Consider the following 223,304-nt stretch of genomic DNA (forward strand, 5'->3'; position numbering starts at 1 on the left):
CCGGCTGATCCGGGGGCTGCGGGAAGCCTTCGCGCCGAGCGGGATGCTGCATCATGGGCAGGGCAAATGGTATCCGGGCGAGAGCCTGCCGCGCTGGGCCTATGCGGTCTATTGGCGGCAGGACGGGGTGCCGATCTGGCGCGATGCGGCGCTGATCGCGGATGAGGTCGCGCCGGCGGGTGCGCGGGCGGTGACGGCGGAGGATGCGCAGGCCTTCATCGCGCATATGGCGGGGGCGATGGGCTTTTCCGCCGATCATATCCAGCCGGTTTATGAAGACCCGGCGGTGTGGGCGGTCAAGGAGGCGGACCTGCCGGTCAACACCTCGCCCGACGATCCCAAGATTGCCGATCCGGAGGCGCGGGCGCGGATGGTGCGGGCGTTCGAGCGGGGGCTGGACCAGCCGGTCGGCTATGTGCTGCCGGTGCAGCGGTGGCAGGCTCAGGCCGCGACGCCGCGCTGGCAGAGCGAGATTTGGCAATTGCGGCGCGGGCGGCTGTTCGCGGTGCCGGGGGATTCCGCGCTGGGCTATCGCCTGCCCCTGGGGTCGTTGCCGCATGTGCCGGAGGCGGCCTTTCCCTATATCCATCCCCGCGATCCGAGCGAGCCGCGCGGGCCTTTGCCGGATTTCCGGGCGACGGTGGACGAGGTTCACGCCCAGCCGGTGCAGCGGGTGCCCGACGCGCCGGGCGGGGCCGTGGCGCAGGAGCGGGTCGAGCAGTTCCATATCGAGGGGGCGGTGCGCACCGCCGTGACGGTGGAGCCTAGGGGGCATTTCCTGTCCGTCTTCCTGCCGCCGGTGGAGGCGCTGGAGGATTATCTGGAACTGGTCGCCGAGGTCGAGGGCGCGGCGGAGGCGATGCGGATTCCGGTGCGGATAGAGGGCTATGCGCCGCCGCCCGATCCGCGCCTGCAGGTGCTGAAGGCCACGCCCGATCCCGGCGTGATCGAGGTGAATATCCAGCCTTCTTCAAGCTGGGACGAGACGGTGGAGATCACCGAGCGGCTCTATGCGCTGGCGCGGACCTGCGACCTTACCGCCGACAAGTTCATGGTGGATGGGCGTTCGGTGGGGACCGGGGGCGGCAATCATATCGTGCTGGGGGGGCCGAGTTTGAACGACTCCCCCTTCATCCGGCGGCCCGACTTGCTGAAGAGTTTCGTGCTGTACTGGCAGCGGCATCCTTCGCTGTCCTATCTGTTTTCGGGGCTGTGCATCGGGCCGACCAGCCAGGCGCCGCGCATCGATGAGGCGCGGCATGACGGGCTGTATGAGCTGGAGATCGCGCTGGCGCAGGTGCCGCCGCCCGGAGAAGGCGACGCGCCGCCGCCATGGCTGGTGGACAGGCTGTTCCGCAACCTGCTGGTCGATGTGACGGGCAATACCCATCGCACCGAAATCTGCATCGACAAGATGTTCTCCCCCGACGGGCCGACCGGGCGGCTGGGGCTGCTGGAGTTTCGGGGCTTCGAAATGCCGCCGGAGCCGAGGATGAGCCTTGTCCAGCAATTGCTGTTGCGGGCGCTGACGGCGTGGTTCTGGCGGCAGCCGCAGCAGGGCGGTCTGGTACGCTGGGGGACGGCCTTGCATGACCGCTTCATGCTGCCGCATTTCGTCTGGGCGGATTTTCTGGAGGTGCTGGGCGACCTGCGCGGGGCGGGTTACGCGTTCGATCCCAACTGGTTCGAGGCGCAGCGGCAGTTCCGTTTTCCGGTGCATGGCGCGGTGGATGCGGGCGGCGTGGGGCTGGAGATTGCCCATGCGCTGGAGCCGTGGAATGTGCTGGGCGAAACCGGGGCCATTGGCGGGACCGTGCGCTATGTCGACAGTTCGACCGAGCGGTTGCAGGTGCGGGCGACGGGGCTGGTCGCGGGGCGGCATGTCGTCGCCTGCAACGGGCGGCGGGTGCCGATGACGCCGACCGCCGTGCCGGGCGAGGCGGTGGGCGGCGTGCGGTACAAGGCCTGGGCGCCGGCCGCCTGCCTGCACCCTGCCCTGCCGGTCAACGCGCCGCTGACCTTCGACGTGCTGGATAGCTGGAGCGGGCGGTCGCTGGGCGGCTGCGTCTATCATGTCGCGCATCCGGGCGGGCGCAATTACGACACGCTGCCGATCAACGCCTATGAGGCGGAGGCGCGGCGCAAGGCGCGGTTCCAGGACCATGGCCATACGCCGGGGCCGGTCGACATGCCGCCCGCCGAGGCCCCGGGCGAATTTCCGATGACGCTGGACCTGCGTTTCCGGCATCCATGACCGTGGCGAGCGCCCCTGTCGTGGAAGCGGCCGGTTGGGCCGACGCCTATCTGGCGCGGGCGCCGGAGGGCGACCTGTTCGCCGGAGCGAGCGCGGAGATGGCCGGGCACTGGCGGACGATGCTGGAGCGGCTGTCGGCGCAGGCGCAGGGCGATCCGGCGGTGCTGGCGGGCAATGTCGAGCGGCAGGCGGTCGACCTGGGGCTGGCGTTCCGGCTGACCGGGGACCAGCAGGAAAGGCCCTGGCCGCTCAGCCCCATTCCGCTGCTGATCGGGGCGCGGGAATGGACGCATATCGAGCAGGGGCTGATCCAGCGGGCGCAGTTGCTGGAGCGGGTGATCAGCGACATCTATTCCACCCAATCGCTGGTCCGCGATGGGAAGCTGCCCGCGAGCGTGATCACCGGCAGCCCGCATCACTGGAGGGTGATGACCGGCGCGCCGCCGCCGTATGGGCATTTCGTCCATTTCTACGCCGCCGATCTGGCGCGGGGGCCGCAGGGCGATTGGCGGGTGCTGGCGGACCGGGTGCGGACGCCCGTGGGCGTCGGTTATGCGCTGGAGAACCGGCTGGCCCTGTCGCGGGCGACCGGGGACCTGCTGGGCGCGCTCAATGTGCGGCGGCTGGCCCCGTTCCTGAGCGACCTGCGGCGCGGGCTGGCGGCGGATTGCGAACGGAGCGATCCGCGCATCGGGCTGCTGTCGCCGGGGCGGTTCAACCAGAGCTATGCCGAGCAGGCGCATCTGGCGCGCTATCTGGGCCTGTTGCTGGTCGAGGGTGACGACCTGATCGTGTCGGACGGGCAATTGTTCGTCCGGACCATTCAGGGGTTGAAGCGGGTCGATGGCCTCTGGCGCTGGATGGACAGCCGCTTCCTCGATCCGCTGGCGTTCGACGCGGAATCGCGGATCGGCGTGCCGGACCTGTTCGACGCCTGCGTCAAGGGCGGGCTGATGCTGGCCAACTGGCCGGGCGTGGGCGTGATCGAATCGCGGGCGATGGCGGCCTTCCTGCCGGGGCTGGCGCGGGAGGTGCTGGGGGCGGACCTCATCCTGCCCAATATCGCGACATGGTGGTGCGGGCAGGCGGCCGAGCGGGCGCATGTGGCGGGGGCGATGGATGAGCTGGTGGTGGGGTCCGCCTTCGACCGGGACGTGGCGGGGCTGACGGGCACGCGGTTCCTGCCCGGATCGGGGATGGATGCGGCGCAGCGGGCGGCCCTGCTGGAGGCGATGGCGCGGCGGCCGATGGATTATGTCGGGCAGGAAGTGGTGCGGCTGTCGACCACGCCCGCGATCGTCGGGGGCAGGCTGACCGCCCTGCCCTTCACCCTGCGGGTGTTCCTGGCGCGGGACGAGCTGGGGCAATGGCGGATCATGCCGGGCGCCTTTGCGCGGCTGGCGGCGCATGGCGACATTCGCGCCGCGCTGATGGGCGAAGGCGACCTGTCGGCGGACATGTGCGTGCTGGACGGCAAGCCGGTGCCGCAGGACGGGCTGTCGGCGGCGGCTCCGGCGATCCGGCGGGTGGGCGGCATGCTGCCCGCCAAGGCGGCGGACAATCTCTATTGGCTGGGCCGCTATATCGAGCGGATGGAGATGACGGCGCGGGTGATCCGGGCGATCGTCGGCGGGTCGATCGAGGCCGATCTGGGGCCGGCGGTGGGGTCGCCCGCCATGGACCGGCTGATGGGGCAGCTTGCGTCCTGGGGCGCGATCCCGGCTGTTGCGGGGGCGGTCGGGCCGCTCTGCGCGCAGGCGTTGGGCGATGGCGCTCAGCCGGGCAGCGTGCGGGCCCTGCTGGCAGCGGTGGCGGGCATAGGGGAAGGGCTGCGCGACCGGCTGGCGGTGGATTACTGGCGGCTGGTGCGGCTGCCCCTGCCCGATTTCGACGGCGGGGTGACGGAGACCCTGCTGAAGGCGTCATCCCGGATGATCGAGCGGATTTCGGCGCTGTCGGGGCTGGCGGCGGAGAATATGGGGCGGACCGAGGGGTGGCGTTTCCACGACATGGGGCGGCGGATGGAGCGGGCGATCAATGGCTGCCGTCTGGCGATGCTGTTCGGGGGCGATGGGGCTTCGGCGGACGACCTGACCGTGCTGCTGGACCTCAACGACAGCCAGATCAGCTATCGCAACCGCTATCTGGCCGGGCCCGCCCTGGCGCCGGTGCGCGATCTGGTGGCGCTGGAGCCGCATAATCCGCGCTCCATCGTCTATCAGGCGGAGAGGCTGGCGGAGCATGTCGGGGCGCTGCCGACGCTGCATGGCGACGGCATGCCCGAGGAGCCCCAACGGCTGGCGGCGATGCTGGCGGCGCGGCTGGCGCCGCTGACGGGGGATGTGCTCGGCATGGCCGATCTGGCGGAGGCGGAGGGCCGGTTGCTGGAACTGTCGGACGCCATCGGGCAGCGCTATTTCCTGCAGCGGCGCAAGGAAAAGAGCGAGGGCGCCAGCCTGCTGTCATGATCTACCGCATCCGGCATCAGACCATCGTGCATTATGATGCGCCGGTGCAACTGGCGCGCCTGAACCTGCGGCTGCGGCCCGCGCCCTGGCCGGGGCAGTGGACGTCGGACTATCATCTGGCGGTCGATCCGGCGCCTTCCTCCATCGAATCGCGGCCGGGGGCATGGCCGGTGCATGTCGCCCGGCTGGAGATCGACAGCCCGCTGCGCCGGATCAGCATCGACAGCAGCTTTCGCGCCGGGGTGCAGGGCGGGCCAGCGGCGGAAGCGCGGGACGATGATCCCACCGTCGGCGCGGTGGCGGAGGCGGCGCTGGTGGCGCGGGACATGGGACCGGCGGGGCCGGCGCATTATCTCCACGCCTCGCAGCGCGTGCCGCTGGTGGCGGAGATCGGGGATTGGGCAGCGGATTTGCTTGTCCCCGGGCGGCCGATTGTCGAGGCGGCGGTGGAACTGGCGCGGCGGATCAAGGGCGAATTCGCCTATGTGAGCGGGGCGACGGACGCGGCGACGCCGGTGGCGGAGGCCTTTGCGGCGCGCCATGGGGTGTGCCAGGACTTTGCCCATGTGATGGTGGCGGCCTTGCGCTGGTTCGGGCTGCCCGCCGCCTATGTCAGCGGCTATCTGCGCACCGATCCGCCGCCGGGCATGGCGCGGCTGGTGGGCGCGGACGCCATGCATGCCTGGGCGATGCTGTGGTGCGGGCCGGCGCGGGGGTGGATCGGCCTTGATCCGACCAACGGCGTGATCGCTGGGGACGGACATCTGTTCGTCGCCATGGGGCGGGACTATGCCGATGTCGCGCCGATGGACGGGCTGTTCGTCGGCGGCGCGGGCCAGAGCGTGCAGGTAATGGTGGACGTCATGCCGGAGGATGAGTCGGCGTGAGGCGCGCCTGGAGCACGCTGCGCCAATCGGACGCAGCGCGCTCCGGCTTTCTGCCGCATCCTTTTCAGAGCATCGTGCGCAAAAGTGGGAACCGGTTTTGCGCACGATGCTCCGGCGGCTCTACCACCCTCCAGCCCATGTCATGGTCAGCGACCGGAGCCGTGGACCCGCACCTGCCCGGTGCGATAGCCCTTCTCACGCATTTCCTTCGCATAGTCGCGGCGGGCGTCGGCCAGTTCCGCGCGATATTCGTCCCAGGCGTCGCGCTCATCCTCCGCATCGGTGGCGTGGCGCAGGTCGTGGGCCAGTTCCTTGCGGGCCTCCGCAACATCGGTGCGATAGTTGAACCAATATTTATTCTGCACGCCCGCAATCGGCGCGGGCAGGGTCATGTCGTCCTCCATCGCGGCGAGCCTTTCTTCATAGCTCATCGCGCCATGGGGCATGGCCGTTGCGGAAAGCGGCGCCATGGCGAGCATGGCAAGGGCGCTGGCGACAGTCGAGCGTTTCATGTCTCTTCTCCTCTTCCTCGTCCCGATGGGGGGTCAACGTGCGAGGAAAGGGATTTTGCGCATGAACGGTTGTGCAGAATGGATGAAGCGCATCCCAGCGGCGACCGGCGGAAAAGGGAAACCGGCCGGAAATAACCTTATTTCAATAGGTTATGGCAAAATCCCGCCCATGGCCCTTGCAGCGGCCATGGGCGGGAAGGGGAAGCGGGTCACATGCGGATCGCGTTGCGGAACATGACGAAGGCGATGATCACCAGATAGACGCCGAAGATTTTCTTGAGCGGGGCGGCGGGCATGGCGTGCGCGACGGCGACGCCCAGCGGCGCGGTGAGCACGGACATGGAGGCGATGGCGAGCGTCGCGGGGATGTTGACATAGCCCAGCGATCCCCAGGGCAGGCCGCCTTCCTTGAGGCCGATCAGCGCGAAGCCGATGGCGCTGGGAATGGCGATGAGCGTGCCGATGCCCGACGCGGTGGCGATCGCGCGGTGGATCGAGCGGCCGCACAGCGTCATCACCATGATGGCGATGGTGCCGCCGCCGATGCCGAGCAGGGCGGAGAAGGTGCCCAGACCCCCGGCGATGCCGACGCGGGCGATGCCCGAGGGCATGGTGTCGCTGATCACCTTGCCGCCGACCTTGGGCAGCAGGAAGTTGAGCGACATCAGGAACACGCCGATCGCGAAGATCATGGTCAGGATGCGTCCGTCGACATGGCCGGCCAGCAGCACGCCCGCGCCGTCGCCCAGGATGATCCACGGCGCCCAGGTCTTGAGCACCTCGAACTCCACCGCGCCGCGCTTGGCATGGGCGAGGAGGGAACGGATCGACGTCACGATGATCGTCGCCGCCGACGTGCCGATGGCGACATGGGCGATGGCGTCATGCGTGCCGCCCAGCAGCGGCAGCACCACGAACAGCGCAGGCACCACCACGAAGCCGCCGCCGATCCCGAAAATCCCCGCCGCGAAACCGGCGAACAGTCCCGCCCCCAGCATCGCGACCAGCGGCAGGAGCCAGGTCATCACGTCGCCGTGCATCAGCGCTGCTCCCCTGCCGGTGCCGTGCGGGCGGCATTATGGGGGAAGATGCCCTGGTGGATCAAGGCGGCGGAAGCTGTGCAATCGACCATGATGGAAACCCATGCCTCTCTTCGGCGGAATGTAAGTGGCGGGGACGATCAACTGCCCCACATCTTCCCAAGACGAACGACGTTGGGGAACCCGCAAAGGAGAGGCGCAATATTGTGGGGGAGCGGGAGAGGATGCGGGTGGATTCCAGGGCCCGGACCGGGCCTTTGCGCGCTTCGCAAAAAAGAAAACGGCCCCGATCACGGAGCCGTTTCCCTGTTTCAGAAAACCGAGGGGGGATCAGGCGGCGAGCGCCTTCACCTTGTCGGTCACCACGGTCACGCGGGCGGTCAGCGGAGAGGCCACGTCGCCGGCCAGCTTGATCAGCGCTTCGCTGCTCTTGGCCGCTTCCTTGGTGAATTCGTCGAAGCTGCTGGAGAGCAGCTGGCTCTGGAGCTGGAAGAATTCGGTCGGCGTCTTCACGGTCGAGAAGCTCTTGAACGAGGCAGTCGCCTTTTCGAAGCTCTTGCGGCTGTAGTCCACGGCTTCCTGGCCCAGGGTCTCAAAGCCCTTGGCCGCGATCTTGCCGGATTCGACCAGCGCTTCGACATTGCCCTTGGCGATGTCGCTGAACTCCTCGATCGCCTTGGTCGACTTCTCGACGCTCACCTTCGCCTTCTCGTTCAGGTCGGCATAGACCGTTTCGAGCTTGGCCTTGGTTTCTTCAGCGAATTTCTTTCCGGTCTCGATCACGTCGTTCATCATCTTCGTTCCTTCTGTGGCGGGCAGCAACATGGGCTCTAGCGGCCCGGCCTTGGACGACAGGCTCTTCCATAGCTCCGGTTCGGTCGGCTTCGGTTCCGCAACCGGCTCAAACTTCGGCGTCTTCACCGCCGGCGCCGCGGCGACGGGGGTGGGTTCGGGCGTCGCATCCTTCACCAGCTCGGGCTCAGGCGCGGCGTCGACCGCCGTGGTCGCCGCGATCACCGCCACCGGATCGGCCTTCGCCACGGGCGCCGGCCTGGGGGCTGGAGCGACGGGCTTGGGCGGCGCCGGTTTCCTGACGGCGGGCTTCGCCTTCGTCTGGGCCGGGGCCTTGATCGCAGCTTCGGCGGCCTTGAGCGCCTCACTGGCGGACAGGGTCGACGACGACGCCTTCTTGGCGGCAGGCTTCTTACGCACTGGCTTTGGGGTAACGGCCATGGACCAACCTCCATTTGTTGCAGTGCACAATATAGGGATCGAAATGCGGTTGCAAGTGTTTTTGTGCAGTGCAACAAAATTGCCTCATACGGCCCGTCGCTGCAACGAGGCGGGCTGCCGCAAACCCTGTCCCATCTGTCCCATGTGAAGGAACTAGCGGGTTTTCACATAGCGGCCGGGCGCATCCTCAATGGCCTTGAGTCGGCCTCTGCCCGGGCGGCGGGCGCCCTTCACCGGGACCGTGGCGGGGGTCTGCCCGCGAATCCACTCGATCCAGTCGGGCCACCAGCTCCCCTTCGTCTCCTTCGCCTGTGCAAGGAAGGCCTCTAGGGTGGGCTGCGATTCGGTGCAGGTCCAATATTGATATTTGCCGGCGGCGGGCGGGTTCACCACGCCCGCTATATGCCCCGACCCCGCCAGCAGGAAACGGATCGGGCCGGAGAAATGTTCGGTCAGTTTCCACACGCTTTCCAGCGGGGCGATATGATCTTCCCGTCCCGCCTGAACATAGGCGGGTGTCCTGACCCGGCGCAGGTCGATAGGCGTGCCCGCGACGCTGATCGCGCCCGGCCGGACCAGCAGGTTGTCGCGATAGAGCTGGGTCAGATAATCCCTGTGCCAGCGCGCCGGCAGGTTGGTGGTGTCGCCATTCCAGTAGAGCAGGTCGAAGGGCGGATAATCCTGCCCCAGCAGGTAATTGTTGACCACATAGTTCCAGATGAGGTCGCGCCCGCGCAGCAGGTTGAAGGTCGCGGCCATGTAGCGCCCGTCGAGGAAGCCGCCGGAGGAAAGCTGCTCCACCATCTTCATCTGCTCGTCATCGACGAACAGGCTGAGGTCCCCCGCCTTGCTGAAATCGACCTGGGCGGTGAAGAAGGTGGCGCTGGCGACCTTTTCCCCCTCCCCACGCGCCGCCAGCAGCGCCAGCGTGGCGGCAAGGGTGGTGCCCGCGACGCAATAGCCGATGGCGTGGACGCCGGGCACGCCCAGCAGGTCGCGCACCGTGTCGATCGCGTCGATCTGGCCGTTCAGTATATAATCGTCCCAGACCAGGTCCTTCATCGAGGCGTCGGCCGATTTCCACGACACCAGGAAGACGCTGATCCCCTGGTCCACGGCCCATTTGACGAAGCTTTTTTCCGGCGACAGGTCGAGAATGTAGAAGCGGTTGATCCATGGCGGGAAGATGATCAGCGGCGTTTCCAGCACCTTGTCCGTCGTCGGGGCATAGTGGATCAACTGGTAGAGCGGCGTTTCCCTGATCACCTTGCCCGGCGTGGAGGCGATGTTGCGGCCAAGCTCGAACGCCGTGCCGTCCGTGTGGGTGAGCTGGCCCTTTTCCAGGTCGGCCAGCATGTGCTGGAGGCCCTTGACCAGATTCTCGCCGCCGCTCTGGATCGTCTTCTGCACGACCAGCGGGTTGGTCAGCGGGAAATTGCTGGGGGCGATGGCGTCGAGCAGGCCGGTGGTGGCGAAGCGCAGCTTTGCCTTCTGCTTCGGATCGACGCCGTCCACCGCGTCGGCCAGCTTCATCAGATAATCCGAAAGCAGCAGGTAACTTTGCCGGATCAGGTCGTAGAAGGGATGCTCGGTCCAGGCCGGGTCGGCGAAGCGGCGGTCGCGCGCGGCGGCGGGGCTGCCCGAGGGCGGCGGCTCCGGCTGGTCGCGCAGCAGGCCGCCGGAATCCAGGAAACGCTGCCACAGGGCGAGGCCTTCGTCGGCGAAGCCGGTCTGGATGCGCGCCACGGCTTCGGGATCGAAGGGCAGCGTGCGCCCGGTCGCGCCCGCCGCCTGTTCCAGCAGCAACTGCTGCGCGCGGCCCAGCACCTGCGTCCATTGCTGCATGTCCTCCAGCGTGGGGAGATGGGGTTCCATGACGTCCTGTGCTTTCATGGCCACCTTCCTTCGCCTGGCATGGTCCGGTCCGCCGCTTTCTCTGGCGTGTCGCGGGCTGGCGGGTTATAGCCGGATCGTGACAAGCCGAATGCGCGTCACGCACTATTCCTTACAGCGAGCTTTCAGGAAAGCCCCAATGTCCGAAGAATTCTACCGCATGAAGCGTCTGCCGCCCTATGTCATCGCCGAAGTGAACGCGATGCGGGCCGCCGCACGCGCCGCGGGGGAGGACATTATCGACTTAGGCATGGGCAATCCCGACCTGCCCCCGCCCGACCATGTCATCGCCAAGCTGTGCGAGGTCGCGCAGAAGCCGAGCGCGCACGGCTATTCCCAGTCGATGGGGATTCCGGGGCTGCGCCGGGCGCAGGCCAATTATTATGGCCGCCGCTTCGGCGTCGATCTGGACCCGGAGACCGAGGTGGTCGTGACCATGGGGTCGAAGGAGGGGCTCGCCAGCCTGGCCACCGCGATTACCGCGCCGGGCGACGTCGTGCTGGCGCCCAATCCCAGCTATCCGATCCACATGTTCGGCTTCATCATCGCGGGCGCGACCATCCGATCCGTGCCGACCACGCCGGACGAACATTATTGGCAGTCGCTGGAACGGGCCATGGCCTTCACCGTGCCGCGCCCGTCGATCCTCGTGGTGGGCTATCCCAGCAATCCGACGGCGGAGACGGTCGACCTCGCCTTCTACGAGCGGCTGGTCGCCTGGGCGAAGGAGAACAAGGTCTGGGTGCTGAGCGACCTTGCCTATTCCGAGCTTTATTATGACGGCAATCCGACGCCCTCCATCCTGCAGGTGCCGGGCGCCAAGGATGTGGCGGTCGAGTTCACCTCGCTCAGCAAGACCTATTCCATGGCGGGCTGGCGCATCGGCTTCGCCGTGGGCAACCGGCAACTGATCGCGGCGTTGAAGCGGGTGAAGTCCTATCTGGACTATGGCGCGTTCACGCCGATCCAGGCGGCGGCCTGCGCGGCATTGAACGGGCCGCAGGACATCGTGCAGAAGAACCGCGAACTCTACCACAAGCGCCGCGACGTGATGGTGGAGGCCTTTGGCCGGGCGGGCTGGGACATTCCCGCGCCCAAGGCGTCGATGTTCGCCTGGGCGCCGCTGCCCCCTGCCCTCAAGGACATGGGGAGCCTGGAATTTTCCAAGCAGCTCCTTACCCATGCCAAGGTCGCGGTCGCGCCGGGGGTCGGCTATGGCGAGGATGGCGAGGGCTATGTCCGCATCGCCATGGTGGAGAATGAGCAGCGGCTGCGGCAGGCCGCGCGCAATATCCGGCACTATCTGAAGTCCATGGGCGTCAACACGCCGGCCAAGGGCGCTGCCTGAGGAATATAGGCCTGAGGAATATGGATTGCGCTCCTGCGGAGGCGCTGAAGCGGGACAAGCGGCTCGCATGCAGCCCGGTTCGGAGGGTTGAGTGATGCCCGGACGGCGGAACTGGGCTCCTGCCTTCGCAGGCGCGCGTTTCCTCCAAGTCATGATGGCGTGAGTCCCATGCCATCATTTCAACCCTTGCCATTTCCTTCGCGCTGCGCTGCTGTGAAACGATGATCGCACTCCCCCAGGTTTCCCAGGTCGCACAGACTATTCAGCTCGCTTTGGCTCCCGTCTTCCTGCTTGCGGGTATCGGGGCGTTCCTGAACGTCTGCGTCGGGCGGCTGGCGCGCATCATCGACCGGGCGCGGAAGGTGGAGGAGAAGATCCTCGCGTCGCGGGGCAAGGAACATGACCGGATGGTCAGCGAAATCCGCGTGCTGGACCGGCGGATGAGCGTGGTCAATGGCGCGATCTTCCTGTCGGTGGCGTCGGCCTGCGCCGTCTGTCTGGTGGTCATCCTGCTGTTCGCGGCCAATCTGTTCGGGGTGCATCTGGGCACGCCGATCGCGATCCTCTTCATCCTGGCCATGGTGTTGCAGGCGGCGGCCTTCGGCACCTTCATCCAGGAAATCCGGCTCGCCTCGCGCACCATCCACATCCGCAACGAGGTGCTCTACCACAAGGTCGAGGAAGAGGGCGCGGGATGACGAAGTTCACGGTCAACGACCGGCCCGTCCAATATCGCATGGACCCGGCGACGCCGCTGCTGTGGGCGCTGCGCGACGCATCGAACCTGACCGGGACGAAATATGGCTGCGGCACGGGCGATTGCGGCGCCTGCACGGTCGACATAGACGGGGAAGCCGTGCGCTCCTGCCAGGTGACGATCGCCGCCACGGAGGGCAAGTTCGTCACCACCATAGAGGGGTTGTCGCCCGACCGCGGCCATCCGCTGCAACAGGTGTTCGCGGCGGACAATGTCTCGCAATGCGGTTACTGCATCCCCGGCGTCATCATGGCGGCGTCGGTGCTGCTGCGGCGGACCAGCGATCCGGGCGACGAGGAGATCGACGCGGCGATCACCAATATCTGCCGGTGCGGCATCTATCCCCGGTTGCGGGGTGCGATCCAGCGGGCGGGACGGGTGATGCGGGGCGAGGAGGTGGTGGACGCCGTGCCGCCCTCCGGCATCACGCCGGACGAAGCGGCGAAGGCGGTTCCGGCGCTGCGGAAGCCTTGAGGCCATCCGCGTTCCTGCCGTTCAGCCGAAGCGGTAGCCCGACACGGCCCAGCCCAGCACATTGCTGGCGTGGTCGCGCACGGCCGCATCCTCCCCGCCCGCGCCCAGGGCGACCATCAGCGGCAGGAGATGTTCCTCGCGCGGATGGGCGAAGCGGGCATGGGGCAGGTCGGCCCAGGCGGCGACGCGCTGCGCCCGGCTGGCCGGATCGGGGTCGGTGACGGCGGCGGTCAGGGCTTCGTCCCAGAGCATCGAAGGCTGGGTCGCCTGCGCGCCGCGCACGCGCAGATTGTGGAAGCTCATTCCCGATCCGATGATGAGGACGCCCTCGTCGCGCAGCGGCGCGAGCGCCCGGCCGGCGGCGAGATGCGCGTCGGGATCGAGATCGCCGCGAAGCGAGAGCTGGGCGACGGGGATGTCGGCCTGCGGCAGGGCGACCTTCATCGGGATGAAGACGCCATGGTCCCAGCCGCGCGCATCCTCCCTGCCGGTGGGGAAGCCCGCCTGTTCCAGCAGGCCGGCGGCGCGGCGGGCGAGCGCGGGCGCGCCGGGCGCGTCCCAGCGGAGCGCATATGTGTGCGGTGGAAAGCCGTAATAGTCGAACAGCAGGCCAGGCCTTTCGCCGTCATGGACGGTGAACCGGCTTTCCTCCCAATGGCCGGAGACCAGCAGGATCGCACGGGGGCGTTCGGGCAGGGTCGCGACGATGCCCGCCAGATAGTCCTGCATCGGCTGCCACATCGGGTCGCAATGCGGGCGATCGGGGTCGCTGGGGTCCATGAAGAAGCAGGGGCCGCCGCCATGGGGGATGAAGAGAGTCGGTTGTCTCATGCCCAGGAGATCGGATGGATTTGGGCGCGGCGCAAGCGGGGCGCTGGAAACGGACTGTTTCGGGTGGGGCGTGAAAGGCGGCGGCGGGCGGCCCTCAAGCTTCGTTTTCTTCCAGCACGGGGGCGATGGCCTGGGCCAGGGTGGCGCCGGAATAGGGCTTTTTGAGCAGGGTCACGTCGCCGAAGCGTTCGGGCAGGTCCAGCCCGTCGCCATAGCCGGTGGCGAAGAGGAAGGAGACGCCCTTTTCCGCCAGCAGTTCCGCCACGGGAAGGCTGGTTTCATTGCCGAGGTTGAAGTCCAGGACCGCCAGATCGACGTCATGGTTCGCGATCGCATCCCGCGCGCGGCTGACGCTGGCGGCGGTGATCACTTCGGCGCCGAGGTCGCGCAGCGCGTCCTCGCCATCCATGGCGATGATCATATTGTCTTCGACCAGCAGGACGTTGCGCCCCTTGAGCAGCGTCGGCGTGGGCGCCGGGGCGGGGCTGGCGCGTTCGATGCCGACGACGTCGGGCAGGACGGAGGCGACATGGGCGGAGGGGATGCAGAATCGCGCCTCCAGACCGGAAAGGCGGTAATGCACCTCCGCCCGACCATCGAGATCATAGGGGATGGACCGTTCGATCACGGTCGATCCGAAACCCCGGCGGGTGGGCGCGACCACGGCGGGCCCGCCGCTTTCCCGCCAGTCGATCAGCAGGCTGCCGTCGGCATCGACCCTCCAGCCGATGGCCACGCTGCCATTGTCGGACAGAGCGCCATATTTGGCGGCGTTGGTCAGCATCTCATGGATCACCAGCGCCAGCACCGTGAAGGCGGCCGGGGTGAGCAGCACATTGGGACCGGTCAGCTTCACCCGGTCGCGCCGTTCGGCCAGATAGGCGGCCGATTCCACCTCTATCAGGTCGTAGAGCCGGGCGGGCGCCCAGCGGTCGGCGGTGATCTGGTCATGGGCGCGGGCCAGGGCGTGGACGCGGCTTTCCAGCGTGTCGATGAACTGGTCGACCGATTCGGCGCTGTCGCGGGTCTGGGACAGCAGCCCCCGGATCAGCGAGAGGATGTTGCGGACGCGATGATTGAGTTCCGCGATCAGCAATTCCTGCTTCTCATGCGCCTTCTGCCGTTCATCATGGGCGGAATCGGACAGGCGCAATATGACTTCCAGCAGGGCGGTGCGCAGCGCCTCCGCCACGCGCAGTTCGGCGGCGGTGAAGGGCACGGCGGTGCCGCGCACCAGTTCCGACCATTGTTCGAAGCTCTTGCGCGGGGTCAGGCGGGGGCCGTTGGGGCCATATTCGATATGCTTTTCCGGGCTTCCCGCCCAGCGCACCGAGCGGAGCTGTTCCGCCCGGAACAGCACCACATAGTCGCGCGGGCGGCGCGAGAGCGGGATGGCGAGCAGCCCCGCCGCCCGGTCGGCATGGGCGGACGATTCGGGCAGCAGGCGCGCCAGATGATCGGTGGTGAAGACCTGGCCGGCGGCGGCCCGGTTCAGCATGGCGACGATGGCGGCGAAGCTTCGCTCGTCCGGGGCGAGGCCGGAAAAGGTCATCTGGCCGTCGATATAGACGCCGACGCCGTCGGCCGGGATGGTGTCGAAGATCACCTCGCCCAGCCAGCGGGCGTTGGACAGCAGGTCATGGTCCTGCGCCACCGCCGACATCAGCCGGTCGGCCACCTGCCGCGCCTTGCCCTCATAGGCGGAGGTTTCGCTGCGCTCCCGGTTTTCGAGCATCATCGAGAAGATCTGGCCGAACAGTTCGGCGGCGCTGCGCTGCGCGAAGCTGGGCAGGCGGGGGCCATAATGGTGGCAGGCGAACAGGCCCCAGAGCCGCCCTTCGACGACGATCGAGATGGAGAGCGAGGCCCCCACCCCCATATTGCCGAGATATTCGATATGGATGGGCGACACCGCCCGCGTCAGGCAGAGCGACATGTCGAGCGCGGCGCCAGAGGGGTCGAGCTGCGGCACGATGGGAACCGGCTGCGCCTGCACGTCCGCGATCACGCGGAAGATGTTGCGCAGGTAGAGCGCCCGCGCCTGCGCCGGAATGTCGGACGCGGGATAATGCAGGCCGAAGAAGCTGTCGATGCCGGGACGCAGCGCTTCGGCCACGACTTCGCCGTCGCCGCCCTCCGCAAAGCGATAGACCATCACCCGGTCGAAGCCCGTCAGCGCCCGCACCTGCCGCGCGCCATCCCGCAGGAAGGCGGCCATGCCCTGCGTCTGGCCGAGCCGCGACACCATGGAGCGGACCATGCTGCTGGCCTCCATCTCGTCATGGGACGCCGCTTCGGCCTCGATCACGACCAGCGATCCGGAGAAGTGGACGGCGACGTCGAACGGCGCGATCCCGTCGATCAGGGTGAGGGAGAAGATGCGCTCCACCGCGTCGGGGCCGCGCAGCAGGGTGATGCGGTTGCGCAGGGAATGGACCGCCTCCCCGCTGAAGATGCCGCTGATCGGCCGGCCCAGCATCTGTTCGGGCGAAAGGCCGATATGATCGGCGCTGTTGGCCGACACGCGCGACACCAGCCAGTCGGCGGTCAGCGCGATCAGGAAACCGAAGGGCTGGACCGTGCCCAGCACATGGATCGGCTCCCGGTCGCAATTGCTGAGGTCGACGGCGAAATCCTGGGCCGGGATATTGCCGTCAGCCATGGACGGGCGCCACTTCGCCCCTGGCGGCGGCGGCGAACAGATCGAATGCGGCCTCCGCGCCGCGAATCGCGTCGCCGATCCATGGCTGGCCCCCATCGGCCGCGGCTTCATCCAGTCGTCGCTGGAAATCCGCCCAGCCGCCCTTTTCATGCACGGCGGACAGATAGGCGCGCGGCAGGCCGGGGCCGACGCGGCGGGCGAGCATGGCGCCGCCCAGGCGCGATCCTTCCAGCGTGTAGCGCAGACCCCAGCGATAGGCATCGGACGGGGGCGCCGGCGCGGCGAGCGGCGCGGGCTGCGGTTCGCCCAGGGCCGCAAGGTCCCGGGTCAGCAGCGGCAGCCGCGGCGCATCGGGGCGGGTCATCCGCTCCAGCGGGGCGAGCGCCCGGGCATGGGCCTTCAGGAAGGCGGCATAGCCGGGGCGATCGTTCAGCGAAAAATGCGAGAACAGGTCGTCGACACGCTGATGGCTTTCCATCGTCGCTTGGCGCAGGGCCTGTCGGGCGCTGCCGGCAGTGGGCGTTATCGTCACCCCGCATTCCTAAGGGGCTTTGCAGGGGCGCGCACTGATCTGGATCAGCTTTTGCCTTCCTTCGGTCACATTTCCGGGGATTTCGGCGCAAAGCAGCCTTTGAGGCGCCGCCGGGGATTCTTTCAAATCGCTGACAGACAAGTTCAGCATCGTGACATCGCACAAGTCCTAAAAGCGACATATGAGGGGCGAATGGCCCCGTGAAACAAAGGCGAACGGCATGTTGAGGAAAATGATGCTGGCGGGCTTGATGACCGCGACGGTACTGGGCGGGATCGCCCCGGCCTATGCCCAGCGGGGCGACGATGGCGGCTGGCGCGGCCGTGGCGGCGAACGGGCCGGCCGGCCCGAAGGCGGCCGTGGCGGCCAGGGCAACGGACAGCCGCAGCGCCAGTGGCAGGGCGGCGAAATGCGGCAGCAGCGGCCGGAACGGCCGGCGCAGGTCGCCCAGCCGCAATGGCGCGGCAATGAGGCGCGGCCCGACCAGCGCGGCCCCGCGACGGTCACCCGCTGGAACCGCGACCAGCAGCGCTTCGAGACCACACCCCGTGGTGGCGAAAGAGGTGGCGGTAATTGGGGTGGCGGCGACAGGGGCGGCGGCAACTGGGGCGGAAACGACCGCGATCGGCAGAACTGGCAGGACAATCGGCGCGACAATGACGGCCGGGACTGGAACCGGAACGACCGGAACCGGAACGACCGGGATCGGGGCGGCTGGGATCGGCGCGACGACCGCAACGACCGCCGCTGGAACGATGACGACCGGCGTTGGAATGGCGGCAATCCGGGCTGGAACAACGGACGGCGCTTCGACGACCGCACCCGGTGGCAAGGACAGAGGCGCTGGGACAATGGCTGGCGCAACGACCGGCGCTATGACTGGTACAGCTATCGTTCCCGCTATGGCGACCGCTACCGGATCGGCCGCTATTATGCGCCGCGCGGCTGGAACTACGGCTATTCGCGCTTTTCCATCGGGATCTTCCTGAACAGCCTGCTCTATTCGAACAGCTACTGGATCGACGATCCCTATTCCTACCGCCTGCCGCCGGCCTACGGCTCGCTGCGCTGGATTCGCTATTATGACGACGCGCTGCTGGTCGACATACGCGACGGCTATGTGGTCGACGTGATCCACGATTTCTTCTGGTGATGCCGGAAGACATGCGCTCCTGAACTGGCCTTCAGGACATACTGGACCTGGGACGGCGACGTTCCAGGTCCTTTTCATTTGCGCAGGGGCGCGGCCCGGTGGCAGGAGAGCGGCATGAGCGAGATTGTTGACGATGGCGGGGTCGCCTCCGCGGCGCGGGCGCGGATCGGGGAGTCGGTGCGGGCGCGGCTGGAGCGCAATCCGATGGTCAGCCGGATCGATACGCCGCAGCTTGAAATCTATGGCCGGCAGGAATTTCTGAGCGCGGAGGAATGTGCGGGCCTGCGGGAGCTGATCGATGCGGGGGCGCAGCCCTCCACCCTGTTTTCCGGCAGCGCCAATGCCGATTACCGCACCAGCGCGAGCTGCAACCTCAGCCCCTGGAGCCCGCTGGTCGGGGGGATCAGCGACCGCATCTGCGCGCTGATGGGCCTGGCGGCGGAGCATGGCGAGACGCTGCAGGGGCAGCGATACCAGCCGGGCCAGGAATATAAGGCGCATTGCGACTATTTTCCGGTGACGGCCAGTTACTGGCCGGCCATGCTGAAGACCGGGGGACAGCGGAGCTGGACGGCGATGATCTACCTCTCCCCGGTGGAAGCGGGCGGGGAGACGCATTTCCCGCATTGCGGGTTCATGGTCCCGCCCGTCGAGGGCATGCTGCTGATGTGGAACAATATGGAGCGGGACGGATCGCCCAACCGATCCAGCCTGCACGCCGCGCGCCCGGTGGAGCGGGGCACCAAATATGTCGTCACCAAATGGTTTCGCGAGCGGCCCTGGACGCCCTGATCCCCGCACCGCCGGGCCCGGCGGCCCCTGATACAAAGTGCGACATAAATGACTGATTCCTGACCGTTTCATTCCCGGCATGTTCAGGTGGCGGGGCGCATATCCGTCTTCGTGGTCGGCGGAACCGGTCGGGCCGGGGAAAGTTCTCCCCTCCCCCACCGCACTTCAGCCGCCAGGCAATGGGAGAAGACCTATGCGTAAATTGATCATCTTGGGCCTGATGGCCGCTACCGTCATGCCGGGGGCCGCCATGGCCCAGTCCCGCGCGGAGGTGCGCGACAGCGCCCGTGAGCTGCGCCATGAACAGCGCGACCTGCGCGATGCGCAGCGCTACGGCAACCGGCGCGACGTCCGCGAGGAGCGTCGGGACGTGCGCGAAGCCCGGCAGGAATTGCGCGAGGACTGGCGCGATTACCGCAGGTCGCACCGCGACGTCTATCGCGGCGGCAACTGGCGGGCCCCCTTCCGCTACAATCGCTGGGAAGTCGGCGCGCGGCTTCAGCCCAACTATTATAATTCGCGCTACTATATTTCCGACCCCTATCGCTATCGCCTGCCCCGCGCCGGCGCGAACCTGCGGTGGGTGAGGCATTATAACGACGTGCTGCTGGTCAATGTGCGGACCGGCCGGGTGATGGAAGTGCATCGCGGCTTCTTCTGGTAAGAGCCGCCAGGCGTGAAAAACGAAACGGCCCCCGGAAGATCCGAGGGGCCGTTTCCTTTTGCGCTATGGCGCTTCCGGTCCGTTTACCCCCCTTGGCCGCGCCGCTCGTTCCGGGCGGGCGCGGCCGATGGCGCGCGCTGGGCGCACCATCAGTCCGAAAGGGGGTGGACCATATGCCGAAACGCCCCGCGCCCCGTTATGTTCCGCCGCGCGCCGCTCAGGCGGCCAGGGCCTCCGCGATCAGGCGGCGGCTGTTTTCGATGCCGTAGAGCGCGATGAAGCTGCCCATCCGGGGCCCCTGATCGGCCCCCAGCAGGGTCTGGTAGAGCGCCTTGAACCAGTCGCGCAGTTCGGCAAAGCCATAGGCTTCGTCCTTGCCGATGGCATAGACGATATTCTGGATGTCCTCCGCCGAGGCGCCTGCGGGCAGGGCGGCGAGTTCGGCGTCCAGCCTGCGCAGGGCGGCGGCTTCGCCTTCGGTCGGCGCGCGGCGCTGGAGCGTAGGGGCGACGAAATCGCGGTGATAGGCGAGCGCATGGCCGATCAGCGCGTCCAGTTCCGGATAGCTTTCCGCATTGGCATCGGCGACATAGTTCTGGAGATAGCCCCAGACCTGTTCGCGGCTGGCGTCGCCCATCACGCCGACCAGATTGAGCAGCAGGCCGAATGTCACCGGCAGGCGGCCCTGCGGCAGCTTGCCGTCATGGATGTGGTGCACCGGATTGCCGAGTTGCTGTTCGACCGGCTGGTTCGGATAATTGCCGCGGAACTGCCAATATTCGTCCACGGCGCGGGGGATCACGCCCATGTGGAGCTGCTTCGCCTTCTTCGGTTCGCGATAGGCGTAGAAGGCGAGGCTCTCCTGCGGGCCATAGGTCAGCCATTGTTCCAGGCTGAGGCCGTTGCCCTTGGACTTGGAGATCTTCTCGCCCTTCTCGTCGAGGAACATTTCGTAATTGAAGCCCTCGGGCGGGCGGGCGCCGAGCGCGCGGCAGATCTTCGAGGATTGGGTGACGGAATCGATCAGGTCCTTGCCCGCCATCTCATAATCGACGCCCAGCGCGACCCAGCGCATCGCCCAGTCGACCTTCCATTGCAGCTTCGCGCCGCCGGACAGGATCGACCGTTCGATCAGCTCGCCCTCATCCTCGAAGCGGACGAGGCCGGCATCGGCGTCGATCACCTCGACCGGGACCTGAAGCACGATGCCGCTTTTGGGCGAGATCGGCAGCACCGGCGAATAGGTCGCCTGCCGTTCCTTGCGCAGCGTCGGCAGCATGATGTCCATGATGTCCCGATAGTGGCGCAGGACATTCTTCAGCGCGTCGTCAAAGGCGCCGGACCTGTAGCGCTCCGTAGCGGAGACGAATTCATAGTCGAAGCCGAAGCGGTCGAGAAATTCCCGCAGCATGGCGTTGTTGTGATGCGCGAAGCTCTCGAACTTCCCGAAGGGATCGGGCACCTGCGTCAGCGGCTTGCCCAGATGCTCGGCCAGCATCGCCTGGTTGGGCACATTGTCCGGCACCTTGCGCAGCCCGTCCATGTCGTCGCTGAACGCGATCAGGCGCGTGGGGATGTCCGACAGCGCATGATAGGCGTTGCGGACCATGGTGGTGCGCAGCACTTCGTTGAACGTGCCGATATGCGGCAGGCCGGAGGGGCCATAGCCCGTCTCGAACAGCACATAGCCCTTTTCGGGCGCGCCGTTCTGATAGCGCTTCAGGAGCTTGCGCGCTTCCTCATAGGGCCAGGCCTTGGACGCCTGCGCGGCGGTGCGGATGAGTTCGGACACGGTCATGATGCATGCCCCCTAAGCATTTTCGCGGCCGTTGAAAACATCTGACGACTCGGAAAACATCATGCGGCGGAAGGAAAGGCAAAGGCTTCATTAATATAGATCAAGCTTCATTTTGGACCCGACGCGGCGATTCCAGGTGCCGAAATGGAGACGAATGGCGGCTTTTCCCGCCAGCTCTTTAACTTTGATTAACCCTGTTCAGGCATATTTATCGGGAGCTTAGGGGGCTCAGGAGGGACTATGCAGCCGCGCAGCCGTCACAGAATAACGGTCGATATACCCGTCGTCGTGACGACGGTGCTCGACAGCGTGGAAGGAATGATCGTCGACCTGAGCGAGGGCGGCGCGCAGATTGCGGGCTGCGGCCTGCCAGTGCGCAGCCAGTGCCAGATCGACTATGAGGGCCATGTCGTGTTCGGCACGGTGCAATGGTCCGAAGAGGACCGCATGGGCATCCGCTTCCCCTATGAACTGACCGACGGCCCGCTGTTCGACCGGCTGGAGATCGCACGGGCCGCGCGGCTGACGCCCACGGCCTTTCAGCCGCGCATGCCCGGCGGTCGTCCGGCGGGCGGTTTCGGGCGTCGGTTCGGCTGAATCGGGCGCTTTTCAGGTTTCCCTTTTGTTCCCGTTCGCCTAAGCGGGAGAGGTGATCGACCCCGCTGCCCTGCCCGCCCTTCACGCCAGCCATGGCGGTATATGGCTTAGGGAAGGGGATCGGACCGCAGCGGTCGCCAAGGGCACCGCCATCGCGCGGACGGCGGAAACACCGACGCTGCTGCTGAACGCGCCGCTGACCGGGCAGCGGCTGGGCTATCCCGATTTGAATGGCCTGGACCTGCTGGAATTGTGGGCCTTCATCCATCCCGCGCGCTTTCTGGTGCCGACGCCCAAGGGGCTGGCCGAAGCGCTGGACCTGCCTCGTCCGGCGAGCGAGGCCGACATTCCCCAATTGTTGCAGGCGGCGACCGGCGCCCTGCTGGCGACGCTGGAATCCCCCGCATGGACCGAGCGCGAGGGCGGCTGGACGGCGGCGCAGTCGCTGCACCGGTTGCGCTGGCCCTGGGCCCCGCTGGTGGCCGGGCGCATCGCCCAGCCGAAGGAGGCGGAGCGTTGGCTCTTCTCCAAATTGCCGGAATGGGAGGAGAGCCCACCCCGCCCTGCTCCCCGCTCGGTATCGCTGCAACCCGATGCGGTGGTGGCGCGGCTGGAGCAGTTGACCGGCGCAGGAGCCGAAGCGCGACCGGGACAGCGCGCCTATGCGGCGGCGGCGGCGGAGGTGTTCCGGCCCAAGGCGCATCGCGACCAGCCCAATATGCTGCTGGCGGAGGCCGGGACCGGGATCGGCAAGACTTTGGGCTATCTCGCCCCCGCCTCGCTCTGGGCCGGGGAGGCGCAGGGGACGGTGTGGATTTCCACCTTTACCAAGGCGTTGCAGCGGCAGTTGGACCGGGAGAGTTTGCGCCTGTTCCCCGATCCCGCCGTGGCGGCGAAGCGCGTGGTGGTGCGCAAGGGGCGGGAAAATTATCTCTGCCTGCTCAATCTGGAGGACGCGCTGCAAGGCGGCTTTGCGGGGCGCGCGGCGATCCTGGCGCAACTGGTGGCGCGCTGGGCGGCGTTCACCAAGGATGGCGACATGATCGGCGGCGACCTGCCGGGATGGCTGCCGACGCTGTTCCGGCGCAACGGCTCCACCGCGCTGACCGACCGGCGGGGCGAGTGCATCTATGCGGGCTGTCCGCATTACCGGAAGTGCTTCATCGAACGATCGGCGCGGGCTTCGGCCGATGCGGACATCGTGATCGCCAATCATGCGCTGGTGATGATCAACGCGGCGCGTGGGCGGGAAACGGGGCAGGCGCCGCAGCGCATCGTGTTCGACGAGGGCCATCATCTGTTCGATGCGGCGGATTCGACCTTTTCCGTCGCCCTGTCGGGGCAGGAAGCCATCGAGCTGCGCCGCTGGGTGATGGGGCCGGAGGGCAATTCAAGAGGGCGTCGTCGGGGTCTGGCGGCGCGGCTGTCGGACCTTGCCAGCTATGACGAGCAGGGCGGCGAGGCGATCCGGGCGGCGGCGGAGGCCGCGAGGGCGCTGCCGGCCGACGAATGGCTGAAGCGGATCGTCGCGGGCGAGCCGTTCGGGCCGGTCGAGGAGCTGCTCGCGGCGGTGCGGGGCACGGTCTATGCGCGGGCCGCCGATGGCGGCGAGGCGGATGCAGGCTATGGGCTGGAGACCGAGCTGGCGGAACCTGACGGCGCGCTGGTCGAGGCGGCGCAGGAGGCGGCGCGGGCGCTGGACGCGCTGCTGCGGCCGCTGACCCATCTTGGCAAGCGGATGGAAGCCGTGATCGAGGAAGCGCCCGACTGGCTGGACGGCGCGGCGCGGGCGCGGGTCGAGGGGGCGATTGCCTCGCTTGGCTGGCGGCGCGATCTGGTGACGGCCTGGCTGGCCCTGCTGGCGCGGATCGGCGGGCCGGCGGATGCGGATTTCGTGGACTGGCTGGCGGTCGAGCGGATCGAGGGGCGGGAGTTCGACATCGGCATCCACCGCCACTGGCTGGACCCGACGCGGCCGCTGGCGCAGGCGGTGCTGAAACCGGCGCAGGGCGTGCTGATCACATCCGCCACGCTGAAGGGCGGCGGCGACTGGGACAATGCGGCGAGCCGGAGCGGGGCGACCCATCTGCCGCGCGGAGCGGAGCAGTTCGAGGCGAGCAGCCCGTTCGACTATCCGGAACGGTCGGAAGTGCTGATCGTCACCGACATCAAGCGCGGCGACATTGCGGCGCTGTCGGGCGCCTATGCCCGGCTGATCGAGGCGGCGGGCGGCGGGACGCTGGGGCTGTTCACCGCGATCCGGCGGCTGCGCGCGGTGCATGCGCGGATCGCCGACCGGCTGGCGCGGGCGGGGCTGCCGCTCTACGCGCAGCATGTCGATCCGATGGACACAGGCACGCTGATCGATATTTTCCGCGACGATCCCCGCGCCTCGCTGCTGGGCACCGATGCCTTGCGCGACGGGGTGGACGTGCCCGGCCATTCGCTGCGGCTGGTGGTGATGGAGGGGGTGCCCTGGTCCAAGCCCACCGTGCTGCACGCGGCGCGCAAGCTGGCGGGCGGCGGAAGCGCCTATGACGACCGGCTGATCCGGGCGCGGATGGCGCAGGCCTTTGGCCGGCTGATCCGGCGGGCGGAGGACCGGGGCAGCTTCATCATCCTGTCCGCCGCCATGCCCAGCCGGTTGTTGAGCGCTTTCCCCGCCGGCACGCCGATCCGCCGCCTGACGCTGGACGAGGCCATCATCTCGGTCAGCGGGCAATCCCGCGCTGGCCTTAACGGTAATGCAACGCTAGGGCTTCAGGGACTCGAATCCGGCACCTGGTGACTGTGTTTTCGTGATTTCCGAGTCAGCAGGCGTTCCACCTGCTTCGAAATCACTCTGGGACCTGGAGAAAAAATGAAGCGGTTGATCCTGTTCCGTCACGCCAAGTCCGATTGGGACGATCCGGTTGCGCGGGACTTCGACCGGCCGCTCAACCGCCGGGGGGAAAAGGCGGCGCTGGTGATGGGGGAATTCGCCAAGGCGCGCGACCTGCATTTCGACATGGTGATCGCCTCCCCGGCCGTGCGGGTGGTGGAGACGCTGAACGTCTTCTTCACCGGCTATGGCGAGGTGATCGACCCGCATTGGGACCGGCGCATCTATCTCGCCTCCACGCCCACCCTGTTCGACGTGATCCGCGATCTGCCCGACAGCGCCGGCAGCGTGCTGATGTCCGGGCATAATCCGGGTCTGGAGGAACTGGTCCTCGACCTCGTGCCCGACGATGGCGCGAGCCCGCTGCGCGAGGATGTGGAGGTGAAGTTCCCGACCGCCTCGATCGCGGTGATGGACCTGCCCATCGAACATTGGAGCGAGGCGAAGCCCAATATCGCGACCCTGGCCAGCTTCACGCGCCCGCGCGACCTGGACCCGGCGCTGGGGCCGGGATCGCGCTGAACCTGACGGTTACGCCGATCCCCTGACGGTGGGCGGCGGCGATGGGATGACGGCTGTCCGGACGTGACCGGAAAGGCGCATGATGGCGTGCAGCATATGTCCAGATCGGAACGCGCGGGCCCTATTCCCCGATCGCCCTGGCCAATAGGGTGCGGATGGCTTCCAGGCGCGGCAGCAGATCGGCGTGGGGGGCCGTTTCGCCATTTTTGGGTGCAGGCGCGACCGGCGGCTCGCCACCTCCATCGGCCAGCGCCTTTTGCGCGCCACGGACGGTGAAGCCCTCGACATTCAGCAGATGGTTGATGCGCCGCACCAGCGCCACGTCGGCGGGGCGGTAATAGCGCCGGTTGCCCGATCGCTGGAGCGGACGGAGCTGGGTGAAGCGGGTTTCCCAATAGCGCAATATATGCTGCGGCAAATCGAGTTCGCTCGCCAGCTCACTGATCGTCAGAAATGCGCCCTCTGCCTTTTCCATGGTCCTGATGTTGCACCTTTAGCGGCGCAAAGGTCAACCTTCGGGAAAATGGCTGTTTTGGCGACGGCCCCCTCAGGCCGAGGCGACGCGGTCCCGCATCGTCTGGCTGGCGCGGAAGGTCAGCACCCGGCGCGGCTCGATCGGCACTTCCACGCCCGTCTTGGGGTTGCGGCCCATGCGCTGCGTCTTGTCGCGCAACACGAAGGTGCCGAAGCTGGAGATCTTCACATTCTCCCCGCGTTCGAGCGCGGCGGACATATGCTCCAAAATGGATTCGATTAAGGTTGCCGCTTCTGCCCGTGAAAGGCCAATATGACGGTTCACGCTCTCCGCGAGATCCGCGCGCGTCAGAGTTCCGTTACCGCTCATCGCATTTCCCCACCTTGACACCCGTCGAGCCTAAATGCGGGTGATCATTTGACAATGTGCGCGATTCTGCATGATTCGGCAAGATGACCACCCGGCGAAATCCTTAAAAAACCGTGAAAAATGGGCGGTGTAGCGGTCCCGCAATGGGACTGGGAAGAATATGGCGCAGGGATGCCATCCATTTTGGGTGACATCGGCCTGGCACGAGGATGCTGCCGGGGCGCTGTTTGGTTGAGTCGGAAGTGAAGAGGTCTGGAAAGCAGACAGGCCGCTTTTTCTCACCCGTTCGCCCTGAGCCTGTCGAAAGGCTTCGCTTCCTTGGAACTGTGGCCTCGGGAAAAGGCCAGGCGTCGGACGGGCCCGGCGCGAACGGTTCCTTTTTGGCCTGCTCCGGAACGGATTCCGAACGACTGCATCGGATCGGCGGCTCCAGAGCGCGCTGCGTTAAATCCGGCGCAGGTCGCGCGCTCCAGCTTTCTGCTGTCGCATTCTTTCAGGCAGAAAGCCGGTTCCCATTCGTCGACAGGCTCAGGACCGGCTTTTCCGCACGATGTTCAGGACCAATCCTGGCCCTACACCCGCAGGACGCAGGCGCCCCAGGTGAAGCCGCCGCCCATGGCCTCCAGCACCAGCAGGTCGCCGGACTGGATGCGCCCGTCGCGCATGGCGAGGTCCAGGGCCAGGGGAACCGATGCGGCGGAGGTGTTCGCATGGCGATCCACCGTCATCACCACCTTTTCCGGCGCGAGCTTCAGCTTGCGCGCGGTCGCATCGAGGATGCGGGCATTGGCCTGGTGCGGGACCAGCCAGTCGATGTCCGCCGCGGTCATGTCGGCAGCAGCCATCACTTCGGTCAGCACCGAGGCCAGGTTGGTGACGGCGTGGCGGAAGACTTCCTGTCCCTTCATCCGCAGCTTGCCGACCGTCTGCGTGGTGGAGGGGCCGCCGTCGACATAGAGAAGCTGGTTGTGGCGGCCGTCGGCATGGAGCTTCGAGGCGAGGATGCCGCGCTTGCCGTCAGCGCTTTCCTCGGCGCCCAGCACGACCGCGCCCGCGCCGTCGCCGAAGAGGACGCAGGTGGTGCGGTCTTCCCAGTCGAGGATGCGGCTGAAGGTTTCCGAACCGATCACGATGGCGTTCCGCGCCGCGCCCGAGCAGATCATGCTGTCGGCCACGGTGATGGCGTAGAGGAAGCCGGAACAGACCGCCGCCACGTCGAAGGCGACGCAATCGTTGATGCCAAGCGCGGCCTGGACGATGGTGGCGGTGGCTGGGAAGGTCTGGTCGGGGGTGGCGGTGGCCAGCACGATCAGGTCGATGTCCTGCGCGGACAGGCTGGCGGCTTCCAGCGCCGCCCTGGCCGCATCGGTGGCGAGCGTCGCTGTGGTTTCACCCTCTCCCGCGATGTAGCGGGTGCGGATGCCGGTGCGCTCGACGATCCATTCGTCGCTCGTGTCCACGGTCTGCGCCAATTCGGCATTGGTGACGGAGCGGACCGGCAGGGCAGAGCCCGTGCCCAGGAGAACGGATCGGCGGATCACTTTGCGGGCAGCTCCATCCTGGATGCGGGGGCGGTCAACCCCTCGATCCCGTGCATGTCGGCGGCGATGCGCCGGGTGATGTCTTCCTCCAGCAGCCGGGCGGCGACATGGACGGCATTGGCGACGCCCTTGTCGTTTGCGCTGCCATGGCTTTTCACGACCACGCCATTGAGGCCGAGGAAAACGGCGCCATTATGATTGTTGGGGTCGAGATGATGGCGCAGCAGGTGCATCGCGGGCTTGGAGATCAGGAAGCCGAGCTTGGAACGGATCGAGCTGGTGAAGGCGGTGCGCAGCAGGTCGGTGACGAAGCGGGCCGTGCCCTCCGCCGTCTTCAATGCGACATTGCCGGAAAAGCCGTCCGACACGATGACGTCGACATCGCCGCGGCCGATCTTGTCGCCCTCCGTAAAGCCTTCGAAGGACAGCGGCAGGCTGGTCGCGGCGCGCAGGATCGCGGCGGCGTCGCGGATTTCCTCCGTCCCCTTCATTTCTTCCGTGCCGATGTTCATCAGGCGGACGCGGGGCCGCTCCAGATCGAGCGCGATGCGGGCATAGGCGGCGCCCATCACCGCGAACTGGACAAGGTTGCGGGCGTCGCATTCGGTGTTGGCGCCCAGGTCCAGCATGACCACGTCATTGTCGCCCAGGGTCGGCAGCATGGCGGCCAGCGCGGGCCGGTCGACGCCCTTCATGGTGCGCAGGGCGAGCTTCGCCATCGCCATCAGCGCGCCGGTATTGCCGGAGGAGACCGCAGCGCCGCAATCGCCCGCCTTCACCGCCGCGATGGCCATGCTCATCGAGCTGGTCTTCTTGCGGATGGCAACGCTGGGCTTGTCGCCTGAAGCCACCACATCGGGTGCGTGGACGATTTCCGACGCGGCGCGCAGATTGGGGTGGTTGTCGAGCGCGGACTTGATCCGCGCCTCGTCCCCGAAAAGGGTGAAGCGCAACCCTTCGTGACGGCGACGGGCGAGCGCAACGCCCGCCATCATCACGCGTACGCCTTCATCCCCGCCCATCGCGTCGATTGCGATTCGCGGTTGGCTGGACAAGTTAACGCACCCTTTTCAGGAGAAATGCTTGAGCGTCAGGCCCCGACGGCGACGACTTCACGGCCGTTATAGTGGCCGCAGGCGTCGCAGAGATTGTGCGGGCGCTTCAGTTCGCCGCAATTCGAGCATTCCTGATAGGCCTCGACACGCAGCGAGTCATGGCTGCGGCGCATGCCGCGGCGGGACGGGGACGTTTTCCTCTTGGGGACAGCCATGTCGGCACCTTATTCCATAAATTGATCTGTTAGTGCGACTGGCCGTATCCGATGGATGACGACGCCAACGGCGCCGCAGACCCATGCGGCCCGGATGATCGCGAAGCCCTGCGCCTATAGCGTTTTTTGGCCCGTGCGCAAGTCCTTCTTGCCCCGCCATGCCGCTGCCCTATTCTGGGGGCGTCGCCATGAAAGGAGGGGAAATCCGATGTTGCTGCCGATCACGCTGACGCTGGCCGCCGCCTGCGCGCTGCTCAACATGTGGCTGGGGATTCGATGCGCGCGAATCCGGATTTCGGATCATGTGCTGCACGGCGACGGTGGTAGCGCGCTGTTGGCCAAGCGGATGCGCGCGCATGCCAATTTCATCGAATATGTGCCGGTGACGCTGATTCTCTTCGGGCTGGTGGAACTGGCGGTCGGGGCGTCGATCTGGCTCTGGGGCGCGGCGCTGGCGCTGGTGCTGGCGCGAATCGCCCATGGCTTCGGGATGGATGCGGAGAAGCCGACCGTCTGGCGCGGTGCAGGAGCGCTGCTGACCTGGGCGGTGATGGTCGGCATGGCGGTGGCGGCGCTCACTGTCGCCTATGGCGCGACGCGGGAGGTGCCGGCGCCGCCCGCCATGGCGATGGTTCGATAGGATCAGGCGAGGACGGCATCCCCCACGAAGGGATTGGTGCGGCGTTCATGGGCGAAGTTGCTCATCGGGCCGTGGCCGGGGACGAAGGCCGTGTCGCCGCCCAACGGCCAGAGCTTGCCGGTGATCGCATCGACCAACTGCTGATGATTGCCCATGGGGAAGTCGGTGCGGCCGATCGACCCCTGGAACAGCACGTCCCCGACGATGGCGAGCTTGCTGGGCGCATGGTGGAAGACGACATGGCCGGGCGTGTGGCCGGGGCAGTGATAGACGTCGAGCGTGAGGTCGCCGACCGTGACCTGATCGCCGTCCTCCAGCCAGCGGTCGGGTTCGAAGCTTTCGCCGTCGATGCCGTATCGGGCGCCGTCCTCGCCCAGCCGGTCGATCCAGAAGCGGTCGGCTTCATGCGGTCCCTCGATCGGAACGCCCAGATCGCGGGCGAGGATGCCCGCCTGGCCGCAATGGTCGATATGACCGTGGGTGACGAGGATCTTCTCTATGGTGACGCCATGCTGCTCGGCCGCCCTTTTCAGAATGGGCAGGTCCGCGCCCGGATCGACGAAGGCGCCGCGATGGGTCGCCGTGCACCAGAAGAGCGTGCAATTCTGCTGGAGCGGCGTGACGGGGATCAGGGCGGCTTTGAGGGGCGGAGTCGTCATGGCGCTGATGTGGCGAAGCTGCGCGCCGGGTGCAAGGCCTTGGGGAGCAGCGAGGGGCATTCGAGGGGGCTGGGGCGGCTTGCTGCTTTTCCGCTTTCCCTGATGCACAAGCTGCTCCCGCGAAGGCAGGAGCACGGCGCGCCTGATGGCTCAACCGGCCAAGGTTCCTAGCCCATTTCCTCCGTCGCGAAGGGTTCCGCCAGGCTGATGCTGTCGAGCACCTTGGCGGTTTCGTCGCGCACGCGGAGCATCACCCGGTGCAGGCGGCATTCCGATTCGGGCAGGCAGTTGGTGCAGGTCTCATGCGCGAAGCGGCTGGCGCAGGGGGTGAGCGCGAGCGAGCCGCGCGTCAGCCGGACGATGTCGCCATAGCTGATGTCGACCGGGGCCAGCGCCAGCCAATAGCCGCCATCCCGCCCACGCTGCGTCGCGACCAACCCTTCGCGCGCCAGTTCCGACAGGATCACCGTCAGGAATTTGGACGGGATATTCTGGCGCGTGGCGATCTCGTTCAGGGGCACCGGGCCTTGCCGGTAGCGGTCTGCGAGATGCTGGAGGGCGCGGATGGCGTAACGGGTCTTCTGCGAAAGCATAGGGCTGTTATTCGCTCCCGCCGGAGATTTGACAAGACATCAGGGCGCGGGATTCAGCGCCTGCCGCGCCTGTTTCGGAAAATCGCTGAACATCGCGTCGACGCCCGTGCCGGCGACCGCCCGGACATAGCCGGCAAAGTCCCCCCTGCCCTGCGGATCGTCCGGGCGCTGGAAGGCGGCGGGCAGGAAACCGTTTTCCATGCGCAGCGTCCAGACATGGACCTGCAATCCGGCCTGATGGGCGCGGTCGACAAGACCCGTCGCCCCGTCGGGGGCGAGCACCATGGCGGTCGCAGGGCCGATGCCGTCCGCATAGTCAGCGATCTGTTGCAGCCCCTGGGTCGTCATCATGTCGGCATAGGTCGTGCCGGGTTCATCGGCCGGTCCGCCCTCGCCGTCCACCAGCTGGATCAGGCGCAGGCGGGTCGCCGCGCGCAGGGCCTTGAGGTTGCCGACCTCGAAGGACTGGATGAAGACCGGATCGGCCTCCGTCTGATAGCCATATCGGCTGAGCAGCGCGAGCAAGGGCGGCTGATGCGGCAGGCCGATGCCCGCGAAATAGCCGGGATGCTTGGTTTCGGGATAGAGGCCGATGCGGCGGCCAAGCTCCGCCTCCTTGGCGCGGACCAGCTTCAATATCTCCTCGAAGGTCGGAATGAGGTACAGGTCGTTGAAGCGGCTGTTGGCGGGGCGAAGCTGCGGCAGCCGTTCGCGGGCGCGCAGCGTGCGCAGTTCCGCGAGCGTGAAATCCTCCGTGAACCAGCCGGAGACGGGCTGGCCGTCGATGGTCTTGCTGGTTCTGCGGGTAGCGAATTCGGGATGATCCGCGACATCGGTGGTGCCGCCAATCTCATTTTCGTGCCGGGCGACGAGGACGCCGTCGCGGGTCAGCACCAGGTCCGGCTCGATATAGTCGGCGCCCTGGTCGATCGCGCGCTCATAGGCGGCGAGCGTATGTTCGGGCCGCTCCCCGCTGGCGCCGCGATGGGCGATGATGAAGGGTTCGGCCATCGCGGGCGCCGCCATCAACAGGGTGAGGAGGAGGATGGCGGCCCGATACATGCCCGGCCGGAGCATCCTCCCCACGGTCATGCCTTCACGCCCTCCAGAGCGTCCTCATAGGTGGTCGCCTTGAAGCCGACGATGGTGCGGTCGCCCAGGTCCAGGATCGGGCGCTTGATCATCGAAGGGTTGCTCATCATCAGCAGAATAGCCTTTTCCGAGTCGATATGCGCCTTGTCGCCCGCGTCCAGCGCCTTGAAGGTGGTGCCGGAACGGTTGAGGATGGTTTCCCACCCATGTTCCATCACCCATTCCTCCAGCTTCGCCTTGTCGACGCCCGACACCTTATAGTCGTGGAAGCTGTAGGCCTTGCCGCTATTGTCGAGGAAATTGCGCGCCTTCTTGATCGTGTCGCAATTCTTGATGCCGTACATGGTCAGCATGGCTGTTATCCCTTGAACGCGGTGACTTCGATCTCGATCTTCATCTCCGGCTTGATGAGGCCGGTGACGATGCAGCTCGCGGCGGGGCGGATGTCGCCGAAGACCGGTGCGGTCGCCTCCCCCAGCACATCCCAATAGGCCGGGTCCGTGATGTAATAGGTGACGCGCACCACGTCCGCGAAGGAGAAGCCCGCCTCCTCCAGCGCCCGGCCGATGACCTTCAGCGCGTTCCTGCCCTGATCGACGACGGATTCGGGCATGGCCCTGGTTTCGGGATCGGTGCCGGTGGTGCCGGCGACGAAGCACCAGTCGCCCTGGACGACGGCGCGCGAATAGCCGACCTGCGCCTCGAAGGGCGAGCCGGAGGAAATAAGCTGGCGGGGCATGGAAGTTCCTTGTGCAGAACGAAGCGAAAAGGATCGCCGCGGCTCTTGCCCCGTTCGCGGGATGCTGTCCAGCGCCTTTTGCCCGGCGGGAACGGCGCGGGCCGCCGGCCGTTGGAGCGGAAAGGAGACAGAGCATGAACCGACCCGACAACAGTCCCTTTCCCGACACGGGCGAGGAGAATGACGAACAGGCCGAAGCGGGTTCGCAGGCGCAGGACGTGGCCGACGAGGCGCGGGTGCGGTCGACGGACCTGGCCGAAGACAGCGAGCGCGGCGGGCGGCCCAACCCGGCGCAGATCCTACCCGACGACACGCCCGATCTGGTGGAGAAGATGGAGGAGATGAACCGATCCGGCCGGATCGACAATGACGCCTTCGCCGGCGAACCGCAGATGGACGATGAGGAGGATATATTGGGGCCGACCGAGGACGAGGAATAAGGTCCGGCCCGCCGGCCTGCTATCCGGCTAAGCCGCGTTCTGATCCAGCGACAGGTTGATCATCCCCCGCGCCATATGGCCGAGCGCATCGGCCATGGCGGCGGCGAGTTGCGGGTCGATGCCCGGTTGCGCCTTTATGGCGCGGGTCATGGCGGCGGACCATCGATCCGCCAGCGCCGAGGTGATCGGGAAGGCGCGGTGCAGCGACATGATGCACTGGCCGCGTTCGAACCAGTCGCGCGGGCCGCCGGACCATCCCGCCAGAAAGCGGGTGAGACCATGGCGCACGGCGCTGAGGTCGGCCGCATGGATGGCGCGCAGATCGGCATAGGCGGGGTCCCGGTCGATCAGGTCGTAGAAACGGTTGGCGATGGCGGCGACGGTCGCTTCGCCGCCGATGCGGGCATAGGGGGTGGTCATGGAGCCTCCTGCGGATGGGCACAGCGTGGCGGCTTGCGGGCGGCGATCATTGATCAGGGTCAAATCGGACGCTTTTGGCGCGAGACGGCAGGAGCGGCTTTCGTTATGGCCCCGTCATGAGCCGAGGGTCGAGGAAGAAGCGCAGCGAAACGGTCTGGTTGGCGGAGGCGCGTCGGGCTGGGCGCGGGCGCCTGCAACCCAGGAAGTCCCGTGGGCCCTCCATCGCCGTCCTGGTGATCGGCGGGGTGCTGATCGGCGCGGCGCTGGGCTGGTTCGGGCCGGACCTGGCGCAGCGCTTCCAGAGGAGTGGGCGGGAGGCCGCCTTTCCCGTCGCAGGGGACAGCCTGTCGGCGCAATTCGGCTTCTGCCATGTCGGCGGGGGCGTCAATTGCGTGGTCGACGGAGACACCTTCTGGTTCCATGGCGAGAAGGTGCGGGTGATGGACATCGACGCGCCGGAAACGCACGGGCCGCGCTGTGCCGAGGAAGCCGCTCTGGGAGCGCGGGCGACGCAGCGATTGCAGCAGTTGATGAATGCCGGCCCTTTCTCGCTGGAGAGCGGGGATCGGGAGACGGACCGCTATGGGCGGGCGCTGCGGGTGGTGACGCGCGGCGGGCAGTCGATCGGCGAGATGCTGGTGAGCGAAGGGCTGGCGCGGGAATGGGACGGGGCGCGGCACCCATGGTGTTGATGGCCCGCTATTGATGGCCCGGTGTTAAGCGGGTCGGGAGGGGAGGGCCTTCGCCCTCCCCCTACCGCTTAGCGGCAGCTCAGATTGCCGCGGTCGATCTCCCGGCCCAGCAGCGCGCCCGCGCCTGCGCCGATGAGGATGCCCGCCGTGTTCGAATAGCCGCGGTCGAGCTGGCCGCCGAGCAGGCCGCCCAGCGCCGCGCCGACGATCAGACCGGTGGTGCCGTCCGAACGGCGGCAATAATAGCGGTCGTCATAGCCGCGATAGATGCGGGTGGAGCGGGTGACGCGGATCGGCTCGTAACCGCCGCGATAATAGCGGTCAGGCCGATAGTAGCGGCCATAGCGCGGGTCCGGCCGGTTCCAGTCATAGCTGTAGATCACGCCGCCGGGACGGCGCCAGCCTTCGTGACGGCCATTGTCGTGGCGGCCGCCATGCTTCCAGTCGTCGCGGCCATGGCCCTTGCCATGTCCGGCCCAGGGCGGCGGATCGGCGGCGGCAGGGGCGGCGCTCAGCGTCACGGCGCCAAGCGACAGGGCGGCGAAAGCGGTTTTCAGGGTGGATTTCATCTCTGGCTCCCTTGGTCGACTTTTCGATGGGAGCACAACAAACCAAAGCAGATAAACGTTGCATGAACGGAACAAAACAGGGCGTTCATGCGGGGGTCAGCTTGCCGGCCGGCGGGGACGGCCGGCAAGCATTGCCTTGGACCGAAAGGCGGCACCGTGGGAGCGGTGCCGCCTTTTCGCCTGTCATGATTATTCCGCCGCGATCCCGGCGGCCTTGAACATATCTGGATCGCCCGCTTCATCCGCATTGGCGGCGGTGCCGCCCTTGAGCTTGGAGCGGCGGTCGAACGCATCCCACACGTCGTTCCACTGGCCGCGGGTGGCCGCCTTTGAATATTCCGTGGCGCGGGTTTCGAAGAAATTGGCGTGCTCCACGCCGTTCAGCAGCGGGGTCAGCCAGGGGAGCGGGTGCTCGTCGATCATGTAGATGGGCTTCAGGCCCAATTGCCCCAGGCGCCAGTCGGCGATGTAGCGGACATATTTCTTGATGTCCTTGGGCGTCATGCCGGGCACCGGGCCCATTTCGAAGACGAGGTCGACGAAGGCGTCCTCGATGCGGACGGTCTTCTGGCACATGTCCATGATGTCGTCCTTGACCGCCGGGGTCAGGCAGTCGCGTTCCTTCACGAAGGCGTGGAACAGGCGGACGATGCCCTCGCAGTGTAGCGTCTCGTCGCGGACCGACCAGCTCACGATCTGGCCCATGCCCTTCATCTTGTTGAAGCGCGGGAAGTTCATCAGCATCGCGAAGCTGGCGAAAAGCTGCAACCCCTCGGTGAAGCCGCCGAACATGGCCAGCGTCTTGGCGATGTCCTCGTCCGTGTCGACGCCGAACTGCTGGAGATAGTCGTGTTTGTCCTTCATCTCCTTATACTGCATGAAGGCGCTATATTCGCTTTCCGGCATGCCGATGGTGTCGAGCAGGTGCGAATAGGCGGCGATGTGGACCGTTTCCATGTTGCTGAAGGCGGTCAGCATCATCTTGATTTCGGTCGGCTTGAACACGCGGCCGTATTTTTCGTGGTAGCAGTCCTGCACCTCCACGTCCGCCTGGGTGAAGAAGCGGAAGATCTGCGTCAGCAGGTTGCGTTCATGGTCGCTGAGCTTCTGCGCCCAATCGCGGCAATCCTCGCCCAGGGGCACTTCCTCCGGCAGCCAGTGGAGCTGCTGCTGGCGCTTCCAGAACTCATAGGCCCAGGGATATTCGAAGGGCTTGTAGACCTTGCTGGCTTGAAGAAGGGGCATGGGTTTTTACTCCGCGAAACTTATACCAGACCCTCTCCCCTTGTGGGAGAGGGAGGGGCCCATCGCGTCAGCGATGGGAGGGTGAGGGGTGAAGGCGGCGATGGTTGCCAGCACGCCTTCCAGATTCTGCATCACGTCATGGTTCCAGAAGCGGATCACGCGATAGCCTTCCCGTTCGAGGAAGGCCGTGCGGGGCGCATCTGCCGATTCTTCATGTTGGCCGCCATCCAGTTCGACGACCAGGCGGGCGGCATGAGAGGCGAAGTCCGCGAAATAGGGGCCGATGGGAACCTGGCGGCGGAACTTCGCTGCGGACAGCTTTTGGCGGAGCTGCTTCCAGAGCAGCTTCTCAGCATCCGTGGCGTTGCGGCGCAGTTCTCTCGCACGGGCGATCGTCGGGTTTGGGGCCTTACCCCTCACCTTCCCACGCGGCTTTGCCGCGCGGGCCCCTTCCTCTCCCACAAGGGGAGAGGAAATTATCGGGTCACTGGCAGGCGAGGCACTCGTCATAGTCGGTGGTCTCGCCGATTTCGAATTTGGGGGCGTCGATGGTGTTGTCCGCTTCCACCCCGCCCGCGAAGCCGGCGCGCTGGACCGATTTCGAGCGGAGATAATAGAGCGACTTGATGCCCAGCTCCCACGCCCGGTAGTGGAGCATCAGCAGGTCCCATTTCTCCACATCGGCCGGGATGAACAGGTTCAGCGACTGCGCCTGGTCGATATAGGGCGTGCGGTCGGCGGCCAGTTCGAGCAGCCAGCGCTGGTCGATCTCGAAGCTGGTCTTGAACACATCCTTTTCCTCCTGGGTCAGGAAGTCGAGATGCTGGACGCTGCCGCCCTTTTCCAGGATCGAATTCCAGACAGCCGTCGAGTCCTTCGCCTTTTCGACCAGCAGCTTTTCGAGATAGGGGTTCTTGACCGCGAAGCTGCCCGACAGCGTCTTGTGGGTGTAGATGTTCGCCGGGATCGGTTCGATGCAGGCCGACGCGCCGCCGCAGATGATGCTGATCGACGCGGTGGGCGCGATCGCCATCTTGCAGGAGAAGCGCTCCATCACGCCCATGTCGGCGGCGTCCGGGCACGGGCCGCGCTCGACCGCGAGCTGCATCGAGGCTTCGTTCACCTTCTCGTTGATGTGCTTGAAGATGCGCAGGTTCCAGCTTTTCGCCATCGCGCCTTCGAAGGGAAGTCCCCGGGCCTGGAGGAAGGAGTGGAACCCCATCACCCCCAGGCCCACCGACCGTTCACGGCTCGCACTATATTTCGCCCGCGCCATTTCCGGCGGCGCGCGGTCGATATAGTCCTGCAGCACATTGTCGAGGAAGCGCATGACATCCTCGACAAACTGCCTGTCGTCCTTCCACTCATCCCAGGTTTCGAGATTGAGGGAGGAAAGACAGCAGACGGCCGTGCGGTCATTGCCGATATGGTCGCGACCCGTCGGCAAAGTGATTTCGGAGCAGAGGTTGGAGGTCGACACCTTGAGGCCGAGATCGCGGTGATGCTTGGGCATCGTGCGGTTCACGGTGTCGTTGAAGACGATATAGGGTTCGCCGGTGGCGAGGCGGACCTCCACCAGTTTCTGGAACAGGGCGCGGGCGTTGACGCTGCCGCGCACCGACTGGTCCTTCGGGCTGCGCAGGGCGAAGTCCTTGCCGTCGCGCACCGCCTCCATGAACTCGTCGGTCAGCAGGACGCCATGGTGCAGGTTCAGCGCCTTGCGGTTGAAGTCGCCCGACGTCTTGCGGATTTCCAGGAATTCCTCGATCTCCGGATGGGAGATGTCGAGATAGCAGGCAGCCGAGCCGCGGCGCAGGCTGCCCTGGCTGATCGCGAGGGTCAGCGAGTCCATCACGCGGACGAAGGGGATGATGCCGCTGGTCTTGCCGTTGAGGCCCACCGGCTCCCCGATGCCGCGCACATTGCCCCAATAGGTGCCGATGCCGCCGCCCCGGCTGGCGAGCCAGACATTCTCGTTCCAGGTGTTGACGATGCCTTCCAGGCTGTCGTCGACGCTGTTCAGATAGCAGCTGATGGGCAGGCCGCGTCCGGTGCCGCCGTTCGACAGGACGGGCGTCGCGGGCATGAACCAGAGGCGCGAGATATAGTCGTAGACGCGCTGGGCATGGTCGGCGTCGTCGGCATAGGCGGCGGCGACGCGGGCGAACAGGTCCTGATAGCTCTCGCCGGGCAGCAGATAGCGGTCCTGCAGCGTGTCCTTGCCGAAATCGGTCAGCAGCGCGTCGCGGCTGGCGTCGGTCACGACATGGAAACGGCGTTCCAGCACGGTTGACGAGCCCGGCGTGGGATCGGCCTTGGGGGCCGGCGCCTGGTCCGAAGGAGCGGGAGCCTTCTTCTTGTCCGCCACGGTTTCGACCACTTCGTCAATCACGGTTGCCACGTCGCTTGCACTCACCTGTTCGCTGTCTCGAAAATCCATGACCAGCTCCCCGAATGTTCCTGTTTCGTTCGATTCGGTCAAGCCGCTGCCGGCCGGGCCGAACGAATGTAGCATTATCGACCCGGTCAGGCACGGAGATGGGGCCAGCAGACGCGATCGCAAGGGCAAAAACAGCCTTCCTCCGGGAACCGGCCCGGTTGGTGCGATCACAATCTGTTGGGTAACCCCCGTTAACCCGATACAAGGGATAGTGCCACAGCTTCATTTCCTTTCAAGGGGGTAAATGACAGTTCGGGAACTCGGTTCATCGACGCGGAGACTCATTTCATCGACGGTCCGGCACGGCGCAGCGCAGCGACGCACGGACTTTCCTTGGCTTTGCAAAAGGCAAGAGGGACAATTTGGCGCGGAAAATAAATTTGGCTTGCCACGCAATTCCCCGGGCCGGGCGATTCCGCGCTTGGCGCTTCGTGACGGATGGATGACAAGACAGGGGAACGGAATGGCGCGAACCCATGGCCGACGAGAGGAGCCGACATGATTCTCTATTACCACCCCCTCTCCTCCTGCAGCTGGAAGGTGCTGATCGCCCTTTACGAGAACGGCACGGCTTTCGAAGCGCGCATGCTGGACGATCCGGCCGTGGCGGAGGCGTGGCTGACGCTGTGGCCGCTGGGGAAGTTCCCCGTGCTGCGGGACGAGGCGCGGGACAGGACGGTCGCGGAAACCAGCATCATCGTCGAATATCTGGGACGGCATCATCCCGGACCCTTCCGGCCGATACCCGAGGATGCCGACGCGGCGCTGGAGGTGCGGCTGATGGACCGGCTGTTCGACCTCTATGTGATGACGCCGATGCAGGCGATCGTCGCGGACAAGATCCGGCCCGAGGGCGTGGCCCGCGATTCCCATGGCGTGGGGGAGGCGCGGCGAATGCTGGGCAAGGCCTATGCGTTGCTGGAGGCGCGGATGGCGGGGCGGCGCTGGGCGGCGGGCGACGATTTCACCTTGGCCGATTGCGCGGCGGCCCCGGCGCTGTTCTATGCCGACAAGATCGAGCCGATGCGCGGGGGTTTTCCGGGGCTGCGCGCCTATCTGGAACGGTTGGAGGCGCGGGAAAGCTTTGCCCGGGTGCTGCGGGAGAAGCAGCCCTGGTGGTCCATGTTTCCCTTTGCGGATTAGGCCTTAGGGGATCGGGCAGCGCTTCCGAATCGCCTCAGGCCCGGCTCGGGGCCGTCTCGCGCGGCACGGCACGGTCCCGGCGACGGCGCCACCAGCCCAATATCGCCTCGCCAGCGGGCCGTTCGACCAGCCGGTTGATCAGCGTGCCCAGCGCCAGCGCCACGGCGAACGCCGCCGCAAATCCCGCCCAGGGGCTATATCCCGCCTCCGCCATCTTGAGCATCACGACGAAACCGACATGCTGGTGGATGAGGTAGAAGGAATAGCTGATACCGCCCATCCAGACGAGCGGACGAAGGCTGAGGAAGTGCAGCCGCCCGGCGGTCAGCGCTGCGAAGGCGGCGAGCAGCAGGAGGCCGGCCAGCATGATGTCCGGGCTGTCGATCGTCGCGATCGACAGCAGCGCAAGCGCGGCATAGGGCGCCTGTTGCAGCCAGCTCCGCTGCCCTGCCCAGACGCGATAGGACAATATGCCGATGATGAAGAAGGGCACGTAGCGCAGCACCAGCAGCATCACGATCCGCTCCGGCATGCCCGGCCACAGCGCATAGAGCCAGCGCAGGGCCAGCCAGGCGAGCAGTACGGGTTCCAGCCGCCTGAGGCCCGTCCACTTCCAGATCGACAGCATGCAGACATAGAAGGCGATCTCTACCGTCAGCGTCCAATAGGCGCCGTCGACCTCCGGCAGGAAGGCGAAGCCCTGCAGCATGGTGACATTGGCCAGGATCGCCCCCGGCCCGATCAGCAGTTGCGAGACATGGGCCAGATATTCGATGCCCAGCGTCAGCAGCATGGCGACCAGATAGGCGGGATAGAGCCGGGCGAAGCGGTTGATCAGGAAATCGGCGGTGGTGCGGATGCGATCGAGCGTGAAGAAGATCGCGAAGCCGGAGATGGCGAAGAACAGCAGCACCCGGTAATTGCCGCCCAGAAAGCGGAAGGGCACATGGGCCGCCTGGGGGAACAGCTCATGGAAGCGCGTCGAATAGTGGAAGACGAGCACGCACAGCGCGCCCAGCCCCCGCAAGGCGTCCAATTCCGTCAGGCGGCGGGTGGAAGGGCGCGGCCCCGTCATGAGTCCGCCATAGCAACAGAACAGCAATCATACCGTTAATATCGTGGTTAACGCGCAGCCCGGCGGCATTTCCGGAAAAAAAAGCGGCGGTGGCGCGACGAGGCCCGTTGCGCGCCCCGTCGGCCTATCGGCTGGCATGGCATTGCGCGTCAGCGGCGCAACCTGCGTGGAAAGCTATTGCCCGCCTACTTCCGCGGCGCGTTTCAGCCCCTGCAACTGTTCGGCCAGCACCCTGTCGACGATCGGAGCGATGCCCGCGGCACCGGCGCGGAGATAGCCGCCGACGACATAGCTCATCCCGACACGCGCGCCCTCGCCGTCGGGCGCAATGTCGAAGGTGAGCGTGCCGGTCACCGCCTCCGCCTGCAAAGGCCCCAGCGCTCCGGACAGGCGCAACTGCCTGTCGGGCTGCGCCTGGATCACGCGGCCATGTTCGACGCTGCCCGGCCTGCCGTCCTTCCCCGGCACCTTCTCGCAAAAGCAGCCGCCGGCTACGGGATCAAGGCTGAGATTGGCGGCGTCGCCGCTATATGTATGCTGCCCGTTCCACCAGCGCCCCGGCTGGCCCAACAGCCGATAGACGGTGGCCGCGTCGGCGGAGATGTGGACGCTGTTCTCCACGGCGAAGCCATGATCGCTGCTGCCGGTGACGGCAGAATGGGCCGGCGCAGCCATCGCCACGCCAGCCCATATCCATATCCGCTGCTTTCCCATCGCGCCTTCCCTTCCCTGATCAGAAGGGTAGCCTAATGCCGATTGCCGCATTTGCCGAGCGGCCGAATGCGGCAATCCGGCGCGAACGGAGAGGTGTCAGGCGCCTTTGCCGTCCAATATGGCGGCAATCGCGACCGTCACATCGTCCATATCGGCCATGCCGTCGACCCGCGAGACGATGCCGCGCGCTTCGTAGATCGGCAGGATCGGCGCGGTCTTGGCGCGATATTCGGCCATGCGGGTGCGGACGGTTTCCTCATTGTCGTCGGGACGGCGCTTGAATTCGTGCCCATGGCACTTGTCGCACTCGCCCTCGACCTTGGGCTGCTTGAAGCTGTCGTGATAGCCCTCGCCGCAGGTCGCGCAGGTGAAGCGGCCGGTGATGCGCTCTACCAGGGCATCCTCGTTCACTTCCAGTTCGATCACATGGTCTAGGGTGCGGTTGCGGTCGGCCAAGATGCCGTCCAGCGAATGGGCCTGCGCCTCCGTCCGCGGATAGCCGTCGAAGATCACGCCGGTTTCGGGCGCCAGGGCATCCAGCGCCTCCCCGATGATGCCGGAGACGATCTCGTCCGACACCAGTTCGCCGGCCTCCATCACCGCCTTGGCCTTGAGGCCGATGGGCGTCCCGGCCTTCACCGCCGCGCGCAGCATGTCGCCGGTCGAGAGTTGCACCATGGCCCGGCTGTCCACCAGGCGCGTCGCCTGCGTTCCCTTGCCGGCGCCCGGAGGGCCGAGCAGAATGATATTCATGTCGCGCATTCTCCCCTGTTCTTCGCGCTTTTTACCGTTCCGCGCCGCTTAGCGCAGACGCCCTTTCAGCTTCGCCTTCTTGATCAGATCCCCATATTGATGGGCGAGCAGGTGGCTCTGGATCTGCGTCACGGTGTCGACCGTAACATTGACGACGATCAACAGGCTAGTCCCACCAAGGTAGAAGGGAATGCCCGCCCGGGCGATCACGAATTCCGGCACCAGGCAGATGAAGGCCAGATAGGCCGCACCGATCACCGTGATCCGGGTGAGCACATAGTCGAGATAATTTTCGGTGTTCTTGCCCGGACGGATGCCGGGAATGAAGCCGCCATTGCGCTTCAGATTGTCGGCCGTCTCTTCCGGATTGAACACCACGGCGGTGTAGAAGAAGCAGAAGAAGACGATGCCGAGACCGTAGAGCGCCATATAGACCGGGCTGCCGTGCGACAGATACTGGTTCAGCGTCAGCACGAAATCGCCCAGCCTGCTCTCGCCCGCCACGGTCTGGCCGGCGAATTGCGAGACGGTGAGCGGCATCAGCAGCAGCGAGCTGGCGAAGATCGGCGGGATCACGCCCGCCGTGTTGACCTTCAGCGGCAGATGGCTGCGGTCGGCCTGCATCAGGCCCTGGCGCGTCTGGCGCTTGGGATATTGGATCAGCACCCGGCGCTGCGCCCGCTCCATGAAGCAGATGAAGGCGATGAGGCCGAAACCGAGCACGATCACCAGGAAGATGACCAGGCCGGAAATCGCGCCCGTGCTGCTCGACTTGAACAGGTTGCTGAGCGTCACCGGCAATTGCGCGACGATGCCCGCCATGATGATGAGCGAGACGCCGTTGCCGATGCCGCGCGAGGTGATCTGCTCACCCAGCCACATCAGGAACATGGTGCCGCCGATCAGCGAGATCACCGCCGCGACGCGGAACAGATAGCCCGGATCGACCACCGCCTGCACGCCGGACTGGGCGCCGAAGCTTTCCAGCCCCACGGCGATGAAATAGCCCTGGACGGCGGTCAGGCCCACCGTGCCGTAGCGGGTATATTGGTTCAGCTTCTTGCGGCCGCTTTCGCCTTCCTTCTTGATCGCCGCGAGTTGCGGCGAGAGGGAGGCGGCGAGCTGCACCACGATCGAGGCGGTGATGTAGGGCATCACGCCGAGCGCGATCAGGCTCATGCGCGACAGCGACCCGCCCGAGAAGGTGTTGAAGATGTCGAGGATGCCGCCATTGGTCTGCTTGTAAAGCTGCGACAGCGCGGTCGGATCGACGCCCGGCAGCGGCACGAAGCTCAGGAAGCGGAAAACGATCAGCGCGCCCAGGGTGAACCACAGGCGCTTCTTGAGGTCGGTGGCCTGGCTGAACTTCGCCAGGCTGAGATTGGATGCGAGCTGGTCGGCTCTCGATGCCATCTTGGCTGCCCTTCAAAACATCTTGCCGGGATTTGGAAAGCCCGGAGCGGAATCGCTAACCCCTTAGCGGGGCGATGGGGCGCTGTCGAACCGGGAATTGCACCCCGTCCATTCCGAATGGCCTTGCGCCTGTCGACAGGCTCAGCCTCCACTCGATACGGACGGCGAGGGTTCCGGAGTCCCCAAAACACGTGGCCCCGCTCACCCATATCGGGCAGCGGGGCCATGCTTGCAAGCCTTACGGCTTAATTCACGCCTTCTTCGCGGCCTTGGCGCTGCCCTTCTTGGCGGCGGCCTTTTCAGCGGCGGGAACGACGGCGATCACTTCGACCTTGCCGCCAGCCTTTTCGACGGCTTCGACAGCGCCCTTCGACGCGCCGGCGACGAGCAGGTTGACCTTGGCCGTCAGTTCGCCCTTGCCGAGCAGACGCACGCCGTCCTTGCCGCCACGGGCCAGGGCGGCCGCCTTCAGCGCCGCGTGGTCGATGGTCGCATTGGCGTCCAGCTTGCCGGCGTCGATCGCCTTCTGCACCGCGCCGAGGTTCACGATCGCGTAATCCTTGGCGAAGATGTTGTTGAAGCCGCGCTTCGGCAGACGCATGTGGAGCGGCATCTGGCCGCCTTCGAAGCCGTTGATGCTGACGCCAGAACGCGCCTTCGCGCCCTTCTGACCGCGACCGGCGGTCTTGCCCTTGCCCGAGCCGATACCACGGCCGACGCGCATCCGGCCCTTGCGGGCGCCGGCATTGTCATTGAGTTCGTTAAGCTTGGTCATAATCTGCACTCGCTTTCGCTATGTTCGCGCGAAGGCCCGATCCACCAGGACCGGGCCGGAGCCCCGGCGAATGCCGGGGCCTCGTGAGGCTGGGCGCATCCCGTTGAAGAAGCGCCCAGCGGTTTGCGATCCCGGCTTGCGCCGGGATGACGGTTTAGTCGACCACCGCCACCATATGGGGCAGCTTCGCGATGGCGCCGCGGACTTCCGCAGTGTCTTCCAGCTCCACCACGCGGTGCATCTTGCCAAGGCCGAGGCCGATCAGAATCTTCTTCTGAGCTTCGGGACGGCGGATCGGTGAGCCGATCTGCTTGATCTTGATCTTCGCCATGATGTCTTACTCCGCAATCGCTTCGGCATCCGCCTGGGCGACTTCGGCCGAGGCGCCGCCGCGACGGAGCAGGTCGGCAACCTTCTTGCCGCGACGCTGCGCCACCGCCTTGGGGCTGACCTGTTCACCCAGCGCCTCGAAGGTCGCCCGGATCATGTTGTAGGGGTTCGACGTGCCGTTCGACTTGGTCACGACGTCAGCGACGCCGAGGCTTTCGAACACGGCGCGCATCGGACCGCCCGCGATGATGCCCGTACCGGCAGGCGCCGAACGCACGGTCACCTTGCCGGCGCCGAAATGGCCCTTGCCGTCATGGTGCAGGGTGCGGCCTTCCTTCAGCGGAACGCGGACCATCGCCTTCTTCGCCGAAGCGGTCGCCTTGCTGATGGCTTCGGGCACTTCGCGCGCCTTGCCATGGCCGAAGCCCGCACGGCCCTTGCCGTCACCAACGACGACCAGAGCGGCGAAACCGAAGCGCTTGCCGCCCTTCACCGTCTTCGAGACGCGGTTGATGTGAACCAGCTTCTCGATCAGCTCCTCACCCTGTTCCTCGTCACGATTGCCGCGACGGTCGTCGCGACGGCCACGGCCGCCACGCTCGCCACGGTTGCGGTCACCGCCACGGCCACGGCCCCGACCGGGACCCCGGCCTTCGGTCTGCTCGCCGCCTTCAACGGCCGCGGGTGCGCCCGGCTGGGCCTGGATATCGTTTTCGTCAGCCATGATCAGAACTCCAGCCCGGCTTCACGGGCCGCATCGGCCAGCGCTTTGACGCGGCCATGGAACAGGAAGCCACCACGGTCGAAGACGACCCGGGTGACGCCGGCGGCGGTCGCCGCAGCGGCAACGCGCTTGCCGACATCCGCAGCGGCATCGGCGGTGGCGCCGGTATTGCCGCGGACATCCTTGTCCAGGGTCGACGCGGCGGCCAGGGTCTTGCCCTGCGCATCGTCGATGATCTGGGCATAGATGTGACGGCCCGAACGGTGGACGCTGAGGCGCGGGCGGGTACCCGAAACAGCCTTGAGCGCGGTGCGGACGCGGCGGCGACGCCGCGCGAAGAGGGAAAGCTTTGCCATCTTACTTCTTCTTCCCTTCCTTGCGGAAGATGAACTCGCCGGCGTACTTGATGCCCTTGCCCTTATAGGGTTCGGGCTTGCGCCAGCGGCGGATCTCGGCGGCAACCTGACCCACCTGCTGCTTGTCGATGCCGCTGATCTCGACCGTGGTGTTGTCCGGGGTCTTGATCTCGATGCCTTCGGGCACCGCGAAGTCGACGTCATGCGAATAGCCGAGCTGCAGCTTCAGGGTCTTGCCCTGGGCATTGGCGCGGTAGCCGACACCGGTGATCAGCAGCTTCTTCGAGAAGCCCTCCGTCACGCCGGTGATCAGGTTCTGGATCAGCGTGCGCTGCATGCCCCAGAAAGCGCGGGCGCGCTTGCTGTCATTGGCAGGCTTCACCGCGATCGAGCCTTCCTCGATGCTGTAGGTGACTTCGTCGGCCAGCGGCAGCGACAGGGTGCCCTTGGGACCCTTCACCGAAAGCTGGCCGTCGGCGATGGCCGCGGTGACGCCCGCGGGGACGGCAACCGGCTTCTTACCAGTACGGCTCATCAGAACACCTCCGCCAGCACTTCGCCGCCGACATTCTGCTCGCGCGCTTCGGCGTCGGACAGAACGCCCTTGGGCGTCGAGACAATGGTGATGCCAAGGCCGTTGCGCACGACGGGAAGTTCCTTGGAACCCGAATAGACGCGGCGGCCGGGCTTGGACACGCGGGCGACATGCTTGATCGCCGGCTGGCCCTCGAAATATTTCAGCTCGATGCGCAGGCCGGCATGCTTGCCGAGCAGTTCCTCGGAATAGCCGCGGATATAGCCTTCGCGCTGCAGCACGTCGAGCACGCGGGCGCGGAGCTTCGAAGCGGGGGACACAACGCTGTCCTTCTTCGCCTGCTGCCCGTTGCGGATGCGGGTGAGCATATCACCCAGGGGATCGGTCAATGCCATCTCAAATGATCCTTACCAGCTCGACTTGGTGACGCCGGGGATCAGGCCCTTGTTGGCCAGATCACGCAACTGCACGCGGCAGAGACGGAATTTGCGGTAATAGGCCCGGGGACGGCCCGTCAGCTCGCAGCGATTGCGCACGCGGGTCGGGTTGCCGTTGCGGGGGATTTCCGCCATCTTCAGACGCGCGATCAGACGCTCCGTGTCGTCGAGCGCGGTATCGGCTGCGATCGCCTTGAGCTTCGCATAGCGGCCGGCATATTTCTTCACCAGCTTCTTGCGGCGCTCATTCTTGTTGATCGAACTCAGTTTCGCCATGACTTAAGTTCTCTTTCTTAGCCTAACGGTTGGAAAGAGAAGCGGGACCTTTTCAGGCCGCCTGCTTCTCTTCGAGCGGGAAGGGGAAGCCGAAGAGACGCAGCAGTTCGCGCGCTTCCTCGTCCGTCTTCGCCGTGGTGGTCACGATGATGTCCATGCCGCGCACCTTGTCGATGCGGTCATAGTTGATCTCGGGGAAGATGATCTGCTCCTTGATGCCGAAGGCATAGTTGCCGCGGCCGTCGAAGCTCTTCGGGTTGAGACCGCGGAAGTCGCGCACGCGGGGCAGAGCGATGTTGATCAGGCGATCAAGGAACTCATACATGCGCTCGCGGCGCAGCGTGACCTTGGCGCCGATCGGCATGCCTTCACGCAGCTTGAACTGCGCGATCGACTTGCGGGCCTTGGTGATGACCGGCTTCTGGCCGGCGATCAGTTCCATTTCCTCGGCGGCCGAAGTGACCTTCTTCTTGTCCTGCGTGGCTTCGCCAACGCCCATGTTGAGCGTGATCTTCTCGATCTTCGGCACTTCCATGACGTTCTTGTAACCGAACTTCTCGGTCATCGCCTTGGCGATTTCGGCGTCATAGAGCGCCTTCGAGCGCGGGATGTACTTGTCGCTCATTACAGCACCTCACCGGACTTGACGGCGACACGGACCTTCTTGCCGTCGCGATCCTCGAAGCGGACGCGGGTCGGCTTGCCATCCTTGTCAGCGACAGCGACGTTCGAAATGTGGAGCGGCGCGGGCTTGCGCTCGATGCCGCCCTGCGGGTTCGCCTGGTCGGGCTTGCGGTGACGCGCATGCACGTTGATGCCTTCGACGAGGACCTTGTCCTCCTTCGGCAGCACCTGCAGGACGGCGCCGGTGCGGCCCTTGTCCTTGCCGGCCAGGATGACGACCTTGTCGCCCTTCTTGATCTTGGCAGCGCTCATTACAGCACCTCGGGGGCGAGCGAGATGATCTTCATGTGCTTCTTGGCGCGCAGTTCGCGAACGACCGGGCCAAAGATACGGGTGCCGATCGGCTCCTCGTTCTTGTTGATCAGCACGGCGGCATTGCCGTCGAAGCGAATCACGCTGCCGTCAGCGCGGCGCACGTCCTTGGCGGTGCGCACGATGACGGCGCGGTGCACGTCACCCTTCTTCACCTTGCCACGAGGCGCAGCTTCCTTGATCGAGACGACGATGATGTCGCCCACGCTCGCGAAACGACGCTTCGAGCCGCCCAGCACCTTGATGCACTGGACGCGCTTGGCGCCGCTGTTGTCAGCGACGTCAAGATTGGATTGCATCTGGATCATGGATCCGGTTCCTTCTTATTTGGCCTACCGGGACAATTCCCGGCGGTTCCGAATTTCACTGCACTAGAGCCCTTGGCGAACCATCTGACTCTACCTTTGAGGAGCCATCTGACTCTACCTTTGAGGAGCCATCTGACTCTACGCGAAGCGCGGGCCTGTACCCTTTCCAGGCGGAAAAGGCCAGCCCCGCGCGACACTTTTCTTCAAAGGCTCAGCGAGCCTCCCTCAGGCCGCCGTTTCCGGCGACTTGTGGGTGTCCACACGCTCGATGACCTTCCAGGTCTTGAGCTTGGAAATCGGAGCGGTCTCCTCAATGCGGACCGTTTCGCCTTCCTTGTAGACATTGCCCTCGTCATGGGCATGGTACTTCTTCGAACGGCGGATGATCTTGCCGTAGAGCGCATGCTTAACCTTGCGCTCCACGCGAACCACCACCGTCTTGTCGGTCTTGTCGGAAACCACCGTTCCCGTCAGCACGCGCTTGGGCATCGTGTGATTTCCTTCTTACTTCGCAGCCGAGCGCGAACGCTCGGACTGAAGGGTCTTGATCTGCGCGATCGACCGGCGGACTTCACGCACGCGGCTGGGCTTTTCCAGCTGGTTGGTGGCCGCCTGGAAGCGCAGGTTGAACTGCTCGCGCTTCAGGTTGTTGAGTTCGGTCGACAGTTCGTCGTCCGTCTTGGTCTTGAGGTCGGCAACGTTCGCCACGGCTTAGCCCTCCAGGTGCGAGGTGTCGCCGAGGCGGGCAACGACCTTGGTCTTGATGGGCAGCTTCATCGCGGCGCGCGAGAAGGCCTCTGCTGCGAGCGGGCCGGGAACGCCGTCCAGTTCGAACAGGATGCGGCCGGGCTTGACGCGGGCCGCCCAATATTCGACCGAACCCTTGCCCTTGCCCTGACGGACTTCGGCGGGCTTCTTCGACACCGGCACGTCGGGGAACACGCGGATCCACAGACGGCCCTGACGGCGAAGGTGGCGCTGGATCGCGCGGCGGGCCGCCTCGATCTGGCGGGCGGTGACGCGCTCGGGTTCCAGAGCCTTCAGACCGTAAGCGCCGAAGTTCAGGGCCGAACCGCCCTTGGCGTCGCCCTTGATCCGGCCCTTGAAGGTCTTGCGGAACTTCATTTTCTTCGGTTGCAGCATGACGCTATACCTATCTTATTCTCAGCGCGCCGGGCGCACGCCGGAGGTCTGAGCCTCCAGCATCAGCCGGTCGGTAGCCATCGGATCGTGACCAAGGATTTCGCCCTTGAAGATCCAGACCTTGATGCCGCAAACGCCATAAGCGGTGTGCGCTTCGGCTTCGGCATAATCGACATTCGCGCGCAGCGTGTGCAGCGGAACGCGGCCTTCGCGATACCATTCCACGCGGGCGATCTCCGCGCCGCCCAGACGGCCGCCGCAGGTGATCTTGATGCCTTCGGCACCCAGACGCAGGGCGCTCTGCACCGCGCGCTTCATTGCACGGCGGAACGCCACGCGGCGCTCCAGCTGGTCGGCAATGCCCTGCGCGACGAGCTTGGAGTCGATTTCCGGCTTGCGGATCTCTACGATGTTCAGGCTGACGTCCGAAGAGGTCAGGCTGCCCAGCTTCTTGCGCAGCTTCTCAATGTCCGCGCCCTTCTTGCCGATGATGACACCGGGGCGGGCAGCGTAGATCGACACGCGGCACAGCTTGGCGGGACGCTCTATCACCACCTTGGAGATCGCGGCCTGCGGCAGGTTCTTCATGATATACTGGCGGATCTTCAGATCCTCCAGCAGCAGGCGGCCATAGTCGGCGCCTTCCGCGAACCAGCGGCTGTCCCAGGTACGGTTGATCTGCAGACGCAGACCGATCGGATTGCTCTTGTGACCCATGTCTCTTACGCCTCCGCTTCTTCAGCTGCTTCGCGAACGACGATGCGCACGCGGCTGAAGGGCTTCAGGATCCGGGTCGACTTGCCGCGGCCGCGAGCGTGGAAGCGCTTCATGGTGAAGCTCTTGCCCACCGATGCTTCCGCGACGACCAGCGAGTCGACGTCCAGATTATGATTGTTTTCCGCATTGGCGATGGCCGAAGCCAGCACCTTGCGCACGTCGACCGCCATCGCCTTCTTCGAGAAGGCGAGGATGTTCAGCGCGTCCTCGACCTTGCGGCCGCGGATCAGCGTGGCGACCAGGTTCAGCTTCTGGGCCGAACCGCGGATCTGCGTGCCGACGGCCAGCGCCTCATTGTCGGCGACGCGACGGGGAGCCTTTTCCTTGCTCATTAGCGCTTGCCCTTCTTGTCGGCGGCGTGGCCGGGGAAGTAGCGGGTCGGGGCGAATTCGCCCAGCTTGTGACCCACCATGTCCTCGTTCACCGAGACCGGCACATGCTTGCGGCCGTTATAGACGTTGAACGTCAGGCCGACGAACTGCGGCAGGATGGTGGAACGGCGCGACCAGGTCTTGATCGGACCCGAACGGCCACCGGCGTCCTGCGCCACTTCCGCCTTCTTCAGAAGGCTGAGGTCCACGAACGGACCTTTCCAGACGGAACGAGCCATCTCGCTTACCTCTTCTTCTTCGCGTGGCGGCTACGGATGATGAACTTGTCCGTCGCCTTGTTGTGGCGGGTGCGCGCACCCTTGGTCGGCTTGCCCCAGGGTGTGACCGGATGACGGCCGCCCGAGGTCCGGCCTTCACCACCGCCATGCGGGTGGTCGACCGGGTTCTTCGCCACACCGCGCGTCAGCGGACGCTTGCCGAGCCAGCGGTTGCGGCCGGCCTTGGCGAGATTGGTGTTGGCGTTGTCCGGGTTCGACACGGCACCGACGGTGCCCATGCAGTCCGAACGGATGTAGCGCTGCTCGCCCGAGGACAGGCGGACCATCACCATGCCACGATCGCGGCCGACCAGCTGGGCGTAGGTGCCCGCCGAACGGCAGAGCTGACCGCCCTTGCCAGGCTTCATCTCGATATTGTGGATGATGGTGCCGACCGGCATCTGGCCGAGTTCCATCGCATTGCCCGGCTTCACGTCGGTCTTCTTGCCCGCGACGACCTTGTCACCGGGGGCCAGACGCTGCGGCGCCAGGATATAGGCCTGGGTGCCGTCGGGATAGTTGACCAGCGCGATGAAGGCGGTGCGGTTGGGGTCATATTCCAGACGCTCGACCGTGCCCTCGACGTCCCACAGGCGACGCTTGAAGTCGATGATGCGGTAGCGCTGCTTGTGACCGCCGGCGATGCCGCGCGAGGTCACATGACCCTTGTTGTTGCGGCCGCCGGTCTTGCGCTTGCCTTCGGTCAGCGCCTTGACGGGCTTGCCCTTGTGCAGCGCGCTGCGGTCGACGAGGATCAGGCCGCGCTGGGCGGGGCTGGTCGGGTTGTAGCTCTTAAGCGCCATGGTCAGCGCACTCCTTCGGTGATGTCGATCGACTGGCCATCGGCCAGGCGAACGATCGCCTTCTTGACGTCCGAGCGCGTATAGGGCTTGCCCTTCCACTTCTTGGTCTTGCCCTTGGCGACCAGCGTGTTCACGCTCTTGACCGTCACGCCCCAAATGGCTTCGACGGCGGCCTTGATCTCCGGCTTCGACGCATCGTTGGCGACCTTGAAGACCACGGCGTTGTTCTCGGAGAGAAGGGTCGACTTCTCGGTGATGACCGGCGCGACAACGACGTCATAATGACGGTTGTCGACGGTCGCGGCTTCTTTCTTAGCCATTGAAACGCGCCTCCAGCTTTTCGACCGCGGCGCGCGTCAGCACCAGCGAATCCGCCTTAAGGATGTCGTAGACATTGGCGCCGACGGCCGGCAGCAGGTCCACGCCGACAATGTTCGCCGAAGCCTTCGCGAAGCTGACGTTCACCGCGTCGCCGTCGATGAACAGAGCCTTGTTGAGGTTCAGCTTGGCGAGGTGCGCGACCAGAGCCTTGGTCTTGCCTTCCGCCACGTCGAGATTGTCGAGAACGATCAGCGATCCGTCCTTGGCCTTCGACGACAGGGCCATTTTCAGGCCGAGCGCACGAACCTTCTTGTTGAGGTCGTGGCCGAAGGTGCGGGCGCGGGCGCCGTGCGCCTTACCACCGCCGATGAACACGGGCGCCTTGCGGTCGCCGTGACGGGCGGTGCCGCCGCCCTTCTGGCGGCCAAACTTCTTGCCGGTGCGGGCAACGTCCGAACGCTCGCGGGTGGCGCGGGCCGGGGCGCGACGCTTTTCGAGTTGCCAGGTGACGACGCGGTGCAGAATGTCGGTGCGGGGTTCGACGCCGAACACGGCATCGTTCAGTTCCACTTCACCGGCGGCTGCGGCATCGAGGGTCTGTACCTTGACCTTCATGATTAGCCCTCCTGGCCTTCGGTCGCTTCGGGAGCGGCCGCTTCTTCAGCGGGCGTTTCGGCCGGAGCGTTGTTGCTGTTGGCAGCCTGCTTCAGGCTCGCCGGATAGGGCGCGTCGGCTGGACGCTTGACCTTGACGGCGTCGCAGACGGTCAGCCAGGTGCCCTTGGCGCCGGGGACGCTGCCCTTGACGAACAGCAGGCCGCGCTCGACGTCCGTGCGGACGATTTCGAGATTCTGCTGGGTGCGCTCGCGGTCACCCATGTGACCGGCCATCTTCTTGTTCTTGAAGACGCGGCCCGGGTCCTGACGGTTACCGGTCGAACCATGGGCACGGTGGCTGATCGAGACGCCGTGGGTGGCGCGCATACCGCCGAAGCCCCAGCGCTTCATGGCGCCGGCGAAACCCTTACCCTGGGTGTGGCCGGCAACGTCGACCAGCTGGCCGGCGATGAAATGATCGGCCGCGATTTCGGCGCCGACATCGAGGAGCGCATCCTCGGCGACGCGGAATTCGACCAAACGCGCTTTCGGCTCCACTTCCGCCTTGGCGAAGTGGCCGCGCTGCGGCTTGGCGACATTCTTGACCTTCGCGACGCCCGCACCGAGCTGAACCGCGACATAGCCGTCGCGATCGGTTTCCTTGCGGGCCACGACCTGATTGCCCTCAAGGGCCAGAACCGTAACCGGAATATGACGTCCGTCCTCCTGGAACAGACGGGTCATCCCGACTTTCTTAGCGATCACGCCTGTGCGCATCACCGATTACTCCCATAGAGGCCCGCCTTAGCAGCGGGCGTATCCAACGAAAAAACCGCTCAGGATTTCTCCCTCGCGGCCCAACCCCAATATAGATCACCCCGTCCGGGTTGGATGCCGACCCCTATTCGGGACCAGCGACGGGGGACCAGGACCACGAGCCCTTTCCGGTTCACCGGAGAGGCCGTGCGGTATCCCTGTGTCTTTTGAGCTTCCGGCCAGCGGAATGCCCGATACCCTGCCCACCTTGCGGGTTGGCAGGGACTTGCCGGCTTCAGGCCAGCTTGATTTCGACGTTCACGCCGGCAGCCAGATCCAGCTTCATCAGCGCGTCGACCGTCTGCGGCGTCGGCTGCACAATGTCAAGCATGCGCTTGTAGGTGCGGACCTCGAACTGCTCGCGCGACTTCTTGTCGATGTGCGGACCACGGTTGACCGTGAACTTTTCGATGCGCGTCGGAAGGGGAATCGGACCGCGGATAAGGGCGCCGGTGCGGCGGGCGGTGTCGGCGATGTCGCCGGTCGCCTGATCGAGCACGCGATGATCGAACGCCTTGAGGCGAATGCGGATGTTGCTGTCCATTGTTCCTGTACCGATGCGAAAGAGCCAAAACCCGGAGCATTTTCAGAAATCAGCCGGAGCAGCCGATGATTTATGAAAATGCGCCAACCAAAAAAATATCCGCCCCGTTCCTTGCCCTTCTAGCTCGACTGGAGCCGGAGAAAGGCGATCCGGGGCGGTAAAAAACTCAGCGGCGCGAATCAGGCGATTCGCGCCGCTGCGGTCCTATATTACTTCGAGATCGTGCCGACAACCCCTGCACCGACGGTGCGGCCGCCTTCGCGGATGGCGAAGCGGAGACCCGCGTCCATCGCGATCGGGGCGATCAGCTTCACGCCGAGCTTCACGTTATCGCCGGGCATGACCATCTCGGTGCCCTCGGGCAGGATCACTTCGCCGGTCACGTCGGTGGTGCGGAAGTAGAACTGCGGACGATAGTTGGCGAAGAACGGAGTGTGACGGCCGCCTTCTTCCTTCGACAGGACGTAGACTTCCGCGTCGAACTCGGTGTGCGGGGTGATGGTGCCGGGCTTGGCCAGAACCTGACCGCGCTCAACTTCTTCACGGCCCACGCCACGGATCAGCGCGCCGATGTTGTCGCCGGCCTCACCCTGATCGAGCAGCTTGCGGAACATTTCGACGCCGGTCACGGTGGTCTTGCGGGTATCCTTCAGACCGACGATCTCGACTTCCTCGCCAACCTTGACGATGCCGGTCTCGACGCGGCCGGTCACGACGGTGCCGCGACCCGAGATCGAGAACACGTCTTCGATCGGCATCAGGAACGGACGATCGACCGGACGCTCCGGCTGCGGGATGAACGAGTCGACAGCGGCCATCAGCTTCAGAACGGCGTTCTTACCGATTTCGTCGTTCGAACCGTCCAGAGCCTTGACGGCCGAACCGGGGATGACGGGGATGTTGTCGCCGTCGAAGTCGTAGGACGACAGCAGCTCGCGGATTTCCAGCTCGACCAGTTCCAGGATTTCCGGATCGTCGACGAGGTCGACCTTGTTCATGAACACGACGAGCTGCGGCACGCCGACCTGGCGGGCGAGCAGGATGTGCTCGCGGGTCTGCGGCATCGGGCCGTCGGTGGCCGAAACGACGAGGATCGCGCCGTCCATCTGGGCCGCGCCGGTGATCATGTTCTTGACGTAGTCGGCGTGACCCGGGCAGTCGACGTGCGCGTAGTGACGGGCTTCGGTCTCATATTCGACGTGGGCGGTCGAGATGGTGATGCCGCGCTCGCGCTCTTCGGGCGCCTTGTCGATATTGGCATAGTCGACGAAGGTCGCGCCGCCGGTTTCGGCGAGCACCTTGGTGATCGCCGCGGTCAGCGAGGTCTTGCCATGGTCGACGTGACCGATGGTGCCGATGTTGCAGTGCGGCTTGTTCCGCTCAAACTTAGCCTTAGCCATTTTATCCTACCTTCTAATCAAATCAGCTTTGGTCTGACCGCTCGGCCGCGCCTCGCGAAGGCGCGTCCATAGCAGCAAATTTAGAGAATGCCAGCCCAAAACCGAGCCGCTTGCGCGGCCCGGCCCGGGAAATTCATCAGGCCATCTTCGCCTTGACCTCGTCCGCCACATTCTGCGGCACTTCGTCATAGTGCGAGAAGATCATCGAGTAGTTCGCGCGCCCCTGGGTGAACGAGCGAAGCTGGTTCACATAGCCGAACATGTTGGCCAGCGGGACCATCGCCTCGACCACCTGCGCGTTGCCGCGGCTGTCGGTGCCCTGGATCTGGCCGCGGCGGCTGTTCATGTCGCCGATGACGTCGCCCAGATATTCCTCCGGGGTCACGACCTCGACCTTCATGATCGGTTCAAGCAGCTTGATGCCCGACTTGGCGGCCGCCTCGCGCATGGCGCCGCGGGCGCAGATTTCGAAGGCCAGGGCCGACGAGTCGACGTCGTGATAGGCGCCGTCCGTCAGGTGGACTTCGAAGTCGATGATCGGGAAGCCGATGAGATGACCGGTCTCGGCCGTCTCGCGGAAGCCCTTTTCCACCGACGGGATATATTCGCGCGGGATGTTGCCGCCCTTGATCTCGTCGAAGAACTGGTAGCCCGAACCGCGCTCGCCGGGGATGACGGTGACCTTGACGCGGCCGAACTGGCCCGAGCCGCCCGACTGCTTCTTGTGGGTGTAGTCGATGTCGACCTTCTTCGCGAGATATTCGCGATAGGCGACCTGCGGCGCGCCGACATTGGCCTCGACCTTGAACTCGCGCTTCATGCGGTCGACGAGGATTTCGAGGTGCAGTTCGCCCATGCCCTTGATGATGGTCTGGCCCGATTCGTGGTCGGTCGAGACGCGGAAGGACGGGTCCTCGGCGGCCAGGCGGTTGAGCGCGATGCCCATCTTTTCCTGGTCGGCCTTGGTCTTGGGTTCGACCGACAGCTCGATCACCGGCTCGGGGAATTCCATCCGCTCCAGGATGATCGGCTGGCGCTCGGCGCACAGCGTATCGCCGGTGGTGGTTTCCTTGAGGCCCGCCAGAGCGACGATGTCGCCCGCATAGGCGGTGTCGATGTCCTCACGCGAGTTGGCGTGCATGAGGAGCATGCGGCCGATCTTTTCCTTCTTGTCCTTGACCGAGTTCAGATAGCTGCCCTTGGTCAGCGTGCCCGAATAGACGCGCAGGAAGGTGAGCGAACCCACGAACGGGTCGTTCATGATCTTGAACGCCAGGCCCGAGAAGGGCGCGTCGTCGGCCGTCTTGCGGCTGTCGGGCTCGTCGGTGTCGGGGTTGATGCCCTGAACGTCGGGAATGTCGAGCGGCGAGGGCAGATAGTCGACCACCGCGTCGAGCAGCGGCTGCACGCCCTTGTTCTTGAACGCCGAACCGCACAGCACCGGCACGAAGGCATGGCCCAGCGTGCCCTTGCGGATCAGCTTCTTGAGCGTGGCGACGTCGGGCAGATTGCCTTCCAGATAGGCTTCCATCGCATCGTCGTCCTGTTCGACGGCGAGCTCGATCAGCTTCTCGCGATATTCGGCGGCCTTGTCGGCGAGGTCGGCCGGAATCTCCTCATAGGTGAACTCGGCGCCCAGATTCTCATCCTTCCAGATGATGGCGCGGTTCTCGACCAGGTCGACCAAGCCCTTGAAGTCCGATTCCGCGCCGATGGGCAGATAGAGGACAGCCGGGGTGGCGCCCAGACGGTCGATGATCGTCTGCACGCAATAATAGAAGTTGGCGCCGGTGCGGTCGAGCTTGTTGATGAAGCACATCCGCGGAACCTTGTACTTGTCCGCCTGGCGCCACACGGTTTCCGACTGCGGCTCAACGCCCGCGACGCCGTCGAACGCGGCGACCGCGCCATCGAGCACGCGCAGCGAACGCTCGACTTCGATGGTGAAGTCGACGTGGCCGGGGGTGTCGATGATGTTCAGGCGATGATCGTTCCAGAAGCAGGTCGTCGCAGCCGACGTGATGGTGATCCCACGCTCCTGCTCCTGCTCCATCCAGTCCATGGTGGCGGCGCCGTCATGGACTTCGCCGATCTTGTAGGACTTGCCGGTATAGTAAAGGATACGCTCGGTCGTGGTGGTCTTGCCGGCGTCGATATGCGCCATGATACCGAAATTGCGATAGCGTTCGAGCGGATGGCTGCGGGCCATGATGCTTCTCCGTTGCCGGCGCGCCGGCGGTTGGGGATTCGTTAAATCTGCGCGTGGCCCCTAAACCAATCCGTCCGCCATGGGTAGCCACCCGTGGCGAACGGACCGATTTTTCGAAACCATGAGAGGAAGCGGACGATATGGGCGCCCGCTTCGCCTTTTTCCAGCGCCGAATTACCAGCGATAGTGCGAGAAGGCGCGGTTCGCTTCCGCCATGCGGTGCGTGTCTTCGCGCTTCTTGACGGCATTGCCGCGGTTGTTGGCGGCGTCCAGCAGTTCACCCGACAGACGGGCGGCCATGGTGGTTTCGCTGCGGTTGCGCGACGCGGTGATCAGCCAGCGGATCGCCAGCGCCTGGGCGCGCTCCGGGCGCACTTCGACGGGGACCTGGTAGGTCGCACCGCCGACGCGGCGGCTGCGGACCTCGATGCCGGGCTTCACATTGTTCAGCGCGTCATGGAACATGGCGATCGGGTCCTTCTTGGACTTCGCCTCGACAGTGTCGAGAGCGCCGTACACGATGGACTCGGCGACGGCCTTCTTGCCGTCCTGCATGATGCTGTTCATGAACTTCGACAGCACGACATCACCGAATTTGGGATCGGGCAGGATGACGCGCTTTTCGGGGCGACGACGACGTGACATATTACTGGTCTCCCCTTACTTCGGACGCTTGGCGCCGTACTTCGAACGGCTCTGCTTGCGGTCCTTGACGCCCTGGGTATCCAGAACGCCGCGCAGCACGTGATAGCGCACACCGGGAAGGTCGCGCACGCGGCCGCCGCGGATCAGCACGACGCTGTGCTCCTGAAGGTTGTGGCCTTCACCCGGAATGTAGGTGATGACTTCGCGCTGGTTGACCAGGCGCACCTTCGCCACCTTGCGGAGAGCCGAGTTCGGCTTCTTCGGGGTCGTCGTGTAGACACGGGTGCAAACGCCGCGCTTCTGCGGGTTCGCTTCCATTGCAGGGACCTTCGACTTGGTCTTCTGCAGTTCGCGGCCCTTGCGGACCAGCTGGTTGATCGTTGGCATGAAGCCCTTCACCTTTTTCAGTTACTTTACCGCATGCATTCCCGCGTTCCTTGCGGCCTGGAAAACGAATCGCCTCCAAACAGCAAAGGCTCCGGCGGAAACCCGCCCGGAGCCGCAAGAGCACCGGCAATGTTCAGCTCTGATGCCCTGAGGACCGGGGTTCGGCGCGAACGAATCCGTCCATTCCGGCCTTTGGGCAGGCGCGCCTATAGCCATGTGGCGGCCGCCGGTCAAGAACAGGCCCGACGATCGCGCCGTCCCGATCCGACGTGGCGGGGACGGCAGGCGATGGCGCCTTTCTATCCGGAGTCGGAGAGTCCGCGAGGCCGGTTTGCGAAGGATGGAGAGCGCCGGCAAAAATTTCGCGGGGGATCGGAACCCTTTGCCCGGTTCCACGTTTCACCCCGTTCATCTTTCGACTCGTCACGACTCCGCTCCCCCGGATTCGCGCGACTCGATTCCTTTTGTTAGCGCCCCGTTCACTAAAAACGCATGCGGGGTCGCAATTGTCGCAATGGAGCAAGATGGGGGCAGCCGCCCTCTGGGCCGGCATGACCGCCCGGTGTTCGAAGCTGTGCCCGGAACGGGAGATTTTCCTGCGCTCCGGCGGCCAGGTGAAGTTCATCCGTATTTCGCGCGGGGCGCAGCTCGCCACGGTCGGCCTGCTCTCTTCCGCCTTGATCGGTGGGCTTGGGCTATCCCTGTCCATGGCCGCCAACAACGCGGAGATCGAGCAGGAGCGCGCCGCCCTCGCCGCCCGTGACAAGGCCGTTGCCAACAGCGCCAGCCAGGTCGAGCGCTACCGCAAGTCGGTCGACCAGCTCGCGCAGGAGTTGCAGGAACGCCAGGATTTCATGGACGACCTCTACCGCACGCATTTCGGTCAGGAGGGCGCGGCTCCGGCCGGCGATGTGGTCGGCAAGGCCGACAGCGGAACCAGGAACGGCACGTCCAAGCTCGACACCAAGATCAGCGTCGCGCCCGAAGCGGCGCCGTTGTTCCGGATCGACGCGCGGCAGCGCCGTTTTGCCGCCCTGCTGACCGACGCCGTCCGGCATCGTGCCGACAAGGCAGCCGCCGCGATCCGCAGCTTCGGCCTCAATCCCGACAGCCTCGCCCGCACGGCGGCCCGCGCGCAGGGCGGCCCCTTCGTGCCATGGGAAGGGCAGGACGTCCTGCCGGACGAGTTCGAAAAGCTCGCCCAGGCGCTGTCCCGCATGGAATTTCTGGAAGGGAGCCTGCTCGCCATCCCCTCCGGCAAGCCCACGGCGACGCCGATGCTGAGCAGCAGCTATGGCTACCGGAGCGATCCGTTCAACGGCCATGCGGCCTTTCACGCGGGTCTGGATTTTCCCGGCAGCATGGGCCAGCCGATCCTGGCGGCCGCATCGGGCAAGGTCAGCTTCGTGGGCCAGCGCAGCGGCTATGGCAATGTGGTCGAGGTTACCCATGGCAATGGCATCCTGACCCGATATGCCCATCTTTCGGGCTTCAGCGCGCGGGTCGGCCAGCAGGTGGCGCGCGGCGACGCCATTGCGCGGATGGGATCGACAGGCCGCTCCACGGGGCCGCATCTTCATTTCGAGGTGCGGGTGAACGGCAATGCCATCAATCCCCGCCGCTTCCTGGAGGCGCGCAAGGATGTCCTCCAGATCCAGCAGGTCGCCACGGCGCGTCTGGCGGATGTCGGCGGCCGCGGTTAGCGCTTTTGCTTCCGGCTGATCCGGATTTCCAGCTCCGCCTGATCCGCGCGCCTGCCTGCCGGGGGTTCATCTGCCCGAAAAGGAAAAGGGGCCGGAAACCCGACCCCTTCCCTTGCATTCGTAACGGTCGAACCGATCAGCGCTTCGAGAACTGGAAGCTGCGGCGGGCCTTGGCCTTGCCGTACTTCTTGCGCTCGACGGCGCGGCTGTCGCGGGTCAGGAAGCCTTCGGCCTTGACCGCGCTGCGCAGCGCCGGCTCGTACTTGGCGAGCGCCTGGGCGATGCCGTGCTTGACTGCGCCGGCCTGGCCGGACAGGCCGCCGCCCTTGACGGTGGCGATCACGTCATACTGGCCTTCGCGCTCGGTGACGCCGAAGGGCTGGTTGATCACCAGACGCAGGGTCGGGCGGGCGAAGTAGATTTCCTGATCGCGGCCGTTGACCGTGATCTTGCCGGTGCCGGGCTTCACCCAGACGCGGGCGACGGCATCCTTGCGGCGGCCGGTCGCATAGGCGCGGCCGAGGCTGTCGATTTCCTGGGCGCGCAGCGGAGCCGAGGGCTGGACCGGAGCGATCGGCGCGTCGGCGGCGACGGTTTCGGCAGCGGCCGGAGCGTTGGCGGTCAGCGACGCGAGGTCGGACAGGGACTGGCGGTTATCGGACATTATGCACCCACCTTGTTCTTGCGGTTGCGCGACGCGAAGTCGAGCACTTCGGGGTTCTGCGCGGCGTGCGGATGTTCGGCGCCGGCGAAGATGCGCAGGTTGCGCATCTGCTGACGGCCCAGCGGACCGCGGGGGATCATGCGCTCGACGGCCTTTTCCAGGACGCGTTCGGGGAAACGGCCTTCCAGAACCTTCTGGGGGGTGGTTTCCTTGATGCCGCCGGCATAGCCGGTGTGCTTGTAATAGACCTTGTCGGTCAGCTTGCGGCCGGTGAACTTCACCTTTTCCGCGTTGATGATGATGACATTGTCACCGCAATCGACATGGGGGGTGAAGCTCGGCTTGTGCTTGCCGCGCAGGATGTTCGCGACGGTCGAGGCGAGGCGGCCGACGACGAGGCCTTCCGCGTCGATCAGGACCCACTTCTTTTCGACCGTGGCCGGGGTCGCCGGCTTGGTGGTCTTCATCAGCGCCTTCATGGTGCCAATACTCCAAGAATGAAACAGTGAATTGAAGGCTGTTTCCAGCTTTCGGAAGATGCGCGCTAATGACGGGTGGAAGGGCGCAAGTCAAGAGATTCGGCGGCTTTGCTGACGGGTAAAATAATACCTGTCGATCAGCCCGTCCGATCGTCCACCCACCGGGCGAAGGCGGCATGGGCCGCGTCGACGGGCAGAGCGAGGATCGCCGGAACCTGATAATCGTGCAGTTCCGCGATGCGCGCCATCAGCGCGTCGCGGCGGGCGGGCGCGGTCTTGAAGAGGACGGGCACCTCCGCCGCGGTATCGACCGCGCCGTTCCATTCGTAGATGGAGGTCGCCTCCCCCAGCAGGTTCGCGCAGGCGGCCAGCCTTTCCTCCACCAGCTGGCGGGCGATGCGGGTCGCGGCCTCGCGCGAGCCGAACAGCGTGTAGACGAGCGCGACGGCGCTCATCCCCGGCGTTCCCCCAGCGCATGGGCGCCCCAGGTCGCGGACGCCACCACCAGCGCGCCGACCGCCTGGTGCAGCACCGCCAGCGGCAGGGCGATGCCGCTGACGACCGTGGCGATGCCGAGCGCGACCTGCGTGCCCACCGCCGCGTTGATCGCGATGGAGGGGCCGCGCTGCCCCGCCTGCTTCGCCATGCGCGCCAGCATGACCAGCAGGATCGCGGCGACCCAGGCCCACCAGCGATGGATGAAATGGACGAGATAGGGATCGCTGGAAAGGGTGGCCCAGAGCGAACCCAGCCATTCGATCCCCTCCGGCACCAGATGGTCGTTCATCAGCGGCCAGGTGCTGGAGACATAGCCCGCGTCCAAACCAGCGGTGAAGGCGCCGAACATGAGTTGCACCAGCAGCGCCAGCAGCGCGACCACCGCGAAGGGATGGAGCATGGCGGGCCTGGCGAAGGGGGTCTTCGCACGGGTCAGCAGGTCGAGCGCGGTCCAGATCAGCCCGCCCATGATGAACAGCGCCGTCAGCAGATGCACCGCCAGCCGGTAATGGCTGACGTCGGTGCGCACCGACAGGCCCGATTCCACCATCCACCAGCCGATCGCGCCCTGCAGCCCGCCAAGCGCCAGCAGCGCGACGAGACGGAAGCCATAGCCCTGCGGGATCGCCCGCTTCCACGCAAACCACAGCAGCGGCAGCGCGAAGGCGACGCCGATCAGCCGCCCGAGCAGCCGGTGCACCCATTCCCAGAAGAAGATGAACTGGAAATCGCCCAGCGTCATGCCCTGCCGCAACTGCCGATATTCGGGAATCTGCTGATAGGCGCGGAACGCATCCATCCACTGGTCGTGGGTCAGCGGCGGGATGGCGCCGCTGATCGGTTTCCATTGCGTGATCGACAGGCCGGATTCGGTCAGGCGGGTGATGCCGCCGACCACGACCATGCAGAAGACGAGGGCGGCGACCGTCAGCAGCCAGCGCGCGATCGGCGCGGGGCGTGGGACGGCGGTGGCGGGGCGGCTCAGGGTCGTCGCGGTCATGGCGCCGATCCATGCGCGCTTGTTTCGCCTGTTGCAAGGATAACCCTGACCGGTGGACAAAAGGTCGTAACGCCTTCTGCCTGAACGGATACAAAGCGCCGGACAGGCGTATCTCGCCCTATGAACAGGCTGACCGAGGATAATCGATGAGCGGCGCGCCGGGCATAGCGGAGATGATCGCCGCGCAGGGGCCGCTGGGCGCCCTGACCGCGCGCATCGACGCCGGATCGCCGCTGGGGCCGGTGCACGGCTGGTCCCCGGCGCTGGTGTCGACCGTCCGGCTGATGCTGTCGTCGCAGGCGGAGATCGTGCTGTTCTGGGGCCCCGATCTCTGCGCGCTCTACAACGAAGCCTATGCGCCCACCATCGGGGACAAGCATCCCCGCGTGCTGGGCCGCCCGGCGCGGGAGGGGTGGACGGAACTGTGGGACGATCTGGAGCCGCTGCTGCGTTCCGTCGTCGACCAGGGGCAGTCCGTGCATGCCAAGGACCGCCCCTTCTATATCGAGCGGGACGGCGGACAGGGCGAACAGGTGTTCTTCGACATCAACTATTCCCCGGTGTTCGAGACGGACGGCTCCGTCGGCGGCGCGCTGTGCATCGTCAGCGAGACCACCAAGAGGGTGGTCGCGGAAAAGGAGATGCGCGCCGATCGCGCCCGCCTCTGGGCATTGGCGCGCGACCCGTTCCTGGTCGCCGACCGGGACGGCACCTGGCTGGCCGCCAGCCCCGCCTGGACCGAAATATTGGGATGGAGCGAGGCGGACCTGATCGGGCGCACGTCCGAATGGATGGAGCATCCCGACGATCTGGAGAAGACGAAGGGGGAGATCGCCGGGCTGGCGCGGGGCATGCCGACGGTGCGATTCGAAAACCGGTTCCGGGCGAAGGACGGCAGCTATCGCAATTTCAGCTGGACGGCGGTGCCGGAAAACGACCTTATCTATTGCGTCGCCCGCGACGTGACCGAGCAGCGCGCCCATGCCCGGGCGCTGGCGGAGGCGGAAGAGGCGCTGCGGCAGGCGCAGAAGATGGAGACGCTGGGCCAGTTGACCGGCGGCGTCGCGCATGACTTCAACAATCTGCTGCAGATCGTCACCGGCAATCTGGAACTGCTGCAACGCGGCCTTCACGAGGATCAGGCGCGGCTGCGGCGCGCCGCCGACAATGCCATGGCGGGCGCGGAGCGCGCCGCGTTGCTGACGCAGCGGCTGCTCGCCTTTTCCCGCCGCCAGCCGCTGGCGCCCGAGCGGATCGACCCCAACCGGCTGGTCAGCGGCATGTCCGACCTGCTCAACCGCACATTGGGCGAGACGATAGAGGTGGAGACGATCCAGAGCGCGCGCATCTGGCCGATCGAGATCGACGTCAACCAGATGGAGAATGCGCTGCTGAACCTGGCGGTGAATGCGCGCGACGCCATGCCGGACGGCGGCAAGCTGACCATAGAGGTGGCCAATACCCATATCGACGAGGATTATGCCGCGCAGGAGGCGGAGGTAAAGCCCGGCCAATATGTGCTGATCAGCGTGTCCGATACGGGCGAGGGCATGGACGAGGAGGTGCTGAGCCACGCCATCGAACCCTTCTTCACCACCAAGGAGGTCGGGCGGGGCACCGGCCTTGGCCTGTCGATGGTCTATGGCTTCATCAAGCAGTCCGGCGGCCATATCCGCGTCTATTCCGAAAGCGGCCATGGCACGACGGTCAAGATCTACCTTCCCCGCTTCTACGGTCCGCTGCCGGACAACGACACCGGGTCGGTGGACCGCGCCGCGCCGATATGCGGCGGCGACGAGACGGTGCTGGTGTGCGAGGATGACGAGAAGGTGCGCGCCTATACCGTCGATGTGCTGAAGGAACTGGGCTATCGGGTGATCGAGGCGAATGACGGCGCGGCGGCCTTGCAGGCGCTGGACAGCGCTTCGCAGTCCATCGACCTGCTGTTCACCGACGTCATCCTGCCCGGCGGCATGACCGGGGCCGACATCGCGCAACAGGCGCGCGCGGAGCGGCCGGGGCTGAGGGTGCTGTTCGCCACCGGCTATGCGCGCAACGCCATCATCCATCACGGGCGGCTCGATCCGGGCGTGGAACTGCTGACCAAGCCGTTCACCTATGCCGAACTGGCCGCCAAGGTGCGCGACATGCTGGACCGGAACGGAGCGCGGCAGGTGGGCTGAAGCCCGAGTGGAAGGGAAGTTCGAGAATGCGGATGCCCGCCCCTATCAGGGCGGCGCCGACCGCAAGCGCTTCCTCCGGCCCGATGCCGCGCAGGATCGCGCAAATGGGCGGCGCGCCTTTGGCCAGCAGGTCGTCCAGGGTCATGAGGGGTCTCCGTGAGATGGGGCGTTGGCGGATGGGGCGGCGGGAACAGCCTCTCTCCTCCCCGGTCCTCATCAGGACAGCCCCCCATCGGGACAGCCCCCATCAGGACAGGCCCCCATCAGGACAGACCAGCGAGCGAGCAGGCGTCGCCGTCCAGCGTCTCGCTCGGCACGCCGCGCCTGCCCAGCGCCTGGGCGTAGCGCACCGAGAGCCGGGCGTCCCCGATCAGCCATATGTCGTCCGCCTGTCCGGACGTGGCGAGTCCGGACGTGGCGAGGATTTCCGCGACCTCCGACCCGATCAGCAGGCCGGACAGATAGCCTGCCGACCAGTCCGCCGAACGTCCGGCGCGCAGCCGCATGCTGCGCGCGGCGAACAGGGAGGAGAGCAGACGCCCCCCCTCCTCCGCCCGGCGCAGACCGTCGGCGAAGCCCTGCGCCTCCTGCGCCGGATCGGGCCGGTCGGCCGGCGCGCCCAAGGTGGAACGATCCCGCAGCAGGGCGAAAAGCTCCCCCGTCGGCATGGTGCGGAAGGAGGTGACGCGGCCATCCTGCACCACCGCCCATTTATTGTGGGTGCCGGGCAGGACGATGAGCCGGCGGCCCTGCCCCAGCGCCGGATCGCGCGCGATGGCGCCGAATATCTGCGTTTCCTCTCCGCGCATGAGGTCGGGCGCGCCGGCCGTCCCGGTGCAGGCGAGGCCCGCCATGATCGCGACGGGCACGCCGCGCCAGTCGAACCGCGCCGCCGCCGCACGCCAGGTCGCGGCGTCGGCGGGGCAATCCGCATAGGGCGCCTCCACCCAGCCGTCGCGGGCGCCGGCCATGCCGCAAAGGCGTATTTCCGTCGGCGCGGCTTCCTCCAGCCAGGGGGCGATGGTGGCGGCGAAGGCCGCTTCCGCCTGCCCGGCCGCCGCAGCGATGCCGGGGCCGTCATGGCGGGCGGTGACGCGGCCCTGCTCGATACGGAACAGCCGAAGGCGGCTGGTGCCCCAGTCCCCGACGACCTCGTAGCGGCTCAGCAAATTCGTCACCTGGCCCGAACCATCCTTGAATTTCTATTTGTATGAGTATATCGGAGAGGCAAGCGCGTCAACGTGCCCGAGAATCCATTGACCATTTTCTTCGACAGGGTGCCTTCTCAATGAGCGATTCGTCCAAGCCCGCCAACAAGCTGCGCAGCCGCGCCTGGTTCGACAACCCAGACAATATAGACATGACCGCGCTCTATCTGGAGCGTTATCTGAATTTCGGCCTGAGCCTGGACGAACTGCGCAGCGGCAAGCCGATCATCGGCATCGCCCAGACCGGCAGCGACCTGTCGCCCTGCAACCGCCATCATATGGTGCTGGCCGAGCGCGTGCGCGAGGGCATTCGGGAGATGGGCGGCATCGCGCTGGAGTTTCCGGTCCACCCGATCCAGGAAACCGGCAAGCGGCCGACGGCGGGGCTGGACCGCAACCTGGCCTATCTGGGGCTGGTCGAGGCGATCTACGGCTATCCGCTGGACGGGGTGGTGCTGACCACGGGCTGCGACAAGACGACGCCCGCGCTGCTGATGGCGGCGGCGACGGTCAACATCCCCGCCATCGCCCTGTCGGTCGGGCCGATGCTGAACGGCTGGTTCAAGGGCGAGCGGACGGGTTCGGGCACCATCGTCTGGCATGCGCGGCAATTGCTGGCCGCGGGCAAGATCGACGATGAGGGCTTCATCAAGCTGGTGGCGTCCTCCGCGCCGTCGACCGGCTATTGCAACACCATGGGCACGGCGACGACGATGAACTCGCTGGCCGAGGCGCTGGGCATGATGCTGCCGGGATCGGCGGCGATCCCCGCGCCCTATCGCGACCGGCAGGAGGTCGCCTACCTCACCGGCAAGCGCATCGTCGAGATGGTGGCGGAGGACCTGAAGCCGTCCGACATCCTGACGCTGGACGCGTTCCACAACGCCATCGTCGTCAATTCGGCCATTGGCGGGTCGACCAACGCGCCGATCCACCTGGCGGCGATCGCGCGCCATGTCGGGGTGGAGCTGCCGCTCAAGGACTGGGAGACGGTGGGGCACAAGGTACCGCTGCTGGTGAACCTCCAGCCCGCGGGCGAATATCTGGGCGAGGATTATTATCGCGCCGGCGGCGTGCCGGCGGTGGTGGGCCAGCTGATCGCGCAGGGCCTGATCCGCGAGGGCGCGATGACCGTCAACGGCAAGACAATGGGCGAGAATTGCCGGGGCGCGGAGATCGAGGACGAGAAGGTCATCCGTCCCTTCGCCCGGCCGCTGAAGGAGGAGGCCGGGTTCCTGGTGCTGTCGGGCAATCTGTTCGACGCGGCGGTGATGAAGACCAGCGTGATTTCGGACGAGTTCCGCCAGCGCTATCTGTCCAACCCTGAAGATCCCAACGCCTTTGAAGGCCCGGCGGTCGTGTTCGACGGGCCGGAGGATTATCATGCGCGGATCGACGATCCGGCCGTCGGCATCACGCCCGATACGCTGCTGTTCATGCGCGGCGCCGGCCCGGTCGGCTATCCGGGCGCGGCGGAGGTGGTGAACATGCGGCCGCCCGCCTACCTCATCACCGAGGGCGTGTCCGCCCTGCCCTGCATCGGGGACGGGCGGCAGTCGGGGACTTCGGGCAGTCCCTCCATCCTCAATGCCTCGCCCGAAGCGGCGGCCATGGGCGGCCTGGCGCTGCTGCGGACCGGCGACCGGGTGCGGATGGACCTGAACAGGGGCACGGTGAACGTCCTCATTCCCGACGAGGAACTGGCCGGCCGCCGGGCGGCGCTGGAGGCGGAGGGCGGCTATCCCTATCCCGCCTCGCAGACGCCGTGGCAGGAAATCCAGCGCTCCGTCGTCGGCCAGCTGAACAGCGGCGCGATCCTGGAGGGCGCGGAGAAATATCAGCGCATTGCCCAGACCATGGGCCTGCCGCGCGACAATCATTAATCCCCCATTTCGGAGTTTATCCCCATGTTCAACGGAGCCATTCTTGTCGGCGCGAGCGAGCGCCAGGGCGGCGAGCCCTTCTTCGCCATCGACCCGTCGACCGGCGCGAAGGGCGGGATCGCCTTTCACAACGCCTCGGCCGCCGATGTCGCGGACGCCTGCGCGCTGGCCGATGCCGCGTTCGAGAGCTTCTCCACGCTGACGCCCGACGCCCGCGCCGCCTTTCTGGAGGCGGTGGCCGACGGGATCATGGCCATTGGCGACCTGCTGATCACCACCGCCATGAGCGAGACCGGCCTGCCGCGCGGGCGGCTGGAAGGCGAGCGGGGCCGCACCGTCGGCCAGCTTCGCCTGTTCGCAGGCTATGTCCGCCAGGGCGACTGGCTGGACGCCACCATCGACAAGGCCTTGCCGGAGCGGCAGCCGCTGCCGCGCAGCGACCTGCGCCGCGTCAACCAGCCGGTCGGACCGGTCGCCGTGTTCGGCGCGTCCAACTTCCCGCTCGCCTTCTCGGTCGCGGGCGGCGACACCGCATCGGCCTTCGCGGCGGGTTGCCCGGTGGTGGTGAAGGGCCATCCGGCCCATCCCGGCACCGGCGAACTGGTCGCCCGCGCCATCGCCGCGGCGGTCGAGGCCAGCGGCCTGCATGAAGGCGTGTTTTCCTACCTGCCCGGCACGACCAACGACCTGGGCGGCGCTCTGGTGGCCGATCCGCGCATCAAGGCGGTGGGCTTCACCGGGTCGCGGGGCGGCGGCCTTGCCCTCATGAAGATCGCGGCCGGGCGCGACGAGCCGATCCCGGTCTATGCCGAAATGTCGAGCATCAACCCGGTCGTGCTGCTGCCCGGCGCGCTGGCCGCCCGGGCCGAAGCGCTGGGCGCCGCCTTCGTCGGGTCGCTGACGCTGTTTTCGGGCCAGTTCTGCACCAATCCCGGGCTGGTGATCGCGCTCGACAGCCCCGATCTGGACCGTTTCGTCGCTGCGGCGGCCCAGGCGCTGTCGGCCAATGCGGCGCAGGTCATGCTGACGCCCGGCATCCATGCCGCCTATGAAAAGGGCGTCGCGGCGCTGGCCGGGGCGGAGGGCGTCACCACCATCGCGCGCGGCGCGGCGGCGGACGGCGTCAATCGCGGCCAGCACGCGCTGTTCGCCGCCAGCGGCGAGCAGTTCCGCGCCAATCCGGCGCTGGCGCATGAAGTGTTCGGTTCCTCCTCCATCCTCGTCAAATGCGCGACGATCGAGGAGGTCATCGACACCATCGCCCGGATGGAGGGCCAGTTGACCGCGACGCTCCAGATGGACGACAGCGACCAGGCCGATGCCGCGAAGCTGCTGCCCACCCTGTCCCGCAAGGTCGGACGCGTGCTGGCGAATGGCTGGCCGACCGGGGTGGAAGTCACCCATGCCATGGTGCATGGCGGCCCCTTCCCCTCGACCTCCGACGGCCGCTCGACGTCCGTGGGCACGCTGGCGATGATGCGCTTCCTGCGCCCGGTCTGCTATCAGGACGTGGCCGACGCGGTGCTGCCGCCCGCCTTGCAGGCCGCCAATCCGTGGCAGCTCAACCGCCGTATCGAGGGCAGGCTGGAGATCGCCCGGTGATGCCGTCCGTGGATGAATCCATGATCCGGTCGCTGGTCCAGTTCGAGGAAGGCGGCCGCCGCGGCGTCGCCGCCCTCGACCGGACCGGCGCGGCCCGGCGCGTGGAGGCCGCAAGCTCCACCCGCGCGCTGGCGCTGGAGGCGATCGCGGCTGGGCAGGGCCTGGCCGCCATGGCGGAAGCGCGGCTGGGCGGGGCGGTGGACCTTTCCGCCGTCCGGCTGCTCTGCCCCATCGACCATGAGGATGCCGCGCACCTGCTGGTCGCGGGCACCGGCCTCACCCATCTCGGCTCGGCGGAAGGCCGCGACAAGATGCACAAGGCGGCCGCGTCGGGCGATCTGACCGACAGCATGCGCATGTTCCTGATGGGCGTGGAGGGCGGCAAGCCCGCCGACGGCGGCATCGGCGCGCAGCCCGAATGGTTCTACAAGGGCGACGGCCAGATACTGGTCCATCCCGGCGAGGATTTCACCATGCCGGCCTTCGCGGAGGATGGCGGGGAGGAGCCGGAGGTCGCCGGCATCTACCTGATCGACGGGGACGGCGCGCCGGTTCGCCTCGGCTTTGCCATCGGCAATGAATTTTCCGATCATGTGACCGAACGCGGCAATTATCTGTGGCTTGCGCACAGCAAGCTGCGTCAGGCCGCGCTGGGGCCCGAACTGCTGCTGGGCGACCTGCCGGAGGACCTGCGCGGCACCAGCCGCATCGTCCGCAATGGCGTGACGGTGTGGGAAAAGCCCTTCCTTTCCGGCGAGACCAACATGTCCCACCGGATCGACAATCTGGAACATCATCATTTCAAATATGGCCTGTTCCGCCGTCCGGGCGACATCCATGTCCATTTCTTCGGCACCGCCACCCTTTCCTTTTCGGAAGGCTTCGCCGCACAGGAAGGCGATGTGTTCGAGGTGGAGGCCGCGCCCTTCGCCCTGCCCGTGCGCAACGGCCTGCGCCGCGCGGCGGACGAGGGCAAGACGAAGGTGAAAGTCCTATGACCATCAGGGCAGGCCTTGTGGGCCTGGGCAAGATCGCCCGCGACCAGCACCTTCCCGCCATCGCGAAGACCGGCGGCATAGACCTTGTCGCCGTCGCCAGCCGCAATGCGCGGGGCGAGGGCGTGAACAACTATCCCGATCTGGACGCGATGCTGGCGGGGGAGCCGGACATGGACGCCGTGATCCTCTGCCAGCCGCCGCAGGTCCGATACCAGGCGGCGCGGCAGGCGATCCTGGCGGGCAAGCACGTCTTCCTGGAAAAGCCGCCGGGCGCCACCGTGTCGGAAGTGGAGGCGCTGATCGCCCTCGCCCGCGCGCAGGGCGTCACCCTTTATGCAAGCTGGCACAGCCGCTATGCCGCCGCGGTCGCGCAGGCGAAGGCGTGGGTGGCCGAGCGCACGATCCGGCACATCGACATCCAGTGGCGCGAGGATGTCCGCCACTGGCATCCGGGCCAGCCGTGGATCTGGGAAGCGGGCGGGTTCGGCGTGTTCGATCCGGGCATCAACGCCCTGTCGATCCTGACGGAGATTGTGCCGGAGCCGGTGACGATGCTGTCGGCCAGCCTGGAAGTGCCGGAGAACAGGGACGCGCCCATCGGCGCCGCGCTGAGCATGGCGACGGCGTCGGGCGCGACGGTCGAGGCCGTGTTCGACTGGCGCCAGACCGGCCCGCAGACATGGGACATCGCGGTCGAGACGGCGAATGGCAGCCTGCTGCTGTCGGAGGGCGGCAATATGCTGCGCCTGGACGGGGAAATCCAGCTCAAGGCGCCGGACGAGGAATATCCGGCCATGTATCGCCGCTTCGTGGGGCTGGTCGAGGACCGGGCGATCGACGCCGACATCGCGCCGCTGCGTTTGGTGGCGGACGCCTTCCTTTGTGGGCGGCATTGCCCTACGACGGCCTTCGAGGACTGAACCGGGGGGGCCTGAACATTGGGAAGCGAGCGCAAGGACGTAACGGAACGCAAATTCGCGACGGACGAAGGCTCGCTTCGCATCCATCAGGCCATCGCCCGGCAATTGGGCACGGCGATCCTGATGGGCGTCCACAAGCCCGGCGACCTGTTCGAGGGGGAGATCGAGGCGTCGGAGCGGCTTCACGTATCCCGCACCGCCTATCGCGAGGCGGTGCGCATCCTGATCGCCAAGGGGATGCTGGAAAGCCGGCCCAAGGCCGGTACCCGCGTGCTGCCGCGCAGCCGATGGAATGTGCTGGACCCGGAAATGCTCGCCTGGATGTTCGCGGGGGAGCCGGACCGCGACTTCATCCGCGACCTGTTCGAACTGCGCGGCGTGATCGAACCGGCGGCGGCCGAATTCGCGGCGCGGCGGCGGACCGACGAGCAACTGGCCATCATGGCGCAGGCGCTGGACGAGATGGAAAAGCACGGCCTTTCGACGCCGGAAGGGCGGGCGGCGGACCAGCGTTTCCATCATGCGGTGCTGGCGGCGACGCATAATGACGCGCTCGCCGCGCTGGCCAGTTCGGTGGGGGCGGCGGTGAGTTGGACCACCACCTTCAAGCATCGCAAGAAGCTGCTGCCGCGCGATCCCCTGCCCGATCACAAGGCGGTCTATCGCGCCATCGCCACCCGCGACACGGCCGCCGCGCGCAACGGCATGGTGGAGTTGCTGCGGCTGGCCATGGCGGACATGGACGTGGTCATGACGGAACCCGGCAAGCTTTAACAGGGCGTAGAAAAGCGGGCGCCGGCTTTCCGGGCGATGCCGTGGAGGCCGGCCCGGCCGGGTCGGGCGCCGTCAGTTCACCGGGGCCCGCCGCCTGTAGCTGAGCGCTTCCGCCACATGGACGCGCCCGACGCGATCCGCCCCCGCCAGATCGGCGATGGTCCGCGCCACGCGCAGCACGCGGGTATAGCCCCGCGCCGACAGCTTCATCGCCGCAGCCGCCTGCGCCAGCAGTTCGCGCCCGGCCTGATCCGGCCCGGCGACATCCTCCAGCCGCTCTCCATCGACCTCCGCATTGGTGCGCAGCGACGTCCCTTCATAGCGGCGCGTCTGCACGGCCCGCGCGGCGGCGACCCGGACCGCGACCTCCGCCGATCCTTCGGCGGGCGGGGGCAGGACCAGGTCCGCCGCCGTCACCGCCTGCACCTCCACATGCAGGTCGATGCGGTCGAGCAGCGGTCCCGACACCTTGGCCTGATAGTCCGCCGCGCAGCGGGGGGCGCGGGAACAGGCCAGCGCCGGATCGCCCAGATGGCCGCAGCGGCAGGGGTTCATCGCCGCCACCAGCTGCACCCGCGCCGGGAAGGTGACATGCGCATTGGCCCGCGCCACGGTGACTTCCCCCGTCTCCAGGGGCTGCCGCAGCGAATCGAGCACCGTCCGCTGGAATTCGGGCAGTTCGTCGAGGAACAGCACGCCCAGATGCGCCATGCTGACCTCGCCCGGCCGCGCCTTGTGCCCGCCGCCGACCAGCGCCGCCATGGAGGCGCTGTGATGCGGATTGCGGAAGGGACGGGCGCGGCTGATCCGGCCGCCCTCCAGCGTGCCGGCGACGCTGGCCACCATGGAGGTTTCCAGCGCCTCGCCCGGCGTCAGTTCGGGCAGGATGCCGGGCAGGCAGCTCGCCATCAGCGACTTGCCCGCGCCGGGCGGGCCGACCATCAGCAGATTATGGCCGCCCGCCGCCGCGATCTCCAGCGCGCGCTTGGCGCTTTCCTGACCCTTGACCTGCCTGAGGTCCGCGGCACGGATCGGCGGCTCCACCTGCCCGGGCTGCGGCGGCGAGAGGGCGGCGGCGCCCTTGAAATGGTTGAGGATGGCCAACAGGTCGGGCGCGGCGATCACCTCCACCTGACCGGCCCAGGCGGCTTCGGCGCCCTGCGCCACCGGGCAGACGAGGCCCAGTTCCCGCTCCCCCGCATGGAGCGCGGCGAGCAGCACGCCGGGCGTGGGGGCGATGCGGCCGTCCAGACCCAGCTCGCCCACGACGACATAGCCCGCCAGCGTCTCGGCATCGATCACGCCCATGGCGCCGAGCAGGGCCAGCGCGATGGGGAGGTCGAAATGCGACCCCTCCTTGGGAAGGTCGGCGGGCGAGAGGTTCACGGTGATCCGCTTGGGCGGCAGCGAAAGGCCGATGGCGGCGATGGCGTTGCGCACCCGCTCCCGGCTTTCCGCGACCGCCTTGTCCGGCAGGCCGACGACGATGAAATTGGGAAGGCCGGGAACGAGCTGGCACTGAACCTCCACGCCGCGCGCTTCCAGCCCCAGATAGGCGACCGTCGATACCGTCGAAACCAATGATGTTCCCCCATGCCCCGGACGGCCTCCATGGCGCTCCCGCGAGGGCAGGAGTGCCGCGTCAGGGGCCGAACCGGGTTCCTGCCTTCGCAGGAACAGGGAGGCATTTCAATCTCCTGGTGATGGTGGACGGATCAGCCCTCTTCCGGGCGGCCCTTGAAGCCCTGCGCCACGACATACCATTCGACGCTGCCCTTGCGGCTGGCGGGCGGCTTGGCATGCTTGATCGTGGTGAAATGCCTTTTGAGGATGGCGAGCAGGTCGGCGTCGGTGCCGCCCGCGAACACCTTGGCCACGAAAGTGCCGCCCTTGCGCAGATTCTCCACCGCGAACATGGCCGCCGCCTCGACCAGCCCCATGGTGCGCAGATGGTCGGTCGCGGCATGGCCGACGGTGTTCGCCGCCATGTCGGAAATGACCAGATCGGGCGCGTCGCCCAGCGCCTCCGCCAGCAGGGCGGGCGCGCTGTCGTCCATGAAGTCCATCTGGAACAGGGTGACGCCCGGAATGGGATCGGTCGGCAGCAGGTCGATGCCCACCACCTTCGCCTTGGGGCAGAGTTTCTGCACCACCTGCGCCCAGCCGCCAGGCGCCACGCCCAGGTCGACCACCGCGCGGGACCCCTTCACGAAGTGGAACTTCTCGTCCAGTTCGATCAGCTTGAAGGCGGCGCGGCTGCGCCACCCCTCCGCCTTGGCGCGGCGGACATAGGGGTCGTTCAACTGGCGTTCGAGCCAGCGGGTGGACTGTGCCGTCCGTCCCTTCGCCGTCTTGACCCGCACCTTGCCGGCACCGGTACCTCTCACAGGGGGCCTCTCACATCTTCACTCCGTCGCGGTCCATCAGGCCGCGCAATATGCCCTCGCGAATGCCGCGATCGGCCACGCCCAGGCGCTGGGCGGGCCAGATGTCGAGGATGGATTCCAGGATGGCGCAGCCCGCCACGACCAGATCGGCCCGCTCCGTCCCGATGCAGGGCAGCTTCTGCCGCTCCGCCAGGGGCATGGAGGACAGCCGCGCCGAAATCGCCCGCATCGACGTCGACGGCACGATCAGCCCGTCGATCGCCTGCCGGTCGTAGCGCGGCAGGTCGAGATGCAGGCTGGCCAGCGTCGTCACCGTGCCCGACGTGCCGAGCAGGCGGATATCCGCCTGCGGAGCGGGCAGGCGGCGAGCCAGCGGCGCGAAGGCATCCGCCACGCGGGCGCGCATCCGGGCATAGGCGGACAGCCGGTCCATGGGATCGGCATGGTCGAAAGGCTCGCTCTCCGTCAGGGAGACCACGCCCCAGGGGGCGCTCACCCAATCGACGATATGCGGCGCGCCGGCGCGATTGGCGTCCACCAGCACCAGCTCGGTCGAGCCGCCGCCAATGTCGAAGATGAGCGCCGGGCCGTCGCCCGGCTCCAGCAGCGCGTGGCAGCCGAGCACCGCCAGCCGCGCCTCTTCCTGCGCGCTGATGATGTCGAGGGCGATGCCGGTTTCCCGATAGACGCGCTGGATGAATTCGGCCCCGTTGGAGGCGCGGCGGCACGCCTCCGTCGCGACCGAGCGGGCCAGGGTGACGTGCCGGCGGCGCAGCTTGTCGGCGCAGACCGACAGGGCGGAAATCGCGCGCTCTATGGCGGCGTCGCTGATCCGGCCGGAAGCGGCAAGCCCCTCCCCCAGCCGCACGATTCGCGAAAAGGCGTCGACGACGATGAAGCCGTCCGCCGATGGCTTGGCGATCAGCAGGCGGCAATTATTGGTGCCAAGGTCGATGGCCGCGTAGGACCGGCGTCCGCGCAGCGGATGAGGCAAAAGGCCCCGCGATTTCGACGGGGGAGTGAGGGCCGCAGCCTTGCTCCCATTGCCCTGACCGGAACGGACCCCCTTGCCCGAAATTCCGCCGGCCGGGCCGGAACTCTGCGGCGATGGGCGGCTGTGCTGCACCATGGCCGTATCTCTTTTCTTCTTCGCCAGCGCCGAAAAGCGCCGGAACTTGGCGACAAGAGTAGGCAAAGGAACAGGAAAGCGCAAGGCGGGGCGGACAGCCCCCTCAGACAAGCGGCATGAGGGCCGCGACGATCCACCGTTCCTCGGCGCGCAGCACGCCCCAGGCGCGGGCGGCGGCGCGGCTGTCCATCACCTCCACGCCGATGCCGCGCCCCTCCAGTTCGCGCACGAAGGCGCGCGGCGGCTGGCGCAGGGCGGCGCCCGTGCCGACCAGCAGGAATTCCGGCTGGACGTCGAGGTCGAACAGGTCGCCCAGATGCGCCACCGTCAGCGCGTCGACGGGCGGCGCATCCTGCCAGGCGAGCGCCCGCACCGGGGAGAGCAGCAGGCCTTCGGGAAAAACATCGTCGCGAACCCGGAAACCCCGCCCCTGAAAGCCGGTGACGATCGGCCCCTGCCCCGATTCATCGCGGCGCAGCTCTATGCCGGAGCGGTTCCCGTTCAGGGTCGCGCCCCGTCGTCGCGCGGGCCCATCCGCTCGGCCTGGGCGGCGATATTGACCTTGCTCGCCTTCTTCTCCGCCGTGGCGGGGGACAGGCCCAGGCTGATGAGCAGCGAGGAGGAGACATAGACCGACGAATAGGTGCCGACGATGATGCCCAGCATCATGGCCGCGGTGAAGCCGCGCAGCACATGGCCGCCCAGCAGCAGCAGCGCGCCCAGCGCCAGCAGCACCGTGACCGAGGTCATGACCGTGCGCGGCAGCGTTTCGTTGACCGAAAGGTCGATCAGCGACTTCATGTCCATCTTGCGATATTTGCGCATATTTTCGCGGATGCGGTCGTCGATCACCATCTTGTCGTTGATCGAATAGCCCACGATGGTCAGCACGGCGGCGACGATGTTGAGGTCGAATTCGAGCTGGGTGATGGCGAAGAAGCCCAGCGTCATCAGCACGTCGTGCATGATCGCGACGAAGGTCGAGACGCCGAACTGCCATTCATAGCGGAACCAGGAGAAGATCGCGATGCCGATCACCGCCAGCATCACCGCCAGCACGCCGTTCTGGATCAGTTCGCCCGACACCTTGCCCGACACCGTGTCGTAGCGGGAGAAGGTGACGCCGGGGAATTCCGCCGTCATCGCCTTGCGCGCCTTTTCGACGATGGCGTTGGCCGCGCCCGCGCCGCCCTGTTCCGGCAGAGGGAGGCGGATCTGCACCGTTTTCGGATCGCCGAACTGCTGGAGCGAACCGTCGCCCACCCCCAGTCGGTCGATTACCGTGCGCACCTTGTCGGTCTGCGGCGGCGTTTCGAACTTCGCCTCGATCATCAGGCCGCCGACGAAGTCGACGCCCAGGTTCAGCCCCTTGTAGAAGGTCGCGCCGACCGCCAGCACAGTCAGCAGCGCCGTCAGGGCGAAGGCCCAGTGGCGCAGCTTGACGAAGCCGATATTGGTGTTGTCCGGGACGAGCTTAAGCAGTTTCATGTTTCTCTCCGCCCGTCAGATGTGGATTTCGGTCGGGCGCTTGGCGCGGACCCAACGCGACACCAGCAGGCGCGTGAAGGTGACGGCGGTGAACACGCTGGTCGCGATGCCGATCAGCAGCACGATCGCGAAGCCCTTGACCGGTCCCGACCCCAGAGCGAGCATGATGCCGCCGGCGATGGCGTGGGTCACGTTCGCTTCGAAGATCGTGCGGCTGGCTTCCTTATAGCCATGTTCGATGGCCTGCACGACCCCGCGTCCCCTCCGCCTTTCCTCACGGATGCGCTCGTAGATCAGCACGTTGGCGTCGACCGCGGTGCCGATGGTCAGCACGAAACCGGCGATGCCCGGCAGCGTCAGCGTCGCGCCCAATATGCCCATGACGCCCAGGATCACCAGCACGTTGATGGCGACGGCGAGGTTGGCGTACATGCCGAAGCGGCCATAGCTCATGAACATGAAGGCCGCCACCGCCGCCACCGCGATCACCGAGGCGAGCAGGCCCGCGCGGATCGAATCGGCGCCGAGTTGCGGGCCGACCGTGCGTTCCTCCACCACGGTCAGCGCGACGGGCAGCTTGCCCGAACGCAGCGCGATCGCAAGCTGGTTGGCGCTTTCGACGGTGAAGCTGCCGCTGATCTGCGCGCTGCCGCCCAGGATCGGCTCGTTGATGTTCGGCGCGGACAGCACCTTGCCGTCGAGGATGATGGCGAAGGGACGGTTGACGTTCTGCGACGTCACCTGGCCGAATTTGCGCCCGCCCGCACCGTTGAAGCGGATGTTGACGATCGGCTCGTTGCCCTGCTGGTTATAGCCCTGCTGCGCGTCGGTCAGGTCCTCGCCCGACACCATGACCTGCCGGTAGACGGCGATCACCGGCGGGCCGGCGGGATTTGTGGGATAGGGCAGCACTTCGCTGCCCACAGGCGCGCGGCCCTGCGCCACCTCGGCAGGGTTGGCGTTGACGTCGACCAGCTTGAATTCCAGCTTGGCGGTCTGGCCCAGCAGGTCCTTCAGCGCCCTGGGGTCCTGAAGGCCGGGCACCTGCACGACGATGCGGTTGTCGCCCTGCTGCTGGATGGTCGGTTCGCGCGTGCCCATTTCGTCGATGCGCTTGCGGATCACCTCGGTCGCGACTTCCATCGCGCCCTTCACCGCATTGTCGATGCCCGCCTTGGTCGGGGTGATGACGATGGTGGAGCTGTTCACCACCTCCACATTGAAATCGCGCTGGCCGGTGAGGCCCGCCCCCTGGGTCAGCGGCCGGATGCGCTCCACGGCGGCATCGACCTGCGACGGGTTGCGCACCATGAAGCTCAATTTCCCGTCGCGGCTGGAAATATCCCCGATCGCGATCTTCGTGTCGCCCCGGCGCAGTTCCGTGCGGACCTGCTCCTCCATATTGGCGATGCGCTGCTTCGCCACGTCCTGGGTCGAGGCTTCGAGCAGCAGGTGGCTGCCGCCCGACAGGTCGAGGCCCAGGTTCACGCGGGTCTGCATGAATTTGGGCAGTTGCCCGACCACCGTGTCCGGCAGGAAGCTCGGCACGGCGCAGGCTATGCCGATCAGCAGCGGCAGCAGGATCGCGACGACCGCCCAGCGAGGGAAATTCAGCATGGGTGGGGCTCAGTCGTTCGCGGGCTTGGCGGTGGCGGGATCGATCACGTCGGTCAGGGTGGACTTCACCGCCTTCACCTTCATGCCCGGCGCCAGTTCGACTTCGGCGTAGAATTCGTCGACGCGCACCACCTTGCCGATCAGACCGCCGCCGGTCACGACCTGATCGCCCTTCTTCACGGCGTCGATCTTGGCCTTGTGCTCCTTCATCTTCTTTTGCTGCGGACGGATCAGCAGGAAATAGAAGACGACGAAGATGAGGACCAGCGGGGCCATCTGAACCAGCATGGAGGCGCCGGACGATTCCCCGCCCGCAGTCTGGGCAAAGGCTGGAGATATGAACATGCTTGGGACTTTCGCCTTATTCTCTTGTCCAGTCGCGGGCGCCGATAAACGCCCACAGATCAAGGGCGCGCGGCTAACACAGATCGCACGGCGGAGGCAACATGATTAGGGTTTCCGACGAATGCGCAAAAAGCCTGCATCGAATGGCTTGCATATTCCCCAAACTGCTTCTAATTGCGCCGCTCCGGTCGGGACGTAGCGCAGCCTGGTAGCGCATCACACTGGGGGTGTGGGGGTCGGAGGTTCGAATCCTCTCGTCCCGACCAAATTTCCGGCAGGGCCTTTTCCGGCCTGCCTGCCTTTTTCCCATTTTTCTCCATTTCGCCTGCGCCAGCGCTTTTCCGCTGTCCTACAGCTAACCAAATGGGATAAATGACCCGCCTTTCCGGAACAGGAGGGCGTTTTCATGGATATTGCGGCTCTGATCGATGAAGTCATCGCGCGGGAGGGTGGCTACGGCAACCATCCGGCGGATCGCGGCGGACCGACCAATTTCGGCATCACCCAGGCCGTAGCGCGGGCCAACGGTTATGGCGGCGATATGCGGGCGATGCCCCGGACGGTGGCCGAGGCGATCTATCGCAGGCTCTATTGGGAGAAGCCGGGCTTCGCCTTCGTCGCGGAACTGGCGCCGGCGGTGGCGGAGGAACTGTTCGACACGGCGGTCAACATGGGGCCGGGCACGGCCGGCGGTTTCCTGCAGCGGGCGTTGAACGCGCTCAATCGCAACGGGCGGGACTATGCCGACCTGAAGGTGGATCAGGCGGTGGGAGCGAAGACGCTTTCCGCGCTGGGCGCCTTTCTGGCCGTTCGCGGGCGGGCGGGCGAGAAGGTGCTGCTGAAAGCCCTCGAAGCGCTTCAGGGCGAGCGCTACCTGGCGCTGGCCGAGAGCAGGCCGGCCAATGAGGCCTTTCTCTATGGCTGGCTCGCCAACCGGATCGGATAGGAGGCAGGGATGACGTCTTCACGCAGGCGAGTCGCGGGGGACCGGTGGACGCTGCGGGCGCGGCCGGCCTTTCTCTACATGATGTACGGGTTGCTGCTGTGGTCGGTGCCGCTGGGGCTGGTCGGCGGGGTGCGGCCCGATGTGGCGGCGGGGATCATCCGGGCGATGCGAGCCTATTTCAACGCCCTGCCGGAGCCGCTCTATGCGCTCTTCGGGACGGGCTATCTGGGCTATACGGCGGCGCGGGCCTGGGGGAAGGCGAAGGGGGTAGAGCGGTAAGAGGCGCCCCTTGCCCCTTATCCTGTTCCTGCGAAGGCGCTCGAATGAGCGCGGCAGGTCTTCAGGGCCAGAGCATCCTGCGCAAAAGTGGGAACCGGTTTTGCGTTCAAAAGGATGCGACAACAAAAGCTTGGAGCGCGCGGCCTGCCTATGATTTGACGCAGCGCTCTAGGGCCGTTCACCGGGGAAATTCTCCTTGAGGAAGTCCAGCACCACCCGCGCTCTTGGCGGCAGGCGTTTGTGGGACGGGTGGACGGCCCAGATGTCGAGCGGGGCGATGTGGCTTTCCGGCAGGACCGGGACCAGCCGTCCCGCCGCGATGTCGCCCTGCACCCGGATGGCGGGGAGCAGGGCGATGCCTAGGCCGCTGAGGGCGGCGCGGTGGACGGCTTCGCTGCTGTCGCTGCGGAAGGTGCCGCCCACCACCCTCTCCCGCCCATCGATGGTCCAGCGGGCGGGCACGTCGCCATAGGCGTAGGCGATGCACTGATGCCCCGGAAGGTCTTCGGCGGACGAGGGCATGCCGCGGCCGGCAAGATAGGCGGGATGCGCGACCAGCAGGCGGGGCAGCGCGCCCAGCGGATGAACCACCAGGCTGTCGTCGCCCACCGGGCCGACGCGCAGGGCAAGGTCGAGGCGGTCCTCCACCACGTCGCGTTGCCAGTCCGTCATGGCGCAATCGAGCTGGAGCGCGGGGTAGCGCGCGGTCAGATCGCCCAGGCGCTCGACATAATAGAGGCCGAGCGCGGTGGTGAAGCCGATGCGCACCAGGCCGCCCGGTTGATCGCGGACCGGGCCGAATTCCTGTTCCGCCCCATCCAGCGCGTCCAGCATCGCGCGGGCGTGGACCAGCAGGCGGTCAGCCTCCGGCGTGGCGATCAGCCGGCGGGTGGTGCGATGGAAGAGGATGGCGCCGAAATGCGATTCCACCTGATCCAGCCGGCGGGCTATCGTCGTATGGCTGGCGTGCATCTCTCCAGCCACGCGGGAGAAGTTGGGTTTTTCGCATAGCCGGACGAATGTCCGGAGGGCGATCAACAGATCGGACATTTGCACGATACTCGCACAGATATTGTGCGGCTTATCCTTATTGTCTGATCGGCCGAAAAGCCAGATGCCAGCGCGCAAGGAATGATGGAAGAGGATAGCCATGACCGATCGCATCGCCCATGCCGGGCTGGCCGCCAAATGCCGGACGGCGGAGGAGGCCGCGGCGCTGATCCGCAACGGGATGGCCGTGGGGATGAGCGGCTTTACCGGGTCGGGCTATCCCAAGGCGGTGCCGCTGGCGCTGGCGAAGCGGATCACCGAGGCGCATGCGGCGGGCGAGCCCTTCCGGGTCAGGGTGTGGACCGGCGCGTCGACCGGGCCGGAGCTGGACGGGGCGCTGGCGCAGGCCGACGGCGTGGAGTTCCGCCTGCCCTATAATAGCGATCCCATTGCCCGGGAGCGGATCAACAAGGGCCAGATGCAATATTTCGACATGCATCTGAGCCAGGTCGCGCCGATGGCGTGGCAGGGTTTCCTGGGCGATCTGGACATTGCCGTGGTCGAGGTGACGGGGATCACCGCCGGGGGCGAGTTGATCCCCTCCGCCTCCGTGGGCAACAACAAGACCTGGATCGACCGGGCCAAGGGCGTGATACTGGAGGTCAATCGCTGGCAGAACCCCGCGCTGGAGGGGATGCACGACATTTATTACGGCACGGCGCTGCCGCCGCATCGCCAGCCGATCCCGCTGATGCGGGCGGACCAGCGCATCGGCCAGCCGACCTTCTGCTGCGATCCGGACAAGGTGATCGCGGTGGTCGAGACGGATGCGCCGGACCGCAACGCGCCCTTCAAGGCGCCGGACGACAAGGCGCGGGCGATTGCCGGGCATTTGCTGGAATTCCTGCGCCATGAGGTGAAGAAGGGGCGGTTGCCCGCTTCGCTGCTGCCGTTGCAGTCGGGGGTCGGCAATATCGCCAATGCGGTGCTGACCGGCCTGATCGACGCGCCGTTCGAGGACATGGTCGCCTTTACGGAGGTGATCCAGGACGGGATGCTGGACCTGCTCGACGCGGGCAAGCTGCGGATGGCGAGCGCCACGGCCTTTTCCCTGAGCCCGGAGGCGGCGGCGCGGATGAATGCCGATATGGGGCGCTATCGGGACCGGATGATCCTGCGGCCGCAGGAGATCAGCAACCATCCCGAGCTGGTGCGGCGGCTGGGCTGCATCGCGATGAACGGGCTGATCGAGGCGGACATCTACGGCAACGTCAATTCGACCCATCTGATGGGATCGCGCATCCAGAACGGCATTGGCGGGTCGGGGGACTTTGCGCGCAACGCGTTTCTGTCGATCTTCATGACGCCGTCGACGGCCAAGGGTGGGGCGATCTCCGCCATCGTGCCGCATTGCAGCCATGTCGACCATATCAACCAGGATGTGCAGGTGATCGTGACCGAGCAGGGGCTGGCGGACCTGCGCGGGCTGGCGCCCCGGCAGCGGGCGGAGGTCATCATGGAGAATTGCGCGCATCCGGACTTCCGGCCGATGCTGAAGGACTATTTCCGGCGGGCTTTGGCGGGGTCATACGGGTTGCAGTCGCCGATGCTGCCGGGGGAGGCGCTGGCGTGGCACCAGCGCTTCATCGATACGGGGACGATGCGGGGGTAGGGATTGGGGCTTCGCTTTCCTCTCCGGCGGAGAGGAGGAAAAGGACAGGAGGCCTTGGCGGCGAAGGAGCCCTGGGCTGATTTGGATGAGAGGGAGCGGGTCTGAGGCCCGCGCGAACCCCCTCACCCAGCTACGACTAAGGCAGCAAGCTGCCAAGTCTGCGCAGCCCTCTCCCTCAAGGGAGAGGGGTAAAGTGGGTGTCCGCTTACACCCAAATCGGACATCACGAAAATGAGAGGGGCCGCCGGGTAGATTAAACCCCGACGGCCCATCATTGACATGGTCAGCGGCCGGAAGCGCCGCCCAAGGGAAACGTTGATCGCGCTATTTTCCAGATACGGCGCCTCGATCGCGAAACCGCGGTCGACAGTCACCCTATTCTGGAAAACCGACGCATAAGGCGTCGCTCAGCGGCGCGTTCCCCGAATGGACTTGACCGACCCCATTGCTGAACCATGAGACATCGGATCACCTCCTTTCGCTAGTTGAAGCCCCTATAGCCGTTCCCGGTACTGGTCCTTCGCCGTCTATGAAATGATATGTGAATCAGACCGGCCGCCACTTCAAGGCTTGTAAAATTCTTTTTTCGAATCATACTTTTGCGTCCGCCTTTTGCAGGCGATTTGCGTTGAAACCAGCGCCTTTCGCCTGAAATCAAGGGCTTAGGCGCGGCAATCCTCCACGACGCGGCCGACCTCCGCCCAGCTTGGCAGGACCAGCATCTCCAGACCCTGCACCTCGACCGCGAAACGGCCCCGGCTGTAGGCGATCTGATCGAGCGTGGCGTCGCTGGCGGCGCGGGTCGCCTGGGTCGCGGCGATGGCGCCGGTGGCGGGGCCGGCCGGCCAGCTGACCGCGCCATAGCTGGTCCGCACCGTCATCGCCGCCTGCGCCGGGCCGGGCCGCAAAAGGCTGACGCGGCGCGTCGTCCGGTCGCAGCGGATGACGAACAGGCTGCCTTGCGCATCCGGGCCGAACAGGGCGGCCGATCCGGCGCCGTCGACCTGATAGCGCCAGTCGCCCGCGGTGGTCGCGCGGTCCTGCCAGTCGGCCGGCGGCGGCGGAGGGGGGGCGGGCCGGGCCGCGGGAGCCGGCCGGGGCGCAGGTGCGGGAACAGGCGCGCGCTGCTGGGGCGCGCCCACGCAGGAAGCCAGCAGGACGAAGGCGGCCGCCGGCATGGCGGAGGGCAGAGTGAAGCGCATCCCGCCTCCATGCCTTAGGCACGGGGATGGCATCAACCCGAAAAGGGCGGGACGACATGCCGGACCGGTCGAAAGAAAGGGCGGCGGAAGCGCCGGATTTCGCCGCTTTCGCGCCTGCCCGTCATTGACAGCCGGAGGCCGAATCGCTAAGGGCACCCCTTCCCGACACGCTGACGAGCGGCAGTGCAGTGGCACTGGCCGTCTTTTTTGCGTCTTGGGGCCTATCGAATCGGCTGTCGTCTCCTTAAGGACTTCAGCCCTGACGCTTTGAGATGGGGCGGCGCCAACCGCCCCGTGGAGCAGGAGTACAGAATACCATGGCACGTATTGCGGGTGTCAACATCCCGACCAACAAGCGCGTGATCATCGCGCTCACCTACATCCACGGCATCGGCCGCAAGACCGCCGTCGACATCGCCGACAAGCTGGGCATCGACCACAGCCGCCGCGTGCAGGACCTGTCCGACGCCGAAGTGCTGCAGATCCGCGAAGCCATCGACGCCGACCACACGGTCGAGGGCGACCTGCGCCGCGAAACCGCGATGAACATCAAGCGCCTGATGGACCTGGCCTGCTATCGCGGCCTGCGTCACCGCAAGGGCCTGCCGGTCCGCGGCCAGCGCACGCACACCAATGCGCGCACCCGCAAGGGCAAGGCGAAGCCGATTGCCGGCAAGAAGAAGTAAGAAATAGTCCGGGGGACTATTTCATCTTCTTCTCCGCCGGAGGCAGCCCTTCCTGGGCGCAGCCTCCCGGAACACAAGATTTCAGTAGGATAGAGCAAAAATGGCACGCGAACCCCAGCGCATCAAGCGCCGCGAACGCAAGAACATCTCGGCCGGCGTCGCGCACGTCAACGCCAGCTTCAACAACACCATGGTGACCATCACCGACGCCCAGGGCAATGCGATCAGCTGGTCCTCGGCGGGCATGATGGGCTTCAAGGGCAGCCGCAAGTCGACGCCCTATGCCGCGCAGGTCTGCGCCGAAGACGCCGGCCGCAAGGCGGCCGAACATGGCGTGCGCACCCTGGAAGTCGAAGTGAAGGGTCCGGGTTCGGGCCGTGAATCGGCCCTGCGCGCGCTGCAGGCCGTCGGCTTCCACATCACCTCCATCCGCGACGTGACGCCGATCCCGCACAATGGCGTGCGTCCTTCCAAGCGCCGCCGCGTCTAACAACGACGCGCGGCTTGTCGGCGGGCGGCGGACGCGTCGCCCGCTCACCCATCTGCATCGGTCGGAACGTCCTGTCGGGTCAGGATTTTTGAACGTTTCGGCCTCATCCCCAGGGGAAATACATGACTGTCAACATGAAGAACTGGCAGGAATTGAAGAAGCCCAACAGCCTTGAGATCAAGGTCGCGGGCGACGGCAAGCGCAAGGCGACCTTCGTCGCCGAACCTCTGGAGCGCGGCTTCGGCCTGACGCTTGGCAACGCGCTGCGCCGGGTTCTTCTGTCCTCGCTCCAGGGCGCGGCGGTCACCTCGATCAAGATCGAGAACGTCCTCCACGAATTCTCCTCGCTCGCGGGCGTGCGTGAGGACGTCACGGACATCGTCCTCAACATCAAGCAGGTTGCGCTGAAAATGGAAGGCGACGGTCCGCGCCGTCTCCAGCTTTCCGCCACCGGCCCCGCCGAAGTGCGCGCGGGCGACATCACCACCGTGGGCGACATCGAAGTGATGAACCCCGACCTGGTGATCTGCCACCTGGACCAGGGCGCGACGCTGAACATGGAACTGACCGCCGACGTCGGCAAGGGCTATGTCCCCGCCGTCGCCAACCGTCCGGCCGACGCCCCGATCGGCCTGATCCCGGTCGACGCGCTCTATTCGCCGGTGCGTCAGGTCGCCTACAAGGTCGACAATACCCGCGTCGGCCAGGAACTGGACTATGACAAGCTGTCGCTGACCGTCGAGACCGACGGCACCGTCACGCCGGAAGACGCGGTGGCCTATGCCGCCCGCATCCTGCAGGACCAGCTCCAGCTGTTCGTCCACTTCGAGGACGCGCTGCCCGTCGCCGCTCCGGCCGCCGGCGCCGCTGCCGGCGGTTCGGCCAGCGAGGGCGAGAGCGACGCGAACCAGATCAACCGCTACCTGCTCAAGAAGGTGGACGAGCTGGAACTGTCGGTCCGCAGCGCCAACTGCCTCAAGAACGACAACATCATCTATATCGGCGATCTGGTCCAGAAGACCGAGGCCGAGATGCTGCGCACCCCCAATTTCGGCCGCAAGTCGCTGAACGAGATCAAGGAAGTGCTGTCGTCCATGGGCCTGCGCCTGGGCATGGACATCCCCGGCTGGCCGCCGGAGAATATCGAGGAAATGGCCAAGAAGCTCGAACAGGAGCTGCTGGGCTGATCCGCCTTCCCTCCGGTTCGCCCGGAGGGATGCTGGACACCGGAAAGCACGGATTCGCGTCCGCTTTGAACGGTGTGAACTTCGCCCCTTTTTTTAAGGGGCAGGGCAAAGGGGCGGCGGCCCTGAAACGCCGCCTGGTCTGGGGTACCTGAAACGGCCCCTTAACGAACGGAAGGAAAGACATATGCGTCACAAGGTTGGTCATCGCAAGCTGCAGCGCAGCGCCGGGCATCGCAACTCGCTGCTCCGCAACCTCGCCGCCTCGCTCATCAAGCATGAGCAGATCCTGACGACCACGCCCAAGGCGAAGGAACTGCGTCCCTATGTCGAGAAGCTGATCACCCTCGCCAAGAAGGGTGGCCTGTCGAACCGTCGTCTGGCCCATGCCCGCCTGCAGGACGACGCGCAGCTCACCAAGCTGTTCGACGTTCTGGCCGAGCGCTACAAGGACCGCAATGGCGGCTACACCCGCGTGATCAAGGCCGGCATCCGCGCTTCGGACGCAGCGCCGATCGCGATCATCGAACTGGTGGACCGCGACGTCGACGCCAAGGGTCAGGATTCCGGTCCGGTCCAGGGTGCGGACGCCGACGAGCTGGAAGCGGCGTGATCCGCTGACGGCTCGCGCAAGCGGGCAGATGAAGAGGGCCGCGGCTTCCGGAAGGGGGCGCGGCCCTTTTTCTTTTTTGGGGCGTGGATATGCGGGGCGTCGAGCCATTCGGTCAGCCCCCACCCCCGGCCCCTGCTCCGAAGGGGAGGGGAGATAAGAAATATTCTTTGTTTTCTTGCCTTTCCGCGCCATGAGACGCCAGAGAATGGGAATGGGATTTCGGGGGGATCGGATGCGCGCCTTTGGCTGCTTTGCTTTGGCGGCGCTGTTGTTCGCGGCGCTCCCCGCGCAGGCGGAGCCGGATGCGGCGGTCGCTGGCGCTTCAGGACTGCGCTATCCCGCCGCCAAAAGGCTGGACCTGGTGGAGGATCATTTCGGGGTCAAGGTGACCGATCCCTATCGCTGGCTGGAAAACGACCTGCGCGCTGATCCCGCCGTCCGCGACTGGGTGGGACAGGAAAACCGCCTCACGCGCCGCCATATCGACGGGCTGCCGGGTCGCGAGGCGCTCAAGAAACGCATGCAGGCGCTGTTCGCCCATGGCCGCTACACCATCCCGCGCAAGGCGGGCGGGCGCTATTTCTACGGCTATAACAAGGGGCTCCAGAACCAGACGCCGCTCTATGTGCGCGACGGCCTGAACGGTGCGCAGCGGCTGCTGATCGACCCGAATGACTGGGCGGAGGACGGGTCGGACGCGCTGGCGGAATGGGCGCCCTCCCCCGACGGCCGGTTCCTGCTCTATGCCGTGCAGGAGGCCGGGAGCGACTGGCGCACGCTGAAGGTTCTGGACGTCGCCACCGCCCGGCCGCTCGACGATGTCGTGCAATGGGTGAAATTCTCCCAGCTTGCCTGGGACGGGCAAGGACAGGGTTTCTTCTATTCGCGCTTCGCCGCGCCGCAGGAAGGCGGCGGCCTGCAATCCTCCACGGTGGGGCAGGAACTTCATTATCACCGCCTCGGCACGCCGCAGGCGCAGGATCAGCTTATCTACGCGACTCCGGACCAGCCGCGCCTCAGCCACACGGCGCAGGTGACGCAGGACGGGCGCTGGCTGGTCATCAGCAGCTTCCAGGGCACCGACCCCCGCCGCGAACTGCATCTGGCCGAACTGACCGGCGGCAAGGTGAAGGTCCGCCCGCTGGTGAAGGGCATGACCAACGACTGGCGGCTGATCGGCAGCCGCGGGCCGACGGTCTATTTCATCACCGACCAATATGCCCCGCATCTGCGCGTCGTCAGCATCGACGCCCGCTTCCCCCGGCGCGGCGCCAGGCAGGTGGTGGCGGAACGCATGGACACGCTGGCGGGCGGGTCGCTGGTCGGGGACCGGCTGATCCTGGCCTATCTGTCCGATGCGGAAAGCGTGGCGGAGCTGATCGACCTCAACGGGCGAAAGGTCAGCGACGTGCCGCTGCCCGGCCTGGGCACGGCGGCCGGTTTCGGCGGGCGCGACGGCGATCCTGAAACCTTCTTCAGCTTTTCGGGCTTCACCACGCCGTCGAGCATCTACCGCTTCGACACGGCAACGCTGCGTTACGAGCTGTTCGCGCGGCCGGAGCTGCCCTTCAATCCCGACGATTACGGCATAGAGCAGGTCAGCTATCCGTCGAAGGACGGCACGATGATCCCGATGACGGTGATCCGCAAGAAGGCGCTGGCCCTTTCCAAAGCGCCCGCGCCCACCATCCTGTACGGCTATGGCGGCTTCAACATCGCGCTGACGCCCGGCTATTCGGCGACGCGCATGGCGTGGCTGGAGCAGGGCGGCGTCTATGCCATCGCCAATCTGCGCGGCGGCGGCGAGTTCGGCAAGGCATGGCACGATGCGGGGCGGCTCGCCAACAAGCAGAATGTGTTCGACGATTTCATCGCGGCGGCCGAATATCTGAAGGCCAATGGCTATACGACGAAGGACGGCCTTGCCATCGAGGGGCGGTCCAATGGCGGGTTGCTGGTCGGCGCGGTGGTGAACCAGCGGCCCGATCTGTTCGCCGCCGCCCTGCCCGCCGTGGGCGTGATGGACATGCTGCGCTTCGACCGTTTCACCGCCGGCCGCTACTGGATCGACGACTATGGATCGCCCGACCGGGAGGAGGATTTCCGCCTGCTCTACGCCTATTCGCCCTATCACAACATCGCGGGCGGGAAGGACTATCCGGCGATCCTCGTCACCACGGGCGACACCGACGACCGGGTGGTGCCGGCGCACAGCTTCAAATATGCCGCGGCCTTGCAGGCGGCGGAGCTGGGGCCGAAGCCCCGCCTGATCCGGATCGACACCAAGGCCGGGCATGGGGCGGGCAAGCCCGTGGACAAGCTGATCGACGAATATGCCGACAGCTATGCCTTTGCGGCCTATTATACCGGGCTGAAACTGGACGCGCAGCCGCGATAGCCGGGCAGCAGGGCGGGCGCTTACCGGTTCGGGAGGGATGCGTCCATGGCCGCCGGTGGCGGCGCACTCGCGTTCAGGCCTCCGACAGCCATGATCGCCTAGCCATCGGCAAATTTCGGCTGAGGGACGAGGGTCATGAACAAGATGAGGTGGATGACGGGATCGCTGATCGCGACGGCCCTGCTGGCGGGCGGCGTCGCGTCGGCGCAGGCCTATCAACCGCGGCAAGGCGCGCCGCAGGAACAGGATGACCTGTCGGACGAAGCGCAGCCGCCCGCCGATGCCGCCGCCCCGGACGACCGAGCGAGCCCTACGCGCGCCGACGATGATTTTTCCGATGTCGTGGCGGCGGATCAGGACCATGCCGGCGCCCGATCCCCTGACAGCGAGGGCGGGCGGGGCGATCTGGCGGAGGCGCCCGCCGACCGGGATGGCGAGGATGCGATCACCTATTGCGCCCTCGCCGCCCGCGACGAGGCGGAGCGGGAGGGCGGCTATGCCGAGGTGCGGCAGGTGCAGGAGCCCCGCGAGACCCGCAACGGCTATGATGTGGAGGGCGATGTCGAGGTCCGGTCCGGCTGGCGGGCGCAGGATGGACGGTCGCGCCACTTCACCTGTTCGGTGCAGAATGGCCGGATCGCGGACCTTTATTTCCGGCGGGATCGCGCCGCCCGATAGGCGCGCCCGGTCCGCCGCATCGCGGCCACGCTTTGCCCTATCCTGTTTTACGTCAATCCATTAGCATCGGCGCGAATCAGGGGAGTCAGGGGTGGCCGCGTTCCTTTTCGCGACCGAGAATGTCGTTTTCGTCTCAGCGATCGTCCTGATGCTGCTCATCGGGGCGGTGCAGGCCATCGGCATCGCGGGCGACTTCGATCTCGACATTGACGGCGATGCGGACCTGCTGGGCTGGCTGGGCGTCGGTCGCCTGCCGCTGTTGATGCTGCTGGCGATATTCCTGGCGCTGTTCGGCATGATCGGGCTGATCGGGCAGCATCTGCTGCTCGATCTGACCGGTGCGATGCTGCCGCCGCTGATCGCCGCACCCGCCGCCCTGATCGCCAGCCTGCCTTCGACCGGCCTTGCCGCGCGACGGCTTGCCCCCCTGCTTCCCCGCGACCAGAGCAGCGCCGTTCCGCTGGACGCGCTGATGGTGCGAGGGCCCGTCCATGCGCGGATATGATGCTTCCCGCCACATGCTGGCCATCGGACTGGCGGCGCAGGCGGGGTTCATCGATGCGCTGGGATTCCTGAAGCTGGGCGGGCTGTTCGTTTCCTTCATGAGCGGCAATTCCACCCGGCTGGGCGTGGGGCTGGCCAAGGGCGCGGCGGTCGCCGGGATGGCGGCGGGACTGGTCGGGGCCTTTGTCGGCGGCGTGCTGGCCGGTGCGCTGGTCGCGCGCCGGGCGGGCCGCTGGCGCAAGCAGGTGGTGCTGGGCCTTGCGACCGCGCTGCTGTTCTGCGCCGCGTTGCTGGCCCTGCCGGACCGGCCGGGCTCCGGGCTGACGCTGCTGATGGCGGCGGCGATGGGCGCGGTGAACAACGTCTTCCAGCGCGACGGCGAAGTCAGCATCGGCGTCACCTATATGACTGGCGCGCTGGTGAAGCTGGGCCAGCAACTGGCGGTGGCGCTGACCGGCGGGCCGCGATGGAACTGGCTGCCCTATCTGCTGCTGTGGCTGGGGCTGGTGGCGGGCGCGGTGGCGGGGGGTGGCCTCTTCGCGCTGATGGGCCTGCATGCGCTGTGGGTCGCCCTGGCCTTTTCCGGGCTGTTGCTGCTGTGGAGCGGCCGCCTGGGACCGTTGGACTTGGCATGACCGGGCGCAGCGCCTAGAGCCCTTTGCAAGCAGAAGGAATCATCTGCCGGCTCGAAAAACGCGGTAAAGCATCAGGCTGTGGCATTCGATCCGATGCAGTCGGCTCGGAACAAGCTCTGTCCGGATCGACACCCAGGAGTCCATCATGTCACCGCGCCCATCCCATCGCGGCAAGGCCGCGATCGCCTTCATATTGGTGACGGCGCTGCTCGACGTGATGTCGATGGGGATCGTCATCCCGGTGCTGCCGCAACTGGTCGAGACGCTGTCGGGTTCCGGCAGGGCGGCGGGGATGTGGAACGGGCTGTTCGTCGCGCTGTGGGCCGGGATGCAGTTCCTCTGTTCGCCGGTCATCGGATCGCTGTCCGACCGGTTCGGGCGGCGCCCGGTGATCCTGGTCTCGGTCGCGGGACTCGCGCTCGATTTCCTGCTGATGGCGATCGCGCCCAATCTGTGGTGGCTGGCGGTGGGGCGGATGCTGGGGGGCGTGACGTCGTCCAGCTTCACCTCCACCTTCGCCTATATGGCCGACATCACCCCGCCCGAAGAGCGGGCGCGGGGTTATGGGCTGATCGGGGCGGCGTTCAGCGGCGGCTTCGTCGCCGGGCCGCTGCTGGGCGGGGTGCTGGGGGAGATTTCGCTGCGGGCGCCCTTCTGGGCGGCGGCGGGGCTGTCGGGGCTGGCCTTTTTCTACGGGCTGTCCGTGCTGCCGGAATCGCTGGCCGCCGACAAGCGGATGGATTTTTCGTGGAAGCGGGCCAATCCGTTCGGGGCGCTGCGGCTGCTGCGGTCGCATCCCGAGCTGTCGAGCCTGGCGGTGGTCAATTTCCTGCTTTATTTCGCGCATCACCTCTTCTCCGCCGTGTTCGTGCTTTATGCGGGGGACCGCTATGGCTGGGGGGCGTGGGAGGTGGGGACGCTGCTGGCGCTGGTCGGCCTGATGGACATGGGCGTGCAGGGAATATTGGTCGGGCCGGTGGTGAAGCGGCTGGGCGACCGCACGACCATGGTGATCGGGCTTGGCTTCGGCGCGGTCGGGATTTTCGCGATGGGGCTGGCGCCGACCGGCTGGCTGTTCGTCGCGGCGATGTTCCCCAACGCGCTCTGGGGCCTTGCCATGCCGACCATCCAGTCGCTGATGACGCAGCGCGTGTCGGAATCCGAACAGGGCCAGTTGCAGGGCGCGAACAACAGCGTCGGATCGATCGCGGGCATCGTGTCGCCGCTGTTCTTCGGCACGGTCTATTCCCTGTCGGTGGGCGCGAAGCCGCTGCTGCCCTTCATCGGCAGCGCCTTCCTGATCGCCGCGGCGGTGCTGGCGGGCGGGGCCGTGCTGGGATGGGCGGCGGGGCGGCGCGGGGACGCGGCTTCGCTGGACAAGGGAGCGCAAGCGCACTAACCGGGCGCGAATCCCTTCCTCTGGACATATAAAGGCGATTCGATGACGCTGCCCCTTCAGGATTCCATCCTTATCGTGGATTTCGGCAGCCAGGTGACGCAGCTCATCGCCCGGCGGGTGCGCGAGGCGGGCGTCTATTCCGAGATCGCGCCGTTCAACAGCGCCGCCGAAGCCTTCGAACGGCTGAAGCCCAAGGGCATCATCCTTTCCGGTGGCCCCTCCTCCGTCATGTGGGAGGACAGCCCCCGCGCGCCCCAGCATTTCTTCGAGGCGGGCATTCCGATCCTGGGCATATGCTACGGCCAGCAGACGATGATGCAGCAGCTTGGCGGCCATGTCGAAGGCGGCGAGAGCGGCGAGTTCGGCCGCGCCTTCATCGAGGTGAAGAAAGGCTGCGCGCTGTTCGACGGCCTCTGGACGGAGGGCGAGCGCCATCAGGTCTGGATGAGCCATGGCGACAAGGTGACGCGGCTCGCCCCCGGTTTCGAGGTGGTGGCGGTCAGCGAGGGCGCGCCCTATGCGATCACGGCGAATGAGGAAAAGCGTTTCTACGCGACGCAATTCCACCCTGAGGTCGTGCATACGCCGGATGGCGCGAAGCTGCTCGCCAATTTCGTGCGCCATGTCTGCGGCCTCAAGGGCGACTGGACCATGGCGGAATTCCGCGCGACCAAGATCGCGGACATCCGGGCGCAGGTGGGCGAAGGCCGGGTGATCTGCGGTCTGTCCGGCGGCGTCGACAGCGCCGTCGCGGCGGTGCTGATCCATGAGGCGATCGGCGATCAGTTGACCTGCGTGTTCGTCGACCATGGCCTGATGCGACTGGGCGAGGCGGAGCAGGTGGTGAGCCTGTTCCGCGAGCATTATGGCATCAAGCTGGTCCATGTGAATGCCGAGGAACGCTTCCTGGGCGGGCTGGCGGGCCTGACCGACCCCGAGAAGAAGCGGAAATTCATCGGCGGCGAGTTCATCGCCGTGTTCGAGGAGGAAGCGAAGAAGATCGGCGGGGCGGACTTCCTGGCGCAGGGGACGCTTTATCCGGACGTGATCGAGTCCGTGTCCTTCACCGGCGGGCCTTCGGTGACGATCAAGTCGCACCATAATGTCGGCGGCCTGCCCGAGCGCATGAACATGAAGCTGGTCGAGCCGCTGCGCGAACTGTTCAAGGACGAGGTGCGCGTGCTGGGCCGCGAACTGGGGCTGCCGGAGATTTTCGTCGGGCGGCATCCTTTCCCCGGTCCCGGCCTCGCCATCCGCATTCCGGGCGAAGTGTCGAAGGAGCGCTGCGACATCCTGCGCAAGGCCGACGCCATCTATCTGGAGGAAATCCGGAGCGCCGGGCTGTACGATGCGATCTGGCAGGCCTTCGCCGTGCTGCTGCCCGTCCGCACGGTAGGCGTGATGGGCGATCACCGCACCTATGACAGCGTGTGCGCCCTGCGGGCGGTGACGTCGACCGACGGCATGACGGCGGACATCTATCCCTTCGACGCCGCCTTCCTGAGCCGGGTGGCGACGCGGATCATCAATGAGGTGAAGGGCATCAACCGGGTGGTTTACGACTACACCTCGAAGCCGCCGGGGACGATCGAGTGGGAGTAAAGCCGGAAAAGCGAATGTCCGGGGGACATTCGCCGGCTTTACTTGGCGCCGTGCGGCGCCGGAGCGGTTGCAGAGCGCCGGGGAAATAGATGCAACTGCGCCTGCGAAGGTCTGATCCAGTCCAAGCGTCGCCGTTTTAGCGCACCGTCAGGACTGGGCTCCCGCCTTGGCAGGAGCGCGTCGCCCTATAAGCGAAGCCGCACCCTGCCGGCCGCCTTCTTCCTTCAAATCTCATATTCCGGGTGCCATTTCGGGTTGAGATAAGCGGGTTCGGGAAGGTCCGGCTGGCGTTGGCGCATTTCATCGTACAGCCGCTTCACCGTTGCGCTGCCGGTGCGGGTGAAGAAAGCCGGGACCAGCCCGTGGATCATGCAGGCAAGCCCCGCCCGCACCATCAGGAAGCCGAAGCGCGTCGCCACCTCCAAATGCTCGCCATAGCTTTCATTGACCTCTCTGGGATGCTTCAGGAACAGGCGGTCGATCATGTCTGCTCGCTCATGGCCATGGGAAAGCGGCATCCTAATGCATAAGCGGGCCGAAGCAGAGGGCCGATTGCACGGAACTTGACCCCCCACCCCGAAAACCGGCATGTCCACCGGCATGAGCGAACGCGATCCTCTCGGCCATCCCGTCTATCGGGACATGCCCACCACCATCTTCGAGAAAATGTCCGGCCGCGCGCGGGAGACCGGTGCGATCAACCTGGGGCAGGGCTTTCCCGACGCCCAGGGACCGGAGGAGATACTCCGCGCCGCCGCCGACGCGCTGCTGACCCGGTCCAACCAATATCCGCCCATGGCGGGACTTGCCGAACTGCGCGAGGCAGTGGCGGCGCATTATGCGCGGCATCAGGGCCTGGACCTGTCGCCGCAGGAGGTGATCGTCACCTCCGGCGCGACGGAGGCGATCGCGGCCAGCCTGCTGGCGCTGGTCCGGCCCGGCGACGAGGTGCTGGTGCTGGCGCCGCTCTACGACGCCTATCTGCCGCTGATCGAGCGGGCGGGCGGGGTGGCGCGGGTGCTGCGGCTCACCCCGCCCGAATGGCGGATCGGGCGGCAGGCGCTGGCGGCGGCGGTCACGCCAAAAACCCGGTTCCTGCTGATGAACAATCCGGTGAACCCGACGGGCATCGCCCTGCGCGAAGAGGAACTGGCGCTGCTGGCGGAATTTTGCGTGGAAAACGACCTGATCGCCATTTGCGACGAGGTGTGGGAGCATATCGCCTATGACGGCATCGCGCACAAGCCGCTGATCGGCTTTCCCGGCATGCGGGATCGGACGGTGAAGATCGGGTCGGCGGGCAAGATCTTCTCCGTCACCGGATGGAAGGTCGGATGGATGTGCGCCGCCCCGCCGCTGGCGACGCTGCTTGCCCGCGCGCATCAGTTCATCACCTTCACCACCCCGCCCCATCTGCAATGGGCGGTGGCCGAGGGGCTGGCCAAGCCGGAAAGCTGGTTCGACGCGATGCGCGCCGCCTATCAGGCTTCGCGCGATCGCCTCGTCGCCGGGCTGCGCGGGGCAGGCTATGTCGTCAATTCCAGCGCGGCGACATGGTTCGTGACCGTCGACCTGCCCGCTTCCGGCATCGACATGGACGACGTCGCCTTTTGCGAGCGGATCATCGACGAAGCGGGCGTGGCGGCGATCCCGATTTCCGCCTTCTATCCCGCAGAGCCGGTGACGCATCTCGTCCGCCTGTGCTTTTCCAAGGCGGACGAAATATTGGACGAGGCGGTGGCGCGGCTGGCGGCTTTCCGAACGTCCCTGACCTGAAACGCCTGGCCGGCGGATGCCGCATGCCGCTTGCGGCGGTGACGTCATGCGGCTAGGTTCACCTTTCGTTCTGCAAAGGGGCATATATGGACAGCCTGGCCGCCATTCTCATCATTGTCGCTCTGGTCGCGGGGCTGGCGATCGGCTGGCTGGCGCGGGGCCGGTCCGTGGCGCCGCTGCTGACGGAAAAGGCCGATCTGGCAGGCAAGCTCGACATGGCGGCGGCCCAGCGCAACGCCGCGATCCAGGAACTGGTGGTGGCGCAGGAGCGCGCGGCGCAGGCGGCGGATCTGGCGCAGAAGCTGGAGGCGGAGCGCGCGGTGCGCGAAGCGGCGGCGCGGGAACTGGCGGCCTTGCGATCCGACACGCAGGCGCGGGCGGAAGCCTTCGAAGCGCAGATCGCCGCGCTCAAGGATGCGAAGGAGCAGCTTTCGGCCCAGTTCAGCGAAATTGGCGGCAAGCTGCTGCACCAGGCGCAGAGCCATTTCCTGGAACGCGCCGACCAGCGCATGATGCAGGCCCATGAGAAGAGTGAGGCGCAGCTGAGGCAATTGCTGCATCCGGTCAACGAGACGATCCAGCGTTACGACCAGAAGATCACCCAGATCGAGCAGCAGCGGACGGAGGCCTATGGCATACTGCGCGGCGAGATCGAATCGATGAAGTCGGGGCAGGAGGCGGTGCGGGCCGAGGCACAGCGGCTGGTCGATTCGCTGCGCCATGCGCCCAAGGCGCGGGGCCGCTGGGGCGAGCAGCAATTGCGCAATGTCCTGGAGACATGCGGCCTTTCCGAGCATGTGGATTTCCGGACCGAGGTGAGCGTGGAGGGCGAGGACGGCCGGCTGCGCCCCGACGCGATCCTGCGCGTGCCGGGCGGGCGGGCGCTGGTGATTGACGCCAAGGTGTCGTTGAATGCCTATCAGGACGCCTATGGCGCGGAGGGCGAGGAGGAGAGGAAGCGGCTCCTGTCCGCCCATGCGGCTGCGATGCGCGCGCATGTCGAGACGCTGGGGCGGAAAAGCTATGCCGACCAGTTCGACGAGGCGCCCGATTATGTGATCATGTTCGTGCCCGGCGAACATTTCCTCTCCGCCGCGCTGGAGCATGATCCGCAGCTTTGGGACCATGCCTTCGGGAAGCGGGTGCTGCTGGCCACGCCGACCAACCTCATCGCCATTGCCCGGACCGTCGCGGCGGTGTGGCGGCAGGAGAAGATGGCGGATGAGGCCAAGCGGATCGGTATGCTGGGCAAGGAACTTTACGAGCGGCTGGCCGGTGCGGCGGCGTCCCTCAAGAAGCTGGGCAACCGGCTGAACGGGGCCGTGGCGGATTATAACAGCTTCGTCGGCAGCTTCGAGGGTCGCGTGCTGGTGACGGGCCGCAAGCTGCGCGACCTGAATATCGAGACGGGGGGCAAGGAACTGGAAGAACTGGAGCCCGTGGAGGCGCTGGTTCGCGAACCGTCCTCGGCTGAGGCCCTGCGGGCTTTGCCGGAGGCGCTGCCGGATGCGGCGGAGTAGATTTCCTGTGCATGGGTTAGGAGGCTAATTATTTTGGGGTGAAGCGGGATTCGGGAACTGGGCTGCTGCCGTCTCAGGAGCGTGGACCGGAGGAGGCCTGTTTATCGCTCGATCTATCTATTAGCTGGCTAAGCATCATGCCCACTCGGCAGGAAATTTGCTCCCGGCCCCGCCAAATGGCATGGGCGAATCATGAAACGCATCGGCCTTCTCGGCGGCTCCTTCAATCCGGCGCATGACGGGCATCGGGATATTTCCCGGTTCGCGATCCACGCCTTGCGGCTGGATGAAGTCTGGTGGTTGGTTTCGCCGGGCAATCCGCTGAAGCCCCGGGCCGGCATGGCGCCCCTCCCCGCCCGTCTCGCCCACGCCCGAAAAGTCGCGCGGCGCAACCTCATCCGGCCCACGGCCATAGAAACGCAGCTGCGCACCCGCTACACCATCGACACGGTGAAGGCCTTGCGAAGGCGCTATCCGCGCCACCGGTTCCTTTGGCTGATGGGGGCGGACAATCTCGCGCAATTCGGCCAGTGGAGGGACTGGCGCGGCATAGCCCGGATTATGCCCATTGCCGTGATCGCCCGGCCCGGCTATGATGAGGCCGCCCGTGGCTCACCGGCCATGGGCTGGCTGCGGCGCTTCGTCCGGCCCGCACGCCAGAGTGCAGCATGGACGGATTGGAGACCGCCGGCGCTTGTGCTTCTGCGCTTTCGCCCTGATCCAAGATCGGCGACCCTGCTGCGGCAGGCAGACCCCCTCTGGCATCGCGAATATGAACACAAACGCGTGCGCGACCCGCTCACGCGCCGGTTGATTGTCTAGAATGGAGCATCTTTGACCAGACCGCATCCTGCCAACGACACGGCTCATAATGCCGACAGCGTTGCCGCCCTGCATGACCTTGTCTTGAAGTCGCTTGACGACGACCAGGCGCAGGAAACCATCTCCATCCCCCTTGAAGGCAAGAGCAGCATCGCCGATCACATGGTGATCGCCAGCGGGCGTTCGTCCCGTCAGGTGGCGTCGATGGCGCAGAAGCTGGCTGAGCGGATCAAGCAGGCGACCGGGCGCTCCGCCCGCATAGAGGGCCTGCCCGTGGCCGATTGGGTGTTGATCGATGCCGGCGACGTGATCGTCCATCTGTTCCGGCCGGAGGTGCGCAGCTTCTACAATCTGGAGCGGATGTGGGGCTTCGTCGACGCGCCGGTGGCGGGAACCGCCTGACCCGCCGCTTCGACAAGCGCGTCCCGCCTTGTTAGAGTATCCGTGATGATCAAGCTGGAGATTGCGTCCAGCATCGATCGGCTTTGAGCATGGCGTTCGCGGTGACGACGAGCTTTCGCATGACGGCGGTGATGGCGATCTTGGCGGGCTTGCCGGCAGTAACGAGCTGCTGATATTTTGCCTTGAGATCGGGATTGTACCGGGCGGCGACGAGGGCCGGCATATAGAGAGCCTGCCGCACGTTGGCGCGTCCGCCGCGGATGAAGCTCTTGCCTTTCCATTGTCCGGACTGTCGAGCGACGGGGGCGAGACCGGCGAGGGATGCGGCCTGCTTGTTCTCGAGGCTGCCGAGTTCGGGCATGGTGGCGATGAGCTGGTTGGCGGTCAGCGTTCCGACGCCGGCGATGCTGGTGAGGATCTCATGCCGGCGGGCGAGCGCGGCATCGGCGGCGATCAGGTTGGCGATCTCGGTATCGAGCGCCTCGATATGCCGTTCGATCTGCTCGAGCCGCTGCCGGCACTGGCGCTTGAGGAAGGCGATGGTGAGGTTCTTCTCGCGATTCTTGAGCGCGGTGCGATCGCGCACGAGGCCGTCTCGGGCATTGATGAGCTCCGCTATCTGCGCCTGCTGTGCGCTTCGAGCGGGTCTGACCGGCGGCTGCAAGGTGGCCGCCATACGGGCCAGCAACATGGCATCGATGCGATCGGTCTTGGCCAGAATGCCAGTCGCCTGGGCGAAGCGCCGGGCGCGCTCCGGGTTGAGCTTCACGCAGGGCCAGTCGGCCAGAGCCGCCTCCAGCGCCCGATGATAGGTGCCCGTTGCCTCATAGGCGATCCGCTCGACCGGCCATTGTCGCAGCCAGGCGATCAGTGCCTTGTGGCCCTTGGCCGTGTTGGTGAACTGGCGCTCGACGCCGATGGGGTGAGCATAGCAATCGAGGCTCGCTTTGGAGATGTCGATGCCGATCGTCTGTGGTAGATTGTCGCTCATCTTTTCCGCTGTCCCATGCTTGTCATCCGGGTCCAAAACCCCGGTATCCGTTCGGGCCGACACGAAAAGAAAGGGGCGATCCTACTCTAACCCGGTCCCACAACGACCGGCGCTTTCACGATCCGTCCCCTTCCGCCCGGGCCGGGGTGGCCACCCCGGCCCGGGCAATCCAGCATGACCCAAACGGACCGCAATGTCATAAGACAAGCGCGCTGCGTTCAATCGGACGCAGGTCGCGCGCCCTAAATTTTCGTCGTCGCATCATTAAGCGGAAACCGGTTCCCACTTTTCTGCACGATTTTTCTGCACGATGCTCTAAGGGGGCAGACCATGCTCCTCCACATCATCGCGCGCGGAAAGATCGGGCGCTCGCCCGAGGCGGAACTGGTCGACCGTTATGCGAAGCGGCTGACCATGCCGTTCAGGATCACCGAACTGCCCGATCGGGGCGGCAAGCTGCCGCCGGCCCCGCCGGGCACCGTCACCGTCATGCTGGACGAAAAGGGCCGGCAGCTCAGTTCCATCGATTTCGCCCGCCGCATCGAGGGGTGGCGAGATTCCGGCAAGCGCGAATGCCGCTTCCTGATCGGCGCGGCGGACGGCTTCGACGATGCGGATCGGGACAATGCGGACCTGCTGATCGCCTTTGGCGCGATGACATGGCCCCATATGATGGCCCGCGCCATGCTGGCCGAGCAATTGTGGCGGGCCTGCTCGATCCTGGCCGGGCATCCCTATCATCGCGAAGGGTAGGGTCTGAAGTTTCTCCTGCTCTGAACAGGGAGTGCAAGAGCCGGGTTCCTGCCTGCGTAGGAACCTGCGGGAATGGAGGTTCTTTCATTCCGCCGGAACACAGCCTAGTCAGGGACGGTCGGCGCCGAACCGCGGAACCGGCAGGGGGTTTTGGTTGAAACGGACGGCGATCATCGCGGCCTTTCTTGCCGGCGCGGCAGCGCTCGCCGGATCGCGCCTGCCCGCCGCCGAGGGGCAGGCCATCATCCTGACCGGCACTGGCGGCACCAGCCTCAGCGAGGAACAGGCCGCCCTGAAGGCCGCGCGCCGCCAGTCGGAGGAAGCGCGGTCGCGCTCCGAACGGCTGGAACAGCAGGCCGCCGCCGCCCGCAACGAAGCCGACCAGGCCCGCCGCCGCGCCGCCGCCATGGCCGCCCGCATCCAGCAGGCGGAGGCGGACATACAGGCCGCGCAGGCCCGCATCGCCATCGTCGCCCGGCTCCAGCGGGCACAGGCCGTTCGCCTGGCCGCGAGGCAGGAGCCGGTCGTCCGCCTGACCGCAGCCTTGCAGATGATGGCGCAGCGGCCGCTGGCGCTGGCGCTGGTCCAGCCGGGATCGATCGACGACGCCATCCATATGCGCGCCGTGCTGGGGCAGGTGCTGCCCGTCATCCGGGAGCGGACCGCCGGCCTGCGCGCGGAACTGGAGCGCAGCCGCGCCCTGCGCGCGACGGCCGAGCAGGCGGCGGATTCGCTTGCGCAAAGCCAGCGGGACCTGAAGCAGCGGCAGGCGGCCCTGCAAAGGCTGGAAACGCAAAAGCGGCTGGCAGCGCAGGATTACAGGGCCAATGCCGATCTGGAAAGCGACCGCGCGCTTGCCCTTGGCGAGCGGGCGCGCGACATCGTCGACCTGATGGACAGGCTGGAGGAGGCGGGCGACCTGCGCGACCGGCTGGCTGCCCTGCCCGGTCCCCTGTTGCGCCCCGCCCGACCCGATCAGGCGCGCGCGTCCGCACCGGCCCGTCCGCGCAGCCCTGGCGCGCCGCCGCCCTATCGCCTGCCGGTCGTCGGCCAGCTGGTGACGGGCATGGGCGAAGTGTCGGAAGGCGGCGTCCGCTCACGCGGCCTGACCATCGCCACGCGCCCCGACGCTCTGGCCGTAGCGCCGACGGCCGGCCGCGTCGTCTTTGCGGGCCCCTTTCGCGGCTATGGGCAGATCGTCATCATCGACCATGGCGGCGGCTGGACGACACTGATCACCGGCCTGCTGCGCCTCAACGCCGCCGTAGGGGATGTGGTGCGACAAGGCGATCCGCTCGGCAATGCCGGGCCCGGGCGGCCCAGCATCACCGTCGAACTGCGACGGAACGGCCGCCCTGTCGACATCGTGCCGCTGGTGGGCGCTGGCTGATCCGTCGCGCAAGTCCGGAGGCGATCCCTCGTCCCGGAACGGCGGCGCCAGAGCGCGCTGCGTTAAATCGGACGCAGGCCGCGCGCTCCCACGGGACAAGCGGCTCGTGGGAACGGGGTGCAAGGATGCCAGCGGCGATGCTTAATCCCGGCGCAGCGGATCGAGCGCGCTCGACTTGCGGGCTCGGGTCGCTGCCGGGGACTGGACTGACGGGGATAGGGCGGATGCGCGCGGCGGCAGGGATGGGCCGCCCGCCATCTCCTCCAGCGCGGCGATGCGCTTTTCCGTTGCCGGGTGGGTAGAGAAAAGCTCGCTGACATGCACCGGCACGATATAGAGCTGGGCCGCGGCGGGATTGCGTTCCGCCACCGGATTGGGAATCGCCTCCGCACGGCCGGAAATCTTGGCGAGGGCGGAGGCGAGCGCGCGGGGATTGCCGCTGATCTCCGCGCCGGCGCGGTCGGCGCCATATTCGCGCGTGCGGCTGATCGCCATCTGCACGATCATCGCCGCGAAAGGCGCGACGATCACCGCCAGCAGCGTCGCGGCGACATTGCCATGGCCGTTGTCATGATTGCCGCCGCGGAAGAACAGGCCGAAATTGGCGAGCATGGAGATCGCGCCCGCAATGGTCGCCACCATCGTCATGATCAGCGTGTCGCGGTTGCGCACATGGCCCAGTTCATGCGCCATGACGCCCGCCACTTCGTCCCGGCTGAGCATCGACAGCAGGCCGGTGGTGGCGGCGACGGCCGCATGCTTCGGGTCGCGGCCCGTCGCGAAGGCATTGGGGTGCGGCTCATCGATCAGATAGACGCGCGGCATGGGGAGATCGGCGCGCCGGGCGAGGTCCGCGACGAGGCTGTAGAATTCGGGCGCGCTCCGCGCATCCACCTCCCGCGCATGATGCATCGACAGCACGATCCTGTCGGCGTTCCAGAAGGTGAACAGGTTCATGCCCGCCGCCACCAGCAGCGCGATCGCCGCGCCGCCGCTGCCGCCCAGCGTGTAGCCCAATGCCATGAACAGCGCCGTCAGCGCCGACAGCAGCATCACCGTCTTCATCCCACTCACTTGCGAAAGTCTCCTTTACGGCCCAGATAGCGGCCTTACTCTGAATATGGGGCGCCCCTGAATATGGGGTGGCGATGACGCCCCCGCAATCGAAAGGATGGACCGATGGGAACCTTCAACGGCAAGCGCCCCGCGCATGTGAAGCCGCCCGCGCACCTTTCCAAGAGCCCGCCGGTGCCGCAGCCCGACCCGATCGACAGTCCCTCCCGCCATGACGAGTTATTGAGCCCCGTTCGCTACGGCGACTGGGAACGCAAGGGAATCGCTATCGATTTCTGATCCGGCCGCGAAAGACGGTTAACGGTTCATCGCTGTTTGGGCACAGTTGGCGATGGCCTGTGCCGCGGATGCGGGCGGCACCGAACACCCCCCTAGCCTTTTGCGCTGCAAAACGGGCAGGCTTTTATCCGAGCGGAAAGCATAACATACCGGGGCGCGGATGAAGTGAACGTGGTTGCCGAAGTCAATGTGAGGTCAGTGTCGGATTACGCGCCAGAGGATGCGGCGCTTCTGTGTGCAGTGGGTCGTCTGGTCTGTGCCTGGACGATGCTGGAACAGAGCCTGGAGGCGAAGATCGCGATGATGCGGGAAGCCATGGGGGATGTGCGGACCGTGGGTGCCCGGACCCGTCCGGGCATGACGAAGCTGATGACCGAACTGCGGACCATGGTGTCGATGCGGGACAGGCGCAATGCCGGCGCATTGACGGAAATAGCGGATATCGAGCGCGACATGCAGAGGATCGACCGGTTCCGGTCGCTCATCATCGGCGGCTTTCAGCAGCCCGCGCCCGGCGGCTTCACATGCCGCGATGCGCGGAACAATCAGACGCATGTCTCGCTTGAGCAACTCGAAGCGGAAATTGCTTCCCTCGAAAGGGTGGCGCAGCGCCTGCTGGCTGTCTGAACGGGTTAAGTAATCTTCCACGCTTGATCTTTATGCGGCGGAGGGCGAAGCCTTCATTCCGCGCGCGAGCCAAGAAACAGGAGCCTCATGTCCTACAAACCGATTCGCAAAGCCGTTTTCCCTGTCGCAGGTCTTGGCACGCGCTTTCTTCCGGCGACCAAGTCGGTGCCCAAGGAATTGCTGCCGGTGGTCGACCGTCCGCTGATCCAATATGCGGTGGACGAAGCGCGGGAGGCGGGGATCGAGCAGATGATCTTCGTGACCGGCCGCGGCAAGGGCGCGATCGAGGATTATTTCGACATGGCCTTCGAGGCCGAGGCGACGCAGCGCGAGCGGGGCAAGGACCTGTCCGCGCTGGACGGCACGCGGCTGTCGCCGGGCAATGCGGTGTTCCTGCGCCAGCAGGAGCCGCTGGGCCTGGGCCACGCCATCTGGTGTGCGCGGGACATTGTCGGCGATGAGCCTTTCGCGATCCTGCTGCCCGACGAATTCATGAAGGGCGCGCCGGGCCGGGGATGCCTGAAGCAGATGGTCGATGCCTATGACAGGGTCGGGGGCAATCTGGTCTGCGCGCTGGAAGTGCCGATGGCCGACACGCCGAGCTATGGCGTGATCGATCCGGGCCAGCGCGACGGCGCGCTGACCGAGGTGAAGGGACTGGTGGAAAAGCCCGCGCCGGGCACGGCGCCGTCCAACCTGATCCTGCCGGGCCGCTATATCCTCCAGCCCGAAGTGATGAAGATCCTGGAGACGCAGGAGAAGGGCGCCGGCGGCGAGATTCAGCTTACCGATGCGATGGCGTCGATGATCGGCACCCAGCCCTTCCATGGCGTGACCTTCGATGGACGCCGCTTCGACTGCGGATCGAAGGCAGGATATATCGAGGCGAACCTCGCCCTCGCGCTGGACCGCGAGGATATGGGCGAGCATATCCGCAAGTTCGCATTGGCCGAACTGGGCGTCAGCGGGATCGCCGCCGCGGCCTGACAGGGCGATGGAGAGGAAAGGCGTGGCCGGCCGCCACGCCTTTCCCGTTTCTGCGGCGCGCGGCAACAGCGCCGGGCGGTCTTGCCTCTGCCGCCGATTCATCCTATGGGCCCCTGCGTCATCTGGGGAGTAGCCAGCCGTTCCCGAGGGAGCGGGCCGTTCGTCAACATATTTGGCCGAGAGGCCATGGCGGGCGGGATGCGGGAGACCTTCAACGTCCTTCCGCATCGGGCGAGACCAATGGCATCATCTTCTCCGTCCAGCCGGGCGGGAGGGGATGGTGGCATTGCGTCTTCACCTTCGCCCGGCCCGGACAGACCCTGATGGAAGCATTTCTCACCTCCACCGCCCTCGTCGCGCTCGCGGAAATGGGGGACAAGACGCAATTGCTGGCGATGCTGCTCGCCACCCGCTTTCGCAAGCCGGCGCCCATCATTGCGGGCATATTCGCCGCCACCCTGGCCAATCATTTCCTCGCCGCGCTGGTGGGCCATTCGGTCGCCGGCGTGCTGACGGAGCCATGGTTCCGCTATGCCGTCGCCGCCAGCTTCGTCGCGATGGCCGCGTGGACGCTGATCCCCGACAGGATCGACGAGGATGAGCCGTTGCGCGCGCCGTCGAAGGCGGGGGTATTCCTGACGACGCTGGTCGCCTTCTTCCTGGTGGAGATGGGCGACAAGACGCAGGTGGCGACGGTGATGCTGGGCGCGCGGTTCGACAATGTGCTTGCGGTCACCGCGGGCACGACGCTGGGCATGATGATCGCCAACGTGCCCGCCGTGCTGTTCGGCGAGGTGCTGGCGAAGAAGGTGCCGATGCGCGCGCTCCAGATCGGGGCGGCCCTGCTGTTCCTGGGCCTGGGCCTGTGGATGATTGCTGATTTGCGGGGCTGGATCGGGTAAAGCAGTTGTCAGCGGGCCGCGGCTGTTGCAAGGGGATGGCGGAAAGCCATTCCTTATCGGATGACAGGGGATGCGCAGAGTCATTCCCTTTGAACAGACAGGCATGGGACGCGTGATGAAGGACAGTCTGGTTACGGTGTTCGGCGGCGGCGGCTTTGTGGGGCGGCAGGTCGCCCAGGCGCTGATGGCGCGCGGCGCCCGGGTGCGCGTGGCGCAGCGCGATCTGTCGACCGCCGTGCGCGTCAAGCCGCTGGGCGCCCTTGGCCAGACGCAGTTCGTCGCGGCGGACATCCGCAAGCCCGAAAGCGTCGCCCGCGCCATTGCCGGCAGCGACATCGTCGTCAATCTGGTGGGGGTGCTCTCGGGCGATTTCCAGGGTTCGCACCATGACGGCGCGGCGAACGTCGCCAGGGCGGCGGCGGAGGCGGGCGTCCAGGCGCTCGTCCACATCTCCGCCATCGGCGCGGATGCGCAGAGCCCCTCCGCCTATGGCCGGTCGAAGGCCGAGGGCGAGGCGGCGGTCAAGGCCGCCTTCCCCAATGCGACCATCCTGCGCCCCTCGATCATTTTCGGACCGGAGGACCGGTTCCTCAATCGCTTTGCGGAGATCGTCCGCATCGCCCCGGTGGTGCCGGTGATCGCCGCCGACACCCGGTTCCAGCCGGTCTATGTCGCGGACGTGGCGCAGGCCGTCGCCAACGCCGCCGAAAATCCCGGCGAGCATGGCGGCAAGACCTATGAACTGGGCGGGCCGCAGACCTATACGATGCGGGAACTCAACGCCTGGATCGCCAGGACCATCGGCCGCGATCGCAGCCTGTGCGCCGTTCCCGCTTCGGTCGCCTCGCTGATCGCCATGCTGCCGGGCGGACCGATCACGCGGGACCAGTTGTCCATGCTGGCCAAGGACAATGTCGTCGCGCCCGGCGCGGACGGGCTGGCCGAACTGGGCGTCGCGCCCACGCCGATGCCGGCTGTCGCGGAGAAATGGCTGGTCCGCTACCGCAAGCATGGCCGTTTCGCGGGCCGGGTTCAGGCCTGATCCGCCGGAATCCGATCAGCCGGACCGACATCGGGCCGCGACGGGCCGTCTTGCGCGGGCCATTCGCTTCTGCACAATGGGCGCAACGCACCCAACGCCCTCTCCCGCCCCGGGGGAGGGTTTCCCTTTGTTCGCCCCATAAGGACTGCATCCCTCCATGGACCTGCATTATCTGACAGTCATCCTGCTTGGCATCGTCGAGGGGTTGACCGAGTTCCTGCCCGTATCCTCGACCGGCCACCTGATCCTGGCGAGCGAATTGCTGGGCTATGACGCGTCCACCTGGGCGATGTTCAACGTCATCATCCAGTTGGGCGCGATCCTGGCGGTGGTGGTGCTGTACTGGCGCACATTCTGGGCGGTGGGCATGGGCCTGCTGCGCAAGGAGCCGACGAGCTGGCGTTTCCTGCGCAATCTGCTGGTCGCCTTCATTCCGGCGGCGGTGATCGGCCTTGCCCTGCATAATCATATCGAGGAACTGCTGGGCGCGCCGCGGGTCGTCGCCTGGGCGCTGATCGTCGGCGGCGTGGCGATCCTGGCGATCGAGCGGATGGTGAAGGAAAACCGGTTCCACGGCATAGCCGACATTCCCTTCGTGCGGGTGGTGGGCATCGGCTTCATCCAGTGCCTGGCCATGATCCCGGGCGTCAGCCGGTCGGGCGCGACGATCATGGGCGCGCTGACGCTGGGGGTGGAGCGGCGCACGGCGGCGGAGTTCAGCTTCTTCCTCGCCATCCCGACCATGCTGGGCGCGTCCGCGCTGGAACTGCTGAAGAATGGCGACAAGATCACCTCCGGCGCGGTGGGATGGGACAGCATCGCGCTGGGGTTCGTGGTGTCCTTCATCGTCGCCGTGCTGGTCATCAAATGGTTTGTGGGGCTGGTGTCGCGCCATGGGTTCGCGCCATTCGCCTGGTACCGAATCGTCGCGGGAATAGCCGCCCTGCTGTGGCTTTCCCTGCGATAAGCCCGAAACGGACCTATTTAGCGCAAGATTATTTCAGGAGCGGAGAAGTTCCGGAGGCATTTCCCGGAAAATAGGTCAATCATGCTGACATAAATCACAGAATCCGCGTGACTCTGCGGGTTTTTCTGCTATGCGCTCCCTGCAAATTCATTTCAGGGACTCATCATGGCAGACAATCCAATGCTGAAATTCGTGGGAACGGGCCAAGCCTATCCCGAGAAGCGTTCGGCCGACGATCGCGCCGACGATTTCCTGGAGATCAGCCGCAGCTTCATATTGGATCGGGCGGAGGAACAGGCGTCGCGCTGCTCGCAATGCGGCGTGCCCTATTGCTCGACCCATTGCCCGCTGCACAACCATATCCCCGACTGGCTGCGCCTGACCGCCGAAGGGCGGCTGCGCGAAGCCTATGAACTCAGCAACCTGACCAGCACCATGCCGGAAATCTGCGGCCGCATCTGCCCGCAGGACCGTCTGTGCGAAGGCAATTGCGTCATCGAATTTTCGGGTCACGGTTCCGTCACCATCGGTTCGGTCGAAAAGTTCATCACCGACACCGCCTGGAAGGAGGGCTGGGTCGAACCGCTGGTCCCCGGCGCCCCCACCGGCCAGTCGGTCGGCGTGATCGGCGCGGGTCCGGCGGGTCTGACGACCGCCGAATATCTGCGGGTCGCAGGCTATGAGGTGCATGTCTATGACCGGCACGACCGGGCGGGCGGGCTGCTGACCTATGGCATTCCCGGCTTCAAGCTGGAGAAGGATGTGGTCATGCGCCGCATCCAGCGGCTGAAGGACGGCGGCATCGTCTTCCACGAAAGCTTCGAGGTCGGCCGCGACGCGACCATGGAGGAGCTGCGCGGCCGCCATGACGCCATCCTGATCGCGACCGGCGTGTACAAGCCGCGCGACATCAAGGCGCCGGGCGTCGGCGCGCCGGGCGTGGTCAAGGCGCTCGACTTCCTGATCGCCTCCAACAAGGCCGGTTTCGGCGACGCCGTGCCGGAACATGAGGACGGTTCGCTGCACGCCAATGGCAAGAAGGTCGTCGTCATCGGCGGCGGCGATACGGCCATGGACTGCGTCCGCACCGCCGTGCGTCAGGGCGCGACTTCGGTGAAGTGCCTCTATCGCCGCGACCGCGACAATATGCCCGGATCGCAGCGCGAGGTCGCCAATGCCGAGGAAGAGGGTGTTGAATTCGTCTGGCTTTCCGCGCCCATCGCCTTTGAAGGCACGGAGCATGTAACCGGTGTCAAGGTCACGAAGATGCGCCTTGGCCAGCCCGACGCATCGGGCCGCCGCGCGCCGGAACCCGATCCCGGCACGGAGCACACGCTGGAAGCGGACCTCGTCATCAAGGCGCTGGGCTACGATCCGGAGGAACTGCCCAGGCTGTTCGGCGCGGAGGACCTGTCCGTCACACGCTGGGGCACGCTGCGCGTCGATCACAAGACGATGATGACCAGCATGGACGGCGTGTTCGCGGCAGGCGACATCGTGCGCGGCGCTTCGCTGGTGGTCTGGGCGATCCGCGACGGCCGCGACGTGACCGAACATATGCACCGCTATCTCAAGGCCAAGGCGAAAGCGGCGGCCGGGGAAAGGCAGGCCGCCTGATGCGCGCCGCCCTCCTCCTCCTGCTGGCAACGCCGATCGCGGCTGAGGCGCAGACCCCGGTTCAGGCGGCAGCCGTCCAATCTGTCGATCCGGCACTGCTGACCAAGGCTCAGCCGATTGCCGCCGTCATCCTGCCCAACGGCACCATGGAAAAGATGATGGGGCCGATGATGCAGAAGATGATGGGACCGATGATGGACGGCATGACCAGGATGCCGATCCGCGAGTTCCTGAAGGTCGGCGGCCTCGACCCGGAACGGGCGGAACATCTGGGTGAAGGCACGATCGAGGAAATGATGGCGATCATCGATCCCAATTTCCGCAAGCGGATGGACGTGATCGTCAACAGCATGATGCCGGCCATGGGTCGTTTCATGGGACGTTATGAACCGGACATGCGGGAAGGCATGGCGGAAGCGTTCGCCCATCGCTACAGCGCGGCCGAGCTTGATCAGATCGGTGCGTTCCTGAAAACGCCCGTCGGCGCCAAGTTCGGCGCGGGCTTCATGGAGCTGGCCGCCGACCCGCATTATATCGGGCGGATGCAGAAGATCATGCCTGAAATGATGCAGGCCATGCCGGAGATCATGAAATCCTCCACGGCGGAACTCGCCAAGCTGCCCAAGCCGCGAACCTATAATGATCTGACGAAGGCTGAACGCGAGCGTCTCACCGCATTGCTCGGCGCGGACGCCAAGAAGGCCCACTGACAAAAGCGCCGGCGATGCCGGCAACCAACGGAATGACAGCGGCCTTACCCAAAGACAGGGACGGCCACAGGCAAGGGTAAGTCATCATGACCGACACCAATTTCATGGCCAGCCCCGAAGAACGCGCACGGATCGCGGCCGAGGGCATGTATCACCCGGAAATGGAAGGCGATGCCTGCGGCGTCGGACTGGTCGCCGCGACGGACGGCCGCCCGAGCCGTCGCGTGGTCGCCAGCGCCATCGACGCGCTGAAGGCCGTCTGGCATCGCGGCGCGGTCGACGCCGACGGCAAGACCGGCGACGGCGCGGGCATCCATGTCGACCTGCCGGTGCGTTTCTTCGATGACGCCATTGCCGACTCCGGCCACAAGCCGCTGCCCAACCGCCTTGCCGTCGGCATGATCTTCCTGCCGCGCACGGATTTGAGCGCGCAGGAAACCTGCCGCACCATCGTCGAGGCGGAGATCATCGACGCGGGCTACACCATCTATGGCTGGCGCCAGGTGCCCGTCGACGTCTCCGTCATCGGGGAGAAGGCGCAGCGCACCCGTCCGGAAATCGAGCAGATCATGATCGCCGGTCCCATGCCGGAAGAACGCGATCAGGCCGAGTTCGAAAAGGACCTCTACCTCATCCGCCGCCGGATCGAGAAGAAGGTGATCGCCGCGCAGATTCAGGATTTCTACATCTGCTCGCTGTCGTGCCGCTCGATCATCTACAAGGGCCTGTTCCTCGCGGAATCGCTGTCGGTCTTCTATCCCGACCTGCAGGACGAGCGGTTCGAGAGCCGGGTCGCGATCTTCCACCAGCGCTATTCGACCAACACCTTCCCGCAATGGTGGCTGGCCCAGCCGTTCCGCACGCTCGCGCATAATGGTGAGATCAACACCATCCGCGGCAACAAGAACTGGATGAAGAGCCACGAGATCAAGATGGCTTCGCTCGCCTTCGGTGAGCAGTCGGAGGACATCAAGCCGGTGATCCCGGCGGGCGCGTCCGATACGGCCGCGCTCGACGCCGTGTTCGAAGCCATCTGCCGTTCGGGCCGCGACGCGCCGACCGCGAAGCTGATGCTCGTGCCCGAAGCCTATCAGTCGGCCAGCGCCGAACTGCCCCAGGCGCATGCGGACATGTATGAATATCTCGCCTCCGTGATGGAGCCGTGGGACGGCCCCGCCGCGCTGGCGATGACCGACGGCCGCTGGGTCGTGGCGGGCGTCGACCGCAATGCGCTGCGCCCGCTGCGCTACACGCTGACCGGCGACAATCTGCTGATCGTGGGTTCGGAAACCGGCATGGTCGTCGTGCCCGAAACCACCATCGTGCGGAAGGGCCGTATGGGTCCGGGCCAGATGATCGCCGTCGACCTGCAGGAAGGCACGATCTACGACGATCATGAGATCAAGGACCAGATTGCGGGCGAGCGCCCCTATTCGGAACTGATCAAGGACTTCATGACGGTCAATGATCTGGGCGATGTGCCCAGTGCCCTGCCTTCATGGGACAAGGCCGAACTGACGCGCCGTCAGGTCGCCGCCAACCTGACGCTTGAAGACATGGAGCTGATCCTCGCGCCGATGGTCGAGGATGCGAAGGAAGCCGTCGGATCGATGGGCGACGACACGCCGCTGGCCGTCATTTCCGACAAGCCGCGCACGGTCAGCCATTTCTTCCGCCAGAATTTCAGCCAGGTCACCAACCCGCCGATCGATCCGCTGCGGGAACGCTATGTCATGAGCCTGAAGACGCGCTTTTCCAACCTCCACAACATATTGGAGCAGGACGCGCAGAACAGCCATGTGCTGGTGCTGGATTCGCCGGTGCTGACCTCTTCCGAATGGGCGAAGCTGAAGGGGCATTTCGGCCCTGCGGTGGCCGAGATCGACTGCACCTTCCCGGCCGAGGGCGGGCAGGAGCAGTTGCGCGCCGCCATCGCCCGCATCCGGGAGGAAGCGGAACAGGCCGTGCGCGAAGGCCGCACCGAAATCTTCCTGACCGACGAGCATGTCAACGCCGACCGCGTCGCCATCGCCGGCGTGCTGGCGGCGGCGGCGGTGCATACGCATCTCGTCCGCAAGGGCCTGCGCAGCTATGCGTCGATCAACGTGCGCTGCGCCGAAGCGCTCGACACCCATTATTTCGCGGTGCTGATCGGCGTCGGCGCGACCACGGTGAACGCCTATCTGGCCGAAGCCAGCATCGCCGACCGCCATGCGCGGGGGCTGTTCGGCGATCTGACGCTGGACGCCTGCTTCGAACGCTATCGCATCGCCATCAACGAAGGCCTGCTGAAGATCATGTCCAAAATGGGCATCGCGGTCATCAGCAGCTATCGCGGCGGCTATAATTTCGAAGCGGTGGGCCTCAGCCGCGCGCTGGTCAACGACCTGTTCCCCGGAATGCCCGCGAAGATTTCGGGCGAGGGCTATCAGTCGCTCCACTACAGCGCGAAGCTGCGCCACGACACCGCCTATGACAGCGCCATCGTGCGCCTGCCGGTAGGCGGCTTCTACCGCCAGCGCAATGGCGGCGAGACGCACGCCTATTCGGCGCAGCTCATGCACCTGTTGCAGACCTCGGTCGCGACCGACAGCTATTCGACCTATCTGCAATTCTCGCGCGGCGTGCGCGATTTGCCGCCGGTCTATCTGCGCGACCTCTTGGAATTCAACTTCGCCCGCGAGGCGGTGCCGATCGACGAGGTCGAGGCGACCACCGAGATCCGCAAGCGCTTCGTGACGCCGGGCATGTCGCTGGGCGCGCTCAGCCCCGAAGCGCATGAGACGCTGGCCATCGCCATGAACCGCATCGGCGCCAAGGCCGTGTCGGGCGAAGGCGGCGAGGATGCGAACCGCTTCAAACCCTATGAGAATGGCGACAACGCCAATTCAGTGATCAAGCAGATCGCGTCGGGCCGCTTCGGCGTCCATGCGGAGTATCTGGGGTCGGCCGAGGAAATCGAGATCAAGGTCGCGCAGGGTGCCAAGCCCGGCGAGGGCGGCCAGCTCCCCGGTTTCAAGGTGACCGAGTTCATCGCCAAGCTGCGTCACGCGACGCCGGGCGTGACGCTGATCTCGCCGCCGCCGCACCATGACATCTACTCGATCGAGGATCTCGCGCAGCTCATCTACGACTGCAAGATGATCAATCCCCGCGCCCGCGTCTGCGTCAAGCTGGTCAGCCAGGCGGGCATCGGCACCGTGGCGGCGGGCGTGGCGAAGGCCCACGCAGACGTCATCCTGGTCGCGGGCCATGTCGGCGGCACCGGCGCTTCGCCGCAGACGTCGGTCAAATATGCGGGCACGCCCTGGGAAATGGGCCTCAGCGAAGCCAATCAGGTGCTGACGCTCAACGGCCTGCGCCATCGGGTGAAGCTGCGTACCGACGGCGGGCTCAAGACCGGCCGCGACATCGTGATCGCGGCGATATTGGGCGCGGAAGAGTTCGGCATCGGCACACTGTCGCTGGTCGCCATGGGCTGCATCATGGTGCGCCAGTGCCACAGCAACACCTGCCCCGTCGGCGTCTGCGTGCAGGACGAGCGCCTGCGCGAAAAATTCACCGGCACGCCGGAGAAGGTCATCAACCTCATGACCTTCATCGCGGAGGAAGTGCGCGAGATTCTGGCGCGTCTGGGCTATCGCAGCCTGGACGAGGTGATCGGGCGGACCGAACTGCTGAAGCAGGTCAATCGCGGCGCCGAGCATCTGGACGATCTGGACCTCAACCCGATCCTCGCCAAGGTGGATGCGCCCGACGACCAGCGCCGTTTCAGCCTGACGGAATGGCGCAACCCGGTGCCCGACAGCCTTGACGCGCAGATGATGAAGGACGCCCGCGCGGTGTTCGAACGCGGCGAGAAGATGCAGCTCACCTATACGGTGCGCAACACGCATCGCGCCGTGGGCACCCGCCTGTCGGCCGCCGTCACGGAGAAGTTCGGCATGTCGACGCTGGCGGACGGCCATCTGACCGTGCGGCTGCGCGGTTCGGCCGGCCAGTCCCTGGGCGCCTTCCTGTGCAAGGGCATCAAGCTGGAGGTCTTCGGCGACGCCAACGACTATGTCGGCAAGGGGCTGTCGGGCGGCATCATCACGGTGCGCACCACGGTGTCCTCGCCGCTGTCGAGCAAGGACAACACCATCATCGGCAACACCGTGCTCTACGGCGCGACCAGCGGGAAGCTGTTCGCGGCGGGACAGGCCGGGGAACGCTTCGCCGTCCGCAATTCGGGCGCTCAGGTGGTGGTCGAGGGCTGCGGCGCGAACGGCTGCGAATATATGACCGGCGGCACCGCGGTCATCCTGGGCAGAACCGGCGCCAATTTCGGCGCGGGCATGACGGGCGGCATGGCCTTCATCCTGGACGAGGACGGCAGCTTCCCGACACGCGCCAATCCGGAAAGCATCGTCTGGCAGCGGCTGGAAAGCGCCCATTGGGAGGCGGAGCTGAAGGCGCTGATCGCCCAGCATGCGGTGGCGACCGACAGCAAATGGTCGAACACGATCCTGGACGATTGGGACCGCTGGCGCCGCTACTTCTGGCAGGTCTGCCCGAAGGAAATGGTGAACCGCCTCGCCCATCCGCTGAGCGATGCGCCGACGCAGGTCGTTGCCGCCGAATAAGCGGCCGGTTCAGTAAGACAGGGCAGCGTCCGCCGGGGCTTCCTCGGCGGACGTTCTGCTTTCGGGCGCCTGCGCGATCCGGACGGGCTGGAAACTGCCTGCGCTCTCGCCATCGGCGAATCTTTCGATGGAGGCCGGCCACGTTCGGACGGTCTGGGGCGGTTCGGCATGATCAGGCGCCATCTCGTCCCCCTGCGCCGCATAATCGCGCACAACAGGATCGTTCATTCCGTCCCAGCCAGCCATGTCGGCCGCCATCTGCCTGTCCGCAAGCGTCGGACCGCAGCCGTCGCAGCGAACGATGGCGGGGCCGGTCAGATCGGCCGACCCCATGTCGTAACCGGTCCCGTCGGGACTGACCGCCTGCGGCAAGGAGGTTTCGGTTCCAGGCCTGGGCTGTGTCGTGGCGTACAGGCCCAGACCGAAGCCGCCGGTCAGCGCCACCCCGGCACATGCACATGAAAACAACCAGAAACGCGCGGACATGGGGCAACCCTTCCTCTATCCTTCACCCGCCCCCTGACTTTCTCCGACCAAAACAACGCAAATGAAGATCGGTTGTTGCATGAGGAAAAAGCCTTTGCTAAGGGCCGCCTCCTACCAAGGCACCGGCCCCGCCGGTTCCCGGAAAATGTGCGGTCGTGGCGGAATTGGTAGACGCGCAACGTTGAGGTCGTTGTGGCCGAAAGGCCGTGGAAGTTCGAGTCTTCTCGACCGCACCATTTTCCTTGAGATCCAATAGTCTCATCATCGCCAAGTTCGGAAACGCAGCGATGCGTATGCGGGCAGCATATGGTTGGCTGGTTGGAAAATATTGCCGGGCGCGCTCGCCAACCGAGGATGCTTCCCGCCATCGTCATTGAAAGCGCCACCGCCAGTCCCAATCTTGCGGCCTTTCACAGCCCTAAAAGGCGCATGGAACCATTTTCCCCTTGCCCCGGCGGCGATCCCATGCACAAAGCTTGCCAATTGCCGCGCGGGTCATGGAATCAACCCGCAAGAAGCATGCGGCAGCAAGGATGACGTGATGGACGACGTGATGATGCAGGACCGCTCAGCCCCGGCATCGCCCCTTCCCCCGCAGGAAGTGGGAGAAGGCCTGTCCGTCATCTCCATCGCCAAAAGCTATGACAAGCGCGTCGTGCTGGCCGATGTGTCGCTGACCGTCGGCAAGGGCGAGGTGGTCGGCCTGCTCGGCCCCAATGGCGCGGGCAAGACGACCTGCTTCTATTCGGTGATGGGGCTGGTGCGGCCGGACCATGGCCGCATCGTGCTGGACGGGCAGGACATCACCGGCCTGCCCATGTACCGCCGGTCGATATTGGGGCTGGGCTATCTGCCGCAGGAAACATCGATCTTCCGCGGCCTGACCGTGGCGCAGAATATCGGCGCGGTGCTGGAACTGGCGGAACCGGACAGGGCGGCGCGGCAGGCGCGGCTGGAACAGTTGCTGGAGGAATTCGGCCTGACCCGGCTGCGCGATTCCTCCGCCATGGCGCTGTCGGGCGGCGAGCGGCGGCGGTGCGAGATCGCCCGCGCTCTGGCGGCCAATCCGTCGATCGTGCTGCTGGACGAGCCGTTCGCGGGCATCGATCCGCTGTCCATCGCGGATATTCGCGACCTGGTGAAGCAGTTGAAGACGCGCGGCATCGGCGTCCTCATCACCGACCATAATGTCCGCGAGACGCTGGAGATCGTGGACCGCGCCTGCATCATTTATGACGGCAAGGTGCTGTTCGCGGGCAGCCCGACGGAGCTGGTCGCCAATGCCGATGTGCGTCGGCTCTATCTGGGCGAGAATTTCTCGCTCTGACATGGGCGGCGGGCGGGTCCTTCCTGACGGCGGCGAGGGGGAAGGCTGATGGCGCTCGCGCCCCGTCTCGACCTGCGGCAGAGCCAGTCGCTGGTGATGACGCCGCAGCTTCAGCAGGCGATCAAGCTGCTGGCGCTGTCCAATCTGGAGATCGAGGCGTTCGTCGCGGGCGAACTGGAAAAGAACCCGTTATTGGAATCCGGCGGAGCGGATGATTTCGCGCCGCCCGCCGACGGCGTGGACCGGGCGGCGGAACAGCATGACCTGCGCGCCGAGACCGGGGACGCTGACCAGTTGATCGGCCAGGGCCTGGGCGGCGCGGATTCGCCGCTGGACGTCGACTATAGCGCGGAGACCTTCATCGACGATGGGCCGGGCGACCGGATGGCGACGGCGGCCATCGGTTCCGGCGGCATGGACCTGCTGTCCGGCGGCAGCGGCGAGGCGCCGGATTTCGACAGCTTCGCCAATCCGGAGCAGGGCCTTCAGGAACATCTGATGGATCAGGCCCGCAGCGCGCTGTCGGGCATGGACCTGATGATCGCCGCGCAACTGATCGGGCAGATCGACGAGGCCGGCTATCTGGAGGCCAATCTGCTGGAGACCGCCCATGGCATGGGCGTGCCGCTTTATCAGGTCGAGCAGGTGCTGGCGGTGATCCAGGGTTTCGATCCGACGGGGGTCGGGGCGCGGTCGCTGTCGGAATGCCTGGCATTGCAGGCCAAGGAGGTCGATCGCTACGATCCCTGCATGGCGAAGCTGCTCGCCAATCTGGACCTGCTCGCCAAAGGTGCCCTCCCCCAGTTGCGCCGGATCTGCGGCGTGGATGAGGAGGATATGGCGGACATGATCCGCGAGCTGCGCGGCTATGATCCCAAGCCCGGCCTGCGCTTTTCCACCGAGAGCGCGGCGCCGGTGACGCCCGACCTGTTCGTGCGGCCGACGCGGGAGGGCTGGGCGATCGAGGTCAACAGCGCCACCCTGCCCCGCGTGCTGATCAACCGGACCTATTATGTCGAGCTGGCGTCCGGTCCGCAGGACAAGACGTCCAAGGCCTGGCTGGCCGACTGCCTCGCCAGCGCCAACTGGCTGGTGAAGGCGCTCGACCAGCGGCAGAAGACCATCATCAAGGTCGCGAGCGAGATCGTCCGCCAGCAGGAGGATTTCTTCCGCAAGGGCGTGGAGCATCTGAAGCCGCTGACGCTGAAGGCCGTGGCCGATGCGATCCAGATGCATGAATCGACCGTCAGCCGGGTGACGTCGAACAAATATCTGTCCTGCCCGCGCGGGCTTTACGAACTCAAATATTTCTTCACCAGCGGCGTTTCTGCGGCCGGGGGCGACGGCGCGGTGTCGGCTGAGGCAGTCAAGAGCCACATCAAGGCGCTGATCGCGGCGGAGACGCCCGACGCCATCTTGTCCGACGACACGCTGGTCGACCTGCTGCGCGCCAAGGGCATGGACATCGCCCGCCGCACCGTCGCCAAATATCGCGAGGCGATGGGGATCGGGTCATCGGTGCAGCGGCGGCGGCAGAAGGCGTTGCGCGGGCAGGCGGCTTAGCGCGGGTTTAGGGGAGAGGGTACAAATCCGCTCATAAGCTTGACCCGGCCAACACAAGCGGCAACATCAGCCATCTATTCCCTCAAGGATTTCATCGTCATCCCATGTCCATCGCCTATCTGAACGGCCGCTTCCTGCCGCTGGAGCAAGCCCAGGTCTCCGTGCTGGATCGCGGTTTCCTGTTCGCGGACGGCATTTATGAGGTCGCGGCGGTGATCGACGGCAAGCTGGTCGACAGCGCGTCCCATCTCGCCCGGCTGGAGCGGTCCACCCAAGCGATCGGCATCGCCCTGCCCCTCTCCCTGACGGAGATCGAGGCGGCACAGAAGGAACTGGTGGCGCGCAATGCGCTGGCCGAAGGGCTGGTCTATCTCCAGATCACGCGCGGCGCCGATGCGACCCGCGATTTCCTGCCCTCGCCCGGCATCCAGCCCACGCTGGTCATGTTCGTCCAGGCCAAGCCTTTCCTCGACGTGCCCGCCGTGCGCAACGGGATCGCGGTCGCGACCATGCCCGACCTGCGCTGGGCGCGGCGCGACATCAAGAGCGTCGGCCTGCTCGCCCAGGCCATGGCCAAGCGCGCCGCCGCCGAAGCAGGCGCGCAGGAGGCCTGGATGGTCGAGGACGGCTTTGTCACGGAGGGGGCTTCGTCCACCGCCTTCATCGTGACGGAGGAGGGCATCGTCACCCGGCCCTATAGTCAGGCGGTGCTGGCGGGCTGCACCGGCGCGGCGCTGACCGCGCTGGCGGAGGAAAGCGGCATCGCCATCGTCCGCCGTCCCTTCACCGTTGCGGAAGCGTTGGCGGCGAAGGAAGCCTTCATCACCAGCGCGTCGACGCTCTGCCAGTCGGTGGTGCGGATCGACGGCCGGGCCATCGGGGACGGCAAGCCCGGCCCGCTCGCGATGCGGCTGCGCACGCTCTATATCGACTTTGCGCGGCGCACCGCTGTCTGAGCAAAAGGCGGTTTGAGCAAAAGAACGCGCAAAACTTGATCCGTTTCGGATGAACTAAGGGAATGCCGCCATTCCCGCCATTTCGGCGGGGATCGAGGCTCCATTTTGGCGGTCCGTTACGGTGAGGCCGGAAAAGAGCCGTTTACAGAGCGCTCCGTGAACGCGATGGGCGGCATTATCTCCATAATGGAGAATGGTTTGGCTGCGTAACGACGGCGTTGCGATAAGCTGGAACAAACAGGATGGAGATTTTCGGCGTGGGTTTGGATCATGATGAGATCGGTTTCGGCGCATCCCTGGACCAACCCTTCGGCGCGCGGGACGAGCGGCCGGGCCTGCTGATCCTGGCCGACGACATCTATCTGGACGACGCCGCGATGCTGAGCCAGGCGGCGGGCCTTCGGCTGCTGGGCGCGGTGCCGCTGGACCAGGCGTCGACCCGGCTGGACGTGCAGATCGGCTGCGACATCATCCTGTGCTTCTGCCCGACGCCCGATCCGATGATCGAGCGGCTGCTGGTGCAGATCGAGACCTTGGCCCTGCAGAACGACATGCCGGTCATATTGGTGGCCGATCTGGGAACCGTCGATCTTGCCTATGCCTGCCTGCGCAGCGAGCGGACGCAATTGCTTTGCCGGCCGGGGCATACGGATCTGGCCGCCGCCCTTCTGGCGGCCGCCCGCCAGAGGCCGTCCGGATCGCTGCACGAGGCGAACCGGGATAATGAAGGCCTGCGGTTGCAACAGTTGAGCGACGAGGTGAGCCGCCTCGCCCGCACGCTGGAGGCGCTGACGCTGCGCCCGCGCCATGCGACGCCGTCCTTCGAACTGGGGCCCCGCATATCGGACGAGCCGAGCGACTATATCGGCATGCCGGCGCTGGAACCGATCGGCAGCGCCGACAAGTCCGCCGATGCCGCGGCCCTGGAAGCGGCGCAGGTGCGCGACCTGTTGCGGGCGCGTCGATTGCGCGACGATTTCCTGCCCGCCGATCTGTTCGCTGACCCGGCCTGGGACATGCTGCTGGACCTGCTGGCGGCGCGGCTGGAGCATGAGCGCGTGTCCGTGTCCAGCCTGTGCATCGCATCGGCCGTGCCGCCCACCACCGCGCTGCGCTGGATCAGGACGCTGACCGAGATGGGCTTTGTCGACAGGCAGGCCGATCCGCATGACGGGCGCCGCGTCTTCATCGCGCTGGCCGACCACACGGCGGAGGCGCTGACCCGCTGGTTCACCGCCAGCCGCCGTTTCCTGTGCGCGTGACGTACCGGTGCGCATCGCCGCTTGACCGACGCCCGGATTGCCGTAGATAGGCGCGCACCGGACGCTTGGCATCAGGACAGGCATCGGGCGATTAGCTCAGTTGGTAGAGCGTCTCGTTTACACCGAGAATGTCGGCGGTTCGAGCCCGTCATCGCCCACCATGCCCCCTTCTTCGAGAAAGCTGTTCCCGCGGCCGGGGGAATGGCGTAAGGTTCCGGCAACGGAACGCTTTTGTGAGGCACTTGCATCATGTCTCTCACGCTTCTTCTCGCTGGAACGGTGGCCCCCTTCCTGCTGATGTTTTCGCCGGTTTCGCTGGCGGCCGCCCGCGATTGCCTGGATTGGGAAGCGCCGGCCAAGGCGGTGGACCTGGGCGTGGAGAAGCCCTGCCCGAAAAAGAAGCCGCCATTGCTGCTGATGTAAGCCCCGTCTCCACGGATATTGCGGCGCAGCGCCAGCGCTGCTAATCGGTGCGGCCATGATCCAGCCGCCTGAAATCATCCGAGTCACCAAGTCCCGCGTCTCCTGCGACGGTTCGGGCGACATTCCCGCCGCGCTCGGCCATCCGCGCGTCTTCCTTGAGATCGATGAGCATGGCTATATCGACTGCGGTTATTGCGACCGCCGCTTCGTGCTGGCCGGCAGCGTTGCGGATACCCCGGAAATCGCCGGGCTGCCGGATATTCCTTCGGGCGCCAGCCTTTAAGTAGGGCAATCCCATTCAAATCGTCATTCCCGCCTTAGCGGGGATGACGGAAATGCTTTTTTAATTGGGCTCAGCCTCTGCCGCCCCTATATCGGACGGCATGACCGATGCTGCTCCCCAGTTCACCGACGCCCGCGGCCTGCTCTACCGGCCCGGCCTGCTCGATCCTGACGGCGCGCGCCGCCTGACCGCCGAGGCGCTGAAAGGCTGCGACGATGGCGAACTCTACCTGCAATATCGGGCGAGCGAGAGCTTCGGATTCGATGACGGGCGGCTGAAGACCGCCGATTATTCGACCGATGCGGGCTTCGGCCTGCGCGGCGTGTCGGGCGAGATGACCGGTTTCGCCCATGCCAACGACATCAGCGAAACCGCGATCCGCCGGGCGGCCGAGACGCTGACGCTGCTCGATCCGGCCAAGGGGCAGCCCGCGCCGCCGCCGCAGCACACCAACCGCCATCTCTATACCGACGTCAATCCGCTGGAGATCGTCCCCTTTGCCGAGAAGGTGACGCTCTGCGCCGCCATCGACGCCGCCGCCCGCGCCCGCGATCCGCGCGTCGCGCAGGTGTCGGTGAGCCTGGCGGGAAGCTGGTCGGTGGTCGAGATCGTGCGCGCCGACGGCTTTACCGCGACCGACATCCGCCCGCTGGTGCGGCTCAACGTCTCCGTCATCCTGGAGGAGAATGGCCGCCGGGAGACGGGCGTGTTCGGCATTGGCGGGCGCTATCTCTACGATGAGGTGATGGAACCCGCCATCTGGAACCGCGCCATTGACGAGGCGCTGGCGCAGGCGCGGGTCAACCTGCGTTCCGTGGCCGCGCCCGCGGGCGAGATGACCGTGCTGCTGGGACCGGGCTGGCCGGGCGTGCTGGTGCATGAAGCCATTGGGCACGGCCTGGAAGGCGACTTCAACCGCAAGGGCACCAGCGCCTTTTCCGGCCGCGTGGGCCAGCAGGTCGCCGCGCCGGGCGTCACGGTGGTCGACGACGGATCGATCATGAGCCGGCGCGGCTCGCTCTCCATCGATGACGAGGGCACGCCGACGAAGGAAAATGTGCTGATCGAGGACGGCATCCTCAAGGGCTATATGCAGGACCGGCTGAACGCCCGGCTGATGGGTGTGGAGCCGACCGGCAACGGCCGCCGCGAAAGCTATGCGCACGCCCCGATGCCGCGCATGACCAACACCTTCATCAAGGGCGGACAGGACGATCCGGAAGAACTGCTGAGCCGGATGAAGTCGGGCATATTCGCGAAAAGCTTCGGCGGCGGGCAGGTTGACATCGTGTCGGGCAAGTTCGTCTTCTCCTGCACCGAGGCGTACAAGGTCGAGAATGGCAGGCTGGGCGAGCCGATCAAGGGCGCGACGCTGATCGGTGACGGGCCGACGGCGCTGACCAAGGTGATCGGCATCGGCCATGACTGGGCGCTGGACGAAGGCATCGGCATGTGCGGCAAGGCCGGGCAGAGCGTGCCGGCGGGCGTGGGCCAGCCCACCCTGCTGATGGAGGGCCTTACCGTGGGCGGCACGGCGACCTGAGGCACCAACGCCACGGGCGGAGGAACCAGCGTAAGAGTGCGTCTTTATCTCTTTCATGAACATGCTGACCGACAGCCATGATGCGGTGACCGCCGATTGGGCGGCTGCCCTGCTGGATTTCTGGTTCAACCGGATCGGGGAACAGGGGTGGTGGAGCCATGATCCGGCGCTGGACCGGGCCTGTCAGGCGCGCTTCCGCGCATTATGGGAGGAAAAGCGCCATTTGCCCGCCGAAGAGTTTCTGGAGCGGGCAGATGACGCGCTGGCGGCGGTGTTGCTGTTCGACCAGTTGCCGCGCAACATGTTCAGGGGATCGGCGGCGGCGTTTTCGACCGATCCTCTTGCCAGGGAAGTGGCGCGCGGTGCGGTTGCCCATGGCTATGACATCCAGATCGGCGGGGCGGGGCGTCTGTTCTTCTACATGCCCTTCCAGCACAGCGAAGCGCTGGACGACCAGAAACTTTCGCTAAGCCTGTTCGAGGGAGCGGGCGACGAGAAGTCGCTGGCCTTTGCGCGGGAGCATTATGAGATGATTGAACGCTTCGGCCGCTTTCCGCATCGTAATGCGACGCTGGGTCGTGCGAACAGACCGGGCGAGGAAGAAGCGGCGAAGGAAGGTGGAAGTTGGTGAAGGCTTGGTAAGGCTTTACCCCACTCCTCCGTCATGCTGGGCTGTTTCAGCATGACGTGGGGATGACTTCGTTACGATTGGCGGATGGCTTCATCCCAATTGGGGGGCCTGATCATAGGCAACGGCCGTGCCTAATTTTTAAGCATCGTCCTGACGCTGCCCATTTTTTCAGCGCCCTGTTTTGACGCACCGCATCAAAAGCCCGCATTAACCCGCCTTTTACGAATTGGCACGCCTCTTGCTGAGTAGTTTGTCGCACACCAGTAACAGGGGGCGACATGAAACTTGTCATGGCTATCATCAAGCCGTTCAAGCTTGACGATGTCCGCGAGGCACTTTCCTCGCTCGGCATCGCCGGCATGACGGTGAGCGAAGTGAAGGGCTTCGGCCGCCAGAAGGGGCAGACCGAAATCTATCGCGGCGCCGAATATTCGACCAACATGGTTCCGAAGATCAAGATCGAGGTGGTCTGCGACGACGACCTCGCGCCGCGCGTCGTGGAAGCCACCCAGGCCGCCGCCAATTCCGGCGCCATCGGCGATGGCAAGATCTTCGTTCTCGATGTCGAGCAGGCAGTGCGCATCCGCACCGGCGAAACCGGCGAAACCGCTCTGTAAGGGGGGAATTAATGACCTTTTCCAAGAAGCTTAGCGGCGTCGCGGGGGCCATGGGCCTGTCGCTGTTCGCCGCGATGCCCGCCTGGGCACAGGCCGCCGCGCCCGCGGCCACCGTCGACAAGGGCGATACGGCCTGGATGATGACCTCCACGGTCCTGGTGCTGGCGATGATCCTGCCTGGCCTGGCGCTGTTCTATGGCGGCCTGGTCCGCACCAAGAACATGCTGTCGGTCATGACGCAGATCGGCGCCGTGGCCTGCCTCGCCATGCTGATCTGGGTGATCTACGGCTATTCCATGGCGTTCGGCCCGGATTACACCAGCGGCCTCAGCAACTTCATCTCGACCTTCGACAAGGCCTTCCTGAAGGGCATCACGCCCGCATCGCAGGCGGCGACCTTCACCGCAGGCGTCGAAATCCCCGAATATGTGTTCGTCAGCTTCCAGATGACCTTTGCCGCGATCACCGTGGCGCTGGTGCTGGGTTCGGTGGTCGAGCGCATCAAATTCTCGGCCGTGATGGTGTTCGCCATCGTGTGGCTGACCATCGTCTACTTCCCGATCGCGCACATGGTCTGGGCAGCGAGCGGCCTGTTCTTCAAGGCTGGCGCGCTGGACTTCGCGGGCGGCACCGTGGTCCACATCAACGCCGGCGTCTCGGCGCTGGTCGCCTGCCTCATTCTGGGCAAGCGCGTGGGCTTCCCCAAGGAACCGATGCCGCCGCACAGCCTGACGCTGACCGGTGTCGGCACCGGCCTGCTGTGGGTCGGCTGGTTCGGCTTCAACGCCGGTTCGGCGCTGGAAGCCAATGGCTCGGCCGCTCTCGCGATGATCAACACCTTCGTCGCCACCGCCTCCGCCGGTCTGTTCTGGATGCTTGCCGAGCGCGTCAACGGCCACAAGGGTTCGGCCCTGGGCTTCTGTTCGGGCATCATCGCCGGTCTGGTCGCCGTCACCCCGGCCGCCGGCAATTCCGGCCCCTTCGGTGCGATCGTCCTGGGCGCCGTCGCTTCGATCGTCTGCTTCTATGCCGTCACCGTCCTCAAGCCGAAGCTCGGCTATGACGACTCGCTGGACGCCTTCGGCATCCACGGCATCGGCGGCATGATCGGCGCCATCGGCACCGCCATCGTCTACTCGCCCTCGCTGGGCGGTCCGGGCGCTGCGGACTATGACATGGGCGCCAAGCTGGTCGTCCAGATCGAAGCGGTCCTGACCACCATCGTCTGGGCGTCGATCGGCACCGCCATCGCCATCTTCATCGCCAAGGCGGTCACCGGCCTGCGCGTCAGCAAGGAGGTCGAACTGGAAGGCCTCGACCTCGGCGAACATGGCGAGCGCGCCTACAATCCGTAAGTTTGGCAGGGCGGGCCGGTAAGGACGGCCCGCCCGCCCCACCTTGTTCCTCCTGCGAACATGCCTTGGGACCGATGCGCAAGTATCGGTCCCTTTTTTTGTCAGGTCCGGGGGCGGGTCCAGAGCGTGTCCGGCCGCGATGTTCCGGCGGGCCAGCGGCGGGCGCGGCCCGGCACCTGAAGGCCCGCGCGAAGGACCCAGCGGAGCTTGTCGCCTTTCGGCGTGGTGACGCGATGGTCCCAGGCATGGTCGCCCCGGCGCGCCACTTCTCGGGCGATGTCGCCATAGATGCCGGCGGCGGCGAGGACCGCCCAGGCGGATCGCGGCGGCAGGGCGCCGGTGCCGTGGCGGGCGCTTTCCTCATAGGCGGCGGCCATGCCGGCCATGCGACGGGCAAGGATGGCGAGGCGCGGGCGGACCCACGGCTTCATATGCTCGCCCGGCGGGATGTCCATTTCGACCAGCCATTCCTCCGGCAGGTAGCAGCGGTCGGCGGCCTCATCCTCGCTGATGTCGCGGGCGATATTGGCAAGCTGGAAGGCAAGGCCCAGGTCGCAGGCGCGGTCGAGCGTGGCTTCGTCGCCGGGATCGACGCCCATCAGGATAGCCATCATGCAGCCGACCGTGCCTGCCACATGGTAGCAGTAGCGCAGCATGTCCGTCTCGCTGCGGGGGCGCCATTCGCGTGCGTCGAGGGCGAAGCCTTCGATCAGGTCATGAGCGTAGCGCTCCGGAATCGCGCATTCGCGCATGACGAGGCCGAAGCCGTCGAAGGCCGGGTCTCCGGTGGGTTCGCCCTGAAGCGCCGAACCGGTCAGCACGCGGATGGTGGAAAGGCGCGCCTGACCGTCCGCGACGCCGCGCATCGTGCCGCCATGGTCCTGCCCGTCCGCGATGTCGTCGCATTTGCGGCACCAGGCGTAGAGCAGCCATGCCCGTTCGCGGGTGGAACGGTCGAAGAGTCTGGAAGCGAGCGCGAAGGATTTGGAACCCCTGGCGATGCTGTCGCGAGCCTGGGCGATGAGGGAGGGGCGGTCAGGAAATTCGGAGGACATGGTCAGGACATGCCCTGCGCAGGCGCCAAAGTCACCCGACCTCCGTTCATTTCGAGCGAAGTTGAGAAACGGCTATCCGGCGTGGACAAATTCAAGACTCGCCGGATTGGGTGATTTGGGTGGATTGCGGACATTCCCCCTCCCGCCTGCGGGAGGGGGCTAGGGGGTGGGCTGGCGCGACATCAGCGTGAATTTTCAACGGCTAAGCTGGAAGCTCGCTACGCTCGCGCCCACCCCTAACCCCTCCCGTTTACGGGAGGGGAATGTCTTGGATTGGCCATTTCCCGGCATTCCGAACTTGTCCGCAGCGTGGCTCAGCGCTTCCCGTTTCTCGGAACGGGTCCTGCTATGGGATCACAGCCGATCCGCCTTCATCGCGAAGATGGTTTCATGTGGCTGATAGGCCGCCATCCTGTCGAGCAATGCCTCGATCGCGTTGGCATGGATCAGGATATTGGCGTGCTGCGCGCGGATGAAGCCCGCCTCCACCATATGCTGGTTGAAGGCGATGAGTTGGTCATAGAAGCCCGCGACATTGAGCAGGCCGACCGGCTTGCGGTGATAGCCGAGCTGCGCCCAACTGATCGCTTCCCACAATTCATCCATCGTGCCGACGCCGCCCGGCAAGGTCACGAAGCCGTCGGACAGGTCGGTGAAAAGCTGCTTGCGCTGGTGCATGGTCTGGACGACGTGCAGTTCCGTGCAGCCGCGATGGGCGACTTCGGCCCCGACCAGCGCTTCGGGGATGACGCCGATCACCTCCCCACCCGCTTCCAGCGCCGCATCGGCCACCGCGCCCATCAGTCCCAGCCGGCCACCGCCATAGACGACGCCGATGCCCCGTTCGGCGAGGATGCGTCCGACATGGCGGGCGGATTCGACATAGGCGGGATCGGCCGGGGTGGCCGAGCCGCAATAGACAGCCAGTCTCTTCATAAATCCTTCATGTGTCAGGCCAGGTCTTCCAGCATCAATGCGGCCGTCGCCTTGGCGCTGCCGACCACGCCGGGAATGCCCGCCCCCGGATGCGTGCCCGCCCCTACCAGATAGAGGTTGGGAATGACGTCGTCGCGATTATGCGCGCGGAACCAGGCGCTCTGGGTCAACAGCGGCTCCAGGCTGAATGCGCTGCCCAGATGCGCCGACAGGTCGCGACGGAAGTCTGGCGGCGCATAATGGAACCGCGTCACGATGCGCGAGCGGATGTCCGGAATCAGGCGATGCTGGATCTCGTCGAGGATACGTTCCGCATAGGCCGGCGCGAAACGGTCCCAATCGATAGGCAGCTTGCCCAGATGCGGCACCGGGGCAAGCGCGTAGAAGGTCGAATGGCCCTCCGGCGCCATGCTGGGGTCGGTGACGGTCGGATGGTGCAGGTAGAGCGAAAAATCCTGCGGCAGCACGCCATAATCATAGATGTCGGTCAGCAGCCCTTCATAGCGCGGGCCGAACAGGATCATATGGTGCGGGATGCCCGGCCAGCTTCCCCGGATGCCGAAATGCAGCACGAACAGGCTGGGCGACCAGCGCTTGCGGGCAAGCTTCGCCGCCTGTTTCTCGCCCCTGGGATGATGGCCGATCAGGTCGCGATAGCTGTGCATCAGGTCGGCGTTGGAGGCGACGGCATCCGCCTCCCCCCGCCAGCCCGAAGCGGTGCGCACGGCAACGGCGCGGTCGCCATAGGTTTCGATCTGCACCACCGGATCGGCGAGGCGCAGCGTGCCGCCCAGCCGCTCGAAATGCGTGGCCATCGCCTGGACGAGGCGGTTGGTGCCGCCCTTGGCGAACCAGACGCCGCCATCCTTCTCCAGCTTGTGGATCAGGGCGTAGATCGAGCTGGTCTGCATCGGATTGCCGCCGACCAGCAACGTGTGGAAGGAGAGCGCCTGCCGCAGCTTCTCATCCTTCACATGGGAGGAAACCACGGAATAGACGGAGCGCCACGCCTGATGCTTCATCAGCGCGGGCGCGGCGCGGACCATGGAGGCGAAGTCGAGGAAGGCGACCGAGCCGAGCTTTCTATACCCCTCCTGATAAACGCCGTCGGCATAGTCGAGGAAGCTTTCATAGCCCGCGACATCCTCCGGATTGAGCCGGGCGATCTGGGCGCGGAGGGCGGTTTCGTCGTTGGAATAGTCGAAATTCGTGCCGTCGCGCCAGTTGAGCCGGTAGAAGGGGGAGACGGGGACGAGGCTGACATCCTCCGCCATGTCGTGGCCCGAAAGGCGCCACAACTCGCCCAGGCAGTCGGGATCGGTGATGACGGTCGGCCCGGCGTCGAAGACGAAGCCGTCCTTTTCCCACATATAGGCGCGCCCCCCCGGCCGGTCGCGTGCCTCGACCAGAGTGGTGTCGATTCCGGCGGATTGCAGGCGGATGGCCAGCGCAAGGCCGCCGAAGCCCGCGCCGATGACGATCGCTTTCCGGTTCATCGGGTCCGGTTCATCAGGCGGGAGGGCTCAACAGGGCGCGCATGGCGTCCCTTATGGGCACGGGGGGCCGCCCGCACAAGATGCGGATGCGATCCCCGAGCGTCGAGCGGCCCGCATAGAAGCGGCCGATAAGGGAGGGATCAAGCCGATAGAAACGTTCGAAGATGCGCCAGCGCTGGTCCGGCCTGGCAGCGTCGAACAGCATGCGGCCGAGCAGCCGGTAATAAGCGCCCCGCCGCCAATGGTCCCGCGCCCAACCGCGTGTGGCCTGGGCGAGCAGTTGCCCCTCCACCGGCCATTCATTCGCCAGACGCAGCGCGAAGCGCACCGCATCGGGCAGGGAATAGCCGGTCATGGGCTGGAATAGCGCCGCCCTTGCGCCCAGCCGCGCGACCGGATCGTCCTGCGGCCAGAAGCGGTCGAAATCGCCGCCGTGGACGACCGGAAGGACGCCGCTCTCGCTATGAACGACCCCCTCGACCCGCCAGCCCTGCGCCTGTGCGTAGGCGGCGATCCTGGCGTTGAGCGTAGGCGCGTCCAGGTCCGGCGTGTCGCTATAATAAGTATCCTCGACGAAGACGGTCCGCTCGTCCCAGGGCAGCAGATAGACGAAGCGATAGCCGTCCATCTGCTCGACCGTGGCGTCCATGATGACTGGGCGGGAAAGGCCGTGCGGAGCATGCAGGCGCAGGGTCTGGCCGACGAATTTCTGCCAGCCGCAGCGCAGGGCGGAAAGATCGTCGCCCCCTCTGGCGTCGAGCACGGCCTTGGCGCGGACGACGCGGCCGTCGGACAGGGTGACGCTGGTGGGCGTCAGCCCGGTGGCCTGCGCGCCGGTCAGCACGGCATCGCCAAGCCGCTCCCGGACATGGGCGTCGAGGCGCGCCGAGGTGATGCTGTTATAAGGCACGGCAAGTTGGCGGCAGTGGCCGGGGAAGCGGACCTCATAACCCTCCGGCCAGCGATGGGCGATCAGGGGCTCGACCAGCCAGCGGTCCCCGGCGTCAACGTCGCTGTCGAAGAAGGACCAGATATGATTGCCGCCCAGCCTGTCGCCGCTTTCCAGCAGGCGCAGGGAGACATGCGGGTGGCGCGCCGCGAGGGCGAGCGCGGTCAGGCTGCCGGCAAGGCCGCCGCCCACTATCGCCACGTCGCAATCGGTCATGGTCGCCATCGCACCCTTGTTAGGGGCTGTGCGGGGAAATGCACGGATTGATTTTCAGACCGGCATAGTATAGGGGGGTACCCTATGCATATCGTGGCGGATCGGGACAAGCTGCTGGCGCGGGTGCGGCGCATCGCGGGGCAGATCGGCGCCGTCGAGCGGCAATTGTCGGGCGACGCGGGTTGTTCGGAAACGTTGCAACTCGTCGCCTCCGTGCGGGGTGCGGTCGGCAGCCTGATGGAAGAATTGATCGAGCAGCATATGCGCGAACATGTCGCCCGGCCGGGCATCAGCGACGCAGCGCGAGAGGCTGCGGCGGAGGAAATGCTGGCGTTGATCCGGCGCTACGGGAAATGAGCATGCACGACGACCATGGCCATGGCGGCCACCATCATCCTGAGGACCATGATCATGTGCATGGCATTCCGGTGGCCAATGCGGATGATGGCGAGGAAAGCCATTATTTCGACCATATCTACCTGACGCGCGGACATGACGAGAATGCTCGCAAGACGATCTGGGTGGTGTGGCTGACCGCGGCGACCATGGTGGTCGAGATCGTCTTCGGCTGGCTGACCGGGTCGATGGCGCTGCTGGCCGACGGCTTCCACATGGCGACCCATGCCGGCGCGCTGGCGGTGGCGGCGGCCGCCTATGGCTATGCCCGGCGGCATGCGCGCAACCCGCGCTATACGTTCGGGACAGGCAAGGTGGGCGACCTGTCCGGCTTCGCCTCCGCGCTGATCCTGGCCTTCACCGCCCTGTTCATCGCCGTCGAGTCCGTGATGCGCTTCTTCGAACCGGTGAAGGTGGCCTTTGGCGAAGCGACGCTGGTCGCGGTGATCGGCCTGGTCATCAACCTGATCAGCGCCCTGCTGTTGGGACATGACCATAGCCATGATCACGGGCATGATCATGATCACAGGCATGGCCATGCCGACAATAATCTGCGCGCCGCCTATGTGCATGTGCTGACCGACGCGCTGACGTCGGTGCTGGCGATCATGGCGTTGCTGGCGGGGCGCTATATGGGCTGGTGGTGGCTGGACCCCGCCGTCGGCCTGCTGGGCGCGGTGGTGATCGCGCGCTGGGCCTGGGGGCTGATGAAGGATACCGCCGCGATCCTGCTCGACACGGCCGAACCGGCTCTGATGGCGCGGATCAAGGCGCTGGCCGAGACGGAAGGGGCGACCATCCGCGACCTGCATGTCTGGCGCATCGGGCCGCATGCCCATGCCGCGATCGTCAGCCTGGCCCCCGGCGCCGATGTCGCCGCCGTGCGCCGCCAGGTCCGCGCCCTGCCGCGCATGGAGCATGTGACGGTGGAGTGCGGATAACCCTCGCAGACTCCCTTGCCGAAGAGATAATCCTTAAGAGTTAGAGCAGCAAAACCGCCGGGTTAAGGCGGAAATTCACCACGATGGCAGATCGGCACGGCTTGACTCGACTCGGGCGGCCATTCAATTTCCCTTACGGAAATCTATAAAATACTGTCGGAGAGGAGGCCTTATGCCGGTTGCAAAGCCGTTTGCGGGAAAGGTTTTTCACGCCCTCTTGATGGAATGTTTCGCTGAACAGCGAAGGCCCACCGCCGATGAAGTGGACTCGGTCGCCTCCAAAATCTGGCAGGACAGTCATGGATCGATGACCGGGCAGGATTGGCGGGATGTGGCAAGGGGAAGCGACGCCCACCGGCAGATGATCAATGCGGCTCTGATGGCGTTCGGGTCGGCTCCGGCGGAAATGCATAGGGAGATATCCTGACGCTCAGTCGATGTTGAAGCCAAGGCGGGGATGACCGGCGCTGGCTCCATCCTCATGATGGGGTTTGAATGGCGACTGTTCCCTATCAGCCATCGCCAGGCGCGAAGTAGACGCACCAGCCCCAAGAAAATTCTCCGTAGCATCTTGAAACTGAAATAGCTCTTCCTATTTCCCTCTTGTCCCGGCCTTCTCCCCCCTCCCGCCGGGACATCCCTCTTTGTGGCCCCGGCGTTCCCTTGCGCCGGGGCTGCTTTTTTAAGAGCATCGTGCGCAAAAGTGGGAACCGGTTTTGCGCTTAAACGATGCGACAACAAAAGCTTAGAGCGCGCGGCCTGCGCCTGATTTAACGCAGCGCGCTCTAGAGATATTGGGCCGCTACCCAGCCGCTCGCCCAGGCCCATTGGAAATTATAGCCGCCCAGCCAGCCGGTGACGTCGACCGCTTCGCCAATGGCATAGAGACCGGGGAGGTGGCGCGCCTCCATCGTTTGCGAGGACAATCCCGCGGTCGAAATGCCGCCGCTGGTGACCTCCGCCTTGGCGAAGCCTTCGGTGCCATTGGGCGTGAAGGGCCAGGCCGACAGGCGGCGTTCGGCGTCCTGCAGCTTGCGATCCGGGACGTTGCCCAGGTCGCCGGGAAGCGCCAGCCGCTCCGCCAGGGCGTCGGCCAGACGGTCGGGCAGGTGGCCGCGCAGGCATTGCATCAGCGTGGCGCGCGGCCTGCCGCGCTTCGCCTCCGTCAGCCAGCCTTGCGGCTGGTCGGGCAGGAGGTCGAGAGCGATGGAGTCGCCATGCCGCCAATAGGATGAAATCTGCAGGATCGCCGGGCCGGACAGGCCCCGGTGGGTGAGCAGCGCGGCTTCGCGGAAGGCGGTCTTGCCATGGCGTGCGATGACCTCGGTCGAGACGCCGGAGAGCGAGCGGAAGAGCAGCTCTTCGCCGCCGAGGGTCAGGGGCACCAGCGCCGGTCGGGGTTCCACCACCTTGAGCCCGAACTGGCGGGCGAGGTCATAGGCAAGGGCGGTTGCGCCGATCTTGGGGATGGAGGGGCCGCCGGTGGCGATGACCAGCGCCGGGGCCGTGGCGGTCCTGTCGCCATGGGTGACGCAGTACCGGCCATCGGCATGGGTGACGGCGGCGATGGCGTGGTCGAGCCGGATGGTGACGCCGCCCGCCTCGCATTCGGCCAGCAGCATGGCGACGATCTGGCGCGCGCTCTGGTCGCAGAAGAGCTGGCCCAGAGTCTTTTCGTGCCAGGCGATGCCGTGGCGTTCGACAAGCCCGAGGAAATCCTGCGGCGTGTAGCGGCCCAGCGCCGATTTGGCGAAATGAGGGTTGGCGGACAGGTAGCGGTCGGGCGCGGTGTGGATATTGGTGAAGTTGCAGCGGCCGCCGCCGGAAATCAGGATTTTCTTCCCTGCCTGATCAGCATGGTCGATGACGAGGACGCGCCTGCCCCGCTGGCCCGCCACGGCCGCGCACATCAGGCCAGCGCCGCCAGCGCCCAGGACGACGGCGTCATAGGTTTCCGCTGGGGAAGCCATCAACCGGCGGCGAGCGCGTCCATGATCTGGCGGACGGGCGTGACGTCATAGCCGGCGGAGGCGGCCTGCTCGGTCAGCGCCGCCGGATGGTCGCCCGCGCGGGCGCGGGTCAGCGCCCAGAGCAAGGTGCTGCGCGTGCCGGAGCGGCAATAGGCGAGTATCTTGCCCTCGCCCGCCTGCTCCAGCGCGGCGGCCATGCCGTCGAGCTGCCAGGGCGCGAAGCCGCCATGGGCCACGGGGACGGCGGCATAGGCGATGCCGGCGGCCCTGGCTGCGGCCTCGATCTCCGCGCCGTTGGTCTGGCCCGGCTCTTCGTCGTCGGGGCGGTTGTTGATGATCACCGTCACGCCCAGCGCCTTGGCTTCCGCCACCTGATCGACGCTGATCTGCGGAGAGACGTAGAGGCTTTTGGTGAGCTGGCGGAACATGGGCGGGACTCCTTTTCGGGTCTCCTTGCGCTTGTGGGCGGCGGGATTCAAGAGGGTAGGCCACAGAGCAACATGCTCCTCCGCAGGAGCAGGTCAATTCTTCCGTTCTAAAGATAAGGGCGGATCGCCGCGAGGAAGGCGTCGCCATAGGCGTCGAGCTTGCGCTGTCCCACGCCGCTGATGTGGCCGAGTTCCGTGAGGCTCGTCGGGCGCTGCTCCGCCATTTCGCGCAGGGTCGAATCGTGGAAGATCACATAGGGCGGCACGCCCGCCTCCTGCGCCAGTGCGCGGCGGCAGGCGCGCAGGGCGTCGAACAGCGGATCGCCCACCGGATTTTCCGCGCTGCCGTTGCGGGCGCTCTTGCGGCGGCGTTCCTTGCGGGGCGGGAGGACCAGGCTGACCTCCTCCTCCCCGCGTAGGATCGGGCGGGCATTGGGGCCGAATTCCAGCCCGCCATGCTCGTTGGTCTGGAGCGCGTCGCGCACCAGCAGGGCGCGGGAGACGGGGCGCAGCAGCGCCGTCTCCTCTCCGTCGACGATGCCGTAGACCGAAATCCTGTCATGGCCGCGCTCGCGGATCTTGTCGGTGACGGCGCCGGTCAGCACCTGCTCGATATGGCCGACGCCGAAGCTCTGGCCGGTGCGATAGACGGCGGACAGGAATTTGCGCGCCGTCTGGGTCGCGTCGATGCTGGGCGGCGGATTGAGGCAATTGTCGCAATTGCCGCAGCCCGGCGGGGGATTTTCCCCGAAATGGCGGAGCAATATGGCGCGGCGGCAGGTGCCGGTTTCGACCAGCCCGCCCAGCGCCGTGATGCGGGCGCGCTCGCCCTGCTGGCGCAGGGGATCGAGCTCGCCGATGCGCTGCCGGGCGCGGGCGAAATCGTCGGCGCCCCAGAAAAGATGCGCTTCGGCGGGTTCTCCGTCGCGGCCTGCGCGGCCGGATTCCTGATAATAGCCCTCGATCGACTTGGGCAGCGCCGCATGGGCGACGAAGCGGACGTCGGGCTTGTCGATGCCCATGCCGAAGGCGATGGTCGCGACCATCACCATGTCCTCGCTGGCGATGAAGGCGGCCTGGTTGGCGGCGCGGACCTGCGGGTCGAGCCCGGCATGATAGGCGCGGGTCGGGCGGCCGGTCTTGCTGAGGGTTTCGGCCAGCTTCTCGGTCGCGGCGCGGGTGGGGGCGTAGACGATGCCGGGGCCGGTCTGGCCGGCGATCAGATCGGAAAGCTGGCGGGGCAGGCCATCGCGGGGATGGACGGCGTAGCGGATGTTCGGACGGTCGAAGCCCGCGATGATCAGGCCTTCGCGGGGAATGCCAAGCTGGACGAGGATGTCGTCGCGGGTGTGGTGGTCGGCGGTCGCGGTCAGCGCGAGACGGGGAACGTCCGGAAATTCATCGAGCAGCGGGCGCAGCAGGCGATAGTCCGGGCGGAAATCATGGCCCCATTCGGAGACGCAATGGGCTTCGTCTATCGCGAAGAGGGCGATCTTCGCGGCGCGCAGGAGGTTGCGGAACCCCTCCCCGCTGGCGCGTTCGGGCGCGACATAGAGCAGGTCGAGATCGCCATTGCGCAGCCGGTCCTGCGTCTCGCGCCAGTCGGCATCGACGCTGGTGAGGCTGGCGGCGCGGATGCCGACCGCCTGCGCGGCGCGAAGCTGGTCGTGCATCAACGCGATCAGCGGCGATATGACGACGCAGCAGCCTTCGAGCGCGACGGCGGGAAGCTGGTAGCAGAGAGACTTGCCCGCGCCGGTCGGCATGATCGCCAGCGTCGCCTGCCCCGCCATGATGCGGCTGACCACCTGTTCCTGCACGCCCCTGAAACCGGGAAAGCCGAAAACATCGTGGAGGAGGGTCGGGATGTCGGGACGCATGGGAAGGGGCTGTAGCGCTTTGAGGGGATTGGGGCCAGCTTCCCACATGGTCATCCCAGCGAAAGCCGGGATAGCTCAAGGCTCCAGCAGGCAGCCCCAGCCCTTGCGATAGCGCGCCGTGCGCGAAGCGAGCAGCGGAACCGCAGCGTTGACCGATTGCGATTCGGGCATGTCCTTCAGCGACACGGCCCACATGCCGGGTTCCTTGTCGCCATGACAGCTTTCCATCGACCGGCCTTCCACATAGCGGCAGGAGCAGGTGACGCGCGCGCCGAAGCCCGCGCCGACCTGGGCATGGGCGCGAAGGGCGCTCCAGTTCCACGCCAGCAGCGCCAGCGGCAGCAGGGCCACCGCCAAAACCCCATAAATCCATTTCCGGCGACCGGACATGCTCCCCTTTCCCGCGCTCCATGCTAAGGCCGCGGCTTATGAGGCTTGAGCGGAACAGCGTAAAGCGCCTTGGCATGCCGGGCGGGATTTTGGCGATTCTGGCCGTGGCCGGGTTGTGGACGGTGCGCGCCGCCGGGCCGGAGCCGGTCTACCATGTCGCAGGCGATTCGGACGCGGACGCCGCCGCCCTGCGCGCGGCCATCGATCCTTTGTTCGAGGATGCGGTGGGCGAGACCCGGGCGCTGGTCGTCATGCACGATGGCGAGATCGTGGCGGAGCGCTACGCGCCGGGCTATGGGCCGCGGACGAAGCTGCCGTCCTGGTCCACGGCCAAGAGCGTGACGGCGGTGCTGATCGGGCTGATGGTGTCGGACGGGCGGCTGGCGCTCGATTCGCCGGTGCCGGTCGCGGCCTGGGGACAGCCGGGCGATCCGCGAGGGCGCATCACCCTGCGGCAGTTGCTGGCCATGACGTCGGGCCTCGATCATGTCGAGGACAGGGAACCGCTGGCGGAGGCCGACACGATAAGGATGCTGTTCACCGACGGAGCGCAGGACATGGGCGCCTTTGCGGAGGCCAAGCCGCTTGCCCATGCGCCTGGGACCGCCTTTTCCTATTCGACCGGCAACAGCGTCATCCTGGCCGACCTGATGGCGCGGATGCTGACCAACAGCACCGATCCCGACGTGCGGCGGCGGGCGATGCAGATGTTCATCGACGGGCGGCTGAAGATTCCGGCGCGCCTCGACAGCCTCGCGGTGGAATATGATGCGGCCGGGACGATGATCGGCGGCAGCTTCATGCATATGACGGCGCGGGATTATGCCCGCTTCGGGGAATTGCTGCGCAATCACGGGCGCGGCGTGGCGGGGCATCAGATCGTGCCGGAAAAGTGGATCGACTATATGCGCGCGCCCTCGCCCCGCAATGCCGCCTATGGCGCGCATCTGTGGCTGAACCGGGACAGCGAGGACAGCGCGCTGATGCCGGGGCAGGCGCCGCGCAGCCTGTTCGGCTGCGTCGGGCATGGAGGGCAATATATACTGGTTTCGCCTTCGCAGCGCCTGACGGTCGTGCGGCTGGGCATGTCGCCCACTAAGGCGGAGCGCGATGCGCTGAAGACGGGGCTGGCGAAGCTCGTCGGGCTTTATTCGCGGTGAACTGACCTTTATTTTCTTTGCGCAGGGTCGCCGGTTGGCTGGAATTGGCCGGACGGCCTCAGCCATCGCCACCTCTCAAAGCAGGAAATTGCCTTCGATCACCGTGCGGCAGGCGCCCGTCAGGATCACCCGGTCGCCAGAAAGCCGGCACGTTAAGCGCCCGCCGCGCTGCGATGCCTGAAATGCCGTCAGCCTGATCTTGTCCAGCCGCTTCGCCCAATAGGGCGTGAGCAGGCAATGGGCGGAGCCAGTCACCGGGTCTTCGTCTATGCCCGCGCCGGGAACGAAGACGCGGCTCACCATGTCGCTGTCCTCGCCGGGTGCGGTGGCGATGAGCAGCAGCGGCCCTGCCTTCTTCAGCGTCGCGAAGTCCGGTTCCAGCGCATGGATCGCGGCGGCATCGCGATAGACGAAGATCGCGAAGCCGCCCTCGCGCCACTGGGTTTCGAGGACGTCCCCGCCCATCGCCGCCGCCAGCTCCGGCAGCGGGCTGGGCGCGGTCGGCCAGGCCGGGAGCGAGAGGCCATAGCCGTCGCGGTCCCGCGACACGGTCAGGATGCCCGCTTCCCGCGTGCGGAAGCGGACGGCGGTACGCCCGCCCATCAGCACATGGCCGCTCGCCAGCGTGGCGTGGCCGCAGAGCTTGACCTCCACGGCGGGCGTGAACCAGCGCAGCGCATAGTCCGCCTCCGGATCGTCGGGGGTGGGCACGGTGAAGGCGGTTTCGGACAGATTATTTTCCGCCGCTATCGCCTGAAGCGTCGAATCGTCCAGCCATCGGCCAAGCGGCATGACCGCGGCCGGATTGCCGGTGAAGGGAGCGTCGGCGAAGGCGTCGACCTGAATGATGGGCAGGCTGGTCACGGGCAATCCTTTGGTTTCGGGCCATCATGACGATGCGTTCGGTGCGGGGACAGGGCCGGTCCGCCGAAAATGGCTTGGCGTGGCCCGGCTCCTCAGGCCCGGCCCGCTCCTCAAGCCAGGAGGGTGAGCGTGGTGCAGACCGCCAGCCCGACGATCAGGTTGAGCGGAATCCCGATGCGCACGAAATCGGAAAAGCGATAGTCGCCGGCCGCATGGACAAGGGCGTTGGTCTGATAACCGATCGGCGTGGCGAAGCAGGCCGACGCGCCGATCATCAGCGCGATCACCAGCGGACGCGGATCGGCGCCGAGTTGATGCGCGAGCGCGATGGTGAGCGGCGTGAGCAGCGCCGCGACCGCATTGTTGCTGAGCAGTTCCGACAGCAGAAGCGCGAAGAAATAGATGAGGAACACCAGCGTCCATGCCGGAGCGGCGGCGAGCAGCGGCTCGATCCAGCCGACCATCAGCGCGACGCTGCCCGCCTGTTCGAGCGCCAGCCCGACCGCGAGCATGGCGAAGATCAGGATCAGCACGTCGCCGTCGATGGCGGCCCAGGCTTCCTCCGGGTCGATGCAGCGGGTGACGAGGATCACGCCCACGGCGATGAAGGCGGCAAGGCCGATGCCGATGAGATCGACGGTCGAGAGCAGCACCACCGCCGTCAGGGCAAGAATGGCGATCCATGCCTTTCGCGGGCGGAAGGCGCGGGCGCGGCTGATGTCGACGCCGATCAGATGGGCATTGTCCTTGAGCGAACGGATGCTGTCGTCGCTGCCCGCGATCAGCAGGCGGTCGGCGCCGCGCACGCGGGTTTCGCTGAGGTCCGGACCCGGCAGGTGACGCGCCCGGTGGACGCCGATGATCCGCACCCGCAGCGCGTGCAGGAAGGGAATGTCGATCAGCCGTTCCCCGATGGACGGATGGCTGGGCGCGATCATCGCTTCGATGACGGTGCCGCTGCCCGGAGTCTCCGACGCCGCGGCCAGCCCGATTTCGAAATCGCCGGATTCGCGCAGGGTCATGATCGTCGCGCCGTCGGCATGGACCAGCAGGCGGTCGCCGGCGTGCAGTTCCTCTTCCTCTATCCCCCGGCGCCGTATCTCCCCCGCCCTCTTGAGGCCGAGCAGGCTGGCGGAGCGGCCGATGATCGACAGGGAGCCGACCGTGCGGCCGATGAGGTCGCTGTCGCGCGACAGGGTGAGTTCGGTCAGATAATCCTGCACATTGCCGCCATCCTCCCCCGCGATGGAGGGCGGATCGCCGGGAAGCAGGAAGGACAGGCCGGCCAGCGCGGCGACGCCGGCCAAGACCCCCGCCAACCCATAGGGCGTGATGTCGAATATGCCGAAGGGCGCCATGCCCTGATCGGCGGCGATGCCCGCGACGATCAGGTTGGTCGATGTGCCGATCAGCGTCACGCAACCGCCCATCACGGCAACGGCGTTCATCGGGATCAGCAGCTTCTTCACCGGATAGCCGGTCGCCTGCGCCAGCTTGAACATGATCGGGATCAGCAGCACCACCACGGGCGTGTTGTTGAGGAAAGCCGAGAGGATGACCGTGCCGAGCGTGACTTCGGCCAGCGCCAGGCGCGGATGGCGCTGGGCGCGGGCCATGACCAGATCGGCAACGCGATTGATCGTCCCCGTGCGGATCAGCGCGCCGGAAAGCACGAACATCGCGCCCACCGTCAGCGGCGCACTGTTGGAGAAGACGGAGAACAGGTCCTTTTCGTCGAGCAGGCCCAGCACCGCGAAGGCGCACGCGCCGACCACGGAGACGACCGTGGGCGAATAGCGTTCGCGCACGAAGGCGACGAACATCAGGGCGAGGATGAGAAGTCCGATTTCCGCGCGATAGATGCCGATCAGCGCGGTGATGAAATGCATGCGTCTTGTGCCCCGGATCGCGTTTTCGCGTCCTGCCTGAACGAAATGGGCCAGCCATGGTTGCATGGCTGGCCCGTGTTCGCGGCTGAAGGGGACGTTTTGACCGTCAATCCATGGAAACCATGGTGACGCTCCCCAGGCTTACGCACTGCCGCTCGCCCTCCCGCGGGCGATCTGTGACGATGATGTTACCGCAGATTGGCTGAGTCGTCTCGCGCAAATCCTGCCTTTATCGAAAGAATGGCTCGATTCGGCGCGTTATATTGCGGCGGTGAACGCGGTTCTCCTGCGGGCTCCTGCCCTTGCAGGAGCAGGGCGACGCCTGACTCAGCCTTCACCGCATTGCGCGCGTTGGAGCAGCTTCTGGTCCGCCAGCACCAGCGCCATCATCGCTTCCACCACCGGCACGCCGCGAATGCCGACGCAGGGGTCGTGGCGGCCCTTGGTGATGATCTCCGACGCCACGCCTTCGCGGGTGATGGTTTCGACCGGGATCAGGATCGAGCTGGTCGGCTTGAAGGCGATGCGGACCTTGACCGGCTGCCCGGTGGAGATGCCGCCCGCAATGCCGCCCGCATGGTTGGCGAGGAAGACGGGGTTGCCGTCATTGCCCCCGTCCATATTGGGCCGCATCGGATCGGCATTCTGTTCGCCGCGCAGGCGGGCGGCGGCGAAGCCGTCACCGATCTCCACGCCCTTGACCGCGTTGATGCTCATCATCGCGGCGGCCAGTTCGCTGTCCAGCTTGGCATAGAGCGGCGCGCCCCAGCCCGCCGGAACCCCGCTGGCGACGCATTCGACCACCGCGCCGAGCGACGAGCCGTCCTTGCGGGCGTCATCGACCAGTTTCTCCCAACGCTTCGCCGCTTCCGGGTCGGGGCAGAAAAAGGGGTTGCTGTCGATCTCGCTCGCGTCGAAACGGGCCGGATCGATGGCGTCGCCGCCGATTTCGCTGACATAGGCGAAGATGTCGACATCGGGGATGACGAGCCGCGCCACCGCGCCGGCCGCCACGCGGCTGGCGGTTTCCCGTGCCGAGGATCGCCCGCCGCCGCGATAGTCGCGGAAGCCATATTTGGCGTCATAGGCATAGTCGGCATGGCCGGGGCGATAGGCCTTGGCGACCTCGCCATAATCCTTGGAACGCTGGTCGGTATTCTCGATCATCAGGCTGATCGGGGTGCCGGTGGTCCGCCCTTCGAACACGCCGGAGAGGATGCGCACCTCATCCGGCTCGCGGCGTTGGGTGGTGAATTTTGAGGTGCCGGGCCTGCGCTTGTCGAGGAAGGGCTGGATGTCGGCTTCGCTGAGCGACAGGCCCGGAGGGCAGCCGTCGACCATCGCGCCGATGGCGAGACCATGGGACTCGCCCCAGGTCGAGAAGCGGAAGACGCGGCCAAATGTGTTGAAGCTCATGATCCCTGCCCTTTGGGTGAGGTGGTTCGCCCTCACCCTCCCAGCGCTTCGCGCCGGGGCCCTCCCTCTCCCGGCGGGAGAGGGTTTTGTTACTTGTCCAGCGCGATGTCGGGGGCGTCCTCGGCCTTCATGCCGATGACATTGTAGCCCGCGTCGACATGATGGACTTCGCCGGTCACGCCCGCCGCTAGGTCGGAGAGGAGATAGAGGCCGGCGCCGCCCACATCCTCTATCGTCACATTGCGGCGGAGCGGGCTGTTCAGCTCGTTCCACTTCATGATGTAGCGGAAATCGCCGATGCCGCTCGCCGCCAGCGTCTTGATCGGTCCGGCGGAGATGGCGTTGACCCGGATATTTTCCGGGCCCAGGTCCATCGCCAGATATTTGACGCTGGTTTCCAGCGCCGCCTTGGCCACGCCCATGACGTTATAATGCGGGATGACCTTTTCCGCGCCATAATAGCTGAGCGTCAGCAGGCTGCCGCCCTCCGCCATCAGCGCCCGCGCGCGCTTGGCGACGGCGACGAAGCTGTACGCGGAGATGTTCATCGTCAGCAGGAAATTCTCCAGGCTGGTGTCGACATATTTGCCGCGCAGCTCATTCTTGTCGGAAAAACTGATGGCATGGACCACGAAATCCAGCTTGCCCCACTTCGCCCTGACTTCTTCGAAGGCGGCGTCGAGCTTTTCCATGTCCGACACGTCGCAGTCGATCAGGAAGTCGGAACCCAGTTCCTCCGCCAGCGGCCTGACCCGCTTGGCCAGCGCGTCGCCCTGATAGGAGAAGGCCAGTTCCGCCCCCTGGGCGTGCAGCGCCTTCGATATGCCCCAGGCCAACGACTTGTCGTTTGCCAGTCCCATGATCAGACCGCGTTTTCCCGCCATCAAGCCTGTCATTTCGTCGTCCCATTCCCTTTGTCGACCTGCGCGGCGGTGGCGGCTTCCTCTTCCGGGAACTCCGCCAGCGCCGCATTCAATTCCGCGCCAATTACCACGCCAAGCCCGACAAGGAAGAAGAAAATGAGCGTGATCATCACGCCGGCCAGGCTGCCATAGGTCATGTCATAGCCGCCGAGCATGGAAAGCGTGACCGGCAGCAGCAGGGTGACGCCGTACCACCAGAGCGCCGTGGCGATGGCGCCGGGCCATTTCGGGAAGCGCGGATCCTTGTACAGGCTGGGGGTCAGGGAAACATAGAGATAATAGAGCGCGACGCACAGGATCGCCATGGGCGCCAGCTTGGTCAGGCCGACGATCTGTATCGCCTGGTCGGCAAAGGGCAGGATCTGGTGCAGGAACTGGTCGATGCCGGTGATGATCACCTGCATGGAGAAGGCGAACATCACCGCGAACACGCTGACCAGGGTGATGCCGATGGCGGTCAGGCGATAATGCCAGAAGGGGCGCGTGCTCCTGGTGCCATAGGCGCGGCGCAATATGTCGCGGATCGTCTCTATGAGGCTGCCGACGGTCCACAGCCCGACCAGTCCGCCCAGCCAGAGCAGCGGCCCCGTGCGGGCGTTGAGCACATCGACGATCGGCTGGCGCACCACCTCCGCGACGCCGGGCGGCACCGTTTCCAGAAAGGCGCCGACCGCCGCCAGCCCGTCCTGCGACCGGCCGAAGATGCTCGCCACCGCCGCCGCCACGATGAAGAAAGGGAACAAAGTCATCAGCGAGAGATAGGCAAGGTTCCCCGCATGGATGAAACCGTCGCTATAGGTGCCGACCGCCACCCGCTTCGCGATTTCGAAGGCATGGCTGCCGGGGCGCACCCGTGCGATCTGGCGATGGAACTTGGTGCGGGCTTCTTCGGTGAGCCGCTGGCGACGGGACTCCGGTGAATAGGGGGACGGCTGCGGCATTCCCCCCTAACCCCTCAAACGCCCAGATGGGTCCGCACGGCGCGGCTGTCCCGCCAGCCTTCCACCAGCGCCTTGATCGCCGGATCGTCGGCGGGCACGTCGATCAGCAGGGTGACGAGCTGGTCGCCGCGCTGGCCGGTCTTGCCGGTGAAGCCCCTGCCGCGCAGCCGCAGCGTCTTGCCGGAGGAGGCGCCCGCCGGCACGCCCAGCATCACCGGGCCGTCGACCGTCGGCACCTTGACTTTCGCGCCCTGCACCGCCTCGTCCAGGGTGATGGGCAGGTCGAGCAGCACATTGTCGCCGTCGCGATTGAAGAAGGGGTGGGGCTTCACCTCTATGGTGACGATCGCGTCGCCCGCGCCGCCGGGACCCTGCTGCCCCTTGCCGGAAAGCCGCATCTGCGTGCCCGTCTCGACCCCCGCGGGGAGCTTGAGGTCGATGGTCTTGCCGTCCTGAAGCGTGATCCGCTGGGGCGCGAGGGTCGCGGCGTCGACGAACGGGACGGCGAGGCGATAGGTGACGTTCGCCCCCTTCTGCGGCGGCGCGCCACGGCCGAAACCGCCAAAGCCCCCGCCCGCCGCACCACGGCGGCCTGCGCCGCCGCCGAACAGGCCTTCGAATATGTCCCCGAAATCGGCGCCGCCTTCCTGGAACTCGAACCCGCCGCCCTGACCCGGCCGGCCCCGAAAGCCGCCCGCCCCGGCGCCGCCGAAGCCGAAGGGCGCGGTCGGATTGCCCTCGCCGTCGATCTCGCCCCGGTCGAAGCGCGCGCGCTTGTCCTTGTCCGACAGCAGGTCGTAGGCGCTGGTGACGGCGGAGAATTTCTCCGCCGCCTTCGGATTGTCCTTGTTCCTGTCGGGATGCAGTTCCTTGGCGAGCTTCCGATAGGCCGATTTGATCTCTGCCTCGCTCGCGCTGCGCGCGACGCCCAGGGTGGAGTAGGGATCAGCCATTGCCGCCAACATATCCTTTTGCATGAAAAACCGTTTGCGCCTTATGTGGCGAAAGGCGCGGCGTCGTTCAAGCGTGGGAAAGCCTTATCGACATGGCTTTATGAGGGGCGTACATCACCGCGCATGACCGATCCCTTCGTCCTGTTCGATGCCTGGTATGTCGAGGCGCGCGAAACCGAGATCAACGACAGCAACGCCATGGCGCTGGCCACCGCCGATGCGCGCGGGCGGCCTTCGGTGCGGATGGTGCTGCTGAAGGGGCATGGGCCGGACGGCTTCGTCTTCTACACCAATTTCGAGGGGCGCAAGGCGGAGGAGCTGCACGCCAATCCCCATGCGGCGCTGCTGTTCCACTGGAAGTCGCTGCGGCGGCAGGTCCGGATCGAGGGGGCGGTGGGCCCGGTGGACGACGCCGCGGCCGACGCCTATTTCGCGACGCGCAGCCGTGACAGCCAGTTGGGCGCCTGGGCGTCCGACCAGTCGCGCCCGCTGGAATCGCGCGACGTGTTCATGGCGCGATATGAGGAAGTCAGCCTGCGCTTCGAGGGCGGGCCGGTGCCGCGTCCCCCGCATTGGTCGGGCTTCCGCCTCATCCCCGAACGAATCGAATTCTGGCAGGATCGCGAACATCGCCTGCATGAGCGCCGCCTGTTCGAACGGACCGGCGACGGCTGGCGCGAGGGGCTGCTCTACCCCTGAGGCCCTGCTTTTCCGGCGCCGGACGGGGCGCGGAATATGATTCCTCATTCGTCTAACCCGATGACGGCAGGCGCGCGCCTTCGATTGCGGGCGCTGCGGGTGGCTGTTAGGTGTAGCCACCATTTGGGACAGACCATGAATGCGGTGCGCCCACGCGCCGGTTAAAGGAACGAGATGCGAAATCGACTGACGGCGTTCATCCTGACGGGCATGGTTCTGGGGGTGATCGTGGGCTTTGCCACCAATATCTGGGTGGGTGGCGACAAGGCGCTGGCGAAGGATGTGGCGGGCTATTACCACCTGCTGGCGGACATCTTCCTGCATCTGATCAAGATGATCATCGCGCCCCTGGTCTTCTCCACGCTGGTGGCGGGCATCGCGCATATGGGCGACAGCGCCGCGCTGGGGCGGATCGGCGGGCGCGCGCTCGCCTGGTTCATCATCGCCAGCCTGATCTCGCTGACGCTGGGCCTCATCTTCGTCAATTTCTTCGCGCCGGGCGAGGGATTGAACCTCGTCCGGTCGGGCGCGGATTCGGGCGTGAATACGGAGGCGCTCAACTTCCGCGACTTCATCCTGCATGTCTTTCCGACCTCCATGGTCGGGGCGATGGCGGAAAATTCGATCCTGCAGATCGTCGTCTTCTCCCTGTTCGTGGGCATCGCGCTGACCGCCATCGGTGAGAAGGGCAAGCCGGTCGTCACCGTGATCGAGGCGATGGTGGAACTGATGCTGCAGGTGACCGGCTATGTCATGCGCGTCGCCCCCTTCGCCGTGTTCGGCGCGCTGGCGTCGGTGGTGACGACCGAGGGGCTGGGCGTGCTCAAGACCTTCGGCGAACTGGTGGGCGAATTCTACCTGTCGCTGATCGCGCTCTGGCTGCTGCTGTTCGCGGCGGGATCGATCTTCCTGGGGAAGCGGATGGTGAAGCTGATCCGCTATGTGCGCGAGCCGATATTGATCGCCTTCTCCACCGCCTCGTCGGAGGCCGCCTATCCCAAGATGCTGGAGCAGCTCGACCGCTTCGGCGTGCCGCGCCGCATCTACAGCTTCGTGCTGCCGCTGGGCTACAGCTTCAATCTGGACGGGTCGATGATGTATTCGACCTTCGCGACGATCTTCATCGCCCAGGCCTATGGCATCGACCTGCCGATCGCCACGCAGATCACCATATTGCTGGTGCTGATGGTGACCAGCAAGGGCATCGCCGCCGTGCCCCGCGCGTCGCTGGTGGTGGTCGCGGCGACGCTGGGGCAGTTCGACCTGCCGGTGGAGGGCGTGGCCTTCATCCTGGCCGTCGACCATTTCATGGACATGGGCCGCACCGCGACCAACGTGCTGGGCAATGCCATCGCCACATCCGTCATCACCAAATGGGAAGGCATGCTGGAGGTCGAGGAACCCGAATATGTGCCCCACCCCAAGGCGCCGGCGCATACCGCCGCGCACGGCCGAGCCGGGCTGGAACTGGCGCCCGACATGGTGGAGGAAGAGGAAAAGGGCTAGGGCGCGCTGCGTTGAATCGGGCCCGTTGCTGCCATAAGGCGTGCCGTGCGCCCGCGCTTGCGGGAACACGGCATCGTCCTTGGCTGAATTAACGCAACTTCGCGATGTTCAGCCCATCCTGCTTGGCGCGGGCCTTCACGGATTCCTCGCTTCGGGTCAGAGCCTTGGCGATGGCTTTCAGCGCCATGCCCTTCTTCGCCAGCGTGTGGAGCTTTTGCAGCTCGTCCGCCGTCCAGGGTTGCTTGTGACGCTCGAAGCGGTCGCCGGCCATCGGATTTCCTTCTAGAGCAGATTCCGATCCGATTGCATCGGCTCGACTGCTCTAAGTTTTTGTTTTGTCGCGTTTTCCGAGTCAGCAGATGATTCCATCTGCTTGGAAAACGCTCTAGGTGACCGCTCCGGCCCGCTCCCCCACCCGGCCACCCATGTGATACTGCCCTTGGGTGGCCGGGTGGGGGAGCGGGCCGGAGCCGAACGGTTTCAGCCTCGCTGAAACCGCAAAAGACGTCAATCCGCGAAGGGATCGCGGACGAGGATGGTGTCCTCGCGCTCGGGGCTGGTGGAGACGAGCGTGACCGGGCAGCCGATCAGTTCCTCGATCCGGCGGATATATTTGATCGCCTGGGCAGGCAGTTCGGCCCAGCTCCGGGCGCCTGCCGTCGTGTCCTGCCAGCCTTCGATCGTCTCATAGACCGGTTCCGCCTTGGCCTGGTCCTGCGCATGGGCGGGCAGATAGTCGAAGCTCTGGTCCCCGATCCTGTAGCCGACGCAGATCTTCAGTTCCTCGAAACCGTCCAGCACGTCCAGCTTGGTAAGGGCGATGCCGGTGACGCCCGATACGGCGACCGACTGGCGCACCAGCACGGCGTCGAACCAGCCGCAGCGGCGCTTGCGGCCGGTGACGGTGCCGAATTCATGGCCGCGTTCGCCCAGACGCTGGCCGACGTCATTTTCCTGCTCGGTCGGGAAAGGACCGGAGCCGACGCGGGTGGTATAGGCCTTGACGATGCCCAGCACGAAGCCCGCGCCCGATGGACCAAGGCCGGTGCCGCTCGCCGCCGTGCCAGCCACGGTGTTGGACGAGGTGACGAAGGGATAGGTGCCATGGTCGATGTCGAGCAGCGTGCCCTGCGCCCCTTCGAACAGGATGCGCCTGCCTTCCGCCTTCGCCTTGTTCAGCGTCAGCCAGACGGGCTTGACGAAGGGCAGGATGAAGCCGGCGATGTCGCGCAGCTCCGCCATCAGGGCGTCGCGGTCGATCGGCGCTTCGTTGAACCCGGCGCGCAGCGCGTCGTGATGCGCGGTCAGGCGGTCGAGTTGCGGGCCCAGATCGTCCAGATGAGCGAGGTCGCAGACGCGGATGGCGCGGCGGCCGACCTTGTCCTCATAGGCCGGGCCGATGCCGCGGCGGGTGGTGCCGATCTTGCCCGCGCCCGAAGCATCCTCCCGCAGGCGGTCCAGGTCGCGGTGGAAAGGCAGGATCAGCGGGCAGGTTTCCGCGATCTGGAGATTGTCGGGCGTGATCTCCACGCCCTGCCCCTTCAGCTTCGCGACCTCGTCGCGGAAGTGCCAAGGGTCCAGCACCACCCCATTGCCGATCACCGACAGCGTGCCGCGCACGATGCCGGAGGGGAGCAGGGAGAGCTTGTACACCTTCTCGCCCACGACCAGCGTGTGGCCGGCATTGTGGCCGCCCTGGAACCGGGCGACGACGTCGGCGCGTTCCGACAGCCAGTCGACGATCTTGCCCTTGCCTTCGTCGCCCCATTGGGCGCCGATCACGGTCACATTTGCCACAGTTACAGTCCTCCGCCCGCCGCGCGGACCGGCCATGCCCTTCGACGGGACTCGGCATGCCGGTGGGATAGGGTGGACGCCCCGGTTGACGATGGCCGTCCTGTGCGGGGCGCGCGTTAGCGGGGCATGGCGGGCGCGTCAAGGCGAAGGGGTTACACTTTGATACAGCGGGATGGCTTTACGCGGCCGGCCGGTCTGGCAAGCTTCCGCTCGGGAACGCGAAAGGGCGGTTGAATGCGGCGATTGACGACGGGAGCGATGCTGGCCCTGATGCTGGTCGCATCGGGCAGCGAGGCGCAGGGCCTGCGCGAACGCTGGCGGGCGCGGATGGCGGAGGGGCAGCAGAATGCGCCGGGCGGACAGACCATGGCCTATGGCAAGGATGGCTTGCAGGTTCTGGACTATTGGCCCGCCCAATCGCAAAAGGCGCCACTGGTCGTCTTCGTGCACGGCGGCGGGTGGAAACGCGGGAGCAAGGACAATGCCACCGGAGCCGCCAAGGCCGAACATTATCATGGGCTTGGCTATGCCTTCGCCTCCGTCGACTACAGGCTGGTGCCGGACGCGACGGTGGAACAACAGGCGCAGGACGTGGCCGACGCGCTGGCCTTCTTGCGAGCGAAGGCAATGGACCTGGGCTTCGATGCGGACCGGATCGTGCTGATGGGGCATAGCGCGGGTGCGCATCTGGCCGCATTGGTGGGGACGGACATGCGCTATTTCGCCAAGGCGGGGCTGAGGCCGGATGCCGTGCGTGGGGTGATCCTGCTGGACGGCGCGGCCTATGATGTCGGCAGGCAAATGGCGGAGGGCGGGCGTTTCATGGCGGGCACCTATGAACAGGCCTTCGGCACCGATCCGGCGCGGCAGAAGGCGCTGTCGCCGACGTTGCACGCCGGGCAACCCAATGCGCCCGGCTTCCTGATCCTGCATGTCGACCGCGCGGACGGCACGGCGCAGTCGGAGGCGCTGGCGGCGGCGCTGCGCAAGGCGGGAACGCCGGTGGAGATGACTGCGCTGGCGGGCCGGGGCCTGCGCGGGCATATGCAGATCAACCGGGCGATGGGCGATCCCGGTTATCCCGGAACCGCCATCGTCGACCAATATCTAAGCCGCCGCTTCGGTCAGTAAGGCCGGGGTTCTGCGCCGTCGAGCCAGTGGGAGCAGCGCAGCGTTTCGCCATTCTCCTCACCCGTCAGCGCGGCGATGGTCTGCCAGCCTTCGGCGCGCAACTGCGCCGCGCGCGCCGCGTCATGGTGCAGCGGCAGGAACAGGCGCTTGGGGGATTGGCCGCCGAAGCCCGCATCGATCAACGGATCGGGATAGAGGGAGAAGCCCATGGCCGGTTCCTCCGACCCGTCGGCGCGGATGATCGCATAGCTGCCGCCCCGGCCGATCTCTCCGGTGAAGCCGTCCGCGAAGATCGAGAAGCCGAACCAGTTCTGATATTCGAAGCCATGCCGCTCGGTGGGATCGAGCGTCAGGGTGATGTCCCAGCCGATGGGCCTGGCAATGGCGCGCAGGCCGGCGATCCGGCTGTCGATGGCGCCGCCCAGTTCCGCGTTGAGCGCTTCCAGACGCTCCATCGCCGCGTGGAAGGGGCCGGTGCCCTCTATCAGCGGCAGATAGGCAGCGGCGGCCGGGCTGATCGCCGCGAGCGCGCCCGCATCCTTGGCGTCCAGCTCGGCGCGGACGGCTTCTATCTCTTCCGGGGCGAGAGGCAGCGGACCGGCGGCCAGCGTGTCGATCAGGTCCGGCAAGGTGAAGTCGATGGTGATGCCGGTGACGCCCGCCGCCTGCAGCGCTTCGATGGCGACGTTCACGATCTCCACGGCCGCGGCGACGCTGTCGCTGCCGATAAGTTCGGCGCCGACCTGGAAGCGCTCCCGTTCCGGACGAAGCTGATTCGCGCGCAGGCGGATCACCGGCCCGGCATAGGACAGGCGCAGCGGACGCGGTGCGGTAGCCAGCCGGGTGGCGGCGATGCGGCCCACCTGCGCGGTCATGTCCGGACGCAGCGCCAGGCTGCGCTGGGATACGGGATCGATGGCGCGGACAAGATCCTGCGCCTTCATCGATTTCAGGCGGCCGACCAGCGAATCCTCGAACTCCGCGATCGGCGGCATCACCCGCTCATAGCCATGGGCGGCGACGGTATCGAGCACGCGGCGCGCAAGACGCGCGGAAGCCTCTGCCTGCGGCGGCAGGCGGTCGGAAAGTCCTTCGGGAAGAAGGCCGGGCGGGATCGTGGTCATGGGCTGGCCTTTAGCGGATTATGCGCGCAAGGCCAGCCCGAACCATATCAGGCCCGAACCGTGTCAGGCCCGAACCGTGTCAGGCCCGAACCGTGTCAGGCGAAGCGGAGGAGCTTCACCGTCTTGACGCCTGCCAGCTTGCAGATGTCGTTGAGGACGGTTTCATTGACCACGCCGTCGACCGACAGCAGCAGCACGGCTTCACCGCCCTGGTTGCGGCGGCCAAGGTGGAAGGTGCCGATGTTGACGTTCGCCTCGCCCAGAGTGGAGCCCAGGCGGCCGATGAAGCCCGGCGCGTCCTGGTTGACGATGTAGAGCATGTGCCCCGCAAGATCCGCCTCGACCTTGATCCCGAACAGTTCGACCAGGCGCGCCTGCGCATTGCCGAACAGGGTGCCGGCGACGGATTTGTCGCCGCCTTCGGTCTTCACGGTCACGCGCACCAGCGTCTGATAGTCGCCCTCACGGTCATGGCGCACTTCGCGCACGTCGAGGCCGCGTTCCTTCGCCAGGAAGGGCGCGTTGACCATGTTCACCGTGTCCGAATAGACGCGCATCAGCCCGGCCAGCACCGCGGCGGTGATCGGCTTCTGGTTGAGTTCGGCGGCATGGCCCTCGACCTCGACCGAAACGCTCTGGATGCGGTCGCCCTCAAGCTGGCCCACAAGGCTGCCCAGTTCTTCAGCCAGCGCCATATAGGGCTTGAGCTTCGGCGCTTCCTCCGCCGACAGGCTGGGCACGTTCAGCGCATTGGTGATGCCGCCGTCGAGCAGATAGTCGCTGAGCTGTTCCGCCACCTGGAGCGCGACATTGACCTGCGCTTCGTCGGTCGACGCGCCCAGATGCGGGGTGCAGATGAAGTTCGGCGTGCCGAACAGCGGCGATTCCTTCGCCGGCTCGGTCACGAACACGTCGAGCGCGGCGCCAGCGACATGGCCCGAATCCAGCGCTTCCTTGAGCGCGGCTTCGTCGATCAGGCCGCCGCGCGCGCAGTTGATGATGCGCACGCCCTTCTTCGTCTTGGCCAGATTTTCCTTGCTCAGGATGTTGCGGGTCTGGTCGGTCAGCGGCGTGTGCAGGGTAATGAAGTCCGCCTTCGCCAGCAGCGTGTCCAGATCGGCCTTTTCCACGCCCATTTCGACGGCGCGTTCCGGGGTCAGGAAGGGGTCGAAGGCGACGACCTTCATCTTGAGGCCCAGGGCGCGGCTGGCGACGATGGAGCCGATATTGCCCGCGCCGATCAGGCCCAGCGTCTTGCCGGTGACTTCCACGCCCATGAAGCCGTTCTTCGGCCACAGGCCCTGCTGGGTCTGGGCATTGGCTTCGGGCAACTGGCGGGCCAGTGCGAACATCAGCGCGATGGCGTGTTCGGCGGTGGTGATGGAATTGCCGAACGGCGTGTTCATGACGATCACGCCCTTGGACGAGGCGGCCGGGATGTCGACATTGTCGACGCCGATGCCGGCGCGGCCGATGACCTTCAGATTGGTGGCGTGGTCGAGAATGTCCTTCGTCACCTTGGTCGAGCTGCGGATGGCGAGGCCGTCATACTGGCCGATGATCGCCTTCAGCTCGTCCGGGGTCTTACCGGTGATTTCGTCGACTTCCACGCCGCGCTCCCGGAAGATCGCGGCGGCGCGGGGGTCCATCTTGTCGCTGATAAGTACCTTGGGCATCTGTGTTTCCTTTGGAAATATGCCCGTCATCCCCGCGGAAGCGGGGACCCATATCCCATAAGAAGCGTCAAGCGGGACGTTCAGGAGATGGGTTCCCGCCTGCGCGGGAATGACGGCTTCAAATAGAGATCAAGCAGCCTTGACGGTGGCGTAGGCCCAGTCGAGCCAAGGCCCCAGCGCTTCGATGTCGGCGGTCTCGACCGTCGCGCCGCACCAGATGCGCAGGCCCGCCGGGGCGTCGCGATAGCCCGCGACGTCATAGGCGGCGCCTTCCTTCTCCAGCAGGGCCGCGAAGCTCTTGATGAAGGCTTCATCCGCGCCCTCGACGGTCAGGCAGACGCTGGTGGTCGAGCGGGAGGCGGGATCGGCGGCGAGATGGCCAAGCCAGTCGCGTTCCTCGACGATCCTGTTCAGCGCCGCCGCATTGGCGTTGCTGCGCGCGATCAGCCCGGAAAGGCCGCCGATCGACTTGCCCCATTCCAGCGCGAAGATCGCATCCTCGACCGCCAGCATGGAGGGGGTGTTGATCGTCTCGCCCTTGAAGACGCCCTCGGCCAGCTTGCCCTTCGCCATCAGGCGGAAGACCTTGGGCAGCGGCCAGGCGGGGGTGTGGGTTTCCAGGCGTTCCACGGCGCGGGGACCGAGGATCAGCACGCCATGACCGCCCTCGCCGCCCAGCACCTTCTGCCAGGAGAAGGTGGCGACGTCGATCTTGGTCCAGTCGATCTCATAGGCGAAGACCGCGCTGGTGGCGTCGGCGAAGGTCAGACCTTCGCGGTCGGCCGGAATCCAGTCGGCATTCGGCACGCGCACGCCGGAGGTGGTGCCGTTCCAGGTGAACAGCACGTCATGCGCGAAGTTCACACCGTTCAGGTCGGGCAATTGGCCATAGTCGGCGCGGATGATCGTCGGATCGAGCTTCAACTGCTTGGCGGCGTCCGTCACCCAGCCTTCGCCGAAGCTTTCCCAGGCGAGCGTCGTCACCGGGCGGGCGCCCAGCATCGTCCACATCGCCATTTCGAAGGCGCCGGTGTCGGAACCGGGGACGATGCCGATGCGGTGGGTTTCAGGCAGGTTCAGCAGCTCGCGCATCAGGTCGATGCAATAAGCGAGGCGGGTCTTGCCGATCTTGGCGCGGTGCGAGCGGCCGAGGGAGTCGGCGCTCAGCTTGTCGGCGCTCCAGCCCGGAGGCTTGGCGCAGGGACCGGAAGAGAAATAGGGGCGCTCGGGTTTCTTGGCCGGACGGTTGGCGGGCTTTTCAGCAGGCGCAAGGGTGGCGTCAACGGCAGTCAGGTCAGTCATGTAATGCGTCTCCTTACAGAGAGCACGCGCGGCGTTGGGACCGCGTGGCCCGCTGGCCGCCCTAAAGTCTCCGGCCAAAGAGTCAAGTTGAATGTCTGGACGCGATGAACCGAGCATGCCGTTAACCCTTGGGCCAGCCGGACGTGGTAAATGGTCCCGTCATGATCGAGCGGGTTAGGGGGAAAGCGATTTTTCGCGGCCTGGCGCTGGCGGCCGCAGCGGCTGCCGCGCTGACGCTGGTAGGCTGCGGCGGCGACCTCGTCCCGCGCGGCCGGGTGGAGCGCCCGGCAAGGCCCGCTAAGACCGCCCGGCCAGCCGCCCCGCCGCCCATGGAAGTGCGGCAGTGCATGGCGAAGCTGCAATCGCAATCCGTCCTCTTCACGCCCCTTCCGGACCAGAATTTCGGCGGCGGGTGCAGCGCCTATGGCAGCGTCAAGCTGCTCGACATCGGCGTGCCCGCGACCAATCTGGGGGCGATGACCTGCAATCTGGCGGCCAATTTCGCGGCCTGGGCCCGCTTCGGCGTGCAGCCTGCCGCCCGGTTGATCCTGGGGGCGGAGGTCGAGAAGATCGAGACGTTCGGCACCTATAATTGCCGGCCGATCGCGGGCAGCGGCAAGCTGAGCGAACATGCCCACAGCAATGCGGTCGACGTGTCGGGATTCGTGCTGAGCGACGGGCGGCGCATCACCATCCAGAACGACTGGAACGGCGACCGGCGCGTCCGCCAGTTTCTGGAGATCATCCACGCCAGCGCCTGCAAGCGGTTCCGCACGGTGCTGAGCCCCGATTACAACGCCGCCCATCACGACCATTTTCACTTCGACATGGGCGGCCGCGGCGGCTTTTGCCGCTAAGCGGAAGCGGGAACGGGGCGGCTTTTGCCGCTGAGCGGAAACAGGCATGCGGCGGCTTTTGCCGCTGAGCGCAACAGAAACGCGGCGGCTTTGGCCGCTGGGCGGGCAGAAGAAGCGGGCCGAACTTAACGGCATTTAATCTTAACCGCCTTGGCTTTGCCGCCTTGGCCGCCTACCTTGGTGAAAATGACCAGAAAAGAAATCGAAGAACGCAAATTCCGCCCCGCCCGTCAGGAAGCCGCCGACGCCCGCAAGGGGGTGGAAACACCGCAGACCAGCAGCGCCGCCTACCGCCTGGCCTTTCAGGACACCGAATTCCTGCTGCGGGAGGATTTGCGGCCGGTGCGGTTCCAGCTGGAATTGCTGAAACCCCAATTGCTGATGGACGAGGCGAAGATCGAATCGACCTTCGTCTTCTACGGATCGGCGCGCATTCCCGAACCGGAGCAGGCGCAGGCGCGCATCGACGCCGCGACCACGCCCGAACAGCGGCGGATCGCGGAAAATCTGGGCAAAAAGGCGCGCTATTATGACGAGGCGCGCAAGCTGGCCCGGATCGCGGCGCAATATCCGGTGAACGAGGCGGGATGCCGCCATTTCGTCGTCTGCTCGGGCGGCGGCCCCTCGATCATGGAGGCGGCCAATCGCGGCGCCGACGATGTGGGCGCCGCCACCATCGGCATGAACATCGTGCTGCCCCATGAACAGGCGCCCAACCGCTTCGTCACGCCGGAGCTGAGCTTCCAGTTCCACTATTTCGCGCTGCGCAAGATGCATTTCCTGCTGCGGGCGCGGGCGCTGGCGGTGTTCCCCGGCGGCTTCGGCACGTTCGACGAGATGTTCGAACTGCTGACGCTGATCCAGACCGGCAAGATGAAGCCGATCCCGATCCTGCTGTTCGGGCGCGAATTCTGGACGCGCGTGGTGGATTTCGAGGCGCTGGCGGACGAAGGCGTGATCTCTCCGTCGGACCTCAACCTGCTGACCTGGGTGGAAACGGCCGAGGAAGCGTGGAAAGCGGTGCAGAGCTTTTACCAGGATTCGGAAGCGCCGGGCTGCGGGTGATGCGCGTCGCGCTCCTGCGCGCGCAGGAGCGCGGTCGGGATTGGCTGTCGGGAAGTAGGCCATGGCCCTTGCCCTGCCCGCCGCACGGGACTAGGGCCCGGCCATGCGCGCCGATCTCGCCCATGTCGACACCTGGATCTTCGATCTGGACAACACGCTCTACCCGGCGAAGGCGGACCTTTTCGCGCTGATCGACGTGAAGATGGGCGAGTTCATCCAGGGCCTGCTCGGCTGCGATCCGGTCGTCGCGAAGGAAACGCAGAAGCGCTATTTCCTGGAGCATGGCACCACCCTGTCCGGCCTGATGCACCATCATGGGATCGAGCCGCACGCCTTTCTGGACTATGTCCACGACATTTCCATGGACCGGCTGGAGGTGGACGAGGCGCTGAACGCCCATATCGCGGCGCTGCCGGGGCGGCGGCTGATCTTCACCAATGGCGACGGCGCCTATGCGACGCGGGTGCTCGACAAGCTGGGCCTGACCGGCGCATTTGAGCTGATCCACGACATCCATGCCTGCCAATATGTGCCCAAGCCCGATCCGTCGGGCTATGCCGAACTGTGCCGGATGCACCATGTGGAGCCGGGCCGCGCCGCCTTTTTCGAGGATATGGCGCGCAACCTGCGCCCGGCCAAGGCGATCGGCATGACCACCATCTGGGTCAATAACGGGTCCGAGGCGGGCAATCACGAGCATCATCCCGACTTCATCGACTTCGAAACCGACCATCTGACGCCGTTTCTGGCGGATATTTTTGGGGAGCAGCCATGAGCAACGAACTGATCGCGACCATCGACGCCGCCTGGGAGGACCGGGCCAATGTCAATCTCCAGACGCAGGGCGAGGTCCGTCAGGCGGTGGACAGGGCGCTTGCCCTGCTGGACAAGGGCGAACTGCGCGTGGCGGAGCCGGCCGCTGAAGGCTGGCAGGTCAATCAATGGGCGAAGAAGGCGGTGCTGCTGTCCTTCCGCCTCAACGACAATGTCATGATCGACAACGGGCCGGGCGCGGGCCACTGGTGGGACAAGGTGCCGAGCAAGTTCGCGGGTTGGGACGAGGCGGCCTTTCGCGCCGCCGGTTTCCGCGCGGTGCCGGGGTCGTTCGCCCGCGCGGGCGCGCATATCGCCAAGAATGTGATCCTGATGCCGAGCTTCGTCAATATCGGCGCCTTCGTCGATGAGGGCACGATGGTCGACACCTGGGTGACGGTGGGAAGCTGCGCCCAGATCGGCAAGAATGTCCATCTGTCGGGCGGCGTCGGCATCGGCGGCGTGCTGGAGCCGTTGCAGGCCGATCCGGTCATCATCGAGGATGACTGCTTCATCGGCGCCCGGTCCGAAGTCGTGGAGGGCGTGCGCATCGGCAAGGGTTCGGTGCTGTCGATGGGCGTGTTCATCGGCATGTCCACCAAGATCATCGACCGCGCCACGGGCGAAGTGTTCATCGGCGAAGTGCCGCCCTATTCGGTGGTCGTGCCCGGCTCGCTGCCCGGCAAGCCCCTGCCCGACGGGACGCCGGGGCCGAGCCTTTATTGCGCGGTGATCGTGAAGCGGGTCGACGCGCAAACGCGGTCGAAGACCGGGATCAACGAGCTGCTGCGGGATTGAAGGCTGCCTCACTCCCCTCCCCTTCAGGGGAGGGGTTGGGGGTGGGGGCGCGCCTCCACCGTCAGCGCTTGGGGAGATCCCCCACCCAACCCCTCCCCTGAAGGGGAGGGGCTTATTGTGAGGTGAAGGCTTCCCCATTACATAACCCCCATGCCGCCATCCACACCCGACAATTCGCCTCTGCCGCCCGTCTGGGCGACGATGCGGCGCTTCTTTCCCTATCTCTGGCCCGCCGACGCTCCGGCCCTGCGGCGGCGCGTCGCCATCGCCATGGCGCTGGTGCTGGTGGCGAAGGTCGTCAGCCTTGCCATGCCCTTCGCCTATAAGGGCGCGATCGACCTCATGGCGCCGGGAATGGAATCCGGCGCGGGCCTCGCCATCGCCTTGGTCGTCGCCTATGCGGGCGCGCGCTTCGGCAGCGTGCTGTTCGACAATCTGCGCAACGCCATTTTCGAGCGGGTCGGGCAGGAAGCCGGACGGCGGCTGGCCGACGATGTGTTCGTCCACCTGCACCGGCTGTCGCTGCGCTTCCATCTCGACCGGCGTACCGGCGCCGTCACCAAGATCGTCGAGCGCGGCACCAAGAGCATCGATACGATGCTCTATTTCCTCCTCTTCAACATCGCGCCGACGGTGCTGGAACTGGCGGCGGTGTGCGTGATCTTCTTCGTGAAGTTCGGAGCCGGGCTGGTCGCGGCGACGCTGGTCATGGTGGCGCTCTATATCTGGTTCACCCGGACCATCACCGAATGGCGCAACCAGCTTCGCCGCGACATGGTGGACATGGACACCAATGCGGTCGCCCATGCCGTCGATAGCCTGCTGAATTTCGAGACGGTCAAATATTTCGGCGCGGAGGAGCGCGAAGCCACCCGTTACGGCAAGGCGATGCGGCGGTATGCCGACGCGGCGGTGAAGTCGGAAACCAGCCTTGCCTGGCTGAACATCGGCCAGTCGCTGATCACCAACCTGATGATGGCGGGGGCGATGGGCTATACCGTCTGGGGGTGGAGCCGGGGTCAGTTCTCCACCGGCGACGTGGTGCTGGTGAACACGCTGCTGAGCCAGCTTTTCCGGCCGCTCGACCTGTTGGGCATGGTCTATCGCACCATCCGCCAGGGGCTGATCGACATGGAGGCGATGTACAGGCTGATCGACACGCAGGCGGAGATCGGCGACGCGCCGGACGCCCCGATGCTGCATGTGGAGGCGGGCGAGGTGCGCTTCGACCATGTGCATTTCGGCTATGATCCGGAGCGGGAGATATTGCACGGGGTGAGCTTCACCGTGCCTGCCGGCAGGACATTGGCGATTGTGGGGCCTTCGGGCGCGGGCAAGTCCACCATCGCGCGGCTGCTGTTCCGTTTCTACGACATACAGGGTGGGCGGATCAGCATCGACGGGCAGGACATATCGGCGGTGACGCAGCAGTCGCTGCGCGCCTCGATCGGCATCGTGCCGCAGGACATGGTGCTGTTCAACGATACGGTCGGCTATAATATCGGCTATGGGCGCGAGGGCGCGACGCAGGAAGAGATCGAGGCGGCGGCAAAGGCTGCATCGATCCATGATTTCATCATGGGCCTGCCGCAAGGCTATGAGACGCGGGTGGGCGAGCGGGGATTGAAGCTGTCCGGCGGCGAAAAGCAGCGGGTGGCGATTGCGCGGACGTTGCTGAAGGACCCGCCGGTGCTGGTGCTGGACGAAGCGACCAGCGCGCTCGACAGCCGGACCGAGACGGAGATTCAGGACGTGCTGCGCAGCATCGCCCGCAAGCGCACGACGCTGATCGTGGCGCACCGGCTTTCCACCGTGGTCGATGCCGATGAGATCATCGTCATGGAGAAGGGCCGCGTGGTCGAGCGCGGGCGGCATGGCGATCTGGTGCGGGCGGACGGGCTTTATGCGGCAATGTGGGCGCGGCAGGCGACCGAGCGGGACGATATGCCGGTCGAGCCGGGGATCGAGCCGAAGATAGAGGATGTGTTCGAGGTGGTGGAAGGGCCTGGCGGGAGAGGGTGACGGCTGAGTCGGGTGGATTGCGGACATTCCCCCTCCCGCAGGCGGGAGGGGGCTAGGGGGTGGACTGGCGCGACATCAGCGTGAATTTTCAACGGCTAAGCTGGAAGCTCGCTACGCTCGCGCCCACCCCTAACCCCTCCCGTTTACGGGAGGGGAATGTCTTGGATTGGCCAAAACCTACCCCCTCCACCTCAGGCCGGTTGATTTTTGCCGCCTCACCCTTTATCCTCCCCCCTCGCGGACCGGGCCCCTCTGGCGCGCTTTTCCCAGCGCGTGATGTCGGACCGCATCGGACTCTCCGATGCGCATGGCGGTCTGGCTCACCCCCTCCCCCATTCATGGCAGCGGATTTCTCCGATCGACCTTTGTCGTTGAACGAGAGGAGCATATCCCATGGAATTTCTCGTCACGGACTGGCTGGGGACGCCCGCCTGGTTCTGGCTCGCCTTTTTCGCCATCGTCGTGGCGCTGACCGCCTTCGACCTTGGTTTCCTGCACAAGGAGAACAAGGAAATCGGCATCAGGGAGAGCCTGAAACTTTCCGTCTTCTACATCAGCATCGCCTGCGCATTCGGCCTCTGGGTCTGGTTCGTCCGCGGGCCTGAGCCGGGCATGCAATATTTCACCGGCTTCTTCATCGAGAAGGCGCTGTCCATCGACAATGTCTTCGTCATCAGCCTGATCTTCTCCACTTTCGCCATTCCGGCGAAATATCAGTATCGCGCGCTGCTTTGGGGCATCATCGGCGTGATCGTGCTGCGCGGCCTGATGATCGCGGGCGGAGCCATGCTGCTGCACCAGGCCTATTGGGTGCTGTACCTGTTCGCCGCCTTCCTGATCTTCACCGGCATCAGGATGATGTTCACCGGGGACAAGCCGATGGACGTCGGCAACAATCCGGCGATCCGCTTCATTTCCCGCCATATGCGGGTGACGCCGGAGCTGCATGGCGAGCATTTCCTGGCGCGCATGACCGATCCGAAGACCGGCCGGGCGGTGACGGCGGCGACGCCCCTGCTGCTGGCGCTGGTGGTGATCAATTTCGCGGACCTGGTGTTCGCGGTGGACAGCGTGCCCGCGATCTTCGCGATCACGACGGACACGTTCATCGTCTATACGTCGAACGTGATGGCGATATTGGGCCTGCGGGCGCTGTATTTCGCGCTGGCGGCGATGGTGCACCGCTTCCACTATCTGAAATATGCGCTGGCCGCGATCCTGGTGTTCATCGGAGCGAAGATCTTCGTGGCGGACTTCCTGCTAGGCGGCGACAAGTTTCCGCCGGTCCTCAGCCTCGGCGTCACCTTCGCGCTGATCGGCGCGGGGGTGGGCTGGTCGCTGTGGAAGACGCGGGAAGAGGGAAAGCGGGTGGCGTAAGCGACACCTCGGCCTTGCGTCCGCACCTTATGCCGGGAGATGGATCCCCGCCTGCGCGGGGATGACGGACATGGGTTGGAGGCCGTCAGGAGGTCAGGAAGCGGGCCGCGACTTCGGGAGGAACCCGGAGGATGCGGCCCGTTTCACGGTCGATGATCGCCCAGGTGGACTTGGCCGCGACCTTCACCTTGCCGTCCGGGCCGGTAAATTCCATGTGCCGGTCGAAACGGGCGCCGCGCGGGCCTTCGGGAATCCACGTGCGGGCGGTGACGGTTTCGCCTTCCCGGACATTGCCGCGATAGTCGATCTCATGCCGGGTCACGACCCAGACATAGGCGTCCAGATGCTCCGGCGCGGCGTCGCGGGTCCAATGCTCGGTGGCGACCTGCTCCATCCACTGCACCCAGACAGCGTTGTTCACATGGCCCAGAATGTCGATATGCCCGGGACCGGCGGTGAATTGGGTGGTGTAGGTGGAGGGCATTATCCTCTCGCTCCGTTCGGGCTGAGCCTGCCGAAGCCCCTTCCTTTTTCGAGAAAAGAGAGCCCCTTCGACAAGCTCAGAGCGAACGGAGGAGAGGCGGGCGCCTTCATGCCTCGTCTATGCCCAATTGCCAGAGGATGAAGGCGAATTCCTCCGCCGTTTCGTGGAGGCTTTCGAAGCGGCCCGACTTGCCGCCATGCCCCGCGCCCATGTTGGTTTTCAGGAGCAGGATATTGCCGTCCGTCTTGGTGGCGCGCAGCTTCGCCACCCATTTGGCCGGTTCCCAATAGGTCACGCGCGGGTCGTTGAGGCCCGCCGTCACCATCAGCGGCGGATAGGCCTGGGCGCTGACATTGCTGTAGGGATCGTAGGACAGGATCGTCTCGAACGCCGCCTTGTCCTCGATCGGATTGCCCCATTCGGGCCATTCGCCCGGCGTCAGCGGCAGCGTTTCGTCCAGCATGGTGTTGAGCACGTCCACGAAGGGCACATGCGCCACCACCGCGCCCCACAGGTCGGGGTCCGAATTGATGACTGCCCCCATCAGTTCGCCGCCCGCCGATCCGCCGGAAATGCTGATCCGCCCCTTCGAGGTGTAGCCACGCTCGATCAGCCCCTTGGCCACGTCCACGAAATCGGTGAAGGTGTTGGTGCGCTTGTCGAGCTTGCCGTCCAGATACCATTGCTGGCCGAGGTCGTCGCCGCCCCGGATATGGGCCAGCGCAAAGGCGAAGCCCCGGTCCAGCAGCGACAGGCGGCTGGTGGAAAAGCCCGGCTCCATCGCAATGCCATAGGCGCCATAGCCATAGAGGTGCAGCGGCGCGCTGCCGTCGCGGGGCAGATCCCTGGGATAGACGATCGACACCGGGATCGGCGTGCCGTCGCGGGCCGGGATCATGAGACGCTCGGTCGCGTAGCGGATCGCATCATAGCCGGAGGGAATCTCCTGCACCTTCAGCACTTCCAGCTCACCGGTGGCGAGGTGATAGTCGTAGATGGTGTCGGGCGTGACCATCGATTCATAGCCGATGCGCAGCTTCGTCACATCATATTCGGGATTATCGTCCAGCGACGCCGAATAGCTCGCCTCCGGGAAGGGAATGCGCCTGGCGCTGTGGGTCGCATAGTCGCGCAGTTCGATCTGGTCGAGGCCGTCCTGCCGCCCCTCCGTGACGTAGAAGCCCTTGAACAGCGTGAAGTCGGTCAGGTAGAAATGCGCGTCCGGGGCGATCACTTCGGCCCAGTCGCCGGGATTTTCCAGCGACGCCTTCACCAACCGGAAATTGGGATGCGTGTCGTTGGTGCGGATGTAGAGCGTGCCCTCATGCTCATCCACCTCATATTCGCGGCCCGGCTTGCGCGGGGCGACGAGCAGCGGCTGGGCGGCGGGATTGTCGGCGGGGAGCAGCCAGACCTCGCTGGTCACATGGTCGCCGGTCGCGATCACGATCCATTTTTCGGATGAGGTGAGGCCGACCGAGACGCGGAAGCCCTCATCATCCTCATGGAAGAGTTCGACGTCGCTTTCCACCGGCTGGCCCAGCCAGTGGAGGCGGGCATTGTCGGTGCGCCATTGTTCATTGGCGATGCCGTAGAGCAGTCCCCTGCTGTCGCTCGTCCAGACCAGCGAGGATAGGGTATCGGGGATCACCTCCGGCAGGATTTCGCCGGTGAAGAGGTCCTTGATCCGCGCCTCGAACCGTTCGGAGCCATTATTGTCGATGGCATAGGCGAGGTAGCGGCCGTCCGGGCTGACCGACAGGGCGCCGAGGCGGAAATAGTCATGCCCCTCCGCCAGCGCGGGTTCGTCCAGGATGAGCTGATCCTCGGCGCCGTCGTCCCGGGCGGCCACGGGCCTGCGATACCATTTGCGATATTGGGCGCCGACCTCGAACGCGCGCCAGTAGATATAGTCGCCGTCCTTCTGCGGGACCGAGCTGTCATCTTCCTTGATGCGGCCCTTCATCTCCTCGAACAGGCGGTCGGTCAGCGCATTGTGCGGCTGCATCGCGGCCTCGAAGAAGCCATTCTCCTCCTCCAGATAGGAGAGCACGTCCCTGTCCTTCACCTCCGGATAGCCGGGATCGCGCAGCCAGGCATAGGGGTCCTGCACGGTGATGCCGTGACGGGTGAAGCTGTACGGGCGGCGGGCGGCGGCAGGGACTTGGGCGGGAACGGTCATTCAATGTCCTGATCTGGCGAAACTGTGCTGGTCTGCTTATGTTGGCGGCCATAGGCCCTGCGCAAGAGGGCCGGCAAGTCCAAGGGAAATTTGATGTCTAGCTATGAAGACCGGCTGAAAGCCCTGCGCGCCCAACTGGTGCGCGATGAATTGCATGGCTTTGTCGTGCCGCTGACCGATGAGCATATGAGCGAATATGTCGGCGCCTATGCGCAGCGGCTGGCCTGGCTGACCGGTTTCCAGGGATCGGCGGGCAGCGCGGCGGTGCTGCCGGAGGAGGCCGCGATTTTCGTGGACGGCCGCTATACCTTGCAGGTGCGCGAGCAGGTGGATGGCGCGCACTGGCAATATGAGAGCGTGCCGCAGACCTCCGTCGCAGCGTGGCTGGGCGAGCATGCGCCGGTCGGCGGACGGATCGGCTATGATCCCTGGCTGCATACGCGCGCCTGGGTGAAGGCCGCGAGCGAGGCCTTGGCCGAACGCGGCGCGGAACTGGTGGCGGTGGACACCAATCCGGTCGACGCCATATGGCCCGACCGCCCCGCGCCCAGCGACGCCAAGCTGGTGGTGCATGAGGACCGCTATGCCGGGCAGTCGGCGGCGGAGAAGCGGCAGGCCATGGCCGACTGGCTGGTGGCGAAGCATGCCGATGCGGCGGTACTGTCCGCACTCGATTCGCTGGCCTGGACCTTCAACATCCGGGGCAAGGATGTGGAGCGGACGCCGGTCGCGCTCGCCTATGCCATCGTCCATGCCGATGCGACCGCGGACCTCTATGTCGCGCCGGAGAAGATCGACGAAGCGGTGGTGAAGCATCTGGGCAATGCGGTGCGGGTGCATGACCGCGCGGCGTTCGCGGATGCGCTGGCGGGCTTTGCGGGCAAGACGGTCGCCGCCGATCCCGAACGGGCGGTGGCGGCGATCTTCACGGGCCTGGAGGCCGGCGGCGCGCATGTGCTGGCGTTGCGCGATCCGGCGGTGCTGCCCAAGGCGGTGAAGAACCCTGTCGAGATCGCCGGGCACAAGGCGGCGCAGGCGCGGGACGGCGCGGCGCTCAGCCGTTTCCTGCACTGGATCGCGACCGAGGCGCCCAAGGGCGGCGTCGACGAACTGGGCGCGGCGGCGAAGCTGGAGGCGTTCCGCAAGGAGACCGGGCTGCTGGAGGACCTGTCCTTCGACACCATTTCGGGCGCGGGCCCCAATGGCGCGGTGGTGCATTACAGGGTGGAGGAGAAGACGAACCGGCCGATCGAGACGGGCAGCTTCTATCTGGTCGATTCGGGCGGGCAATATCGCGACGGCACGACCGACGTGACCCGCACCGTCGCCATCGGCACACCGACGCAGGAGATGAAGCGCCGCTTCACGCTGGTGCTGAAGGGACATATCGCCCTTGCCCGCGCGCAGTTTCCCAAGGGGACGCGGGGCGGGCAGCTCGACGTGCTGGCGCGTCAGTTCCTTTGGGCGGAAGGGCTGGATTATGCCCATGGCACCGGCCATGGCGTCGGCAGCTTCCTGTCGGTGCACGAAGGGCCGCAGCGGATCGCGACCTTCGGCGGCGGGGACGAAGCGCTTCAGGCGGGGATGATCCTTTCCAACGAGCCGGGCTATTACAAGACCGGCGAATATGGCATCCGCATCGAGAATCTGGTGCTGGTCGAACCCCGCGACGTGCCGGGAGCGGAGCGGGAGATGCTGGGCTTCGAAACGCTGACCTACGCGCCTATCGACCGGAATGCGATCGCGACGGAGTTGCTGACGGACGAGGAGCGCGCGTGGCTGGATGCCTATCACGCCCGGGTGCTGGAAATCGTCGGCCCGCAATTGGAGGGCGGTGCGCTCGAATGGCTGAAGGGGGCCTGCGCCCCGCTGTAACGGATCGGAATTACCCCTTGGCGCCGTCGGGGCGCCGGGGGGTTTCCGCGTCGCGCGATTCGCGGGACTGTGCCTTGCGGCGACGCAGATTGTCCCGCAACGCCTGCGCCAAGCGCTCTTTCCGTTCGTCCTGACCGTTTGTCATGGCCCGCCCATAATCAAATTGCATCTTCTGCCGCAAGCCGCCTTGACATGGCGCGAGGAGGCAGCCATAGGCCCGGCTCCGCCGGCGCGATAAGCCGGATGGAACTGAAAATAGTGCTGCCGTAGCTCAGTGGTAGAGCGCATCCTTGGTAAGGCTGAGGTCGCGAGTTCAATCCTCGCCGGCAGCACCATTTTTCCTGATCTGTCTGTGATGCAGATTTTCCCAAAGCCTAAATAAGCGCGTGGCTTGAACGGGTGCGCCAGTATCTTCGCGGAGCTATCACCCGGATGGCAGTGGACGATATACCGCAAGCCGGCCAAATATATACCGTCATTCCCGACGGTCATAGGCCTATGGAATATAGGGGAAATGGTGCCCGGGGACGGAGTCCAAACCGGAAAATATGGCTTTGAATTCAAAATTCTGACCGAGTGTTATTAGAGGAATGATACCGCAAAATATACCGATAGGCGCGAATGATGAGCGCTGCATTCATCTAAGCATATGATTTTAAGTGAGAATATTCCAGATGATATCCATGTTTGGCTACTCGCGTCCAAACATAGAGAAATCCTCAGATTTTTCTCTTGGTTCGGTTCCCGATTGAACGGGCTTTACGGTCGAGTAGATGGCGATCAGCACGGTTGTTGGCCGTTTACATCCAATTTTCACTCCAAAGGTGGAAGCTCTCGGCTGTCCCGCAGACCATGATCCCTATGAGACCGCTTACCCCTAAAGCGGATCCACTTCCGTTCCTGCTTGCGTTGAACGAAGAACTGGTGGCAAGTGAAGAAGCTCAACAGTTCGTACGTGGCCCAGGACTTCCTGACTTCGTCAACGATCACTCAGCTTTCGTGTCAAATGACGCGATCGAGTAAGGCGAACGAATTACTTCCGTTTACGCCAACAGCTGCCGTTCACAGCGGTCGTCTTGCACACGGCTTTGTCCCATTCTAGCCCCAATCGGTCATGATGTGACGCTCATTCAGGTCCCGAATGCGAGCGGCGGAGGGCCGTCCTGTTGCGGGTGATACGCTGCATGTCGGTTTCCTTTGATCTGAACAGGGGAAGTTGGTCAGGCCGGGGTGGACGGACGGAATGGCCCATTGGGTCGGCTCTGCTGCTGGATGGACGCTCCAGTCTCCTGACGCGGACCGAACAGTCGAAGTTGCGGCCCGATCGGCGACGAATCAGCATCGCCAGAACCTGTCCCGGGCTTGGTCGGCACTTCGCTGGTCGGCTGGGGCGCCACCGCTTCTTCGCGCGCCTCCGGATCGGTGATCAGGAGGGCGGGAGCATCGAGCCTGATCGCTGGCTCAATGCGATCGACATAGCCCGGCCCGATGATCTTGCCCGGATGATAGCGATCGGTGAACCGGATCACCGGAAGGTCGCGGCCGAACCGCAGGTAGCCGGTGAAATTGGGAAGATTGACGATCTCGGTCGGCATAACCAACGGTCGCGTCACTTGCGTGCGCGATAGGTTCACCCCGTTCCATCGCGGCGGTGTGACGAAGGACATGCGGCGATACCCGCTTGTGTCGCAACGACGGGCAATGCGCGCGCGCCGTCCGGACGTGCTTGGCGAGCAGATACTGGATCGCGTCGGGGCTGAGACGGCCGCCGTGGATGGTTGGGAACAGCGCCGATGCCCCGCCGCGTGGTGGTTCCTTCAGCCAGTTCTGCATCGCAGCGCGGACCTCGCTTGCAAGCGGGGTGCACCGTTCCTTGCGGCCTTTGCCGACGCATCGAACATGCGCGCCGGTGCCGAGCATGATGTCGCTGCGATCAAGGCTGGCGATCTCCGAAAGGCGCAGGCCCGTCTGGATCGCGAAGAGCAGCAGCATATGATCGCGGCGGCCCAGCCAGCCTGTTCGATCGGGCGCGGCGAGGATCGCGTCGATCTCCGGGCGCGACAGAAAATGGACCTCGCGCTTCTCGGTAAGCTTGCCGGGGATCGCGAGAATGCGCTGTATCTGTCCGCTGCTTGCCGGCTCCTCGAAAGCGAGAAAGCGGAAGAAGGCCCGTATCGCCGTCAGTCGGAGGTTGCGGGTCTTGGCCCCGATCGCGCGGCCCGCTTCGAGATCGTCGAGGAAGGCGATTATGAAGGGGGCATCGAGATCGGCGAGATCGAGGTGTGAAGGCGGCTTCCCGAGCCTGCGCTGGGCAAAGCGCAACAGTAGCCGGAACGTGTCACGGTAGGAGGCGACGGTGTGCGGGCTGACACCGCGCTGGTGCATGAGGCGCTGCGTGAAATACCGCTCGATCAGCGGCGCAATGGAGGGGGAGCGGCTCATGATATCTGCTCCCACCGGGCATCGAGCCGCCGCGCGGCATGCTCCATCAGCTCGGGACAGGCCGACAGATACCAATAGGTGCAGCTGGTGTGGCTGTGTCCCAGATAGGTCGACAGGATGGGCAATCGCTGCTCGACATCGTCGCCGGCACGATACCAACGCAGTAACGTGGCGACCGCATAGCTGTGGCGCAGGTCGTGAATGCGCGGGCCGTGATAGGCATCGCCGGGGTGACGCAGGCCGATCTGGCGAGCGACGGTCAGAAATATAAGATGGACCGCGTGATGATTTAGCGCGCGCCCCTGTTCGCCGACGAAGAATGTCGGGCTGATCGGCGTCGAGAAGAGTGCGTCGCGGCGCCTGGCGTAATCGGTGAGCACGGCGGCGGTCGTCGAATGAATCGGAACGAGCCGGGACTTACCGAACTTGGTATCGCGGATAGTCAGAAGACCGGCGTCAAGATCGACATCCTCACGCTTTATCCCGAGGGCTTCTCCGATCCGCAACCCTGTGACCGCAAGCAGGCCGAATATGCAGTAATAGGTCCAGCGATGTAGGCCCTTCGCCGAGCGAACTGTCAGCATCACATCGAGCAGGCCGCCAATCTCCTGGTCGGTGTAGATGTGGGGCGTTCGGCGCTGTCTTGCCGCGAGGATGTCCGTCGCCGGAATCTGCGTACGCGGCTCGGTGCTCGACAAATGCCGGGCGAAGGTGCGGACGACCGACAGGCGTCCCGGCCAGGTTGGCGGGCTTGCCTCGCTGGTAGCCCAGTCGAGGGCAAGCCTGGTGGTGATGATCGTTGCGCCCTGTTGCTCCATGTAGGCGACGAAACGCGCAAGCAGATAGGCCTCGCATCGCAGCTTGTAACCGAACCCGCGGCGCATGGCGATGTAGCGATCGAGCGCGTCACGTAGCGGGCTCATTGCAGGCCCCCCGGCCATGGCAAGCTCAGGGTGCGAAGACTTGCCAGATCGACCTTCGCGTAGATGCGCGTGGTATCGGCATCTTTGTGGCGGAGCACCTGACTGATCTGCGTCAGGGCGGCGCCGGAACGCAGAAGCTCGGTCGCAAGGCTGTGGCGGAAAATGTGCGAACCGCGATGGGCGATATCACTGATCCCGGCCCGCCGGAGCGCTCTTGCTGCGATGTCCCGGATGCCGGTCGCCGGCGGGAATCCCGAATGCGGCGGGTAGGCCTTCAAGAAGACCTGGCGCCTGTCGGATACCGGGCGCCCCCTCTCAAGATATGCGGCGATGGCGGCGCCAACATCGGGAGGCAGCGGCATGATCGCTTGCTGCCGTCCCTTGCCCCGAATGCGGAACTGGCCCGCCCGCCAGTCGATATCATCGATCTTGAGGGTTGCGACTTCGTGTGCCCGCAGGCCCAGCCGGGAGAGCAGTAGCAGCACGGCATAATCGCGGCGCCCAGACGCGGTGCTTCGGTCGCAGTGCTGGAGCACCTGCTCAAGCTGAGCGGCCGAGAGATAGGTCGGCAGCGCTGTAAAGCGCCACTTTTTTACCGGGGGAACGCAAGCTGCAAGGTCGTCCGCGATCAGGCCTTCGACTTGAAGATATCGCAGGAATGATCGGAGTCGCGAGCACATGGCTACCGCCGTCGCCGCACTGGCATCACGGGCGCGCCGCTCGACATATCCGAGGACATCGGCCGTTGTCAGCCCGGCGAAATCGTCGGGCCCGGCAATCGACATATCGCGCAGAAAGGGACGCGTGAACTTGATATAGGCTGCGCACGACCTAGCGCTGAGACCATGTCGATGATCGAGATAGGCGCGGAAGCGCTCGAGGATCTGATCGGCGGGGCTGGGCGGACGCGGTACTGCTGAAGCTACAATCCCCGCCTCGCGGAGGACCTCCACAAATCTGTCGATCGACGCAGGATCGCCACCGCGCAAACCGCACCCCCGGTCCTCATCCCTGAAAAAGCGATCTACGAGCTGGTCGCTGATATCGCCGCGATCGAAACGGTGCTTGAACAGCCACTGGATGAAGCAGTTGACGATCCTGACCGAATATCTTGCCGTGACCGTGCTGTAGCCGTCTTTACGCAGCCGGGCCGTGTACAGGTCGATGCAGTCCCTGAAAGGTCCCGCCCGCAAATCGCGGACCGTCCAGCTGCCGTTCAAGAAATCATCCAGCGTCATAGCTTCCTCCTCTGCGATGGTTGAGGGCTTCCTCAATTTCTACCTCGACTGGCTTTCGCCGCAGTTCTTCGGATTGCGCATGCAGGCTCTCGCGACATACCGCCGTGCCGAACTCAGCGACAAGAACTGCGTCTTGGACTGGAAACCACTGTCGAACTTCCCTCGCCTGTTCGAGAATGCGGCGGAGAAGGCGAGGCTATCGCCCCTCGGTCCACTTTATCACGACCACGCGCTCCTCGCGCGCCCGATCCGCCACCGCCTCCAGCAGATTGCCGATCGCCTTATGGCTATTCGAGGATACGGCGACGCGCTTGTTCTTCCTCACCAGGTCCACGATCGACAATGCGCTGACATAGGTCTTGCCAGTGCCGGGCGGTCCCTGGATCGCCAATGTCGTATCCGCCATTGCCGCAATGGCTTTACTGGTCTCAGTGGGCAGGTCTCCATCGACGGGAATTACGCCTGCCGGGCGCGGTCCTTCAAGAAAGCGCGGCAATGACCGCGAGAGCAGAGCCTCGACAGCGGAAATGCGGCCGCTGTTCGCGATTATCTGGTCCGTCACCGCCGCGACTGCGTCTTTCAGCACGCTGTTTCGCAATGGTCGCGGAGGCAAAAGGTCAAGGCGATCAGGCAGTTCGCCCTTCGCCTTGGAACGGCGCAGGACCAGCGTACCCGCATCATGGTCTATCGAACGCAGGCTCACATCCTCGGGCATGGCGGCCGGCTTCACGCAGGGACTCTTGCCGGCGCGAAGCTTCGTCTCCTGCTCGGGAAACCGGTAGGTGCGTTCGAATGACTGTCGCGTGACGGCGACAGGATCATCGATCGCCTCGAGACCCTGAATGCATTCCAGATCGTCGAGCAGTTCCTCGCTCTCCTGCGCGAGGCGATCGAAAATTGCCCAATAGGTCGGTTTGTCCTCGCGCTTGTGAAACTGACTGAGGTCGAGCAGTAGCTCGGCCACACGATCTCCCAGCCGCTCCTGTACCGGTCTTAGACGAACGCGCAGTTCGGCAATCTCCGCGTCCTCCGCTTCGACATTCGACAGCGATCCCCCCTCCGGCACATCCCCGAGAACTGGCCACGGCATGTCGGCAGGCCGCGCATCGCGCACCAGCCAGTCGCGCAGCAGTTGCGTCGAAACGCAATCGGTCCGGTTATAGTCGTAAATCTCGTCGAGAAGCCGTTGCTCTTGCGTATGGCGCCACTCCTCATAGAACACGACGCTGGCGCCGGCGGTCGCCACGCCGGCCGTGCGCTTCTCCATATAGAAGGCTTCCAGATCCTTGATCGAATAGCCCTTCTCGGACGCGATCAGAGCGCCCGAGACGATCTTGAAGAGATCGACGAAACGGCGTTCGCGCTGGAGCTGATCCGGCTGGAGGCAAGCGGGCCCGCTTCATGAAAATGCGTCACAGGGACAAGGCGACGCTGCACGCGATAGCCAGGATGCATGCTCAGGAAATCAGCCGCCTGAGAATGGCGATCGGGCATGCTGGTGTTCATCGCGCGACGATTCCGGCCATCAGTCCTCAATCACCCTGAAAACCGCGCCGCTTCCAGCGTCCCGAACCAGATCGACCCGCTTTCCATCCCAATGATAATCGAGATGCCTGCCCTGAATGGGATTGGACGCGCAGTCAGGATAGAAAAGCGCGACACATTGGCCCCCAGCCTGTCGCACACTTGGATAGGCCATGCCATCCGACCCTGAAAAGCGCAGGCTGGCAGCGAGTTGCTGAGCTGCCCGGTAGCTGTCCGGATCAAGACAGGGACCAAAATCCTCGTCACCGCCGCGAAGATCATGCAGCTCAGCATCGACCTTCAGGACAATCTCCCGAAACTGCGACGTCCACCCCGCCGGCTCAGCCGTCCTGACCATGAAGCGGGCATGATGATGGATCGTCTCGAACAAAGCGGTCTCATAGCTTCGCGCGACATAGAGTACGCCATAGCTGCCGTCCGAGAATCGGCTCGGTCGATCAAGGCTGACATGGGTGAACGACGCCATCAGATAGGACGCCCCCACACCACCGATCCGTCTCTCAGGAGGGACAAGCTCGATGTTCCCGATCGACGTCATAATGCGCGGGTTCGTCTTCTGCTCGGCAGATATGAGGAGAGGCCAATCGGCAGGGTCTGCAATATCCTCGAACAGATCGATGGGCGGATAGATGCTGCGGATGATCCTGACCGCCCCCTCCCATTCTACCTTGTTGACCAGCGGCACCGCAATTCCGGTCACCAGCCGCCCCGCTCCGCGTCGAGATAGCGCCGCACCCGCATGATGTCGGTCAATTCGCCGCCCAGCATGACCGTCAGCGCATTCGCGCCCTCGAAGGCCGCATTGGGCGCCTTGATCCAGTCATAGCCCCGCTGCGGCTCCTGAAAGATGATCCGGAGCGCCTTGTGGATGCCCATGAGGTTGGAAAGCCGGGCGAGCCCATCGCGCGAGATGCGGCCCGGTCCCTCTGCTTTCCAGCGCCGAAAGCTGCGCACCGGCATATCGGTCAGGACGGCAGCCTGCTCATCCGTAACACCCCATTTGGCGAAAAGATTGAGTGCCGCGCGAAACATCGCACCGCCTTCTTCCTGAGTGACGGGTTCCGGCCGGAACGGAGCGGGCTCCGTCTCAATGGGTTGCAGCATGGCCATAAGGTGCCTCCTTGTGGCATCATATATAGATCATACTGCCAAATGGCAAATTTTTACCTGCCGTCTATGCGGAATTTCGCATAAACGTAGTTTATGCGTTTAATCGCATAGCGGCGCGGCTCTGCCCCTTAACGCCGCCCAAACCTGGCTTTGATCACCTTCTCGGCTGCTCGAAGCTGATCGAGATAGTCGCTCCAATACTGCATCATCTTGACCCGCTCATTCCAATGCTCGCCGCGCAGATAGGCGCGCCGGACATCGTTGCTTTCGACATGCGCCAGCTGGCGCTCGATCGCGTCGGGATGCCATTTGCGGCTCTCGTTGAGCAGGGTGCTGGCCGTCGCGCGAAAGCCGTGTCCGGTCATCTGCGTCTTGTCATATCCCAGCCGCCGAAGCGCAGCGTTGACCGTATTCTCCGACATCGGCCGCCTCGGGTCGCGAATGCTGGGGAACAGATATTTCGAGTGGCCGGTGATTGGGTAGAGCACCTCCAGAAGGTCCATGACCTGCGTGGACAGCGGCACGCGATGCTCGCGTCCCATCTTCATCTTCTCGGCCGGGATCGTCCAGATGGCCAGATCCGGATCGAACTCCGACCATTCCGCGTGACGCAGCTCGCCGGGCCGGACGAAGGTGTGAACGCCGACCTTCAAGGCGATCTCGACGGCTGGCTGGCCCTCATAGCCCCACATGGCGCGCAGCAACTCGCCGACCCCGCCGGGATCGGTGATCGCGGCGCGATGCGTCACCTTGGGCGTGATGAGCGCGCCTTGCAGATCGGCGGTGACGTCGCGTTGCGCGCGGCCAGTCGCAATGGCGTAACGCAGGATGCTGCCACATGTCGTCCGCAGCCGCCTCGCCGATTCGTAGCGGCCCTTCACCTCGACCGTGCGCAGGACCGCAAGAAACTCCGGGGCGGTCAGTTCGCCGATCGGCCGCTCGCTGATGATCGGCTCGGCGTAGCGCAGCAGCCAGCGCATCTTCTCCATCGTGGCGGCCGAACGCCCCTCAGCCTCCAGCTTGGCAAGCCACTCCTGCGCGACCGCGCCGAAGCTGTCACCGCCGTTGAGCGCCAGAGCGCGCTGGAGCCTTTTGTGGGTGGAGGGGTTCGTGCCCCGCTCGAGCAGCTTGCTGGCCTCCGTGCGCTTCTCGCGTGCCTCCTTGAGCGAGACTTCGGGATAGACGCCCAACGATAGCGTCTGCTTCTTGCCGCCATGCGAGAAATTCCAGCGCCAGTAGCGGGCGCCGTTCGGGTTCACGAGCAGATAGAGCCCGTGCATATCGCCGACCTTGAAAGGCTTCTCGCGGAGCCCGATTTTACGGATGGCGGCATCGGTAAGCATGACGTTGATTTTCCCGGTTCGATACCGAGAAAACTACCGTTCGCGCATCCGGGTAGCAAGGTACACGCCCGGACAGCCGTGGACGAGATACCACAAACCGGCCAAAATATACCATCGATTCCGGACGGCTATGGACAGGAAAATCAAGGGAAATGGTGCCCGGGGACGGAGTCGAACCGCCGACACTGCGATTTTCAGTCGCATGCTCTACCAACTGAGCTACCCGGGCACGGGCGACGGTGAGGACCACCTGTCGTTTGGTGAGGCGTGCCTATAGGCATCAGGCCGGGGTGCTGTCTACCCCATCTTCGTCACTTTTTTTCATCTCGTCCGAAGCAGGTGCGCCGGGGACGCGGTAGCCCTCGCCCAGCCATTGCAGAAGGTCGCGATCGCGGCAGGCCTTTCCGCAGAAAGGGCGGGTTTCGGGGTGCGAGGGCTGGCCGCAGATCGGGCAGGAGGAGGCTTTAGGAGACATGGCCAGCCGATATGGTCAGCGCCGCGTCCGCCTTCAAGCCGATCACGCCGCCGCGGCGTTTGGCGAGCTGTTCGATCCAGTCGGTCGCCTTGTGCAGGCGGTCGATGATCGCAGGCGCTGCCGTGATCGTCGCGGGGCCGCCATTGCCGTGGCGCTCGGCGCGGCGCAGCAGCGCCAGGGCCGCCGTCTCGACCGGGTCGGCGCGGAGCAGTTCCATGAGGTTCATGCGTTCCCGGCGGCGGATGATCTGGACGAAGCCGAAGCCGTTGACCGCCGTGCGCTCGAAGGGGAGCGGCAGATATTTGTCGATCTGGGCGGAGGCGACGGCGCGCTCGTCCTTGTTGTTCATCGTCGGCAGGTCGATGCCGATCGAGCCGGTCAGGCCCATGCGGCGGATCGCCTGCGCCGCCAGCTTCGCGCCCTTGGGGCCGAGCTTGGCCGGGGGCAGGGAGCCGTCGACGTCGATCAGGATCATCGCGGGCGTGGGGAAGATGCGCAGCGCCGCTTCCTCCGTGCCGATCTCGCCGGAAATCGCCTCTTCCATCAGTTCGCTCCAGCCATGGGCTTCGAAGCGGTCTTCCTCATGCGCGGGGCAGGGGATGATGGGCAGGCCGGTGGCGCGCAGGCGCTGGAGCAGGCTGGGGGCGGGATGCGCCTTGGAGCCGGGCTGGGCGATGCGCGCCTTGGCGAGCTTGGCGCGCCCTTCCTCCGGGATGGCTTCGCGCAGGATTTCGAGGAGGATTGTCGCGCCCTCCGCGATCTTCGGGGGGATGGGTTCCACCAGAACCTCTTCGCCGGAGATCAGGCGGGCGATGCCGCGCTTCTTCGGGATGACGGTGCGGATCAGCTTGCCCTGCATGACCGCACCGGCGCGGGCGGCGTCACTTTCCCGCTCGATCTGCGCTTCGACCAGCCGGCCCTTTTCGATCAGCGCGGCGCGGGCCTCGCCAATGCCTTCTTCATAGAGCCATTCGGCCATGTGTGGTTAGTCCAGTGGATAGCCCGCTGCCTTGAGCAGCGCGCGGGTTTCGTAGAGGGGCAGACCCATGATCGCGCTGTGGCTGCCCTGGATGGCGCGGATGAGTCCGGCGGCGCGGCCCTGTATCGCATAGCCGCCCGCCTTGCCGCGCCATTCTTCAGAAGCGATATAGGCTTCGATTTCGGGGCGATCGAGCCGTTTGAACGTGACGATATTGGTCGAGAGGCGGTGGCGGGCCTTGCCCTCCGCATCGATCAGGGTGATTGCGCTGAAGACGCGATGGCGGCGGCCGGACAGGAGTTGGAGGCACTCGCGCGCTTCGGCTTCCGTTTCCGTCTTGGGCAGGATGCGGCGACCGGCGGCGACCACCGTGTCGCCAGACAGGACCAAGGCGCCGGGGTGACGCCCTGCCACCAGCGCGCCCTTTTCGGCGGCGACGCGGGCGGCGTAGGCGGCGGGAAGTTCGCCCTTCCGGGGTGTTTCGTCGAGGTCGGCCGGGTCCACCGCGTCCGGAGACGCGCCGATCTGACCCAGAAGTTCACACCGTCTGGGAGAAGCCGAAGCAAGGATGAGCCGCATGCGTGAGGCGGCTTATTTGAAGCGGTAGGTGATCCGACCCTTGGTCAGGTCGTAGGGGGTCAGTTCGACCAGCACTTCGTCCCCCACCAGCACGCGGATGCGATTCTTGCGCATCTTGCCGGCAGTGTGGCCGAGGATCTCGTGATCATTTTCAAGCCGCACGCGGAACATGGCGTTGGGGAGAAGCTCCACAACCTGTCCGCGCATTTCAAGCAGTTCTTCTTTTGCCATAATATCCTGGAAAGCCGAAAAATCGCGCCGCCATAGCGCCAAAATGCGGAAAAAGAAAGTCAGGCGGGACGTCCGAACTTTTCACCGGCTTTTTGAAGCACCGCGAAGACGTGATCGAGCTGATCTGCGTCAAGGCAATAGGGCGGCATCAGATAGATGGTGTTTCCCAGCGGCCGCAGCAAGAGGCCGTTTTCATGGGCAAAGGCGCGCAGGCGCGGCGCGACGTCGGACAGATAGCCGGCGTCCGGCGTGATCAGGTCGATGGCGGCGATGGCGCCCAGCTGGCGAGCTTTGGCAAAGGCGGGATGCGCGCCGAGTTCTTCGAGTCGATCCGCCATGGCCTGGCCGAGAGTCGCGATGCGGCCAAGCACATCCTCCTCCCGCCAGATGGCGAGATTGGCGGCGGCGGCCGCGCAGGCGATGGCGTTGGCCGTATAGCTGCTGGAATGGTAGAAAAGGCGGGCGCGGTCGGTGGACCTGTGCGCGTCGAAGATGCGCGGCGTGGCGAGCGTCGCGGCGAGCGGGATCGCGCCGCCGGTGATGCCCTTCGCCACGGCCATGATGTCCGGCACCACGCCGGCCTGATCGCAGGCGAAAAGGGTGCCGGTGCGGCCCCAGCCGGTCATCACCTCGTCCGCGATGAAAAGGACGTCGTGGCGCGCGCAGATCGCCGCCATGTCCCGCAGGACGGAAGGCGGGTAGATCAGCATCCCCCCTGCCCCCAGGATCAGCGGTTCGACGATGAAGGCGGCCGGCCTTTGCGCGCAGGCGACCTCCAGCGCGTCGAGCGTCGCCTGTTCCTTGCCCTCATGGGGAAAGGGGATCGTGTCCACATCGAACAGCAGCGGCGACCAGGCGGCGTTATAGACCCCGCGTTCCCCCACCGACATGGCGCCGATGGTGTCGCCATGATAGCTGTGCTGGAGGACGAGGATGCGGTGGCGCGGGTCGGAAAGGCCGTCCAGCGCCCGGTTGTGCCAGTAGCCAAGCGCCATTTTCAGCGCCACTTCGACCGCCGTGGAGCCGCTGTCCGAGAAGAAGACATGAGCGAGGGGGTCGCGATCCGCGGCCCTGGGGGCCAGTTCGATCAGCCCGCGCGCCACCTCCTCCGCTGGTTCATGGGTGTAGCCGGCGAAGATCAGCTGGTCGAGCCGCCCGGCCTGCCCGGCGATCGCCGCGGCGATCCGGGGATGGCAATGGCCGTGGGTCGTGACCCACCAGCTTGAAATGCAGTCGATCAGCGTGCCGCCGTCGGCCAGATGCAGAAAAGCCCCCTCGGCCCGGCGGACGAGGGGGATCGGCTCGTTCAAGCCATGCTGGAAAAAAGGGTGCCAGACGGGAGAGGTCATGGCCGCTGCTTAGGCCGATGACCTCTCCCAATGCAATGATGCTTCCAACGCCGCGCTTACTGGGCGGGCGGCGCGGCCGGCGAAGCCGGAGCCGCACCGGCCGCAGGCGCCGCCGGAGCGGCGGGCGCGGACGGAGCCGCCGCCTGGATCTTCTGCTGGAGCGCGGGGTCAGCCGCAGCCGCCTGGCCGATCTGGTTGAACTTTTCCGGCGGGATGCCGGACGCCTGAAGCGCGGCCAGCATCTTGGGCTGCTTGTCGGCTTCCGCGATGGACGTATCCTGCTGGATCTTCGTCACCTCGACCGCAGCGGCGGCGAACTGCTTGATCTCCGCATCGCTGAACGTGCTCGCGCCCGCCGCCGCTGGAGCAGCCGGGGCGGCGGGAGCGGCAGCGCCCTGCGCCAGCGCCGGGCCTGCGACCGCCAGCGCGATCGAAGCCATGCCGCTTTTCAGAATGATTGATTTCAGACCCGTCAAAATGCTTCTCCTCAAACTTGCACAGACTTTGAACGCCAAGCTGAGGAAGAGGTTGAACCGATTAAAGGGCGATCCGACAAAATGTTGCATTTAAGAGACGGTCAACAAAGAAAACGCAGTTAATCGCCTGTAACTCACGATTCATCGTTCGATGAAATCATTACGTAACAAGAACGAAAATGGGGCCGGAATCACTTCTGGCCCCCGCTCCATATCCTTACCAGATCTTCACGCGATCTTGCGGTGCAAGATAGATCTTGCCGCCCGCATCAGGCTTGAAAGCCGCATACCACTGATCGAAGTTGCGTACGGTGTCGGTACGATATTGCGATGGCGAATGCGGATCGGTGACGAGCCGCTGGCGCAGATTGGGTTCGCGATAATTGCGCCGCCACACCTGCGCCCAGCCCAGGAAGAAGCGCTCGTCGCCGGTGGTGCCGTCGATGACCGGCGCGGGCTTGCCGCCCAGCGACGCATGATAGGCGTCCAGCGCCACCGCGACTCCGGCCAGGTCGCCGATATTCTCCCCCAGCGTGAAGGCGCCCTTCACATGCGCGCCCGGGAAGGGTTCATAGGCGTCATATTGCTTGACCAGCCTGTCGGTCAGCGCCTTGAAATTGGCGACGTCCTGATCGCTCCACCACTGGTTGAGCTTGCCGGTCTCATCATATTTCGCGCCCTGATCGTCGAAATGATGGCTGAGCTCATGGCCGATCACCGCGCCGATGCCGCCATAATTGACCGCCGGATCGGCATGGGGATCGAAGAAGGGCGGTTGCAGGATGGCGGCGGGGAAGACGATCTCCACCATGCCGAAATTGGCGTAGGCGTTGATCTCCATCGGGGTCATGCCCCATTCCCAGCGGTAGATGGGCTTGCCGAGCTTGCCCATCTGATAGTCGAACTCATACTGGTTCGACCGCAGCGCATTGCCGAACAGGTCGCCGCGCTGCATCGTCAGGCCGCTATAGTCGCGCCATTTGTCCGGATAGCCGATCTTGGGCGTGAAGGCGGCCAGCTTCTTGTGGGCGCGGGCCTTGGCGGCGTCGCTCATCCAGGTGAGACCGTCGATGCGGCGGCCCATGGCGGCGATCACATTCCTGACGAGCTGGTCCATCGCCGCCTTGGTTTCGGGCGGAAAATATTTGGCGACATAGACCTTGCCCACTTCCTCTCCCATGGAGGATTTGAGGAAGTCCACCGCCCGCTTCCAGCGCGCCTCGCGCTCCGGCGTGCCTGAGAGGGTGGTGCCGTAGAAGGCGAAATTCTCATTGGCGACCGCGTCCGGCAACTGGTCGGCAAAGCCGTGCAGCGTGCGCAGCAGCAGCGCGTCCTTGAGCACGCCGACCGGCGCCCTGGCGATCAGCGCGGCTTCCCCGGCCACGGCGCTGGGCTGCGACACCAGCAGATCCTTGGGCGCGAGCTTGTTGGCGGCGAAAAAGGCGGCGAAGTCGAAGCCCGGCGCGGCCTTTTGCAGATCGGCCAGCGTCATCTTGTTATAGGTCTTGTCGGCGTCGCGGCTGTCGACCTGGGTCCAGTGGACCTTGGCCACTTCCGTTTCGAACGCCATCAGCGCGGCGGCGCGGGCCTTGGCATCACTCTCTCCCGCGAGGGTCAGCATCTTTTCCAGATGCGCGACATAGGCGGTGCGGATCGCCGCCATCTTGGCGTCGGGTTCCAGGTAGAAGTCGCGGTCGGGCAGGCCCAGGCCCGACTGGTGCAGGACGAGGATGTAGGTTTCCGGGTCCTTGTCGTCCTGATTGACGTAGAAGCCGAAGGGGCCGTCGATGCCGGCGCGGGCGGCTTCGGCGGCGAGGCGGGCATAGGACGCCTTGTCCTTCACCGCCCCGATCTTCGCGAGCCACGGCTTGACGGGGGTCAGGCCCTTCTTCTCCACCGTCGCGGCGTCGAGATAGCTGGCATAGGCATTGCCGATCTTGCTGTTCGGATCGCCCTGCGCGGCGTCGAGAATGGCCTTGGTCCGTTCGCGGGACAGGTCGTCCAGCGTGTTGAAAGCGCCGTAATTGGACTTGTCGGCGGGGATGGGCGTGTTCTTCGCCCAGCTACCGTTGGCGTAGTCGTAGAAATCGTCGCCGGGCTTCACCGACCTGTCCATGCCGGCGCTGTCGAAGCCGTAGCTGCCATAGGTGGGCTTTGCGGCGGGGTCGGTCGTCTGACCGGTCTGGGCCACGGACGCGCCTGCGGCCAGCGCAACTGCCGCCGCGCCGAGGAGGAGATATTTCATCAAAGCTTTCCCTTGCTTTATGCGATGCAGGGAATTGAGCGCTTCGAAGCGAGGATGTCCATGTCGTTTGTCGAAAAACTTGGACGCTTTCCGCTTTGCCTCACCGGTCTTTAGCCGGGCAGACGGATCGATGCTGCGAAAGCCGTCCGCAACTGCCCCGCATCCAGCGGATCGAGACAGGGCAGGCGGCCAAGGCTGGGAACCTTGCCCAGCAGCGGAACGATCCGTTCATTTTCCTCATGCGGTTCGCCGATGAAGACGATGCCGGCGATGGGGATGGCCCGCGCCCGCAGGGCCTCCAGGCTGAGCAGGCTGTGGTTGATGGTGCCAAGCCCCGTCCGCGCGCAAAGGATCGCGGGCAGGCCCCAATGCGCGAACAGGTCGATCATCAGCATCCTGTCGCTGACCGGCACCATCAGGCCGCCGGCGCCCTCGACCACCAGCGGGCCGTCCACCTTCGGCAGGGCAAGCCGGTCAAGCGCGATCTCCACCCTGTCGATTCGCGCCGCCAGATGGGGGGAGGCGGGCGTGGTGAGGCGATAGGCTTCGGGCAGGATATGCGCCGGAGGCAGGCCCGACAGCGCGGCGACCCGCTCCCTGTCGCCCTCCGGATCGACGCCCGCCTGCACCGGCTTCCAATAATGGGCGCCAAGGGCACCCGCCAGGCCGGCGGCAAAGACCGTCTTGCCGATGTCCGTATCGGTGCCCGTGACGATGAAGCCGCTCACGTCGCCACCCGCCGCAAAATGTCCCCCAGGGCGGCGATGTCGGCGCGCCCCACGTTCAGCGTCAGCGAGATGCGCAGCCGGCTGGTGCCCGGCGGCACCGTCGGCGGACGGATGCCGCGCACGTCGAAGCCGGCCTCCTGCAAGGCGGCGGCGGTGGCCATGGCGCGGCGGTCCTCGCCCAATATCACCGGCACGATCTGGCTGCGCGGGCTTGGCAGGCCGAGCGGCGCGCAGATATTCTCGCCCGCATCGACCATCAGCGTCTTCAGCCGCTCGCGCAGGTCGCCCGCCTGCTCGATCCGGTCCAGCGCGGCGGAGACCGCCACCGCCATCAGCGGCGACGGCGCGGTCGAGAAGATGAAGGCGCGCGCCCGGTTGATGAGGTAATCGATCAGAATGCGCGGCCCGCAGATCAGCGCGCCCTCCACGCCCATCGCCTTGCCGCAGGTGTGCAGCGTCACGACATTGTGCAGCCCGTCCAGCCCTGCCGACAGGCCCCGTCCGGAAGGGCCGAAGACGCCGGTGCCATGGGCCTCGTCCAGGATCAGCATGGCGTCATGCCTGGCCGCCAGCGTCGCGAGGTCGCCGAGCGGCGCCATGTCGCCGTCCATCGAATAGAGCGTTTCGACCGCGATCCACACCCGCCCCTTGCCGCCCTCCTGCCGCCAGGCGGCGATCAGGTCGGCAAAGCTTTGCACATCATTGTGGCGGGCGAAGACGGCCGCGGCCTTCGACATGCGGATGCCGTCATGGACGCTGGCGTGGATCAGCTCGTCCGCGACGATCAGGTCGCCGCGCTGCGGCAGGGTGGAGAACAGCGCCAGATTGGCGGCAAAGCCGTTGGCCATGAACAGCGCCCCCTGGGTGCGGAAGAAAGCGGCGGCCTTCGCCTCCAGCCCTTCATGTTCGGGCGCGTTGCCGCGCAGCAGGCGCGATCCGCCGGACCCCACCGGCACCCCGCGCGCCACCGCATCGGCCACGGCCTGACCGATGATCGGATCGCCCGCCAAGCCGAGATAGTCGTTGGAAGCGAAGTCGCGCCCCGCGCGAGGCGTCAGGCTGCGCAGGCGGCCGCGCTTTTCCAGCGCGGCGAGCTGCGAACGGAAGGGTTCGCTGGTCATGGCGCGGCCTATAAGCCCGCGGAGCGGGAGCGGGCAAGCCCGACCGCCGATCCGCCGTCCGGCTTTGGCACGGTGGGGCGGATGGCGGGCGTTCGCGTTCGGTTCAGGTGAACCGTGCCCCTGCCTTCGCGGGAGTACGGCATATTGTGAGAAAAGCTGAAAGGCAGAAACCACCCTATTCCGCCGGTTGCGCCGTCGCAGCGCGGTTGTCGCCGGGCTTGTAGGTCAACAGGCGGCGGCCCAGGCGCGGGCCGACCCATTCCTCGATCCCCAGCGCCAGGCTGAATGTCGCGGGCACGATCACCAGCGTCAGCACGGTCGAGAGGATGAGCCCACCGATCACGGTGATGCCCATGGGCGCGCGCCATGCGCCGTCGCCGCCCAGCGACAGGGCCGTGGGCACCATCCCCGCCACCATCGCCACGGTGGTCATGACGATGGGCTGGGCGCGCTTGTGCCCGGCGTCGATGATCGCCTCCAGCTTCGGCACGCCCTTGCCCATTTCCTCCAGCGCGAAGTCGATGACGAGGATCGAGTTCTTGGCGACGATGCCCAGCAGCATCAGCAGGCCGATCAGCACGGGCATGGACACCGGATTGCCGGTCAGGTGCAGCGCCACCGCCCCGCCCAGCGGCGCCAGCAGCAGCGACCCCAGGTTGACGAACGGAGGCATCAGCCGCTTGTAGAGCAGCGTCAGCACCGCCAGCACCAGCATGATGCCGGAAATGACGGCGATGACGAAATTCTGGATCATCTCCGCCTGCCACTTGCTGTCGCCGGTATTCAGCTTCTGCACGCCCAGTATCTTGCCGGCGGCGATGGCCTTCATGGTCGGCAGGGCGTCGATCTTGGCCATGGCCTGGCTGGTCACGATGCCCGGCGCCAGGTCCGCGCCGACGACGATGCGGCGGATCTGGTTGTAGCGGCGGATCTGCGTCGGGCCCGCGCCGAATTCTATGTCGGCCACGACCTTCAGCGGTACGGAACCGCCGCTGACCGTGGGCACCGGCATGTTCTGGATCGTCGCGAGGTCGCGCCGGCTGTTTTCCGCGACCGCCACGCGGATCGGAATCTGCCGGTCGGACAACGAGAATTTGGCGCTGTTCTGGTCGATGTCGCCGATCGTCGCGACGCGGATCGTCTGGCTGAGCGCGGCGGTGGTGACGCCCAGGCTGGCGGCCAGGTCGAAGCGCGGCTTGATGACGATTTCCGGCCGGTTCATGTCGCCCGCCACCCGCGGCGCACGGATTTCATGGATGCCCGCCATTTCCGCCACCAGCCTGTTGGCGGTTTCCTCCAGCTTCACCGGATCGTCGCTGCCGAACATGATGATGATGTCGCGGCCGAAGCCGCCGCCCGACTGCGACTGGAAATTGACGCGGGCGTCGGCCACCTGCTGGAATTTGGGCGCGACCTTGCGTTCCCATTCGACGGAGGAGATGGGCCGGTCCTTCCTCAATGTCAGGAAGATGTCGGCGCCCGTCGTCTGGATGTCGGCAAAGGCGGCCTCTACCATATCCTTGTCGGCGGCGAGCATGTCCGCGACCTTGCGCGTGATCGCCGTCGTCTGTTGCAGGGTGCTGCCGGGCACGGTTTCGATCTTCACCTGGCTGAAATCGGTGTCGATCGTCGGCTGGAACGACATGGGCAGCGTGCCGAAGGCGAAGATCGTGGCGACAAAGGCCAGGAAACCCATGCCCAGCGTCCAGATGCGGTGGTCGCGAATCCAGGCGGTGAAGCGGGCCATGCCGCCCCGGGCGCGATGGGCGACGGCCTTGCGCTCGTCCAGCGACCAGCGCAGCACGGCCATATAGGCGTCCATCAGCCAGCCCTCGCCATGGCTTTCCTGGCCATGCGCCTTCAGGAAATAGGCCGCGATCATCGGCGTGATCAGGCGCGCGACCGCCAGGCTGAGCAGCACCGCGACCACCACGGTCATGCCGAACTGAATGAAGAACTGTCCCGAAATGCCCGGCATCAGCGCGACGGGCAGGAACACCGCGACGATCGCCATGGTGGTCGCCAGCACCGCGAGGCCGATTTCGTCGGCGGCGTCGATGGAGGCCTGATAGGCGCTTTTTCCCATGCGCATGTGGCGCACGATATTCTCGATCTCGACAATGGCGTCGTCGACCAGCACGCCTGCCACCAGACTGAGCGCCAGCAGCGAGATGCCGTTCAGCGTGAAGCCCATCATGTCCATGAACCAGAAGGCCGGGATCGCGGACAGCGGAATGGCGAGCGCGGAGATCATGGTCGCGCGCCAGTCGCGCAGGAACAGGAAGACGATGACGACGGCCAGCACCGCGCCCTCGATCATCGCCTGCATGGCGCTGTGATACTGGCCCTTGGTATATTCGACGCTGGTGTAGAGCTGCTTGTACTGGACCTTCGGATTTTCCTTCCGGAGCTGGTCCAGCACCTTCATCGCCTCGTCGAAGACGGTGACGTCGGACGATCCCTTGGCCTTTTCCATGCTGAAGCTGGTCACCTGCCGCCCGTTCATCAGGGACAGCGAACGCTGTTCGGCATACATGTCGCGCACGTCGGCCAGATCGGCCAGCTTGACGGTGCGGCCGCCGGAAATGGCGATCTGGGTCTGGCCCAGGGCATAGGCGTCGCGGGCGTTGCCGAGCACGCGGATCGCCTGTTCGGCGCCCGCGATTTCGGTGCGGCCGCCCGCCGCGTTGAGGTTCACCTGCTGAAGCTGCTGGTTGACCTGGGACGCCGTGATGCCATGCGACTGCAGCTTGGCCGGGTCCAATATGACGCGGATTTCGCGGGACACGCCGCCGCCGCGCTTGACCGCCGCCATGCCCGGCACGGCCAGCAGCCGCTTCGCCACCGTATTGTCGACATACCAGGACAGCTCCTCCAGCGTCATGTCGGTCGCTTCGGCGCTGAAATAGGCGATAGGCCCGCCGTCGATGTCCACCCGGCTGACCTGCGGCTCCAATATCCCTTCGGGCAGGTCGCTGCGGATCTGGTCGACGGCGTTCTTCACATCGTTGACGGCGCGGTCGACGGGCGTGCCGATCTGGAACTGCACATTGGTGTTGGATTCGCCCTCCGACACCCAGGATGTGATCTCGTCCACGCCGCTGATGCCGCGCACGGCGGCCTCGACGCGCTGCGTCACCTGCGTCTCCAGCTCCGTCGGCGCGGCGCCGGGCTGGCGCACGACGACGCTGGCCATGGGGAAGCTGACGTCGGGATTCTGGTTGACGTCCATCCGGCTGAAGCTGACCAGACCGGCCAGCAGCAGCGCGACGAACAGGACGATCGGCGACACCGGGTTGCGGATGGCCCAGGCGGAGATATTACGAAAACTCATGACGGCTTCCTCGCCTGCCGGTGGATGCGCCGGTCAGACGCATCCCGCCGCTTCATTTCGACTTGCCGGCTTCCGGCTTCACCTTCTGCCCCGGCGTCAGGAAGGCCCCGGCCGAAGCGACGATGCGTTCGTCGCCGTTGAGGCCGTTCAGGATCGACACGCCCGCATCGGTCACCTGACCAATCTTGACGTCGCGCCGCTGCACCTCGTCCCGGCCGTTGACGACATAGACGAAATTGCCCTTCTCGTCGCTCTGCACCGCCGATTCCGGCAGCATTGGCGCGGAGCCGGTGCCGCTGACGATCGCGGCGGATGCGAAGCCGCCCGGACGGATCGCCGGATTATAGGGGATGGCGATGCGGGCGATGCCCTGCCGGGTCTGATTGTCGACCACCGGCGACACCTGCCAGACGCGCCCGGCAAATTGCGCCGTGCCGCCGACCGGGGTCACGGTGGCGCTGTTGCCCGGACGGATCGCGGCCAGATCGCCCTCGCTGACCTGGGCCAGCATCTCCATCTCCCCGCCCTTCGCCATGCGGAACAGCACGGCGCTGCCCGAACTCACGATCTGGCCAGGTTCCACCGCGCGGGTCAGCACCAGGCCCGCGGCGGGCGCGCGGATGTCGAGGCGGCCGGTGCGGGCGCGCTGTTCGGCCAGCTGCGCGACGGCGACGCTGACGCGGGCATTGGCGGCGTCGCGGGTGGCGGTGCGCTGGTCGATGTCGGCCTGGCTGATGAAGCCGCGCGACACCAGCGCCCGGGCGCGGTCGAGCTGCGCCTGCGCCAGCTTGGCGTCGGCGCGGTTGACCTCCACCTGCGCGGCGAGGGAGCGGATCTGCTCGGTCTGGACGGAGCGTTCGACCGTCGCCAGCACCTGGCCGGCGCGCACCCAGTCGCCCGGCTGGACCAGCACGCGCGTCACCGCGCCGCCTTCCCCGACCACGCCCACCGGCATCTCCACCCGCGCCGCGAGCGATCCGGTGGCGCTGACGGTGTTCGATACGGTCGACCGGCCCGGGCTGATCACCGTCACGACCGGCGCCTGCACGGCGCCGGCGGGCGCCTCCGCCCCTTTGCCGTGCATGCTGACCCAGGTGGCGGCGGCGATCAGGATGATCGCGATCACGGCGCCGATCGTCAATCGACGGCGCCAGACGGAGCGTTCCTCCTGCTCGCCAAGGACATTTGCCGGAGCGTCGCCGACCAATGAAGTTTCGTAATTCATCCTGAACCCATCTTTCGGCCATAGGCGCCGTTCGGGTTGCTGTATTATATGAATACATCACCCGGCTCAAGCCCCCATTATCACGGCGGTGCGGAGGACGGCAAAGCCCTTCCGCCGCGCCTGCGGGCCCTTGCCAAAGCGGCGCGACTATGGCGCTATGCCCTGTATGGCGGCTGGAGGGCGGCGATGGAATTGCTCGGATGGATCATGGTCGGCCTGTTCGCGGGCGCCATCGCGCGGCTGGTCATGCCCGGGCGCGATCCGGGCGGCTGCGTCGTCACCATATTGCTGGGCATCGCCGGCGCGCTGCTGGCGGGCTATGTCGGGCGGCTGCTGGGCGTCTATGCGCCCGGCGAGCAGGCGAGCTTCATCGCGGCGGTGCTGGGGGCGATCGGCGTGCTGGCGCTCTATCGCTTCTTCTCCGGGCGGGGCTGAACGCAAAAAAGGGCCGCGCCCTTTCGGGGCACGGCCCTTTTGATCGTCTCCGGCGCTGTTTAGCGGACCGAACCGCGACGGACCAGATTGACGATCGCGAGCAGGATGATGGCGCCGACCAGCGACACGAGGAAGCTGTAAAGCGTCAGGCCGTCATTGATCGAACCGCCGCTGAAGATCAGGCCGCCGATGAACGCGCCGACGATGCCGACGACGATGTTCAGCAGGATGCCCTGTTGTGCGTCGGTCCGCATGACCATGCTGGCAAGCCAGCCGATGATGCCGCCGACAACGAGCCACAAGATGATGCCCATTTCTCACTCTCCTTGGACCATAGCCCCTTTCGGGTGGGCTGATCTGTTCAACGGAGAAGTCGGCGTTACGTTCCCTTTCGCACTTGACAAAGAAGAAGGCCGCCGGATGACATATCCGGCGGCCTTCCTGTGCGACCCTTCATTGCTGAAACGGATGATCAGTATTTCTGCTGCCGTTCGTAGAGGGACTTGTAATATTGGATGCGCGTCACGCGCAGGCCGTGCATGCCCGAACGGTCGACGGCGCGCTGCCAGCTCGCAAATTCCTCCAGCGTCAGCGAATAGCGCGCGCAGGCTTCGTCCACGGTCAGCAGGCCGCCGTTCACGGCCGCCACGACTTCAGCCTTGCGGCGCACGACCCAGCGAGTCGTATCGACGGGCGGCAGGCTTTCCAGAGTCAGGGGTTCTCCCAGCGGCCCGACGACCTGTGCAGGTCTGATTTTCTGGTTTTCGATCATTATCACCCTCAATAAGCGGCACTGGCGTTGCCGATTTCAGCAGTGCTTGCCTGTTTGCGCTTCAAGCCCTGAACAGGCCCTAAAGCGCCACGGTAAACGCCCCCTTCATCATCCTTTCCCCACCTTTAAACGGTTCGCGATCAACGGGTTAAAGCTGCCCGCGAGCCCCACGGCCTCGATCTTGCCGCCGGAACGTGGCGCGAGAATATCGGCCAGTTCCTGGACCCAGTCTCCCTCGATCTCCTGCCCCCGCAGGACGCCTGCGACCGCCTGCGCGGTGGGGCTGGCCGCCTGCGCCGCCGCCGAAGCGGCCCGCAAGGACGGCCAGACCGGCACGCGCCGCCGGCCCGAAGGCTTGACGAAGCCGGCCTTGAGCCCGCCCGTCCTGAGGAATCCCAGATCCATGGGAGAGCGGTTTACGGAGCAAAGGATAAGGTCCGGTAAATTTGCCCCCAAAATGGGGTATGGAATGCGACGAAACGTTGAATTCGTCTGGCACCCCGAAGGGCGGGCGACTATATGCGCGCGCATGCAGCCCCAGTTCCAGCTAAACGAGCCGTTCGATGCGCGGCGCATCGTCGTCGCCATGTCCGGCGGCGTGGACAGCAGCGTCGTCGCAGCGCTCGCCGCGCGCACGGGGGCGGAGACCATCGGCGTCACGCTCCAGCTCTACGATCATGGCGCGGCGGTGGGGCGGACGGGAAGCTGCTGCGCCGGGCAGGACATACGCGACGCGCGGGCGGTCGCGGATCGCATCGGCATCGCCCATTATGTCTTTGATTATGAAAGCCGGTTCCGGGATTCGGTGATCGCTGATTTTGCCGACGAATATATGGCCGGGCGCACGCCCATCCCCTGCGTGAAATGCAATATGGGGGTGAAGTTCACCGATCTGTTTGCAATAGCCCGCGATCTGGGCGCCGACTGTCTCGCCACCGGCCATTATGTGCGTCGGGTGGAGGGAGCACAGGGCGCCGAACTGCATCGCGCCGCCGATCCGGCGCGGGACCAGAGCTATTTCCTGTTCGCCACGACTCAGGCGCAGCTCGACTATCTGCGCTTCCCGCTGGGTGGCCTGCCCAAGCCGCAGGTGCGGGAAATCGCGGCCGAACTGGGCCTGTCGGTGGCGATGAAGCCCGACAGTCAGGACATCTGCTTCGTACCCGACGGCGACTATGCGAAGATCGTGCGCAAGCTGCGGCCGGATGCCGATGAGGGCGGCGACATCGTCCATATCGACGGCCGCGTGATGGGCACGCACAAGGGGATGATCCACTATACCGTCGGCCAGCGCAAAGGGCTGGAGATCGGCGGCCAGGCCGAACCGCTCTATGTCGTGCGGCTGGATGCGCAGGCGCGGCGGGTGATCGTCGGGCCGAAGGCGGCGCTCGCGGTTTCGGCGGCGAGGCTGAGCGACATCAACTGGCTGGGCGGGGATTTTTCCGGGCCCTTGACGGCCAAGGTGCGCTCCATGGCCAAACCCGTCCCAGCCCGGCTGGAGGGCGAGCGGCTGGTCTTCGACGCGCCCGAATATGGCGTCGCGCCCGGGCAGGCGGCGGTGCTCTATGCCGGGGACCGGGTGCTGGGCGGCGGCTGGATCGCAGCGACGGAAGCGGCGCTGGCCGAGGCGGCGTAGATAGCCCGGCGCGTTCCTGCGCACGCAAGTGCCGCACTTGCCGGAACCAGCGCCACCTTGCCCTTTCCCGCCTCGCCCAGTAAGGCCCGCGCGTCATGACTCGTCCGCTCACCTTCGCCATTCCCAAGGGCCGCATCCTCGATGAGGCGCTGCCCCTGCTTGCCAAAGCCGGTATCGAGCCGGAGGCGGAATTCCATGACAAGAAGAGCCGCGCACTGCGCTTCGCCACCAATCGGCCGGACGTGTCGATCATCCGCGTGCGCGCCTTCGACGTGGCGACCTTCGTCGCGCATGGCGCGGCGCAGATCGGCATCGTCGGATCGGATGTGCTGGAAGAGTTCGACTATTCGGAAATCTATGCGCCCGTCGACCTCGACATGGGGCATTGCCGCCTGTCGGTGGCGGAACCCGAAGGTCTTGCCGACGAGGACGAAGCGGCGATGAGCCATGTGCGCGTGGCGACCAAATATCCCCACCTGACGCGCAAATATTATGAGGCGCGTGGCATTCAGGCGGAATGCGTGAAGCTGAACGGCGCGATGGAGCTGGCCCCTTCGCTGGGCCTGTCGCGGCGGATCGTGGACCTTGTGTCCTCGGGCGCGACGCTGAAGGCCAATGGGCTGGTGGAAACCAACGTCATCATGCAGGTGTCGGCGCGGCTGATCGTCAATCGCGCCGCGTTCAAGATGCGATCGGCGGAACTGACGCCGCTGGTGGATGCCTTCCGCAAGGCCGTGGGGGTCAAGGATGCGGCGTGATCCCTTCACCGTCGTTCGCGCGCAGGTGGGAACCCACCTCCCCAGCGTTGTGCCTGGCGCTTCTTATGGGAGATGGACCCCCGCCTCCACGAGGATGACGGAAGGAGGATGGGGCCTATGACCTTCCGCCTTTCCACCGCCGACAGCGATTTCGCAGCCGCCTTCGCCGCCCTGGTCGATGCCCGGCGCGAGGCCGATGAGGATGTGTCGCGCGACGTCACCGCGATCCTGAAGCGCGTGCGCGCCGAGGGCGATGCGGCGCTGGCCGACTATACCAGCCGTTTCGACCGGCATGACCTGAACGTCAGCGGCTGGGCGGTCGAACCCGCCGAATGCCGCAAGGCGCTGGACGGCCTTTCGATCGAATTGCGCAACGCGCTGGAACTCGCAGCGGCGCGGATCGCGGCCTATCATGAAAAGCAGAAGCCGCAGGACAGCGACAGCGTGGACGCGGCGGGCGTCCGTCTCGGCGCGCGCTGGAATGCGGTGGATGCGGCTGGACTGTACGTGCCGGGCGGGCGGGCAGCCTATCCCAGTTCGCTGCTGATGAACGTCATCCCCGCCAGGGTCGCGGGCGTCGAGCGCATCGCCATGGTCACGCCCACCCCCCATGGCGAGATCAACCCGCTGGTGCTGGCCGCGGCCGCCATCGCCGGGATCGAGGAGATCTGGCGCGTCGGTGGGGCGCAGGCGGTGGCGGCGCTGGCCTATGGCACGGACCGGATCAGGCCGGTCGACGTCATCACCGGCCCCGGCAACGCCTGGGTGGCGGAGGCGAAGCGCCAGCTTTACGGCGTGGTCGGCATCGACATGGTCGCGGGGCCTTCCGAGATCGTCGTGGTGGCCGATGGGAAGAACGATGCCGACTGGATCGCCGCCGACCTGCTCAGCCAGTCGGAGCATGACCCGACCAGCCAGTCGATCCTGTTCACCGACGATGCGGCCTTTGCCGATGCGGTGGCGGCGGCGGTGGAGCGGCGCCTGCCCCTGCTCGCCACGCAGGCGGTCGCGACCGCGAGCTGGAACGCCAATGGCGCGATCATCGTCGTGCGCGACTTCGAGGAAGCCATGCCGCTGGTCGACCGCCTCGCCGCCGAGCATCTGGAACTGGCCGTGGACGATCCCGACGCCCTGTTCGCGCGGGTGCGCCATGCCGGTTCCGTCTTCCTGGGCCGGATGACGCCGGAAGCGGTGGGCGATTATGTCGCCGGGCCGAACCATGTGCTGCCGACCGGCCGCCGGGCGCGATTCTCCTCCGGCCTTTCGGTGCTGGATTTCATGAAGCGCACCAGCTTCCTCAGCCTCGATCAGAACGCCATCGACGCCATCGGCCCCGCCGCCGTCGCGCTGGCGGAGGCGGAGGGGCTTCCGGCCCATGCTGCATCGGTGGCGCTGCGTTTGAAATAATTTCCCCCCTCGCTGCGTTCGGCAAAGGGCTTCGACAGGCTCGGCCCGAACGGTTATGGAAAGACTATGAACGACCGCTCCAAATCCCGCTCCGCCGCGCGCCTCGCCGCGGTGCAGGCGCTCTACCAGCTTGAGATGGAGGGCACGCCGCTCCACCTGCTGCTGCATGAATTCCACCAGCACCGCCTGGGCGCGACCATAGAGGATGTCACCTATGCGCAGGCGGAGGAAAGCTTCTTCGACGATGTCGTGCAGGGCGTGGACCGGCGGCGCGAGGAGATTGACGGGCTGATCGTGGCGCGACTCTCCAAGGGCTGGAGCCTGGAGCGGCTCGACAAGCCGATGCGGCAGATCCTGCGCGCCGGCACCTATGAACTGCTCGCCCGCAAGGATGTGGCGACCGGCACGGTTATCAGCGAATATGTCGATGTCGCCCATGCCTTCTACGACAAGCGCGAGGCGGGTTTCGTGAACGGGCTGCTGGACGCCGTGGCCAAGGATGTGCGGAAATAGGAACAGAAAATATCCGTTCGGGTTGAGCTTGTCGAAGCCCTTCACGTCCTTAAAAAGAAGAAAAAGCCGTTGGCTTCGCCGGCCTTCGGCTCGACAAGCTCAGGGTGAACGGATTTCATTTCAATGTCCGCTGAATCCCGTTTCCTGACCCTTCTCCGCCTGCTGGCGAACGATCCTGCCGCCCAGGGCTTGCGGGACGATGTGGCGGTCCTCGAAATCGGCAGCGCCCGCCTGATCCTCACCAGCGACACGATGGTGGAGGGGGTGCATTATCTGCCGGTCGATCCGCCCGCGGACATCGGCTGGAAACTGGCCGCCGTGAACCTGTCCGACCTCGCTGCCAAGGGCGCGAAGCCGGTCGGCTGCCTGCTCAACTATGCGCTGTCCGGCGACGACGCCTGGGACGCGGCTTTCCTTGAAGGATTGGGCGAGGCGCTTGGCCGCCATGCCATGCCCTTGCTGGGCGGCGACACGGTGCAGATGCCCAGGGGCGCCCCGCGCAGCTACAGCCTGACCGCGCTGGGCGAAGCGACAGGCCCGATCCCGGCGCGAAGCGGCGCGAAGGTCGGCGACCGGCTCTATCTGACCGGTCCTGTGGGGGATGCGGGCGTGGGCCTCGACCTGCTCAGGAACATGCCCGGCGCTTCGGGGCCGCTGGTGGAGGCCTATCGCCGCCCGCGTCCGCGTCTGGCGGAGGGGGCGCTGCTCGCCCGCCATGTCCATGCGATGATGGACGTGTCCGACGGCCTGCTGATCGACGCCGCCCGCATGGCGGAGGCGAGCGGCCTTGCCGTCACCATCGACCATATCCCGCTCTCCCCCGCGCTGGAGGCGACGCGCGGGGCCAGCAACGCCGTCCAGATCGCCGCGGCGCGGGCGGGGGACGATTATGAACTGCTCTTCGCCCTTCCCGCCGCGGTGAAGCCGCCCGTGCGCGCCATACCCGTCGGCCGCTTCGCCAAGGGCGGGGGACTGACGCTGACGATAGACGGCGTGGCGATCCCGCTGCCGGACCGGCTCGGCTGGGAACATGGCTGATTTGCCTTAATATCGTAACGGGTTGACGCACGCCGTCCGCCCTGTAGCTTCACCCCCGACCTTTCTCAGCCCGGTAGGACCGCATGATGTGCGTGAGCTACGATGCTGATTGACGCGGTGCCCGACGCCGGAAGCGCATGTTCCGGCCGCCCGCCCTTACGCCCTTCGCCCGCCCGTCATTCCCTGCGGAGCGGCCGATGACAGGCATAACAGGGGGAGAGGAACATCCATGCAGATTGTCACGATTGCCATAGGGTGCGGCCTGCTGGCCGTGCTCTACGGCCTCATCACCAGTCGACAGGTGCTGGCGGCGTCCGCCGGCAATGAAACCATGCAACAGATTGCGGGCGCGATCCAGGAGGGGGCGAAGGCCTATCTCGGCCGCCAATATACGACCATCGCCATGGTCGGCGTCGTCGTCGCGGCACTGGTCTTCTTCTTCCTTGGCGTGACATCGGCGGTCGGCTTCCTGATCGGCGCGATCCTGTCGGGGGCGGCGGGCTTCATCGGCATGAACATCTCGGTCCGCGCCAATGTCCGCACGGCCGAGGCCGCGCGCGGCACGCTGCAAAGCGGGTTGACCGTCGCCTTCCGGGCGGGCGCGATCACCGGCATGCTGGTGGCGGGTCTGGCCCTGCTCGCGATCAGCGTCTTCTTCTGGTATCTGACCGGACCCGCGGGCCATGCGCCCGACGATCGGATCGTGATCGACTCCCTCGTCGCGCTGGCCTTCGGCGCCAGCCTCATCTCCATCTTCGCGCGGCTTGGCGGCGGCATCTTCACCAAGGCGGCCGATGTCGGCGCGGACCTTGTCGGCAAGGTGGAAGCGGGCATTCCGGAGGACGATCCCCGCAACCCCGCCGTCATAGCGGACAATGTAGGCGACAATGTAGGCGACTGCGCGGGCATGGCGGCCGACCTGTTCGAAACCTATGTGGTGACGGTCGGCGCGACCATGGTGCTGACCGCGCTGCTGGTGACGGGCGTCGACAACGCCTTCCTGATGCGCCTGATGTCATTGCCGCTGATCGTCGGCGGGGTATGCATCATCACCTCGATCATCGGCACCTATATGGTGCGGCTGGGCGCGAGCCAGTCGATCATGGGCGCGCTCTACAAGGGGTTCTGGACCACCGCGATCCTGTCCATCCCGGCGCTCTATGCCGTGACGCAGTTCGCGCTGGGCGACCTCAACGCCCGTTTCGGCGCCGATCTGGACGGCGCAGGGGGGTACACCGGTATGGCGCTGTTCTGGGCGATGATGGTCGGCCTCGCGGTCACGGGCCTGATCGTCTGGATCACCGAATATTATACCGGCACCAACTACCGCCCGGTGCGCAGCATCGCCCGCGCGTCGGAAACCGGCCATGGCACCAACGTCATCCAGGGGCTGGCCGTCAGTCTGGAGGCGACGGCCCTGCCGACGCTGGTGATCGTCGTCGGCATCATCGTCGCCTATCAGCTTGCGGGCCTGATCGGCATCGCCTTCGCCGCGACCGCGATGCTGGCGCTTGCCGGGATGGTGGTGGCGCTGGACGCCTATGGTCCCGTCACCGACAATGCGGGCGGCATCGCGGAAATGTCGCATCTCGACGACAGCGTGCGGGTCAAGACCGATGCGCTCGACGCCGTGGGCAACACCACGAAGGCGGTGACGAAGGGCTATGCCATCGGATCGGCGGGCCTGGCCGCGCTGGTGCTGTTCGGCGCCTATACGGAGGATCTGAAATTCTACAACTCGGCTCTCGGCCTGACCGAGCCGGTCGATTTCAGCCTCTCCAACCCCTATGTCATCGTCGGCCTGCTGCTGGGCGCGCTGCTGCCCTATCTGTTCGGCGCGATGGGCATGACGGCGGTGGGCCGCGCGGCGGGCGACGTGGTCAAGGACGTGCGCGACCAGTTCGCCACCAACAAGGGGATCATGGAGGGCACCTCGCGTCCCGATTATGCCCGTACGGTGGACCTCGTCACCCGCGCCGCGATCAAGGAGATGATCGTCCCCAGCCTGCTGCCGGTGCTGGCGCCGATTTTCGTCTATTTCGCGATCTCCGCGGTGGCTGGCACGCCCAACGGCTTTGCGGCCCTGGGCGCGTTGCTGCTGGGCGTCATCGTCTCCGGCCTGTTCGTCGCGCTGTCCATGACCTCCGGCGGCGGGGCCTGGGACAATGCCAAGAAATATATCGAGGACGGCCATCATGGCGGCAAGGGCAGCGAAGCCCATAAGGCGGCCGTGACCGGCGATACGGTGGGCGATCCCTACAAGGACACGGCTGGCCCCGCTGTCAATCCGATGATCAAGATCACCAACATCGTCGCCCTGCTGCTGCTGGCCGCCCTGGCGCACGGCGCGTAATGCCCCGTTAAAAAAGGGAAAGACAGGAAAATGGCTCCGCCCTATAGAAAGGCGGGGCCATTATATTATGGGGGTAAGATTGAGGGGGCTTTCTGTCGTCGCGGGCATGGCGCTCGCGCAGCTTTGCGTGTCGGCCAGTGCGCAAAGGGCGCCTGTACCGCGCAAGGAATGGCCGATCGAGGCCTTTGCCGAACTGCCGATGATGGTGGAACCGCAACTCTCGCCCGATGGGATGCGCCTCGCCGCCAGGGTGTCGCGCAATGGCGAACTGCTGCTGATGATCGCCTCCATCATCGAAGAGCCCAACCGTATCCGCACCCTGCAACTGGGGGAAAACGATCTCAACTGGTGGCGTTGGGTCAATGACGACTGGCTGATCGCGGGCATAGGCAGCGAAACCAACGTCCAGGGCATGCCTTGGTCGATCAGCCGCGTCGTCAGCATCAAGCGCGACGGGTCGAAGATCAACCTGCTGGCCAAGAATGTGGCGGCGCAGAATGGCGATGACGTCATCTGGGTCGCCCGCGATGGCACGCCGCGCATCCTGCTCGCCTATCAATCGTCCATCTTCGGCAGTGAACTCGGCTTCTGGCCGCAGGTGGACGAGGTGGATGTCGCCACCGGCAAGATGCGCCCGGTGGTGCAGTCGCGCCAGAATGTCATGTCCTGGTATGCCGATGCGACCGGCACGGTGCGCATGGGTGTGGGCTATGACGATGCCACGCGCATGTCGAAGCTGCTCTATCGCGTCGACGGCCGGTCCGGTTTCCGCACGATCGACCGGGCGAATCGCCGCCGCGACGAATCCATGGTCGTGCCGCTGCTGTTCACGGCCGATCCGGGCAAGGCGATTGCCAGCGATGATCATGAGGGTACTGACGCGCTGTACGAATATGACCTGACAAGGCTGGAACTGGGCAAGAAGATTTTCGCCGCGCCCGGCTTCGACATAGACGGGATCGAACGCGACACCGCCGGCACCGGCCTCGCCGGGGTGCGCTATACCGCCGAAGGACCGGGGGTGCACTGGTTCGACGAGGGGTTGGCGAAGATCCAGGCCGACATCGACAAGGCGGTGGGCGCCCATCGCCGCGCCCGGATCGTGTCCACCAGCCGGGATCATCAGCGCATGATCGTTCATGTCGGCAGCGCGGACCAGCCGGGCACCTATTATTATTACGACACCGCCGCCGGCGCGATGAGCATCCTGTCGAAGATCAGCGAAAATTTCGGGCCCGGCGTCCATCTCTCCCCGGTCAGGACGATCCGTTACAAGGCGCGCGACGGGCTGGAGATCGCGGCGGTGCTGACCGTGCCGGCGGGCAAGGACCCCAAGGGTCTGCCGTTGATCCTGATGCCGCATGGCGGCCCCTTCGCACGGGACAGCGAGGAATGGGACTGGTGGGTGCAGTTCCTGGCCTATCGCGGCTATGCGGTGCTGCAGCCCAATTATCGCGGCTCCTCCGGCTATGGCACCGCCTTTGCGGACAAGGGCGAGGGGCAGTGGGGCCTTGCCATGCAGGACGACCTCAACGACGCGGTCGACTGGGCGGTGAAGGAAGGGATTGCCGATGCGAAGCGCGTCTGCATCGTCGGCGCCTCCTATGGCGGCTATGCGGCGATGCGCGGCGCACAGCGCGACGGCGCGCGCTATCGCTGCGCGGTCTCCTATGCCGGCGTGTCGGACCTCTCGGCCATGATGCGCTATGACCGCCGCTTCCTCAATCATGGTTCGCGCAAGGACTGGATGAAGGAGCAGGCGCCCGATTTCGCCGCCGTTTCTCCGATCAATTTCGCCGCGCAATTCTCAACGCCGATCCTGCTGATGCATGGCAGGAAGGACCGGCGGGTGCAGGTGAACCAGTCGCGCGAAATGGCGGAGAAGCTGAAGGCGGCGGGCAAGGTCGCCGGACGCGACTATATCTATGTCGAACAGCCTTTGGCCGACCATTTCTTTTCCCGCCAGGCCGATCGGCTGGAATTCCTCCAACGGCTCGACGCCTTTTTGAAGGACCATAATCCAGCCTGAAACCGGGCCCGCGACGTCGAACCGCGCGCTATAGCGGGCCGAACGGTTCGGCGTCGGGCGAGATTGTCATAAATTAGAAATGAGATAGTCACATGAATGTAACGCATCGGTCATAGTTCGCCCGCGTCCGCCACGATGGCGAGGGGAGATTGACTTCATGCGACTGACCCACAAGCTGCTGCCCGCGCTTGCCCTGCTGGCCGTCCCGACCGTGGCGCATGCCAGCGAGGACGAACAGCTCTGGACCACGGCGAACGCGACGGTGAAGCTGAGCGATCATTGGCGCTTTTCGCAAGAGGTCGTCGCCCGGTTCAGCAACGATCGCGACGGGCTGTACGAGGTCGAGATGAATTCGCTGATCGGCTACAGGATCGGCAAGAAGGTGACGGTCTGGGCGGGCTATACCCATGACCCGCAATATGACGCGAGCCATTTTTCCGTGATGGAGCATCGCGGGCGGCAGCAGGTCACCTTCGACAATATCGTGAAGATCGGGCCCGGCCAGCTCAGCGCGCGCCTCCGGCTGGAGGAGCGCTGGCGCGAGGGGATCGACGGCACCGCCTGGCGGCTGCGTCCCTATGTCAAATATGTGCTGCCGTTCAGGGAAGGCGGCAAGACCGCGCTGCTCCTCAGCCATGAGAGCTTCATCGACTTCAACACCACCAATTTCCAGCGGGTGCAGGGGGAGGAGCGGATGCGCAACCTGATCGCCATCACCACCCCCGTGGCGAAGAATGTGAATGCGGAGATCGGCTATCTGCACCAGCACGGCTTCCGCCCGGACGCCGATGACAGCAATGACAATGTCGCGTCCTTCTCGCTGAACTTTTCCTTCTGATCTGCGGCGCGGGGTGCGATCGAACCGCATCTTCCACGCGGAAAGCCGGAAAAGCCGGGTTGAGGACCGCACCATAGTCTCGAACATTCTCCCTCGTCGCCATCGTGGCTCAAATGGCTCAATATGTCCCCAACAAGACCCTCCCTTCGTGCCTTACCCCATCGGAATCCGGCCACTGACTTCTCAGGAACACGGTGCATTTGACCGTAGCAAATGGCCAGTTATGTACGATCGCACTTCCCCTCGCCTCCAGGGGGAGGGTGGGACTTAGCATCCACTTTCCACCCAATATCAACCTGCGCGCTCTACCCTAGGCCGAGCGCCGTCGCCGTCCAGTAGGTAAGGCCTGCCGCGACATAGGCCAGGATGAACAGATAGCCGATCATGAACAGCGGCCATTTCCAGCCGTTGGTCTCGCGCCGCGTCACCGCGATGGTGGAGATGCATTGGGGCGCGAAGACGAACCAGGCGAGGAAGGCGAGTGCGGTCGGCAGCGGCCAATTGTCCTTCAGCCGGTCGCCCAGGCTGCGTTCCAGCTTCGCCTCATCCTCGTCGGCGTCCAGCGAATAGACAGTGGCGAGCGCGGACACGGCCACTTCGCGCGCCGCCATGGCCGGGATCAGCGCGAGCGAGATGTCGCGGTTGAAGCCGATCGGCGCGAGCACCAGGTTGAGCCCGTTGGCGACACGTCCCGCGACCGAATAGTTGACCTGGCTGATGCCGCTATCTTCCGGCGCCTTGGGGAAGCTCAGCAGCACCCAGAGGATCACCGTCGAGGTGAAGATGATCGTGCCCGCACGCTTGAGGAAGATCACCGCGCGCTGCCAAAGGCCGAGCAATATGTCCTGTGGGCGCGGCCATTGATATTTGGGCATCTCCATCAGGAAGCTGCCGCTCGCGCCCTTGGTGACGGTGCGGCGCAGCACCAGCGCGGCCAGCATCGCGCCGACGATGCCGGAGATGTAGAGGCAGAACAGCACCAGCCCCTGCAAGCCGATGCCGAGCGCCACCGTTCGGGTCGGGATGAAGGCGCCGATGATCACCGCATAGACCGGCAGCCGCGCCGAACAGGTCATCAGCGGCGCGATCAATATGGTGGTCAGCCGGTCCTTCGGGTCCGCGATGGTGCGGGTCGCCATGATCCCCGGCACCGCGCAGGCGAAGGAGGAGAGCAGCGGGATGAAGGCGCGGCCCGACAGCCCCACCTTGGCCATCAGCCCGTCCATCAGGAAGGCGGCGCGGACCATATAGCCGGTCGCCTCCAGCATCAGGATGAAGAAGAAGAGGATCAGGATCTGCGGCAGGAACACGATGACCGATCCAACGCCGTTCAGCACCCCGTCGACCAGGAAGGAACGCAGCAGCCCATCGGGCAGCGCGGCCGTCACCGCGTCGCTGGCGCTGGCGACAAAGCCCTCGATCATGGCGATCGGCGCTGCGGACCAGGCATAGACCGCCTGGAACATGATGAAGAGCAGCGCGAGCAGCAGGATCAGCCCCGCCACGGGATGCAGCGCCACCCGGTCGATCGCCGCGGTCAGCCGGCGGGAGGGGGTTTCGCGCACGATGGCCGCGCGGGCAATCCGGCGCGCTTCCCGGCGCAGCCCTTCGAAATCGCGCTGTTCGGCGGAAGCGCGGACCTTGCCTGCGCTGCCGTCGAGCATCGATTGCAGCTCGCCGCGCAGATGATCCAGGCCGCGCTTGCGCACCGCCACGGTGGAGATCACCGGCACGCCCAGTTCACGGGAGAGGATATGGGCGTCCAGTTCCAGCCCGTCGCGGGTGGCGAGATCGACCATGTTGAGCGCCACGATGGTCGGCAGACCAAGCGCGATCAGTTCCAGCGCGAAGCGGAGGTGATTGTCGAGATTGGACGCGTCGACCACCACGACCAGCGCGTCAGGCAGGCGCTCGCCCGCCTGCCTGCCCAATATGACGTCGCGCGTCACCTGTTCGTCGGGACTGGTCGGGTTGAGGCTGTAGGTGCCGGGCAGGTCGACCAGTTCGATCGGGCGGCCGTCCGACAAGGAAAAGCGGCCCGCCTTGCGCTCCACGGTGACGCCGGGATAATTGCCCAGCTTCTGCCGCGCCCCGGTCAGGGCGTTGAACAGGGCGCTCTTGCCGGCATTGGGATTGCCGACCAGCGCGATCAGCGGCAGGTTCGTCACAGGTCGCTGTCCGAGGGGCCGGTGCGGACCGTGATGGCGGCGGCATGGTTGCGGCGCATGGCGATGGTCATGCGGCCGACCTTGCAGGCGATGGGCCCGCGGCCCAGCAACCCGCCATGGTGCAGCGCTTCCACGCTCGCGCCCTCGCACAGGCCGAATTCACGCAGCCTTTGCCCATCGGACGCGGACAGCGCGTTCCAGTCGATCAGGTCCACATAAGCGGGTTGGCGCAGCGGCAGGTCGGTCAGGCGCAAGGGTAAGGCACTCGTCATTTACTTCTGCGAGTGACTATCAATACCGATTGGAAAAGGCCAGCGCGAATCGGTGCGGCGGCGCGGCAGATTATATGGCCGGGTAGCGCAGCCGCCCGATGAAGCGGGCGAAGCTCAGCCGTTCGCCGCCGCCAATGCCCTTCCACTGGGCCTTGGCGCGCTCGAAGCGCATCACGCCTTCGATCCGCCGCGCCAGGAAAGCGCGGGTCTCCGCCCAGTCATCGCTCTCATCATCGACGAAGACCAGCAGGGTCGCGGCATAAACCCCCGCCAGCGTCAGGCGCTTGCTGTAATGATTGAGGTCCGTCGACTCGTCGCCCGCGGCGCGCCACATCACGTCCGCCGCGCGCCAGCCGAGTTTGGCGGCGCGGGCCGCGTTGCGGGGCATGGCCATGACCGCCTGCGCCCGGCGCAGCGCTTCCCGGTCGCGCGCGAGCAGGGTCAGGCGGCTTTCCACCAGCCGCGTTATGCGCTGGCGGATCGACAGGGCCGCCAGCTTCTCAGCCGGCAGCGCCTCCAGCATCCGCGCATCGATGCTTTCGAACCAGGCATCGATCATGTCCATCGCGCCCCCTGGAAAGGCCAGCGCGGCGATGTCGGCATCGATGCCGCACTGCTCCGCCGCCATGGCCACCGCTTCCCGGCGCCAGCCGTCGAAGGCGGCATGGTGGGGCAGGATCGGGGCGAGCGCGGCCCGCACTTCGTCGAGCGTCATGTCTTGATGCGTCGGGGTCATGGCCCGCTATTACGCCCCGCCGCGCAGGCGTACAAGCGCGCGGACGCATTAGCCGAGATGAAGGCGGGGAAAGCAAAACTTGGCGGCATGGCGGCGGCCAGGGTCTTGAAGCGGCTCCCCAGGCATCCTAGCTGGCTTTGGCAGGCAAGTCCCGTTGCAATCTGCAACTTTGAAAAGGGAGTATTTCATGGCGAATCTGTTCGAACCGGTACAGCTCGGGGCGATCCATGCCCCCAATCGCGTGCTGATGGCGCCGCTCACGCGCGGCCGCGCGACCCGCGATCATGTGCCGACGCCGATCATGGCGGACTATTATCGCCAGCGCGCTTCGGCGGGCCTCATCATCAGCGAGGCGACGGGCATTTCGCGGCAGGGGCTGGGATGGCCCTTCGCGCCGGGGCTGTGGTCGGAAGAGCAGGTTGAGGCGTGGCGGCCGGTGACGGAGGCCGTGCATGAGGCAGGCGGCCGGATCGTCGCGCAACTCTGGCATATGGGGCGCGTGGTGCACAGCAGCGTGACTGGCGAGCAGCCGGTCTCGGCCAGCGCCACCGCGGGACCGGGCGACGCGCACACCTATGAGGGCAAGAAGCCCTATGAACAGGCGCGGCCTTTGGCCATAGACGAAATTCCGGGCGTGATCGCGGATTATGTCCGCGCTGCCAAAAACGCCATCGCGGCCGGTTTCGACGGTGTGCAGATCCATGCCGCGAACGGCTATCTGATCGACCAGTTCCTGCGCGACGGCAGCAACCATCGCGACGATATTTATGGCGGTTCGATCGAAAATCGCGTGCGCCTGCTGCGGGAGGTGACGCAGGCGGTGGCCGACGCCATCGGTGCGGACCGCGTGTCGGTGCGGCTGTCCCCCAATGGCGAGACGCAGGGCGTCGACGACAGCAATCCTTCCGCCCTGTTCGCGGCGGCCGCGGACGTGCTGCAGCAGATCGGCATCGCCTTCCTGGAACTGCGGGAGCCGGGGCCGGACGGGTCCTTCGGCCGGACCGACGTGCCGCGCCAGTCGCCGGTCATCCGCCGGCATTTTTCCGGGCCGCTGATCCTGAACAGCGATTACGACCTGGAGCGGGCGCAGCGGGATCTGGACAGCGGCCTGGCCGACGGCGTGAGCTTCGGGCGCGCTTTCCTGGCCAATCCGGACCTGCCCAAGCGCCTGCGGATCAATGCGCCGCTCAATGGCGCGAACATGGCGACCTTCTACAGCCAGGGCGAGGAAGGCTATGTCGACTATCCGGCGCTGGAGGAAGCGGCCTGAATAGAGGTCTGGGGGGCGGGTGGAAAGTGGACACTCCCCCCCTCACGCCTTAGGGGAGGGGGCTGGATCGGCCAGCTTCGGCCTCCCATCCTGGCCCGCCGCAACCCCGAACCGCATAAAGAAAGGGGCCGCCCGGCAGCAGCCCCTTTGCACACCTAAATCCGGCGTCTCAGGCGCTAAATCTCTCCCGCAGCGCCAGCATGGCGATGGCCGCCTTCGCCGCCTCGCCGCCCTTGTCCTTCTCGTCCCGCCTGGCGCGGGTCAGCGCCTGGGCTTCGTTCTCGACCGTCAATATGCCGTTGCCGATCGGGATGCCGTCCATGCTGAGCGCCATCAGGCCGCGCGCGCTTTCGTTCGACACGACTTCGAAATGATAGGTTTCGCCCCGGATCACCACGCCGATGGCGATGAAGCCGTCATAGCGCCCGGTTTCCGCCGCCAGCGCCACCGCGCCGGGAATCTCCAGCGCGCCGGGAACCGTCACCACCTCATATTTATGCCCCTCATCCTCCAGCGCGGCGACCGCGCCCTCGATCAGCAGGTCGTTGAGATGTTCGTAGAAGCGCGCTTCGACGATCAGGAATTTTGCCATGGATAGGTTTCCTTAAAGCTCGATCGACCGTTGCCCAACCACGGCCAGGTCATAGCCGTCAAGCGCGATCAGGCTGTGGTGCGTGTTGCTGAGCAGGATCATGTCATGGACGCCGAGTTCGGCCAGAATCTGCGCCCCCACGCCATAGTCGCGCAATTCGTCCATGCCGGAGTCGGGCTGACCGGCATGATGGCGCAGGCTGCGGCTCATGAAATCGCCCGGCGCCTGGGCGGCGAGGACGACGACGATGCCGGCTCCCTGCCGGGCGATGATCTCCATCGACTTGGCAAGCAGGCCGTTGCGCGGCCCGGTCGATCCATAGACGTCGTCCAGCAGCGAAAGCTGGTGCATGCGGACCAGCGTCGGCTCGTCGGGGGAGACATGGCCCTTCTGCAGCACCAGCTGCTCGGTCTGAGTCGCCTTGTTGTAGAAGCTGATCGCCTTCCAGTCGCCGCCCCACTGGCTGTTGAAGACAGTTTCGGCGCGGCGTTCCACCATATGGTCATGCCGGCGGCGATAGGCGATCAGGTCGCGGATCGTGCCGATCTTCATCCTGTGCTTCTGGGCGAAGGGGATGAGGTCGTCCAGCCGCGCCATGGTGCCGTCGTCCTTCATCACCTCGCAGATGACGCCCGACGGATTGAGCCCGGCCAGACGGGCGACGTCCACCGCCGCCTCGGTATGGCCGGTGCGGACCAGCACGCCGCCATCCTTCGCCACCAGCGGGAAGACATGACCGGGCGTCACGATGTCTTCGGGCCCCTTCGACCCGTCGATCGCGACGGAGATGGTGCGGGCGCGGTCGGCGGCGCTGATGCCGGTGGTCACGCCCTCGCGCGCCTCGATCGACACGGTGAAGGCGGTTTCGTGGCGGGTGCCGTTGTTGCGGCTCATCAGCCCCAGGCCCAGATGGTCGACCCGCTCCTTGCTCAACGCCAGGCAGATGAGGCCGCGGCCATGGGTGGCCATGAAGTTGATCGCGTCCGGCGTCGCCATCTGCGCGGGAATGACCAGGTCGCCCTCATTTTCCCGGTCCTCGTCATCGACCAGGATGAACATGCGGCCGTTGCGGGCCTCATTGATGATCTCCTCGGGAGAGGCGAGCGCGGTGCCGCCCTCCCGCTTGGCGAGATAGCTTTCCAGCTTGCCCAGCGTTTCCGCCGTCGGATTCCAGTCCGCCTCGCCCAGCTTGCGCAGGGAATTGGCATGGAGACCCGCCGCGCGGGCAAGGCCGGATCGCGACATGCCGCCCTCCGTAACCAGCGAACGGACCGTATCGATAAGGGCTGACGACATGCTGAAGACTCCTTCCCACGGCGGGATGGAGCGGCATATCACATCAAGATGTGATTATGGCAAGCAATAATCACATTGAGCGAGAGCGAAGGCTCTGCATCCGGTCGAGATAGCGCGCCAGCACATCGATCTCCAGATTGAAGGCGCGGCCCGGCGTCAGGCTGTCCAGCGTCGTCGCGGCGGCTGTGTGCGGAATGATGTTCAGGCCGAAATGGACGGAGCCATCCGCCTGATCCTCCACCGTGTTGACGGTCAGCGAAATGCCGTCCACGGTGATCGAACCCTTGGCCGCCAGAGCGGGGGCCAGCGCGGCGGGCGCGGCAATGACAAGGCGGGTCGAATCGCCTTCATGCGCGGCGGACACCAAAGTGCCGATGCCGTCGACATGGCCGGTGACGATATGGCCGCCCAACTCATCCCCGACCTTGAGCGCGCGTTCCAGGTTGAGGCGGCCGCCCTGGTCCCACAGGCCCGACGCCGTGCGGGCGACGGTTTCGGCCGACAGGTCGACCGCGAACCAGTCGGCGCCCTTCTCCACCACCGTCAGGCAGGCGCCCGAACAGGCGATGGACGCGCCGATGGCGACCGATTCCATGTCATAGGCGCAGCCGATCGCCAGCCGCAGGTCGCCGCGCTGTTCATGGGTGCGGATGGTGCCGATGTCGGTGATGATGCCGGTGAACATGAGGAGCGCCTTGCTTGTGTTCCGTTGGCCGCGCCCGGAAGGGGCGGGGCTTTCGGGGTGATCTAGGCGTTCCGGCTGCGGAGGTAAACCTCCAGCCGATCATCGCCCAGCCGCCGCTCGTCGTCGAGCCGCCAGCGGCCATGCGCGCCGGCCAGATCGGTCAGGCCGATGTCGCCCACGCCGGCAAGCCCGGCGCCGATCAGGATCGGCGCGCGATAGAGCAGCAGGCGGTCGACCAGATCGGCGCGCAGGAAGGCGGCGGCGGTCTGTGCCCCCCCCTCGACCAGCAGATGGTCGACATGCGGCAGGGTGGCGATGTCTTCCGGCGCGGCAATGCTATCCCACCCTTCAGGCGCGTCGCCATGGCTGAGCAGCACGCGCCGGGGCGAGCGGTCCTCCAGGCCGGCCAGGCGCACATCCAGCCGGGGCGCATCGGTGCGCAGCGTGCCGCTGCCAACCAATATGGCGTCATGCCGTGCCCGTTCCACATGGGCATGGGCACGGGCGTCCGGACCGGTGATCCAGCGGCTGGACCCATCGGCCAGCGCGATCCGGCCGTCGAGCGACAGGCCCAGCTTGAGCGTCACGGCCGGGCGGCCCAATGTCTGGCGCAGCACGAAACCGCGCATCGCGGCGGCGGCTTCCTGCGCCATCAGCCCCATTTCGACCACGATGCCGCGCTTGCGCAGCCAGGCGGCGCCCTGCCCGTCGGTGCGCGGATCGGGATCGCGCAGGGCGATGACGACGCGGCGGACCCCTGCCCGCGCCATCAGATCGGCACAGCGCGGACCGCGCGGGGAAAGGTGGAAACAGGGCTCCAGCGTCACATAGGCGGTGGCGCCGCGGGCGCGGTCCATGGCCTCCTCAAGCGCCTGCGCCTCGGCATGGGGGCGGCCGCCCTTCTGCGTCCAGCCTCGCCCGACCACATGCCCGTCCTTCACGATCAGGCAGCCGACATTGGGATTGGGCGTGGAAAGGCCGCGTCCCCGTTCGGAAAGTGCGATGGCGGCGGCCATGAAGCGCCGATCCTGAGCGGGATCGGCGGGGGGCAGGACGCTTTTGGATCGGGCGCTCAGGGCTGGGCCGCCCCGCTCTGGGCTGCTACGGGGACGGATTTCTCCGCAGCCTCGGCCTTGGCCAGCCGGGCGTCGAGCTGGGCGTTGATCTGCTTCAATGCTTCCTTGCGGCGGGCGGTGTTGCGGGCCTCGTCCTTCTTCCAGTCGATGCCGAAAATATCGGCCACGCCCTGCATTTCCTTCTGCTTCTTCTCGATCGCCGCCTCCCGCTTGGCGAGGTCGATCTTCTGCTGGAGGATGATCGCCGCGTCGGACCGGCTGGAGTCCCAGCTCTGGACATAGAAGATCTGGTTGCGCGTCGGCATGGTGTTGGTGTTGGCGTCGACGATGAAGGCCCAGATGATGACCCAGGTGACCGCGACGGACAGGCCGAGCAGCGGCCATTTATGAGGCCGGTTCTCACGAAAATAGCTCCACAGGTCGCTCATCGCGCTCTTGGGAGACACCGGACGGGGGAAGATCGCCATCGCGCCGATATAGGGTAAGGCGGGGCCGGATGCAAAAGCGCTGTTGCTGTCCGTCATGATTTCCGGCCCCTTCCTGTTGGATTTCAGACGTCTGCCAGGCGGAAATGGACGGTCAGCACCTTGGTCGAACTGATCGGCACGCCATCCCGAGTCGCCGGGCGGAAGCGCCATTTGCGCAGGGCATGGCGCTGGGTGGCGATCCAGAAGGCCTCGTCCGCCGCCGACAGCCGCTCTATGTCGGTGACGCGCCCGTCGGGGCCGATGGTGACGCGGACCACCACCTTGCCCTCCATCCCCTGCCGGATCATCGCACCGGGATAGTCGGGCTGGAACGCGGCCAGCGCGCGGGGATCGATGGTGGCATCGGCCAGCACCGGTTCGGGCGTCGGCGGGACTATGGGCGGCATGATCGTGCCCGTGCCGGAATCGCCGGCGGCCATGCCATCGTCGGCCTTCGTCGTGAAGCCCGTCGGCGGCGGCGGGACGACGGGCTTGTCCACCACGGTCGGATGGGATTTGGTTCGGGGCAGGGGTTTGGAGTCGTTTTCCGGCTGCTGCTGTTCCGGGGGCGGCGGCGTATCGTCCACCGGATAGGTCAGCAGCGGCGGTGGATCGCGGAAGACATCGACCACTTCCTTGGGCATCAGCAGATAGGCCCCGACCACCAGCGCATGGACGGCGATCGCCCCGCCTATGCCGAAGGAAGATCGGTTGCCGCCGCTATAGCCGGAAACCTGAGCCTGCCCACCTGCTGTCCGCAACGTCATCAGTCGCATATCGCACCCTCCTGTCATGCGATCCTTCCCGGATCGACATGTCATGTTACAACATATTTCCATGATATGTTGCAACATTAATTTTTGACCATTTCCAATGGTGACAGCCCAAGGTGCTGCCTCAAATTGCCCGAGAACGCTCCAGCTTGTAATCATTGGCGGGAGGAGACGAATTGGGTGGATGGCAGACAGACCGCTTTCCCCGGTTCGCCCTGAGCCTGTCGAGCCGAAGGCCGGCGAAGCCAAGGACTTCACTTCTCCTTGAAACTGTGGCGTCGGTCGCACCCCCTGTGGCTGTGCCGGATCGCGGCGTCCCGGCTCGCCTTGCTGTCGGGCGCCTGCTGCTGGGCATCATCGCGCACTGATTTGTGGACCTTCCAAGACAGCCCGCTATAAGGGCCTGCTAACGCTTCGGAGGAAACATGGCGGGTTCGGTCAACAAGGTTATTCTGGTGGGCAATCTGGGCGCGGACCCGGAGGTGAAGAGCTTTCAGAATGGCGGCAAGGTGTGCAACCTGCGGATCGCGACCTCCGAAAGCTGGAAGGACCGCATGTCGGGCGAGCGCAAGGAACGCACCGAATGGCACAGCGTCGCCATCTTCTCCGAGGGGCTGGCGGGCGTGGCGGAACGCTTCCTGCGCAAGGGGTCGAAAGTCTATCTGGAAGGCCAGCTGCGCACCCGCAAATGGCAGGACCAGTCGGGCAATGACCGCTATACCACCGAAGTGGTGCTGCAGGGGCCGGGCGCGGTGCTGACCATGCTGGACGGCGCGCCGGGCGGCGGCGGTCAGGGAGGCGGCTTCGGCGGTGGCGGCCGCTCGCAGGGCGGCGGCGACTGGAGCGGCGGTTCGAGCGGCTTTGGCGGCGGCGATTATGACGATTTCGGCGGCGGCGGCGGCTTTGGCGGCGGTTCCGGCCGCTCTTCCGGCGGCGGACGCGGCGGCGCTGGCGGGCCCAATTTCGACAATGACCTGGACGATGAAGTGCCGTTCTGAGGGCATTTTCCTGAAAGAAGGATCAGCGCCCCGCCCGGAAGGATGGGGCGTTTTTCTTTTGGTGGTCGGGCGGGATGGCGAAGGTCGATGGCCGGCCCGGTGAACCGCGTTGCTGCGCCGGCGTCGGGACGAGCCTGGCGCGCGTGATCCCCGCGACCGGCAAATATGCGCCAGCCGCCAACAAAACTTACTTTCCCCGGCATTTTGCCCTAGGCGCTTCCCATGCCCCGCCCTTCCCGCCCCGAGGACGTCCCCGGCCTCCCCGCCCGCCGCGCAGCGCTTCGCCTGCTCGACGCCGTGCTTCGGCGCGGCGACCCGCTTGAACTCGCGCTGCATGGCGCGGCGCAAGGGCTTGCTCCCGCCGACCGGGCGCTGGTTCACGCCATCGCTGCCGAGACGCTGCGCCACCTGCCCGATCTCGACGCGCTGATCGACAGCGCCACGCGCCAGCCGCTGCCGCATGACGCCAAGGCGCGCATGGTCCTGCGCATCGCCCTTATCCAGGTGCTGGCGCTGGGCACCGCGCCGCACGCCGCCATCGCCACCGCCCTGCCGCTGGTGGATGGCGGTCCGCGCAAGCTGGTGCACGGCGTCTTCGGCACGCTGACCCGCGCCGATCCGGCGCTTCCCTCACCCCCCACCCTGCCGCCGGAGACCGCCAGCCGCTGGGCCGCGCAATGGGGGGACGCCATGCCGCAGGCCGCCGCGCACGCCTATGGCCAGCGTCCGCCGGTCGACATCAGCCTTCGCGATCCCGCCCGGACCGCGCATTGGGCCGAAGCGCTCAACGGCCGGAGCCTTGCCCCTGGGCATGTCCGCCTGCCCGAAGGTGCAGCGATCCCCGACCTGCCCGGCTTCAGCGAAGGCGCCTGGTGGGTGCAGGATCTGGCCGCCTCCACCCCCGCGCGCCTGTTGGGCTTGGGCGAGGGACGCCACGTCCTCGACCTCTGTGCCGCGCCCGGCGGCAAGACGATGCAGCTTGCCGCCGCGGGGTGGCGCGTCACGGCGGTCGACCAGTCGAAGAAGCGCCTTGAACGATTGGGCGAAAATCTGGCGCGTACCGGCCTTTCCGCCGCCATCGTGCAGGGCGACCTGCGCGCATGGGAACCCGATGGGGCAGCCGACGCCATCCTGCTCGACGCGCCCTGCACCGCAACCGGCATCTACCGCCGGCATCCCGACGTGCTGCACCGCATCGGCCCGCGCCAGATCGCGGAGCTGGGCGAACTCCAGACCGAACTGCTGGCTCGCGCTGCGGCATGGCTGAAGCCCGGCGGCACGCTGATCTACGCCACCTGCTCGCTCGAACGGGCCGAGGGCGAGGAGCAGGTCGCCCGCTTCATCGACGCCCGGCCGGATTTCAGCCCGCTGCCCGCGACGCCCGGCGAGCTGCCCGACGGCATCGTGCCGACGGCGCAAGGATGGGTCCGCACACTGCCGGACAGCCTTGCCGCGCAGGGCGGAACCGACGGCTTTTTCGTTGCAAGGCTGATACGATCCACTAAGCCTTAACCAAGCAACCCTATGGTGCGATCCGGCATTCAGAAAGACCTGCCTTGCGCCCGACCGAGCCCCTTCCCCTGAACCATAGCTGGCCGCTCTATGCGTTGCGCGACCATCTTGCGCCGGTGATGCTGGACGACCGGATCGCCCGCGACGATGGGGCGCTGGCGGAGCGCGGCCTGGGCCTGTGGCATTGCGACCTCAGCGACGACAGCCTGAACTGGACGGACGGGGTCTATGACATTTTCGGGCTGGAACGCGGGATGACGATTCCCCGCCCGCTCGCGGTGTCGCTCTACACGCCCGAAAGCCGTGCCGCGATGGAGCAGTTGCGCGCCTATGCGATACGCCACAGGCGCGGCTTCACGGTGGATGTCGACATCCGCCCGGCGGACGGCGGCGAATGCGCCATGCGCCTGATCGCCGCGCCCATCATCCAGCGAAATCAGGTGGTTGCGCTGCATGGCGTCAAGCAGTTCCTGCCCAGGGGTTCCAGGCCGTCGACCGGCCTTGATCCCACGCTGTTCATCCTGTCCTGACAGGCCGGCCGAGTCCGCACGCCGACGCCTGTCGCCAAAAGCCTGTGGATAGCGTTAATCGGGCGTTGCCCTGACCTGCGGCCAAGGCTAAGGCCGATGGTCAAATGACCAGCCCGATCCTGATCTCACCCTCCATCCTGTCCGCCGATTTCGCCCGTCTGGGCGAGGAGGTCCGCGCCATCGACGAAGCGGGTGCGGACTGGATCCATATCGACGTGATGGACGGCCATTTCGTACCCAACATCACCATTGGTCCCGGCGTGGTGAAGGCGCTGCGTCCGCATACGAAGAAGCCGTTCGACGTCCACCTGATGATTTCCCCGGTGGACCAGTATCTGAACGCCTTTGCGGAGGCGGGCGCCGACATATTGACCGTCCATCCGGAGGCCGGGCCGCATATCCACCGCTCCATCCAGCACATCAAGTCGCTGGGCGTGCAGGCGGGCGTGGTGCTGAACCCCGGCACCCCGGCCAAGATGCTGGATTACCTGATCGACGATGTCGACCTGATCCTGGTGATGAGCGTCAATCCGGGCTTCGGCGGACAGAGCTTCATCGCCAACCAGCTCCGCAAGATCGAGGCGATCCGGAAGATGATCGAGAAGTCCGGCCGCGACATTCGTCTGCAGGTGGACGGCGGCATCGACTTCGCCACCGCGCCACAGGCGATCGGGGCGGGCGCCGACGTTCTGGTGGCGGGCACCGCGACCTTCCGGGGCGGTCCGTCCGCCTATGCCGACAACATCCGGACGCTGCGCGGCGGGTGAGCGACCGCCGCCGCCCTTCCCCCCATTCCGCCCCCGAGGAGGCCGGACCCGGCCCGGAGGACGGGATCGAACAGGGCAAGCGGCTCATCCGCATCGCGGATGACAAGGGGCTTTCGCTGGCGCAGCGCATCGCCAACCGCTTCTATCTGCTGAGCTGGAAGACGCCGATCCACGGCCGCCGGCTGAAGGGCAAATATCCGCTCAAGCTGCTTGCCGTGCCCGACGATGAAATCCCGGGCAATGCCCATGCGGGTCAGGCGATCCGCGCCGGCTATTTCCTGTTCCGGGGCCTGAAACTGCCTCTCGACAGGCTGGATTTCGCCAATCCGGGCGTGACGGCGGGCTTTGCCGATTATCTGCACGGCTTCCACTGGCTGCGCGACCTTGCCACCGTGGCCACCCGCGAACAGGCCGCGCCGATTGCCGAAGGCGTGATGCGCAAATGGCTCGCCGCTCATGCCGACACGCCCAGCGAACCCGCATGGCGCGCCGACAATGCGGGCTGGCGCCTGCTCTTCTGGTCGGCCCATGCACCGCTGATCCTTTCGTCGAGCGACCTCGTCTATCGCTCTCTGGTGCTGAACTGCATCGCCCGCACCGCCCGTCATCTGGACCGCAGCGCGGACAAGGCGCCGGTCGGCCTGCCGCGCCTGGTCGCCTGGGGCGGGATCGTCGCGGCGTCGATGCTGCTGCCGGGCGGCGCGGCGCGCAAGCTGTTCGGAGAAGCCGGCCTCAAGCGCGCGCTCGACAGCGGCCTCCATGGCGACGGCGGCATCATCTCGCGCTCGCCGCTGGACCAGCTGGAAGCGATCATGCTGCTGACCATGGTCGCCGCCGTCTATGAAGTGCGACGCGAACAGACGCCTGCCTTGCTGAAGGAGGCACTGGCCAAGGCCGTGCCGGCCCTGCTCGGCCTCACCCATGGCGATGGCGGGCTTGGCAACTGGCAGGGTGCGGGCGCCATCGATCCCGCCACGATCGACGCCGTCATCCGCGCCAGCCGCGTGCGCGCCCGCCCGCTGCGGCAGGCCAATGGCTGGGGCTATCAGCGGCTCGCCGCCGGGGGCACCGTGGTGCAGGTCGATGCCGCCCCGCCTCCCGTCGCCCAATTGGCCGATGCGGGCTGCGCCTCCACCGGCGCGGTCGAGATCAGCGACGGGCAGCAACGGCTGATCGTCAACTGCGGCGGCGCCGCGCTGGAGGGCGCGTGGATGCCGCGCGATCTGGCGCAGGGGCTGCGCACCACCGCGGCGCACAGCACATTGGTGCTGGACGACAGCAATTCCACCGCCCTGCTGCCCGACGGCACGCTGGGCAAGGGCGTGACAGAGGTGGAGATCAACCGGCAGGAGACGGAAAGCGGCAGCCGCCTCGACCTCAGCCATGACGGCTATGTGCGGCGCATGGGCTATGTCCACCGCCGCCTGCTGCTGATGAGCGCGGACGGCAAGGAAATCCGTGGCGAGGACATGCTGACGCCCGCGGTGCGGCGGCGCAAGCCGGTGAAGCTGCCGGTCCAGCTTCGATTCCACCTCGCCCCCGGCGTCGAGCCCACGCCCACCGCCGACGGCATGGGCGCCCTGCTGCGCATCGACACCGGCGCGACATGGCAGTTCCGCGCCAATGCGGGGAAGCTGGCGATCGAGGAAAGCCTGTGGGTGGATGCCCAAGGCCGCCCCCATGGCACAAAGCAGCTGGCTGTCACCAGCGAGGCCCTTCCGGGCGGCTCGACCGTGGGGTGGTTGCTGAAAAAGGTGAGCTGAGCGCCTCGCGGTCCGTGCAATGAGGCCGCCGGCTTGCCCCATGGCGATTGCCGCGATTTCCGGGACGGCGAATGTTCCCTTTCGCTCGGAATCGCTCTAGAGGCCTGCGGCAAGCCTGAGCGGCACCCGAACAGCAGCAGGAAGCACCTCCATGTCAGACGTCATCATCAAGCGCGCCCTTCTTTCCGTTTCGGACAAGTCCGGCCTCATCGAACTGGGTCAGGCACTGGGCAGGCATGGGGTCGAGCTGGTGTCGACCGGCGGCACGGCCAAGGCGCTGCGCGAGGCGGGTCTGGAGGTGAAGGACATCTCCGACCTCACCGGCTTCCCGGAAATGATGGACGGCCGCGTCAAGACGCTGCATCCGAAGGTCCATGGCGGCCTGCTCGCCGTGCGGAACAATCCCGATCATGTCGCCTCCATGCAGGCCCACGACATCGGCGCGATCGACCTGGTGGTCGTCAACCTCTATCCCTTCGCCGCCACCGTCGCCAAGGGTGCGGAGCGCGAGGAGATCATCGAGAATATCGACATTGGCGGCCCCTCCATGGTCCGTTCCGCCGCGAAGAATCATGAGAGCGTGGCCATCGTCACCGACCCCGCCGACTATGCCAGGCTGATCGCGGAAATGGAGGAGAAGGGCGGCGCGACCAGCTACGACTTCCGCCGCATGCTCGCGGCCAAGGCCTATGCTGCCACCGCCGCTTACGACGCGATGATCGCAAGCTGGTTCGCCTTCGCGGATCAGGGCGTGCAGTTCCCCGAAAGCCTCTCGGTCTCCAGCACGCTGGGTTCGACGCTGCGCTATGGCGAAAACCCGCATCAGTCGGCTGCCCTCTACCTGCCCGTCGGCCCGTCGGCCAACGGTATCGCCCAGGCGAAGCAGATTCAGGGCAAGGAACTCAGCTACAATAATTACAACGACGCCGACGCCGCGCTGGAGCTGGTCAGCGAGTTCCGCGACGGCCCGCCGACCGTGGTGATCGTCAAGCATGCCAATCCCTGCGGCGTCGCCACCGGCGCCACGCTGATCGAAGCCTATGAAGCCGCGCTTGCCTGCGACAGCGTGTCGGCATTCGGCGGCATCATCGCCGTCAACCGCCCGCTTGACGGTCCGACCGCCGAGGCGATCAGCGGCATCTTCACCGAAGTCGTCGCCGCCCCCGATGCGGACGAGGACGCCAAGGCGATCTTCGCCAGGAAGAAGAACCTCCGCCTGCTGCTGACCGGCGACCTGCCCGATCCGGCCCGTGCCGGCCTCCAGATCAAGAGCATTGCCGGCGGTCTGCTGGTGCAGGGCCGCGACAATGGCCGCGTCAGCCGCGATCAGTTGAAGGTGGTGACGAAGCGCGCGCCTACCGAGCAGGAGCTGAACGACTGCCTGTTCGCCTGGACCGTCGCCAAGCATGTGAAGTCGAACGCCATCGTCTATGCCAAGGGCAACAGCACCGCCGGTATCGGCGCGGGACAGATGAACCGGCTGGAATCCGCGCGCATCGCCGCATGGAAGGCGAAGGATGCCGCGGAAAAGGCCGGCTGGGCGGAGGCCCGGACCATCGGTTCGGCGGTTGCGTCGGACGCCTTCTTCCCCTTTGCCGACGGCCTGCTGGCGGCGGTCGAGGCGGGCGCGACGGCGGTGATCCAGCCCGGCGGCTCCATCCGCGACGAGGAAGTGATCGCCGCCGCTGACGAAGCGGGTCTGGCGATGGTCTTCACCGGCATGCGCCACTTCCGCCACTAAGGGCGATTGATGCGGATGCGAAAGGGCGCCGATCCTTTCGCATCCGCAAAAATAGCGGTTTTCAGCCACTTTCTGCCAAGTGGCCCCTTTTCATATGCCTTCGCGAAGCCTATTTAGAAGAGGACCCTACTCCCACGTCAGGCGTTGGGCAGATCCGATAAGAGTTCGACAGGAGATACAGGATGACCAGAAAGACGTTGGTGGCGCTGACCGCCGCGATGACCCTTGCCTTGCCCGCAGCAAATGCCTTTGCCGGCATCAACGATATGGACGTGGTGGTCGACGGCCGCACCGGGACGGAAACCCGCAGCATCGCCGTGTCGATGGCCGACCTGAACCTTGCCAGCACCCATGGCGTCCGCGTGGCCGACTCCCGCATCACCAAGGCGGCGAAGAAGGTCTGCGGCTGGATGAACGGATCGATCCTGCCCGCCACGCCGGACTATCGCGCCTGTTTCGGCGAGGCGCTCGACGGCGCCCGCACGGACCTCAACACGCTGATCCAGGCACAGCGCCAGGGCTGATCCGCCCTTTTGAAAAGAGTGGAGGCCGGCGGCTCACCATGGCCGCCGGCCTTGCCTTATCTTGCATTGTTACCGGCTATTAACTACTCCTTAGAAGATTTCCTTCACCTAAACCGGCGAAGGATTTCACCGGGGGGCCTTGGATGCCGCAGAACGACCACCATGTGGATGTCGCCATCATTGGCGCGGGGCCGGCTGGGTTGACGGCCGCCTATCTGCTGACCAAGAAGGGCCATTCGGTCAGCATCATCGAAAAAGACCCGGTCTATGTCGGCGGCATCAGCCGAACGGTGGAACTGAACGGCTTCCGTTTCGACATTGGCGGCCATCGGTTCTTTTCCAAGTCGCAGGAGGTCGTCGACCTCTGGAACGAGATACTGCCCGACGACTTCATTCAGCGCCCGCGGATGAGCCGCATCTATTATGAAGGCAAATTCTACAGCTATCCGCTGCGCGCCTTCGAAGCGCTCGGCAATCTGGGGCTGTGGCGATCGGCGCTCTGCATGGCGAGCTTCGCCAAGGCGAAGCTGTTCCCCAATCGCGATGTCCGTTCCTTCCAGGACTGGACGGTTAACGCCTTCGGCCACAAGCTGTTCTCGATCTTCTTCAAGACCTATACGGAGAAGGTATGGGGCATGCCCTGCGACGAGATGTCGGCGGACTGGGCGGCGCAGCGCATCAAGGGCCTGTCGCTCTGGGGCGCAGTGACCGACGGCCTCAGACGATCCCTGGGCCTCAACAAAAAGCCCAATGACGGCATGGCGACCAAGACGCTGCTGGAAAGCTTCCGCTATCCGCGCCTTGGCCCCGGCATGATGTGGGAAGCGGCCCGCGACTTCGTGGTCGCGCGGGGGAACCGCGTGCTGATGGCGCACAGCCTGGAGCAATTGTCGCAGGATCAGGCGAGCGGCGGCTGGCGCATGGTGGCGCGCGGCCCGGACGGCGAAACCGCCATCACCGCCGGCCATGTCATCAGTTCCGCCCCGATGCGCGAGCTGGCCGGCCGCATCCGTCCGCTGCCCGCGACGCTGGGCCAGGCGATGGACCTTAAATATCGCGATTTCCTGACCGTGGCGCTGATGGTGAAGGGCGAGGACATCTTCCCCGACAACTGGATCTATATCCACGATCCGAAGGTGCAGGTCGGCCGCATCCAGAATTTTCGGAGCTGGTCCCCCGAAATGGTGCCGGACCCCGATCTGGCCTGCGTGGGCCTGGAATATTTCTGCTTCGAGGGCGATGGCCTCTGGTCGTCGAGCGACGCCGATCTGATCGAACTGGCGAAGAAGGAAATGGCGACCCTGGGCCTGTGCGACCCCGCCGATGTCGTCGGCGGCGCGGTGGTGCGGCAGGAAAAGGCCTATCCGGTCTATGATGACGGCTATGCCGACAATGTCCTTGCGATGCGCACCGAATTGCAGCGGCTTTATCCGACGCTGCATCTGGTCGGCCGCAACGGCATGCACCGCTACAATAATCAGGACCATGCGATGATGACGGCGATGCTGACGGTCCGCAATATCGAGGCGGGCGAGCAGCTTTACGACATCTGGGCGGTCAATGAGGATGCCGAATATCACGAAGCGGGCGAGGAAGGGCAGGACGCAGCCGGTCGGCGCGCCGCGCTCGCCAGCGAAAGGCTGGTGCCCAATCGTCTGAAGGCGGCCTGACCCCCATGCCCCATTGGGTGCGGAGCATGGCCGGGCCGTTCAACGCCGTCCTCGGCCGTTTCACCTTCACGCGCTATCTTCTGGCCAGCATCTGCGCGCTGTCGGCCGATTTCGCTCTGTTCATGCTGTTCCACCGGCTGGGCGTGCCGCCTGCCATTGCTGCGTTCGCCGGCTATTCGGGCGGACTGGTCCTGCACTGGATGATCAGCACGCAATTCGTGTTCGACATGCAGCAGCCGGCGACGCATGGACAGCGGATCGCCTTCATCCTCAGCGCCCTGATCGGCATGGCGATCACCATGGGGCTGGTGGGCGGGCTGAGCGGCCTGGGGCTTCCGCCCGCCATGGCCAAGCTGGCGGCCGTGCCGGTGAGCTTCCTGTCCGTCTATGCGATCCGGAAATATGGCATCTTCGCCCGCGCCTGACAGCGGCCGCCTTCCCAAGACAGCCTCTATCGCCGGTTGGCAGATCGGCGTGGCGGTCCTGCTGCTCTGGGCCCTGTGCTGCGCGGTCATGCTCTGGCTGTTCCGCAACGGGCTGACCACGCTCGAATTCCGCGATCCCGATGACGCCATGCGGCTGCAACAGGTCCGCGACTGGCTGCATGGCCAGGATTTCTGGGACGTCAGCCAGCACCGGGTAAACCCGCCGGCGGGCGGACCGATGCACTGGTCGCGCATCGTCGACATGCCGATCGCCGCGCTGATCCTGATGCTCCAACCGCTGCTTGGGCCTGCAAGGGCCGAAATCGCCGCCTGTGCGCTGGTGCCGCTGCTGCTGCTGGGCGGGTTGACGGGCACGGTCTTTCTGGCGGCGCGGCGCGCTGCCGGCGGCGTCTTCGTTCCGATGCTGGCGGTTGCGCTGCTGCTGACCACGCCGACCATCCTGGTCCAGTTCACCCCGTTCCGGATCGACCATCACGGGTGGCAGATCTGGATGGCGGCCATGGCCCTGTGCGGCGCACTGGATGCCCGTCGCCTGAGGGGCGGCATCACGGCCGGCCTTGCGCTGGCGGTGTGGCTTCAGATTTCCAGCGAGGCGCTGCCCTATGCCGCGCTGTTCGCCGGCGCCTTCGCCCTGCGGACCTGGTTCGACCGGCGGGAGGCGGCGCGGATCGCCGCCTATGCCGCCACGCTGGGCGGCGGCGCGCTCCTCCTCCTGCTGTTGCTGCGCGGCCCCGGTGCGGCGCTGGTCCGATATTGCGACAGCCTTTCGGCAGCCTATATCTGGCCGCTCGTGGCTTTTGCGCTGGCGATGCCGCTTGCCCTGCGCCTGATCGGCACGACCAGCGTCCGGCGACGCTTCATGGCGACGGCGGCGGCGGGAGTCACGGCGGCCGGCGTGTTCCTGTTGAGCGGCGGAGCCTGCCTTTCCGGCGATCCCTTCAAGGCGCTCGGTCCGGTGGCCTATCGCTTATGGTATCTCCAGGTGAAGGAGGGCCGCCCGGTCTGGGAACAGGGTCTTCTGATGGCGGGGATCATCCTGCTGCCGGCGGCCATGGGGCTGGTCAGCACGATCGTCGCGGCCTGGCGCGCCACGGAAAGGGAGGCGCGGGACCGCTGGATCGTCATTGCCCTGCTGCTGACCGGAGCGCTGGCGGTCGCGGTCCTCGTCCTGCGCGCCATGTCGGTGGCGCATGTCCTGGCGCTGCCCGGCACGGCCTGGCTGCTGCTGGCGATCTTTCAGCATATCCAGAGCTGGAGCAGGGCCGTGGCGCGCATTCTGGTGACGGCGAGCGTCGCCATATTGCTCACCCCGGCGGGCCTGTGCGGCGCCTGGATATTGATCACGAGCGGCGCGGCGGAAAAGGAGCAGCCCGAAACCGTCAATTGCCGGACGGCGGCGCTGCTGGCGCCCTTGCGGGCGCTGCCCCGCTCGACCCTGTTCGCGCCGCTCGATCTGGGGCCCGACATCCTCGTGCGAACCGGGCACAGCGTGATCGGCACAGCCCATCACCGCAATGCCGCCGGCATCACCGCGGTCATCGACGGTTTCACGGAAGCGCCCGAAAAGGCCTTTGCGACCATCATGCGCCTGAATGGCGGCAGGGGCGCGGATTATCTGCTGATCTGCAACGAGATGAACGAGATCAAACATTATCGCGCCGACTTCCCGAAGGGCCTGGCCGCGGCGTTGAAGCGCAACCGGCCGCCGCGCTGGCTGCAGCCGGTTCCCACCAAGGGGCCGCTCCGCATCTACAAGGTGATCGCTCAGCCGGCGACGAAGGCCAGCGCAACGCCGTTCATGCAATAGCGCTTGCCGGTGGGCTTCGGCCCGTCATCGAACACATGGCCCAGATGGCCGCCGCAGCGGGCGCAATGCACCTCCGTTCGCGGATAGCCCAGTTCGAAATCGCGCGAAGTGCCGACGGCGCGGGGCAGCGGCGCCCAGAAGCTGGGCCAGCCCGTGCCGCTGTCGAACTTGGTCTTCGAGCTGAAAAGCCGTTGCCCGCAACCGGCGCAGGCGAAGATACCGGTGCGATGTTCCTTGTTGAGGGGACTGGTGAAGGGATATTCGGTCGATCGCTTGCGCAGCACCTGATAGGCAGGCGGGCTCAGGCGTCTGCGCCATTCGGCATCGCTGAGCGTGAAGGGATAGGCGGCGGCCCTGCCCAGCCCGGCCTGCCAGAGGACGATCGTCGTCGCGGCACAGCCGCCCATGCCCAGAAAGCGCCGCCGGTTCATGGGCCCCGCCATAGCAGGGTCAGCCTGTCGCGCTTCTGAACAGCTGCTTCCACCAGCCGCCGCCCGATTTCAGCACATGGCGGCGGAACAGCAGCACGCCGATGCGGATGATGAGGCCGACCCAGAGCATCTGCCAGGCTATGGCCAGGAGATGGGGCCAGAGCGTGTCCACCTGCGCCGCGCGGGCGATCATGGCGAAGGGGGAGGAGAAGGGCAGGATCACCGCCGCGACCTCCGGCGGCGATCCCATCTTGTCGACGGCATAGGTGGCGAAGAAGAAGATCAGCATCTGCCCCATGGTCACGGGCATGTTGAGCGTCTGCACCTCCCGCACGGTCGCCGCCTGCGCGCCGATGCCCAGGAAGAGGGAACCGAGCAGCGTATAGGCCATGGCGAAATAGATGACGGCCAGCATCAGGAAGAGGGGCCAGCCGATGGCGGGCTCCGGTAGGCTGACGCCAGGCGTCTTCAGCGCCAGGAACACGCAAAAGGCGGTCCCGCCCCAGAAGAGGATGCCGACGAAGCTCATCGCCAGCATCGCCATCAGCTTGCCCAGGAAGATCGCGTCGACCGGCACGGCGGCGGCGAGGATCTCTATGATCTTGTTGGTCTTTTCCTCGACCAGATTGGACAGGATCATGCCCGCGAGCAGGATGGTGAGGAAGAAGACGACGATCTGCGCGATCCGGCCGATCACCAGCCTGCCCTGGGTCTGCGCGCCGACGCTGGTGGCGACCTGTTGCGCCTCCACCTGGACCATGTGCAGCGACTTTTCGGCCACGGCGGCGCTGGCGAGCAGGCTGATGTCCCCTTCCAGCCGCCGGATGTCCTGCGGCTGGCCGGTCATCACCGGCCGGGCGGGCGATCCCGACACGATCACCATGACGTCCGCATTCGCCCCGGCCAACTGAACGCGGGGCGCGGGAGACAGCGGCACGCGGCGCAGCGCCGGCAGCGCTTGCGGCCCCATGCGCTCCGCCAGCCGGGCATGGGCGCGCTCCATCCGCGCCGCATCGGCGGGGGACATGGCGACGCCGACGACCGGGCGCAGGTCGGTGGTCGAAATCTTGTCGCCCAGCCCGCCGAACGCCATGCCGATGACGATCGGGAACAGCGGCCCCAGCAGGAAGAAGATGAAGGTGCGCGACAGCACCACGGCGGTGAAATCCCGCCGGGCGATGACGAAGGCGGCGCGCATCAATTCGCTCATGCCGCTTCCTCCCGCTGCTGGTCGTCCTGCATCTGCCGGGCGGCCGCCTCGCCCGCAATGGCGACGAAGGCGTCGTGCAGGCCGGGGCGTTCGATCGACAGGCTTTCTATCCCGGCATTGCCGTCGAGCAGGGCGCGCAGCAGCGGTTCTATGCCCTCCTGCGGCAGGGCGAAATGCCAGGTTCCATCCTGCGCCATGGTTTCGGCGGGCAGGGCGCGGCGCCAGCCGCCATCGCTGGCGCGGGTGCGCAGGCGCACCTGCGGGCGCAGCCGGTTGCGGGCGTCGTCCACCGTGCCCTCGAAGCGGACGCGGCCGCCCGCGACGATGGCGACCCGCTCGCACAGCCGTTCGGCATGGGCGATGACATGGGTGGAAAACAGCACCGTGACGCCGCGCCGGGCCTGATCCCGGATCAGCGCCTCCAGCTTGCCCTGGTTGAAGGCGTCGAGGCCGGAAAAGGGTTCGTCCAGCACGATCAGGCGCGGTTCGTGAACGATGGTGCCGAAAAGCTGCACGGTCTGGGCCATGCCCTTCGACAATTGGCGGATCGGCTTTTCGGCGGAGGCGCCCATGCCATAGTCCGCCAGCATGGCGCGGGCGCGTTCCCGCCCGATCCTGAGCGGCAGGCCACGCAGCGCGCCCATGAAGGCGATGGCTTCGAACGCCTTCATCGAAGGATAGAGGCCGCGTTCCTCCGGCAGATAGCCGACATTGCGCGCCTGGCGCAGCGGCGCGGGATCGCCCAGCAGGCTGCGATGCCCCTCATCGGGATCGATGATGCCGAGCAGCGTGCGCAGCATCGTCGTCTTGCCCGCGCCATTGGGGCCCAGAATGCCGTAGATCGACCCGGCGGGCACCGCGATGTCGATGCCGTCCACCGCCCGGAAATCACCGAATGTCTTGACAAGACCACGCCCTTCGACGGCATAGGTCGGTTGAGGAGCCCCGATCATCGCCCTCTGATAGTCGCATCGCATGCCAACGCAAAACGAAACCTTGGAACAGCGGCTTAAGGCCGAAGCGTTGCGGCTGGGCTTCGCGGCCTGCGCCATTGCGCCCGCCAATGCGGCGCCGCGTTCGGCCGAAAGGCTGCGGCAATGGCTGGACGCCGGGCATCATGGCGAGATGCTGTGGATGGAGGAGCGCGCCGGGCAGCGCGGATCGCCGCAAGGGCTCTGGCCGGACGTGCGCAGCGTCGTCATGCTGGGGATGAGCTATGCGCCGGGGCGCGATCCGCTGGCGCTGGCGGATGTGCCGGACCGGGGGCGGATTTCGGTCTATGCGCAGGGACGCGACTATCATGACGTGGTCAAGAAGGGGTTGAAGGCCCTCGCCCGCTGGCTGGTTGAGCAGCATCCCGGCGCGCTCAAGGTCTTTGTCGATACCGCCCCGGTCATGGAAAAGCCGCTGGCGGAGGCTGCGGGCCTGGGCTGGCAGGGGAAGCACAGCAATCTCGTCAGCCGTGCGCATGGAAGCTGGCTGTTCCTGGGGGCGATCTACAGCGAGATCGCGCTGGCGCCCGATGCGCCGGAGAAGGACCATTGCGGCAGTTGCACCGCCTGTCAGGCGGCCTGCCCCACCGACGCCTTTCCTGCGCCCTATATGGTCGACGCGCGCCGGTGCATTTCCTACCTGACCATCGAGCATAAAGGGCCGATACCGGAGGAGTTTCGAGCCGGGATCGGCAATCGCATCTATGGCTGCGACGATTGTCTGGCCGTCTGTCCCTGGAACAAGTTCGCGGACGCGGCGGCGGCGAACCGCGCCTTTGTCGGGCGGGCGGAGCTGGCGGCCCCGGAACTGGGCGACCTGCTGGCGCTGGACGATGCGGGCTTTCGCGAGATTTTCTCAGGCTCCCCCATCAAGCGGATCGGGCGGAACCGGATGGTGCGCAATGCCGCGATCGCGGCGGGGAACAGTGGTGACAGGCGGTTGGCGGGCCGGTTGCGGGCGTTGGTGGCGGACGACGATCCGGTGGTGGCGGAGGCGGCTCGCTGGGCGCTGCAGCGGCTGGCCTAGCGCTTGTCCTGTTCAAGCGCATGAACGGGGCTCCCGCCTTCCGCGGGAGCGCCTCCCTCTCCCATCGAAAAGATCATTTCGCCTGCAAGGCGGCAGAGCAACTTGCGGGGTCGACGTCCGTGCCTGTGGGCGTACGCGCATCGACATGGGTGACGAGCGGCTCCTTCCCCTGCGGCGGCAGGTAGAGATAGGCGTCCAGCACGCAGCGGCCATTGGCGAATTGCA

221 protein-coding genes, 5 tRNA genes, 3 pseudogenes and 1 riboswitch (2 of these 230 only partly in view) are annotated in these 223,304 nt (G+C 66.0%); of the genes and pseudogenes, 100 read left to right on the top strand and 129 right to left on the bottom strand.

The genetic code is table 11. The features are described from left to right. The 3 genes in view from H5V43_RS11970 to H5V43_RS11980 are tightly spaced (each overlapping or abutting the next) and all read left to right on the top strand, a layout consistent with a single transcriptional unit that may run on beyond the window. Positions 1-2,254, top strand: partial view of a transglutaminase family protein gene (locus H5V43_RS11970; RefSeq protein ID WP_025547350.1) — the 3' portion only. Its footprint begins 1,076 nt before the window's first position; only the last 2,254 of its 3,330 coding nucleotides appear in the window; its start codon lies beyond the left edge, outside the window; the stop codon is at positions 2,252-2,254. Beyond that, a complete protein-coding gene (locus H5V43_RS11975) occupies positions 2,251-4,722 on the top strand; it encodes a circularly permuted type 2 ATP-grasp protein (RefSeq protein ID WP_025547348.1) in 2,472 nt (823 codons plus the stop codon). Before H5V43_RS11970 ends, H5V43_RS11975 begins: the two co-directional genes overlap by 4 nt. Continuing rightward, positions 4,719-5,609, top strand: a complete 891-nt coding sequence (locus H5V43_RS11980; RefSeq protein WP_025547346.1) for a transglutaminase family protein — start codon at positions 4,719-4,721, stop codon at positions 5,607-5,609. Before H5V43_RS11975 ends, H5V43_RS11980 begins: the two co-directional genes overlap by 4 nt. A 146-nt stretch (positions 5,610-5,755) precedes the next feature. Here H5V43_RS11980 and H5V43_RS11985 read toward each other — a convergent pair whose 3' ends face one another. The 4 genes from H5V43_RS11985 to H5V43_RS12000 form a co-directional block, all read right to left on the bottom strand. Next, positions 5,756-6,121, bottom strand: coding sequence for a hypothetical protein (locus H5V43_RS11985; RefSeq protein ID WP_025547345.1), 366 nt, complete (start codon positions 6,119-6,121; stop codon positions 5,756-5,758). A gap of 209 nt (positions 6,122-6,330) precedes the next feature. Next, positions 6,331-7,161: a sulfite exporter TauE/SafE family protein gene (locus H5V43_RS11990; RefSeq protein ID WP_025547343.1), complete on the bottom strand. Its 831-nt coding sequence runs from the start codon at positions 7,159-7,161 to the stop codon at positions 6,331-6,333. 330 nt (positions 7,162-7,491) lie between these two features. Continuing rightward, positions 7,492-8,394: a phasin family protein gene (locus H5V43_RS11995; RefSeq protein WP_025547342.1), complete on the bottom strand. Its 903-nt coding sequence runs from the start codon at positions 8,392-8,394 to the stop codon at positions 7,492-7,494. A 153-nt stretch (positions 8,395-8,547) separates the two neighbouring features. Continuing rightward, positions 8,548-10,287: a PHA/PHB synthase family protein gene (locus tag H5V43_RS12000; protein WP_099186373.1), complete on the bottom strand. Its 1,740-nt coding sequence runs from the start codon at positions 10,285-10,287 to the stop codon at positions 8,548-8,550. Positions 10,288-10,426: 139 nt separating this feature from the next. Here H5V43_RS12000 and H5V43_RS12005 point away from each other — a divergent pair, with 139 nt between their 5' ends. From H5V43_RS12005 to H5V43_RS12015, 3 genes are all read left to right on the top strand, one after another. Next, positions 10,427-11,635, top strand: coding sequence for an LL-diaminopimelate aminotransferase (locus H5V43_RS12005; protein ID WP_025547340.1), 1,209 nt, complete (start codon positions 10,427-10,429; stop codon positions 11,633-11,635). A gap of 221 nt (positions 11,636-11,856) precedes the next feature. Further along, positions 11,857-12,333 (top strand): DUF2721 domain-containing protein, encoded by a 477-nt coding sequence (locus H5V43_RS12010; protein ID WP_025547338.1) that lies wholly within the window; start codon positions 11,857-11,859, stop codon positions 12,331-12,333. Continuing rightward, on the top strand, positions 12,330-12,866 hold the full coding sequence (locus H5V43_RS12015; protein ID WP_025547336.1) for a (2Fe-2S)-binding protein: 537 nt from the start codon (positions 12,330-12,332) through the stop codon (positions 12,864-12,866). Before H5V43_RS12010 ends, H5V43_RS12015 begins: the two co-directional genes overlap by 4 nt. Positions 12,867-12,887: 21 nt before the next feature. Here H5V43_RS12015 and H5V43_RS12020 read toward each other — a convergent pair whose 3' ends face one another. The 3 genes from H5V43_RS12020 to H5V43_RS12030 form a co-directional block, all read right to left on the bottom strand. Next, positions 12,888-13,697, bottom strand: coding sequence for a DODA-type extradiol aromatic ring-opening family dioxygenase (locus tag H5V43_RS12020; RefSeq protein WP_025547334.1), 810 nt, complete (start codon positions 13,695-13,697; stop codon positions 12,888-12,890). A gap of 94 nt (positions 13,698-13,791) precedes the next feature. Further along, the gene (locus tag H5V43_RS12025) at positions 13,792-16,359 is read right to left on the bottom strand and encodes an HWE histidine kinase domain-containing protein (protein ID WP_025547332.1); all 2,568 of its coding nucleotides are present in this window, start codon (positions 16,357-16,359) and stop codon (positions 13,792-13,794) included. Then, positions 16,352-16,885, bottom strand: coding sequence for a biliverdin-producing heme oxygenase (locus H5V43_RS12030; RefSeq protein WP_037481584.1), 534 nt, complete (start codon positions 16,883-16,885; stop codon positions 16,352-16,354). Before H5V43_RS12030 ends, H5V43_RS12025 begins: the two co-directional genes overlap by 8 nt. 226 nt (positions 16,886-17,111) lie before the next feature. Between H5V43_RS12030 and H5V43_RS12035 the strand changes: the two genes are divergently transcribed. From H5V43_RS12035 to H5V43_RS12045, 3 genes are all read left to right on the top strand, one after another. Next, entirely contained in the window at positions 17,112-18,044 is a 933-nt protein-coding gene (locus tag H5V43_RS12035) for an RcnB family protein (protein WP_037481581.1), read from the top strand. A 114-nt stretch (positions 18,045-18,158) separates the two neighbouring features. Then, positions 18,159-18,836, top strand: a complete 678-nt coding sequence (locus H5V43_RS12040; RefSeq protein WP_099186375.1) for a prolyl hydroxylase family protein — start codon at positions 18,159-18,161, stop codon at positions 18,834-18,836. A gap of 193 nt (positions 18,837-19,029) precedes the next feature. Then, positions 19,030-19,500 carry an RcnB family protein gene (locus H5V43_RS12045; RefSeq protein WP_025547327.1) on the top strand — a complete coding sequence of 157 codons (471 nt, stop codon included), beginning with the start codon at positions 19,030-19,032 and terminating at the stop codon, positions 19,498-19,500. 217 nt (positions 19,501-19,717) lie between these two features. On the opposite strand, the gene H5V43_RS12050 is transcribed toward H5V43_RS12045, so the two are convergent. Further along, positions 19,718-21,298, bottom strand: a complete 1,581-nt coding sequence (locus H5V43_RS12050; RefSeq protein WP_025547326.1) for a lysine--tRNA ligase — start codon at positions 21,296-21,298, stop codon at positions 19,718-19,720. 240 nt (positions 21,299-21,538) lie between these two features. Between H5V43_RS12050 and H5V43_RS12055 the strand changes: the two genes are divergently transcribed. The 3 genes from H5V43_RS12055 to H5V43_RS12065 all read left to right on the top strand — a co-directional run bounded on the left by H5V43_RS12055 (position 21,539) and on the right by H5V43_RS12065 (position 25,298). After that, entirely contained in the window at positions 21,539-21,895 is a 357-nt protein-coding gene (locus H5V43_RS12055; RefSeq protein WP_025547324.1) for a PilZ domain-containing protein, read from the top strand. A 52-nt stretch (positions 21,896-21,947) separates the two neighbouring features. Next, positions 21,948-24,683 carry an ATP-dependent DNA helicase gene (locus H5V43_RS12060; RefSeq protein WP_025547322.1) on the top strand — a complete coding sequence of 912 codons (2,736 nt, stop codon included), beginning with the start codon at positions 21,948-21,950 and terminating at the stop codon, positions 24,681-24,683. A 72-nt stretch (positions 24,684-24,755) separates the two neighbouring features. Next, positions 24,756-25,298, top strand: a complete 543-nt coding sequence (locus H5V43_RS12065; RefSeq protein ID WP_025547320.1) for a SixA phosphatase family protein — start codon at positions 24,756-24,758, stop codon at positions 25,296-25,298. A 121-nt stretch (positions 25,299-25,419) separates the two neighbouring features. Here the strand turns inward: H5V43_RS12065 and H5V43_RS12070 are convergent, their stop codons facing one another. From H5V43_RS12070 to rpmF, 5 genes are all read right to left on the bottom strand, one after another. Next, positions 25,420-25,773 (bottom strand): MerR family transcriptional regulator, encoded by a 354-nt coding sequence (locus tag H5V43_RS12070; RefSeq protein WP_025547319.1) that lies wholly within the window; start codon positions 25,771-25,773, stop codon positions 25,420-25,422. A 72-nt stretch (positions 25,774-25,845) separates the two neighbouring features. Then, positions 25,846-26,142, bottom strand: a complete 297-nt coding sequence (gene ihfA / locus H5V43_RS12075; RefSeq protein ID WP_007687990.1) for an integration host factor subunit alpha — start codon at positions 26,140-26,142, stop codon at positions 25,846-25,848. Positions 26,143-26,714: 572 nt separating this feature from the next. Next, positions 26,715-27,683 carry a beta-ketoacyl-ACP synthase III gene (locus H5V43_RS12080; RefSeq protein WP_025547316.1) on the bottom strand — a complete coding sequence of 323 codons (969 nt, stop codon included), beginning with the start codon at positions 27,681-27,683 and terminating at the stop codon, positions 26,715-26,717. Next, positions 27,680-28,705 (bottom strand): phosphate acyltransferase PlsX, encoded by a 1,026-nt coding sequence (gene plsX / locus H5V43_RS12085; RefSeq protein WP_037481578.1) that lies wholly within the window; start codon positions 28,703-28,705, stop codon positions 27,680-27,682. The genes H5V43_RS12080 and plsX overlap by 4 nt, the downstream gene beginning before the upstream one ends. 68 nt (positions 28,706-28,773) lie before the next feature. Next, complete coding sequence (gene rpmF, locus H5V43_RS12090) at positions 28,774-28,953, bottom strand: 50S ribosomal protein L32 (protein WP_013848214.1); 180 nt, start codon at positions 28,951-28,953, stop codon at positions 28,774-28,776. Positions 28,954-29,161: 208 nt separating this feature from the next. Here rpmF and H5V43_RS12095 point away from each other — a divergent pair, with 208 nt between their 5' ends. Then, the gene (locus H5V43_RS12095; protein WP_025547313.1) at positions 29,162-29,593 is read left to right on the top strand and encodes an MAPEG family protein; all 432 of its coding nucleotides are present in this window, start codon (positions 29,162-29,164) and stop codon (positions 29,591-29,593) included. A gap of 2 nt (positions 29,594-29,595) precedes the next feature. Here H5V43_RS12095 and H5V43_RS12100 read toward each other — a convergent pair whose 3' ends face one another. From H5V43_RS12100 to H5V43_RS12120, 5 genes are all read right to left on the bottom strand, one after another. Then, on the bottom strand, positions 29,596-30,252 hold the full coding sequence (locus tag H5V43_RS12100; protein WP_025547311.1) for an MBL fold metallo-hydrolase: 657 nt from the start codon (positions 30,250-30,252) through the stop codon (positions 29,596-29,598). 167 nt (positions 30,253-30,419) lie between these two features. Continuing rightward, on the bottom strand, positions 30,420-30,845 hold the full coding sequence (locus H5V43_RS12105) for an RrF2 family transcriptional regulator (RefSeq protein ID WP_013848211.1): 426 nt from the start codon (positions 30,843-30,845) through the stop codon (positions 30,420-30,422). 39 nt (positions 30,846-30,884) lie between these two features. Continuing rightward, positions 30,885-31,922: a glycerophosphodiester phosphodiesterase gene (locus tag H5V43_RS12110; protein ID WP_373886346.1), complete on the bottom strand. Its 1,038-nt coding sequence runs from the start codon at positions 31,920-31,922 to the stop codon at positions 30,885-30,887. Positions 31,923-31,933: 11 nt separating this feature from the next. After that, positions 31,934-32,290: an ArsC family reductase gene (locus H5V43_RS12115; RefSeq protein WP_025547306.1), complete on the bottom strand. Its 357-nt coding sequence runs from the start codon at positions 32,288-32,290 to the stop codon at positions 31,934-31,936. A gap of 5 nt (positions 32,291-32,295) precedes the next feature. After that, on the bottom strand, positions 32,296-32,676 hold the full coding sequence (locus H5V43_RS12120; protein ID WP_025547304.1) for a RidA family protein: 381 nt from the start codon (positions 32,674-32,676) through the stop codon (positions 32,296-32,298). 134 nt (positions 32,677-32,810) lie between these two features. Between H5V43_RS12120 and H5V43_RS12125 the strand changes: the two genes are divergently transcribed. Next, a complete protein-coding gene (locus H5V43_RS12125) occupies positions 32,811-33,116 on the top strand; it encodes a hypothetical protein (RefSeq protein WP_025547303.1) in 306 nt (101 codons plus the stop codon). Between the two features lie 27 nt (positions 33,117-33,143). On the opposite strand, the gene H5V43_RS12130 is transcribed toward H5V43_RS12125, so the two are convergent. After that, positions 33,144-33,536, bottom strand: a complete 393-nt coding sequence (locus H5V43_RS12130) for a globin domain-containing protein (RefSeq protein WP_025547301.1) — start codon at positions 33,534-33,536, stop codon at positions 33,144-33,146. Between the two features lie 116 nt (positions 33,537-33,652). Between H5V43_RS12130 and H5V43_RS12135 the strand changes: the two genes are divergently transcribed. Next, positions 33,653-34,228: a thermonuclease family protein gene (locus H5V43_RS12135; RefSeq protein WP_025547300.1), complete on the top strand. Its 576-nt coding sequence runs from the start codon at positions 33,653-33,655 to the stop codon at positions 34,226-34,228. Positions 34,229-34,296: 68 nt separating this feature from the next. Here the strand turns inward: H5V43_RS12135 and H5V43_RS12140 are convergent, their stop codons facing one another. From H5V43_RS12140 to H5V43_RS12155, 4 genes are all read right to left on the bottom strand, one after another. Beyond that, positions 34,297-34,797 (bottom strand): glycine zipper 2TM domain-containing protein, encoded by a 501-nt coding sequence (locus H5V43_RS12140; protein ID WP_025547299.1) that lies wholly within the window; start codon positions 34,795-34,797, stop codon positions 34,297-34,299. Positions 34,798-34,986: 189 nt separating this feature from the next. After that, the gene (locus H5V43_RS12145; RefSeq protein WP_025547297.1) at positions 34,987-36,042 is read right to left on the bottom strand and encodes a ribonucleotide-diphosphate reductase subunit beta; all 1,056 of its coding nucleotides are present in this window, start codon (positions 36,040-36,042) and stop codon (positions 34,987-34,989) included. 6 nt (positions 36,043-36,048) lie between these two features. Then, positions 36,049-36,504 (bottom strand): endonuclease domain-containing protein, encoded by a 456-nt coding sequence (locus H5V43_RS12150; protein ID WP_025547296.1) that lies wholly within the window; start codon positions 36,502-36,504, stop codon positions 36,049-36,051. Between the two features lie 22 nt (positions 36,505-36,526). Further along, the gene (locus H5V43_RS12155; RefSeq protein WP_025547294.1) at positions 36,527-38,482 is read right to left on the bottom strand and encodes a ribonucleoside-diphosphate reductase subunit alpha; all 1,956 of its coding nucleotides are present in this window, start codon (positions 38,480-38,482) and stop codon (positions 36,527-36,529) included. 498 nt (positions 38,483-38,980) lie between these two features. Between H5V43_RS12155 and H5V43_RS12160 the strand changes: the two genes are divergently transcribed. Next, positions 38,981-39,625, top strand: coding sequence for a glutathione S-transferase family protein (locus H5V43_RS12160; RefSeq protein WP_025547292.1), 645 nt, complete (start codon positions 38,981-38,983; stop codon positions 39,623-39,625). Between the two features lie 34 nt (positions 39,626-39,659). On the opposite strand, the gene H5V43_RS12165 is transcribed toward H5V43_RS12160, so the two are convergent. From H5V43_RS12165 to rpsL, 29 genes are all read right to left on the bottom strand, one after another. Next, positions 39,660-40,700: an acyltransferase family protein gene (locus tag H5V43_RS12165; RefSeq protein ID WP_025547291.1), complete on the bottom strand. Its 1,041-nt coding sequence runs from the start codon at positions 40,698-40,700 to the stop codon at positions 39,660-39,662. A gap of 174 nt (positions 40,701-40,874) precedes the next feature. Then, positions 40,875-41,414: an SRPBCC family protein gene (locus H5V43_RS12170; RefSeq protein WP_025547290.1), complete on the bottom strand. Its 540-nt coding sequence runs from the start codon at positions 41,412-41,414 to the stop codon at positions 40,875-40,877. Between the two features lie 96 nt (positions 41,415-41,510). Beyond that, positions 41,511-42,167, bottom strand: a complete 657-nt coding sequence (locus tag H5V43_RS12175) for an adenylate kinase (protein WP_025547288.1) — start codon at positions 42,165-42,167, stop codon at positions 41,511-41,513. A 48-nt stretch (positions 42,168-42,215) separates the two neighbouring features. Continuing rightward, a complete protein-coding gene (gene secY, locus H5V43_RS12180; RefSeq protein ID WP_013847751.1) occupies positions 42,216-43,580 on the bottom strand; it encodes a preprotein translocase subunit SecY in 1,365 nt (454 codons plus the stop codon). Positions 43,581-43,830: 250 nt separating this feature from the next. Beyond that, positions 43,831-44,355, bottom strand: coding sequence for a 50S ribosomal protein L15 (gene rplO / locus H5V43_RS12185; protein WP_025547286.1), 525 nt, complete (start codon positions 44,353-44,355; stop codon positions 43,831-43,833). A gap of 154 nt (positions 44,356-44,509) precedes the next feature. Continuing rightward, positions 44,510-44,686, bottom strand: coding sequence for a 50S ribosomal protein L30 (gene rpmD, locus H5V43_RS12190; RefSeq protein WP_013847753.1), 177 nt, complete (start codon positions 44,684-44,686; stop codon positions 44,510-44,512). Between the two features lie 6 nt (positions 44,687-44,692). Further along, the gene (gene rpsE, locus H5V43_RS12195) at positions 44,693-45,409 is read right to left on the bottom strand and encodes a 30S ribosomal protein S5 (RefSeq protein WP_044661335.1); all 717 of its coding nucleotides are present in this window, start codon (positions 45,407-45,409) and stop codon (positions 44,693-44,695) included. A gap of 2 nt (positions 45,410-45,411) precedes the next feature. Continuing rightward, positions 45,412-45,765, bottom strand: coding sequence for a 50S ribosomal protein L18 (gene rplR, locus H5V43_RS12200; RefSeq protein ID WP_025547282.1), 354 nt, complete (start codon positions 45,763-45,765; stop codon positions 45,412-45,414). 1 nt (position 45,766) lies between these two features. Next, positions 45,767-46,300, bottom strand: coding sequence for a 50S ribosomal protein L6 (gene rplF / locus H5V43_RS12205; protein ID WP_025547280.1), 534 nt, complete (start codon positions 46,298-46,300; stop codon positions 45,767-45,769). After that, on the bottom strand, positions 46,300-46,695 hold the full coding sequence (rpsH, locus tag H5V43_RS12210) for a 30S ribosomal protein S8 (RefSeq protein ID WP_025547278.1): 396 nt from the start codon (positions 46,693-46,695) through the stop codon (positions 46,300-46,302). The genes rplF and rpsH overlap by 1 nt, the downstream gene beginning before the upstream one ends. A 12-nt stretch (positions 46,696-46,707) precedes the next feature. Then, positions 46,708-47,013: a 30S ribosomal protein S14 gene (gene rpsN / locus H5V43_RS12215; RefSeq protein ID WP_025547277.1), complete on the bottom strand. Its 306-nt coding sequence runs from the start codon at positions 47,011-47,013 to the stop codon at positions 46,708-46,710. A 52-nt stretch (positions 47,014-47,065) separates the two neighbouring features. Beyond that, entirely contained in the window at positions 47,066-47,638 is a 573-nt protein-coding gene (gene rplE, locus H5V43_RS12220) for a 50S ribosomal protein L5 (protein WP_037481563.1), read from the bottom strand. Continuing rightward, positions 47,638-47,949 (bottom strand): 50S ribosomal protein L24, encoded by a 312-nt coding sequence (gene rplX / locus H5V43_RS12225; RefSeq protein ID WP_025547274.1) that lies wholly within the window; start codon positions 47,947-47,949, stop codon positions 47,638-47,640. Before rplX ends, rplE begins: the two co-directional genes overlap by 1 nt. Beyond that, on the bottom strand, positions 47,949-48,317 hold the full coding sequence (gene rplN / locus H5V43_RS12230) for a 50S ribosomal protein L14 (protein WP_007686569.1): 369 nt from the start codon (positions 48,315-48,317) through the stop codon (positions 47,949-47,951). The genes rplX and rplN overlap by 1 nt, the downstream gene beginning before the upstream one ends. Before the next feature lie 225 nt (positions 48,318-48,542). Further along, positions 48,543-48,806, bottom strand: a complete 264-nt coding sequence (gene rpsQ, locus H5V43_RS12235; protein WP_006960320.1) for a 30S ribosomal protein S17 — start codon at positions 48,804-48,806, stop codon at positions 48,543-48,545. A gap of 15 nt (positions 48,807-48,821) precedes the next feature. After that, positions 48,822-49,025, bottom strand: a complete 204-nt coding sequence (rpmC, locus tag H5V43_RS12240) for a 50S ribosomal protein L29 (protein WP_013847759.1) — start codon at positions 49,023-49,025, stop codon at positions 48,822-48,824. A gap of 3 nt (positions 49,026-49,028) precedes the next feature. Further along, complete coding sequence (gene rplP / locus H5V43_RS12245; protein WP_007686573.1) at positions 49,029-49,460, bottom strand: 50S ribosomal protein L16; 432 nt, start codon at positions 49,458-49,460, stop codon at positions 49,029-49,031. Between the two features lie 21 nt (positions 49,461-49,481). Next, complete coding sequence (rpsC, locus tag H5V43_RS12250; RefSeq protein ID WP_021239758.1) at positions 49,482-50,177, bottom strand: 30S ribosomal protein S3; 696 nt, start codon at positions 50,175-50,177, stop codon at positions 49,482-49,484. 5 nt (positions 50,178-50,182) lie between these two features. Beyond that, a complete protein-coding gene (gene rplV / locus H5V43_RS12255; RefSeq protein WP_025547267.1) occupies positions 50,183-50,569 on the bottom strand; it encodes a 50S ribosomal protein L22 in 387 nt (128 codons plus the stop codon). Beyond that, complete coding sequence (gene rpsS, locus H5V43_RS12260) at positions 50,569-50,847, bottom strand: 30S ribosomal protein S19 (protein WP_007686576.1); 279 nt, start codon at positions 50,845-50,847, stop codon at positions 50,569-50,571. Before rpsS ends, rplV begins: the two co-directional genes overlap by 1 nt. A 5-nt stretch (positions 50,848-50,852) precedes the next feature. Continuing rightward, positions 50,853-51,689 (bottom strand): 50S ribosomal protein L2, encoded by an 837-nt coding sequence (gene rplB / locus H5V43_RS12265; protein ID WP_007686579.1) that lies wholly within the window; start codon positions 51,687-51,689, stop codon positions 50,853-50,855. Between the two features lie 2 nt (positions 51,690-51,691). Beyond that, positions 51,692-52,009, bottom strand: coding sequence for a 50S ribosomal protein L23 (locus H5V43_RS12270; RefSeq protein ID WP_007686581.1), 318 nt, complete (start codon positions 52,007-52,009; stop codon positions 51,692-51,694). Next, positions 52,002-52,625: a 50S ribosomal protein L4 gene (gene rplD / locus H5V43_RS12275; RefSeq protein ID WP_025547264.1), complete on the bottom strand. Its 624-nt coding sequence runs from the start codon at positions 52,623-52,625 to the stop codon at positions 52,002-52,004. The genes H5V43_RS12270 and rplD overlap by 8 nt, the downstream gene beginning before the upstream one ends. Before the next feature lie 2 nt (positions 52,626-52,627). Next, positions 52,628-53,383: a 50S ribosomal protein L3 gene (gene rplC / locus H5V43_RS12280; RefSeq protein ID WP_025547262.1), complete on the bottom strand. Its 756-nt coding sequence runs from the start codon at positions 53,381-53,383 to the stop codon at positions 52,628-52,630. 274 nt (positions 53,384-53,657) lie between these two features. After that, positions 53,658-53,966, bottom strand: coding sequence for a 30S ribosomal protein S10 (rpsJ, locus tag H5V43_RS12285; protein ID WP_007686587.1), 309 nt, complete (start codon positions 53,964-53,966; stop codon positions 53,658-53,660). A 209-nt stretch (positions 53,967-54,175) separates the two neighbouring features. Then, a complete protein-coding gene (gene tuf, locus H5V43_RS12290; protein ID WP_025547259.1) occupies positions 54,176-55,366 on the bottom strand; it encodes an elongation factor Tu in 1,191 nt (396 codons plus the stop codon). Positions 55,367-55,502: 136 nt separating this feature from the next. Further along, positions 55,503-57,575 carry an elongation factor G gene (gene fusA / locus H5V43_RS12295; protein WP_044661334.1) on the bottom strand — a complete coding sequence of 691 codons (2,073 nt, stop codon included), beginning with the start codon at positions 57,573-57,575 and terminating at the stop codon, positions 55,503-55,505. Positions 57,576-57,749: 174 nt separating this feature from the next. Further along, entirely contained in the window at positions 57,750-58,220 is a 471-nt protein-coding gene (gene rpsG, locus H5V43_RS12300) for a 30S ribosomal protein S7 (RefSeq protein WP_007686590.1), read from the bottom strand. A 15-nt stretch (positions 58,221-58,235) separates the two neighbouring features. Then, entirely contained in the window at positions 58,236-58,607 is a 372-nt protein-coding gene (rpsL, locus tag H5V43_RS12305) for a 30S ribosomal protein S12 (protein ID WP_007686591.1), read from the bottom strand. A gap of 524 nt (positions 58,608-59,131) precedes the next feature. Between rpsL and H5V43_RS12310 the strand changes: the two genes are divergently transcribed. Beyond that, on the top strand, positions 59,132-60,310 hold the full coding sequence (locus H5V43_RS12310; protein ID WP_025547254.1) for a M23 family metallopeptidase: 1,179 nt from the start codon (positions 59,132-59,134) through the stop codon (positions 60,308-60,310). Positions 60,311-60,446: 136 nt separating this feature from the next. Here the strand turns inward: H5V43_RS12310 and rpsI are convergent, their stop codons facing one another. The 4 genes from rpsI to H5V43_RS12330 all read right to left on the bottom strand — a co-directional run bounded on the left by rpsI (position 60,447) and on the right by H5V43_RS12330 (position 62,951). Then, positions 60,447-60,974 carry a 30S ribosomal protein S9 gene (gene rpsI, locus H5V43_RS12315; RefSeq protein WP_044661332.1) on the bottom strand — a complete coding sequence of 176 codons (528 nt, stop codon included), beginning with the start codon at positions 60,972-60,974 and terminating at the stop codon, positions 60,447-60,449. Then, a complete protein-coding gene (gene rplM, locus H5V43_RS12320; RefSeq protein WP_007686594.1) occupies positions 60,974-61,453 on the bottom strand; it encodes a 50S ribosomal protein L13 in 480 nt (159 codons plus the stop codon). The genes rpsI and rplM overlap by 1 nt, the downstream gene beginning before the upstream one ends. A 137-nt stretch (positions 61,454-61,590) precedes the next feature. After that, the gene (cutA, locus tag H5V43_RS12325) at positions 61,591-61,908 is read right to left on the bottom strand and encodes a divalent-cation tolerance protein CutA (protein ID WP_025547251.1); all 318 of its coding nucleotides are present in this window, start codon (positions 61,906-61,908) and stop codon (positions 61,591-61,593) included. Next, complete coding sequence (locus H5V43_RS12330; protein ID WP_061939341.1) at positions 61,905-62,951, bottom strand: COX15/CtaA family protein; 1,047 nt, start codon at positions 62,949-62,951, stop codon at positions 61,905-61,907. Before H5V43_RS12330 ends, cutA begins: the two co-directional genes overlap by 4 nt. 146 nt (positions 62,952-63,097) lie before the next feature. Here H5V43_RS12330 and H5V43_RS12335 point away from each other — a divergent pair, with 146 nt between their 5' ends. After that, positions 63,098-65,134 carry a hybrid sensor histidine kinase/response regulator gene (locus H5V43_RS12335; protein WP_226870115.1) on the top strand — a complete coding sequence of 679 codons (2,037 nt, stop codon included), beginning with the start codon at positions 63,098-63,100 and terminating at the stop codon, positions 65,132-65,134. A gap of 4 nt (positions 65,135-65,138) precedes the next feature. On the opposite strand, the pseudogene H5V43_RS23640 reads toward H5V43_RS12335, so the two are convergent. Together H5V43_RS23640 and H5V43_RS12345 are read right to left on the bottom strand one after the other, a co-directional pair. Beyond that, positions 65,139-65,279 (bottom strand): annotated as a pseudogene (locus tag H5V43_RS23640) (2-dehydro-3-deoxy-6-phosphogalactonate aldolase); the annotation flags it as partial. 118 nt (positions 65,280-65,397) lie between these two features. Then, entirely contained in the window at positions 65,398-66,300 is a 903-nt protein-coding gene (locus H5V43_RS12345) for a 2-dehydro-3-deoxygalactonokinase (RefSeq protein WP_037481572.1), read from the bottom strand. 122 nt (positions 66,301-66,422) lie between these two features. On the opposite strand from H5V43_RS12345, the gene H5V43_RS12350 reads away from it, so the two are divergent. The 5 genes from H5V43_RS12350 to H5V43_RS12370 are packed head-to-tail and all read left to right on the top strand — an operon-like array spanning position 66,423 to position 72,519. Next, the gene (locus H5V43_RS12350) at positions 66,423-68,225 is read left to right on the top strand and encodes an IlvD/Edd family dehydratase (protein WP_099186380.1); all 1,803 of its coding nucleotides are present in this window, start codon (positions 66,423-66,425) and stop codon (positions 68,223-68,225) included. Positions 68,226-68,249: 24 nt separating this feature from the next. Further along, positions 68,250-69,827: an aldehyde dehydrogenase (NADP(+)) gene (locus tag H5V43_RS12355; RefSeq protein ID WP_025551578.1), complete on the top strand. Its 1,578-nt coding sequence runs from the start codon at positions 68,250-68,252 to the stop codon at positions 69,825-69,827. A 20-nt stretch (positions 69,828-69,847) separates the two neighbouring features. Continuing rightward, positions 69,848-70,825 carry an AraD1 family protein gene (gene araD1, locus H5V43_RS12360; protein ID WP_099187016.1) on the top strand — a complete coding sequence of 326 codons (978 nt, stop codon included), beginning with the start codon at positions 69,848-69,850 and terminating at the stop codon, positions 70,823-70,825. Further along, positions 70,822-71,745 (top strand): Gfo/Idh/MocA family protein, encoded by a 924-nt coding sequence (locus H5V43_RS12365; protein WP_025551580.1) that lies wholly within the window; start codon positions 70,822-70,824, stop codon positions 71,743-71,745. Before araD1 ends, H5V43_RS12365 begins: the two co-directional genes overlap by 4 nt. An 18-nt stretch (positions 71,746-71,763) precedes the next feature. Beyond that, positions 71,764-72,519 (top strand): FadR/GntR family transcriptional regulator, encoded by a 756-nt coding sequence (locus H5V43_RS12370; RefSeq protein ID WP_025551582.1) that lies wholly within the window; start codon positions 71,764-71,766, stop codon positions 72,517-72,519. 72 nt (positions 72,520-72,591) lie between these two features. Here the strand turns inward: H5V43_RS12370 and H5V43_RS12375 are convergent, their stop codons facing one another. From H5V43_RS12375 to yajC, 7 genes are all read right to left on the bottom strand, one after another. After that, positions 72,592-74,100, bottom strand: a complete 1,509-nt coding sequence (locus tag H5V43_RS12375) for a YifB family Mg chelatase-like AAA ATPase (RefSeq protein WP_025551584.1) — start codon at positions 74,098-74,100, stop codon at positions 72,592-72,594. Between the two features lie 134 nt (positions 74,101-74,234). Next, on the bottom strand, positions 74,235-74,906 hold the full coding sequence (locus tag H5V43_RS12380; protein ID WP_025551585.1) for an RlmE family RNA methyltransferase: 672 nt from the start codon (positions 74,904-74,906) through the stop codon (positions 74,235-74,237). A gap of 10 nt (positions 74,907-74,916) precedes the next feature. Further along, positions 74,917-76,035 (bottom strand): Ppx/GppA phosphatase family protein, encoded by a 1,119-nt coding sequence (locus H5V43_RS12385; protein ID WP_025551587.1) that lies wholly within the window; start codon positions 76,033-76,035, stop codon positions 74,917-74,919. A 103-nt stretch (positions 76,036-76,138) separates the two neighbouring features. After that, the gene (locus H5V43_RS12390) at positions 76,139-76,540 is read right to left on the bottom strand and encodes an Mth938-like domain-containing protein (protein ID WP_306303108.1); all 402 of its coding nucleotides are present in this window, start codon (positions 76,538-76,540) and stop codon (positions 76,139-76,141) included. Further along, positions 76,537-77,523 carry a protein translocase subunit SecF gene (secF, locus tag H5V43_RS12395; protein ID WP_025551591.1) on the bottom strand — a complete coding sequence of 329 codons (987 nt, stop codon included), beginning with the start codon at positions 77,521-77,523 and terminating at the stop codon, positions 76,537-76,539. Before secF ends, H5V43_RS12390 begins: the two co-directional genes overlap by 4 nt. Before the next feature lie 15 nt (positions 77,524-77,538). After that, complete coding sequence (gene secD, locus H5V43_RS12400; RefSeq protein ID WP_025551592.1) at positions 77,539-79,140, bottom strand: protein translocase subunit SecD; 1,602 nt, start codon at positions 79,138-79,140, stop codon at positions 77,539-77,541. A 9-nt stretch (positions 79,141-79,149) separates the two neighbouring features. Beyond that, positions 79,150-79,485 (bottom strand): preprotein translocase subunit YajC, encoded by a 336-nt coding sequence (yajC, locus tag H5V43_RS12405; protein WP_025551594.1) that lies wholly within the window; start codon positions 79,483-79,485, stop codon positions 79,150-79,152. A gap of 189 nt (positions 79,486-79,674) precedes the next feature. Between yajC and H5V43_RS12410 the strand changes: the two genes are divergently transcribed. The 3 genes from H5V43_RS12410 to H5V43_RS12420 all read left to right on the top strand — a co-directional run bounded on the left by H5V43_RS12410 (position 79,675) and on the right by H5V43_RS12420 (position 80,710). Then, positions 79,675-79,751: transfer RNA gene (locus H5V43_RS12410), tRNA-Pro, on the top strand. Between the two features lie 140 nt (positions 79,752-79,891). Beyond that, positions 79,892-80,431, top strand: a complete 540-nt coding sequence (locus H5V43_RS12415; protein ID WP_044661282.1) for a glycoside hydrolase family 108 protein — start codon at positions 79,892-79,894, stop codon at positions 80,429-80,431. A gap of 9 nt (positions 80,432-80,440) precedes the next feature. Beyond that, a complete protein-coding gene (locus tag H5V43_RS12420) occupies positions 80,441-80,710 on the top strand; it encodes a 3TM-type holin (RefSeq protein WP_044661281.1) in 270 nt (89 codons plus the stop codon). A 168-nt stretch (positions 80,711-80,878) separates the two neighbouring features. On the opposite strand, the gene H5V43_RS12425 is transcribed toward H5V43_RS12420, so the two are convergent. Further along, complete coding sequence (locus tag H5V43_RS12425; protein WP_025552267.1) at positions 80,879-81,760, bottom strand: LysR family transcriptional regulator; 882 nt, start codon at positions 81,758-81,760, stop codon at positions 80,879-80,881. 100 nt (positions 81,761-81,860) lie between these two features. Between H5V43_RS12425 and H5V43_RS12430 the strand changes: the two genes are divergently transcribed. Further along, complete coding sequence (locus H5V43_RS12430) at positions 81,861-83,372, top strand: acetyl-CoA hydrolase/transferase family protein (protein ID WP_193666670.1); 1,512 nt, start codon at positions 81,861-81,863, stop codon at positions 83,370-83,372. A gap of 662 nt (positions 83,373-84,034) precedes the next feature. Here H5V43_RS12430 and H5V43_RS12435 read toward each other — a convergent pair. Next, positions 84,035-84,574 carry a hypothetical protein gene (locus H5V43_RS12435; RefSeq protein WP_137709593.1) on the bottom strand — a complete coding sequence of 180 codons (540 nt, stop codon included), beginning with the start codon at positions 84,572-84,574 and terminating at the stop codon, positions 84,035-84,037. Between the two features lie 317 nt (positions 84,575-84,891). Between H5V43_RS12435 and rpsM the strand changes: the two genes are divergently transcribed. The 10 genes from rpsM to guaA all read left to right on the top strand — a co-directional run bounded on the left by rpsM (position 84,892) and on the right by guaA (position 94,763). Then, positions 84,892-85,260: a 30S ribosomal protein S13 gene (gene rpsM, locus H5V43_RS12440; RefSeq protein ID WP_025552414.1), complete on the top strand. Its 369-nt coding sequence runs from the start codon at positions 84,892-84,894 to the stop codon at positions 85,258-85,260. 100 nt (positions 85,261-85,360) lie between these two features. Further along, complete coding sequence (gene rpsK, locus H5V43_RS12445; RefSeq protein ID WP_004208752.1) at positions 85,361-85,750, top strand: 30S ribosomal protein S11; 390 nt, start codon at positions 85,361-85,363, stop codon at positions 85,748-85,750. A gap of 122 nt (positions 85,751-85,872) precedes the next feature. Then, complete coding sequence (locus H5V43_RS12450) at positions 85,873-86,937, top strand: DNA-directed RNA polymerase subunit alpha (RefSeq protein ID WP_044661278.1); 1,065 nt, start codon at positions 85,873-85,875, stop codon at positions 86,935-86,937. Between the two features lie 184 nt (positions 86,938-87,121). Continuing rightward, complete coding sequence (gene rplQ, locus H5V43_RS12455) at positions 87,122-87,547, top strand: 50S ribosomal protein L17 (protein WP_044661277.1); 426 nt, start codon at positions 87,122-87,124, stop codon at positions 87,545-87,547. Between the two features lie 205 nt (positions 87,548-87,752). Beyond that, positions 87,753-89,945, top strand: a complete 2,193-nt coding sequence (locus H5V43_RS12460; protein ID WP_373886281.1) for a prolyl oligopeptidase family serine peptidase — start codon at positions 87,753-87,755, stop codon at positions 89,943-89,945. Positions 89,946-90,080: 135 nt separating this feature from the next. Next, the gene (locus H5V43_RS12465) at positions 90,081-90,623 is read left to right on the top strand and encodes a hypothetical protein (RefSeq protein ID WP_099186385.1); all 543 of its coding nucleotides are present in this window, start codon (positions 90,081-90,083) and stop codon (positions 90,621-90,623) included. A gap of 91 nt (positions 90,624-90,714) precedes the next feature. Next, positions 90,715-91,128, top strand: coding sequence for an OB-fold-containig protein (locus H5V43_RS12470; RefSeq protein ID WP_244968624.1), 414 nt, complete (start codon positions 90,715-90,717; stop codon positions 91,126-91,128). Continuing rightward, complete coding sequence (locus H5V43_RS12475; RefSeq protein ID WP_099186386.1) at positions 91,115-91,762, top strand: YoaK family protein; 648 nt, start codon at positions 91,115-91,117, stop codon at positions 91,760-91,762. The genes H5V43_RS12470 and H5V43_RS12475 overlap by 14 nt, the downstream gene beginning before the upstream one ends. Before the next feature lie 145 nt (positions 91,763-91,907). Beyond that, positions 91,908-93,161, top strand: a complete 1,254-nt coding sequence (locus H5V43_RS12480) for a TCR/Tet family MFS transporter (protein WP_193666671.1) — start codon at positions 91,908-91,910, stop codon at positions 93,159-93,161. Positions 93,162-93,203: 42 nt separating this feature from the next. Continuing rightward, entirely contained in the window at positions 93,204-94,763 is a 1,560-nt protein-coding gene (gene guaA / locus H5V43_RS12485; protein WP_044661270.1) for a glutamine-hydrolyzing GMP synthase, read from the top strand. Between the two features lie 224 nt (positions 94,764-94,987). Here guaA and H5V43_RS12490 read toward each other — a convergent pair whose 3' ends face one another. Beyond that, a complete protein-coding gene (locus H5V43_RS12490; protein WP_099186388.1) occupies positions 94,988-95,248 on the bottom strand; it encodes a DUF6356 family protein in 261 nt (86 codons plus the stop codon). Between the two features lie 103 nt (positions 95,249-95,351). On the opposite strand from H5V43_RS12490, the gene H5V43_RS12495 reads away from it, so the two are divergent. From H5V43_RS12495 to rsfS, 4 genes are all read left to right on the top strand, one after another. Next, positions 95,352-96,539, top strand: a complete 1,188-nt coding sequence (locus H5V43_RS12495) for an aminotransferase (protein ID WP_099186389.1) — start codon at positions 95,352-95,354, stop codon at positions 96,537-96,539. Positions 96,540-96,625: 86 nt separating this feature from the next. Beyond that, positions 96,626-98,059: a DNA recombination protein RmuC gene (locus H5V43_RS12500; protein WP_099186390.1), complete on the top strand. Its 1,434-nt coding sequence runs from the start codon at positions 96,626-96,628 to the stop codon at positions 98,057-98,059. A gap of 189 nt (positions 98,060-98,248) precedes the next feature. Next, positions 98,249-98,881 (top strand): nicotinate-nucleotide adenylyltransferase, encoded by a 633-nt coding sequence (locus tag H5V43_RS12505; protein WP_255309038.1) that lies wholly within the window; start codon positions 98,249-98,251, stop codon positions 98,879-98,881. A 12-nt stretch (positions 98,882-98,893) separates the two neighbouring features. Beyond that, a complete protein-coding gene (rsfS, locus tag H5V43_RS12510; RefSeq protein ID WP_044661265.1) occupies positions 98,894-99,283 on the top strand; it encodes a ribosome silencing factor in 390 nt (129 codons plus the stop codon). Positions 99,284-99,332: 49 nt separating this feature from the next. On the opposite strand, the gene H5V43_RS12515 is transcribed toward rsfS, so the two are convergent. Then, entirely contained in the window at positions 99,333-100,274 is a 942-nt protein-coding gene (locus H5V43_RS12515; protein WP_193666672.1) for an IS110 family RNA-guided transposase, read from the bottom strand. A 330-nt stretch (positions 100,275-100,604) separates the two neighbouring features. Here H5V43_RS12515 and H5V43_RS12520 point away from each other — a divergent pair, with 330 nt between their 5' ends. Further along, a complete protein-coding gene (locus tag H5V43_RS12520) occupies positions 100,605-101,027 on the top strand; it encodes a 23S rRNA (pseudouridine(1915)-N(3))-methyltransferase RlmH (protein WP_025549938.1) in 423 nt (140 codons plus the stop codon). Between the two features lie 154 nt (positions 101,028-101,181). Then, complete coding sequence (locus H5V43_RS12525) at positions 101,182-102,417, top strand: murein hydrolase activator EnvC family protein (protein ID WP_025549939.1); 1,236 nt, start codon at positions 101,182-101,184, stop codon at positions 102,415-102,417. A 141-nt stretch (positions 102,418-102,558) separates the two neighbouring features. Here the strand turns inward: H5V43_RS12525 and htpX are convergent, their stop codons facing one another. Continuing rightward, positions 102,559-103,491, bottom strand: coding sequence for a zinc metalloprotease HtpX (htpX, locus tag H5V43_RS12530; protein WP_025549940.1), 933 nt, complete (start codon positions 103,489-103,491; stop codon positions 102,559-102,561). Positions 103,492-103,596: 105 nt separating this feature from the next. Here htpX and H5V43_RS12535 point away from each other — a divergent pair, with 105 nt between their 5' ends. The 9 genes from H5V43_RS12535 (at position 103,597) to gltB (ending at position 115,247) form a co-directional block, all read left to right on the top strand. Next, complete coding sequence (locus H5V43_RS12535; RefSeq protein ID WP_064485884.1) at positions 103,597-103,770, top strand: DUF1674 domain-containing protein; 174 nt, start codon at positions 103,597-103,599, stop codon at positions 103,768-103,770. Between the two features lie 198 nt (positions 103,771-103,968). After that, positions 103,969-104,397 (top strand): hypothetical protein, encoded by a 429-nt coding sequence (locus tag H5V43_RS12540; RefSeq protein ID WP_025549941.1) that lies wholly within the window; start codon positions 103,969-103,971, stop codon positions 104,395-104,397. A gap of 87 nt (positions 104,398-104,484) precedes the next feature. Continuing rightward, positions 104,485-105,384, top strand: a complete 900-nt coding sequence (locus H5V43_RS12545; protein ID WP_025549942.1) for a UTP--glucose-1-phosphate uridylyltransferase — start codon at positions 104,485-104,487, stop codon at positions 105,382-105,384. A gap of 111 nt (positions 105,385-105,495) precedes the next feature. Continuing rightward, positions 105,496-105,613, top strand: a riboswitch (yybP-ykoY riboswitch). A gap of 94 nt (positions 105,614-105,707) precedes the next feature. Then, a complete protein-coding gene (locus tag H5V43_RS12550) occupies positions 105,708-106,286 on the top strand; it encodes a TMEM165/GDT1 family protein (RefSeq protein ID WP_025549943.1) in 579 nt (192 codons plus the stop codon). A gap of 103 nt (positions 106,287-106,389) precedes the next feature. After that, entirely contained in the window at positions 106,390-107,328 is a 939-nt protein-coding gene (locus tag H5V43_RS12555) for a complex I NDUFA9 subunit family protein (RefSeq protein WP_037483117.1), read from the top strand. Between the two features lie 157 nt (positions 107,329-107,485). Beyond that, positions 107,486-108,295 (top strand): undecaprenyl-diphosphate phosphatase, encoded by an 810-nt coding sequence (locus tag H5V43_RS12560; RefSeq protein ID WP_025549945.1) that lies wholly within the window; start codon positions 107,486-107,488, stop codon positions 108,293-108,295. Positions 108,296-108,460: 165 nt separating this feature from the next. Beyond that, positions 108,461-109,912: an NAD(P)-dependent oxidoreductase gene (locus tag H5V43_RS12565; protein ID WP_025549946.1), complete on the top strand. Its 1,452-nt coding sequence runs from the start codon at positions 108,461-108,463 to the stop codon at positions 109,910-109,912. Beyond that, complete coding sequence (locus H5V43_RS12570) at positions 109,912-110,622, top strand: DUF2059 domain-containing protein (RefSeq protein ID WP_025549947.1); 711 nt, start codon at positions 109,912-109,914, stop codon at positions 110,620-110,622. The genes H5V43_RS12565 and H5V43_RS12570 overlap by 1 nt, the downstream gene beginning before the upstream one ends. Before the next feature lie 86 nt (positions 110,623-110,708). Then, positions 110,709-115,247: a glutamate synthase large subunit gene (gltB, locus tag H5V43_RS12575; protein WP_025549948.1), complete on the top strand. Its 4,539-nt coding sequence runs from the start codon at positions 110,709-110,711 to the stop codon at positions 115,245-115,247. Between the two features lie 9 nt (positions 115,248-115,256). Here the strand turns inward: gltB and H5V43_RS12580 are convergent, their stop codons facing one another. Continuing rightward, positions 115,257-115,733, bottom strand: a complete 477-nt coding sequence (locus tag H5V43_RS12580; protein ID WP_025549949.1) for a hypothetical protein — start codon at positions 115,731-115,733, stop codon at positions 115,257-115,259. A 149-nt stretch (positions 115,734-115,882) separates the two neighbouring features. On the opposite strand from H5V43_RS12580, the gene H5V43_RS12585 reads away from it, so the two are divergent. The 12 genes from H5V43_RS12585 (at position 115,883) to H5V43_RS12640 (ending at position 125,693) form a co-directional block, all read left to right on the top strand. Beyond that, positions 115,883-115,969: transfer RNA gene (locus tag H5V43_RS12585), tRNA-Leu, on the top strand. Between the two features lie 305 nt (positions 115,970-116,274). Beyond that, the gene (gene lptB / locus H5V43_RS12590; protein WP_025549950.1) at positions 116,275-117,060 is read left to right on the top strand and encodes an LPS export ABC transporter ATP-binding protein; all 786 of its coding nucleotides are present in this window, start codon (positions 116,275-116,277) and stop codon (positions 117,058-117,060) included. A 48-nt stretch (positions 117,061-117,108) separates the two neighbouring features. Beyond that, positions 117,109-118,623: an RNA polymerase factor sigma-54 gene (gene rpoN, locus H5V43_RS12595; RefSeq protein ID WP_099186394.1), complete on the top strand. Its 1,515-nt coding sequence runs from the start codon at positions 117,109-117,111 to the stop codon at positions 118,621-118,623. A 104-nt stretch (positions 118,624-118,727) separates the two neighbouring features. Further along, positions 118,728-119,579, top strand: coding sequence for a D-amino-acid transaminase (locus tag H5V43_RS12600; protein ID WP_025549951.1), 852 nt, complete (start codon positions 118,728-118,730; stop codon positions 119,577-119,579). A gap of 257 nt (positions 119,580-119,836) precedes the next feature. After that, positions 119,837-120,841 (top strand): winged helix DNA-binding protein, encoded by a 1,005-nt coding sequence (locus H5V43_RS12605; RefSeq protein ID WP_025549952.1) that lies wholly within the window; start codon positions 119,837-119,839, stop codon positions 120,839-120,841. Between the two features lie 85 nt (positions 120,842-120,926). Then, positions 120,927-121,002: transfer RNA gene (locus H5V43_RS12610), tRNA-Val, on the top strand. Positions 121,003-121,090: 88 nt separating this feature from the next. Further along, entirely contained in the window at positions 121,091-121,264 is a 174-nt protein-coding gene (locus tag H5V43_RS12615) for a hypothetical protein (RefSeq protein ID WP_165363344.1), read from the top strand. 55 nt (positions 121,265-121,319) lie between these two features. Then, complete coding sequence (locus tag H5V43_RS12620; RefSeq protein ID WP_025549953.1) at positions 121,320-121,547, top strand: zinc-finger domain-containing protein; 228 nt, start codon at positions 121,320-121,322, stop codon at positions 121,545-121,547. A 100-nt stretch (positions 121,548-121,647) separates the two neighbouring features. Further along, the gene (gene tldD, locus H5V43_RS12625) at positions 121,648-123,090 is read left to right on the top strand and encodes a metalloprotease TldD (protein WP_025549954.1); all 1,443 of its coding nucleotides are present in this window, start codon (positions 121,648-121,650) and stop codon (positions 123,088-123,090) included. A gap of 55 nt (positions 123,091-123,145) precedes the next feature. Beyond that, positions 123,146-123,721, top strand: coding sequence for a DUF924 family protein (locus H5V43_RS12630; RefSeq protein WP_025549955.1), 576 nt, complete (start codon positions 123,146-123,148; stop codon positions 123,719-123,721). 278 nt (positions 123,722-123,999) lie between these two features. Beyond that, the gene (locus H5V43_RS12635) at positions 124,000-124,338 is read left to right on the top strand and encodes a P-II family nitrogen regulator (protein WP_013847864.1); all 339 of its coding nucleotides are present in this window, start codon (positions 124,000-124,002) and stop codon (positions 124,336-124,338) included. A gap of 11 nt (positions 124,339-124,349) precedes the next feature. After that, complete coding sequence (locus H5V43_RS12640; protein WP_025549956.1) at positions 124,350-125,693, top strand: ammonium transporter; 1,344 nt, start codon at positions 124,350-124,352, stop codon at positions 125,691-125,693. A gap of 101 nt (positions 125,694-125,794) precedes the next feature. Here H5V43_RS12640 and H5V43_RS12645 read toward each other — a convergent pair whose 3' ends face one another. The 4 genes from H5V43_RS12645 to crtY all read right to left on the bottom strand — a co-directional run bounded on the left by H5V43_RS12645 (position 125,795) and on the right by crtY (position 130,354). Then, positions 125,795-126,748, bottom strand: a complete 954-nt coding sequence (locus H5V43_RS12645; protein ID WP_025549957.1) for a phytoene/squalene synthase family protein — start codon at positions 126,746-126,748, stop codon at positions 125,795-125,797. Between the two features lie 354 nt (positions 126,749-127,102). Beyond that, on the bottom strand, positions 127,103-127,684 hold the full coding sequence (locus tag H5V43_RS12650; protein ID WP_025552142.1) for an LOG family protein: 582 nt from the start codon (positions 127,682-127,684) through the stop codon (positions 127,103-127,105). 14 nt (positions 127,685-127,698) lie between these two features. Beyond that, a complete protein-coding gene (locus H5V43_RS12655; RefSeq protein ID WP_025552140.1) occupies positions 127,699-129,180 on the bottom strand; it encodes a phytoene desaturase in 1,482 nt (493 codons plus the stop codon). 13 nt (positions 129,181-129,193) lie between these two features. Then, positions 129,194-130,354: a lycopene beta-cyclase CrtY gene (gene crtY, locus H5V43_RS12660; protein WP_025552138.1), complete on the bottom strand. Its 1,161-nt coding sequence runs from the start codon at positions 130,352-130,354 to the stop codon at positions 129,194-129,196. 75 nt (positions 130,355-130,429) lie between these two features. Between crtY and H5V43_RS12665 the strand changes: the two genes are divergently transcribed. The 3 genes from H5V43_RS12665 to H5V43_RS12675 all read left to right on the top strand — a co-directional run bounded on the left by H5V43_RS12665 (position 130,430) and on the right by H5V43_RS12675 (position 132,109). Continuing rightward, complete coding sequence (locus H5V43_RS12665) at positions 130,430-130,702, top strand: metal/formaldehyde-sensitive transcriptional repressor (RefSeq protein WP_025552137.1); 273 nt, start codon at positions 130,430-130,432, stop codon at positions 130,700-130,702. Further along, entirely contained in the window at positions 130,699-131,682 is a 984-nt protein-coding gene (gene dmeF, locus H5V43_RS12670) for a CDF family Co(II)/Ni(II) efflux transporter DmeF (protein ID WP_025552135.1), read from the top strand. The genes H5V43_RS12665 and dmeF overlap by 4 nt, the downstream gene beginning before the upstream one ends. A 172-nt stretch (positions 131,683-131,854) precedes the next feature. Continuing rightward, positions 131,855-132,109: a hypothetical protein gene (locus tag H5V43_RS12675; RefSeq protein WP_044661247.1), complete on the top strand. Its 255-nt coding sequence runs from the start codon at positions 131,855-131,857 to the stop codon at positions 132,107-132,109. 358 nt (positions 132,110-132,467) lie between these two features. Here the strand turns inward: H5V43_RS12675 and H5V43_RS12680 are convergent, their stop codons facing one another. The 4 genes from H5V43_RS12680 to H5V43_RS12695 all read right to left on the bottom strand — a co-directional run bounded on the left by H5V43_RS12680 (position 132,468) and on the right by H5V43_RS12695 (position 136,350). Further along, a complete protein-coding gene (locus H5V43_RS12680) occupies positions 132,468-133,652 on the bottom strand; it encodes a BaiN/RdsA family NAD(P)/FAD-dependent oxidoreductase (protein WP_025551864.1) in 1,185 nt (394 codons plus the stop codon). Further along, positions 133,652-134,080: a protein tyrosine phosphatase family protein gene (locus H5V43_RS12685; RefSeq protein WP_025551865.1), complete on the bottom strand. Its 429-nt coding sequence runs from the start codon at positions 134,078-134,080 to the stop codon at positions 133,652-133,654. The genes H5V43_RS12680 and H5V43_RS12685 overlap by 1 nt, the downstream gene beginning before the upstream one ends. 107 nt (positions 134,081-134,187) lie before the next feature. Then, complete coding sequence (gene recQ / locus H5V43_RS12690) at positions 134,188-135,960, bottom strand: DNA helicase RecQ (protein ID WP_025551867.1); 1,773 nt, start codon at positions 135,958-135,960, stop codon at positions 134,188-134,190. Between the two features lie 75 nt (positions 135,961-136,035). Continuing rightward, on the bottom strand, positions 136,036-136,350 hold the full coding sequence (locus H5V43_RS12695; protein WP_025551869.1) for a hypothetical protein: 315 nt from the start codon (positions 136,348-136,350) through the stop codon (positions 136,036-136,038). A 38-nt stretch (positions 136,351-136,388) separates the two neighbouring features. Here H5V43_RS12695 and H5V43_RS12700 point away from each other — a divergent pair, with 38 nt between their 5' ends. Beyond that, a complete protein-coding gene (locus H5V43_RS12700; protein ID WP_025551871.1) occupies positions 136,389-137,510 on the top strand; it encodes a serine hydrolase domain-containing protein in 1,122 nt (373 codons plus the stop codon). A 75-nt stretch (positions 137,511-137,585) separates the two neighbouring features. Here the strand turns inward: H5V43_RS12700 and H5V43_RS12705 are convergent, their stop codons facing one another. The 6 genes from H5V43_RS12705 to H5V43_RS12730 all read right to left on the bottom strand — a co-directional run bounded on the left by H5V43_RS12705 (position 137,586) and on the right by H5V43_RS12730 (position 144,496). Further along, positions 137,586-138,374, bottom strand: a complete 789-nt coding sequence (locus tag H5V43_RS12705) for a PhzF family phenazine biosynthesis protein (RefSeq protein ID WP_025551873.1) — start codon at positions 138,372-138,374, stop codon at positions 137,586-137,588. Between the two features lie 110 nt (positions 138,375-138,484). Continuing rightward, positions 138,485-140,263, bottom strand: coding sequence for an SLC13 family permease (locus H5V43_RS12710; protein WP_025551875.1), 1,779 nt, complete (start codon positions 140,261-140,263; stop codon positions 138,485-138,487). A gap of 327 nt (positions 140,264-140,590) precedes the next feature. Then, positions 140,591-141,679, bottom strand: a complete 1,089-nt coding sequence (aroC, locus tag H5V43_RS12715; RefSeq protein ID WP_025551876.1) for a chorismate synthase — start codon at positions 141,677-141,679, stop codon at positions 140,591-140,593. Between the two features lie 89 nt (positions 141,680-141,768). Beyond that, positions 141,769-142,575, bottom strand: a complete 807-nt coding sequence (gene fabI / locus H5V43_RS12720) for an enoyl-ACP reductase FabI (RefSeq protein ID WP_193666673.1) — start codon at positions 142,573-142,575, stop codon at positions 141,769-141,771. Continuing rightward, on the bottom strand, positions 142,572-143,543 hold the full coding sequence (locus tag H5V43_RS12725) for a YihY/virulence factor BrkB family protein (RefSeq protein WP_025552147.1): 972 nt from the start codon (positions 143,541-143,543) through the stop codon (positions 142,572-142,574). The genes fabI and H5V43_RS12725 overlap by 4 nt, the downstream gene beginning before the upstream one ends. Before the next feature lie 14 nt (positions 143,544-143,557). Then, positions 143,558-144,496: a DnaJ C-terminal domain-containing protein gene (locus H5V43_RS12730; RefSeq protein WP_025552149.1), complete on the bottom strand. Its 939-nt coding sequence runs from the start codon at positions 144,494-144,496 to the stop codon at positions 143,558-143,560. 123 nt (positions 144,497-144,619) lie between these two features. On the opposite strand from H5V43_RS12730, the gene pdxH reads away from it, so the two are divergent. Both pdxH and H5V43_RS12740 read left to right on the top strand, forming a co-directional pair. Then, positions 144,620-145,195 carry a pyridoxamine 5'-phosphate oxidase gene (gene pdxH / locus H5V43_RS12735; RefSeq protein ID WP_025552150.1) on the top strand — a complete coding sequence of 192 codons (576 nt, stop codon included), beginning with the start codon at positions 144,620-144,622 and terminating at the stop codon, positions 145,193-145,195. 174 nt (positions 145,196-145,369) lie between these two features. Next, the gene (locus H5V43_RS12740; protein ID WP_025552151.1) at positions 145,370-146,701 is read left to right on the top strand and encodes a dicarboxylate/amino acid:cation symporter; all 1,332 of its coding nucleotides are present in this window, start codon (positions 145,370-145,372) and stop codon (positions 146,699-146,701) included. A gap of 88 nt (positions 146,702-146,789) precedes the next feature. Here H5V43_RS12740 and H5V43_RS12745 read toward each other — a convergent pair whose 3' ends face one another. Both H5V43_RS12745 and H5V43_RS12750 read right to left on the bottom strand, forming a co-directional pair. Further along, on the bottom strand, positions 146,790-146,972 hold the full coding sequence (locus tag H5V43_RS12745) for a hypothetical protein (protein WP_007685461.1): 183 nt from the start codon (positions 146,970-146,972) through the stop codon (positions 146,790-146,792). Between the two features lie 236 nt (positions 146,973-147,208). Beyond that, positions 147,209-148,498 carry an adenylosuccinate synthase gene (locus H5V43_RS12750; RefSeq protein WP_025551850.1) on the bottom strand — a complete coding sequence of 430 codons (1,290 nt, stop codon included), beginning with the start codon at positions 148,496-148,498 and terminating at the stop codon, positions 147,209-147,211. Positions 148,499-148,825: 327 nt separating this feature from the next. On the opposite strand from H5V43_RS12750, the gene H5V43_RS12755 reads away from it, so the two are divergent. Next, on the top strand, positions 148,826-149,629 hold the full coding sequence (locus H5V43_RS12755; protein ID WP_244968684.1) for an alpha/beta hydrolase: 804 nt from the start codon (positions 148,826-148,828) through the stop codon (positions 149,627-149,629). Here H5V43_RS12755 and H5V43_RS12760 read toward each other — a convergent pair. The 3 genes from H5V43_RS12760 to H5V43_RS12770 form a co-directional block, all read right to left on the bottom strand. After that, a complete protein-coding gene (locus H5V43_RS12760) occupies positions 149,623-150,753 on the bottom strand; it encodes an ATP phosphoribosyltransferase regulatory subunit (RefSeq protein WP_025551846.1) in 1,131 nt (376 codons plus the stop codon). The genes H5V43_RS12755 and H5V43_RS12760 overlap by 7 nt on opposite strands. A gap of 95 nt (positions 150,754-150,848) precedes the next feature. Further along, on the bottom strand, positions 150,849-152,429 hold the full coding sequence (gene serA / locus H5V43_RS12765; RefSeq protein WP_025551844.1) for a phosphoglycerate dehydrogenase: 1,581 nt from the start codon (positions 152,427-152,429) through the stop codon (positions 150,849-150,851). A 129-nt stretch (positions 152,430-152,558) separates the two neighbouring features. After that, positions 152,559-153,731, bottom strand: a complete 1,173-nt coding sequence (locus H5V43_RS12770; RefSeq protein ID WP_025551842.1) for a phosphoserine transaminase — start codon at positions 153,729-153,731, stop codon at positions 152,559-152,561. A 161-nt stretch (positions 153,732-153,892) separates the two neighbouring features. Between H5V43_RS12770 and H5V43_RS12775 the strand changes: the two genes are divergently transcribed. The 6 genes from H5V43_RS12775 to H5V43_RS12800 all read left to right on the top strand — a co-directional run bounded on the left by H5V43_RS12775 (position 153,893) and on the right by H5V43_RS12800 (position 160,663). Beyond that, a complete protein-coding gene (locus H5V43_RS12775) occupies positions 153,893-154,588 on the top strand; it encodes an extensin family protein (RefSeq protein ID WP_025551840.1) in 696 nt (231 codons plus the stop codon). 186 nt (positions 154,589-154,774) lie between these two features. Next, a complete protein-coding gene (locus H5V43_RS12780; RefSeq protein WP_025551839.1) occupies positions 154,775-155,653 on the top strand; it encodes an LOG family protein in 879 nt (292 codons plus the stop codon). 103 nt (positions 155,654-155,756) lie between these two features. Next, entirely contained in the window at positions 155,757-156,428 is a 672-nt protein-coding gene (locus tag H5V43_RS12785) for a pyrimidine 5'-nucleotidase (protein WP_025551838.1), read from the top strand. Beyond that, positions 156,425-157,264 carry a 2,3,4,5-tetrahydropyridine-2,6-dicarboxylate N-succinyltransferase gene (gene dapD, locus H5V43_RS12790; protein WP_193666674.1) on the top strand — a complete coding sequence of 280 codons (840 nt, stop codon included), beginning with the start codon at positions 156,425-156,427 and terminating at the stop codon, positions 157,262-157,264. Before H5V43_RS12785 ends, dapD begins: the two co-directional genes overlap by 4 nt. Positions 157,265-157,414: 150 nt before the next feature. Continuing rightward, positions 157,415-159,286: an ABCB family ABC transporter ATP-binding protein/permease gene (locus tag H5V43_RS12795; protein ID WP_025552292.1), complete on the top strand. Its 1,872-nt coding sequence runs from the start codon at positions 157,415-157,417 to the stop codon at positions 159,284-159,286. A gap of 393 nt (positions 159,287-159,679) precedes the next feature. Further along, positions 159,680-160,663 (top strand): TerC family protein, encoded by a 984-nt coding sequence (locus H5V43_RS12800; RefSeq protein WP_025549771.1) that lies wholly within the window; start codon positions 159,680-159,682, stop codon positions 160,661-160,663. 85 nt (positions 160,664-160,748) lie between these two features. On the opposite strand, the gene H5V43_RS12805 is transcribed toward H5V43_RS12800, so the two are convergent. Both H5V43_RS12805 and H5V43_RS12810 read right to left on the bottom strand, forming a co-directional pair. Beyond that, positions 160,749-161,147: an acyl-CoA thioesterase gene (locus H5V43_RS12805; protein WP_025549770.1), complete on the bottom strand. Its 399-nt coding sequence runs from the start codon at positions 161,145-161,147 to the stop codon at positions 160,749-160,751. 106 nt (positions 161,148-161,253) lie between these two features. Further along, positions 161,254-163,329, bottom strand: a complete 2,076-nt coding sequence (locus H5V43_RS12810; RefSeq protein ID WP_025549769.1) for a S9 family peptidase — start codon at positions 163,327-163,329, stop codon at positions 161,254-161,256. 93 nt (positions 163,330-163,422) lie between these two features. Between H5V43_RS12810 and H5V43_RS12815 the strand changes: the two genes are divergently transcribed. Continuing rightward, on the top strand, positions 163,423-165,204 hold the full coding sequence (locus H5V43_RS12815) for an aminopeptidase P family protein (protein ID WP_025549768.1): 1,782 nt from the start codon (positions 163,423-163,425) through the stop codon (positions 165,202-165,204). A gap of 10 nt (positions 165,205-165,214) precedes the next feature. Here H5V43_RS12815 and H5V43_RS23780 read toward each other — a convergent pair whose 3' ends face one another. Further along, positions 165,215-165,349, bottom strand: a complete 135-nt coding sequence (locus tag H5V43_RS23780) for a hypothetical protein (protein ID WP_255309048.1) — start codon at positions 165,347-165,349, stop codon at positions 165,215-165,217. A gap of 115 nt (positions 165,350-165,464) precedes the next feature. Between H5V43_RS23780 and H5V43_RS12820 the strand changes: the two genes are divergently transcribed. Beyond that, positions 165,465-165,539, top strand: a tRNA-Thr gene (locus tag H5V43_RS12820). An 885-nt stretch (positions 165,540-166,424) separates the two neighbouring features. On the opposite strand, the gene H5V43_RS23920 is transcribed toward H5V43_RS12820, so the two are convergent. The 20 genes and pseudogenes from H5V43_RS23920 to H5V43_RS12920 all read right to left on the bottom strand — a co-directional run bounded on the left by H5V43_RS23920 (position 166,425) and on the right by H5V43_RS12920 (position 186,547). Continuing rightward, positions 166,425-166,799, bottom strand: a complete 375-nt coding sequence (locus H5V43_RS23920; protein WP_025549767.1) for a hypothetical protein — start codon at positions 166,797-166,799, stop codon at positions 166,425-166,427. 106 nt (positions 166,800-166,905) lie between these two features. After that, positions 166,906-167,646 (bottom strand): annotated as a pseudogene (locus H5V43_RS23925) (tyrosine-type recombinase/integrase); the annotation flags it as partial. Beyond that, positions 167,643-168,569 (bottom strand): tyrosine-type recombinase/integrase, encoded by a 927-nt coding sequence (locus tag H5V43_RS12835; protein WP_025549765.1) that lies wholly within the window; start codon positions 168,567-168,569, stop codon positions 167,643-167,645. The gene H5V43_RS12835 and the pseudogene H5V43_RS23925, both read right to left, overlap by 4 nt. Beyond that, the gene (locus H5V43_RS12840) at positions 168,566-169,807 is read right to left on the bottom strand and encodes a tyrosine-type recombinase/integrase (RefSeq protein WP_025549764.1); all 1,242 of its coding nucleotides are present in this window, start codon (positions 169,805-169,807) and stop codon (positions 168,566-168,568) included. The genes H5V43_RS12835 and H5V43_RS12840 overlap by 4 nt, the downstream gene beginning before the upstream one ends. A 196-nt stretch (positions 169,808-170,003) precedes the next feature. After that, positions 170,004-171,164 (bottom strand): annotated as a pseudogene (locus H5V43_RS12845) (ribonuclease H-like domain-containing protein); the annotation flags it as partial. 168 nt (positions 171,165-171,332) lie between these two features. Then, positions 171,333-172,052, bottom strand: a complete 720-nt coding sequence (locus tag H5V43_RS12850; RefSeq protein WP_025549762.1) for an RES family NAD+ phosphorylase — start codon at positions 172,050-172,052, stop codon at positions 171,333-171,335. Then, a complete protein-coding gene (locus tag H5V43_RS12855; protein ID WP_025549761.1) occupies positions 172,049-172,462 on the bottom strand; it encodes an MbcA/ParS/Xre antitoxin family protein in 414 nt (137 codons plus the stop codon). Before H5V43_RS12855 ends, H5V43_RS12850 begins: the two co-directional genes overlap by 4 nt. Positions 172,463-172,590: 128 nt before the next feature. Then, on the bottom strand, positions 172,591-173,805 hold the full coding sequence (locus tag H5V43_RS12860) for a tyrosine-type recombinase/integrase (protein WP_025549760.1): 1,215 nt from the start codon (positions 173,803-173,805) through the stop codon (positions 172,591-172,593). 153 nt (positions 173,806-173,958) lie between these two features. Then, a tRNA-Phe gene (locus H5V43_RS12865) sits at positions 173,959-174,034 on the bottom strand. Positions 174,035-174,085: 51 nt separating this feature from the next. Then, positions 174,086-174,280: a DNA gyrase inhibitor YacG gene (locus H5V43_RS12870; protein ID WP_076605773.1), complete on the bottom strand. Its 195-nt coding sequence runs from the start codon at positions 174,278-174,280 to the stop codon at positions 174,086-174,088. Beyond that, a complete protein-coding gene (locus H5V43_RS12875) occupies positions 174,270-175,259 on the bottom strand; it encodes a hypothetical protein (RefSeq protein WP_025549759.1) in 990 nt (329 codons plus the stop codon). Before H5V43_RS12875 ends, H5V43_RS12870 begins: the two co-directional genes overlap by 11 nt. 6 nt (positions 175,260-175,265) lie before the next feature. After that, positions 175,266-175,838 carry a Maf family protein gene (locus tag H5V43_RS12880; protein WP_025549758.1) on the bottom strand — a complete coding sequence of 191 codons (573 nt, stop codon included), beginning with the start codon at positions 175,836-175,838 and terminating at the stop codon, positions 175,266-175,268. A 12-nt stretch (positions 175,839-175,850) separates the two neighbouring features. Further along, the gene (gene infA, locus H5V43_RS12885; RefSeq protein WP_003049127.1) at positions 175,851-176,069 is read right to left on the bottom strand and encodes a translation initiation factor IF-1; all 219 of its coding nucleotides are present in this window, start codon (positions 176,067-176,069) and stop codon (positions 175,851-175,853) included. A gap of 59 nt (positions 176,070-176,128) precedes the next feature. Beyond that, positions 176,129-177,418, bottom strand: a complete 1,290-nt coding sequence (locus H5V43_RS12890; RefSeq protein ID WP_025549757.1) for an adenosylmethionine--8-amino-7-oxononanoate transaminase — start codon at positions 177,416-177,418, stop codon at positions 176,129-176,131. Between the two features lie 56 nt (positions 177,419-177,474). Next, on the bottom strand, positions 177,475-177,858 hold the full coding sequence (locus H5V43_RS12895) for a hypothetical protein (protein ID WP_373278244.1): 384 nt from the start codon (positions 177,856-177,858) through the stop codon (positions 177,475-177,477). Positions 177,859-178,111: 253 nt separating this feature from the next. After that, the gene (locus tag H5V43_RS12900) at positions 178,112-180,139 is read right to left on the bottom strand and encodes a M13 family metallopeptidase (protein ID WP_193666675.1); all 2,028 of its coding nucleotides are present in this window, start codon (positions 180,137-180,139) and stop codon (positions 178,112-178,114) included. A gap of 110 nt (positions 180,140-180,249) precedes the next feature. Beyond that, on the bottom strand, positions 180,250-180,867 hold the full coding sequence (gene bioD, locus H5V43_RS12905; RefSeq protein ID WP_025549755.1) for a dethiobiotin synthase: 618 nt from the start codon (positions 180,865-180,867) through the stop codon (positions 180,250-180,252). Continuing rightward, a complete protein-coding gene (locus tag H5V43_RS12910; RefSeq protein WP_025549754.1) occupies positions 180,864-181,988 on the bottom strand; it encodes an 8-amino-7-oxononanoate synthase in 1,125 nt (374 codons plus the stop codon). Before H5V43_RS12910 ends, bioD begins: the two co-directional genes overlap by 4 nt. A gap of 175 nt (positions 181,989-182,163) precedes the next feature. Then, entirely contained in the window at positions 182,164-185,322 is a 3,159-nt protein-coding gene (locus tag H5V43_RS12915; protein ID WP_025549753.1) for an efflux RND transporter permease subunit, read from the bottom strand. 52 nt (positions 185,323-185,374) lie between these two features. Further along, positions 185,375-186,547, bottom strand: coding sequence for an efflux RND transporter periplasmic adaptor subunit (locus tag H5V43_RS12920; protein ID WP_025549752.1), 1,173 nt, complete (start codon positions 186,545-186,547; stop codon positions 185,375-185,377). Between the two features lie 186 nt (positions 186,548-186,733). Between H5V43_RS12920 and H5V43_RS12925 the strand changes: the two genes are divergently transcribed. Next, positions 186,734-186,982 carry a GlsB/YeaQ/YmgE family stress response membrane protein gene (locus tag H5V43_RS12925; RefSeq protein WP_025549751.1) on the top strand — a complete coding sequence of 83 codons (249 nt, stop codon included), beginning with the start codon at positions 186,734-186,736 and terminating at the stop codon, positions 186,980-186,982. 59 nt (positions 186,983-187,041) lie between these two features. Here H5V43_RS12925 and H5V43_RS12930 read toward each other — a convergent pair whose 3' ends face one another. From H5V43_RS12930 to H5V43_RS12940, 3 genes are all read right to left on the bottom strand, one after another. After that, positions 187,042-187,296 (bottom strand): GlsB/YeaQ/YmgE family stress response membrane protein, encoded by a 255-nt coding sequence (locus H5V43_RS12930; protein WP_025549750.1) that lies wholly within the window; start codon positions 187,294-187,296, stop codon positions 187,042-187,044. A 158-nt stretch (positions 187,297-187,454) separates the two neighbouring features. Next, entirely contained in the window at positions 187,455-187,754 is a 300-nt protein-coding gene (gene sciP, locus H5V43_RS12935) for a CtrA inhibitor SciP (RefSeq protein ID WP_007687284.1), read from the bottom strand. Between the two features lie 108 nt (positions 187,755-187,862). After that, entirely contained in the window at positions 187,863-188,159 is a 297-nt protein-coding gene (locus H5V43_RS12940) for a hypothetical protein (protein WP_025549749.1), read from the bottom strand. A gap of 124 nt (positions 188,160-188,283) precedes the next feature. On the opposite strand from H5V43_RS12940, the gene mnmA reads away from it, so the two are divergent. The 8 genes from mnmA to H5V43_RS12980 all read left to right on the top strand — a co-directional run bounded on the left by mnmA (position 188,284) and on the right by H5V43_RS12980 (position 198,326). Next, positions 188,284-189,390, top strand: coding sequence for a tRNA 2-thiouridine(34) synthase MnmA (mnmA, locus tag H5V43_RS12945; protein ID WP_025549748.1), 1,107 nt, complete (start codon positions 188,284-188,286; stop codon positions 189,388-189,390). A 95-nt stretch (positions 189,391-189,485) separates the two neighbouring features. Continuing rightward, the gene (hisG, locus tag H5V43_RS12950; RefSeq protein ID WP_025549747.1) at positions 189,486-190,148 is read left to right on the top strand and encodes an ATP phosphoribosyltransferase; all 663 of its coding nucleotides are present in this window, start codon (positions 189,486-189,488) and stop codon (positions 190,146-190,148) included. Between the two features lie 117 nt (positions 190,149-190,265). Continuing rightward, entirely contained in the window at positions 190,266-191,555 is a 1,290-nt protein-coding gene (gene hisD, locus H5V43_RS12955; RefSeq protein WP_193666676.1) for a histidinol dehydrogenase, read from the top strand. Positions 191,556-191,621: 66 nt separating this feature from the next. Then, positions 191,622-192,068: a transcription antitermination factor NusB gene (nusB, locus tag H5V43_RS12960; RefSeq protein ID WP_025548292.1), complete on the top strand. Its 447-nt coding sequence runs from the start codon at positions 191,622-191,624 to the stop codon at positions 192,066-192,068. Between the two features lie 123 nt (positions 192,069-192,191). After that, positions 192,192-193,106 (top strand): thiamine-phosphate kinase, encoded by a 915-nt coding sequence (gene thiL, locus H5V43_RS12965; RefSeq protein ID WP_025548291.1) that lies wholly within the window; start codon positions 192,192-192,194, stop codon positions 193,104-193,106. Between the two features lie 229 nt (positions 193,107-193,335). Then, positions 193,336-195,459 (top strand): sodium-translocating pyrophosphatase, encoded by a 2,124-nt coding sequence (locus H5V43_RS12970; RefSeq protein WP_025548289.1) that lies wholly within the window; start codon positions 193,336-193,338, stop codon positions 195,457-195,459. Between the two features lie 106 nt (positions 195,460-195,565). Next, positions 195,566-197,488, top strand: a complete 1,923-nt coding sequence (locus H5V43_RS12975) for an alpha/beta hydrolase family protein (RefSeq protein WP_193666814.1) — start codon at positions 195,566-195,568, stop codon at positions 197,486-197,488. Between the two features lie 157 nt (positions 197,489-197,645). Beyond that, positions 197,646-198,326 (top strand): DUF2490 domain-containing protein, encoded by a 681-nt coding sequence (locus H5V43_RS12980; protein ID WP_025548287.1) that lies wholly within the window; start codon positions 197,646-197,648, stop codon positions 198,324-198,326. 305 nt (positions 198,327-198,631) lie between these two features. Here the strand turns inward: H5V43_RS12980 and feoB are convergent, their stop codons facing one another. The 3 genes from feoB to H5V43_RS12995 form a co-directional block, all read right to left on the bottom strand. Continuing rightward, positions 198,632-200,494 (bottom strand): ferrous iron transporter B, encoded by a 1,863-nt coding sequence (gene feoB, locus H5V43_RS12985; RefSeq protein WP_193666677.1) that lies wholly within the window; start codon positions 200,492-200,494, stop codon positions 198,632-198,634. Beyond that, the gene (locus tag H5V43_RS12990; protein WP_025548285.1) at positions 200,491-200,748 is read right to left on the bottom strand and encodes a FeoA family protein; all 258 of its coding nucleotides are present in this window, start codon (positions 200,746-200,748) and stop codon (positions 200,491-200,493) included. The genes feoB and H5V43_RS12990 overlap by 4 nt, the downstream gene beginning before the upstream one ends. 88 nt (positions 200,749-200,836) lie before the next feature. Then, positions 200,837-201,502 carry a COQ9 family protein gene (locus tag H5V43_RS12995; protein WP_025548284.1) on the bottom strand — a complete coding sequence of 222 codons (666 nt, stop codon included), beginning with the start codon at positions 201,500-201,502 and terminating at the stop codon, positions 200,837-200,839. 187 nt (positions 201,503-201,689) lie between these two features. On the opposite strand from H5V43_RS12995, the gene H5V43_RS13000 reads away from it, so the two are divergent. After that, positions 201,690-202,772, top strand: a complete 1,083-nt coding sequence (locus H5V43_RS13000) for an alkene reductase (RefSeq protein WP_025548282.1) — start codon at positions 201,690-201,692, stop codon at positions 202,770-202,772. Positions 202,773-202,941: 169 nt separating this feature from the next. Here H5V43_RS13000 and ribH read toward each other — a convergent pair whose 3' ends face one another. The 6 genes from ribH to H5V43_RS13030 all read right to left on the bottom strand — a co-directional run bounded on the left by ribH (position 202,942) and on the right by H5V43_RS13030 (position 207,664). Then, positions 202,942-203,364, bottom strand: a complete 423-nt coding sequence (gene ribH / locus H5V43_RS13005; RefSeq protein WP_025548280.1) for a 6,7-dimethyl-8-ribityllumazine synthase — start codon at positions 203,362-203,364, stop codon at positions 202,942-202,944. 12 nt (positions 203,365-203,376) lie between these two features. Next, the gene (gene ribB, locus H5V43_RS13010; RefSeq protein WP_025548279.1) at positions 203,377-204,660 is read right to left on the bottom strand and encodes a 3,4-dihydroxy-2-butanone-4-phosphate synthase; all 1,284 of its coding nucleotides are present in this window, start codon (positions 204,658-204,660) and stop codon (positions 203,377-203,379) included. Positions 204,661-204,730: 70 nt separating this feature from the next. Further along, entirely contained in the window at positions 204,731-205,345 is a 615-nt protein-coding gene (locus tag H5V43_RS13015; protein ID WP_025548278.1) for a riboflavin synthase, read from the bottom strand. A gap of 62 nt (positions 205,346-205,407) precedes the next feature. Next, positions 205,408-206,397: a bifunctional diaminohydroxyphosphoribosylaminopyrimidine deaminase/5-amino-6-(5-phosphoribosylamino)uracil reductase RibD gene (ribD, locus tag H5V43_RS13020; RefSeq protein WP_257557046.1), complete on the bottom strand. Its 990-nt coding sequence runs from the start codon at positions 206,395-206,397 to the stop codon at positions 205,408-205,410. Positions 206,398-206,417: 20 nt separating this feature from the next. Continuing rightward, positions 206,418-206,945 carry a hypothetical protein gene (locus H5V43_RS13025; protein ID WP_025548277.1) on the bottom strand — a complete coding sequence of 176 codons (528 nt, stop codon included), beginning with the start codon at positions 206,943-206,945 and terminating at the stop codon, positions 206,418-206,420. 26 nt (positions 206,946-206,971) lie between these two features. Continuing rightward, positions 206,972-207,664 carry an energy transducer TonB gene (locus H5V43_RS13030; RefSeq protein WP_025548275.1) on the bottom strand — a complete coding sequence of 231 codons (693 nt, stop codon included), beginning with the start codon at positions 207,662-207,664 and terminating at the stop codon, positions 206,972-206,974. 422 nt (positions 207,665-208,086) lie between these two features. Here H5V43_RS13030 and ssb point away from each other — a divergent pair, with 422 nt between their 5' ends. From ssb to H5V43_RS13080, 10 genes are all read left to right on the top strand, one after another. Further along, the gene (gene ssb, locus H5V43_RS13035) at positions 208,087-208,659 is read left to right on the top strand and encodes a single-stranded DNA-binding protein (RefSeq protein WP_025548273.1); all 573 of its coding nucleotides are present in this window, start codon (positions 208,087-208,089) and stop codon (positions 208,657-208,659) included. Positions 208,660-208,881: 222 nt separating this feature from the next. After that, entirely contained in the window at positions 208,882-210,171 is a 1,290-nt protein-coding gene (locus H5V43_RS13040) for an RsmB/NOP family class I SAM-dependent RNA methyltransferase (RefSeq protein WP_025548272.1), read from the top strand. Positions 210,172-210,215: 44 nt separating this feature from the next. Further along, positions 210,216-210,701, top strand: a complete 486-nt coding sequence (locus tag H5V43_RS13045) for a hypothetical protein (protein WP_025548271.1) — start codon at positions 210,216-210,218, stop codon at positions 210,699-210,701. 104 nt (positions 210,702-210,805) lie between these two features. Beyond that, positions 210,806-211,468: a ribulose-phosphate 3-epimerase gene (gene rpe, locus H5V43_RS13050; protein ID WP_025548268.1), complete on the top strand. Its 663-nt coding sequence runs from the start codon at positions 210,806-210,808 to the stop codon at positions 211,466-211,468. Further along, a complete protein-coding gene (locus tag H5V43_RS13055; protein WP_025548266.1) occupies positions 211,465-213,231 on the top strand; it encodes a heparinase II/III family protein in 1,767 nt (588 codons plus the stop codon). Before rpe ends, H5V43_RS13055 begins: the two co-directional genes overlap by 4 nt. Positions 213,232-213,382: 151 nt before the next feature. Then, positions 213,383-214,972 carry a bifunctional phosphoribosylaminoimidazolecarboxamide formyltransferase/IMP cyclohydrolase gene (gene purH, locus H5V43_RS13060; protein WP_048576386.1) on the top strand — a complete coding sequence of 530 codons (1,590 nt, stop codon included), beginning with the start codon at positions 213,383-213,385 and terminating at the stop codon, positions 214,970-214,972. 182 nt (positions 214,973-215,154) lie between these two features. Then, positions 215,155-215,496, top strand: a complete 342-nt coding sequence (locus tag H5V43_RS13065) for a UrcA family protein (RefSeq protein ID WP_044661200.1) — start codon at positions 215,155-215,157, stop codon at positions 215,494-215,496. 143 nt (positions 215,497-215,639) lie between these two features. Further along, positions 215,640-217,166, top strand: coding sequence for an NAD(P)/FAD-dependent oxidoreductase (locus tag H5V43_RS13070; protein ID WP_025548262.1), 1,527 nt, complete (start codon positions 215,640-215,642; stop codon positions 217,164-217,166). Positions 217,167-217,171: 5 nt separating this feature from the next. Further along, on the top strand, positions 217,172-217,591 hold the full coding sequence (locus tag H5V43_RS13075; protein WP_025548261.1) for a GtrA family protein: 420 nt from the start codon (positions 217,172-217,174) through the stop codon (positions 217,589-217,591). Continuing rightward, on the top strand, positions 217,569-219,419 hold the full coding sequence (locus H5V43_RS13080) for a hypothetical protein (protein WP_025548259.1): 1,851 nt from the start codon (positions 217,569-217,571) through the stop codon (positions 219,417-219,419). The genes H5V43_RS13075 and H5V43_RS13080 overlap by 23 nt, the downstream gene beginning before the upstream one ends. Here the strand turns inward: H5V43_RS13080 and msrB are convergent. Genes msrB through H5V43_RS13095 form a run of 3 tightly spaced genes read right to left on the bottom strand, consistent with a single transcriptional unit; the run spans position 219,377 to position 222,013 of the window. Continuing rightward, complete coding sequence (gene msrB / locus H5V43_RS13085) at positions 219,377-219,850, bottom strand: peptide-methionine (R)-S-oxide reductase MsrB (protein WP_037481970.1); 474 nt, start codon at positions 219,848-219,850, stop codon at positions 219,377-219,379. The two genes, H5V43_RS13080 and msrB, sit on opposite strands and share 43 nt — an antisense overlap. 19 nt (positions 219,851-219,869) lie before the next feature. After that, the gene (locus H5V43_RS13090) at positions 219,870-221,060 is read right to left on the bottom strand and encodes an ABC transporter permease (protein ID WP_025548256.1); all 1,191 of its coding nucleotides are present in this window, start codon (positions 221,058-221,060) and stop codon (positions 219,870-219,872) included. After that, on the bottom strand, positions 221,057-222,013 hold the full coding sequence (locus H5V43_RS13095; RefSeq protein WP_025548255.1) for an ABC transporter ATP-binding protein: 957 nt from the start codon (positions 222,011-222,013) through the stop codon (positions 221,057-221,059). The genes H5V43_RS13090 and H5V43_RS13095 overlap by 4 nt, the downstream gene beginning before the upstream one ends. Before the next feature lie 43 nt (positions 222,014-222,056). Here H5V43_RS13095 and queG point away from each other — a divergent pair, with 43 nt between their 5' ends. Beyond that, positions 222,057-223,079 (top strand): tRNA epoxyqueuosine(34) reductase QueG, encoded by a 1,023-nt coding sequence (gene queG, locus H5V43_RS13100; protein WP_037481962.1) that lies wholly within the window; start codon positions 222,057-222,059, stop codon positions 223,077-223,079. 73 nt (positions 223,080-223,152) lie between these two features. Here the strand turns inward: queG and H5V43_RS13105 are convergent, their stop codons facing one another. Next, on the bottom strand, positions 223,153-223,304 hold the final stretch of the coding sequence (locus H5V43_RS13105) for a hypothetical protein (protein ID WP_025548253.1). It continues 223 nt past the right edge of the window; only the last 152 of its 375 coding nucleotides appear in the window; the start codon falls outside the window, past its right edge; it ends in the stop codon at positions 223,153-223,155.

The organism is Sphingobium fuliginis, assembly GCF_015074805.1.
GTDB classification, from domain to species: Bacteria; Pseudomonadota; Alphaproteobacteria; order Sphingomonadales; family Sphingomonadaceae; genus Sphingobium; species Sphingobium fuliginis.

Coding starts and splice junctions, on each gene's coding strand:
- H5V43_RS11975 (WP_025547348.1), top strand. CDS start 2,251: ATGACCGTGGCGAGCGCCCCTGTCGTGGAAGCGGCCGGTTGGGCCGAC.
- H5V43_RS11980 (WP_025547346.1), top strand. CDS start 4,719: ATGATCTACCGCATCCGGCATCAGACCATCGTGCATTATGATGCGCCG.
- H5V43_RS11985 (WP_025547345.1), bottom strand. CDS start 6,121: ATGAAACGCTCGACTGTCGCCAGCGCCCTTGCCATGCTCGCCATGGCG.
- H5V43_RS11990 (WP_025547343.1), bottom strand. CDS start 7,161: ATGCACGGCGACGTGATGACCTGGCTCCTGCCGCTGGTCGCGATGCTG.
- H5V43_RS11995 (WP_025547342.1), bottom strand. CDS start 8,394: ATGGCCGTTACCCCAAAGCCAGTGCGTAAGAAGCCTGCCGCCAAGAAG.
- H5V43_RS12000 (WP_099186373.1), bottom strand. CDS start 10,287: ATGAAAGCACAGGACGTCATGGAACCCCATCTCCCCACGCTGGAGGAC.
- H5V43_RS12005 (WP_025547340.1), top strand. CDS start 10,427: ATGTCCGAAGAATTCTACCGCATGAAGCGTCTGCCGCCCTATGTCATC.
- H5V43_RS12010 (WP_025547338.1), top strand. CDS start 11,857: ATGATCGCACTCCCCCAGGTTTCCCAGGTCGCACAGACTATTCAGCTC.
- H5V43_RS12015 (WP_025547336.1), top strand. CDS start 12,330: ATGACGAAGTTCACGGTCAACGACCGGCCCGTCCAATATCGCATGGAC.
- H5V43_RS12020 (WP_025547334.1), bottom strand. CDS start 13,697: ATGAGACAACCGACTCTCTTCATCCCCCATGGCGGCGGCCCCTGCTTC.
- H5V43_RS12025 (WP_025547332.1), bottom strand. CDS start 16,359: ATGGCTGACGGCAATATCCCGGCCCAGGATTTCGCCGTCGACCTCAGC.
- H5V43_RS12035 (WP_037481581.1), top strand. CDS start 17,112: ATGTTGAGGAAAATGATGCTGGCGGGCTTGATGACCGCGACGGTACTG.
- H5V43_RS12040 (WP_099186375.1), top strand. CDS start 18,159: ATGAGCGAGATTGTTGACGATGGCGGGGTCGCCTCCGCGGCGCGGGCG.
- H5V43_RS12045 (WP_025547327.1), top strand. CDS start 19,030: ATGCGTAAATTGATCATCTTGGGCCTGATGGCCGCTACCGTCATGCCG.
- H5V43_RS12050 (WP_025547326.1), bottom strand. CDS start 21,298: ATGACCGTGTCCGAACTCATCCGCACCGCCGCGCAGGCGTCCAAGGCC.
- H5V43_RS12055 (WP_025547324.1), top strand. CDS start 21,539: ATGCAGCCGCGCAGCCGTCACAGAATAACGGTCGATATACCCGTCGTC.
- H5V43_RS12065 (WP_025547320.1), top strand. CDS start 24,756: ATGAAGCGGTTGATCCTGTTCCGTCACGCCAAGTCCGATTGGGACGAT.
- H5V43_RS12070 (WP_025547319.1), bottom strand. CDS start 25,773: ATGGAAAAGGCAGAGGGCGCATTTCTGACGATCAGTGAGCTGGCGAGC.
- ihfA (WP_007687990.1), bottom strand. CDS start 26,142: ATGAGCGGTAACGGAACTCTGACGCGCGCGGATCTCGCGGAGAGCGTG.
- plsX (WP_037481578.1), bottom strand. CDS start 28,705: ATGGGCGGGGATGAAGGCGTACGCGTGATGATGGCGGGCGTTGCGCTC.
- rpmF (WP_013848214.1), bottom strand. CDS start 28,953: ATGGCTGTCCCCAAGAGGAAAACGTCCCCGTCCCGCCGCGGCATGCGC.
- H5V43_RS12095 (WP_025547313.1), top strand. CDS start 29,162: ATGTTGCTGCCGATCACGCTGACGCTGGCCGCCGCCTGCGCGCTGCTC.
- H5V43_RS12100 (WP_025547311.1), bottom strand. CDS start 30,252: ATGACGACTCCGCCCCTCAAAGCCGCCCTGATCCCCGTCACGCCGCTC.
- H5V43_RS12105 (WP_013848211.1), bottom strand. CDS start 30,845: ATGCTTTCGCAGAAGACCCGTTACGCCATCCGCGCCCTCCAGCATCTC.
- H5V43_RS12110 (WP_373886346.1), bottom strand. CDS start 31,922: ATGCTCCGGCCGGGCATGTATCGGGCCGCCATCCTCCTCCTCACCCTG.
- H5V43_RS12115 (WP_025547306.1), bottom strand. CDS start 32,290: ATGCTGACCATGTACGGCATCAAGAATTGCGACACGATCAAGAAGGCG.
- H5V43_RS12120 (WP_025547304.1), bottom strand. CDS start 32,676: ATGCCCCGCCAGCTTATTTCCTCCGGCTCGCCCTTCGAGGCGCAGGTC.
- H5V43_RS12125 (WP_025547303.1), top strand. CDS start 32,811: ATGAACCGACCCGACAACAGTCCCTTTCCCGACACGGGCGAGGAGAAT.
- H5V43_RS12130 (WP_025547301.1), bottom strand. CDS start 33,536: ATGACCACCCCCTATGCCCGCATCGGCGGCGAAGCGACCGTCGCCGCC.
- H5V43_RS12135 (WP_025547300.1), top strand. CDS start 33,653: ATGAGCCGAGGGTCGAGGAAGAAGCGCAGCGAAACGGTCTGGTTGGCG.
- H5V43_RS12140 (WP_025547299.1), bottom strand. CDS start 34,797: ATGAAATCCACCCTGAAAACCGCTTTCGCCGCCCTGTCGCTTGGCGCC.
- H5V43_RS12145 (WP_025547297.1), bottom strand. CDS start 36,042: ATGCCCCTTCTTCAAGCCAGCAAGGTCTACAAGCCCTTCGAATATCCC.
- H5V43_RS12155 (WP_025547294.1), bottom strand. CDS start 38,482: ATGGATTTTCGAGACAGCGAACAGGTGAGTGCAAGCGACGTGGCAACC.
- H5V43_RS12160 (WP_025547292.1), top strand. CDS start 38,981: ATGATTCTCTATTACCACCCCCTCTCCTCCTGCAGCTGGAAGGTGCTG.
- H5V43_RS12165 (WP_025547291.1), bottom strand. CDS start 40,700: ATGACGGGGCCGCGCCCTTCCACCCGCCGCCTGACGGAATTGGACGCC.
- H5V43_RS12170 (WP_025547290.1), bottom strand. CDS start 41,414: ATGGGAAAGCAGCGGATATGGATATGGGCTGGCGTGGCGATGGCTGCG.
- H5V43_RS12175 (WP_025547288.1), bottom strand. CDS start 42,167: ATGAATATCATTCTGCTCGGCCCTCCGGGCGCCGGCAAGGGAACGCAG.
- secY (WP_013847751.1), bottom strand. CDS start 43,580: ATGGCATCGAGAGCCGACCAGCTCGCATCCAATCTCAGCCTGGCGAAG.
- rplO (WP_025547286.1), bottom strand. CDS start 44,355: ATGACCAAGCTTAACGAACTCAATGACAATGCCGGCGCCCGCAAGGGC.
- rpmD (WP_013847753.1), bottom strand. CDS start 44,686: ATGGCGAAGATCAAGATCAAGCAGATCGGCTCACCGATCCGCCGTCCC.
- rpsE (WP_044661335.1), bottom strand. CDS start 45,409: ATGGCTGACGAAAACGATATCCAGGCCCAGCCGGGCGCACCCGCGGCC.
- rplR (WP_025547282.1), bottom strand. CDS start 45,765: ATGGCAAAGCTTTCCCTCTTCGCGCGGCGTCGCCGCCGCGTCCGCACC.
- rplF (WP_025547280.1), bottom strand. CDS start 46,300: ATGAGCCGTACTGGTAAGAAGCCGGTTGCCGTCCCCGCGGGCGTCACC.
- rpsH (WP_025547278.1), bottom strand. CDS start 46,695: ATGGCATTGACCGATCCCCTGGGTGATATGCTCACCCGCATCCGCAAC.
- rpsN (WP_025547277.1), bottom strand. CDS start 47,013: ATGGCGAAACTGAGTTCGATCAACAAGAATGAGCGCCGCAAGAAGCTG.
- rplE (WP_037481563.1), bottom strand. CDS start 47,638: ATGAGCGACAAGTACATCCCGCGCTCGAAGGCGCTCTATGACGCCGAA.
- rplX (WP_025547274.1), bottom strand. CDS start 47,949: ATGAGCGCTGCCAAGATCAAGAAGGGCGACAAGGTCGTCATCCTGGCC.
- rplN (WP_007686569.1), bottom strand. CDS start 48,317: ATGATCCAGATGCAATCCAATCTTGACGTCGCTGACAACAGCGGCGCC.
- rpsQ (WP_006960320.1), bottom strand. CDS start 48,806: ATGCCCAAGCGCGTGCTGACGGGAACGGTGGTTTCCGACAAGACCGAC.
- rplP (WP_007686573.1), bottom strand. CDS start 49,460: ATGCTGCAACCGAAGAAAATGAAGTTCCGCAAGACCTTCAAGGGCCGG.
- rpsC (WP_021239758.1), bottom strand. CDS start 50,177: ATGGGTCACAAGAGCAATCCGATCGGTCTGCGTCTGCAGATCAACCGT.
- rplV (WP_025547267.1), bottom strand. CDS start 50,569: ATGAGCAAGGAAAAGGCTCCCCGTCGCGTCGCCGACAATGAGGCGCTG.
- rpsS (WP_007686576.1), bottom strand. CDS start 50,847: ATGGCTCGTTCCGTCTGGAAAGGTCCGTTCGTGGACCTCAGCCTTCTG.
- rplB (WP_007686579.1), bottom strand. CDS start 51,689: ATGGCGCTTAAGAGCTACAACCCGACCAGCCCCGCCCAGCGCGGCCTG.
- H5V43_RS12270 (WP_007686581.1), bottom strand. CDS start 52,009: ATGGCTAAGAAAGAAGCCGCGACCGTCGACAACCGTCATTATGACGTC.
- rplD (WP_025547264.1), bottom strand. CDS start 52,625: ATGAAGGTCAAGGTACAGACCCTCGATGCCGCAGCCGCCGGTGAAGTG.
- rplC (WP_025547262.1), bottom strand. CDS start 53,383: ATGCGCACAGGCGTGATCGCTAAGAAAGTCGGGATGACCCGTCTGTTC.
- rpsJ (WP_007686587.1), bottom strand. CDS start 53,966: ATGGACAGCAACATCCGCATTCGCCTCAAGGCGTTCGATCATCGCGTG.
- tuf (WP_025547259.1), bottom strand. CDS start 55,366: ATGGCTAAGGCTAAGTTTGAGCGGAACAAGCCGCACTGCAACATCGGC.
- fusA (WP_044661334.1), bottom strand. CDS start 57,575: ATGGCCCGCAGCCATCCGCTCGAACGCTATCGCAATTTCGGTATCATG.
- rpsG (WP_007686590.1), bottom strand. CDS start 58,220: ATGTCACGTCGTCGTCGCCCCGAAAAGCGCGTCATCCTGCCCGATCCC.
- rpsL (WP_007686591.1), bottom strand. CDS start 58,607: ATGCCAACGATCAACCAGCTGGTCCGCAAGGGCCGCGAACTGCAGAAG.
- H5V43_RS12310 (WP_025547254.1), top strand. CDS start 59,132: ATGGGGGCAGCCGCCCTCTGGGCCGGCATGACCGCCCGGTGTTCGAAG.
- rpsI (WP_044661332.1), bottom strand. CDS start 60,974: ATGTCCGATAACCGCCAGTCCCTGTCCGACCTCGCGTCGCTGACCGCC.
- rplM (WP_007686594.1), bottom strand. CDS start 61,453: ATGAAGGCGCTGATGAAGACCACCAAGCCGGCGACCCCGGCCACGGTC.
- cutA (WP_025547251.1), bottom strand. CDS start 61,908: ATGAGCGCCGTCGCGCTCGTCTACACGCTGTTCGGCTCGCGCGAGGCC.
- H5V43_RS12330 (WP_061939341.1), bottom strand. CDS start 62,951: ATGACCGCGACGACCCTGAGCCGCCCCGCCACCGCCGTCCCACGCCCC.
- H5V43_RS12335 (WP_226870115.1), top strand. CDS start 63,098: ATGAGCGGCGCGCCGGGCATAGCGGAGATGATCGCCGCGCAGGGGCCG.
- H5V43_RS12350 (WP_099186380.1), top strand. CDS start 66,423: ATGAGCGATTCGTCCAAGCCCGCCAACAAGCTGCGCAGCCGCGCCTGG.
- H5V43_RS12355 (WP_025551578.1), top strand. CDS start 68,250: ATGTTCAACGGAGCCATTCTTGTCGGCGCGAGCGAGCGCCAGGGCGGC.
- araD1 (WP_099187016.1), top strand. CDS start 69,848: ATGATCCGGTCGCTGGTCCAGTTCGAGGAAGGCGGCCGCCGCGGCGTC.
- H5V43_RS12365 (WP_025551580.1), top strand. CDS start 70,822: ATGACCATCAGGGCAGGCCTTGTGGGCCTGGGCAAGATCGCCCGCGAC.
- H5V43_RS12385 (WP_025551587.1), bottom strand. CDS start 76,035: ATGGTGCAGCACAGCCGCCCATCGCCGCAGAGTTCCGGCCCGGCCGGC.
- secF (WP_025551591.1), bottom strand. CDS start 77,523: ATGAAACTGCTTAAGCTCGTCCCGGACAACACCAATATCGGCTTCGTC.
- secD (WP_025551592.1), bottom strand. CDS start 79,140: ATGCTGAATTTCCCTCGCTGGGCGGTCGTCGCGATCCTGCTGCCGCTG.
- yajC (WP_025551594.1), bottom strand. CDS start 79,485: ATGTTCATATCTCCAGCCTTTGCCCAGACTGCGGGCGGGGAATCGTCC.
- H5V43_RS12415 (WP_044661282.1), top strand. CDS start 79,892: ATGGATATTGCGGCTCTGATCGATGAAGTCATCGCGCGGGAGGGTGGC.
- H5V43_RS12420 (WP_044661281.1), top strand. CDS start 80,441: ATGACGTCTTCACGCAGGCGAGTCGCGGGGGACCGGTGGACGCTGCGG.
- H5V43_RS12425 (WP_025552267.1), bottom strand. CDS start 81,760: ATGTCCGATCTGTTGATCGCCCTCCGGACATTCGTCCGGCTATGCGAA.
- H5V43_RS12430 (WP_193666670.1), top strand. CDS start 81,861: ATGACCGATCGCATCGCCCATGCCGGGCTGGCCGCCAAATGCCGGACG.
- H5V43_RS12435 (WP_137709593.1), bottom strand. CDS start 84,574: ATGCGCTTCACTCTGCCCTCCGCCATGCCGGCGGCCGCCTTCGTCCTG.
- rpsM (WP_025552414.1), top strand. CDS start 84,892: ATGGCACGTATTGCGGGTGTCAACATCCCGACCAACAAGCGCGTGATC.
- rpsK (WP_004208752.1), top strand. CDS start 85,361: ATGGCACGCGAACCCCAGCGCATCAAGCGCCGCGAACGCAAGAACATC.
- H5V43_RS12450 (WP_044661278.1), top strand. CDS start 85,873: ATGACTGTCAACATGAAGAACTGGCAGGAATTGAAGAAGCCCAACAGC.
- rplQ (WP_044661277.1), top strand. CDS start 87,122: ATGCGTCACAAGGTTGGTCATCGCAAGCTGCAGCGCAGCGCCGGGCAT.
- H5V43_RS12460 (WP_373886281.1), top strand. CDS start 87,753: ATGGGAATGGGATTTCGGGGGGATCGGATGCGCGCCTTTGGCTGCTTT.
- H5V43_RS12465 (WP_099186385.1), top strand. CDS start 90,081: ATGAACAAGATGAGGTGGATGACGGGATCGCTGATCGCGACGGCCCTG.
- H5V43_RS12475 (WP_099186386.1), top strand. CDS start 91,115: ATGCGCGGATATGATGCTTCCCGCCACATGCTGGCCATCGGACTGGCG.
- H5V43_RS12480 (WP_193666671.1), top strand. CDS start 91,908: ATGTCACCGCGCCCATCCCATCGCGGCAAGGCCGCGATCGCCTTCATA.
- guaA (WP_044661270.1), top strand. CDS start 93,204: ATGACGCTGCCCCTTCAGGATTCCATCCTTATCGTGGATTTCGGCAGC.
- H5V43_RS12490 (WP_099186388.1), bottom strand. CDS start 95,248: ATGATCGACCGCCTGTTCCTGAAGCATCCCAGAGAGGTCAATGAAAGC.
- H5V43_RS12495 (WP_099186389.1), top strand. CDS start 95,352: ATGTCCACCGGCATGAGCGAACGCGATCCTCTCGGCCATCCCGTCTAT.
- H5V43_RS12500 (WP_099186390.1), top strand. CDS start 96,626: ATGGACAGCCTGGCCGCCATTCTCATCATTGTCGCTCTGGTCGCGGGG.
- H5V43_RS12515 (WP_193666672.1), bottom strand. CDS start 100,274: ATGAGCGACAATCTACCACAGACGATCGGCATCGACATCTCCAAAGCG.
- H5V43_RS12520 (WP_025549938.1), top strand. CDS start 100,605: ATGCTCCTCCACATCATCGCGCGCGGAAAGATCGGGCGCTCGCCCGAG.
- H5V43_RS12535 (WP_064485884.1), top strand. CDS start 103,597: ATGGGAACCTTCAACGGCAAGCGCCCCGCGCATGTGAAGCCGCCCGCG.
- H5V43_RS12545 (WP_025549942.1), top strand. CDS start 104,485: ATGTCCTACAAACCGATTCGCAAAGCCGTTTTCCCTGTCGCAGGTCTT.
- H5V43_RS12550 (WP_025549943.1), top strand. CDS start 105,708: ATGGAAGCATTTCTCACCTCCACCGCCCTCGTCGCGCTCGCGGAAATG.
- H5V43_RS12555 (WP_037483117.1), top strand. CDS start 106,390: ATGGGACGCGTGATGAAGGACAGTCTGGTTACGGTGTTCGGCGGCGGC.
- H5V43_RS12560 (WP_025549945.1), top strand. CDS start 107,486: ATGGACCTGCATTATCTGACAGTCATCCTGCTTGGCATCGTCGAGGGG.
- H5V43_RS12565 (WP_025549946.1), top strand. CDS start 108,461: ATGGCAGACAATCCAATGCTGAAATTCGTGGGAACGGGCCAAGCCTAT.
- H5V43_RS12570 (WP_025549947.1), top strand. CDS start 109,912: ATGCGCGCCGCCCTCCTCCTCCTGCTGGCAACGCCGATCGCGGCTGAG.
- gltB (WP_025549948.1), top strand. CDS start 110,709: ATGACCGACACCAATTTCATGGCCAGCCCCGAAGAACGCGCACGGATC.
- H5V43_RS12580 (WP_025549949.1), bottom strand. CDS start 115,733: ATGTCCGCGCGTTTCTGGTTGTTTTCATGTGCATGTGCCGGGGTGGCG.
- lptB (WP_025549950.1), top strand. CDS start 116,275: ATGGACGACGTGATGATGCAGGACCGCTCAGCCCCGGCATCGCCCCTT.
- rpoN (WP_099186394.1), top strand. CDS start 117,109: ATGGCGCTCGCGCCCCGTCTCGACCTGCGGCAGAGCCAGTCGCTGGTG.
- H5V43_RS12600 (WP_025549951.1), top strand. CDS start 118,728: ATGTCCATCGCCTATCTGAACGGCCGCTTCCTGCCGCTGGAGCAAGCC.
- H5V43_RS12615 (WP_165363344.1), top strand. CDS start 121,091: ATGTCTCTCACGCTTCTTCTCGCTGGAACGGTGGCCCCCTTCCTGCTG.
- H5V43_RS12620 (WP_025549953.1), top strand. CDS start 121,320: ATGATCCAGCCGCCTGAAATCATCCGAGTCACCAAGTCCCGCGTCTCC.
- tldD (WP_025549954.1), top strand. CDS start 121,648: ATGACCGATGCTGCTCCCCAGTTCACCGACGCCCGCGGCCTGCTCTAC.
- H5V43_RS12630 (WP_025549955.1), top strand. CDS start 123,146: ATGAACATGCTGACCGACAGCCATGATGCGGTGACCGCCGATTGGGCG.
- H5V43_RS12635 (WP_013847864.1), top strand. CDS start 124,000: ATGAAACTTGTCATGGCTATCATCAAGCCGTTCAAGCTTGACGATGTC.
- H5V43_RS12640 (WP_025549956.1), top strand. CDS start 124,350: ATGACCTTTTCCAAGAAGCTTAGCGGCGTCGCGGGGGCCATGGGCCTG.
- H5V43_RS12645 (WP_025549957.1), bottom strand. CDS start 126,748: ATGTCCTCCGAATTTCCTGACCGCCCCTCCCTCATCGCCCAGGCTCGC.
- H5V43_RS12650 (WP_025552142.1), bottom strand. CDS start 127,684: ATGAAGAGACTGGCTGTCTATTGCGGCTCGGCCACCCCGGCCGATCCC.
- H5V43_RS12655 (WP_025552140.1), bottom strand. CDS start 129,180: ATGAACCGGAAAGCGATCGTCATCGGCGCGGGCTTCGGCGGCCTTGCG.
- crtY (WP_025552138.1), bottom strand. CDS start 130,354: ATGGCGACCATGACCGATTGCGACGTGGCGATAGTGGGCGGCGGCCTT.
- H5V43_RS12665 (WP_025552137.1), top strand. CDS start 130,430: ATGCATATCGTGGCGGATCGGGACAAGCTGCTGGCGCGGGTGCGGCGC.
- dmeF (WP_025552135.1), top strand. CDS start 130,699: ATGAGCATGCACGACGACCATGGCCATGGCGGCCACCATCATCCTGAG.
- H5V43_RS12675 (WP_044661247.1), top strand. CDS start 131,855: ATGCCGGTTGCAAAGCCGTTTGCGGGAAAGGTTTTTCACGCCCTCTTG.
- H5V43_RS12680 (WP_025551864.1), bottom strand. CDS start 133,652: ATGGCTTCCCCAGCGGAAACCTATGACGCCGTCGTCCTGGGCGCTGGC.
- H5V43_RS12685 (WP_025551865.1), bottom strand. CDS start 134,080: ATGTTCCGCCAGCTCACCAAAAGCCTCTACGTCTCTCCGCAGATCAGC.
- recQ (WP_025551867.1), bottom strand. CDS start 135,960: ATGCGTCCCGACATCCCGACCCTCCTCCACGATGTTTTCGGCTTTCCC.
- H5V43_RS12695 (WP_025551869.1), bottom strand. CDS start 136,350: ATGTCCGGTCGCCGGAAATGGATTTATGGGGTTTTGGCGGTGGCCCTG.
- H5V43_RS12700 (WP_025551871.1), top strand. CDS start 136,389: ATGAGGCTTGAGCGGAACAGCGTAAAGCGCCTTGGCATGCCGGGCGGG.
- H5V43_RS12710 (WP_025551875.1), bottom strand. CDS start 140,263: ATGCATTTCATCACCGCGCTGATCGGCATCTATCGCGCGGAAATCGGA.
- aroC (WP_025551876.1), bottom strand. CDS start 141,679: ATGAGCTTCAACACATTTGGCCGCGTCTTCCGCTTCTCGACCTGGGGC.
- fabI (WP_193666673.1), bottom strand. CDS start 142,575: ATGACAGGCTTGATGGCGGGAAAACGCGGTCTGATCATGGGACTGGCA.
- H5V43_RS12725 (WP_025552147.1), bottom strand. CDS start 143,543: ATGCCGCAGCCGTCCCCCTATTCACCGGAGTCCCGTCGCCAGCGGCTC.
- H5V43_RS12730 (WP_025552149.1), bottom strand. CDS start 144,496: ATGGCTGATCCCTACTCCACCCTGGGCGTCGCGCGCAGCGCGAGCGAG.
- pdxH (WP_025552150.1), top strand. CDS start 144,620: ATGACCGATCCCTTCGTCCTGTTCGATGCCTGGTATGTCGAGGCGCGC.
- H5V43_RS12740 (WP_025552151.1), top strand. CDS start 145,370: ATGCGAAATCGACTGACGGCGTTCATCCTGACGGGCATGGTTCTGGGG.
- H5V43_RS12745 (WP_007685461.1), bottom strand. CDS start 146,972: ATGGCCGGCGACCGCTTCGAGCGTCACAAGCAACCCTGGACGGCGGAC.
- H5V43_RS12755 (WP_244968684.1), top strand. CDS start 148,826: ATGGCGGAGGGGCAGCAGAATGCGCCGGGCGGACAGACCATGGCCTAT.
- H5V43_RS12760 (WP_025551846.1), bottom strand. CDS start 150,753: ATGACCACGATCCCGCCCGGCCTTCTTCCCGAAGGACTTTCCGACCGC.
- serA (WP_025551844.1), bottom strand. CDS start 152,429: ATGCCCAAGGTACTTATCAGCGACAAGATGGACCCCCGCGCCGCCGCG.
- H5V43_RS12770 (WP_025551842.1), bottom strand. CDS start 153,731: ATGACTGACCTGACTGCCGTTGACGCCACCCTTGCGCCTGCTGAAAAG.
- H5V43_RS12775 (WP_025551840.1), top strand. CDS start 153,893: ATGATCGAGCGGGTTAGGGGGAAAGCGATTTTTCGCGGCCTGGCGCTG.
- H5V43_RS12780 (WP_025551839.1), top strand. CDS start 154,775: ATGACCAGAAAAGAAATCGAAGAACGCAAATTCCGCCCCGCCCGTCAG.
- H5V43_RS12785 (WP_025551838.1), top strand. CDS start 155,757: ATGCGCGCCGATCTCGCCCATGTCGACACCTGGATCTTCGATCTGGAC.
- dapD (WP_193666674.1), top strand. CDS start 156,425: ATGAGCAACGAACTGATCGCGACCATCGACGCCGCCTGGGAGGACCGG.
- H5V43_RS12795 (WP_025552292.1), top strand. CDS start 157,415: ATGCCGCCATCCACACCCGACAATTCGCCTCTGCCGCCCGTCTGGGCG.
- H5V43_RS12800 (WP_025549771.1), top strand. CDS start 159,680: ATGGAATTTCTCGTCACGGACTGGCTGGGGACGCCCGCCTGGTTCTGG.
- H5V43_RS12805 (WP_025549770.1), bottom strand. CDS start 161,147: ATGCCCTCCACCTACACCACCCAATTCACCGCCGGTCCCGGGCATATC.
- H5V43_RS12810 (WP_025549769.1), bottom strand. CDS start 163,329: ATGACCGTTCCCGCCCAAGTCCCTGCCGCCGCCCGCCGCCCGTACAGC.
- H5V43_RS12815 (WP_025549768.1), top strand. CDS start 163,423: ATGTCTAGCTATGAAGACCGGCTGAAAGCCCTGCGCGCCCAACTGGTG.
- H5V43_RS23780 (WP_255309048.1), bottom strand. CDS start 165,349: ATGACAAACGGTCAGGACGAACGGAAAGAGCGCTTGGCGCAGGCGTTG.
- H5V43_RS23920 (WP_025549767.1), bottom strand. CDS start 166,799: ATGCCGACCGAGATCGTCAATCTTCCCAATTTCACCGGCTACCTGCGG.
- H5V43_RS12835 (WP_025549765.1), bottom strand. CDS start 168,569: ATGAGCCCGCTACGTGACGCGCTCGATCGCTACATCGCCATGCGCCGC.
- H5V43_RS12840 (WP_025549764.1), bottom strand. CDS start 169,807: ATGACGCTGGATGATTTCTTGAACGGCAGCTGGACGGTCCGCGATTTG.
- H5V43_RS12855 (WP_025549761.1), bottom strand. CDS start 172,462: ATGGCCATGCTGCAACCCATTGAGACGGAGCCCGCTCCGTTCCGGCCG.
- H5V43_RS12860 (WP_025549760.1), bottom strand. CDS start 173,805: ATGCTTACCGATGCCGCCATCCGTAAAATCGGGCTCCGCGAGAAGCCT.
- H5V43_RS12870 (WP_076605773.1), bottom strand. CDS start 174,280: ATGTCTCCTAAAGCCTCCTCCTGCCCGATCTGCGGCCAGCCCTCGCAC.
- H5V43_RS12875 (WP_025549759.1), bottom strand. CDS start 175,259: ATGGCCGAATGGCTCTATGAAGAAGGCATTGGCGAGGCCCGCGCCGCG.
- H5V43_RS12880 (WP_025549758.1), bottom strand. CDS start 175,838: ATGCGGCTCATCCTTGCTTCGGCTTCTCCCAGACGGTGTGAACTTCTG.
- infA (WP_003049127.1), bottom strand. CDS start 176,069: ATGGCAAAAGAAGAACTGCTTGAAATGCGCGGACAGGTTGTGGAGCTT.
- H5V43_RS12890 (WP_025549757.1), bottom strand. CDS start 177,418: ATGACCTCTCCCGTCTGGCACCCTTTTTTCCAGCATGGCTTGAACGAG.
- H5V43_RS12895 (WP_373278244.1), bottom strand. CDS start 177,858: ATGGCTTCGATCGCGCTGGCGGTCGCAGGCCCGGCGCTGGCGCAGGGC.
- H5V43_RS12900 (WP_193666675.1), bottom strand. CDS start 180,139: ATGAAATATCTCCTCCTCGGCGCGGCGGCAGTTGCGCTGGCCGCAGGC.
- H5V43_RS12910 (WP_025549754.1), bottom strand. CDS start 181,988: ATGACCAGCGAACCCTTCCGTTCGCAGCTCGCCGCGCTGGAAAAGCGC.
- H5V43_RS12915 (WP_025549753.1), bottom strand. CDS start 185,322: ATGAGTTTTCGTAATATCTCCGCCTGGGCCATCCGCAACCCGGTGTCG.
- H5V43_RS12920 (WP_025549752.1), bottom strand. CDS start 186,547: ATGAATTACGAAACTTCATTGGTCGGCGACGCTCCGGCAAATGTCCTT.
- H5V43_RS12925 (WP_025549751.1), top strand. CDS start 186,734: ATGGAATTGCTCGGATGGATCATGGTCGGCCTGTTCGCGGGCGCCATC.
- H5V43_RS12930 (WP_025549750.1), bottom strand. CDS start 187,296: ATGGGCATCATCTTGTGGCTCGTTGTCGGCGGCATCATCGGCTGGCTT.
- sciP (WP_007687284.1), bottom strand. CDS start 187,754: ATGATCGAAAACCAGAAAATCAGACCTGCACAGGTCGTCGGGCCGCTG.
- H5V43_RS12940 (WP_025549749.1), bottom strand. CDS start 188,159: ATGGATCTGGGATTCCTCAGGACGGGCGGGCTCAAGGCCGGCTTCGTC.
- mnmA (WP_025549748.1), top strand. CDS start 188,284: ATGCAGCCCCAGTTCCAGCTAAACGAGCCGTTCGATGCGCGGCGCATC.
- hisG (WP_025549747.1), top strand. CDS start 189,486: ATGACTCGTCCGCTCACCTTCGCCATTCCCAAGGGCCGCATCCTCGAT.
- hisD (WP_193666676.1), top strand. CDS start 190,266: ATGACCTTCCGCCTTTCCACCGCCGACAGCGATTTCGCAGCCGCCTTC.
- nusB (WP_025548292.1), top strand. CDS start 191,622: ATGAACGACCGCTCCAAATCCCGCTCCGCCGCGCGCCTCGCCGCGGTG.
- thiL (WP_025548291.1), top strand. CDS start 192,192: ATGTCCGCTGAATCCCGTTTCCTGACCCTTCTCCGCCTGCTGGCGAAC.
- H5V43_RS12970 (WP_025548289.1), top strand. CDS start 193,336: ATGCAGATTGTCACGATTGCCATAGGGTGCGGCCTGCTGGCCGTGCTC.
- H5V43_RS12975 (WP_193666814.1), top strand. CDS start 195,566: ATGGCGCTCGCGCAGCTTTGCGTGTCGGCCAGTGCGCAAAGGGCGCCT.
- H5V43_RS12980 (WP_025548287.1), top strand. CDS start 197,646: ATGCGACTGACCCACAAGCTGCTGCCCGCGCTTGCCCTGCTGGCCGTC.
- H5V43_RS12995 (WP_025548284.1), bottom strand. CDS start 201,502: ATGACCCCGACGCATCAAGACATGACGCTCGACGAAGTGCGGGCCGCG.
- H5V43_RS13000 (WP_025548282.1), top strand. CDS start 201,690: ATGGCGAATCTGTTCGAACCGGTACAGCTCGGGGCGATCCATGCCCCC.
- ribH (WP_025548280.1), bottom strand. CDS start 203,364: ATGGCAAAATTCCTGATCGTCGAAGCGCGCTTCTACGAACATCTCAAC.
- ribB (WP_025548279.1), bottom strand. CDS start 204,660: ATGTCGTCAGCCCTTATCGATACGGTCCGTTCGCTGGTTACGGAGGGC.
- H5V43_RS13015 (WP_025548278.1), bottom strand. CDS start 205,345: ATGTTCACCGGCATCATCACCGACATCGGCACCATCCGCACCCATGAA.
- H5V43_RS13025 (WP_025548277.1), bottom strand. CDS start 206,945: ATGACGGACAGCAACAGCGCTTTTGCATCCGGCCCCGCCTTACCCTAT.
- H5V43_RS13030 (WP_025548275.1), bottom strand. CDS start 207,664: ATGCGACTGATGACGTTGCGGACAGCAGGTGGGCAGGCTCAGGTTTCC.
- ssb (WP_025548273.1), top strand. CDS start 208,087: ATGGCGGGTTCGGTCAACAAGGTTATTCTGGTGGGCAATCTGGGCGCG.
- H5V43_RS13040 (WP_025548272.1), top strand. CDS start 208,882: ATGCCCCGCCCTTCCCGCCCCGAGGACGTCCCCGGCCTCCCCGCCCGC.
- rpe (WP_025548268.1), top strand. CDS start 210,806: ATGACCAGCCCGATCCTGATCTCACCCTCCATCCTGTCCGCCGATTTC.
- purH (WP_048576386.1), top strand. CDS start 213,383: ATGTCAGACGTCATCATCAAGCGCGCCCTTCTTTCCGTTTCGGACAAG.
- H5V43_RS13065 (WP_044661200.1), top strand. CDS start 215,155: ATGACCAGAAAGACGTTGGTGGCGCTGACCGCCGCGATGACCCTTGCC.
- H5V43_RS13070 (WP_025548262.1), top strand. CDS start 215,640: ATGCCGCAGAACGACCACCATGTGGATGTCGCCATCATTGGCGCGGGG.
- H5V43_RS13075 (WP_025548261.1), top strand. CDS start 217,172: ATGCCCCATTGGGTGCGGAGCATGGCCGGGCCGTTCAACGCCGTCCTC.
- H5V43_RS13080 (WP_025548259.1), top strand. CDS start 217,569: ATGGCATCTTCGCCCGCGCCTGACAGCGGCCGCCTTCCCAAGACAGCC.
- msrB (WP_037481970.1), bottom strand. CDS start 219,850: ATGAACCGGCGGCGCTTTCTGGGCATGGGCGGCTGTGCCGCGACGACG.
- H5V43_RS13090 (WP_025548256.1), bottom strand. CDS start 221,060: ATGAGCGAATTGATGCGCGCCGCCTTCGTCATCGCCCGGCGGGATTTC.
- H5V43_RS13095 (WP_025548255.1), bottom strand. CDS start 222,013: ATGATCGGGGCTCCTCAACCGACCTATGCCGTCGAAGGGCGTGGTCTT.